A 230686-nucleotide genomic window follows, 5' to 3' on the forward strand; every position below is an offset into this window, starting at 1 on the left:
AGTCGTCGCCGGCGTCGTACTGGCCGGGCGGCAGGCCGGGGTCGTCGACGCGCGGTCGCCCGGTGAAGCCTCTGGTGATGTGCATGGGGTGCTGCCTCCGGACCGGGCCGACGGTGCCCCGCCGGGCCCGGGTGATCAATGATTGCGCGTTCAACGGTACGTGCAGTGCGCCTCAGTCGTGTCCACCGGGCCCGGAGCCCGCGTTGTAGCGCACGAGGCAGTCGGCGAACAGCGAAAGATCCTCGGCCGGCCAGTCCGCCAGCCGCTCCCGGAAAGCGGCCCGGCGGCTCTCGGTGACCTGGGCCAGGATGCGCCGGCCGGCCTCCGTCAGATGCAGCACCAGAACGCGCTGGTCCTCCGGGTCGGGGCGGCGTTCGATGAGACCGGCGCGTTCCAGGGCGGCCACCTGGCGGCTAACGGTGGACTTGTCCAGGGCGTGGTGGGCTGCCAGGTCGGTGGCGCGGCAGCCACCGCTCTCCTCCAGATGCCCGAGCAGCGTGTACGAGACCAGCGACAGCTCCGGGTGCATCCGCCCCGCCGCGGCACGGGCACGGCGGGCGAAGACCGTCATCTCCCGCTGGATGGTCTCCACGGCGTCGGCCGCGTTCACCTGGCCTCCCTGAGGGCGTTGCCGCACATCGCTGCTGCTCACCCTCCATGGTTGCACAACCCAACCATTGCCTGCGGGCGGCCGGTCCCGTACCGGGCGGCCGGTCAGTCAGGTAATGTTGCCGTCCGGCTGCGGACCATCCCGGCCGTCGGAAGACGAGGAGGTGAGACCCATTACCGCTGTGTCAGCTCGGGTGCTCACTCCTCGATGTCGCGCGGATCGCCGCCTGTAGGCGACCGCCGGAGCGCCCTTCGGCTCTCGAAAGGCTCTTGGCTTCCATGCCGTCTGTGTCTTCTGTCCCGCCCTCCACGCCGATGTCCCGTACCTCCATGGCCGACGCCCTGCGCACGGCGGGGTGCGTCTTCGCCGAGGACGAGGCCGAGTTGATCCTCTCCACCGCGCGCACCCCGGCCGAAGCGGCCGCCATGGTCGAGCGCCGCGTCGAGGGTCTGCCCCTCGAACTCGTCGTGGGCTGGGCCGGGTTCCGGGGCCTGCGCGTCACCGTCGCCCCCGGCGTCTTCGTGCCGCGCCGCCGCACCGAGTTCCTCGTGGAACAGGCCCTCGCCCAGGCGCCCGGCGCCACCGTCGTCGTGGACCTGTGCTGCGGCTCGGGTGCCGTCGGCGCGGCGCTGGCCGCCGGGCTGGGCCGCGTCGAACTGCACGCCGCCGACATCGATCCCGTCGCCGTGTGCTGCGCCCGCGGCAACGTCGCCGACGCTGGGGGGCGTGTTCACCTGGGCGACCTGTTCGAGGCGCTGCCCGGTGAGCTGCTCGGCCGCGTCGACATCCTCGCGGCCAACGTGCCGTATGTGCCCAGCGACGAGATAGGCCTGCTGCCTCTCGAGGCCCGTGGCCACGAGCCGCGGGTCGCCCTCGACGGGGGCACGGACGGCCTCGACGTCCTGCGCCGGGTCGCGGCGGAGGCCCCCCGCTGGCTCGCCCCCGGCGGCTGCGTCCTGGTGGAGACCGGTCGGAACCAGGCACCGGCCGCCGTCGCCGCCTTCGAACACCACGGCCTGACGACCAGCCTGGCCGTCTCGGAGGAGCTGTACGCGCACGTGGTGATCGGGGTGAGGCAGCAGGTGCGGCTCAGTCCGGGGGCGTCGCACGTGCGATGAGCAGGGCCACGTCGTCGAAGTTGTCCGGCTCGTGGAGCGTGCGCAGGAGCAGGTCGCAGACCTCCTCCAGGGGGCGGTCGGGGCCCTCGAGCAGGGACAGGAGGGTGTCGAGGCGTTCGTCGAGCGGGTCGCGGCGGGTCTCGACCAGGCCGTCGGTGTAGAAGACCAGGCGGTCGCCCGGCTCGAGGCCGACCGTGGTCGTCGAGAAGGCGACGCCGCCCACGCCGAGCGGCACCCCGGTCGGCAGGTCGAGCAGCTCCGGGGGATGGCCGGCCCGGACGCGCACCGGCGGCAGATGCCCGGCGTTGGCGATCCGGCACTGCCGCAGATGCGGGTCGTGGACGGCGTAGACGCAGGTGGCGATGGCCTGCTCCAGACCCTCGGTGATCTTGTCGAGGTGCTCCAGGAGCCGGGCCGGGTCGAGGTCGAGGGAGGCCAGTGTGGTGGTCGCCGTACGCAGCCGGCCCATGGTCGCCGCCGCGGGGATGCCGCTGCCCATCACGTCGCCCACGACGAGCGCGGTCGTGCCGCCGTCCAGCGGGATGACGTCGAACCAGTCGCCGCCGACCTCGCTGGTGGCCCCGGCCGGCTGGTAGCGGGAGGCGACCTCGAGACCGCCCGTCACGGGCGGATGACTGGGCAGCAGGCTGCGCTGGAGGGTGAGCGCGGTGTCCCGGGCGCTCTGGTACCAGCGGGCGTTGTCGATCTGCACGGCCGCCCGCGCGGCCAGCTCGCGCGCCAGCAGCAGGTCGTCCTCGGCGAAGGGCAGCGGATTGCGGGTGCGCTTGAGATCCAGCGCGCCCAGCACCTCACCGCGCGCGATCAGCGGCACCGCCAGATAGGAGTGCACCCCGGCCCGGCCGAGCAGCTTCGCCGCCTCCGGGGAACGGGCGATACGCGGCAGATCCTCGTCCGTGACCTGCGGCAGCATCACGGGACGGGCCGTGCGCACGCACTGGGTGACGAGCCGGTCGGGAGCGTACCGGGCCACCTGCCCCGGAGGATCCGCCGCCTCCAGGGCCTCGGCCGAGTCGTACCCCTGGACCGCCAGCGCACGGATCACGGCCGACTCGGCGGGCCCGAGGCTGGTGCGCCGCCCCTGCACCACCGCGTCCAGCAGATCGACGGCCGCGATGTCGGCGAGTTCCGGCACGGCCACGTCGGCGAGCTCGCGGGCCGTACGGTCCAGGTCCAGCGAGGTACCGATCCGGCCGGACGCGTCCGCGATCAGGGCCAGACGCCGCCGCGCGGCCTCGGCCTCGATGCCCGCCCGGTACTGCTCGGTGACGTCGACGATCGAGACGGCCACGCCCAGCACGGTCCCGAAGGCGTTCTCCAGCCGGTACAGCGAGATCGACCAGGCGTGGTCCTGGTCCGGGTCGGCCGGGGTGCGGCCGATCGTGGACTGGTCGACGACCGGCGTTCCGGTGTCCAGGACCCGGCGCGCCGCGGCCTCCAGGGCCTCGACGTCCATCTGCGGCACCACCTCGTGGACCGTGCGGCCCAGGTGCTCCTCGGCCGGCAGGCCGTTGATCTCCTCCAGTGCCGCGTTGACCGAGACGTAGCGCAGCTCGGTGTCCAGCACGGCCAGCCCGGTCGGGGACTGCGCGATCATCCGCGTCGACAGCGCCACCTCCCGCTCCAGCCGGTGCACGGTCGACTGGTCGGCGCACAGACCGAGTGCGTAGACGTCGCCCTCGTCGTCCAGCAGCCGCATGTTGCGGAACTCCACGAGACGTGTGCTGCCGTCCTTGCGGCGGATGGGGAAGGCCCCGGCCCAGCTCTGCCCGGTGCCCATGACGTCCGCGAACAGCTTGACCACGAGGTCGACGTGCTGCTCGTGGACCATGATCCGGGCGGCGTACTCCCCGAGCGCCTCCCGCGCCTCGTACCCGAACAGCTCCTCGGCCTGCGGGCTCCACAGCACGATGCGGCCCTCGGAGTCGAGGACCACCGAGGCCACGCGCAGGACGTCGAGCAGCCCGCTCGGTCGCGCCGACCCGCGCGGGGGCTCGTCGCCCTCGGCCACGGGAGACCCGGCTGCACTCATCCCACGCCCCGCCTTCGCCGATCCTCGCGGCACGCCGTCATGGTGCCGACACCCCATGTTCTACCGCGCGGAGCCGTTTTCTCGAGGCCCCTTCCGTCACCTTCCACCATCTCCCAACACGGCGCGCACCGCCGCGCAAACCGGTCACCGTTGCCGGGGCGCTGCCGGTAGTGCTCGTCGGAAGGTGGTGCTTTGCTGGGGTAGGGGCGGATACGGCAGCGTGACCAGAAGAGGAGCGTCACGATGGACCTTGAGCGACCGCACCCCCACTCCGTCTCGGTGGAGATCAGCGGATGCAGCAAGCACGACGCCCGGATCGTGTTCGACACGCTGTGCGCCTGCTTCGAGTCGGACCGGTGCGCCGACGACGTGCCCGAGGAACTGCACGAGACCCGTCCGACCGTGTGGCTCGGCACCTTCGACGTCGCCGACACGCACGAGGGCGCGCGGCCGGCCCGGCTGTCGTCCTCCGTCGACGCCGACCTGCACGGCGGGTACTGGGCGATCGAACAGTTCCGCATGAGGCTGGACTCCCTGTTCACTGTGCAGGACCTGACCACGGTCCCCGGTGACCAGGAGAAGGAACTGCACGTGCGCCTCGAGAGCCGGTGATCCCCAGGTCGTAGCCCTACTGTGCCCTCCATCACCTTATGCAACTAGTTGCATAAACCGCGGGTAGTCCTCTAGAACTACAGGGACGACACCGCGCACGGAGGGCCCCATGAGCCGTTACCCGCACCTGCTGACCCCCCTCGACCTGGGCTTCACGACCCTGCCCAACCGGGTCCTCATGGGCTCCATGCATGTCGGCCTGGAGGAGGCCGACGGCGGTTTCGAGCGCATGGCCGCCTTCTACGCCGCCCGCGCCCGCGGCGGAGTGGGCCTGATCGTCACCGGCGGCATCGCACCCAACGACGAGGGGCGTCCGTACGAGGGCGGCGCGAAGCTCACCACCGAGGCGGAGGCCGAGCAGCACCGCGTCATCACCGACGCCGTGCACCACGCGGGCGGGCGGATCGCGATGCAGATCCTGCACTTCGGCCGGTACGCCTACCACCAGGACCTCGTCGCGCCCAGCCCGCTCCAGGCGCCCATCAGCCCCTTCCCGCCCCGCGAGCTGAGCGACGCCGACATCGAGCGGACCATCGACGACTACGCCCGCGCCGCCCGCCTGGCCCGGCACGCCGGCTACGACGGCGTGGAGATCATGGGCTCCGAGGGCTACCTCATCAACGAGTTCATCGCCCGGCACACCAACCAGCGCACCGACCGCTGGGGCGGCTCGTACGAGAACCGCACGCGTTTCCCGCTGGAGATCGTGCGGCGGGTGCGCGAGGCGGTGGGCGAGGACTTCATCGTCGTCTACCGGCTGTCCATGCTCGACCTCGTCCCGGGCGGCTCGACGCTCGACGAGGTGATCACCCTCGCCAAGGCCGTCGAGGCCGCCGGGGCGACGATCATCAACACCGGCATCGGCTGGCACGAGGCCCGTATCCCCACCATCGCGACCTCCGTGCCGCGCGGCGCGTACACCTGGGTGACCAAGCGGCTCATGGGCGAGGTGTCCGTCCCGCTCGTCACCACCAACCGCATCAACACCCCCGAACTCGCCGAGGAACTGCTCGCCGACGGCGCGGCCGACATGGTGTCGATGGCCCGCCCGATGCTCGCCGACCCGGACTTCGTCATCAAGGCGGAGGCCGGCCGGCCCGAGGCGATCAACACCTGCATCGGCTGCAACCAGGCCTGTCTCGACCACACCTTCAGCGGCCTGATCACCTCCTGCCTGGTCAACCCGCGCGCCTGCCACGAGACGGAACTCGTGCTCTCCCCGACCCGGCTGCGCAAACGCGTCGCGGTCGTCGGCGCCGGACCGGCCGGACTCGCCTGTGCCGTCTCCGCGGCCGAGCGCGGCCACGACGTCACCCTCTTCGACGCCGCGAGCGAGATCGGCGGGCAGCTCAACGTCGCCCGCAAGGTCCCCGGCAAGCAGGAGTTCGACGAGACGCTGCGCTACTTCCGCACCCAGCTCGACTGGCACGGCGTCGACGTACGGCTGAACACGCCCGTCACGGTCGCGGACCTCGACGGCTACGACGAGGTCGTCGTCGCCACCGGCGTCAGCCCGCGCACCCCCGACATCCCCGGCATCGACCACCCGAGCGTCCTCGGCTACCTCGACGTCCTGCGCGACGGCGCCCCCGTCGGCGACCGCGTCGCGATCCTCGGCGCGGGCGGCATCGGCTTCGACGTCGCCGAGTACCTCACGGACGCCGGCGACAAGGCCCACGAGAACCCGGCGACGTACTTCCGCCAGTGGGGCGTCGACCTCGACTACCGCGGCCCCGGCGGCCTCGCCGCGCCCGAGCGGCCCGCCCCGCCGCGCACCGTCCATCTGCTCCAGCGCAAGACGTCCAAGGTCGGCGCCGGACTCGGCAAGACCACCGGCTGGATCCACCGCGCCGAACTCAAGCACCGCGGCGTCACCATGGTCCCGGGCGTCAGCTACGACCGGATCGACGACGCCGGACTGCATGTCACGGTCGACGGCGCGAGCACGGTGCTGGAGGTCGACACGATCGTGCTGTGCACGGGCCAGGAGCCGCGCCGCGGTCTGTACGAGGAACTGGTCGCCGCCGGGCGCAGCACGCACCTGATCGGCGGCGCCGACGTGGCCGCGGAACTGGACGCCAAGCGTGCCATCAAGCAGGGCACCGAACTGGCGGCGGCGCTGTAGGGGGCCTGCCGACCGTCCCTAGGATGACTGGTATGTCACTCCCGCACGCGATCCTCACCGCCCTGCTCGAGAAGCCGTCGTCGGGTCTGGAGCTGACCCGCCGGTTCGACCGGTCGATCGGCTACTTCTGGTCCGCGACGCACCAGCAGATCTATCGCGAGCTGGGAAAACTGGAGGCCGAGGGCCTGATCCGGGCCCTGCCCTCCGAGCAGCCGGCGCGCGGGCAGAAGAAGAGCTACGAGGTCCTGTCGGCGGGCCGCGCCGAACTGGCCCGCTGGACCGCCGCCTCGCAGGACCCCAAGCCGCACCGCGACACGCTGCTGCTGCGGCTGAGGGCGGCGGCCGTGGTCGGCACTGCGGGCCTGGAGGACGATCTGCGACGCCATCTGCGGCTGCACGAGCGGCAGCTGGCGGAGTACCGGGAGATCGAGCAGCGCGACTTCCCGCCCGGCCGGGACGGCACCGAGGACCGGCTGCGGCATCTGGTGCTGCGGGCCGGCATCGACCTGGAGACCTTCTGGACCCAGTGGCTCAGCCGGGCCGTGGCGGAATTCGCCGAGCTCCCGGACGGCGAGCCGACCCGCCCGGCCTGACCGGGGTGTGACGGCGGCCCGCCCGACCGGAGCGCTTCGGGAGGGCGGGCCGCCGTCCGTACCGGGTCAGAACCGGTACGGCTTGTTGCGCCGGCGCAGGTACCAGGCCGTACCGAAGAGGCCGGCCCCGACCAGCGTGCCGCCGGCCACCAGCGTGACGGTCCCGTAATCCGTGGCGCTGCCGCCGGAACCGCCCATGACGCCGCGGGACGGCGACGCCGACGGGGACGGGGACGGGGACCTCGTGGTCGTGGGGGAGGGGGTCGGGGAGACGACGACGGACTGGGTGCCCGCGGTCGTGCCGTCCGAGCAGATGACGATGACGGTGTACGTCCCCGCGCTGACGCTCGACCAGGCGGCGGACTGACTGGTGGACGTGCCCGACAGGGTCACCTGGCGTCCTTGGGCGAAGCTGCCCTGGCTGCTGGTGAGCAGTGAGGCGGTGCCCCAGCTGCCGTTGATCTGGGTGCACGCGCTGGTCGTGACCGACACCGTGTTACCCGTGGTGCTCACGGAGATGCCCGGGCCCGCCGTAGCGGGCATCGCGGCCAGGGCGAGGGGCAGAGCGGCGGCTGCCACGGTCAGGCCGGAGCGGAGAACTGGCGATGAGTTGCGCATGTGGACTGCCCTCCGGCGGCACGGTTGGCGGTACATCCCTAGCGCCGCCGAGGGTCGGGAAACGCCCGTGCTGCCTCAGGGGTCAGCCAAAGCTCCCCGGGCCCGGGCCGCACGCCGGGTTCGGCCGTGCAGGTGACGGCGGCCAGTGGCCGACCGGCACGGGCACAACACCGCCGTACGCCCGGTGTCGCCGCCGTATGTCCGCGTCATCACCGCGCTCCCGTGGTCACCTTCCGTTCCGGCGAGAATCCGCCCCAGGTGCCGTCCGGCAGCAGCGCCCGGATGCGGACACGGTGCGTGACACCGGCGTCCTGCCCCACGTAGAAACTGTGCGTCGCCCGGTCGCGCGGGGCGCTCCCGCCGTACACGAGGGACGTGGCCGGGCGGCCGTCCAGCTGGATCTGGTACTCGGTGATCTCGCCGTCCAGACGGGGCGGCACCCAGCTCAGGTCGACGTGGTACGCCCCGTCCTCGCGGTGGCTCGCCGCCCGGAAGCCGGTGGGGGCCGTGGCGCGGCCGTCGTCCGTGCCCGGGGTGGTGAGACGGACGGTGGCACTGGCGGGGGAGACGTTGCCGGCCGCGTCCCTGGCCCGGACGGTGAACGCATAGGACGTGCCGGGCCGCAGCCCCGTGACCACGGCGGCCGTCTGGCCTCCGCCCACGCTGTGGATCTTCGCGGCTCCCTGGTGGATGTCGTACGACACCACGTCCCGGTCGTCCGTCGAGGCGGACCAGGACAGCTGGACCGCCCGGCTTCCGGCCGCCCGTCCGCCGGGCGCCGAGGGGCGGGTGGGCGCCGAGTGGTCGTCCGCCACGACCGCGGGTGTCCGCGCCCGGACCTGACGGCTGGGCGGCCCGAGCCGCCCGTCGGCGTCCCGCGCCCGTACGGTGAAGACGTACAGCGTGGACGGCCGGAGCCTGGTGACGTCCACCATGTGCTTCGAACCCGGCACTTCCTCGACCTTCGTGGTGCCCCGATACACCTCGTAGACATCGGCCCGCGCGGTCACGTTCCACATGACGTGCACGCTCGTCGCGCTGCCCGCCTCCGCGGTGACGCCCGTCGGCGCCCCGGGCACACCACCGACGTCCTTCTCCTCGGCTCCGGCCCAGCCGCAGGCGGCGACCAGCGCGAGGGCCCCGCAGAGCGCGACGCGCCGAAGGAGTCGGGCGGGAGCGGTTAACGAGACGAGAACGCGTCGCACGACACTGCCTCCCGGTAGTACGGCACTCGGGAATGGTCCGGACCAATATGGCGCGACTGGCGCGATCACATCAAGAGGGCGGTGGTGGAGGGTGACAAGGTGCGCCGAGGCGGTCGCGCGTCACCCCCGCCGTTCGTGACCACTCGGGAGGGTTACGTATGCTGAAGTTCCTCACGGCCGAACTCCTGGCGGACACCGGGGAGTTCGGTCCTGTCGCGCGGACCGCTGTCGTCGCAGATCCCGTGCCGGCGCGGGTGGCCGGGCGGCCCGAGTCCCACACGGACTCAGGTCCCCGGCCCCTGTCGGTGGTTGGGGGAGTGCGCCGTCCGGCCCTCCGAGGGTGACCGGATCAACAGCCCGGGGGAACAGATGCGGCTGAGTGCCCGTCAGGTTCCCTCAGGAGAGGCTCACCCATCGTGCGAGTCCAGTCGCTCACACTGGCCGCGGCCAGCGCCGCCCTGCTCGTCCCGACGACACCGCTCGCCATGCCGGCCCAGCCGCGCACCCAGCCGGTGGTGTGGCGCGGGGACCCCGTCACCGCCGCCGACCTGCTGGCCAGGGCGCGGGACTGCGCTCCCGTCTCCCGCGGCCGGTACCGCAAGGACTACGGCGCCTCCGCGAAGATCCCGGTCTGCGGTACCCGCGACGCCGTCTTCTGGAAGGCGGACATGGACATCGACTGCGACGGCCGCCCCGGCCCCCGCTGCAACCGCCGCACCGACCCCTACTTCGCCGCCAGCACGGCCTACTCCCAGTCCGACGGCCGCCCCTTGAGCGCCGAGCGTCTCCCCTTCATCGTCGTACCCGCCCCGAGCCGCATCTGGGACTACCGGGACCACGGAGTGGGCGGCGGTTCGGTCGTGGCCGTCGTCTACCGCGACCAGGTGCAGTACGCGGTCGTCGGCGACACGGGCCCGCGGGGCGTCATCGGAGAAGCGTCCTACGCGACGGCCGAGGCCCTCGGCATCCGCCCCCACCCGCTCCGGGGCGGCGCGGCCTCGGGCGTCACCTACATCGTCTTCAAGAACACCCGGGTGTCGCCCATCGAGGACCACGCGGCGGCCGTGACGACGGGGGAGCGGCTGGCGAGGCGATTCGTCGACGGAAGCTGAATGATTGACGGCGCGTCAGCCGTCGCTCGCCGTGGCCGGGCACGCCGCCGTCCGGCGTGCCCGGGTCCGGTCTCACACCTTCCGGTACGTGTACGCCTCCGCGGCGGCCGACTCCACGGCAGCCAGGTCCGCCCCGGTGCCGGCCGTGACGACAGCGGCCACGGCACCCTCCACGAACGGGGCGTCCACCAGCCGCGTCCGCTCCGGGAGTTCGTCACCCTCCGCGAGCAGCGCCTTCACGGTGAGCACCGCGCTGCCCAGGTCGGTGAGGACGGCGACGCCCGCACCGCGATCGACGGACGCGGCCGCCGCGGCGATCAGTTCGGCGCTGGTGCCGAGCCCGCCGCCTTCGGTGCCGCCCGCCGGAGCCACGGGCACCGCCGGGCCGCCGCCCGCGAGCCCCTTCGCCAGCGCGGCGACCGACGCGGCCACCTCCGCGCTGTGCGACACCAGCACGATTCCCACAAGCCGCTCGTCACTCATCGGCGGCCTCCGCGAGCGCGGCGACGAGGAGCGCCGACGACGTGGCACCGGGGTCCTGGTGCCCGATGCTGCGCTCACCCAGATAGCTCGCCCGGCCCTTGCGCGCCTGCAGGGGCGTCGTCGCCACGGCGCCCTCCTCCGCGGCGGCCCGCGCCGCCGCGAACGAGTCACCGAGCGCGTCCACCGCGGGCACCAGCGCGTCGATCATGGTCTTGTCGCCCGGGGCGGCACCGCCGAGCGTCATGACCGCGTCCACCCCGGTCCGCAGCGCCTCGGCCAGCTGCTCCGCACTGACCTCGGCGGCATCCCCGAGCGCCTTGCCGGTACGGCGCAGCAGCGTGCCGTAGAGCGGCCCCGAGGCGCCGCCGACCGTCGAGATGAGCTGGCGTCCGGCCAGCGTCAGCACCGCGCCGGGTGTGCCGGGCGCCTCCTTCTCCAGGGCGGCCGCCACGGCCGTGAAGCCGCGCTGGAGGTTGCTGCCGTGGTCGGCGTCCCCGATGGGCGAATCGAGGGCGGTGAGCCGTTCCGCCTCACGGTCGACGGACGCGGCGGTCGCCGTCATCCAACGGCGGAAGAAATCGGCGTCGAGCACTGGATCTCCTTGCCTGGTAGTACGGGGTGATCCTTTACGGGGTGATCCTTTACCCCCTGCCCGTCACACGCCCCAGCGCAGACCCGCCGTCTTCACCGGCGCGTCCCACAGCCGCAGCATCTCCTCGTCGACCTGGCACAGGGTGAGCGAGGCGCCCGCCATGTCGAGGGAGGTGACGTAGTTGCCCACGAGGACACGGGCCACGGGTACGCCGCGCTGGGCGAGCACCCGGTGCACCTCGGCGTTGAAGCCGTACAGCTCGAGCAAGGGCGTCGCACCCATGCCGTTGACGAGGACCAAGACGGGATTGCGCGGCTGAAGGTCCTCCACCACGGCCTCGACGGCGGCCTCGGCGATCTCGCCGGAGGTCATCATCGCCCGCCGCTCCCGGCCGGGCTCGCCGTGGATCCCGATGCCCAACTCCAGCTCGCCGGTCGGCAGATCGAAGGTGGGGCTGCCCTTGGCCGGAGTGCTGCAGGCGCTCAGCGCGATACCGAAACTGCGGGAGTTCTCGTTGACCTGCCGGGCGATGGCCTGTACCCGCTCCAGCGGCATGCCCTCGTCGGCGGCGGCACCTGCGATCTTCTCCACGAACAGGGTCGCGCCGGTGCCACGCCGACCGGCCGTGTAGAGACTGTCGGTCACCGCCACGTCATCGTTGACCAGCACCTTCGCGACCTGGATGCCCTCGTCCTCGGCCAGCTCGGCGGCCATGTCGAAGTTGAGCACGTCGCCGGTGTAGTTCTTCACGATGAACAGCACCCCGGCCCCGCTGTCCACGGCGGCGGCCGCGCGCAGCATCTGGTCGGGCACCGGGGAGGTGAACACCTCGCCAGGACAGGCCGCCGACAGCATGCCGGGACCCACGAAACCGCCGTGCAACGGCTCGTGCCCCGAGCCTCCGCCCGAGACCAGCCCCACTTTTCCGGCGACGGGAGCGTCCCGTCGTACGATCACCCGGTTCTCCACGTCCACGGTCAGCTCCGGGTGGGCAGCCGCCAGACCGCGCAGCGCGTCCGCGACCACGGTCTCCGGGACGTTGATCAGCATCTTCACTGGAACCTCCTGATGAGACTAGCATCTGGGCCTCTGACCTTCATCTTCGCAGGTCAGATTAGGTTTGACTACTTTTCGATCTTGACGGTCCGTAGCCCTCCGTAGCGCGTTGTGGCGGTACTGATGCTGACCTAAGGCTGACTTTGGTGACAGGTCGTCAGGTGCGAGTGGTCGTCGTGTGCGATCGGGCCGGTGATCCTCCAGTCGGCAGTATCAACCTTGCGGAAGCGAAGGTCACGCTGTTGGGGCTCGGGGGTCGGAAGGGAAACGGGCGAGGCGTTGCCTCAATGTCCAGTATCTGGGTCACCTGCCGGATCAAAGAGTCGGAGGCCGGCGGTCCAGGAAAACGGGTGGATGCTCTCCTCGGTCCATGGCTCAGGACACGACTGCCTTGTGTGGCCGAACTCGGTCGAGCGGTGGTGCTCGCCCCGCTCCCGCCGTGGCAGGCGCGGGGCCTGACCGCCGACTGCGGCGAGGGGTGGCGGCGAAGTCTGCGTGGTCGACGCGGCCGTGGCCCGCCGGGCAGGCACAGCAACTTGCCCGGCTACGAGGTCGCATCCGTGGCCGCCCCGGTATCCAGCCGAGGTCACTAAGGCTGACTCCCCACGCTGCGATGCCGACACTGCTGACCAGCCCACGGGGTTGCGCATCTGTGGCGGCTGGGTCGGATGCCACGAGGGGGAGGAACTGCTCGCCACTTACCGGGCTGTAGTCGAGTACGTGTCGCCGGTACCGCTGTTCACTTCGGGCAGTGCGGCGGCGGCTCACGGTGAAACGGGCATCGACGCGCCGGATGGGCGCGTAAAGACCTCGTGCGGTAGGGGTTCTTGGTCATGAGGTGGGAGGTCATGCCGGTCACGGCAGTGAGGGTGTCGGTGAACCCAGGGGAGGCGGAACAGGCGGGCGGCGGGCATCAGGTGGAGCAAGCCGCCGTTTCGGAAGTCGGAGGCGAAGGTGGCCACCCCGACGAAGCGTCCGTTGCAGAAGGCCCCGGCTCCGGACATGCCCTGCCATGACTCGGCCGAGTCCAAACAGGACGTCGGCAGGGATCGGCGGCAGGCCTCCCGACCCCACCTGGTTCAGGCGTGGTGGAGGCTTTGCGGGAAGTCGAAGAGGTGGTCGGGGTCGTAGTCGTGAGCGATGGAGCGGAGGCGGGGGAGGTTGGGGCCGTAGTAGGCGGTGGGCCAGTCGGGTAGGTCGGGGTCGATGTAGTTGATGTATCCACCACCGATACCCAGAGCGCCGAGTCCGGCGATGATCTCGGCAACATTGCGGGTGACGTCAGGTTCGGAGGCCGTGGTGGCGGAGGCGTAGATCTGGGCTGTGGCGAAGGCGTTGCGGTGCGGGAAGGCGGTCTGGGCGGTGACAGTGTCGGCGACCGCGCCGCCGAGCGGATCGAGGATGAGGCTGGTGCCGGTCCGGCCGGTGAGCAGGCGCGTCAGGGCCTGGGGGTCGGGGGTTGGGGTGGTGAGGATCCGGGAGGAGGCGACGAACGACTCGCGGAGGGGCCTGCCAGAGAAGAAGCGCATGCCGTTGAAATAGTCGCGGTCCTGGATGTTGCGACGGGTGGGTACGACGCCTGCGCGGAGAATCAGGTCGTCGAGTAGCGGGTAGCAGGCGGTGCTGGGGCCGACGAAGCAGCCGGCTACCCGGCAGCTGGGCGGGTTGCCACCGGAGATGTTCAGGTTGGCCCACATTTCCCTGGGGGCACCGGAGATCCAGGGCTGCCAGGCGGTGAGGATCTCGGTCACCTTGCCCTCAGGGAAGGTGAGGACGAAGACCGTCAGGGCGGGGGCGGGGTCGGTGGCGAAGGTGAAGCGGGTGACGATGGCGAGGTTGCCCCCTCCGCCACCGCGCAGGGCCCAGAAGAGGTCGGGGGTAGCGGCCGCCGTGGCCGTCAGGACGCGGCCGTCGGTGGTGACGGCCTCCGCGGCGGTCAGATGGTCACAGGCCAGGCCGAATTTGCGTTGCAGGACCCCGATCCCGCCTCCGAGGGTGACGCCGGCGATGCCGACGGTGAAGCATGACCCGGCGGGCAGGCAGCGGTTGGCCTGCCCCACGGCGCTGTAGACGGTCCGCAGCGGTGCGCCGGCCCCGACCGTCACGCTGCCGTCCTCGGCGGCGTCGACCTGGGACATCCGGCGCAGGTCGATGACCAGGCCGTCGTGCGGCGCCGAATACCCAACGTAGGAGTGGCCGCCGCTGCGCGCCGCCAGCGGCACCCGGCCGCCCGCGGCCACCACGGCCTCAGCCACATCCGCCGCGGACGCGCACTGCGCCACCGCAGCCGGAACATGGTCGTCGTGCAGGGGGTTGAAGCCTTTGCGGGCGTCGTCGAATCCCACATCGTCCGGCCGGAGCAACGTCCCTTCGAGCCGCCCGCGCAGGCCCTCCCAGTCCACCGCCGCCGGGTCGTAACTCCCGGCGGCGGGTGCGCCGTCCCAAGAGGGGGTCTCTGCGCCTGTCGGGGCCGAGGAACCGGCCCGCGGCGCGTGGAACACGGAGTCCCGCGCCATGGTCACCATCTCCGCTGCGAAGGAATCGGAACGTCGCGACGCAACGGACGTCATCGGCACCCGGAGCGTCGGAAAGCGGTGCCCTGAATGATGCGGACCATTTCACTCTAATGCGGAGCAATCGCCCGCTCCACCGGAGAGAATGCCCCCGCCGCGACGGGTGGCGCGGCAGCGGCAGCACGTCTGGGCCGGCTACTGCAGCACTCGGAGCCAGGCGCAGCGCGAGCAGGGAGATGCCCGCCGCGCCGCGCTCGCTCCGGAGGAGCAGGCCGCCGAGGACGCCGAGTCGGAGGCCGCCTACCGGGCGGACATGGCCGACGCGGCCCGGGAGCCGTACGACCCGTACGAGGGCAAGTACCAGGAAATGGCCTGGGAAGCGCAGGAAGAAGAGCGCTCGGACGAATAGCTTCCCTTATCGGCGACCCAACGCCCGTTCGCGTGCCCGCCGCTGAGTGGACTGCATGACTTACCGGACGATTCAGTGCGATCCCAGTATTGGGCGAAGGTCTACCGACCGGTTCTGGACGGCGGGCACCGGTGACGCGTACTGCATCCAGGTGCTGGCCAATCCCGAGAAGCGGCTGAAGGCAACCGACCTCGACAACAACAGTGCCCTGCGGAAGATCGTGCTCGGCGGCGAGCCGGGGAAGCGGACGGTCACCGGGCCGGCGCACGACCTGGTGAACGCCAACTGACCTCACTGCGAGACGGGAAGGCGTCCCCGCCCGGGATCAGGGCGGGGACACGGCCATGGTGGACGGCACAGAGCGCTTGAGGTTCCCTCACTCCCCCGTGACAAAGCCCACCGCACCCCTTCCACAATCAAAGCGGTGCAAATCAGCCTCTCGGTGATGTGTGCACATCAGCCAGGCATTAGCTTTACGACTTCTTCATCGCTTCATGACCATCTGACCAAGGGTCGTATGCACGCCATGCACATATCACCACCCGTTCCGGGGGAACGGGACACTTCGCGCACGCTCAGACGCCTGCCCCGCACCACTGCCCTCCTCGCCCTCTCCCTGACTCTGCTGAGTGGGGCCCTCCTGACGACGCCCCGGCCGGCCGTCGCGGCGACACCCGCCGTGGATGCGCCCGCCGGGAAGCTCTCCGCTCCCGACGTGCCTTCGGCCCTCACCGAGGCGAAGCGTTCCGGCAAGCGGGTGGAGGCGCTGTCCGAGCGCACCGAGACGTCCACCACCTGGGTCAATCAGGACGGCTCCCTGACAAGCGAACTCACCGCGGGCCCCGTACGGTTCGACCGGAACGGCAGCTGGGTCACCGTCGACACGGATCTCACCGAACGCCGTGACGGCAGCGTGGCGCCCAAGGCGCACCCGGCCTCGCTCACCCTCGCGGGCAAGGGCGGGACACTCGCCTCCTCCCTCGGTGCCACCCGCACGGCGGCGGCGCGCGACCTCGTCACCCTCGGCGAGGGCGAGCAGCAGGTCACCCTCCAGTGGAAGGGCGGGCTGCCGCAGCCCGAACTGGACGGCAGCCGCGCCACCTACCCCGATGCCGTCCCGGGCGCCGATGTCGTCGTGGAAGCCACCCGTACGGGATTCGAGCAGTACGTCGAGATCAAGCACCGCCCGTCCACGAAGGACTACGGCTACACCCTTCCGCTGCGCGCGGAAGGACTGCGCGCAAAGCAACAGCCGGACGGCAGCGTGCTGTTCACGGACCGCGAGACCGGCCAGGAGCGAGCCGTCATGCCCGCCCCGGTGATGTGGGACGCGACCGTCGACGAACGGTCCGGCGAGCACACCCGCCGCGTGCCGGTGGCGATGCAGGTGAAGCAGCACGGCTCCTCGATCGACCTCGTGGTCACGCCGGACGCCGCATTCCTGGCCGACCCCGCGACGCGGTACCCGGTCACCGTCGACCCCTCGACGTCCGTCCTCAGCAACGTCTTCGACACCTACATCCAGCAGGGAGAAGCCCGCGACTGGTCCACCGACACCGAGCTGGACCTCGGAAACCCGGGCACCAAGAACGCGGGCGGCACCCCGCGTACCGCACGGTCCTTCATCACCTGGGGAACGGCCCCGCTCGCTGACGCCCTGGTGACGAACGCCGAGCTCAGTCTGTGGAACTTCCACTCGGGCAACACCGACTGCAAGCCGCAGCCCTGGACGGTCTGGTCGGCCGACAAGGCATCGGTCTCGAGCCGCTGGACGTCCCAGCCCACCCTGCACACCCAGCACGCGACGTCCACCCAGACCAAGGGCAACCCGAAGTGCGGCGCAGCCGGGTGGATCAACGCCGACGTGACCTCACTCGTGCAGACGTGGGCTTCCTCCAAGGCGCCGCAGTCCAGCATGGGCCTGAGGGCCGCCGACGAGTCCGTCGTCGGGCAGTGGAAGCGGGTCAACTCCGCCAACGCCACCAGCAATCCGCCCAAGCTGACGGTCACGTACAACTTCCGTCCGCGGTCGGGCAACAACCGCCAGGCCGGCCCGCCCTTCACCGGGGACGCCTCCGGCACCTGGCAGGTCAACACCACGACGCCGACACTGCGGGACACGTTCTCCGACAAGGACGGCGACCGCGTCACCGGCACCTTCGAGATCGTCGACGCGGCGACGGGCAAGCGGGTGGGTGACTACCTCGTCTCGCCGAAGGTCGGCTCCGGACGCGCCGCGGCCGTGACCGTCCCGGACGGCATGCTCAAGGACGGTGCGACTTACCGGTTCCGCACCAGCCCCTACGACGGCACGCACTACAACCTCGCCTGGTCCGACTGGGCCACTTTCACGGTCGCCACCGGGCGCCGTCCCGGCGGTCTGCCCGACATGCCGCAGGCACTGGAGTCCGGAGCCACGCAGTCCCTCACCCCCCTGCTGTCCGGGCTGGTGTCCAGCCCCGAGCAGGGCCGCGTACGCGCCGAGTTCGTCCTGCGCGACGCCGATGGAAAACAGCTCGCCGGGGTGAACGTCCCGGAGACCTGGGTGGACAGCGGGCAGCGCGCGGCGGCACGCGTCCCCCAAGGCGCACTGCGCGCGGGGACGCCGTACCTCTGGGCGATGCGTTCCTGCACCGACCGGGGCTGCTCGGCCTGGTCCTACGAGCAGGAGTTCACGGCTACCGACGCGGGCGACCCGAAGGCACCCGACACCACGTCCGTCACGCTCACCGGACCCTCTCTCGATGACGCCACGGTGCCGGTGGGGACCAAGGCCTGCACCGACGGCGGCTGCCCCGCCGTCACTGAAGGCCGGTTGACGCTGGGCGGAGGCGCCGCCAATGAGCGGGCCGCCTGGCTCAAGCCCGACCTCGGCAAGGTGCCGGAGGGCGCCAGGGTGACCCGGGCCCGGCTCGTGCTTACTCCGGCCGAATGCGGGACCGGAACCTGCGCGCAGCGGCCGGTGGAGATGTACCAGCTGTACGACCCTTGGGCCACTCCGCGCACCGGAACCGGCCTGCTGGATGTGCTGGACGACGCCCCGTTCACCGAATCCGCGCTCGCCGACACCCAGGACCTCGCGCCTCTGGTGCAGTCCTGGATCGACGATCAGGCGGGCGAAGGGTTCGCCGTGCGTCTTCCCGCCGCCGACACCGCGTCGTCCGTCTCCTACCACTCGGGCCGCAGCACGGATGCGGCGAAGCGGCCGCAGCTCGTCATCACCTATGTCGCACCCACCGCGCCCGGAGCCCCGCAGGACCTGCGCGTGACCGCCGGTGACGGTGGGCTCCTGGCGACCTGGAACCCGCCGCTGGACCTGGGTTCGTCAGCGGACGGCGCGGAGTACACCGTCGTCGTCACGAAGGCCGACGGCAGCGAAGCCGCCCAGGCCACCACGCGCGACGCGCACATCGTCGTGGACGGACTGAAGAACGGCACCGCCCACCGGGTGACCGTGACGGCGCGTACCCCGCACGGCAGTGGTCCCGGCACGGCGTCGGAAGCACTCACCCCCGTGGCCGCTCCGGGTGGCGCGGCAACCTACCGGGAGATCGTGCAGCAGTACGTCGATGCCCGGAGCGCCATCCTCACCGACAAGCATCCGACCGCCGCAGCGGCTCTCGCGGCGAGTTCCCGCGGGGCCGCTTTCCAGGACCTGCTCGGCGCCCAGGCCGCAGACCTCGCGGAGGCCAGGGACGTACTGGCCAAGCGCGGTCAGCGCTACACCGAGATGACGACGAAGCTGTCCGACGTCCTGGTCGGGGTCGACGACAGCGGCACGGTGTTCCTGCGCGCGGTCCTCGAGGACTCGGCCGTACTGACGGGCGGAGGCCCGACGGACCCGGGCGACACGGGCGACGCGGGTGACCCGAGCGGCTCGGACGGCTCGGGCGGCGAACCGGAGGAGGGACGTCGGGAGCAGCGTTTCACCTTCAGCACCAACAGTGGCGCTCCGATCCTCCACGTCGAGGCGGACGCCCCTGCGGCGGAAACCGTGCTCGCGGCGTCGGCCACGGCCGCCAACGGCCTGGAAACCACCGACGACTCACTGGGCCCCATCAGCGAGGTGCCCGACGAGCCGATCGCGCTCGACGCGGACGGCCTGCCGATCCAGGAACCCGCACCGGCCGTTCAGCCGTCGGCACTGCGCGTCAAGCGCGCCGCCGCGCAGGTGTCCGGCTCCGGAACGGTCAAGTGGGCCTCCCGGAACGTCAGAACCCGCTGGGAATACGGCCAGGACTGCACCAACTTCGTGTCGAAGGCGCTCTACTACGGCGGCAAGATGAAGACCCGCCACGGCGGGCGCAAGCACGACCGCGCCTGGTGGCAGCAGTACTACCTCTTCGGCAAGATCAAGAACAAGAGCTACACCTGGGCCGCCGCCGAGAACTTCCGCCGGCACATGATCCGCTACCGCGGGGCCAAGCACGTCACGGCTCTCACGGCCAAGCCGGGAGATCTCGTGCTCTTCAAGTGGAAGAAGGAACGGGGTTACAACCACGTGGCCATCGTCGAACGCAAGCGGCACGGACTCCAGTTGATCCAGCACGGCAGTTCGAACAGGACGAGCCTCGCGGCTGCCATCCTGCGGTACCGCGGCAAGCCCAACTACATCGAGCGGGTCACCATCCTCCGCCCGAAGGCAAGGTCCTGACCATGACACGGAAAGCAAGACTCATCCGCTTCGCACTGTCCGCCGCCGTCGTCGCGGGCGGACTTCTGACGGGCTGCACATCGGACGACAAGTCCCTGACTTATCAGACCGACTACAGCAATCACCCACCCCTGAAGGTCGTCGGCTACCCCTCCGCGGGAAGCCTCGAGACGGTGCAGAAGGCCGTCTGGCGACTCGCGGACGGTGACACCGACGGGCTGGCGGCACTCGCCGTCGACGACAAGCAGGCCGACGCCACGGCCCGCAACTGGGTCAAGGCCTTCGGCGCCGCCGCCAAGGACGAGGTGACCGCGGACTTCTACGACGAGGGTTCCGTGCGGCAGGTCGTGGTCCTCTACTTCGCCAAGAGCGGCCAGATCAAGGAGATCGAGGCCCGCATCAGCGAGGACGACTCCTGGGGACTCACCCTCGCCGAGCCCGACCCGGCCGAGGCAAAGGCCAAGCCCACATGGGCCCCGCCGAAGCCGGGCGGCTCCGGTTCCCGCACCTCCGGCGCCCCGACGGAGGACTGACGGGAATTGCCTCGCTCCACCTCTTGAGGACCGCACTCCGACCGACCGGGGTGCGGTCCTCCGCACTGTGCCTTGGACGTCATTTCACTTGGTGAGTCGTCCCGGCGGCTAGGCCGGCACCTCTGGGTGGTGGAACGGACCGTGTCCTGGCTGTCCGGGTGCCGCCGCCTCCACCGCCGCTACGGGAGGCTCTCCGGCGCCGACCCGTTCTGGGCGCACGAACCAGCCGCTCGCCCGTGCCATCGGTGCCTCGCCCGTCCCGGAAAGAACCCTCCGCCCCTGAGGCCCTGCTGTCGCACCTCCAGGGCTGGGGACCGGCCATTCCGTTGCGTAACGGCATGGCTCCGGAAGGACCTGGATATGGATGGCCGCAGCCTTTCCTGCGTCGGCACCGAGCCGCCGTGGATTATGTCGTCGATTACGGTCTCGGCATCGATCACGGCGTCGGCCTGGCGGGGTAAGAGGGCAGGTACCGGTCGGTGAGGGTCTGGGCAGCCCGTTTGGGGAAGGGCGGCAGGACGATGCTGCGCGGGACGTAGGGATCGCCATAGCCCCCTTCGAGTCCCTTCGGGGGCGAAGGCCCCTACTAGGTAGTCGAGTTGACGGCCGGGGCGCTCGATGAACAGCAGCGTGGTGCCCTGCGCCGTGCCGGTGAGGAGCGCGGCGCAGGGGATCCGCTCGCTCTGGACGGCGCGGCCGAGTTCGCCGCTGTCCCAGAGGCAGGGAACCAGGTCTTCCTGCCAGGCGGGGTGCGAGTAGATTTCGACCGAGGCGTGCCACTGGCCGGGCTGGAGGCGCGCGAGGTCGCGGGCGGCGTCGCCGATGAATGGGCGGCTGCTCGTGTGCACGCTGGTGCGGTGCCGTCTCGCGCAGCGGACCAGGTCGACCACTGTGGTCCCGTTGCCGTCCGCCGGCAGGTGCCAGACGCCCGCGTCGTCCCGCTGGAAGCCGCTCTCCACGAGAGCGGTGTGAGCCCACAAAAGCCGCTCGCCCGAGGCGGCGGCGACGATCCCGGACTCCCGGCTGTGTGACAGCACGATCTGCGCCTCAGCCATGGACCAGGTCTGTAGGGAACGCGATTTCGTGAGCGGTGGCCTCTGCCGCGATCCGGCTTTCCGCGCCCCATGAGCATCGCCCTCGGCAGCCGATCACGAGCAGAGTGCACGAGCGGCTCTCACCTATCTCCCGGCTGACGCCTCGACTTGCACCTCACGTCAACGTCAGGTTTTAGCGTAGGCGACGTCAAGGCATACCAAGCCGTCCGGACAAACAAGGCAGGTCATCATGCGCGCAGCCCGCTATCACGAGTACGGCGGCACGGACACCCTCGTCGTCGAGCAGGCCCCGGACCCGCTGCCCGGTCCCGGAGAGATCCGCGTCCGTGTCACGGCGGCCAGCGTCAACCCCGTCGACTGGAAGGTACGCAACGGATCGGTGCGCGACTTCCTCCCGGTCGATCTGCCGGCGATCCCGGGACGCGACGCCGTAGGTCTGGTGGACAGGATCGGCGAGGGGGTCAGCTCGGTCGGTATCGGTGACCGAGTCTTCGGCCTGGGCGGAGTGACGGGCGCGACGGCCGAGCTGGCGGTTCTCTCAGCCTGGGCTCCTGCCCCCGCCAACTGGAGCGACGAGGAAGCTGCCGCGGCCGGCCTGGCGTCCGTGACGGCGCTGGGCGGACTCAAGACGCTCGGTCAGATGGAGGGTCTCACCCTGCTGGTCGAGGGGGCTGCCGGAGGAGTCGGCGGCGCGGCGGTCGAGATCGCCCGCGCTCTGGGGGCCACCGTGATCGGGACGGCCAGTGAGCGTAACCACGCATATCTCGCCTCCCTGGGCGCCCTTCCCGTCACCTACGGTGCAGGCCTCGCGGAACGTCTCGCCAGCATGGCCCCGAACGGGGTCGATCTCGCCCTCGATGCCGCCGCTTCCGGCTCCCTGGCCGATCTCGTCGAGATCGTCGGCGACCCGGACCGCGTGGTGACGGTCGCCGACCACGTAAACGCACAGCGTCTGGGCGTCCGGGTGGCCAACGCGGTCAACGATTCCACTCTCCTGGCCGGAGCGGGCGCTTTCGGCGAGCAGGGCCGCTATGTGCCGCGCATCGAACAGACCTACCCCCTGGAGGAGATCGCGAAGGCGCACGCTCACTCCGAGCGCGGACACGTGCAGGGAAAGATCGTGGTCACCATCTGATCCCACCTGCCGTACACCGCAGAGGCGGAGACGGAGTCATCCCTGGCCCGGCGGCGGTAGGCGCACCTACAAAATCTTCCCGGCGCAGGACAGCGAGCAGGCTGCGGCCGTACGCCCAGGCGTGCTCCCGGGCCGCAGCCTCCAGCTGGTCGTATCCCACCTGGGCCGTCATCTGCCCGTCCCACTTGCGGTATCGGTACACCGGGACCGGCAGCAGGATGCCGGGCGCGAGAGAGGTGACGCCGAAGGCCGCGCAGGAGCCCTCGCCCACGGTTCTTTTGGTCGAAAACCCATCTACCAGGGGCTTCACCACGTTGTCAGCTCAACTGCCAATCCTCACCATCAGGTTGGGAAGAGTTCCATGTCGTTGCCCCACCCCCGCGACAAATGCCACCGCGAGCTGCAGGGCTTCGTCCTGCACCATCATTCGTCTCCACTTCGTCGCCTCGCCGGCGGGCCCGCCGGGCTGTGCAGCAGAATCGGGCCGTGGGCGTAGCGAACGTCCGACTGGTGGCCTGCTCAGGAAGCGCGTCGAGCAGGAGACCTTGGTCTTGCTCCGCGCCCGCCGGCGCCGGCCTGGCGGCCGTCCAGACCGGTGGACGGGGCGATGTCACGCAGGGACGCTGAGCGGCGGGTGCTCGAGCACGCGGGGCTTGTACTCGACCAGCTGGGTGCGGCCGTCGAAGGTCCGGTGCTCGGTCATCTCGAGGGCAACGTCCGGATAGCCGTCGTAGATGCGTTCTTCGCCCGTGGCCCCGGTGATCACCGGGAACATCACGACCCGGAAGCGGTCGACGAGTCCGGCTCGTAGCAGGGACCGGCACAGGCTGAGGCTGCCGATCGTGCTGAGGAGCCCGGAGCCATTCGATTTCATGGCGCGGACTGCCTCGACGGCGTCGTCGCGGACGAGCGTGGAGTTGGCCCACGTCAGTGGCTCCTCGAGTGAGGAGGAGAACACCACCTTGGACGCTTGCGTGAGCTCGTCGACGGACGCCTCTTCTTCGGGCCTGAACTCGTCTTGGCCATCGGGGACCTGGCCTGCGGCGAAGCCCGACATCAGGCGGTAGGTGTTCGCTCCCATCAGGTAAGTGGCCTCGGGCTGCTCGCCGAGCCATGCGAGGTACTCCGGGCCCTCTAGGCCCCAGAACCCGGGCCATCCCTCTCCCGATGCGTGGCCGTCGAGGGAGGTGATGAAGTCGACTAGAAGCTCCGACATAGCGGTGTCCTTTCCTAGGTGTCATGAGCTTGGACCGGCCGGGAGCCACAAACTCATCGGCCGCGCTGTGGAGTAATGAGAAACCCCATGACGCTGCACCCGATCAGGTCGGCGGTGCGGCAGCTCACGGCACTCGCGATCGCCTACGGGACGGCCCTGGCCGCCCAGGACACGCCGCTCACGATCGTGGTCTGCTCAGGTAGCGCCCGCTGCACATGCGCGAGCGACGCTGCGGCCGGAGTCTGAAAGCGTGGACTTCCCCGTGGCCGTCCCTCTCGCCGAGTTCGCCCCGACCCTCCCCATCGGGCGAACTGGCGCTACGAAGACGCGGCCGGTCGCGTTACCGGTGGTCACAGCCCGGCGTCCACAGACGCTCCAAATCCGCTGAGGCGCGGTGGGCGGTTGGTTCGGCCGGGTGTGACCGGTCGGACCGGTCCGGCACCGGCGCCCACGTCCTGGACAGCCGCTCCGGTGCCCTGGCCCACGTCCCTTACAGAGGTCCCCGCGCCCCGGCGACCTCCTGGACGGCCCTTCCGGCGCCTGTACCCACCTCCACGACGGCCTGACGGGCTCCGCCGCCGACGTCCTGCACGGCGGACGCGCAGGTCAGAGGCCGGCGGCTTCCGTCTGGCCGCCAAGGACCCCTTCATGGCCGCGGAGGTCAGTTCCGGCGGGACTTCCGGTGCATAGGTTCCCGACAACGACTGCGAGGTCTCAGAGAAAGGGGCGGCTGGTGAGCGAGAACCAGTACGACACATGTGTGATCGGGGCCGGGCCCGCCGGGCTGGCGGTGGCGAGGGCACTGGCGGAGCGGGATCTCCCGTACACGCACATCGAGCGCCACAGCGGGCCCGGAGGGCTCTGGGACATCGACAATCCCGGCAGCCCGATGTACGAGTCGGCCCACTTCATCTCCAGCAAGACGCTCTCCGGCTTCGGCGGCCACCCGATGCCGGACCACTTCGCGGACTACCCGCCGCACCGGCAGATCCTGTCCTACCTGACGTCGTTCGCGCAGGCGTACGGGCTCAGGGAGCGGATCGAGTTCGGTACCGAGGTCCGCTCCGTGGAGAAGAACCCGGACGGCACCTGGACGGTGACCCGGGCGGACGGCCGGGAGGGCGTACACGCCCAGGTCGTGATGTGTACGGGCTCGCAGTGGCACCCCAACATCCCTGATCTTCCGGGTGAGTTCACCGGAGAGATCCGGCACTCCGTCACCTACCGCAGCGCCGACGAACTGCGCGGCAAGCGGGTGCTGGTGGTCGGCGCGGGGAACTCGGGGCTCGACATCGCCTGCGACGCGGCTCGCGCGGCGGAGCACGCCGCGATCAGTATGCGGCGCGGCTACTGGTTCATCCCCAAGCACCTGTTCGGCCGTCCCGTGGACACCATCGCCGACGGCGGACCGCACCTGCCGATGTGGCTGCAGCAGAAAGTCTTCGGCACGCTGCTGCGGCTGCTCAACGGTGACCCGCGGCGACTCGGCCTGCAGAAGCCGGACCACAAGTTGTTCGAGACCCATCCGGCCATCAACTCCATGCTGCTGCACCATCTCCAGCACGGTGACATCACGGCCAGGCCCGGGATCACCCGCACCGCCGGCCGGACGGTCCATTTCACCGACGGCACCAGCGAGGACTTCGACCTGATCCTGCTGGCGACCGGGTACGTGCACAAGGTGCCCGCCGCGCAGCAGTACTTCGGCGACGAACAGCACCCCGATCTCTACCTGTCCGCGTTCTCCCGCCGGCACGAGGGCCTGTTCGGTGTGGGGTTCGTCGAGACGAACTCCGGCGCATACCGACTCTTCGACGGCCAGGCCCAGTTGATCGCCTCCTACATCCGCGACGGTCGGCTTGGGCTTCCCACGGCCGACCGCTTCGCCCGCATGATCCGCAGCGACCGGCCCGACCTGACCGGCGGACTCAGGTTCGTCGACTCACCGCGCCACACCGGTTATGTCCACAGCGAGGCCATCGTGAAATACCTCGACAAGATCGCCGCCTCGATGGGGTGGCGTACCGCGGGCCTGCCGCCGCGGGTGACGTCCGTGCGACGTGGGGCGGTGGCATCGTGACGTACGACTTCCGTGACAAGGTCATCGTGGTGACCGGCGGCGCCGGAGGCATCGGCAGCGCGATGTGCCGGCGTTTCGCCGCCGGCGGCGCCCACCTCGTCGTGGTCGACATAGACGAGACGAGGGCAAGGGCGACGGCGGCGGATCTGCCGGGAGCGGGGCATGCCGGGCTGGGCTGCGACCTGCTGGACCGCACCGCGGTGGAGAGGATGGCCGACGACGTCGCCGCCACCCACGGCCGGATCGACGTCCTGGTGAACAACGTCGGCATGACCAGTGCCGAGCGCTTCGACGTGCGCAGCGTGGAAAGCATCGAGCGGGAGATCGCCCTCAACCTGCTCTCCCCGCTGGTCACCACCCGGACAGCCATCCCCCTTCTGCGTGCCGCCGGGGATCCACGCGTGGTCACCACGGTGTCCCTCGGCGGAATCTTCCCGCTGGGCGAGACCCCGATCTACACCGCCTCGAAGTTCGGTCTGCGCGGCGCGATGCTCTCCATCGGGCTGGACCTGCGGGACAAGGGCATCAAGGCCGGTTCCGTGCTGCCGTCGGCGACCGACACCGGGATGCTGCGCCAGGAAGCGGTGGACGGCGGGAACGCCATGCAGTTCCAGGACCCGCCCCAGCAGCCGTCCGACGTGGTGGACGCGGTGGTGAGCCTGCTGGACAAGCCACGGCTCGAAGCCTACGTCCGCCCGGGGGAGTCCCGTCTGGTGCGGTTCGCGATGCTGGCACCGAACCTGCTGCCGAAGGTGTTCCCCTTGTTCCGCAAGCGGGGGGAACGGGGGATGGCCCAATATCTGGAGGATCTGCGGCGCAGAGGGCTGGCCCGCCGGATCGACGGCCGCTGGGAGCTCGTGGAGGCGTCGCCGTGAGCGGGACGGGCACGGGTCGGGCAGGTCCCCGCGGGCAACGTCCTGCTGGACGACCTGGGTCCGTACGCGCTGACCTCGCGTCAGTCGTCGGGTTGCCCCTCCGGCACGCGCAGTCGGCGGGGTGCCACCCCGTGCCAGCGGTGCACGGCACGCCGAAGCGCCCGTACATCGGAGAAGCCCGCCCGGCGGGCGATGTCTCGCAGAGTCAGTTCCGGTCGGCGCAGGAGTTGTTCGACGCGCTCGCGTCTTACTCCGTCGACGATGGCCTCGTACGTCGTACCGCACTCGGCGAGACGACGGCGGAGTGTCCGTTCGCTGGAGGTGTGCCGACGAGCCTGTTCCACGAAGGAGGGCACGTCGGGAAGGCTCTGCGCGATGGAGATCTCCAGCACCTCCAGCAGGTCCTGCTGGTGTCGGCGTGACGCCATCTGCTCCTCCAGCAGTTGGAGGGTGGAGGCGTAGGCGACCGGGTCACGGCCGGGCATCGGGTGGCCGGCCCATGCCGGGGGGAAGACCATGCGGTTCTCGGTGGCGGCGAATCGCACAGGGCAGTGGAACAGTTCGGCGAACAAGGGAGGGTCCTGCGGCGCGGGGAAGGTGAACTCGACTCTCCGCGGGGCGAATTCGGCCCCGGCGCTCAGGCGGGTCAGCGTGACGACGCTGGAGAAGGCCTCTTCGGTCAGGAAGACCGCGACGGTTGGGTCGAGCGCGGGGTCGGGCGTCGCGGCCCGCAGCACATAGCCGGTGTCCTCCTCGGCGGACGACCACACCATCATGGCCCCGGAAAGGTTCTGGAAGCGCACTCCTGTCTCGATGGCGTCCCGCAGCGTCTCCGCGGCCAACAGCGCGAAGCCGAGCAGCCCCCATGCCGTCAGGTGCTGCGCCGCACCCACACGCAGGCCGAGGTGCGGGTCGCCCGTGAGCTCCACGGCGCTGCGGATGACGGAGCTGCCCTGCCGGTAGGAGACACGCAGGGCGGCGGAGCGCATCACCGACTCCTCGAGTCCGACACCCGCCAGCTCCGGCTCGAGGTCGACGCCGCACTCGTCCGCTACCAGGGCGAGGTAGCGCAGGATGTTCGGCGGGATGGTGGCCGAAGTGCTGCGGCTGGTGCCCGGACCGTCGTCCGCTGTGGAGTGACGGGGCATGGGCGCTTTCCTTTGTGTCCAGGAAATGATTGGAGCGAGGCGGTGCCCCGCTGCTAATTTCGCGGTGGACCGTGAAGTCGTCGTATGGAGGTGAGCCCCGTGAACACAGTTACCCGTGGGTGCTCCCTCAACCCGTCACGGTCCGGCGGCTGACGTTCGGTGTCGCCAGGAGCGCCTGAGATCGAGGCTCTCCTGGAAGGGGACTCCGATGAACACAAAGCCTTTCACATCCGGCCTGAGCGAGAACGCGGTGGTGATCACGCGTGTCGCGGACAGGCAATGGCATGCACTGGACGACGACCTGGTGGTCGGCCGTGGGCATGCGGTACACCGGCCCGACGGACGCTTGTTCGTCAGCATCGACGCCTGGCACGGCACCGCCTTCGACCGGCTCGCCGAGGCGATGCTGGCGGAACTGCCGGCGCCGCTGTACACGGTGGTCGACGAAGCCGACGCCGAGCTGACGGCCGGCTGGCGACGGGCCGGGTTCACGATCCGGCGCCGCGAGTGGGAGTACGTCGTGCCGACCGACCCGAGGGTCACAGGGCTCGAAGCGGTCCTGCCGCCTTCGAATGTGACGATCGTGCCCGCCGGTCGGGCGGACGAGAGTCTGCTGCGGGCGGTGGACCGTGCGATCCGCGACGAGGTCGAGGCGACCGTCGGGTGGCAGACGATGCCCGCGGAGGTGATTCCCCGCCCCGAGGGCGACACCATCGTCGACCCGTCGAAGTACGCGGTGGCCGCGGGGCCGGACCGTTACCTGGGCCTGATCCGGGTGGTGTCGGTGAAGCGGCCGCGCATCGGGCTGGTCGCGGTCCGGGCCGGGGAGCAGCGCCGCGGCATCGCGCGGGCGCTGCTGGCCCACGCGCTGGGGACGCTGCACCGCTCCGGGGTGGCCGCGGCCTGGACCGAAGTCGACGAGTCCAACCAAGCTGCCTCGGCGCTGTTCGAGGGCATCGGCGCCCGGCCGCTGAGCAGCAACCTGGAGCTGGTGCGATGACGAGGAACAAGAACGTCATCGAAGTCGAGGGCAAGGTCGTCGAGTGCCTGCGCAGCGCCATGTTCACCGTGGAGCTCGAGAACGGCCACCAGGTGCTCGCGCACATCAGCGGGAAGATCCGCAAGAACTACATCAAGATCATGCTGGAAGACCGTGTGCTGGTGGAGCTCCCGCCGTACGACCTGACGCGCGGCCGGATCGTGTTCCGCTACCGGAACTAGCGGCGGTCGCCGGCTTTCGCGGCAGCTGATCCTGGGGCTCCGGTCATGGCGTTTCCGTGGCCGGAGCCGGGGTCGTGGCCGCTGGTCTGACGTGAACACCCGGCGAGAACGGTCGGTGTACGGGGGGTTGACGCACCAGTGCGTGACAGGAACTGTGTTGCACATCGAGCGCTCGGTTGCGTGTTGTGCACCGCCGGGTGTGTGCCGTCGCAGGGATGCTGACGCAGACCCGCCGCCCCCGTTCCCCGTCGGAAGGCTTCGGATGAGTACCGCGACGACGAAGAAATCGACATCGGCCCTCGCACGGGTGGATCCGGCTGTCCTCTATATATCCGTCACGCTGGCCGCGCTCTTCGTGGCCTGGGGAGTGTTCTTCACCGACAATCTCGCCTCCGTCGCCGAGACGACGCTGAACCGGATCATCGACAGCTTCGGCTGGCTCTTCATCCTGACGAGCTCCGGGTTCGTGCTGCTGGCGGCGGTCCTCGCGTTCAGCCGGTTCGGCTCCATCAGGCTCGGGCGGGACGGCGAGCGACCGGAGTTCAGCACCGCCTCATGGGTGGCGATGATGTTCAGCGCCGGTATGGGCATCGGCCTGATGTTCTACGGGGCGAGCGAACCGATCATGCATATGTCCAGCCCGCCGCCGGGCTCCGCGAAGGCGGGCAGCGAGGACGCGGCCCGCCTGGCGCTGGAGTACTCGTACTTCCACTGGGCCATCCATCCCTGGGCGATGTACGCGGTGGCCGGCCTCGCGCTCGCCTACTTCGGGTTCCGCAAGAGCGGCAACAGCCTGATCAGCTCCGCCTTCCGCCCGCTGCTCGGTGATCTGGTGGACGGGCCGCTGGGCAAGTCCATCGACATTCTGGCGATCTTCGCCACCCTCTTCGGTTCCGCCGTCTCCCTCGGACTCGGCGCCCTGCAGGTCAACAGGGGGCTGAAGGAACTCTGGGGCGTCCCCGACTCCACCACGCTGGCCGTCTCGATCATCGCGGTCCTCACCGTCCTGTTCGTGCTCTCCGCCCTCTCCGGCGTGCACCGCGGCATCCAGTGGCTGAGCAACGGCAACATGATCCTGGCCGCCGTGCTGCTGCTGTTCGTCTTCGTCGCGGGGCCCACGGTGTTCATCCTGGAAAGCCAGACCGAGGCGCTGGGCGGCTATCTGGCCTCGCTTCCGAAGATGAGCTTCACGACGGGGGCCTTCGGCGGCGGCGAGTGGCTCTCCGACTGGACGGTCTTCTACTGGGCGTGGTGGATCTCCTGGACACCGTTCGTCGGGACGTTCATCGCGCGCATCTCCCGCGGCCGGACCATCCGGGAGTTCATCGTGGGTGTGATCATCGCGCCGAGCCTGGTGAGTGTCGTATGGTTCGCGATCCTCGGTGGTACCGCGCTCAATCAGGAGATGCACGGCGCCGATCTGGCCTCGGCGGTCGCCCAGGGCGAGGAAGCGGGTCTGTTCGCCACCCTGCAGCACCTTCCCTGGTTCTCCATCACCTCGGTCCTGGTCATCGTGCTGGTCGGTCTGTTCTTCGTCAGCGGCGCCGACGCCGCCTCCGTGGTGCTGGGCATGCTCTCCTGTCGGGGCAGCATGAGCCCCGGCCGCCTCGTCGTGATCCTCTGGGGCGCGCTGACCGGTCTGGTCGCGGCTGTGCTGCTGATGGCGGGTGGCCTGGAGGCGGTCAAACAGGTGGCGATCATCGCCGCGTTCCCGTTCCTCTTCGTGATGGTCGGTTTGTGCGTCTCCCTGGTGAAGGCGCTGCGCGCCGAGCCGACGGAAGGGCCGAAGCCGGTGCGTGCGCAGGAGAGCGCTGCCGACGCCGACGGCGATTCGGAGCCGGAGTCGCGGCCGGGTCCCGGTGTGCGGCCGTCCGAGGTCGTGTCGGACTCGCAGCCCGCGGGCTGAGCCGGCCGGACCGAGCGAATCGCCAAGAGCGCGACTCAGCGGAATCAGACGCACGTGAAGGGCCGCATCCCCGGAGTGTCCGAGGGGTGCGGCCGCTCATGCGCGCTCGGATCAGGCATCTTCCGACCGACGGATCCGGCCGAGTCGGTCCGGTTCCCACCCACCTCTTGACCCTCGGTGTTCCCCTCCCCGATGCTCGGTTGCGTATAGCGGTGCGTGTATCGAATGAGGCAACGCACACGCGCGTGATTCCCGTCTGAGGAGCAGCTCATGGCTCACGAGGTTCGTGCCGTCGTCGCCCGGAAGAAGGGCGCACCGGTTTCCGTCGAGACGATCGTCGTCCCCGATCCCGGTCCGGGTGAGGCCCTGGTCAAGGTCGAGGCGTGCGGTGTCTGCCATACCGACCTCCACTACCGAGAGGGCGGGATCAACGACGAATTCCCCTTCCTGCTGGGGCACGAGGCGGCCGGTCGCGTCGAGGCGGTCGGGGAGGGAGTCACCGGCGTCGAGCCCGGTGACTTCGTCATCCTCAACTGGCGGGCCGTGTGCGGCCAGTGCCGGGCGTGCGGCAAGGGCAAGCCCTGGTACTGCTTCGCCACCCACAACGCGACGCAGCCGATGACGCTGCTCGACGGCACCCCGCTCTCGCCCGCCCTCGGCATCGGCGCCTTCGCGGAGAAGACGCTGGTCGCGGCCGGACAGTGCACCAAGGTGGACCCGGCGGCCACGGCGGTGGCAGCCGGTCTGCTCGGATGCGGCGTCATGGCGGGCTTCGGCGCCGCCGTGAACACCGGTGCCGTCGGACGAGGGGACTCTGTCGCCGTCATCGGCTGCGGCGGCGTCGGGATGGCCGCCGTCGCGGGAGCACGGCTCTCCGGTGCGAGCAAGGTCATCGCCGTCGACATCGACCAGCGCAAACTGGACCGCGCCATGGCCATGGGGGCCACCCACACCGTCGACGGCTCGAAGGGCGACGTCGTGGAGGCGGTGCGCGAACTCACCGGAGGCTTCGGCGCGGACGTCGTCGTCGAGGCGGTCGGCCGCCCCGAGACCTACCAGCAGGCCTTCTACGCCCGGGACTTGGCCGGTACGGTCGTGCTGGTCGGTGTGCCCACCCCGGAGATGAAGGTGGAACTGCCGCTGCTCGACGTCTTCGGGCGCGGCGGCTCGCTGAAGTCCAGCTGGTACGGCGACTGCCTGCCCTCGCGTGACTTCCCGGCTCTCATCGACCTGTACCTGGGAGGCCGGTTCGACCTGGACGCGTTCGTCACCGAGACCATCGGACTCGGTGACGTGGAGGAGGCCTTCGAGAAGATGCACGGCGGCGATGTGCTGCGCTCCGTGGTGGTGCTGTGATGGCCGGCGCGCCGCGCATCGAACACCTCGTCACGAGCGGCACCTTCAGCCTCGACGGCGGTACCTGGGACGTCGACAACAACGTCTGGATCGTCGGTGACGACGACGAGGTGGTCGTCATCGACGCGGCACACGATTCCGACGCCGTCCTGGAGGCCGTCGGTGACCGGCGTCTGTCGGCCGTCGTGTGCACCCACGCCCACGACGACCATGTGCGCGCGGCGCCGGATGTCGCTCTCGCCACCGGCGCACCCGTCCTGCTGCACCCCGACGACCAGGTGCTGTGGAAGACGGTCCACCCGAGCCGGCGGCCCGACCGCCCGCTCACCGACGGCGACGAGATCGTCGTGGCGGGGATCGGACTGCGCGTCCTCCACACGCCCGGACACGCGCCCGGGGCCGTGTGCCTGTACGCGCCCGACCTGGGCGCACTGTTCAGCGGCGACACCCTGTTCGCGGGCGGCCCCGGCGCGACCGGGCGCTCGTACAGCGACTTCGGCACGATCATCACCTCGATCGGTGACCGGCTGCTGACGCTCCCCGGCGCGACGGTGGTCCACACCGGACACGGCGACACCACCACCATCGAGGCGGAAGCCCCGCACCTGGAGGAGTGGGCCGCCCGCGGCTGGTGACACGAGCGCCGCCCTACCCGGCCGGGGTGGCCGAACGCGCTCGGTTCCTCGTTTCGAGCGAGTGCCGAGCGCGCCCCGTGGACACGACCCACCCCGGCCGTCACAGCCCTGAATCTCCGCACCCGCCGTCGAGGCCGGCGCCGCCCTCGTCAACGACGTCTCCGGCGGACCGGCCGATCCGGCGATGCTGCGCCGGCTGTCTCGTCCTCGACCCGGGGTCCGGGGTTCGCCAAGCACGCCGAGCACAACTGGCGCCTGCTCGGCGGTTCCGGGGGCTCACCGTGCTCGGCCGGCCGGTCCTCGTGGGCGCGGCACGGAAGTCCTTTCTGGGTCACCTTCTGGCAGACCCGCGGACGGGCCGGCCCCGCCCGGCGCTTCTGAGGGACGCGGCCACCTCCGCGGTGTCGGTCCTGGCTGCCGCGCAGGGCCCCCGGTGCGTGCGCGTCCACGACGCCACTGCGACCGCCGACGCGGTGCGCGTGACCGCCCGCTGGGGTCTCGAACCCGCGGCCGCGCTGCTGTCGAAGGCCCGGTTCTGAAGGGTGCCCCGTCCTGACCTGCGTTTCCTATAACGCAGGACGTTGCGTATGTCGCAACGAAAAATATGGCCGTCGGTCGTCCTCTGAACTTCTTGACAAGGGTTTGCGGGCGCCTCCAAACTGACGTTGCGTTCACCGCAATCCGTTCCGCTATACGCACCCGAGGTGTCATGATGATTCCCGCGTGCCGTCTCGTGGATCTCCCCCGAGGCGAGGCCCACCGGCTCGACATCGACCCGCCGGTCTCGGTGTTCCACACCGACGACGGCGAACTCTTCGCCATCGACGACACATGCACCCACCAGGACGCCTCGCTCGCCGACGGCTGGCTGGAGGGATGCGAGGTCGAATGCCCGCTGCACGCCTCGAAGTTCAACCTCAAGACCGGAGCCGTCGACGCCCCGCCGGCCAAGCTCCCGGTGCGCACGCACGAGGTCTTCATCGAGGACGGCATGATCTACGTACGGCTGTCCACGGCAGCCCCGAACCTGCCCCCCTGCATCGCCGCCCGGCTCGCCGGGGGCGTCGCGTGAGGACGGTGGCCGTGGTGGGCGCGTCGCTGGCCGGTCTGTCGGCGGCGCGCTCGTTGCGCAAGCAGGGGTACGACGGACGGCTCGTCGTGATCGGCGACGAACTCCACCGCCCGTACGACAGGCCGCCCCTGTCCAAGGAGTTCCTGGCCGGTGGAATCGGCGAAGCCGATCTCGCACTGGAGCCGGACGACGAGGACCTGCGAGCGGAGTGGCTGCTCGGAGTCCGCGCCGCCGGACTCGACACCACGCCCCGCGCCGTGCGGCTCACCGACGGCCGGGAGGTGAGGGCCGACGGCATCGTCATTGCCACCGGCGCCGCCGCCCGGACCCTGCCCGGCATGGCCGGACTGGCCGGTGTGCACACCCTGCGCACACTGGACGACGCCCGCGCCCTGCGGGACGAACTGGCCCGGGGCGGACGCCTGGTCGTGATCGGCGGCGGCTTCATCGGCGCCGAGGTCGCCTCCACCGCCTACGCCCTCGGCCTCGACGTGACCATCGTCGAGGCGGCGCCCGCACCACTGGCCGCACCGCTCGGCGCGACCATGGGCAGCATCGTCTCCGCCCTCCACACGGACCACGGTGTGCGCCTGTTGTGCGGCGTGGGCGTCAAGGGGCTGAGCGGCGACAGCCGCGTCGACGCCGTCCTGCTGGAGGACGGCCGTAGCATCCCCGCCGACATCGTCGTCGTGGGTGTCGGGGCCCGTCCCTGCGTCGAGTGGCTGGAAGGATCCGGCGTCGAGCTCGGCGACGGCGTCAAGTGCGGTGCGGACGGCCGTACCAGCCTGGCCGGAGTGGTCGCGGTCGGCGACTGCGCTTCCTGGTACGACCCGCGCTCGGGCACCCACCGCCGCGTGGAGCACTGGACCGGCGCCCGGGAACGCCCCGACGCGGCCGTGGCCGCGCTGCTGTCCTGGGGCGAGTCCGAACCGGGCGTACCCCGGCCGCCGTACTTCTGGTCCGACCAGTACGGCGTGAAGATCCAGTTCGCGGGCAACGCGACCCGCGCCGACAGCGTGACGATCGAGGAAGGCGCCGCCGAGGACCGCAACGTCCTGGCCGTCTACCGGCGTGCCGGACACCCGGTCGCCGTACTCGGGATGAACCAGCCGCGGCTGTTCATGCGCTGGCGCAAGCACCTCGCGGCCACGCCGTCCTGACCGTGTCGTAGACGACGTTTCCCGAGGAGTGCAGTGTGACCTCGACCGGCCTGCCGGAAAGCCTGATCGCCACCCTCCCCGGATCCTCCTACACGGATCCCGGCACATTCGCCCAGGAGCAGGAGCACATCTTCGAGGCGATGTGGTTCTGCGCCGTGCGCTCCGCCGACCTCGCCGGGCCCGGCGCCTACCGGACCGTCGACGTGGGCCGCGAGAGCATCCTGATCACCCGAGCACGGGACAACTCCATACGTGCCTTCTTCAACGTATGCCGGCACCGCGGTGCCAGGCTCTGCACCGCGGAGACCGGCGAGGTCAAGCGCGCCTTCCAATGCCCCTACCACGCCTGGACGTACGACCTGACGGGCAAACTCGTCGCGGCGCCCAACCTCACGAAGATGCCGGACATGGGCCGCACCGAGTACGGCCTCGCGGCAGTGGCCACGCAGGAGTGGCTCGGCTACGTGTGGGTGTGCCTCGCCGAGGACCCGCCCCCCTTCGACGACGTCGTGCGGGACGTGGTCGCGCGCCTCGGCGACACGGACTCGGTCGAGCACTACGGCATCGAGAACCTCGAAGTCGGCAGACGGATCGTCTACGACGTCAAGGCGAACTGGAAACTCATCGTCGAGAACTTCATGGAGTGCTATCACTGTGCGACGATCCACCCCGAACTCACGGAGGTGCTCCCCGAGTTCGCCGACGGGTACGCCGCCCAGTACTACGTGGGACACGGCGCGGAGTTCGGCTCCGAGGTCAAGGGCTTCACCATCGACGGCTCAGAAGGCCTCGACCGCATTCCGGGCGTCACCGAGGACCAGGACCGCCGCTATTACGCGATCACCGTCCGGCCGCAGGTGTTCATCAACCTCGTGCCCGATCATGTGATCTTCCACCGTATGTACCCGGTCGCCGCCGATCGCACGATCGTCGAGTGCGACTGGCTCTATCTCAAGCACGTCGTCGAGAGCGGAAAGGACGTCAGCCGGTCGGTGGAGCTCTTCGACCGCGTCAACCGGCAGGACTTCGACGCGTGCGAGCGCTGTCAGCCCGCGATGAACTCCCGGCTGTACGCCAAGGGCGGAGTTCTCGTGCCCAGTGAGCATCACATCGGCGAGTTCCACGCCTTCGTCCAGGAGCGTCTGGGCATGGGGCGGCCGCGGTAGCGGCGGTCCCCGGCGGGTATCGGCCCCCGGGTGTTCGGACGGTCGGCGAAGGCGGAGCGGCGGGCTCAGCCCAGGTAGCCCATCCGATGGCTGATCTCGTCCGCGCCCTTGACCAGCACCGGAGCGAGGTCGTACATACGGTCCTCGGTGAGGCGGTACGCGGGTCCGGAGGCACTGAGCGCCGCGATGACCTCTCCGTCCCGGTTGCGGACCGGAGCGGCCATGGCGTGCAGCCCTACCTCGAACTCCTCCAGGGTCCAGGAGTAGCCCCGCTCAAGAGCCTCGGCGAGATTCTTCTCCAGCTTGGTCTTCGCGGTCAGGGTGCGGGGCGTCATCTTCTTCAGGCCGGCTTGCGACAGCAGCGTGGCACGCTCCTTCGCGGGCATGTGGGCCAGCAGGATCTTGCCGCTGGAGGTGGCGTGCAGCGGAGTCAGCTGGCCGACCCAGTTGAACGCCGTGATGGCACCCGGACCGCGCACCTGGTACAGGTTGATCGCGTACTGCTCCTGCATCACGGCCAGGTTCACGGTCTCGCCGAGCTCCTGGGCCAGGCGCTCGCAGACCGGGCGGCTCTGCTGAGTGATGTCGATGCGCCCGGTGACCGCGCCGGCGAGCCGGACGATGCCGAAACCGAGGCGGTACTTGCCGCGCTCGCCCGCCTGCTCCACCAGACCGCGCACCTCCAGGGCGCCGAGCAGCCGGAACGCGGTGGACTTGTGGACATCGATCTCGGCGGCCACCTCGCTGACGCCGGCCTCGCCGCGCCGGGCCAGGATCTCCAGCACGGTGATGGCACGGTCGACGGACTGCACCCCACCGGTCGGCGCACTTGTCGTTTCGGTATCTGGATGGTAGTTGCTCACAACGCAACTATACGGGCGATAAACATAGCCGCCACTGTGCAGGTCACAGGCTTGGCACAGAACTTCGCAAGTTGCGCTGTTCGCAACCTGGTGCGCATAGAGATACCGGCGCTAGCATGCCGCGCATTCTCTACGGCACGAGCGAGACGAGGCCCCATGGCTCACTTGCAGTACGACTTCGTCATCGTCGGTGGTGGATCGGCCGGCAGCGCACTGGCCAACCGGCTCTCCGCGGACCCCGGCAACCGGGTGCTGGTCCTGGAGGCGGGCAGGCCCGACTATCCCTGGGACGTCTTCATCCACATGCCCGCGGCGCTGACTTACCCGATCGGCAGCCGCTTCTACGACTGGAAGTACGAGTCCGAACCCGAGCCCCACATGGGCGGCCGGCGCGTCTACCACGCCCGAGGCAAGGTGCTGGGCGGTTCCAGCAGCATCAACGGCATGATCTTCCAGCGTGGCAACCCCATGGACTACGAGCGCTGGGCGGCCGACCCCGGCATGGAGACCTGGGACTACGCGCACTGCCTGCCGTACTTCCGGCGGATGGAGAACTGTCTTGCCGCCGACCCGGACGACGAGTTCCGCGGGCACGACGGCCCCCTCGTCCTCGAACGCGGCCCCGGGACGAGCCCGCTCTTCGAGGGCTTCCTCAAAGCCACCGAGGAGGCGGGCCACGCTCCCACCAGCGACGTGAACGGCTACCGGCAGGAAGGTTTCGCCAGGTTCGATCGCAATGTCCACCGCGGACGCCGTCTGTCGGCCGCGAAGGCGTACCTCAAGCCCGTGCGGAAGCGGCCCAACCTCACCGTCACGACGCGCGCCCTGGTCACCCGCGTCCTCTTCGAGGGCAAGCGGGCCGTCGGTGTCGAGTACCGGCACGGCCGTGGCAGACCCCGGCAGGTGCGTGCCGGCGAGGTCATCCTGTGCGGAGGCGCGATCAACTCCCCGCAGCTGCTCCAGCTCTCCGGCGTCGGCAACGCCGAGGAGCTGCGCGCGCTCGGCGTCGACGTCGTACACGATCTGCCGGGTGTCGGCGAGAACCTCCAGGATCACCTGGAGGTGTACATCCAGTACGCCTGCAAGCAGCCCGTCTCCATGCAGCCGCACCTAGCGAAGTGGCGCGCACCCTTCATCGGCCTCCAGTGGCTCTTCCGCACGGGTCCCGCCGCGACCAACCACTTCGAAGCGGGCGGCTTCGTCCGTGGCAACGAGAACGTGGACTACCCCAATCTGATGTTCCACTTCCTGCCCGTCGCGGTCCGCTACGACGGCTCCGTGCCCGCGGGCGGACACGGCTACCAGGTACACGTCGGACCCATGTACTCCGACGCCATCGGCTCGGTGAAGATCAAGAGCAAGGACCCGGCCGAGCACCCGGCGCTGCGCTTCAACTACCTGTCCACCGAGCAGGATCGCCGCGAGTGGGTCGAGGCCGTCAGGGTCGCCCGCAAGCTGCTCAACCAGCCCGCCATGGCCCCGTACAACGCCGGGGAGATCTCGCCCGGACCGTCCGTCGAGACCGACGAGGAGATCCTCGCCTGGGTCGCCAAGGACGGCGAGACCGCGCTGCATCCGTCATGCACCTGCAAGATGGGCACCGACGAGATGGCGGTCGTCGATCCCGCCAGCATGCGCGTGCACGGTGTGGAGGGTCTGCGGGTCGTCGACGCGTCCGTGATGCCCTACATCACCAACGGCAACATCTACGCGCCGGTGATGATGATGGCGGAGAAGGCGGCCGACCTCATCCTCGGCAAGGAGCCGCTGCCGCCGTCTGCCGCCACGTACTATCGCTACCGCGACGCAGGCGCGTAACCTGCAGTTTTCATAGAGCCGATCGGCCCGGAAACAAGGTGTTCCGGGCCTGCGGGCGTCGTGTTCTCCGGGCTGCCTCCTTGGCAGAACCGTCATCGGCCGACCCCTTGACGTGGGTTCCCGCCTTCCGCAGAGTGTTCCACCACAAGCAATACGGTGCGTGATGCGCAACGCGATTCCCTCGAAGGGCTCCCGACGTGGCAGACCTGTACGTGGACGGAAAGTGGCGGGATCCCGCGGCCGGCGGCCACCGGGACATCCGCTGTCCAGCCGACGGCACCCTGTCCGTGACCGTGTCCGAAGGCACACGCCCCGACGCCGAGGCGGCCATCGCCGCAGCCCGCCGGGCCTTCGACGAGGGGCCCTGGCCGCGCACCCCCGAGCGCGAGCGCGGCGCGCTCCTCCTGCGCACCGCCGACATCCTCGAACGCGACGCCCACGCGTTCGCCCGCGCCGAATCACTGGACACCGGCAAACGGCTCGTGGAGAGCGAGTACGACATCGCCGACGTCGTCTCCTGCCTCCGCTACTACGGAGGGCTCGGCGGCACCGACGCCGGCCGTGTCATCGACACCGGCCGCGACGACGCGGTCAGCCGCGTCGTGTACGAACCGATCGGTGTCTGCGGGCTGATCACTCCCTGGAACTACCCGCTGCTTCAGGCCGGTTGGAAGGTCGCCCCCGCCCTCCTCGCGGGCAACACGATCGTCCTCAAGCCCAGCGAACTCACTCCCTCCACCTCGATCCTGCTCCTGAGGGCACTCGAGGAGGCCGGGCTTCCGGACGGAGCCGCCAACCTCGTCCTGGGGGCCGGGCCCGAGGTGGGCGCACCGCTCACCGAACACCCCGCCGTCGACATGGTCTCCTTCACCGGCGGCCTGGACACGGGCAGACGCATCATGGCCACGGCCGCCGCGACCGTGAAGAAGGTCGCCCTGGAACTCGGCGGCAAGAACCCCAATGTCGTCTTCGCCGACGCCGACTTCGAGACGGCCGTGGACTTCGCTCTCACGGCCGTCTTTCTGCATTCCGGGCAGGTCTGCTCCGCCGGTGCCCGGCTGATCGTCCAGGACACGCTGCACGACCGGTTCGTCGACGAGGTGGTCCGCCGTGCCCGGCGGATCCGCCTGGGCGGCCCCTTCGATCCGCAGGCCGACACCGGCCCGCTGATCTCCGCACAGCACCTGACGAAGGTCGAGGAGTACGTCGCCGCCGGACTCGCCGAAGGCGCCGTCCTGCGCTGCGGCGGCGTACGCCCCGATGACCCGGCCCTGGCCGACGGCCACTACTACCCGCCCACCGTGCTCGACGAGTGCCGTCAGGACATGCGCGTCGTGCACGAGGAGTCCTTCGGGCCCGTGCTCACCGTGGAGCGCTTCACCGACGAGGACGACGCGGTGCGCATCGCCAACGACACCGAGTACGGACTCGCCGGCGCCGTCTGGACACAGGACGCGGGGAAGGCCCAGCGGGTCGCCCGCCGGCTCCGCCACGGCACGGTGTGGATCAACGACTACCACCCCTATGTACCCCAAGCGGAATGGGGTGGGTTCGGGCACTCCGGCGTGGGCCGGGAGCTCGGACCGACCGGCCTCGACGAGTACCGGGAGCCCAAACACATCTGGCAGAACATCCAACCCCGGCCGCAGCACTGGTTCCGCGGCTGAACGCCGAAAGAGGTCGAACATGACCCCAGCAACGACCGAGGCGCCGCGGCGGCGCGACACCCCCCAGGACGCGGCTCCCACGCCGGTCATCTCCGTGCGCGAGCTGTGGAAGGTGTTCGGACCCAAAGCGGACCAGGTACCGGGCTCCGAGGAACTGCGCGGCCTCACCCGCCGCGAACTGATGGACCGCACCGGATGCACCGCCGCCGTGCGCGACGTGCACTTCGAGGTCGCCCCCGGCGAGGTCTTCGTCGTCATGGGCCTGTCCGGCTCCGGCAAGTCCACCCTGGTCCGGTGTCTGACCCGGCTCATCGAACCCACCGCCGGCGAGATCCTCTTCGAGGGCGAGAACATCCGCGACGCGGACACGGGCCGCCTGCGCGAGTTGCGGCGCAGCAAGTTCTCCATGGTCTTCCAGCACTTCGGGCTGCTGCCGCACCGCCGGGTCGTCGACAACGTGGCGTTCGGTCTCGAGATCCGCGGCATGAGCAGAGCCGAACGCACCAAGCGTGCTCTGGAGGTCGTCGAACTCGTCGGCCTCTCCGGGTACGAGAACTCCTACCCCGACCAGCTCTCCGGCGGAATGCAGCAGCGCGTCGGTCTCGCCCGCGCCCTGGCCGGCGACCCGGACGTGCTCCTCTTCGACGAGCCGTTCTCGGCGCTCGACCCGCTGATCCGCCGGGACATGCAGAACGAGGTCGTCCGTCTGCACCACGAAGTCGGCAAGACGATGGTGTTCATCACCCATGACCTCTCCGAGGCGCTGCGGCTGGGTGACCGCATCCTCATCATGCGCGACGGCAGGATGGTCCAGTGCGGCACCGGGGACGAGCTGGTCGGCGCCCCCGCCGACGACTACGTACGCGACTTCGTCAGGGACGTGCCGCGCGGTGATGTGCTGACCCTGCGGTGGATCATGCGCCCGGCGGAGCCCGACGACCCCCTGGACGGTCCCGAGCTGGGCCCGGACGTCGTGGTGAAGGAGGCCACGCGGGCGGTGCTCGCCGCCGAGAAGCCGGTCAAGGTCGTCGAGAACGGCAAGCTGCTCGGCATCGTCGGCGACGAGGAGATCCTCGCGATCGTCGCCGGGCAGGAAGGCGACGCGTGATGACCGTCGCGATGGAGAAACCGGAGAAGACCGGGACCGCGGAGCCACCCGCGCCGGCCCGGCGCGAGCGCGGGATCAACCGCTCCGTGGTCGTGGCCGCGATCCTGCTCGTCTGGTTCGTGCTCTTCGCCGTGCTGCGCGGCAGGCAGACACTCTCCCTCGCCGCGGCCGACCTGACCGATCTGCACCGGTGGTTCAACGACGTCAACGACTCCATCGGCGCCAACCGCAACTCCAACCCGCTCTTCCTCTACTTCTTCAACGAGATCCGCCTGGTCATCGACTCCCTCGTGACCTTCGTCCAGGAGCTGATCTCACAGCCGGCCCCGGGCCGCCCGGTTCCTCAGATCGGCTGGCTCGGTGTCGTCGGCATCGCCGGCTACGTCTCCTGGGCCGCGGGCAACTGGCGGGTCGCGCTGCTCACGGTGGCCGGCTTCACGTTCCTGGGCCTTCAGGGCCTGTGGCAGGAGAGCATGGACACCCTGGCGCTCACCGTCTCCGCTGTGTGCGTGGCGCTGCTGTTCGCGATCCCCCTGGGGGTGTGGGCCGGACTGTCGGACCGGTTCAACCGGGTCGTGACGCCGTTCCTTGACTTCATGCAGACGATGCCGACCTTCGTCTACCTGGCGCCTCTGACCCTGTTCTTCCTCATCGGCCCGGCATCCGCGACGATCGCCACCGCGATCTACGCGGCACCACCGGCGATCCGCATCACCGCGCACGCCATCCGCTCCGTACCGCAGACCACGGTCGAGGCGGCGGACTCGATGGGCGCGACGCGGCGGCAGGCTCTGCTCAAGGTGCTGCTGCCGATGTCCAGGCGGACGGTGGTGATGGGCGTCAACCAGACCATCATGGCAGCCCTGGCGATGGTGACCATCGCGGCCCTGATCGACGCGCCCGGCCTCGGCAAGACCGTCGTCCAGGCCCTCCAGTCGCTGGACGTCGGCACGGCCTTCAACGCCGGTCTGGCCATCGTCGTCATGGCCATCGTGCTGGACCGGGTCACCACCGCGGCGAGCGGACGAGCCGAGACGGCCAGGGGCTCGGACAGTCCCTTCCTCAAGTGGCGGCGGCACCTGCTCGCGGCCGGCGCGATGATGGCGGCAGTGCTCGTGTACCTGTCGCACACGTACCTGTGGGCGGCCGAGTTCCCCGGCGAGGGCGGCATCGGCAGCAGCATCGCCAAGACGGCGGCCGATGTGACCACCTGGGCCCAGGACAACCTGTCGGGCCTGACCAACGCGTTTCGCGACGCCCTCACCAACGGCCTGCTCAATCCGTTCCAGACGCTGCTGACCGACTCCCCTTGGTGGCTCGTCGGCGCCGCCCTCGTCGGGCTCGGCGCGGTGCTCGGCGGATGGCGTGCCGGGGCCACCGCCGCCGTCTGCGTGGGCCTTCTCGTGGCGACCGGCGTGTGGTCGGACGCCATGACGACGCTGGCGTCCACCGCCGTGGCGACGGTACTGGTGATGCTGCTCGGCGTGGTCCTCGGCGTGTGGATGGGACGCAGCGCGCTCGTCGACCGGCTGCTCAGGCCCTCCCTGGACGCGGCGCAGGTCATGCCGCCGTTCGTCTATCTCGTGCCGTTCCTCGCGCTGTTCGGCGCGACACGGTTCACGGCCATCGTCGCGGCGATCGTCTACGCGGCGCCGGTCGCCATCAAGATCATCGCTGACGGGGTGCGAGCCGTGCCCGAGACCACCGTCGAAGCGGCGATGTCCACCGGGTGCAACACCTGGCAGATCATCACCAAGGTTCAACTGCCGATGTCACGCGGAGCCCTGACCCTCGCGACCAACCAGGGCCTGATCTACGTGCTGTCGATGGTCGTCGTGGGCGGCCTGGTGGGAGCGGGGGCCCTCGGCTACGACGTCGTGGCCGGGTTCTCGCAGGGCCAGCTGTACGGCAAGGGACTCGCGGCAGGGCTCGCCATCGTCCTGCTCGGCGTCATGTTCGACCGGATCACTCAGGCAGCGGCTCGCCGCGCCGGGGCATAAGGAGCATCACACCATGGCACGACACTGGAGAGCCGGCGCCGCCGGTCTGGCCGTCCTGGGCCTCACTCTCACGGCCTGCGGCGGCGCGAAGGTAGGTGACGACAGCGCGGGCGGGTCGGGCGGCTCGGGCAAGTGCGGCACCTTCAATCTCGCGATCAACCCGTGGGTCGGCTACGAGGCGAACGCGGCGGTCCTCGCGTACGTCGCCGAGCACGACCTCGGCTGCAAGGTCGAGCAGAAGGACCTCAAGGAGGAGATCGCCTGGCAGGGCTTCGGCACCGGCGAGGTCGACGCCGTCGTGGAGAACTGGGGCCACGACGACCTGAAGAAGAAGTACATCACCGATCAGAAGACGGCCGTCGAGGCCGGCCCGACCGGCAACAAGGGCCTCATCGGCTGGTACGTGCCGCCGTGGCTGGCGAAGGCGCACCCGGACATCACCGACTGGAAGAACCTCAACAAGTACGCGTCGAAGTTCAAGACCTCGGAGTCGGGCGGCAAAGGCCAGCTCCTCGACGGCGACCCGTCGTTCGTCACCAACGACGAGGCGCTGGTGAAGAACCTCAAGCTGGACTTCAAGGTGGTGTACGCGGGCAGTGAGACCGCGCTCATCCAGGCCTACCGCAACGCCGAGAAGAACAAGCAGTGGGTGATCGGCTACTTCTACGAGCCGCAGTGGTTCATGTCCGAGGTGCCGCTGAAGAAGGTCAGCCTGCCCGAGTACAAGGAGGGCTGCGACGCCGACACGGAGAAGGTCGCATGTGACTACCCCGTGTACGAACTCGACAAGATCGTCAGCGCGAAGTTCGCCAAGTCGGGCAGTCCGGCCTATGACCTGGTGAAGAACTTCACCTGGACGAACGAGGACCAGAACACCGTGGCCAAGTACATCGCGGTGGACAAGATGGCGCCCGAGGCCGCGGCGAAGAAGTGGGTCGAGGCCAACCGCGGCAAGGTCGACGCCTGGATCAAGTAAGGCGCACGACTGCCCCTGTGAACCCCGCCGGCAAGGCCCGGCAGGCTGTGTCGTCAGCCTGCCGGGCCTCGTCGTTTTCTGGTGATTCCTCCCTGTCGCCGCCGGGTGCTTTTCCGGCCTCGCGGACCCCTTGACACGCCTCTTCACGGCGGGCACATTGAGTTGCGCAACCTGAACCTTGTTGCGCAGACAGCAACTGGACGCTTTCAACGTCGGAGGTGCGGCGATGGCGGGACCCCGGGTGGTCATCATCGGAGCGGGCGTCGTGGGGGCGGCGCTCGCCGACGAGATCTCCGCACGAGGCTGGACCGAAGTGACCGTGGTCGACCAGGGCCCGCTGCCCGCCACCGGGGGATCGTCGTCGCACGCCCCGGGCCTGGTCTTCCAGACCAACTCCTCCAAGACCATGACCGAGATGGCCCGTTACACCGTCGAGAAGTTCTGCTCGCTCGACGTGGACGGGCAGCCCTGCTTCCTCCAGGTCGGCGGCCTGGAGGTGGCGACCAGCCCGGAGCGCGTCGCCGAACTGCAGCGGCGCCACGGCTGGCTCGCCTCCTGGGGCATCGAGGCCCGGCTGCTGAGCACCGAGGAGTGCGTCGAACAGCACCCGCTCGTCAACCCGGACAAGGTCCTCGCCGGACTCCTCGTGCCGACGGACGGCCTCGCCAAGGCGGTCCTCGCCGTCGAGGCGCAGATCCGCCGGGCCAGCGAGCGCGGCGTGCGCTTCCTCGCCCGCCACGAAGTCCTCGACGTCACAAGGGCCGAGGGCGAGGTGACCGGAGTCCTCACCGACCAGGGCGAGATCCCCGCCGACATCGTCGTGTGCTGCGCCGGCATCTGGGGCCCGAAGATCGCCCGCATGGCCGGCATGAACCTCCCGCTCACGCCGCTCGCCCACCAGCTCGCCTGGACGGGCCCGGTACCGGCCCTGGCCGGCCAGACGCAGGAGGCGGTCCGCCCGATCCTGCGTCACCAGGACGCCGACCTCTACTACCGCGACCGCTTCGACGGTCTGGGCATCGGCTACTACGGGCACCGCCCGATGCCGATCTCCGCCGACGACATCCTCTCCGTGGACGAGGCCGAGGAGATGCCCTCGGTCCTGAAGTTCACCGAAGAGGACTTCGAGGAGGCCTGGACCGAGACGCAGTCACTGCTCCCCGCGACGAAGGACGCCAAGGTCGAGGAGGGCATCAACGGCCTGTTCTCCTTCACCACCGACGGCCTGCCGCTGCTCGGCGAATCCCCGGACCTCAAGGGCTTCTGGGTCGCCGAGGCCGTCTGGGTCACCCACTCGGCGGGCGTCGGACGGGCCATGGCCGAGTGGCTGGTCGACGGCCACTGCTCGTCTTTCGACCTGCACGAGTGCGACGTCAACCGCTTTGAACCGCACCAGCTCTCCCCGGAGTACGTACTGGCCCGCGACTGCCAGAACTTCGTCGAGGTCTACGACATCCTCCACCCCCTCCAGCCGTCGGGAGACCCGCGCCCGATCCGCACCAGCCCGTTCCACACCCGTCAGCAGGAGCTGGGCGCCTTCTTCCTGGAGGCGAACGGCTGGGAGCGGCCCCAGTGGTACGAGGCCAACGCGGGCTTGGCCGAAGGCCGTTCCATCGTCACCCCGAACGACTGGGCCGCGCGGTACTGGTCGCCCATCGTCGGCGCCGAGGCCCAGAGGACCCGCGAGACCGTCGCGATGTACGACATGACGGCCCTCAAGCGACTGGAGGTCAGCGGGCGCGGTGCGGGCGAGTTCCTGGAGCGGCTGTGCACCGGCAAGGTCGCCAAGTCCGTCGGCTCGGTGACGTACACCCTGCTCCTCGACCACGACGGCGGCATCCGCAGCGACATCACCGTCGCCCGGCTGGCCCCCGACCTCTTCCAGGTCGGTGCCAACGGCAACCTGGACCTCGACTGGTTCACCCGGCACCTCCCCGCCGACGGCACGGTCCAGGTTCGCGACAGCACCCCCGGCACCTGCTGCGTCGGCCTGTGGGGACCGCGCGCCCGCGACGTCCTCCAGCCGCTCACCGACGCCGACTTCTCGGCGACGGGCCTGAAGTACTTCCGAGCCAAGCGCGCCCACATCGGTTCCGTGCCGGTGACGGCGATGCGGCTCTCGTACGTCGGTGAGCTCGGCTGGGAGCTGTACACCACCGCGGACCTCGGCGAGAAGCTGTGGGACACGCTGTGGCGGGCGGCGGAGCCGCTGGGCGGCATCGTGGCGGGGCGGGGTGCGTTCAACAGTCTTCGCCTGGAGAAGGGCTACCGCTCGTTCGGTACGGACATGACGTACGAGCACGACCCGTACGAGGCCGGGGTGGGCTTCGCGGTGAAGCTCGACAAGGAGGACTTCATCGGGAAGGCGGCGTTGGAGCGGCGCAAGGCGGATGTGCGGCGCCGGTTGACCTGCCTCACGATCGACGATCCCCGGGCCGTCGTCATGGGCAAGGAGCCGGTGTTCGACGGGGACTGTGCGGTCGGTTATGTCACCAGTGCCGCGTACGGATACACGATCGGCAAGGGCATTGCGTATGCGTGGCTGCCGGTGGAGCTTGCGGAGCCGGGGACCGTGGTGCACATCGGGTACTTCGATCAGTCCGTCGAGGCGGTTGTGGCCGAGGAGCCGTTGTTCGATCCGGCGATGTCCCGTCTTCGTGGGTGAGTTTTCGTCTGCGGGTGCGTCGTGGCTTGTCGCGCAGTTCCCCGCGCCCCTTAGGGGCGTTCAAGCCCAGGCTCGTTGGAAGGAACACTTCAGGTGACCGCACAACTCCTTGACGGTAAGGCCACAGCCGCCGCCATCCGTCGCGAACTCGCCGAGCGAGTGGCCAAGTTGACGGCGACCACAGGCCGGGCGCCGGGACTGGGTACCGTCCTGGTCGGCGACGATCCGGGCAGTCGCGCCTACGTCGGTGGCAAGCACCGGGACTGTGCGCAGGTCGGGATCGCCTCGATCCGGCGGGAGTTGCCCGCCGACGCCTCGCAGCAGCAGGTCGAGGAGACGATCGACGAGCTCAACGCCGACCCCGCCTGCACCGGCTACATCGTCCAGCTCCCGCTGCCGCGTCACCTCGACGCCAACGCCGTACTGGAGCGCATGGACCCGGCCAAGGACGCCGACGGACTGCACCCCGTGAACCTCGGCCGGCTCGTCCTCGGTGTCGAGGCGCCGCTGCCGTGCACCCCGCGCGGCATCGTCGAACTGCTCCGCCGCCACGACGTGCCGATCGCCGGAGCGCGGGTGTGCGTGATCGGCCGGGGCATCACCGTCGGACGGCCCATCGGCCTCCTCCTCACCCGCAGGTCGGAGAACGCCACCGTCACCCTCTGCCACACCGGAACCAAGGGCCTTGCCTGGCACGTACGCGAGGCGGACATCGTCGTCGCGGCCGCCGGCTCGCCCGGACTGATCACCAAGGACATGCTGCGCCCGGGCGCGGCCGTCCTGGACGTCGGCATCACCCGCACGGACCAGGGGCTGGTGGGTGACATCCACCCGGACTGTGCCGAGGTCGCCGGGTGGCTCGCGCCGATGCCCGGGGGAGTGGGCCCCATGACCCGGGCCATGCTGCTCGCGAATGTCGTAGAGGCCGCCGAGAGGAACGCGAACGCCGTATGAACGTGCTCAACACCTCCCTGGCAGAGCTGGACCCCGAGGTGCACGCCGCGCTCCGCGCCGAGCTGCACCGCCAGCAGTCCACCCTGGAGATGATCGCCTCCGAGAACTTCGCGCCCTCCGCCGTGATGGAGGCGCAGGGCCCGGTCGCGACCAACAAGTACGCCGAGGGCTACCCGGGCCGGCGCTATTACGGCGGCTGCGAGCACGTCGACGTCACCGAGCGGCTGGCCATCGAGCGGATCAAATCGCTCTTCGGCGCCGGCTTCGCCAATGTGCAGCCGCACTCGGGAGCCCAGGCGAACACCGCCGTCTTCTTCGCCCTGCTGCGGCCCGGCGACACCGTCCTCGGCCTCGACCTCGCGCACGGCGGGCACCTCACGCACGGCATGCGCATCAACTACAGCGGCAAGATGCTCAACGTCGTGCCGTACCACGTCTCCGAGACGGACCACCTCGTCGACATGGACGAGGTCGAACGGCTCGCCAAGGAACACCGGCCCAAGATGATCACCGCCGGCTGGTCGGCGTACCCGAGGCAACTGGACTTCGCGGCCTTCCGCCGGATCGCCGACGAGGTGGGCGCCCTGCTCATGGTCGACATGGCCCACTTCGCGGGTCTGGTGGCGGCGGGACTGCACCCCAGCCCCGTACCGCACGCCCACGTCACGACCACGACCACGCACAAGACGCTCGGCGGTCCACGTGGCGGGGTCATCCTCACCAACGAGGCCGAGCTCGCGAAGAAGATCAACTCGGCGGTGTTCCCCGGCATGCAGGGCGGCCCCCTGGAGCACGTCATCGCCGCGAAGGCGGTGTCGTTCAAGGTCGCCGCGTCACCGGAGTTCGCCGAACGCCAGGCCCGCACCCTCGCCGGCGCCCGCATCCTCGCCGAACGCCTCACCCGGGCGGACGCGTCGGCGGCCGGGGTGAAGGTGCTGACCGGAGGCACGGACGTCCACCTCGTCCTGGTCGACCTGCGTGACTCCGAGCTGGACGGCCGGCAGGCCGAGGACCTCCTCCATGAGATCGGCATCACCGTCAACCGCAACGCCGTGCCCTTCGACCCGCGTCCGCCCATGGTCACCTCGGGCCTGCGCATCGGCACCCCGGCCCTGGCCACCCGAGGCTTCACCGAGGACGACTTCGCCGAGGTCGCGGAAGTGATCGCCCTCGCCCTCCAGCCGGAGCCCGACGTGACCGCCCTGCGCGCCCGCACCGAGGCCCTGGCAGCCAAGCACCCGCTCTACCCTCACCTGTCCGCGGACGACTGCCCGTCGAACCCGGCACCGTCGTCCGCGCCGGGGAGCTGACCGCGCTGTGGCTCGGCCCCGACGAGTGGCTCGTGGTGGGCCCGCCGGGCGGTCAGCGGGACCTGGAGAGCCGGATCGGTGAGGCCGCGGGTGACGAGCCCGTGTCCGTCGTCGATGTCCCGGCTCAGCACACCGCGCTGCTCGTCGGGGGTCCTCTTGCCCACGACCCGCTGGCCCACGGCTGCCCGCTGGATCTGCACCCGCGCGTCTTCGGCCCCGGCCGCTGCGCCCGGACGACCCTGGGCCGCACCCAGGTCGTCCCGGTCGCTCGCGACGAACCGGCAGGCGGGTTCTGGGTGCTGGCCCGTTCGTCCTTCGCCGGCTACCTGGCGGACTGGCTGCTGGAGGGTTTCCGGGACTCAGCCCGCGTAGCCCAGACGGAGGCTGAGCTCGTCCGCTCCGGCGACGATCACCGGTGCGAGTTCGCGTATCCGCTCCTCGGTCAGCCGGAAGGCCGGCCCCGACGCACTGAGGGCGGCGACGACCTCGCCGTCCTCCGAACGCACCGGCGCGGACAGGGCGTTGAGGCCCTCCTCGTACTCCTCCCGCGTCACCGCGAAGCCCTGCTCACGGGCTTCGGACAGGTCCGCCTCCAGCTGCTTCCTGGAGGTCACCGTGCGCGGTGTCATACGGGGCAGGCCCGCCTCGGCGAGGAGCTCGTCGCGGTCCCCGCGGTCGAGGTGGGCCAGGAGGATCTTGCCGCTCGACGTGCAGTGCAGCGGGGTCTGCCGTCCCACCCAGTTCTGTGCGGCGATGGCCGACGTACTGCGCACCTGGTAGAGGTTGATCGCGTGGTGGGACTCGAGCACGGCGATGTTCAGAGTCTCGCCCACGTCGTCGACGAGACGCTCGCAGATTCCCCGCCCGTACCGGGTGACGGCGATGCGGCCCGTCACGGCGCCTGCCAGGCGCACGACTCCGAAGCCGAGACGGTACTTGCCGCGTTCGCTCTCCTGCTCGACCATCCCGTGCGCCTCCAGCGCGCCGAGCAGACGGAAAGCGGTGGACTTGTGGACATCGATCGCCGCGGCCACTTCACTCACGCCCGCCTCGCCCTGCTGGGCGAGGATCTCCAGCACGGCGACAGCACGGTCGACGGACTGCACTCCGCCAGGGGGAGCGCTTGCGGGCTCGGCGCCGAAGTTGCTCATGGCGAGACTCTAGGCGAATTGGTCAACAGGTGTGAGGGGGCGGAGGTCATTTTCGTCAGCGGAAGACGACCGTACGGTTGCCGTTGACCATGACGCGGCTCTGGCTGTGCCATTCCACCGCCCGCGCCAGGACCTGCGCCTCCACGTCGCGCCCCAGGGCGACCATGCTGTCGGGACCCTGGGAGTGGTTCACACGGATGACGTCCTGCTCGATGATGGGCCCCTCGTCGAGGTCCGGGGTGACGTAGTGGGCCGTCGCCCCGACGAGCTTGACGCCGCGCTCGTGCGCCTGGAGATAGGGCCGGGCGCCCTTGAAGCTCGGCAGGAACGAGTGGTGGATGTTGATCGCCCGGCCTTCGAGCTGCTTGCACAGGTCGTTCGACAGGATCTGCATGTAGCGGGCGAGGACCACGAGGTCGATGTCCAGCTCGTCGACGAGCTCCAGCAGCCGGGCCTCCGCCTCGGGCTTCCTCTCCCGGGTCACCGGCACGTGGTGGAACGGGATCCCGTAGCTCTCGGCGAGCGGCTCGAAGTCCCGGTGGTTGGAGACGATCGCCGGCACCTCGATGTTCAGCGAGCCGGTGCGCCGGCGGAAGAGCAGGTCGTTCAGGCAGTGCCCGAACTTCGACACCATGAGCAGGGTGCGCGTCGGGGTCGACGCGTCGTACAGCTGCCAGGAGATTCGGTACGCCTCCGCCACCGGGGCGAAGCCGGACTTCAGGGCCTCCAGTGAGGTGCCCGGGTCCGAGACGTCGAAGTGGACCCGCATGAAGAAGAGGTCCTGCAGCCGGTCGTCGAACTGCTGGCTCTCCTGGATGTTTCCGGAGTGCCGGACCAGGAAGCCGGTGACCGCGTGGACGAGGCCCGAGCGGTCGGGGCACGACAGGGTGAGGACGAACTCGCGGCCGGTCGTGGGTCCAAGAGACATTGAGCCCTCCCTGAGGGGGTGCGCAATACGCAACGGTCGGACTGATACGCAACATGGTCCTGGCTGTGACGGCCTGTGGTCAAGGGCTTGACAGTGGTCCGGGCGGACTGCACTGTGAGTTGCGTAGCAAGAATCTCGTTGCGCATGAGGCAACCGTCCGCCCGCCAGGGGCGCTTCACTTCGAGGTGAACCATGACTACGACCGGCCTGCCGGAGAGCCTGATCGCGACCCTCCCCGGAGACCACTACACGGACCCGGAGATCTTCCGCCTGGAGCAGGAGCACATCTTCGAGTCGATGTGGTTCTGCGCGGCACGCTCGTCGGAACTGGCGAAGCCGGGTGCGTTCCGGACCGTGGACGTCGGACGGGAGAGCGTGCTGCTGACCCGCTCGCGGGACGGCTCCGTCAAGGCCTTCTTCAATGTGTGCCGGCACCGGGGCGCGAAGCTGTGCACGCAGGAGTCCGGCGAGGTGAAGCGGGCCTTCCAGTGCCCGTACCACGCCTGGACGTACGACCTCAACGGCAAACTCGTCGCGGCCCCCAACCTCACCAAGATGCCGGACATCGGCCGGACGGAGTACGGACTGGCGAGCGTGGCGGTACGCGAGTGGCTCGGCTATGTGTGGGTGTGCCTGGCCGAGAACCCGCCGTCGTTCGAGGAGTCGGTGATCGCGGACGTGGTGGCGCGCCTGGGCGACGTGGAGTCCGTCGAACGGTACGACGTCGAGACCCTGGAGATCGGCAGGCGGATCGTCTACGACGTCAAGGCCAACTGGAAGCTGATCATCGAGAACTTCATGGAGTGCTACCACTGCGCGACCATCCACCCCGAGCTGACCGAGGTCCTGCCGGAATTCGCCGACGGCTACGCGGCGCAGTACTACGTGGGACACGGCGCCGAGTTCGGCTCGGAGGTCCAGGGCTTCACCGTCGACGGCACGGAGGGTCTGGACCGCATTCCGGGCGTCACCGAGGAACAGGACCGCCGGTACTACGCGATCACGGTGCGCCCGCAGGTGTTCATCAACCTCGTCCCGGACCATGTGATCTTCCACCGGATGTTCCCGGTGGCGGTGGACCGCACGATCGTTGAGTGCGACTGGCTGTACCTGAAGGGCGTGGTGGAGAGCGGCCGGGACGTCAGCCGGTCGGTGGAGCTGTTCGACCGCGTCAACCGGCAGGACTTCGACGCCTGTGAGCGCTGCCAGCCAGCGATGAGTTCCCGCCTGTACGCCAAGGGCGGCGTCCTGGTGCCCAGCGAGCACCACATCGCCGAGTTCCACGACTGGGTCCAGGACCGCATCGGCATCCGCGCCGACCTCGCGGAGCACTAGGCGATGGCCCGCAAGGCACCTGGCGAGGACCCCGGCGACTCCCGTCTGCGGGTGGGCACGCCGAAGGACCACGCCGCGGGCCTTCCCGCGGTCACGTCCTCGCTGCGCCACGCACACGCGCAGATGGGGGCCCGCCGCAGTCTGCTGACGCTGCTGAGCGTCAACCAGAAGTCGGGCTTCGACTGCCCGGGGTGCGCCTGGCCCGAGCCCGAGCACCGGCACCGCGCCGAGTTCTGCGAGAACGGCGCCAAGGCGGTGGCCGAGGAGGCCACGCTGCGCCGGGTCGGGCCGGGCTTCTTCGCCGAGCACACCCTGGAGGAACTGGCCGGACGCAGCGACTACTGGCTCGGCCAGCAGGGCCGCCTCACCCACCCCATGTACCGCCCCGCCGGCGGCGACCACTACCGGCCGGTCTCCTGGGACGAGGCGTTCGCCGTGATCGCCCGGCAGCTGCGCGCACTCGACTCACCGGACCAAGCCGCCTTCTACACTTCGGGCCGGGCGAGCAACGAGGCCGCCTTCGTCTACCAGCTGTTCGTCCGGCTCCTCGGCACCAACAACCTGCCGGACTGCTCCAACATGTGCCACGAGTCGAGCGGTTCCGCCCTGACCGAGACCATCGGCATCGGCAAGGGCAGCGTCCGGCTGGAAGACCTGTACGAGGCCGACCTGATCCTCGTCGTGGGGCAGAACCCGGGCACCAACCACCCCCGGATGCTCTCGGCGCTCGAGACCGCCAAGGACAAGGGGGCCAGGATCATCTCGGTCAACCCCCTTCCCGAGGCAGGCCTGCTGCGCTTCAAGAACCCCCAGCGGCCCTCCGGCGTACTGGGGGGCGGCACCCGACTCACCGACCGGTTCCTGCAGATCCGGCTCGGCGGCGACCAGGCCCTCTTCCAGGCCTTCAACCGCATGCTCCTGGAAGCGGAGGACGACGCTCCCGGCACGGTCCTCGACCATGACTTCATCGCCGGGCACACCCATGGCTTCGAGGAGTTCGCCGACCAGGCCCGCAAGACGTCCTGGGACGACGTCCTGGAGGCCACCGGCCTGTCGGCGCAGGAGATCCGGGAGGCGTTCGAGGAGGTACTGGCGGCCAGGAAGACCGTCGTGTGCTGGGCGATGGGACTCACCCAGCACCGCCACTCGGTGCCGACCATCCGTGAGGTGGTCAACTTCCTGCTGCTGCGCGGCAACATCGGACGCCCCGGCGCCGGACTCTGCCCCGTGCGCGGCCACTCCAACGTCCAGGGTGACCGGACCATGGGCATCTACGAAAAGCCGGACGCCGCCTTCCTCGACGCGCTCGGCGCGGAGTTCGGGTTCGTGCCCCCGCACCACCACGGCCATGACGCGGTGGAGACCATCCGGGCCATGCGGGACGGACAGGTCCGGGTCTTCGTCGCGCTCGGCGGTAACTTCGTCTCCGCCGCTCCCGACACCGAACTCACCGAGCACGCTCTGCGCGACTGCGAGCTCACGGTGCAGATCTCCACCAAACTCAACCGGTCCCACGCCGTGGCCGGCCGGCAGGCGCTCATCCTGCCCTGCCTGGGCCGCACCGAAGCCGACCTGCGGCCCGACGGAGAGCAACGGGTGACGGTGGAGGACTCCATGGGCATGGTGCACCTCTCGCGTGGCCGGCTGGCACCCGCCTCCGACAGCCTGCTGAGCGAGGTCGCGATCATCTGCCGAATGGCGAACGCGGCCCTCGGAAGCGGCGGTCCGCAGGTGCCCTGGTCAGACTTCGAGGCGGACTACGACCGGATCCGGGACAGGATCGCCCGGGTGATTCCCGGTTTTGAGGACTTCAACGCCCGGGTGCGCGGGCCGGGCGGCTTCGCCCTGCCCCACCCGCCACGCGACGAGAGGCGCTTCCCCACCAGGACGGGACTGGCCAACTTCACCGTCAACGCTCTTCGGGTGCTGCGCGTCCCTCGGGGGCGGCTGCTCCTTCAGACGATCCGTTCGCACGACCAGTACAACACCACCATCTACGGCCTGGACGACCGCTACCGCGGCATCCACCAGGGTCGCAGGGTGCTCTTCGTTCACCCGGACGATCTCGCCGAACAGGGCCTGGCGGACGGCGAAATGATCGACATCGTCAGTGAGTTCGCCGACGGGGTCGAGCGCCGGGCACCTTCCTTCCGGACGGTCGGCTACCCCACCCCGCGAGGCTGCTGCGCCGCCTACTTCCCCGAGACCAATGTGCTCGTTCCGCTGGACTCCACCGCGGAGGTCAGCAACACGCCGACATCCAAGTCCATCGTGGTCCGGCTGGAACGGGCGCACTGACCCGGCCTGCCGGTCAGTCTCCCGCGCGAACTCCCAGACCCGGCCGCTGCGTCGTCAGCACTCGATGACGTTGACCGCGAGCCCGCCGCGTGCCGTCTCCTTGTACTTGACCTTCATGTCGGCGCCCGTCTCCTTCATGGTCTTGATGACCTTGTCCAGGGAGACGTGGTGGCGGCCGTCGCCCCGCAATGCCATGCGCGCCGCGGTGACGGCCTTGACCGCCGCCATGCCGTTGCGTTCGATACAGGGGATCTGCACCAGGCCGCCGACCGGGTCGCACGTCAGGCCCAGATTGTGTTCCATGCCGATCTCGGCGGCGTTCTCCACCTGTTCCGGAGAACCGCCGAGGACCTCCGCGAGGCCGCCCGCGGCCATGGAGCAGGCGGCGCCGACCTCGCCCTGACATCCGACCTCAGCGCCGGAGATGGAGGCGTTCTCCTTGAACAGCAGGCCGATGGCACCGGCCGCCAGCAGGAAGCGGACGACGGCGTCGTCGTCGGCTCCGTGGACGAAGTTGGCGTAGTAGTGCAGGACGGCCGGGATGATGCCGGCGGCCCCGTTGGTCGGGGCGGTGACCACACGGCCGCCGGCTGCGTTCTCCTCGTTGACCGCCATGGCGTAGAGGGTCACCCACTCCAGCGCCCGCCCCGCCGGATCGCCGTCGGCGCGCAGCGCCTTGGCCACGGCGGTGGCCCGGCGGCGGACCCTGAGCCCGCCCGGCAGAACTCCCTCACAGGCCAGTCCCTGTGCCACGCACTCCCGCATCACCCGCCAGATCTCCAGCAGGCCCGTACGGATCTCCTCCTCGGTGCGCCAGGCCCGCTCGTTCTCCAGCATCAGCGCCGAGATCGACAGCCCTGTCTCCCGGGTGAGCCGGAGCAGCTCGTCACCGCTGGTGAAGGGGTACTTGAGCACGGTGTCGTCCAGCTTGACCCGGTCCGCGCCGGCCGCGTCCTCGTCGACGACGAACCCGCCGCCGACCGAGTAGTACGTCCTCTCCAGCAGCGGCGTCCCCTCGGAGTCGTATGCGAACAGCGTCATGCCGTTGGCGTGGTACGGCAGGGAACGGCGGCGGTGCAGGACCAGCTGGCTGTCCGTGTCGAAGCGGATCTCATGGGCGTCGCCGAGGACGCGGCCCAGCAGCCGCAGCCGGCCCGTCGACGCGATCCGCTCGACGTCCCGGCCGGCCTCGGCGACGTCCACCGTGTGCGGCTCATTGCCCTCCAGGCCGAGCAGGACCGCCTTGGGGCTGCCGTGGCCGTGGCCGGTGGCGCCGAGGGAGCCGAAGAGCTCGGCCCGCACCGCTGCGGTCCGGGGGAGTAGGCCTTCCTTCTCCAGGCGTCCGACGAACAGGCCGGCGGCCCGCATGGGGCCGACGGTGTGCGAACTGGACGGACCTATGCCGATGGAGAAGAGGTCGAAGACGGAGATGGCCACGAGCAGGCTCCAGTTTCTGATTAAGCAACCGGACTCTCTATGCGCAACAGCCTTTCTCGTGGTTCCGGGGTTGTCAAGACGCCGTGGTGGTCGCTCTCGGCGCGGGCCGGGTGGGGCGCGCCGCCCGAGGACCTCAGGCGGCCGACGCGGTGTCACTGCGTGTGCGGAAACGCGATCCCCGACGGTCACAGTTTGTGAAGCGCGCCTTGCAGCGTGGTGACGACCCGTCGGGTGTCATTCTCGGTGGTGCGCCAGTTGCTGAACGCGGCCCGCAGTGCGGGCACACCGTCCAGCACGGTTGGGGTGAGGAAGACCTCGTCGGAGAGTTGACCGGTGAGTGCGGCCAGGCGTTCGGCGGTGGGGTCTTCCGCAAGGGTGAAGCAGACGACGTTCAGGCGGACCGGTGCCAGGAGCCGAAGCTCCGGCGTGCTGTCGATGGCGTCGCCCAGGGTGTGTGCACAGGCGATGCAGCGTTCGACGATTTCTCGGTGGCCGTCGCGCCCGTACGCGCGCAGGGTGAACCAGGCCGCGACGGCCCGCAGACGGTGGGAGTTCTCCGGGGTGAGGTGGGCCGTGTCAGGGGTGTCGCCGAGAGGGCCGAGGTAGGCGGCCGAATTCTGGAAGACGGCTGTCTGCAGATCACGTCGGCGGGTGAACTGCACCGCGCTGTCGTACGGCACATTCAGCCACTTGTGCAGGTCGACGCAGATCGAGTCGGCCAGATCGAGGCCGTCGACCAGGTGCGAGTAGCCCGGGCACAGGGCCGCGAAGGCGCCGAAGGCGGCGTCCACGTGCAGCCAGAAGCCGTAGCGCTCACGCAACGCGCCGATGGCGCGCAGATCATCGAAGTCAGCGGTGTTGACGGTGCCCGCACTGGCGACGACCACGCATGGCCCATCGGCCTCGTGCTCCTGCAACGCACGCTCAAGAGCGGCCGGATCGACGGCTTCCCGGCGGGGGAGAGTGTCCACCTGGATCAGGGCCGTGCGCCCCAGACCGAGAATCGACAGCCCCTTGGACACGCTCGAATGCGCGGCCCCCGACAGCACCCGTACCGCCCCGAGACCGCCCACGCCGTCCTCGGCAGGTGACACGCCCCTGCGCTCCCCGAGCCATTCCCGGGCTGTGGCAAGGCCGATGGTGTTGGACATGGTGGCACCGCTGACGAACGTTCCGTGATGGTGGCCGGACAGCCCGAACAGGCCGCGCAGCCAGGCGATCGACTCACGCTCCAGGTGCTGTCCTGCTCCATCCAGTGAGGAGAAGGAGTTCTGGTCCCAGGTCGCGGTCATCCAGTCGCCGGCCAACGCCGCCGGCGTCACGCCTCCCGTGACGAACCCGAGGTAGCGCGGCCCCGCACTCGCCGACAGTGTCGGTTCCCAGCGGGCGGCGAACTCCGCGAGCGTCGCCTCCAGACCCACGCCCTGCGCGGGCAGCGGTGTGGGTGGCGGGACCGGCACCGAAGGGACGACGTCCCGCTCGTCCAGGTCCGCAAGAAGGGCGGCGGCGTGCTGCTGGACGGCTTCCAGCAGCCTCGGCAGCTCATTTCGGTCTGCGGCGAGTTGCGGGTACACGTTGTCTCCGTTCGTCTCGGTTCGTCTCGGCTGACGACGACGGTAGGCAGGCGGCGGGCCGGAGGGCATGGTCCAATCGTGGGAAACTGGACCGGTGCGGATAGGGGACGAGCAGCTGGTGCGGGCCTTGGGGCCCTGGCGAACGCCCGATGCGCCACTGAGCGCGGCGCTGGCCCAAGCAGTCCGGGAAGCGGTCCTCGACGGCCGCGTACGCACTGGCAGCGAGCTGCCCGCCGAACGCCGCCTCGCCACCGCTCTCGGGGTGAGCCGCGGCACGGTGACGGCCGCGCTGGACCGATTGCGTGACAGCGGATGGGTCCGCACCCGGCACGGCAGCGCCAGCACGGTACGGCTGCCCCCGGCCGCCGCGGAACGCATCGCCCCCATCTCGGCGACCGGTGAAACCGGCTCCGTCACCGACCTGCGCAGGGCAGTGCCCGCCGCACCGCAGGAGGCCTACCTGGCAGCGACCCGGCGAGCCGTGGAACGAGCGGCCCCGCTGCTGGCCGAGCACGGCGAACCCGGACCCGGTCTTCCCGAGCTGCGTGCCTTGATCGCCGCACGGTACAGCCGTGAGGGTCTGCCCACCCGGCCCGAGCAAATCCTCGTCACCAGCGGGGCACGCGCCGCGCTGACCCTGCTCACCGCACACTTCAAACCCCGCGTAGCCGCCGTGGAGATCCCCACGTTCTTCGATGCGCTGCGGGTACTGCGCGGTCCGGGAACGAGGCTGGTCGGCTCGAGGGTCACCACCGACGGCTGGGACCTCGACCAGCTCAAGGCCGCCTTCACCGCTGCCCGAGGCCATCTCGCCTATCTGGTCCCCGACTTCCACAACCCCACCGGTGCGCTCATGCCGCAGCACATCCGTCGAACCGTCGCCGACCTGGCCGCTCGGAGCCAGGTGACCATCGTCGCTGACGAGACCATGCGCGACCTCGACCTGCGCGACCGGCCGGAGCCCGCGCCTCGGATCCGCGGTGCCGTGCTGATCGGTTCGACCAGTAAGGCGATATGGGCCGGCCTGCGCATCGGCTGGATCCGAGCGACGACCCCACTCATCAGCAGCCTGCAGAGCCACCCCCTCGCAGGCCCACTGTCCGCACCCCCCATGCAACAGCTCATCGCCGCCGAACTCCTGGGCGACCTGGAACCAGTGCTCCATCGACGGCGCGGCGAACTCCGGAGACAGCGCGACCACCTCGGCAAGCTGCTCGCCGACGACAACCGTTGGCACTTCACCGTTCCACCCGGCGGACTCGCGCTGTGGCTGCACCTCACCGCCACTCCCGCCGACACGATCGTCGAGCGAGTCGGCAAGAGCGGAGTCGAACTCGCCCCCGGCCCGCGCTTCGCGGCCGACGCGACTCTCACCCACCACCTGCGCGTCCCCTACACCCCGCCCCTCGACGTACTCAACCGGGTCGCCACGGTCCTCGACACAGCCTGCCGAGACTGAACCGGTAACCGACCGGCTCACGGAACGCGAACCGCGAAACGTGCGCCTTTTCCTACGTTCAACTGACGTTCCGCAAAAGGACGTTCGGGGTACACCGGCATCACCGACGATCCTGGCCCGGGCCCACGGGGGCGAACGCAGGTGTCACGGGGGGAGACGCAGGTGCCCGCGAACAGACCCGCTACCGAAGAGCCGCGATTAACCGTCACCAGACCCCCGCGCCGACGCCTGCGCAGAGTGCTGGCGTCGGCGCTGCCCGTCCCGGTCGTCGGGCTGGTCCTGCTCGTGGCCTCCGGGAACCTGCTGTTGCCGCTGCGGCAGGTGGTCACCATAGAGGCCAAGATGGCCTCGAAGAGGGACTTCTTCCAGGACCCCGTGGTCGAGCGGCTGCTCATGAAGCACGGCTTCCGCGTGCACATCACCAACATGGGCTCGCGTGAGATCGCCAAGCAGGACTACGAGGGATACGACGTCGTCTTCCCCTCCGGCCAGCCGGCCTCCGACCTGATCAGCCGGGAGCGCGCCCGGGCGAACCGTCCGGTGCTGCTGTACCGTCCGTTCGTCAGCCCCATCGTGCTGGCCACCTACCGGGACTACGCCGAGGTGCTCACGGCGGAAGGCGTCGCGACGCGCCTGCCGGGAACGGGCGGCCGGACGATGTACTACACCCTCGACATGCGGCAGTTCCTCGATCTCGCGCACGGCAAGAGGAAGGGCGTCCAGCGCGATCCCGAGGACGGCTACCGCTGGGACGAGATCGATACCGACGACCACGTCCGCAACGGCAACAAGATCCTTGCCCAGACCTCGGACATCTGCGAGTCCAACTCCGCCGGCACCTACCTCGGGCTCGTGGCCTTCGTCGAGCACGGGAACGACGCACCGGACAGCGAGGCCGAGGCCGAGCAACTGGCCCGGAGGATCAAGCCGCTCCTCGTCGAACAGGGCCTGCCGTCCTCCGAACGGGCCGAAACGTATCTGTCCCCCGACGGGCAGAGCATCGCCCCTGTCTCGGTGATCTACGAGCACCAGTTCCTCGCCCATCAGATCGGGTACGCGGCCGAAAAGGGCGCGACCGACGACGAGCGCGTCCTGCTCTACCCGTCCACCCGCTTCGTCACCGAACCCCAGCTCGTCGCGCTGACCGGCGATGGCGCCCGGCTCGGTGAACTGGTCAGCGAGGACCGCGAACTCCAGCAACGCGCCACGGAGTTGGGCTTTCGGACCCGCAACTCCGCCGGCGGCGCGACCAGCGACGATCTCACCAGATTCCTCACCGACCGGCAGATCCCGGTGCCCACCACCTCCTCCGACGACACCCGGGCGGTCCTGCCCAGCCTGCCCCTGCTGGAGAAGATGATCGAGATCGTCGGCGACTGCCCGGACCGGACGGGCGGCCGGTGAGACGCGGTGCGGGCCTGCCCGCGCTCTGCCTGGCGCTCATAGCCACCATGCTCACCGCTTGCTCGGGCGGCGACGGCGACGAGACGGTCCGGCTGCGCGTGCTCGCCAGTCCCGATCTCGCGGTACTGGCCCCGCTGCTCGGCGATCTGAAGGACGAGACCGGCATCGACCTGCGCCTGGACCACCGGGCCGACGCCGAGACCAAGGCCCCGGACCGCGACAGGTACGACCTCGCCTGGCTGTCCTCCGACCGCTATCTGCGTCTCACCGACAAGAGCGCGACCCGGGGCGTGCAGCGCACTCCCACCATGACATCCCCCGTCGTCATCGGCCTGAAGCCGGACGTGGCACGGAAGCTTCGCGCCCAGGTGCCCGACGGCCGGCTCACCTGGGCGGACATCGCGGACGCCGCCGCCACCGGCACCGTCCGCTTCGGCATGGCCGACCCCCGGCACGCCGGCAGCGGGCTCGCCGCCCTCGTCGGCGTCGCCACCGCCGCGGCCGGCACCGGAGCCGCGCTGCGCCCCGAGGACGTCTCCTGCGACCGGCTGCGCGGCTTCCGCTCCGGCCAGACCCTCACCGCCGACACCGGTCCCGCCCTCGTCGACTCCTACGCCGGCCACCAGGACGAGACCAACGCTCTCATCACCTACGAGTCCGACCTGCTCGCCCTCAACGCCACCGACCGCGTCGACGACCGCCTGGAGGTCGTCCGCCCCGAAGACGGCATGGTCCTGGCGGACTTCCCGCTCCTCCTGCTCAACCCGACCCACCGCACCGCGTACGACAAGGTCACGCAGTGGCTGCGGCGCGACTCGGTGCAGCGGCAGATCATGCGGCACACTCTGCGCCGCCCCGTGAACACGACGGTCACCCGGGACGCACGGCTGCGCGAACCGGTCGGCAACGCGCTCTTCCACCCCGACCAACCCGCCGTCGTCGAAGCCCTGTTGGCGGACTACGGTGACCCCGACCGCCGCACCACGAGCCAGGTGGTCTTCCTGCTCGACTTCTCCGGCTCGATGCGCGGCGCCCGGATGGCCGCCCTGCGCGAGGCCTTCGCCGGACTCAGCGGCGCAGACCCCTCCGCCTCCGGGAAGTTCACCCGCTTCTACCGGGGCGAGCGGCTGACCATCGTCCGGTTCGGCGGCCGAGTGCTGGAGGAGAAGACCGTCACGGTCACCGGCCCGCAAGACCTGACGGCTCTCGCCGACACCGTCGCAAGGGGCGGCTACGGCGATGCCACCGCCGTATGGTCCGCCCTCGACCGCGGCTACCGCACCGCCGCCCGCGAACTGGCCGCCGACCCCGACCGCTCCGTCTCCCTCGTCCTGATGACGGACGGCGAGAACAACGCGGGCCTGTCCCATGCGGAGTTCGTACGCCGTCACAAGGCGCTGCCCGCCGCCGTGCGCGCCGACGTCCACACCTACCCCGTCCATTTCGGCGAGGCCGACGCGGGCGAACTGCGGCGCGCGGCGGCGCGGACGGGCGGACGGATGGTGGATGCCTCCGGCTCGTCCCTTTCCGAGGCTTTCAAGGAGATCCGTGGCTGTCACTGACGCACTGTGGTGGAGCCTTTGGTGGCCGTGGATGACGGTCTGGCTGGTGACGGCCGTCGGCGTGGTGGTGCTCGCGGTGGTCCTGGAGCGCCATGCCCGGGAGCGGCGCAGGCACATGCGGCGCTGGCAGTCGGCGTACAGCATATGTCTGTACCTTGACGAGCAGGCGGTGATGGACCTCTACGAGCTCGGCAACTACCGGTCCGCACTGGAAGAGGCCGTCGAGCTGCGGACGAAGGTCGACACGAGTGTCGGATTCTGGAGCCGCGTGCTGACGTGGCTGTTCCGCTTCCGGCTGAAGCGGGACGTCAGCCAGGAGACCTTCCGCAAGTTCGTGCGCAAGGACAAACCGATCAACGTGATCGGCGTGGTCATGGAGGCCTTCGACCGGGCCGACGCCATCGTCCACGCCGACCTGACCACACTGACGGTCGTCCCTAACCGGAACCTCGCCGACAACCTGGCCGACGGCCGTGTCGTGACCCTGAGCCGCATCGGCGAATTCGTCTCGGTCAAAGGTGTGTTCACCGGCGTGCCCGACATCGCGGAGGGATTCGTCCTGCGGGCCGAATACGGCGCCGAGCGGCCCCCGGTCTACATGCGCGTCGTGGCCCCCGGGAACGCGCGTCGCTCGATCCCGGCCGGCACGTTCACGGCCCGTTGCCTGGGCAAGATGACCGGCTGGCGCGAGGACACCCGCGAGGTGACGCTGGAGGCGATCGCGATCTTCTGGTGACCGCCCCCGCTCACCGGGAGTTGAGCCCGGCGAGCACGCGCGGGGCCGACCGCCTCCCTATCGTGCGGGGGCCCAGACGCCGGTGGCGGCCGTATCGCGGACGTAGTCGGTGAAGTCCCGGGGCGGTCGGCCGACAGCGCGGTGGACGCCATCACCGAGTCGGGCCCTGCGACCGTCGAAGACCTCGCCCATGAGATCGGCCAGCGGCTCCGCGAGCCGCGCCGGTGTCCCCTTCTCCTGGAGAGCGGCGGAGAATCGTTCCTGGCTGATCGCCTGGTACCGGACCGTGCGCCCGACGGCCTTGCCGATCTCCGCGACGGCTTCGGCGAAGGTCATGAGCCGTGGACCGGTCACGTCGTATGTCTCACGGACGTGACGGTCTTCGGTGAGAGCCGCGGCCGCGACGTCAGCGATGTCCTCGGCGTCGGTGAACGGCTCCGCCACCTCGCCCGCCGGCAGCGCCACCACGCCTGCCCGCACCGCACCGGTGAGGACGTCTTCGCTGAAGTTCTGAGAGATGAACCCGGTGCGCACGATGGTCCACTCGGCGCCCGCTGCGCGCACTGCCTGCTCGCAGCGCTCCGCCTCGTTCGCACCACGGTCGGCCAGCAGCACCAGCCGCGTCACGCCGCAGCGCACCGCTTGGCCGGCGAACGCTCCCACCGCCTCTGCGGCCCCGGGAAACGCGGCGTCCGGGTGATAGGCCACGTACACCGACTCCACCCCTCGCAGCGCGGGCGCCCAGGTAGCCGTCTCCTGCCAGTCGAAGGGTGGAGTCCCCTTGCGCGAGCCGACCCGAACCGGCAGATCCCGCGCGGCCAGGCGCTCGACCACACGCCGCCCGGTCTTGCCCGTCCCGGCCAGAACCAGCGTCTTCTTGGTGCTGTTCGTTGTCCTCATGCCGCCAGTACACGCCGTCGGCAGGCAGACGCTGAATAGCTGAGAAGCTCGTTTTCGTGCTTGAGCGTCTAACCTGGGGTCCCATGGACGCACTGTCCGGCCTCTTGGCCGGCCCCAGAGCCCAGGGCGCCTTCATCCTGCGTTCCGTCCTGAGCCCGCCCTGGTCGGTCCGGGTGGAAGACGCGGCCCCGCTGAGCGTCGTGGCCCTCGCTCACGGCGCGGCCTGGGTCATGCCCGAGGCCGGTGCGGCCAGATGCCTCAGCCCCGGCAGCGTCGCGCTGATGCGCGGGCCGGCCCCCTACACCTTCGCCGACACTCCCTCCACACCCGTCCGGACGGTCGTCCGCCCGGGCCCCCATCGCACGACACCGTCGGGTCAACACCTGCGCGAGGTCGTTGATCTGGGCCCTCGCACCTGGGGAAACGACGTTCCCCGCGATGCGACCGTGATGTTGATCGGTAAGTACCAGATGACCGGCGAAGTCAGCAACAGACTCCTGCGCGCTCTGCCGCCGGTGCTGGTGCTGCCTCATGATCCTCAGCGCCCCATCGACCCGGTCGGGTTGCTCGCCGAGGAAGTCGTCCGGGAGGAACCCGGTCAGCAGGTCGTCTTGGACAGGCTGCTGGACCTGCTTCTGGTCACCTCGCTCCGAGCGTGGTTCGCGCAGGCCGGGACGGGAGCCCCGGCCTGGTACCGCGCCCTGTCCGACCCTGTCGTGGGCCGGGCCCTGCGCCACTTGCACAGCGATCCCGCCTCGCCCTGGACGGTGGGCGCCCTCGCCTCGGAAGCCGGGGTCTCGCGCGCGACGCTCGCCCGCCGCTTCACAGAGCTCGTCGGCCAAGCGCCGATCGCCTACCTCGCCGACTGGCGGCTGGACATGGCAGCCGACCTGCTCCGGGAACCAGAGGTGACGATCGAGGCCGTGGCTCGACGGGTCGGCTACGCCAGCGCCTCCGCCCTCAGCACCGCGTTCAAACGAGAGCGCGGGATCACCCCGCAACAGCACCGGGCCCGGTTCCGCACAAGAGGCGGGGCAGAGAAGCAGCCCCCATGAACAGGCCCCTGCTGCCGACGACCGCACCGGGCAGCGGGTCAGACCCTTTCCCGCGTCCACACCCTGCGCACCCGGCTGTCGGTGCCGGCGCGGACCGTGCGCGAGTCACGGCCGACGTGCGCGTTCATCGCTGACCGCAGCCGGTGGCGGAAGGTGAACCCCGGGGCCGGACCTGCCTTCGCGGACCGCTCCCGTACGTCGGCCTTCCCGCACAGCACGTCCCACGCCCGGTCCGGGCACTCCCCGCGCCGCCAGAGGAAGTCGCAGTACGGGATGTGCGCGATCTCCAGGTTCAGCCAGCCGTCCTTCCGCAGTACGCCCTCCCACTCGGGCAGGCGGAGCTTCAGATAGCCGCGCCGCCGGTCGGACTTGTCGACGCTGGTGATGCCGAGCACGCGGACGAAGCCGGGGGTGCGTTCCAGCACGACCACCGGACGCTCCTTGTAGGTGTTGTCGTCGTGGGTGAGCTCGGCCGTCCACACATCGCCGACGGCCGGTGGCCAGGACGTCACTCCGGGGGGCGCGGGGCGGGCCGGCGGTCCGGTCCTCAGCCAGCGCACCAGGCGGACGACGGCGGCCACCGCGCAGCCGGCGGACAGCCCCACCAGCGACCACCACAGGACGGCGAGCAGCAGCGTCCCGGGGGTGGCGTCGTCCGGGCCGGGGACGAGGGTGCCGCCCGTGTGGTGGATCCAGTACCCGGTCACGACGGCCAGGAGCGCCTTCCACAGCGCCGTCCGCAGCAGGACCAGCGGAAAGTAGCCGTGGTCCACGATCCGCATCAGACCCAGTACGGCGGCGGTCGTCGCGTAGACCACGGTCATCCCGGCCATGGGCTGCTTGTCGACCTCCGTCTCCAGTGGTGCCATGACGCCCGCCACCACGCAGCAGAGGCCCACCGCCCGTGCCGCGACCAGTATCCGGCTCCCCTTGAGCCGCGCGGGCGCCACCATCCGGACCATCGGCCGGGCGACCAGTACGCACAGCACGAGCAACGCGACGCATATCCAGGTGTTCCTGGTGTCGGTGAAACCGACGCGGAGCACCGGGAACATCAGCACCCACATCACCCAGGAGCCGAGCCCCACCGCCAACGGCGCCCCTGCCGAGTATTCGGGTTTCAGCCGCTTCGACCTGAGCCGTGGCTGCTGCAAGCCTCCCATCAGCGGCGTGCTCAGGCACACCAGAAGTACCGCCCCCGCCAGAATCGCCCGCACGTTCCCCCCGGCTCTCGTCGCTGGGAGCAGCTTGGTCCCGCGACCGGCGTGCCCGGCGTCGTTTCGCTCTTCCGGACCCGTGCGCGGGGCGGTCTGGTAAGGCGCCCAGCCACAGCCGGCATCCCGCACGGGTCATGGACCGTCGTCCCGCCGACAGCTCGCCTCGCGTTCGATCGCCACCATGGCAGCGTCGTCATCCAGGTACCTCTTCGGGGTGTGGGCGAGGAGGTCTTCGCGGAGATGGCGCAGAAGACGCTGAGGCTCACCCCTGGGGGCGGCGCGCATGCGCTCGGCCAGCGGGTAGAAGGTCCCGGCCGTGTCGCGGGCCTCGCTGACGCCGTCTGTGTACAGCAGAAGGGTGTCGCCGGGTTCGAAGGGAAAGGTCTCCGCGGTGAAGGAGGAGTCGGCGAACTCGGTGAGGCCCAGTGGCGGGAGCGGCGTGGCCACCTCGAGCGTGGTGATGCGGCCCTGGTGCAGCAGCAAGGGCGGCGGGTGGCCGCAGTTGATCAGGTGGACGACCGGAGAGTCGTCGGGGATGTCGAGGACCGCGGCGGTGATGAACCCCTCGCTGAGGGCCGTGGTGCCGAACTCGGCCGCTTCCGGGTCGTCCAGGTCCGAGGAGACGGTTCCCTCCAGATGGGCGACCAGTGCGGGAAGGCCGGCCTGCCGGTGGGCGGCGGCGCGGAAGGCGCCGAGGAGGAGGGCGGCGTCCCCGATCGCCTCCATTCCCTTGCCGCGGACGTCTCCGACGATGAACCGGGTCCCCTGGGAGGTACGCGCCGCGGCGAAGAGGTCGCCGCCGATCTGTGCCTCGGCTTCGGCGGCCAGGTAGGCCGAGGCGATGCGCAGGGGGCCGATCCGGCGCGGCAGCGGTCGCAGAACGACCTGCTGCGCGGCCTCGGCCACCGAGCGCAGCTGCGTCAGTTCCTGCTCGTGCCGCTCGCGCCGGAGGGCGAAGAGCGTGACGAACACCGAGATCAGGACCAGGGCGGAGAGCTGGAGACTGTGGTTGAGGTCGGTGAGGCTGGTGCGCACCGTGGCGACGACAGCCTGGGCCAGAACCGCCAGAGCGCCGACGCACGCCGTGGTCCTGGGTCCTGCGAACGTCGCGGTGATCGCGGGTGCGGCGGCCAGGAAGGGGCCGAGGTGCACTTCGGGGGGAGCAAGGATGTCGCCCACCGTGACGATGACGATGAGCGCGAGTGGAACCGCCAGCAGAGCCTGACGCGACTCTCGTGATCGGCGGGGGCTGCCGGGCAGCCGTCGAGGCCCCATGGAACCTGGATACACCTCTTTGCCCGTGACTGACTCGGCGGAATGTCCGAGTCGTGAGCTTTGTCCATCTGGTTCATAGTGGCCGAAGGGGGAATTGACGCGAGGATCGGGAGTCACGTGGACATTCACACGTCGTTGCGCAGATCCGTGACCCCTGTGGCACTGATGGCCGCTGCCCTGCTGACAGCGAGTGCGTGTGGTGGTTCCAGCGATGACCTCAGTGCCGGCGAAGGTGCTGTCGAAGGCGACCTGTCCGGCACCATCCGGGTGGACGGCTCCAGCACGGTGGCTCCGCTGTCCACGGCCGCGGCCCAACTGTTCCAAGGCGAGAACCCCGACGTCAGGGTGACTGTGGGCACGTCGGGTACGGGCGGCGGATTCGAGAAGTTCTGTGCGGGCGAGACCGACATCTCCGATGCCTCGCGCCCGATCGAGAGCGACGAGAAGGCGGCCTGCGAGAAGAACGGTATTCAGTACGAGGAACTCCAGATCGCCAACGACGGGCTGTCGATCGTGGTGAACAAGGACAACGACTTCGCCGAGTGCCTGACCGTGGCGCAGTTGAAGAAGATCTGGGAGCCCGGCTCGAAGGTGAACAACTGGAACCAGGTCGACTCCAAATTCCCGGACGAGAAACTGGAGCTCTTCGGCCCCGGCACCGATTCGGGCACCTTCGACTACTTCACCGAGGCCGTCAACGGTGAGGAGGGCGCCTCCCGTACGGACTACTCGCCGAGCGAGGACGACAACGTCACCGTGCAGGGCGTGTCCGGCTCCAGGGGCGGCATGGGCTACTTCGGCCTGTCGTACTACGAGGAGAACAAGGACGAACTGAAACTCGTCAAGGTCGACGACGGAGACGGCTGTGTCGCTCCTACCACCAAGACCGTGCAGAACGGCAGCTACAAGCCGCTCTCCCGGCCGCTGTTCATCTACCCGAAGGCGTCCTCGCTGGACAAGTCTGAGGTCGAGGCATTTGTCGAGTACTACGTGCAGAACAGTGCCGAGATCGCGGAAAAGGCGCAGTTCGTACCGCTGAACCAGGAGCAGCAGACCGAGCTCGACAAGAACTGGGACAATCTGCGGGAGCAGCACGGGGCATGACCTTCACGCGCAGCAGGGGTACGGCCGCTTCAGGGAGCCCCGGCTTCCTCAAGCGGTCCCAGCCGCGCTACGGCGAGAAAGCCATCAAGGTGCTGCTCGTCGCCGCCTCACTGGTGTCGGTGCTGACCACCGTCGGCATCGTCATCGCCCTCATCCCGCCCGCCACGGACTTCTTCGGCAAGGTGAGCTTCGGCGACTTCATCACCGGCACCACCTGGTCGCCGCTGTTCAAGCCGCCGCACTTCGGCGTACTGCCCCTGGTCACCGGCACTCTGATGGTCACGCTGATCGCGCTGCTGGTCGCCGTGCCTCTGGGCCTGGGCGCGGCGGTGTACCTGAGCGAGTACGCCAGACCTCGGGTCCGCCTGGTCTTCAAGCCGATCCTCGAGGTACTCGCCGGTATCCCCACCGTCGTGTACGGGTTCTTCGCACTGCAGGCCATCACCCCGCTGTTGCAGGACATCTGGCCGGCCGGCGAGGGGCCCCAGGTGTTCAACGCGCTCTCGGCGGGCTTCGTCATGGGCATCATGATCATCCCGACCATCGCGTCGCTCTCCGAGGACGCCATGAACGCCGTACCGAACGACCTGCGCGACGGCGCCTTCGCCCTTGGATCGTCCCGGATGCAGGTCTCCACCCGGGTCGTCTTCCCGGCCGCGCTGTCCGGCATCATCGCCGCGATCGTGCTGGGTGTCTCGCGCGCGATCGGCGAGACGTTGATCGTCGCCATTGCCGCGGGCGGCAGGCCCAACCTGTCCTTCAACCCGCTCGAAGGCATGCAGACGATGACCGCGTTCATCGCCGCGGCCGGCATCGGCGACCTGCCGACCGGTTCCATCGGCTACCAGACGATCTTCGCGGTGGGCTCGCTGCTGTTCGCGATGACGCTGGTGATGAACCTCGTCAGCATTCGCCTGGTGCGCAAGTACCGGGAGGTGTACGAGTGATGGACACGCGCGTCCTCGACGAGGGGCCGGAAGCCGACGTCCCGGAGGTGCGCCGGCTCAAGGGCGACGGCACTCCGTGGCGGGAGCGGTTCTTCCAGCTGAGCCTGTGGGCCTCACTCGCCGTCGGTGTCGTCTTCCTCGGCTCCCTGCTCGTCTACGTCGTGGTGGAGGCGTGGCCCCGGCTGGACTCGCGGATCCTCACGAACTTCCCCGACATCATCGACCCGTCACAGGCCGGCGCCCAGTCGGCGATCACGGGCACCATCTGGGTCATCGCCTTCACCGCGCTGTACTGCCTGCCCGTCGGCATCCTCACCGCCATCTACCTGGAGGAATACGCCGCCCCCGGACGTTGGTGGAACCGTGCGATCGAGATCAACATCCAGAACCTGGCGGCGGTGCCGTCGATCGTCTACGGCATCCTCGGGCTCGGCATCATCTCCCGCGGCCTCGGATTCGGGCAGACCGTGCTCACCGCCTCGCTCACGCTGTCGCTGCTGGTCCTGCCCACCGTGATCATCGCCGCCCGGGAGGCGATCCGCGCCGTACCGCAGTCCATCCGCGAGGCTTCCCTGGCGCTGGGTGCCACTCAGTGGCAGACCATCTGGCGCCAGGTGCTGCCCGCCGCCGTGCCCGGCATGGCGACCGGTTCGATCCTCGCCCTGTCCCGCGCCATCGGCGAGGCGGCGCCGCTGCTGCTGCTCGGCGGGCTGACGTTCATCACGTTCAACCCCAGCGGCCCGGACAGCGCCTTCACGGTGCTGCCGATCCAGATCTTCAACTGGATCAGCCAGTCCCGTGCCGAATTCGTCTCACTCGCGGCCGCCGCGATCGTGATCCTCCTGGTGATCCTGCTGGTCATGAACTCACTGGCCATCTGGCTCCGCAACCACTACTCCCGCCGCTGGTGACGCGCCATGACCCCACAGCCCCCTCGCCGCCTCCACCGCCTTCGGCAGCGGGTCCTTCGGCCCGCGCCGCCCTCCGCGGCCTCCCGCTCCGACGCCCCCGACTCCACGAGTGGCAGTCAGGCCTCTTTTGATGCCCCGCCACTGGCGACCCCGGTCTTCGAGGTAGGCAGCCTGTCCGTGTTCTACGGCGACCTCGAGGCCGTCCGCGACGTCAACATGACCATCGTCGACCGTCAGATCACGGCGATGATCGGCCCCTCCGGCTGCGGCAAATCCACCATGATCCGCTGCTTCAACCGGATGAACGACCTCATCCCCACGGCCCGGGTGACCGGCAAGATCCGCTACCACAACGAAAACCTGTACGGGAAGGAAGTCGACCCCATCGAGGTGCGCCGCCGCATCGGCATGGTCTTCCAGAAGCCGAACCCCTTCCCCAAGTCGATCTACGACAACATCGCGTACGGGCCGCGCGTCGGTGGCTTCAAGGGCAACCTCGACGATCTGGTCGAGGAGACCCTCACCCACGCGGCGCTGTGGGACGAGGTCAAGGACAAGCTCAAGACCTCCGCGCTGGCGCTGTCCGGCGGCCAGCAGCAGCGGCTGTGCATCGCCCGCACCATCGCGGTGGAGCCCGAGGTGATCCTCATGGACGAGCCCTGCTCGGCGCTGGACCCCATCGCCACCGCGAAGATCGAGGACCTCATGGAACACCTGGCCCAGGAGTTCACGATCGTCGTCGTCACGCACAACATGCAGCAGGCCGCCCGCGTCTCGGACCGCACCGCCTTCTTCACGGCGGAAGTCGACGACAACGGCGAACGGCACGGCCGGCTCGTCGAGTACGACGAGACGGAGCGGATCTTCTCCACCCCCTCCGACCAACGCACCGAGGACTACATCTCCGGGCGCTTCGGCTGATGCCCGCGGCCCCACCGGCACCCGTCACGGAGGCCCGCAGTGGTGCCGGCAGGTGCCCGGATCCCTGCCCTGCACGCCTGTCCGAGACCTCAGCGCGGATAGATCGCCGCTTCGGCTGCCGCCTTGATCCGGGCGCCGAAACTCGCGGCATCCTTGCGGGCGGCAGCGAGGGCCAGTTGGACGAGGAGCTTGCCGAAACCGTGGCCCTCCAGGACGTTGAAAATCCGGACCTGTGTCCTGTCACCGGCCAGAGGCTCCAGGTCGTAGCCGCCTTCGTCGGCCGTCACACTGTTCTTCGACACCTCGGCCCACCGGATCCTCACCGGGGCTTCCAGGTCGGTGATGCGGAACTCCCTGGCTGTCTTCATCCCGGCGTCCTTGACCGTGCTGCGGAAGACCGTCCCCACGGCGGTCGGGGTATCCGGAACCCGCTCGATCTTGAGCACGCGGGGGCTGAACTGCGGATCGTTGCGTCCGTCGGCGAGATAGTCGAAGACCGCCTCGACCGGTCGATCGATCTCGATGGTCGCTTCGAACTGTCCTGACATGAGCCCTCCTCGATCGCTTGAGCCGTAGCGTGCCCGCGACTCTCTCCGGAAGATGCCCGCCCGACCGCCGGCCCGTGCGGTTCTGCTCCGTACACACCCGAAGGGCCCAACCGCCCGGGAACATCGGCCTGTCGCCCGGAGTCCAAGGAGTTGCCCGGCCGACATCCGTGAACCGCCGGCGATCTCGCAAGCCATGAGGGGAATGACGACATGACGGAACCGACGATCGATACCTGGGACGACGGGGAGTACACCTCCGACGATGTGATCGAGGCCGCCGATCACCAGGGCTACCTGTCCATGGACGACTACATCCACGATCACAACGCCCTCGTCCCGGACCCCTGCCCCCGGCCCGCCGACGACGACTGAGGCTCCGGCGTGTCCCGCGGCCGAGCGGCACGGGCTCATGCGAGGCATTTGACCGTGCGGGGGCGGACGGCTTCGCCCTACCGTCCTGGGCAGATCCGGTTCCGCCCGTGGGCACAGACAGGAGAGCCATGCGCATCGACGAGAGGGAAGCCGCACGACTGATCGACTCCGAGCGCGGGGAACTCGTCGCCTTGGCCGCGCTCATCACCTGCGGCGGTGCGGGCGACGTACGAAACGCACTGCGGGACGGGCTGAGGGCGGCTTGCGCGGAGGATGCGACGGCCGACCGGATCCGGTTGTTCGGAGCGGTCGCTTCGGCTGCCCAGCGACGGGCTCGCCCAGCCGGTCCGGTGCGGGCTCCAGCGGCGGGCACCCACCCGCCGGGACGTCCCCCGCTGATCGTCCTGCACGCCGAGACACGTGCCGTGATCGTGCTGCGGTACCGGATCGGGCTGACGTGCCAGGAGACGGCCATGGCGCTGAACATCCCCGAGTCCGCGGTGCGCTGCGAACTGCTGCTCGGCGGGTCCGCGCTGCTGGGACAGCTGACGGCTCAGGACCAGCCCTCGTCATCGGGCGAGGAGGGGTCGTCGCCTTCCCAACTGTCCGCCGCGATGGTCCCGTTGTCTTCGTACATGCCGATGTCGGAGCCGTGGAACGCGTCCGGCTGTTCGTGCGGATCCTCCGGTTCGACCATGTGCTCGTGACGCGCCTGCCGGCCTTCGTCTTCGTGGCCCCGGTGTCCCTCGGTGTCCCCGCCCTGACCGCCTTGGTGCTCCAGGCCCCAGAGGGCCACGGTCGTGAAGGGCGCGCCAAGATCGAACCGCGGTTCGATCCACCTGCCCGCGGCCCGCGAGGCGGAGGCCGTCACCGGGGTGCTGTCGGCCGGCCGGCTGTGAGCGGCGGGCAGGCCGGGGCCGTGGGACAGCTCACCGCCGGGCCCGAACAGACTGAGCCAGGCGCGGAGGGGACGTCCGTCCACGACCGGCATCAGCGGCTGAAAGCCGGCCGGGGGCAGGCCGTCGTAGCCGTGCCGTACCAGATCCCGGTAGAGCTCCTCGCCGACCGCGAAACTCACCTCCGCCCACGGCGCCGCGCGGAAGGCTTCCTTCAGGGCCGCCGCGTCGACCAGCCGACAGGCCTCGACGACGCCGTCTCCCGCGAAGCCCAGCGCCGAGCGGTGCACGATGCCGACCGCGGCCGCGGTCCGTACCCGCAGCCGCTCGGGTTCCGTACGGCCCAGGTTGTCGCGTCGCAGCGCCAGTGTCAGGACCCGCAGAAGCTCCGGCACCGCCGTGGTCTCCACGACCCCGGGCGGCAGGATCAGCAACTCGCCGTCGCCCTGGTCCTGCCGGTCACAGGTGTCCCGGTCGATCCCGGCCGCCGCGCATGCCTCCTGCAAGGCAGCCAGCAGCCGCTCCTGGGCGGCTGCCTGCCGGGGCACCGTGCGTGCCCCGGAGTCCGCGGTGTCCACCACGAACGCCAGGCGCCTGACGCCTCCCGGCCATGCCGTCCCCGCGTTCATCCGGCCTCCCCCGCCAGACGGGCCAACCCGTCCCCGTCCAGGATCACGATGCTGCGGTACCCGGTGCTGATGGTCCCGGCGTCGCGCAGGGCGGCGAGCGCGCGCTGTACCTGGGCCCGGGACGCGCCGACCAGGGCGGCGATCTCCTGCTGGGTGAGCGGCGCGGTGATCAGTGTGCCGCCTGCCTCCTCGCTCCCGTACGAGCCGGACAGCGAACGCAGCAGCCCGGCGGTCCGCATCTCCACCGGGTCCGTCGCCCGCAACCGGAATCGCGTGGCCTCGCGCAGTTTGGAGCTCATGTACTGGTGCAGTACCAGTCCGGCCTCCGGGACCCGGCGGAGCCAGCCGTGCAGATCGCGCTCCGCCACCAGCAGGGCGGTCACCGGCGACAGGGCCAGTACCGACGCGGTGCGCGGACGGCCGTCCAGTGCCCCCAGCTCTCCCACCATGTCGCCCGGCCCCCGCAGGGCGAGCAGCGTCGGCTGCGGGCGGCCCCGGGCGGCCACGACCTTGACCCAGCCCGCCCACAGCAGCAGTGCGTGCCGCGACCGCTCCCCCTCGGTGAGCAGGACGGCGCCCGGACGGTACGTCACCCGGCGTCCGATGCCCCGCAGTTCCGCCACGGCGGCGGCGGGCAGCTGGGGCAGCAGGGCACCCGCACCTCGCCGACCGGCGGGCCACTCGGGCTGGCTCATGTTCCCAAGTTGAGCCCGGGGGACGGGAGTCGTGCAAGCCCATGAGCACAACTGGCACTTCCGGCGGACGACGGCACGCACCACGAGAAACACGACGATCACGAGCGGACGGGAACAAAAGGCGTCCGGCCCCGATCCAAGTAGACCGGTGGGCGGCCACTGGGCCGGCAGACACGGGTGGGGGTGCGGCGGTGGAGGAACCGGTGCTGTGCGTGGACATGGGTGCAACCGTCACCCGGGCCGCCCTCCTCATGGGCACCCGGATACGGACGCTCCGCGACCCCGTCGGCGGCACGGCGGACTGGCCCACCGCGGTGTTCGCGGACGGGACCGGCCTCCTCGTCGGGGAGGCCGCCGTACGACGGGGCCGCCGGCGGCCGGAAGCGCTCCGCGGGGAGTTGCCTGCGGACCTCGGCCGCCGGGCCCGGATCCGGGCGGGGGAGCGGTCCTGGCTGCCGGACGAACTGGTGGGGGCTCTCCTGCGAGTGCTGCGGGACCAGGCGGAGGCGATCGAGGACAGGCCTGTGACCACGGCTCTGCTGACCGTCCCGGCGGGAATCGGCGCGGTCGATCCGCGTCGCGCGGGGATGCTCTCCGCCACCCGGCGGGCGGGGCTCACGACGGTCGAGTTCCTGGCCGAACCGGTCGCCGCGGTCCTCGCCCTCGGGGACGGGGGACGGTTGCGGGACGGCGACCTGGTCCTCGTCCACGACCTGGGCGGCTCGACCTTCACGGCGGCGCTCGTCCGTATGCGCGGCCCCGGCCGGGCCGATCACGACGTGCTCGGTCATCTCACGCTGGACGGCTGCGGGATGCGGGACATCGAGGGCGCGGTCTCGGCCACGCTCGGCGCGGACGGCGCCCCGGGCCTCGCGGCGGCGGACGCCGACCGCTTCGCCGAGATCGCGGCACCCTTCCTCGACCGGGCCGTGGCGTGCTGCGAGGAGGCCATGGCCACCGCACGCGTGGAGCCGGGTCGGGTCACCGCGGTGCTCCCGGTAGGCGGCGGCGGGGAAAACCCGGTGGTGCTGAGCCATCTCACGCAACGGCTCGGCGTCCCGATGCGGGCCGTCGAGCGCCCCTCGCACGCGGTCGTGCGGGGAGCCTGTGTCCGAGCCGTGTACAGCGCGCGCCGCACCGCCCGCCCTCGCCGCCCCGCCGCGGGAGCGGTACCGCTCACCTGGGATCTGCCCGGAGGCCGCGGCGTTCTCGTCGAACGGCGGATCGAGGCGGGGACGGCGTTCGCGGAAGGCGATCTGCTGGCCCGGGTCCGGGTGCCGGACGGCTCCCTGCACCAGCTGGTGGCGGATGCCGGTGGCCGGATCACCGCCTGGCACGCGGCCGTGGACGACGAGGTGTTCACCGGAGACTGGCTGGTCACCGTGAGCGCGGGCCGCCTCGCGGCCGCGGCCGGTATGCCCGCTCCGACGGGACGGGCCGTCTGGCGGACGCACGCGGAGGCCGTGACCGCCGTCGCCTTCAGCCCGGACGGCCGATTCCTCGGCACGGGCGGCGCGGACCGCTCCGTGAGCGTCTGGGACCTGGGCACCGGCGGGGAGCGCGCGTCCGCGGAACTCGACGACGACGTCACCGCCGTCACCTTCTCCCCCTCGAAGCCGTTGGCCGCCGCCAGGGACCTGGCCGGCGGACTGGTGGTGCTCGACCACGAGAAGGAGACCCCCGTGTTCGCGGAGGACTCACTCGGCGAGGGCGGCGACCTCGTCTTCACCGACGACGGCGGACTGCTGGTCGCGGTGGAGCCGGACGACATCGGCTTCGACTCGATGTGGCTCACGGAGACCTGGGAGGAAGCCGAGCCGAAGGCGTCCGACAGCCTCCCGGACGGAATACCCCCCGTGCTGGCGTTGCTGGACGACGAGATCGCCGCACTGAGCAGTCCCTCCTTCTGGCGGAAGTTCGAGGAGTTCGAGGATCAGGACGACTTCACCAGACTGGCGGACGCGTACGACGACCTCTTCGGCGAGCACGCCCGGCCCACCGTCCTCGCCACGCCGGCCGCCCTGTTCGTCGCGGGCCACCGCCGGGACAGTGTCATGAAGGTGCCGGCGCGGGGCGTCACCTTCTTCACCTGCTCGTCCGCCGCGGGCCTGCTCGCCACCTGTGCCCCGGCAGAGGGGGTGACGTTGTGGAGCCTCGAGGACGGTCGGCTCCTGCGCGCGCTCCCGGTGGAGGGCGACGCGCTCTGCCTCGCCTTCGCCCCCGACGGCAGCCGGCTGGCCGCCGGACTCGCGGACGGCACGACCGTCATCTGGACGCTGACCCGGACCGCCGCCCCGCCCGTGGCCGACAGCGTCTTCCGCGGCGACGAGCGGCAGGAGACAGCCCCATGAGCGGTACGACCACGGAATCCGTCCTCGCCATCGACTTCGGCACCACCAGCACCTGTGCCGCGCTCGCCAGGGGCGGGACCGTGCACCGGCTGCGCGAGCCCGTCGGCGACGGATGGTGCTGGCCGTCCGCCGTGCTGTTCGACGGCACGATGCCGTACGTCGGCACCGCGGCCGAGCGGCGCCGCCGGCTCGCTCCGGCCGCGTACCGCGATGAGATCAAGCGCACCCTGGGCCGGGGCACACCCGTGGACCTCGCGGGGCGCGGACACCGGCCCGGACTCCTCGTCTCACTCCTCTTCCAGGCCGTACGGGCCGAGGCCGAACGAGTGGGCGGCGGACCCGTCAGCCGTACCGTGCTCACCGTTCCCGCCACGTACGGCCCGGCCGATCCGCGGCGCGACGAACTGCTCGGTGCCGCACGGTCGGCCGGTCTGCCCGGTGTCGAACTGTGTCCCGAACCGGTCGCCGCGGCCCTCGCCCCCCTCGCCGGCGGCCCCCTGCCACCGGGAACCACCGTCCTGGTGCACGACTTCGGGGGAGGCACCTTCGACACGGCGCTGGTGCGTCTGGCCGCCGGAAAGGGCGAGGACGGCGCCGACACGGAGCACACGGTCCTCGCGCACGGAGGTGTGGAACGCGGGGGACGGGACGTCGACGGCATCGTTCTTGCCGAACTGCGGGCGCAGGGCGGCCCGGAGCTGGACGGACTTCTCACGCCGCCCGAGGGCGAGCCGACCGTCCGCGCGCTGCGGCACCGCATGGAACTGCTCGATCTCGCACGGCAGCTCAAGCACCGGCTCGCGGCCGAGAGCGCCCCGTCGGATGTGTTCACGCCGGCCGAGCGCACCTTCACCCTCCACCGGGACCGCGTCGTGGAGCTCGCCCGGCCGCTGTACGAACTCACCACCGGGTGCTGTGCACGGCTGCTGGCCGAGACCGCTCTCCTGGACTCCTCCGGCCGACCGCCGAAGGCCGACGCCGTGGTCGTCGTGGGGGGATCGAGCCGGCTGCCCGGGCTGACGGCCCATGTGGAGGAAGCGCTCGGACTGCCCCTGCACCGGGCCGAGGATCCGCGCACCGCCGTCGCGGAGGGTGCCGCCGCCTGGGGGAGGGCCAGGGCAGTGCGCACCGTCCTGGCGACCGGTCCTGTACCGGGACGGACCCCGCTGTGCTGGGCCCTGCCCCCGGGCACCTCGACCCTTGTCGACTGGTACGTGGCGCCCGGCGCCCGGTACGAAGCCGGTGCGGTCCTCGGCCGGGTGCGGGCCGAGGACGGCTCGCTCCTCCAGCTGTCGGCTCCGTCGGCGGGACGGGTACGGGCCCACCACGCCCGCCCCGGCGACCGTGTGCGGGACGGGGAGTGGCTGTTGACCGTGGTCCGCGGCGACGACGGCTGAGCAGGCGAACGGGCAGGTGAACGGGCCAGGGAACGGTCTCCCGCCTCAGACCTCCCGGCAGCCGCCGTCTCCATGGGCATCCGGCTCGTTGAGCTCGTGCAGCAGGTGCTCGTAGCCGCGTACCACCGTCCGTGCCGCCTCGCGGGTCGCGCCGTACAGCGTTCCGGACTGCCAGCGCACCAGCCAGACGGAGTGCCGGCGCCGCGCTTCCGCACGCAGCGCGTCGGCTCCGGCGTCCCCGGGCAGTCCCAGCCGGGCGGCCGGGCTACGGCCGAACTCGCCCAGGGCACGCCGTAGTTCCTCGCTCTCCTCGGGGCCCAGCCGCAGCCGCCCGGAGTACAGCTCACGCAGTGTCCGCAGCTCCGCGAAGCCCGGTTCGTTCAAGGCCAGTGCCTCGAAGCCGCCGATGGCCGAATCCAGCAACGACCGCTCGCGGGGCCCGGCGCCGGCCGCCAGGTCCCTGGGCATCCTGCGGATGCGTTCCAGCGATCCGTCGAGCTTCAGCAGCGCGGAGCGGTGGCCGAAGTGGTCGGTGAGCCTGCTCCGCAGTCCGGTGAGCCCGCTGTCGTCCAGCAGGGTCGTGCGCAGCTTCGCGGGATCCCGTACACCGTCCCGCAGCAGTCCGCAGACGGTGTGGATGCCGTACGGGCCGAAGCGATTCCACAGGGCCCGGCGCCGCGCCGCGTCGAGCGGGAAACCGTCCCCGGCGTTCACGAACATCTTGGCGTCCGTCAGCCGGAGCGACAGGGTCGCCGCGGGGGCCTCCGCGAGTTCGGCGAAGGCGGCGACAGTCTCCTCGTCGAGGGTGGCGGCCGCCTGGCCGAGCAGCCCGCACACCGGCGTCAGGTCGAAGAGCCGCCTGCGCATGCCGGGTGCGTCCCTCATGATGCGGTCCGCCTGGCGGCGGCCCAGCACCAGCGGATGCGGGCCGCCTTCCTCCCACAGGTACTCACACTTGGTGAGCACTCCCAGGGTCGTCAGGGGCGTCGAGGTGGCGAAGTCGGGGCCGAGGAACTGCGCCACGACATCGGCGTCGGTCCGGGAGGGACCACGCACCGGGAGGACCAGGATCAGGGCGTCGGCGGCCGAGGCATGGCGGAGGCTGGCGTCCATCACGTCCTCCGGCCGCAGCCGCAGGAACTCCAGGGTGTTGAGCGAGTCCTCGCCGAAGACGCAGTCCAGCCCCGGGGTGTCGATGAGCTCGAAGTCCTTCAGATAGGGGGCCGGGATCTCGACCACGACCTCCGCGATACCCCTCAGCTCCTCCAGATGGTCCTCCCGGCGCGCCGTCAGCTCCTCCAGCCGGTCGGGCGTGTACGGGACCGACGGGCGGCCGTCCTTGTAGCGGACCAGCAGCCGGGGTGTCTCGGAGTGCCGCAGCCGGTTGACGTTGAAGGTCAGCTCCTGCGAACCGGTGGCCACCCGCTCCTCGCCGATCAGCGCGTTGACCAGCGTGGACTTGCCGGTGCTGATACGGCCGACCACGGCGACACTCATCTTCTTCCCGGCGCGCGCCCGTTCCGCGTCGAACGCGGCCCGCAGCACCTCCGCCGATCCGCCGCCACGGGCCATCAGCCGGAGTGCGGAGTCGAAGGCCGCCTTCACGCGGTCGGCCAGGCCCTCGCTCATGCCGCTTCGCCCTCCGAGTCCGGTCCGGAGCCGGGCAGGCCGTCGGCGAGCCGGTTGACCGCGCGCACCAGGGCGGCGATCCGCTCGCGACCCTCCTTGAGCGGCTGCTGTTCGGTCTCGAGTTCGCCCAGCCGTCGGACCGCCTCCTCCGCGGTGCGCTGAGCGCTCTCCTTCAGCCGCTTCAGGGTGTCGGCGGTGCGTTCCTGCTCACGGGCGATCCGGCTGTCCAAGTCGGCCGTGATCTCCCGGGAGAAGTCGCCGATCGCCTCCTGCGCGGCCTGCTCGATCCGGGGTGTCTGGTCGCGCCGGGCTCGCTGGACGGAGTCGGTGAGCTCACGGCGCCGCTGCTCGATGACGTGCTCCGGGATCTCCCGCTCGACCGTCTCGTACCAACGCTCCTCCGGGGTGTCGAGCACCTTCTTCTCATAGGTCTCGTACACCGGGGAGAAGAAGTCCTTGGTCCGGTCCCAGCCGTGCTTGACCTTGTTCCAGAGCCCGGACGGCGGAGGTCCGGAGGCCCGCTTCTTCTCCCGGGTCCTGGTCTCCTTGCGATAGGTGGCCGGGATCACGTGCTCCCTGCGCTCGGTGGGCCGGTGCAGCCGCCCGAACGCGGCGAGGTCCACCACGGGCGGCGCCGGCATCTCGCCGAGTTCGCTGCCGCCCAGCTCCAGGCCGATGTCCCGGGCCAGCCCCCGCTGGAGCTCCGCGGCCCGCCGCGCGGCCCATTCGGCGACCGTCGTACGGGCCATTCCCAGGTCGCCGTTGACCCGGAGGGCCAGCAGGTCGGGCTGCTCCAGATGCATGCGCACCGAGAGGTACTCCGTCTCCGCCCGGCTCCACACCCGGTCGAACTCGAGCGCCGTGCGCTCGCTCACCTTGGCGCGCAGCCCGTCCAGTTCGTCCTCCAGGCGCTTGCGCCACGGAGCCGCGCCGGAGGACAGCTCCGCGAGCCGGGCCGACTCCCGCTCCGTCTCCCGGTTGAGCTCGTCCAGCCGGGCCTTGCTGGTGTCGCGCAGCGCGCTCTCCTCCGCCAGCAGCGGATCCAGCAGCGTACGGACGGCCGCGTCCGCCTCGCCCAGCGCGCCGCCCAGCAGAACCCGGGCGCGGTGGCGGGCCAGCCTCGACCAGAGGACCTCCTCGAGCTGGGGGAAGCCGGAGTTGTGGAGCAACTCCGCGCGCAGCTCGGGATCGTCGCCGCCGGTCCCGGCCAGATACTGCTGCTTGAGCTTGCTGGAGACCGGCACGATCAGCACGTCGTCCGGGGACCTGCCCGTGATCGCGGCGATCTTCCTGCGGTTGGCGGCCAGGTCGGTGTCGATGTCCGCCCTCCGGTCCGATTTCGTGAGCACGTAGAACATCGCGTCCGGGTGGTCCGCCGCCTTCACGGCGTGCGCGGCCTCGCGCAGGAAGACCGTCTCGCTCTCGGTGAGCGGTTCCTCGGCCGATATGACGAAGACGATCGCGTCGGCGGTGGGCAGTTGCTCCTGTGTCACCAGTGTGTGCTCGTGGTAGACGCCCCCGACTCCGGGAGTGTCCACCAGCACCAGACCGGACTTGAGGCGGTGGGAGTCCAGCCTCAGGTCGAGGAGGACCGCCCCGTCCTTCCGGCTGCCGCTCTCGGCCGCGTACTCGCCGATCTGGTCGAGCCTGATGGGCTGTACGACGAGCGAGCCGTCCGGCGCTTTCAGGGTCACATCGGCGGCCTCGGGCTCTCCCCGGCGGATCGTGGCGGCGACGCAGGTCGCGAAGTAGTGGTCGACCGGCAGGATGTTGGGGCGGTCCAGCAGCGCGTTGAGCAGACTGGACTTGCCGCGGTTGAACTCCCCGCACACCACGACGGTCAGCTCCCCTGAGCGCAGCCGCTCCCGCGCCCCGTACAGCCGGTCCGCCGTCCGGTCGGCGGCCCGGTGCCGGGCCACCTCCACGATGTTGTCGAAAACGGTCAGGATCTCATCGCGGATGGACTCGTAGTCGGCCACTTCCGTCCTCTCCTCCGGGTGGAGATCCCAGGTCGGAGATCCCCTGTGGTCACAGGTCAGAGATCCCAGACGTGGATCTCGCGGTCGGTGGCGGCGATCAGGGTGGCGGTGTCCCCGCCGAAGGCCAGGTCGTGGAGGGGGCCGGGGAGCAGCATGCGCTGTGTGGAGCGGGGGACTTCCAGTGGTTCGCCGGGCGCTTCTCCACCGGGGCGCGGAAGCTCCCAGACCGCGATGACGCCGCCGGGGTCGGCGGCCGCGAGCAGACGTTCGTCCGCGCTGACGGCCAGCAGGTGCGGCTGGTCGAGGGCCGGGTCCCGCAGGCAGAGGGAGTGACCGCCGAAACTCCACACGGCGACCGCCTGCGGGTCACTCGACCCCGAGGCGAAGCCGGCCGTGGACGGCAGGGCGAGCAGTTTGCGCGGGGCGTTGACAGTGAGGTGCGGGGGCTGGGCGAGCCGACGACCCCGTACGTGGCAGACGATCACCTGGTTGCCGACGGGGAACGCGGCGAACTCGAGTGCCGGATCGAGGACGAGTTGCTCACCCGCCATGCTGTGGCCCGACAGATCGGTCTCGCTGAGAACCTCCCCGCCCGCCAGGCCGGACACCCGAAGGAACTGCTGATTGTTGAGTACGGCAAGCCGAGTGCCGTCGGAGGCGAAGGTGGCCGTCAGGCAGGCCCCGTCGAAGGGGACCGATCCATGCGTCTCACCGGAGACGACGTCGACCGCGTCGACCCTCTGGGCGTGGCCGCCGTCCTCCATCGGCACGACGGCCAGGAGCGCCCCCGAAGAGCCGCCGGACATCACCCGGAAGACCGAGCGCAGCTCCCACAACCGCTTGAGCCCGTCCGGGTTCCGTTCCCAGCACACCGTCTCCTCGCCGTGCTGGGTCACGACATGGCGGCCACCGGGCACCAGCAGTACACGTCCGAACGCCGTGGCGCCGTCGCCGAGGGGCAGGGCGGTGCTCGGCGGCGGCGCGAGGTCTTCCCACGACGGCATGGCTCCCGCGCGGGTGCCGCGCCGCCGTCGCCGCCCCGACGGCTCGCCCCGTCCGGTCGTGACCAGCCAGTCGCCGGAGGAGACCTCGGAGCCGGCCTCCGAGTGCAGCTGGGCCACCGTACCGGCGTGCCCGTCCCCGCGTAGTTCCCACAGCCCGCCGTCGGTCAGCCGGACCAGGGCGAACACCGCGTCGGCGGGGTAGTCGTCGCCGGGTCCGACATACCACTGCAGCAACTTCCCGGTTCCGCCCGGCAACTCCCAGGAGAGCGGGACGGTGTGCCCGGCGGGCCGTCCGGCGACCGAGTACCGCTCGGTGGCCGCCCCCGCCCACGCGGCCGCGCCCTGCGCCACCGCCAGCTCCGGGTCCTCCACGCCGCGCAGCAGCCCGGGGAACGCCTGCTCCAGCGCGTCCCTGACAGCCGGCATCCGGGTGGAGCCGCCGACCAGCAGCACGGCCGACAGCCGGTCGGCGCTCTGCCCGCAGCGGTCGAGCAGGTCCCGGCAGCAGGCGACGGTACGGGTGACGAGGGGCGCGGTGAGTTCGGCCAGCCGGGCGCGGTCGAGGCCGACGGGCAGGCCCGCGGAGCGGAAGTAGTCCTCGACCTCCGCCTCCACGCTCAGCCGGTGCTTGAACCGGTGTGCGAAATCCCCGAGGTCGAGAGTGCGCCGCAGCCCGTCCTCCGCGTTCGCCGGCGGGCCGGAGGACTTCGCGGAGGACCTCCCGGACGCCTTGCCGCCGCTCTTCTCGTCGTCCTGCTCCGATCCCGGGTGCAGCCAGGACGAGAGCGCGGCACCGCCGCGCCGTACGAGTTCCCCCGCGAGCAGGGCGTCGATGTCGTGGCCGCCGCAGTCGTCCAGGGCCGCGTGTCCCAGCACCTCCACGGTCCCGTCCGGGTCGCCCTGCGCTGTGGTCCTGATCAGCGCCGCGTCGAAGGTGCCGCCGCCGAAGTCGTACACCAGAACAAGGCGTCCCGGTTCGAAGGCGGAGCCGGCCAGCGGGGCGAACGCCGCGGCCACCGGCTCCGGCAGCAGATCGACGACGGTGAGACCGGCCGCCTCGCCGGCGCCGATGAGCAGGCCGCGGCGCGAGTCACCGGGACCGTAGGAGGCAGGACAGGTCAGCACGGCCCGGGTGATGGGCCTGCCGTACAGCCGTTCCGCCTCCCCACGCATGGCGGAGATCAGCGCGGTCACCAACTCCTGCGCCTGATACGAGGCATCGCCCAGCACCAACGGGGTGCTCTCGCCGAGGTTCCGTTTGAACTCACTGCGGAAGGAGGACGGGTACATGGCCTTGCGGTGCTCGGCAGGTGTGCCGACCAGGAGCCGTGAGCCCTCCCAGGACACGGCCGAGGGCCATGCCCAGGAGTCACCCGAGGGTTCCTTGACCATGCGGACCCGGCCGTCGGAGAGCAGTGCCACGGCCGAGGTGGAGGTGCCGAAGTCGATGGCGAGGACGGGTTCGTGCACCATGGGGCGGAGCCGCCTTTCCTTGGGGCCGTACGGAAGCTCTTCAGTGCTGACGGGCAGGCATGTGATCCAGTGCGTCGGCGACCAGCGCCTCCCAGGACACGTCGTCGATCTCCGGGAGGGGAAGGACGGTGAGCAGGGCGTGCAGCCGGGCCAGGAGCTCGGGCGCGGCCACCGTGTCCGGGTCCGTGTCAGGTGGTTCCGGGGGGTTCGGCAGGCGGTCCCGCCGTTCCTCAGTCATCTCGGTCTCCTCTTCGCAACGGGGCGGGCATCGGTTGTGTCGTCGAGCCGGAGCAGCTCCAGCAGATCCAGCCGGGCCCGGGACAGACGGCTCTTGACCGTGCCCATCGGTATCCGGAGCACATGCGCGATCTCCTCGTAGCTGCACCCGCACAGATGCCGCAGGACGACGACCGCGCGGAAGTCGACGTCCAGCGCGGCCAGGGCCTGCCGCACGCGCAGGCCGTCGGTGACCCGTCCGTCCACCGCACGGACGGGTTCCGTGGGCAGTAAGTCGTCGCCGACGGGGCACGGGCGACGGCCCCGCTGCGCGATCTCGGCCTTCGCGGCGTTGACGGCGATGGCGCGCAGCCAGGTCGTGAAGCGGGCCTCGGAGCGGAACCCTCCGATGGCGCCGGTCACGCGTATCAGCGCGTTCTGGCAGGCGTCCAGGGCGTCTTCCCGGTTGCCGGTGATGCCCGCGCACACGGTCAGCACCGTGGTGCGATGCCGGCGCAGCAGTTGTTCGAGCGCGTGCCGGTCGCCCTTCACCGCGCGCGGTACGAGTTCCTCGTCGCCCAGACCCGTCAGGTCCTGCGACATCACGTTCCCCAACCCCAACCCCCCACAGGTGTGCCCTCGTCAGTCGCGTCCGCCTGCCATGTGGCGGAGAACCGACGCCCGATGGCCCATAGATCGGGCTAAGGCCGGAAAAGTTCCCCGTCCCACACGGATACTTTTCCGCCACCGGCCAGGGCCAGTCGGGTTCCGTCGTGGGACCAGGCGAGATGGGTGACGGGGGCGGGGGAGTGGGCGAGTTCGGCGAGGGGTGCGCAGGTCTTGCTGTCCACGATCCGGCACCAGCCGGTCTGCAGCGCGATCGCCAGCATCCGGCCGTCCGGCGAGAACTCCAGGGCTGTGGTGATGGGTGTGGTCAGCTCCTGCTTGCCCACACTGACGGTCTCGGAACTCGACAGGCCCGCGAAGGCGGTGAGCCGGCTCCAGAAGCCGCCGCTGGGCTGCACGGCTGCCACCCGGCCGTCGGGGTGCACGGCCGCGATCCTTCGGCCTCCTGCGGCGGGTGAGGGAATCTCCTTGAGGACCCTCCCCGGGCCCACAGCGCAGGAGATGAGTGCGACGGTGTCCTGCTTCGATGCCCAGATGACGCCTCGGGATCCTGAACACAGCCCAAGTCGTCGTTCAGGTGGCTTGGATTCCTTGTCCTTGTCAGCGTCGAACGGCAGATCCGACACATGCCGACTGCCGCCGCCCAGGACATCGACGACCCAAAGGGTGACCTTTCGCTTGGACGAGTCCGGATTCGTCATGATCGTCACAGCCAGCCGGTCCGGACTCACGGGCAGGGCTTCCAGGACTCGGGTGGACCGGGGATGGTCGCGCGGAACCAGCCCGACCAGACGTTCGTGGCCGCCCGGCGTCTGCACAGCCGCGGTCCCGGCGTCCAGATCGGTCAGCACGACCGCCTCGCCCCCGGGGTCGAACCGCGCCACCCCGTCAGCCAGGCGGAGTTCCGCCGACATTCGTACCTGCTGTCCTTCGGCCCATTCCGCCACGGCCTTCTGCTGCGCCATCCGAAGGGTTCCCGCGCGGGTCCAGCCGATCGCCCTGACGTCGACCATCGCCGCGCGCCACAGCGGCACGACCACATCCGGGACGGGCTCCGCCGCTGTGAGCAGCCAGTCCCCGGAGAGGAACAGCCCGCCGGCCTCCGTGTGCCAGCGCCGGACCTTGCCGGCACGGTTCGCCCGCAGCCGGTGCAGCGTGCCCTCCGTCGACCGTGCCTCCGCGAGCACGTCACCCGCTTCGTACGACTCCCCTTCCGGGACCACCGGGCCGAGGAAGACCGCGGAGCCGCCCGGAACCGTCCAGGCCAGCGGCTCCGTCCCCGGCCGCCTGAGCTTGGGCGGCAGATCACGGGACGGTGCCCGCGACGCCCAGGTCGCAGCGCCCTTGACCACGGCGAGCTGCGGATCCTCCGGGTGGCGTACGGGGACGCCGAGGAGGGGCTCGAGATGGTCCCGCACCACCGGGCTGCGGCTGCTGCCGCCGGCCATGAGCACGGCCGTCAGCCCCTCCGGCCGGACGTCCGCCTTGGCCAGCAGGTCGCGGCAGCATTGGACGGTCCGGTCGAGCAGCTTCCCCGCCAGGGCGTCCAGCACGGCGCGCTCGAGGAGGACCACGTCGCCGCTGGGGGAGAGATCCTCCACCTGGAGGGTTGTACTGAGGCCGTGCTTCAGGTCCCGCACGAAGTCGGCCGTCGCGAGCCCGCCCCGTAGCGCCTTGACGTCGTTGGCATCGGCCGGCGTTTCCGAGACCTCCGAGTGACGTTCCGTCAGGTGTTGGAGCAGCGCAGCGTCCAGGTCCCGGCCCCCGCAGTCCTCCAGCGAGGCGTGCCCGAGCACCTCGTGCTGCCCGGTCCCGATCCGCACCACCGCGGCGTCGAAGGTGCCGCCTCCGAAGTCGTGCACGAGGATCACGTCCCCGGCGGCGAACGGGGCTCCCACGGGAAGGGAGTACGCCGCCGCCACCGGCTCCACGAGCAGTTCCGCCCGGTCGAGCCCGGCGCCGGCGGCTGCCCGGATCATCGCGTCGCGGCGCGGATCGGCGGGGCCGTACGCGGCGGGGACGGTGAGAAGCACATGGTGTGGTGGCCGGCCCAGCACCCGCTGGGCCTCCGAGGCGACCGCCTTCAGTACGGCGCTCACAAGGCCTTCCGCCTGATGGGGAGTTCCGTCGATCAGAAGTGGTACGGAACTGCCCAGATCCCTTTTGATCTCCGAGCGGTAGCGGGTCGGGCGCAGCCGCTTGCCCCGCTCCGCCACGGAGCCGACGAGCAGTCCGCCCGCCCCGTCGGCGAGCACCGAGGAGGGCCAGAACACCGCCCCGGTGGCCGGTTCGTGCAGGACGCGTATCGAGTCCCCCTCGACCAGAGCCGCTTGGGTGGTCGTCGTCCCGAAGTCGACGACCAGGATCGCTTCCGCGGGGGTTTCGGTCGGGCTCATTCGGTCGTTCCTTCCCGCCCGGAGGCGATGCGGTGGTGCAGAGCCTCATATGCCTGCCGTACCGTCAACTGCGCCTGGAGCGAGGCCCCGTACGCCGTGGGTGCCGACAGCTCCGCGTGCCAGCGGTCCAATCGGGCGCGGGCTGTGCCCAGCAACAGAGAGCGGTCCGCCTCGGCGGGCAGTCCGAGCCGGGCGGCCGCGCCGGTGCCGTGCTCGCCGGTCACCCGGAGGAGCTCCGCGGTCTGCTCGGCGGGGAGATCGAGCCGGCCTTCGAAGTGGTCGCGCAGCGCCCGCAGTTCCGCGTACCCCTGGGAGTGCCGCAGCTCCACGGCCGTCAGCGCGCCGGCCACCGCCTCCACCGCCCGCGCCGGTTCACCACGCAGCGACCGGGCGGTCCGCTCGGCGAGACGCGGCACGGTACGGAACGCCTGCGCGGCCTTGATGAGATCGGCCCGGCCACCGAAGTGGTCGCGCAGCAGGGCGCGCAGGGCGTCGACGCCGGACACCCGGAGCAGTTCGCCCCGCAGCGTGCCGACGTCGTCGGCTCCCTCGCGCAGCAACCGGCAGGCTTCCACCACGCCCCAGCCGCCGAAGCGGCCGAACAGCCGGGCACGCTCCCCGGGGGACAGCGGGAGCCCGGTGTCGCGGCCGGTGAACGCGTCGCTGTCGGCGGCACGTTCGGCCAGCAGCCGCGGAGCGGTCGTGGTGGCCAGCTGCGACAGGCCGGCGAGGTCGGCGGCGTCCATACAGGCAGCGCCGGAGCCGAGCAGTCCCGCCACCGGAACCACCGAATACAGCAGCCGGGAGGTCCCCGCCGTGCGCATCAGCTGGTCGGCGACCCGACCGGCGGGCCGCATCGGGTCGGGCGCGTCGTCCGGGTCCCACAGCAGTTCGACCTTGTTGAGGGCAGCGACGGTGTTGAGCGGACCGAGGCCGGGCACCTGGGTCATGAATTCGGCGGTGAGCCGTATGTCGTCCCGGTGGGCGCCGCGCGCGGTGAACGTCAGGACCATGGCGTCGGCCCTCGCGCTCTCCGCGAGCGTCGAGTCGGTGAGGTCCTGTCCGGTTCGGCCCAGGAGACGCAGTGTGGACGCCGACTCCGGGCCGGTGAAGGAGTCGAGGCCGGGTGTGTCGATGATCTCCAGTTCGGCGAGCTGTCCGTGCGGGTGACAGGTCTCCAGGTAGTCGATCCGCCGTAGTGCCGCCTGCCGGCCGGGATCGGCCGCCGACCGTACGGTGAGCGACTCCAGTTCGGACAGGTGCTGGTGGCGGGTCACGGTGCCGTCCAGATAGCGCACGGTCAGCGAGGGCTCGGTGCCGTGCCGGAAACGGTTGACCGTCATCGTCAGTTCAGTGACCCCGGTCGGTGCGATGCGCTCGCCGAGCAGCGCGTTGACCAGGGTGGACTTGCCCGCGCTGACCCGGCCGACCAAGGCCACGGAGAACGGTGCGGACAGCCGGTCGGCCTGGTCGGCAAGGGTGCGGCGAAAGGCCTCCGGCAGACCGTCCGTGGTCGCACTGTCCCGGAGCACGTCCAGCGCGGCCTGCCGGAGAGCCGCGGAGTCGCTCACGCTTTTGGCCTCGATTCCGGTGCTGTCTCCGACGTCGGGTCCGGCTCCGCGCCCTGCCCCGTTCCGGGCTCCGGCCCTGTGGTACCCGTGTCGGCCGTTGCTCCGGGTCCCTCGTCCATGGCTTCCTCGTGTCCGGCTCCCCGCGATGCGTGCGGCAGGTCCGTGTCCGCTTCCGTGACGAGTTCGGTGACCAGGGCCGCGAGCGTGGCCACCTCCTGCCCGGCGGCGAGCAGCTCCGTGTGCTCTTGCGCCAGCACCTCGTGACGGGCGCGGGCCTGCTCGCGGGTGGCGTCGGCGGCCGCCTTCAACCGTTCGAGAGTGTCGCCCACGGTCTCGGTCTGCTGCCGCAGCAGGCTGTCGAGTTCCTGCTCCGCCCTGTCGGCCGCGGTGTCCAGCAGGTTGCCGAGCCCATGGACGATGACCCGTTGCTGGCGTCCGCGGGCCATGCCGAGCTGGTCCCGCAGATTCCGGCGACGCGTTTGCAGCTCTTGGTGGCGGGCGGCCTTGACCCCACGCAGCAGGCCCGCCAGCAGCCCGGCCGCGGCCCCGATGGCCGCGCCCACCGGGCCGAACACGGTGCCGCCGATCGCCGCCCCCATCGACGCCCCGAACGCACCGTCACGGCCGATGGGCATCACCTTGCCCGGCTGCTCCTCGGCTCCGAGGTCCGGTTCCAGCCGTAGCGGGCCGACGGCGTCGATCCGGCTGTTCGCGGTGGGGCTGAGACCGATGCCATGACGCTGCGCGAATCCGGTGACCAGCGCGTTCAGTTCGGTCTCGGCGCGACGCGCCGTGGCGCCGGCCACCGCCGTGTACGCCGCGGACACCTGCGCGGCCAGCTCGTCCATGTCGTCCTGGAGAGCCTCGTCGTAGAGGTACTCCGTGCACACGCGCTGCCACACGGTGTCGAGTTCGTCGTGCAGGGACATGACCAGGTCCCTGCGCAGTTCCTTGAGTTGCGACCGCAGTTCCGTGCGCCACCGGGCCCCGGTGCTCCGCATCTCGGTGATGCGCCGTTGCCCGGCCTCTGCCTCCGCACGCATCCGGGAGAGCGTCTCGTCCGTCTCCCGGGCGAGTGCCTCCTGTTCCGCCGCCAGCGGGCGCAGCAGCGCCTGGACCGCGGCGCCGGCCTCCTCGAGGGGACGCGCCAGCAGCAACCGGGCACGGCGCCGCCGCAAGCCCCTCCAGAGAACGGCCTCGAACAAGGGGTAGCCGCTGTCCTCGTCCGGCGCGTCGGAACCGGAGGCCAGATGGCGGAGCCTGAGGCGGGTCGAGACCGGTAGCACGGATGTGTCACCCGTGGGCCGGCCGGTCAGCTCGGCGAGCTTGGCGCGGGTGTCGGCCAGCATCTCGCGCCGGTCGGCGGGGGAGGCCTGGTCCGCCCGGGTGAGGACGACGAGCAGCCCGTCCTCGTCGGGGCCGGCGTCCGTCGCGGTGACGGCATGCCCCAGGAACCGCAGTTCGCTCGCCGTCAGCGGAGAGGTCATGTCGGCGACGAACACCACCGCGTCGGCCGAGGCGAGGAACCCCGTGGTCATCGCGGTGTGCTCGGGGAACACGCCCCCCACGCCCGGTGTGTCGACCAGGGTGACGCCGTCGGCCAGCTTCGGATGGGGCAACAGCACTTCGATGAGCTCGGCCCGGTGCCCGTTGCCCGGGTTCGAGCTCTCCGTCACGTAGTGCGCTATCTCGTCGAGAGGGATCGCCCGTTCCTCGGTCTCACCGCCCGCGTCGCGCAACCGGGCTGTGGCCTGCGCCTGCGGACCCCAGCCGACCGTGGTGACCACGCTGGTGGTCTGCAGCACATCGACAGGGAGGAGACCCTTCCGCTCCACCAGGGCATTGACGAGGCTGGACTTGCCGCGGTTGAACTCGCCGCAGACCACGACGACGATCCGGCCGTCGGCGAGCCTGCGTGCCGCCTCGCGCAGACGCGACTCGGTCTCCGCCAGCGCCCTCTTGCCCGCCGCCGCGGCGAGGTGCTCCAGCATTCGCGCGGTCCGGGCCGCCAGTGCGCCCGTATCGAGTCGTTCCATGCCGTCCTCCGCCTCGCGACACCCGCGGTCGTTCGCGACGACCACTGACATCACATGGATTCGGCATACGACGACTTTGTTCCGTCCGCGCCGGAGCTGTTCGGCTCACGTACCCGGCCTCACCTCACCGCGTCTTCCGGTAACGGACGACTCCGATTCCCACCGCCGGGCCGATGAGAATGGCCGCCGGTGTCCCCAAGGCTTGTGCGGCGTCGGAGCCGCCCAGGAACATGACGACGGCGATCACGGCATAGAGGGCGACAAAGGCAAGGACAAAACTGACCCAGGGGTTGGTTGTCCGTCCGCCTTCAGAATTCATGCTCCCGTCCTTCCTGAAAAGGTGGGCAAGCCCGGGGCCTGCCCACCTGGTGATATCGGATCGACCGTCTACGACAGCCATGCCTCCACAAGACCAGCGGTATTGGCACCCGCGGCGGCGCAGCCCGCGGTCGCCAGGAACCCTGTCGACGTACCCACCGCGGCCTCACATGCCCCACCCACGACCACACCGGCCGCCAGGCTCGCGGCCCCCTGAGCCGCACCGGTGATGTCGCCGCTCGCGAGATCCTTGCCGATCGCCACGATGTCCAGGGCATCGCCTACGTAGCCGAGCCCGTCGGTGATGGTGCCGAGGCTGAGCAGCCCGTCGGGGTCGATGCGGTTGACGGGGTCGCCTTCGGCGTAGAGGTAGGGGTTCTTCTCCTGTCCGGAGGGGTCGGGGCTGGTGAAGCGGCCGATGTTGGGGTCGTAGTAGCGGGCGGAGAAGTGGTACAGGCCGGTGGGGTCCTGGTAGCCGCCGGCGAACCGGTAGGGCTGCGGGGCCTTCTCGGTGGTGGTGCCGCGCTCGACGCCGCGGGGGCTGTAGGCGTAGGTGTTCACCTTGGTGCCGGTCTCGTCGGCGAGTGCGATGACGGAGCCGATGGCGTCGGTGAGGTAGTAGTACGACTTGCCCTCGGTCGTCATGGAGTTCAAGGTGCCCCCGGGTTCCCGGTTGAATCCCATGTCCACGCCCGCGGTGGTCCTGGCGGACAGGCCGAGAGGGCCGTTGTGGAAGACGGTGTCGCCGAGCTTGATCCGCTCGCTCTGGTCGGTGGAGCCGTACTGCCCGGCGTAGGTCTTGCCGCCGACGCTGATCGATGTCAGCTGGTTGTGGTCGGACCAGGTCCCGCCGGTGCGGGTGCCCTCGGGGGTCGAGGCGCCGGCGGTCTCGTTTCCGTTCTTGTCGTAGGACCAGTTGGCGGTGGAGCCGTTCTTGGCGGTGATCTGCTGGGCGTCGTTGACGGTGTACGTCGTGCCGCGCGGGCAGCCCTGCTCGACGCCCTGGCTGGTGAGATTGCCGGCTTGGTCGTAGCAGTACTGCCAGGAGGAGTTCAGCGTGGTGCCCTTCTCCTCCTTGGCGTAGGAGAAGCGGCCGGCGCTGTCGTAGGTGTGGGTGGTCTTCAGGCCGGTCACCGCGTCGGTGCGGGTGCGGATCTTGGTGCCGTCCCTGCCCGCGTTGGAGTAGGAGTAGGCGAGGTCGACCAGGGTGCCCTTGGGGGAGGTCGCCTTGATCTTCTCCGGGCGGCCGGACTTGTCCGGGGTCACCTCCTGGACCGTGCCCCCGGGGTAGGCGGTCGTGGTCCGGAAGTCGTTGGCGTTGTACTTGTACGTGGTGGTCCTGCCCGTCGGGTCCTTCAGCGTGGTGAGCTTGTTGACCTCGTTCCACGAGTAGTCGGTGACGCCCGCCGGGTCCTCGTAGGTGTCGACGTTGCCCGCCGGGGTGTAACTGAGCCTGGTCTGCGAGCCGTTCTGCAGCGTGCGGACCGTCTCCCGCGACAGCGGGTCGAACTCGTACTCGGTGACACCGGTGCTGTCGTCGCGCTGCCTCAGGTTGCCGTCGCCGTCGTAGTGGTAGCGCACGGTGTCGTGGGTGGAGGACACCTGGATGACCCGGTCACGGTTGTCGTAGGTGTACACCGTCTTGATGCCGCGTCCGTCGGTCATGGTCTCCGGTCGGCCGAGGGCGTCGTAGGTGTACGTGGTGGCACCGAGGGGAGCCGGCGGGGTGGCCTTGGACAGGTTGCCCTTGGTGTCGTAGGTGAACGACGTGGACACCGACTTGGTGGCCGACATGGCCGTCGTGGCCTTGCAGATCTGGCCCTCGAACCCGCCGCAGGTGGCGGTCGCCGGGTTGCGGTCGAAGGTCCGCTTGCCGCCGCCGGTGCCCGTCACGGCGACGGACTTGGTGTTGCCGGCGGTGTCATAGGTGTAGTCGCTCTTCTCGCCGTCGGCCGTGGTGAACGAGCCCGGCAGGTCCGCGCCGGCGATGGTCTGATACCCGGTCAGCGTGGCGGTGGCGCCGGTGGGCAGCTTGGCGGAGGTGGGGTTGTTGCGCGCGTCCCAGCCGTAGTCGGTGACGTTTCCGGCCGTGCTTCCTACGCCCATGGCGTCCTCGGCGGTGTCGAGGTTGTGGTTGGCGTCGAACGTCCGCTTGCGCGAGTGGCCGAGGGCGTCGGTGACCTTGGTGACGCCGCCGTCGGTGTTGTGCTCGTGCTTCGTGGCGTGCTCTTCGGGGTCGGTGACCGTTGTCGTCCCGGCGGCGGACGGGTCGGCGTCGGAGTACGTGTAGGTGTAGGTCGGGCCGGTGTGCCCGGTGCCGTTGAAGTCGGTCGCGCGCAGCATGGAGCGGACGCGGTTCTGGTCGTCGTAGGCGAAGACCGTGACCCGGCCCTCCGGGGTGGTGATCTTCGTGAGACGGCGGGAGGAGTCGTAGCCGAAGACGGTCGACTTGCCCTCGGTGTCGGTCGTCTTCTCCAGGTCCCCGGTCGCGTTGAGGTCGAAGACGGCGGTGCGGCCGGTGTGGTCCGTGGCCTGCCACTGGGCGGCGTCCGTCTTGAGCAGGTCGATCCACCGGCCCGAGCGGGTCTCGGTGAGCTTGAAGCCCTTGTGCTCGGTGCCGTCGTCGTGCTGGGCGACGGTGATGGTGCCGCGGTTCTTGTCCGTGACCTTCGTCAGGGTGCCGTGCTCGTCGTAGGTGTCCTTCGAGCCCGACTTGCGGTCGGTCAGGGTGTAGGTTCCGTCGCCGTTCTTCTTCAGGTCCTTGGAGTAGCCCTTCGGCGTGGTGAAGGTGCCGTCCGCGTTCTCGGCGAAGCGGACGGCGGCGCCGGTGGCGTCGTAGAACACGACCTCGTCGCTGAAGAGATGCAGGTAGCGCTCGTACTCCTGCCACCACCGCTGGGACACCTTCCCCCACGGCGCGTCGAAGGAGTTGTACGTCCGCGCCAGACGCAGCTTCTGCCCGACGCCGGCGACTTCGAAGTCGGTGGCGGCGAGCATCAGGTTGCCGGTGGAGAGGTTGATCCGGGCCACCAGCGAGTCGGTGATCCGGAATTCGGAGATTTCGTGCCACGGAACGGAGCCCTGGCCTTCGGGCACGTAGACCTCCGCAGCGGCGTCTGCTTCCGCCGACCCGGACGGCGCCTTGGGCGACTTGGGAAGCTCACCGGTGCGGGCTCGTTCCTTCTGCGCGGCCCGCCACGCCGCTCGCTCCTTCGTCGGCGCGGCCTCGGCTTCCCCGGGCACGGGCTTGGTCTCGCCGACCTTCACCGGCGGCACCCTGAAGTCGGTCTTCTTGCCCCACGCCGAGGTCGGTCCCGGATCCGCCGGCGCCGGCGCGGCGAACACCGGCGCCACCGGGGCGACCAGCAACAGCGCCGCCACGGCCGCCACCAGTCCATAACGGGTTGATCTGCGGGCACGCCGAATAGGCGTGCTTCCAGCACGCGAGTGCATCAGCTTCCCCCCACAGGAAGTCAGACCCGGCCACCCCTGCGGTCACCGGGGCCACACAACCTGACACAAGAGACACAAAAGCCGGGCGGCGTCCCCTTGAATCGCACTTTCATTCGAGCCGGAACCGGCCCAGCCGCTTAGACGGGGTGGAGGCATGCATTCTTGGGCATTGGCTCCCAAAGGCGGGGGAGAATGATCAATTCAGCTCCCGCTCACCTCCGCGGCATTGGCCAGAATTCTTCGCCCGGTTTCCGCCCCCGGGTTGGGGCCCGGGTGCGGCATGTGGAGCCAGGCGAGTCAGCGGCGCACACCTCTAGACATCCGATCTCTTCCCCGGCGACGATGTTCGCGCCCCCGAAGGGTGCCGATGTAGCTGTCACTTCCTCCGTGAAAGAGCCGATGAATGGGCCGGGAGATCTCGCCGTGATCAATGAATCCCAACCGCAGCGACGAAGTGTTCTCAAAGCCGGCGGTGGTCTGGCCTTCGCGCCTCTGCTTGCTCAAGTGGCCGGTGGAACTCCCGCGGGGCAGTCCGTTGCCGCCGGGGCCGAGGGTGCGGCGGCCTCACAGTGGCCGATTCTGTCGCGCGAGGCGCTGACCTACTCGGTACCCGCACAGGACTGGCAGTCGCAGGCACTGCCGATCGGCAACGGCCGGCTCGGTGCCATGCTCTTCGCCGATCCCTTCGAGGAGCGCGTCCAGTTCAACGAACAGAGCCTGTGGGGCGGTGTCAACAACTACGACAACGCCCTCGCGGGCAAGCCGGACAGTGAGTTCGACACCGGCATGGCCGGCTTCGGCTCGTACCGGAACTTCGGCGACGTCGTCGTCACCTTCGCTCCTCGTGCGAGCCCGAAGGTCACGGCTCCGGGCGGCCCGTACAGCAGCTCCTCCTCGGAGGGCGTCGACAAGACGTACGACGCTGACTCGAGCACCAAGTGGTGCATAGATGGGCCCGGTTCGAAGGTCCGGTGGCAGGTCGAGCTTCCCGAACCCGTCGTGGTCGCGTCCTACCGTCTGACGAGCGCCAATGACGTGCCGCAGCGCGACCCGCAGGAGTGGACGTTCTCCGGTTCCGCCGACGGCGTCGCCTGGACCCCGCTCGACAGACGCACGCTGGAAGCGCCCTTCGAAAGCCGCTTCCAGACGAAGGAGTTCACCTGTGCCGACCCCGCGGCCTACCGGTTCTACCGGTTCGACTTCGTCCCCAAGGCAGGCGTCAGCCACTTCCAGGTGAGCGAGATCGGCCTGTCCGGTGTCGACCTCGGGGCGGGCGGCGCCCTGTACCTGTCGTCGCCGAGCGGGCACTCCAAGGGTTCCGGCACCACGGACATCTCGAGTTCGGTGGACGGTGACCCGGCCACGGTCTGGCGGATCGACGCCCCCGCACCAGCGGTCGTATGGCAGGCCGAGTTGACCCGCGCGGTCGTCGTCACCTCGTACACGCTGACGGCGGCACCGGACCGTCCGAAGGACGACCCCCGGCGATGGCGGCTGGAGGCGTCGCAGGACGGGGCCGCCTGGACGACCCTCGACACGCAGAACCCCGGAGCGCCGTTCGCCGGCCGTGGCGAGACCCGGACCTTCCGGATCGCCAACAGCACGGCCTACCGCGTCTACCGGCTCACTCTGAGCCCCGGCACGTCGTCCACCGGCTTCCAGATCGCCGGGATCGCGCTGGAAGGCAAGGGCTTCGACACGCGCACACAGCGGACGGTCGTCGACTATCGGCGCAGCCTCGACTTCGTCAAGGGACTGCACGTCACCCGCTTCGGCACGCCGGGACGGCGCGTCCTGCGGGAGGCCTTCGCCAGCCGGTCCGCGGACGTCATGGTCTTCCGCTACACGTCGGACCGCGCCCGTGGACTCTCCGGAGCGATATCGCTGACGTCCGGACAGGACGACACTGAGACGACCGTCGACGCCGGCGCCCGCCGGATCGCCTTCAGCGGTGTCATGGGCAACGGCCTCAAGCACGCGTGCACCGTCCAGGCCGTGCACACCGACGGCGACCTCCGCGCGGATGGACCGGTCCTCCGCTTCAGCGGCTGCACCACCCTGACCCTGCTCCTGGACGCCCGCACCGACTACAGGCTCGACGCCGCCGCCGGGTGGCGCGGACCCGATCCGGAAACGGGCATCGCCAGGGCACTCGGCAAGGCGGCCTCCCGGTCCTACGACAAGCTGCGCGAGAAGCACATCGCCGAGACGCGCGCCCTCATGAAGCGTGTCTCGGTCGACTGGGGCAGCTCCGACGCCGCCGTGGTCGCTCTGCCGACCGACGCCCGGCTGGCGCGATATGCGGCGGGCCGTCAGGACCCCACACTCGAGCAGACGATGTTCGACTACGGCCGCTACCTGCTGGTCAGTTCCTCGCGCCCGGGCGGCCTTCCCGCCAACCTCCAGGGCCTCTGGAACGACAGCAACCAGCCGGCCTGGGCCTCCGACTACCACACCAACATCAACGTCCAGATGAACTACTGGGGAGCCGAGACGACGAACCTGCCGGAGTGCCATGAGGCACTCGTCCGGTTCATCGAGCAGGTGGCGGTACCCAGCCGCGTGGCGACCCGCAACGCCTTCGGCAAGGACACGCGCGGCTGGACCGCCCGCACCAGCCAGAGCGTCTTCGGCGGCAACGCGTGGGAGTGGAACACCGTCGCGAGCGCCTGGTACGCGCAACACCTCTACGAGCACTGGGCGTTCACCCAGGACCTGAGCTACCTCCGCACCCTCGCCCACCCGATGATCAAGGAGATCTGCCAGTTCTGGGAGGACCATCTCAAGGAACGCGAGGACGGACTCCTCGTCGCACCGAACGGCTGGTCACCCGAGCACGGGCCGCGCGAGGACGGCGTCATGTACGACCAGCAGATCATCTGGGACCTGTTCCAGAACTACCTCGACTGCGAGGCGGTCCTCAAGGCGGACCCCGCCTACCGGGACAAGGTCGCGGACCTGCAGGCACGCCTCGCGCCGAACAAGATAGGCAAGTGGGGTCAGTTGCAGGAGTGGCAGGAGGACATCGACAGCCCCACCGACATCCACCGCCACACCTCGCACCTCTTCGCGGTCTACCCGGGCCGCCAGATCACCCCGAAGACGCCCGAGTTCGCAGCCGCCGCCCTCGTCTCCCTGAAGGCGCGATGCGGCGAGAAGGAAGGCGTGCCCTTCACGGCCGCGACGGTGTCCGGCGACAGCCGCCGCTCATGGACCTGGCCCTGGCGGGCGGCTCTCTTCGCCCGCCTGGGCGACGGGCAGCGCGCCCAGATCATGCTGCGCGGACTGCTGACCTACAACACGCTGCCCAACCTGTTCTGCGACCACCCGCCCTTCCAGATGGACGGCAACTTCGGCATCTCGGGCGCCGTGGCGGAAATGCTCCTGCAGAGCCACGACGGCGTCATCCACCTGCTGCCCGCCCTGCCGGACGACTGGAAGCCCAAGGGCTCCTTCACCGGACTCCGTGCCCGTGGCGGTTACGAGGTCGGCTGCGAGTGGCGCGACGGGAAGGTCACCTCGTACAGCGTCACGGCCGACCGGGCGCGGAACCAGAGGAAGGTCACCGTACGGGTGAACGGCATCGACAGGAAGGTGAAGCCGAGCAAGCCCTGAGTGAACCGAGGGACGCGGGGGCCGTGAAATCCGGCCCCCGCGTCCACCTGTGCCCGGCCGCCGGTCAGGGAGTGCCGGGCGATGCGCCTACGGCGCGTCCACCACCGTGCCGTCGAGCACCGGGCCCTCCACTTCGTCGCCGTCGTCCTCCCAGATGGACAGCCGCATCCGCAGCGACTCCTCAGGCTCGCTCACCCCGTCCACGACGGTGGGTACGGTCAGCTCCGTGCTCAGCTCTCCCGCGGGTACGGCGATGTCCGGGTAGAAGACCTCCACCTCGGACAACGGCCGGGCAGGTGTCGGTGACTCGCCGGTGTTCTGCTCGAACCATTGCGGGTCGACGTCGGTGCTGGACAGTTCCGCGCCGCCGTCGACCCCCGCGAACGCGGCCTCGAGCCAGAGATCCGTGTCGGCGACCGCGGACTGCTCGATCCGCCACTTCAGGCTCTGGCCCTCGGTGACCCGGCCCGCGAGCGGTGTCGCCCTGAACGTGGGCATCGGGTCGTCGTCCGTCACGGTCAGGCCGCCGAGGTGGTTGCCGACCACTGCGCCCCGGACGGCCTTCGCGAACACGTTGTGCGTCGAGCCGTAGCTGAAGCGGGTGTTGCCGCGCACCTCGACAGGGACGTCGACACTGCTGCCGGGACGCACCGTCACCAACCGGGACGTGACCTCACGGGTCTCGGGGTCCGCGACATAGAGCCTGATCCGGCCACTGCCCTGCCCGGAGAGCCGCACCGGCACCTTGAGGGTCCGGACGCCGGAGTCGCCCTCGTCGGCCGTCAGCAGGCCGATGTCCACGCGGGGCAGCGCGACCGGCCGTACCGCCGCCATACCGGGGCGCCAGCCCCAGGCGTCCATCAGCCACGCCTGTCCCGATCCGCTGCGCGGGGTCAGTACCAGGGACTTCACCCGCTTCAGGTCCAGCCCGCCCGCCTTCGCCGCGGTCAGCGGAACGCGGACCTCCTGCCCCCAGTACGAGGCCGTCCGGTCGGAGCCGGGCAGTCCGTGGAGGCGGATGGCACCCAGCTTCGCCTGCCGGCCCGCCGAGTCCGTGAGGGACACGTCCATACGGGTGCCGGTGGTGTTCGGCGGCACGATGACCCGCAGGGCCAGCGCCTCGGCTCCGCTCAGGGAGACCGGCCGCCCTGGCCGCACCTGTACCGCGGAACCCGGCGCCGACCAGTCGAACGCCACGGCGTCGCGGCCCGGTTCCCGCTCCGTCTCCCACTCGGCGAAGTGCGGGGACCTGCCGGGGTTCTCGGGGTCCAGGCAAGCCGTGGCGGGGTCGGGGTCCACCTGTGCGCACAGCCGGCCGCCGTCCACCGTGACCGGGGCGTCCGGCAGGAACGCGGCGGTGCGCCGGGCACCGACGGCGTGCGTCAGGACCCGCGCGGGGCCCGCGGACGGTGCGCGGACGCCCGAGCCGTCCAGCAGCGGCCGGACCCGGTCGTCGCCCGCGACGAACAGCCGGGCCGCGGCGGCTATGTACGTCGAACCGGCGGCCTGCTGCCGCTCGGCCGTCAGCCGGGTCGCGGTGCCCGGCGTGCACACCGGGTCCGGCGGCGTCTCCTCGTCGTGCCAGAAGTCGTCGTTCGCCGGTGCCTCGGCCTGTCCCGGGGTCCACTCGGTGTTGAAGTAGTTGTGGTTGGCGCCGACCATGTAGACCGCGCTGTGCAGGGCGGCACCACGGCTCACGCCGCGAGTCCCGTCCACGTAGATCTCGCCCTGCAGGTCGGCCACGTCACCGTCGCAGCCCGGCAGGATCGTCATGGACGGCACCTCGGGAGCCGGGTTCTGCCCGAAGACGGTGGGGCCGATGAGGACGGTCCCACGGACCTTCCAGCGCACCGGACCCCGGTAGCCGTCCTTGTCCGCGGGCGGCTTTGCGAGGCTGTCCATCGCGGCCCGGTTCACGCCCTCGCCGCCGCGCGAGTGACCGACCAGCAGTACGCGCGACAGGTCGGCCCGCGCGGCCTTCCGTACGATCTCCGGTGCCTTGGTGCGTCCGGCGCCCGACCAGTCGGCCCAGCGGGCGAGGTGCTGCCGTACGAGGGAGGAGCGGGCCTGGGTTCCGGCGTCCTGCGCCGCGTAGTCCTGCCCGTTGACGCCGTTGGCGGATATGGACACCGTCACATACCCCTGGGACGCCAGGAGTTTCTGGTCGTGCAGATAGCCGCGGTGGCTGGGTATCGGTTTCGAGCCGGTGGGGCAGGGCCACGCGCCGAGTGCCTCACCGTCCGCGCCCCCGGTGAAGCAGGTGGCGTGGCGGCCGTGCAGGAAGAGGGCCAGCGGCCGCTTGCCCGGGGCGCCGGCGGGTGCGGTGACGGTGGCGCGCATCTCCACCGGGGCGGGGAAGTCGGGCAGTTTCACCGACTTCAGCGTGTACTCGCCGCTGACCGTGCGGTACGGGCCGGGGACACCGGGGTCCACGGAGTTGGCCGGCGGCAGGGCCGCCGGCTCCGCCGGCTTCACCTGCTTCTTCGCGGACCGGCGCTTCGCGTCGGCCTTGACGCCGGCCTCGTCGAGACGCCGCCCCGCGGCCCGCACCTGCAGGTCCTTCGAAGACCCGAGCGTCACGCCTTCGAGGCCGAGGCGGAACGTGTGCCCGTCCTTGCCGGGCACGGGCCGGCCCAGGAACCGGTCCCCGGAGTAGAACTCGACGGCCGCGTCACCCATGGGTACGGGTCTGTCCGAACGCCAGGTCAGCTGCTGACCGGATCTCTTGCCGGTGATCTGCCAGCCCGCCGGCAGGCCGGGGCCGGCGTTGGGGTCGGCGTCGGGGTCGGGGTCGGCGGATGGGGTGGACGGAGTTGAGGGGGTGGGGGCGGCGGCCGGTTGGGCGTGCGCCAGTCCTGGCGACCCCACCACCACCGCCAATAAGGCCGCAGCGGCGACCCATGTGCGCCGAACATGGTTCAACGTGCTTCTCCTCCGGATGGGCTCCTGCGCCCGGGACACCACAGCTGTTCCAGGTGTCCCGGGCGCCTCTTTCGTTCCTTAGGAGAAGATGAGAAAGAAGGGTCGCAGGGTTGCTCGGAATTGATCGTCTACGGCGTCAAAGCCAGCCAATCGCAGAGGAGTTGCTCGGCCACACAGGCCGGGCGAGGAACACCGGTCAGGACAGGATCTCGATGTATCCGTCGGTTCCGTGCACGCGGATCCGCTGCCCGTCGCGGATCAGCCGGGTGGCCTGCTCCACGCCCACGACGGCAGGCAAGCCGTACTCCCGGGCGATCACCGCGCCATGGGTCATCAAGCCGCCCACCTCCGTCACCAGGCCCGCGATTCCGACGAACAGCGGCGACCAGCTGGGGTCGGTGAAGGCCGTGACCAGGATGTCGCCCGCTTCGAGATCGGCGTCCGCCATGTCGAGGACGACGCGAGCCCGCCCCTCGATGGTCCCGGCGGAAACCGGGAGGCCGATCAGGGCACCGGCCGGCACGTCGTCGCGCCGGTACGCCCCGGAGAGGGCCTCACCGTCCGAGGTGAGCACCCGGGGCGGTGTGAGCGCGTGGTACGACCGGAACGCCTCCTTGCGCCGCTGGACGAGCTGGTCGTCCACCCGGTGCGAGCGCACCACATCGTGGAGTTCCTGGAACGTGAGGTAGAAGATGTCCTCCTTCTCGGGAAGCACGCCGGCCCGCACGAGGCGCCCGGCTTCCTCCAGCAGCGCCCGCTTGTAGACGAAGGAGCGGCTGACGATGCCGTACTTCGGGTACTCCCGGTACCCGATGAAGGTTCTGACGCGGTCGATCATCCGCTTGGCCTCGTCGGCCTTCCGCTCCCCGTCCGGCAGGGCCCGCAGGAGCGACAGCACGTCCTGTTCCTTCTCCCGCGCCTTCCGCCGGCCTTCCTCGAAACGCCGCTCGGCGGCGCCCGGCTCGAAGTTCCTGACATTGTCGAGGATCACGGGCACGAGCGTGGTGGGGCGCTCGCGCCAGCGCGGCCTCGTGATGTCGATCTCGCCGACGCAGCGCATGCCGTACCGCTCGAGATAGGCCTCGATGGCGTCGCGCGCCTCGGTCCCGCCCGCGAGCTTCGGCAGCTCGTCCAGGAAGTCCTCGTCCTCGACGTCCTTCAGGAACGCCACCAGCTCCGGATACGGGCGGATCACGTCCGCGACGTCGAGCAGCGCCAGTCCCATCTCCGAGGTGATGTTGTCGGGGGCGGACAGGGTGAGCGTGTCAGCCGCGTTCTTCTCGCCCAGCCACTCCCGCAGCTTGTCGTTGAGCCACCATGTGGCCTCCATCCCCGCCATGATCGCCTGCATGCTCAGCGGATCACTGAGGACTCGCCTGTGCTCCTCGAAGGCCTCCAGCAGGAAGTCGAACAGCGCAGGGCCGGTCTTCGTCCGGATGTCGTCCTCCAGGGCGGCGACGGATGCCTCGCTGCGCTCGATCAGCTCGGTGACGACGGCCGGATCGGTCTCGATCGGGGCGGGCGCACCTCCGGCCGGCGGCCCGCCGGGAGTCGCGTCCGGGAGCGACGGGACGAAGTCGTCGCGGTCGAGGACGGTCTCCAGAGCGTCCCGGGTCAGCGGATCGCCTTTCCCGATGACGTCCAGGAGCCCGGCGCGGCTCGCGGGCGAGGCCAGGCGCTGGGTGACGTCGACGAACAGCCTCCCGCCGGCCTCGTGCATCGGCACCATGGCCATCAGCTGCCAGATGGAGAGCCCCAAGGGCTTCATGGGGTCGGTCATCATCTGCTGATGGCCGACGGACACGTAGACGTGATTCTCCTGGTCGCCGGTCTCGGGGATGGGGAACAGCGTCGTGATCGGCCGGCTCTGCACGATCTGGAAGTCGTCGTCGACCAGGCACCATTCGATGTCCTGCGGGCGGCCGAAGTGCGCCTCGATCCGCCGCCCGAGCTCCACGAGCCGCACGGCCTGCGCATCCGTCAGCGCCGGCTGCTCCTGCCGCCGAGAGTCGATCGCCACTTCCTGCGTACCGCCGTCCGGCAGGGCGTGCACGGCCCGCTCTTTGGCGGCGATCGCCCTGGCGACGACTTCGCCGTCCCGCACCTTGAAGACATCCGGGTTCACCACGCCGGAGACCAGGGCCTCGCCGAGGCCGAAGCCGGCGTCCACGGTGGCGACCTTCCGGTTGCCCGTGACGGGGTCGGCCGTGAACAGGATGCCGGCCGCGTCGGGGAAGACCATCCGCTGCACGACCACGGCCATGTGGACCGTACGGTGGTCGACGCCGTTGCGCTGACGGTAGGTCACGGCCCGCTCGGTGAACAGCGAGGCCCAGCACCGGCTGATGTGCCGGAGGATCGCCGTCGGCCCCACGACGTTCAGGTACGTGTCCTGCTGGCCGGCGAAGGAGGCCGTCGGCAGGTCCTCCGCCGTCGCGCTGGAGCGTACGGCGTAGGCGGCCTGCTCGCCGAGCCGGGTGAGCGGGCGGGTGATCGCCGCCGCGAGCTCGTCCGGGAGGGCGATCCCTTCGATGTCCCGGCGAATCTCCGCGCTGAGTGTGCGGATCGCGTCCCGGTCGTCCGGGTTCAGACGCGACAGCCGGTCGATCCGATCGTCGATCGACGGGGCTTGCGCCATGATCCGCCGGAAGGCGTCCGTCGTCACGCAGAAGCCGGCCGGAACGCTGATGCCTTCGATCCGCGACAGCGCGCCCAGGTGTGCGCCCTTGCCGCCGACGACCGAGACCTGTGTCTCTTCGACCTCTTGAAGATCCCACACATACTGTCGAGCCTCATCAGTCGACAACACGCGCATACCGTGCCCCCTATATCCCCAGGTTGTGGCCTCGGCCGGAGATTCTGTGCCATCACCGGGGTCTTGCCGCAAGCCCCCCGGTGCGCTATAAGTTGAGAAGGGCAAGGAGAGATCTCCTTGCCTTTGTTTTTTGTCGTGAAGACCATTCAGAACGAGGAAGCCCCGCGCGCACTTCCGTGGCCCGCACGCTTCGCCGACCGTGGGTACACGAGGGTCCGCCGGATCGGCGCCGGTGTCGAGGGCGTCGTCTACCGACTGGACGAGGGCCGGGTCGCCAAGGTGTGGAGCGGTCGGCCACCGGCCGGATTCGAGCTCATCCGCCAGGTGTACGAGGACATCGCGCGGCACGCACTGCCGTTCGCCACCCCGGAGATCTTCGACGCCGAGGAGCACGAGGGCGTCCTGGTGACGTACGAGCGCGAGCTGCCCGGTGTCTCGATGCGGGCGGACTCCGCGCACACGGACTACGAGCGTGAGCTGCCCACCCGGTACAGCGACGGGCTCCTTGCCGTGCTGCGTGGCCTGGCCTCCGTGCCCGGCACCGACGCCATGCGCCAGTTGACCGTGGAGGGCGACGACCGTCCACTGTGGCGGGATCACGACCGCTTCCAGAACGCGCTCGCGGCCCTGGTCGCCCGGGCCGCAGCCCGGCACGGTGCCGCCCTGGCTGTCCATGTGCCGGACTTCGACGGGGGAGTCGAACGCACCCAAGAGGCACTGCGGTCGCTCCCCGACGCCCCGGTGAGCGCGATCCACGGCGACCTCGTCCCGCCCAACATCCACGTCGACGCGGCCGGCCGGCCCGTCGCCGTACTGGACTTCGGCTTCTACACGACCGCGGGCGACCCGGCCTTCGAAGCCGCCGTCACCGCTGCCGTCTGGGACATGTACGGGCCACACGCCGAGGAGCACACAGCGGAACTCACCCGGCTCTTCGCACACGAGCTCGGACACGCGCCGGCGACCCTCGCCGCCTACCAGGCCGCATACGCCCTCACCACGTACGACCTCTTCGGCCCGGACGACAGCGACGGGCACTTCCGGTGGTGCGCCGAACAGCTGCGCCGCAACGCCGTGTTCAGCGCGTAGCGCGGCGGCCCCGGCCCTCCCTCCTGCACGATGGGTCGCTGCTACCGCGCCTTCCCGGAGCCTCGACAGCTACGGCACGTCGTCCATTCCGACCTGTAGCCCTCCTTCATCACGGAGTACTCCCGGGTCAACGTCCTGCCCCGGCCCCGGCAGTCGAGACACGCTCCGGCCGGGAGCTCTCGCGTGTACTCATAGATCGTCCAGACGATGCCCACCACAATGATGAATACGAGCCAACCATCCATGACTCCTGCGTAGGCGCGCCCGCGCCGGTCGCCAAGCTGCCGACTCATGGCGCCAGGCGCGTTTGACGGGCGCGCGGAAGCAGTCGCTGCAAGATTTCACTGGGCGGTCACGCCGAAGGCCAGTACCGTGCGGGGCAGGCCGGAGGGGGGTGGGCTGGTGCGTCCGGTGTTGTTGCTGGATGTGGACGGACCGCTGAATCCGTATGCCGCGAAGCCGCACCGACGGCCTGAGGGCTACGAGACGCACCGGCTGCTGACGCCTCGTTGGGTGGCCGCCGAGCGGCGCCGGCTGACTGAGTGGGGGCTTCCGAACAGGCCGGTGAAACCGCTGCGTGTGTGGCTCAACCCGAGTCACGGCCCGGCCTTGGACGCGCTTCCCTTCGACCTGGTGTGGGCGACGACGTGGGAGGAGGAAGCCAATGCCTTCATCGCCCCGGTTCTGGGACTTCCCGAGTTGCCCTTCATCGTCTGGTCCTCGGTGCGGGGCGGGGGCGGCGCCGGTGTGTTCTGGAAGACGCCGGAGATCGTCGCGTGGGCGCGGGGCCGGGCGTTTGTCTGGATCGACGACGAGATCACAGAGGCGGATCGCGCCTGGGTGAAGGAGCATCACGACGGTCCCGCGCTACTGCACCGGGTCGATCCTCGGCGCGGCATCGTCGAAGCCGACTTCGCCGGATGTCATGAGCACGACTGCCTTTCCTCACAAGGAGGTCGATCATGCACGTCCGTACGCTGACCGGCGGCCTGGCCGCCGCTTTGGTGATGTCCTTCTCCCTGGCCGGTGGCCAGGCCGTGGCCGCTTCACCCGACGCGGAGGGCGCTCCCCTCGCCGCCCGTGTCCTCCTCTACGACGCCAGCGGTTCCGCGGAGTTCAGGAGCGCGGTGGACCGGGGCGCGGCCATCTGGAACGAGAGTGTCGACGCCGTCGAGCTGCGGCCGGCCGCCGCCGGGCAACGCGCGAACATACGGGTGCTCGCGGACAACGGCTGGCCGCGCGCCCTGCCCACCACCCTGGGCAACGGAACCGTCTACATCGGGCGGCAGGCCGTGAACCAGGGCTACAACACGATTCGCATCTCCGCCCACGAACTCGGGCACATCCTGGGCCTGCCCGATCGCAAGCCCGGACCGTGCTCGAGCCTGATGTCCGGCTCCACCGCGGGCACCGCGTGCACGAACCCGTACCCGAACGCGGCGGAGAAGACAGAGGTCGAGGGGAACTTCGGCGGCGCGCTCGTCGGGCCTGCCCCGGCGGCACGTGCCGAGGTGATCGTGGACTGACTCGTGCCGCACCACACCTGAGGAACGCCCGCCCCCGTAACCGGGGCGGGCGTTCGCGCGTCGGGCCTCCTCCTCGCGGCCCGCCGGCGATGACCCCACGCGCCGGGAGGCGGCGCGGGAGACCCTGATCACGCGGGTCCTCGCCTACCTCCGCGCCCACCTCACCGAGCCGGATCTCACGCCGCAGCGCGTCGCCCGGGCGCACGGCATCTCCGTGCGCACCCTCTACCGGCTGTGCGAGGAAGGCGGACTGAGCCTCGAGAAATGGGTCATCCGCTGCCGACTCGAGGGCGCCCGCGAGGACCTGGCCGCAGCGGAACAGGCTCATCGCACCGTGGAAGCCATCGCCCGCTCCTGGGGCTTCACCCATCCCGCCCACTTCTCCCGCCGCTTCCGCGAGACCTACGGCACCAGCCCCAGCACATGGCGAAGACACTCCCTGGACGACCTGTCCCGCCGCGCGGCGCCTCCACCGTGATCAGCGTCCGGTAGGTGGCGGTGTCCGGGGGTTCGCCGACCGGGCGGTCCTCCGCCTCCACCCAGGCGTGGGCGGCGAAGGGCGAGGTGCGTACCCCGGAGCACCAGGTGGGCCAGTGGCCGTGCATCCGGCACAGCAGGGCGGTGGCCAGGGAGCGGGGGAGGCAGTAGCGGCCCGCGCACAGGATGCTGACGGCGGTCACGTCCTGCCGGGCCCGGAGGGCTTCGCCGTAGCGGGCGGGCCGGGCGCCGCGGCGGGCCAGGCGCAGGGCGGTGCGGATACGGCGGGGCGGCAGGAGCGCGATGAGCCGGGCGGCGGCGACGGCGGTGCGGGCGGCGATGCGGCGGCCCACCGGCGGCCGGACGCCGCCGGTGTCCAGGACCTGGCTCACCGGCCGGTCACCAGCGCTTCCTTGAGGAGGTGGCCGAGGAGGGCGGTGACGTCGGCGGCGGCCCGCTCGCGGGTCACCGGGCGGGTCGCGGCCAAGCGGCCGGCCACCTGATCCGGTGCGGCGCCGTCGAGGAGCGCCTTGACGACGAGTGCGCCGGTGCCGTTGAGCTGCCAGTATCGGCCGGTCCGCTCGTCGAGCAGCACCATGCCGTCGTCCGTGGGGCAGGCGGTGACATCAGGGCGAAGTCGGTGCAACGTCCTTCTCCTGTGCGTCGTGTCGGGCATCGTGGTGTTCCAGGTCGCGCAGCCAGCCCTCCGCGCCGAGCGTGGCCTCCAGCTCCGGGGCCCCGCCGGCGAGCAGTTGGGGCGAGAGCAGGGCCCGGCGCAGGTGATCGGCGTCGGCCACTCCCGCGGCCACCAGCCGGGAGTCCTCGGCCCAGGCGGCCAGGGTGGGCCGGTGCCGGCGCAGGCCCTCCCGCCATTCGGGCCCGCAGTGGTCCTTGGTGGTCCGGCGCAGGATGTGGTCGGGTACCAGGCCGTCCATGGCGGCGGCGAGCAGCGGCTTGTACGACCAGGGGGTCGCCGCCTCGTGCGGCCGGGCGGCCAGGGCGGCGTCGATGACGGCGTCGTCGCAGAACGGCGCATCGGCGGGCAGGCCCGCGAGCGCGGCGCGGTGGGTGAGATGCCCGGCGGCCCGGCCTGCCTGCCGCGCCGTCCGGATCCAGGCGTGCCGGCCGCGGTCACGGTGCAGCGGTTCGGCCTGGTGCGCCGCCGCGCGCAACTGCTCGCGGCACAACTCGACCGCCTGTGCGCTCGCCCATGCCGGGAGCCGCGGGCCCGGGCCCCAGCCCAGTGACGTCGGTGCCGCCGGCGAGAGCAGCTGCTCAGCGGCCTGGGTGAGCCACGACGCGTACGAGCGGCCCTCCACCAGGGCGCGCACGGTCGCCCCGAGCGGCCAGCGGTGCCGCGCGCGACGCCCGGCGGCATGCCGAAGCCCGGCCGCCGGCGAGTGCCGCAGCAGCCCGTGCAGATAGGCGGGCGGCGGCTGGACGACATGGTCGCCGCCGTGTCCCGACAGCCGCCGTCCGGCGCCGCGCGCGAGCATGGCTTCGGCCAGGTGCCGCTGTTGTGCCCGGTCGCGGAGTGCCGCCGTCGGTTCGTCGGCGGGCTCGCCGTGCTCGTCGAGCCCGCTGAAGTGGTCCGGCAGACCGGCGGAGGGGAACACCAGATGCTCGAGGCCGGGCAGACGGCCCGCGGCATGGTCCGCGTAGGCACGGTCCTGGTTGGTGGGCGCGCTCCAGTCCAGCGTGACGGCGACCAGCCGCGCGCCCGCCTCGGCGGCCAGGAAGCACAGCGAGGTGGAGTCCATGCCGCCGGACAGATCCGCGCCCACCACATCACCGGGGCCGGCCCGCAGTGCGACCGCCCGGCGCAGTGCCTCCCCGAGACCGGCGGCGGCCTCGGCCAGCGGCAGCTCGGCCACGGGCGGCTGCCACCAACTGCGCGTACGCACCCGGCCGTCCGGCCCCGACTCCAGGGCCTGCCCCGGAAGTACGCCGTGGACGCCGCGCCACAGAGCACCCCCGGCGAGCGGGTGCGGGACGCTGCCACCGGCCAGGCGCAGGGCCAGCTGCGCGGTGTCCAGTTCGGCTCCGGTCAGCCGGGCGAGTGTCAGCGAGCGGTCGGCACACACCGTGCCGCCCTCCACCTCCGCCCGGAACACCCTCCGCTGCCCCGAGTGACTGCCCCGCACATAGGTGTGCCCGGCGACCGAGACGACGACATGGAAACAGCCGTGGGCCCCCGACAGCGCCGCCTCGATGTGCGCCGGATCGCCGATCCGCCGGGCCCGTACGGCCAGCTGCGCGGGGTCGAGCGAGCAGGTCCCGGCCACGGCCAGCCGTACCGCGCCGGCGGTGCAGACGGTCATCTCCTCGCCGGTCCAGCGGCCGGCCAGCCACGGCCGGCCGGAGGGATGCGGCACGACCCGGAGCGCGTCCGGGCGGGTGGTGGCCCGGAGTCGGGCCATGACGCGGGGGTGGATGTCCCGGTCGGGGAGAACGACGAACCAGCAGCCCTGGGCGGAGCGCATGGGCCTCTCCAAGAGGGGGTGGGTGACTACGGAGGGGTGGGTGACGGGGCGGGCCGGGTACCGGCCCGCGGCGCGAGGGCCGCGGGCCGGTGCGAGGGCGTGGTCACTCGTCGTGGTAGAAGAACTCGCCTTCGGGTTCCCCGCCTCCCTCGCCCTGGGTGAGGTCGGCGTAGGCCCCGGCCTCGGCCAGCAGCGGCGGCTCGTAGAAGTCCACGGTCTCCATGGCCATGAGCGCTTCGTTCACAGCGGTCACCTCCGGTCGCGGGGCGGAATTCCCGCCCCCGGTCAAGCAGTTACGCATCCCGGAACCGGACGAGGCCAGGGGAACCCGGACAAACCCATCGTGTGAGGGATGAGAGACCGACGCCCGGCGTGTGCCGGGGAGGTGCACCGGCGCGCGGCCGGACTCCCGAACGCGCCGCCACCACTCACCTGCCCTGTGACGCCGGCGGCGTCAGGAGAGGCCCGATGCCCGGAACACCGCGTTCCCCGTCTCGTCGTCGATGCGGTGGCCGAGCCGGTCCAGGACGTCCGTACCGTGGCGCAGCGTGCCACGCTCCAGGGAGCGGCGGACGCCCGTGTCGAGTTCGTGCCAGAGCATGGGGTTGGCCGCGAGGATCCGGGGGTCGAGTTCCAGGCGGTGGCCGTAAGCGTCCCGCAGGACCAGGTGGGACGAGATGCCGTCGTACTGACGTACGGATGTCAGCGCGTCCGTACGGACGACGATCCGGCGCCAAGGGGTGCGTACCGCCAGCCAGCCGGGGCCCGCGCTGACCTGCGGCGGCAGCAGGACGCCCAGCACCGTGGCCGACAGGACGCCCCAGAGCAGAGCACGGAGAAGCGTCAGGCTTCCGCCGTCCCAGTCGACGAGAAGGCACATGGCGCAGAACACCAGGGCGCAGCTCACCGCGAGCCGCGCACCGTCACGCCAGTGCCGGTCGCCGACCGGGGCTGCCGGTGAGCTCCGTTCCATGCCCTGAAGGTAGGCGCCCGTAAGGGCTCTGTGGCCCCTGCTGACGGGGTTCTGGCGCCGCCAGGGCGAATATTGACGGGTTTCCGACGCGCTCGGCGCGGTCTGTCGATCCGTCGACCGGCTGCTTATGCTTCATGACGTTCCGGAACTCAGACCTCCGTACCGTCTATCGGAAGGGCTCCATGGAGAGGCTCCGCAGCGCGCAGTGGTACGAGGGACAGGACCGCAACGCCTACATACACCGGGCCTGGATGCGACGCGGAGCGCCGGGCGACGCCTTCACCGGCCGGCCTCAGATCGCGATCGCCAACACCGCCTCGGACCTGACTCCCTGCAACGCGCACCTGAACGAGGTCGCGGCCTCGGTCCGCAACGGCGTGTACGAGGCAGGCGGCATCCCGCTGGACCTGCCCGTGGTGTCGCTGGGGGAGACGCAGGTGCGGCCCACCGCCATGCTGTGGCGGAACATGGCGGCGATGGCCACGGAGGAGATGCTCAGGGCCAACCCCATCGACGGCGTGGTCCTGCTCGGCGGCTGCGACAAGACGATCCCGTCGCTGCTCATGGCCGCGGCCTCGGTGGACCTGCCCGCGGTCGTGGTGCCCGGCGGTCCGATGCTCAACGGCACCTTCCGTGGCGGCCTGCTGGGCTGCGGCACGGGTGTGTGGAAGCTGTCGGAGGAGGTCCGCGCGGGCACGCTCTCCCAGGAACAGTTCACCCGCTCCGAGTCGGCGATGATCCGCAGCCGCGGCCACTGCAACACGATGGGCACGGCCTCGACGATGGCCCTGGTGGCGGAGGCGCTGGGCACGGTCGTGCCGGGTACCGCGGGCATCCCGGCCCCCGACAGCCGTCTGCTGGAGGCCGCGCACCACACCGGCCGGCTGGCGGTGGACATGGTGGGCGCCGACCGGCGACCCGGGACGTTCCTGACCGAGGCGTCCTTCCGGAACGCCATCGTGGCGCTGGCCGCGATCGGCGGCTCGACCAACGCCGTCGTCCATCTCCTGGCCATCGCGGGCCGGTTGGGCATCGACCTGACGCTCGACGACTTCGACCGCATCGGCTCCCGGGTTCCGGTCCTGGTGGACCTCCAGCCGGCCGGGCGTTTCCTCATGGAGGACTTTCACCGCGCCGGCGGACTGCTCGCCGTCCTGCGCGAGGTGCGCGACCTGCTGGATCCCGAGGCGCTGACCGTCACGGGCAGGCCCTTGGCCGATTTCCTCGACGGCGCTGAGATCTGGGACGGCGAGGTCATCCGCAGCCGTGCCGAACCACTGGTCGCCGAGGGCGGCATCGCCGTCCTGCGCGGCAACCTCGCCCCCGACGGCGCGCTCGTCAAACCGGCCGCCGCCTCTCCGCACCTGCTCCGGCACCGGGGCCGGGCCGTCGTCTTCGACAGCGTCGAGGACTTCCACGCCCGGATCGACGACCCCGGGCTCGACGTCGACGCCGACTCCGTCCTCGTCCTGCGCGGCTGCGGACCCAAGGGCTACCCGGGCATGCCCGAGGTGTCGAACATGCCCCTGCCGAAGAAGCTGCTGGAACAGGGAGTTCGTGACATGGTCCGCGTCTGCGACGGCCGGATGAGCGGCACCGCGTACGGCACGGTCGTCCTGCACGTGGCCCCCGAGGCCGCGGCCGGCGGCCCGCTCGCCCTCGTACGAACCGGCGACTTCATCACCCTCGACGTAGCGGCGCGCCGTATCGACGTCGACGTCCCCGCGGACGAACTCGCCCGCAGAAGCCCCGGCAAGGCCACCGTCACCGGCTTCGCCAACCCCCGGCGCGGCTGGGAACGCCTCTACGTCGATCATGTCCTCCAGGCCGACACCGGCGCCGATCTCGACTTCCTCGTGGGCTCCAGCGGCTCCGAGGTGACCCGCGAGTCGCACTGACACCGGGTCACCTCGGGAACATCACCAGGTCACGGGCAACTCGGTGACACCGCCGGTGAGGGTCGTGCGCACCTCCAGCTCGTCCAGCTCCTTGGCGAGCCGCAGGCCGGGCAGCCGGCGCGCCAGGGTGGCGAACACGATGCGCAGTTCGACACGGGCCAGGCTCGCGCCGATGCAGAAGTGCACGCCGTGGCCGAAACCGAGGTGGTTGCGTTCGGGGCGGTCGGGGTCGAAGGTCTCGGCGTCGGTGTAGACGGAGGAGTCGCGGTTGGCGGCGTTGATCGACAGGACGACGGCGTCGCCGCGCCGGATGGTGACACCGGCGACGTCGACATCGGTGTGGGCGTACCGCAGCAGGCCGAGGTCGCCGGGCGCGCCCAGCCGCATGATCTCCTCGACGGTGGCGTTGACCCGGCCGTCGGGATCGGCGGTCAGCGTCCGCCACTGGTCGAGGCGTGTGAGCAGGAAGAGCGTGCCGAGGCCGATACGGTTGACCGTGGTCTCGTGTCCGGCGAACAGCAGCCCGACGCAGAGCTGGATCATGTCGGCGTAGTCGTAGTCCGCGTCGGCGCTCTGTGCGTGGACCAGGTCCGAGATCACGTCCTCGCCCGGCTGCGCGCGTTTCGCCTCGGCGAGTCCCGTCATGTACTCGTTGAACTCGTCCCGCGCCTGGTGGGCGGCGTCGCCGATGGCGTAGTTGGACATGCGCTCCGACAGCGAGGCGAAGCGCTCGCGGTCGCTCTCCGGCACGCCGAGCAGCCGGCAGATGACCGCGACCGGCAGCGGGAAGGCCAGCCCGGACTGGAGGTCGACGACCCCGCCGGGGGCGGCGGCGTGCTCGGTGATCAGCTGGTCGACGCAGTCGTCGACCAGGCGCTGGACGTGATCGGTCAGCATCCGCATCCGCTTGGCCGAGAACGCCGGGGTCAGCAGCCGGCGCATCCGTGTGTGGTCGGCCTCCTCGGTGTCGTAGTTGCCGGTGGGTCCGTCCAGTACGGCGGCGGACGTCAGGCGTGAGGCACGTTCGGGTTCGGGATGGGAGCGGCCGAGTCGCTTGTCGCTGAGCAGGTCGCGGACCTCCTCGAAGCGGGTGACCAGCCAGGCGGGATCCCCGGCCGGGGTGGTGACCGGCGTGACGGGCGCCTCCCGGCGCAGCACGTCGTACAGCGGCGCGAGGTCGAGGACGTTCGGCCTGGGGAAGGGTAGTTGCTGACGCTCGGCGGTAACGCTCACGGCGCTCCTCCTGTGATCTCCGAATGCGATCTTCGAGCCGCCCCGACCGTAGCAGTTTGTTGGCAGTAACTGTCATTAAAGTTTCGGTCAGTCCTCCCATGGCGCGGGACATGTTTAGATCGCCTGATGGAGGACTTCGTGGCGGACAGCGGGCGTGTGCCCCGCCGGGGGCGGCCGCCGGTGAGCGACGAGCAGCGCGGGCGGCAACGCCTGGACATCTCCCGCCACGCCGTCCGGCTGTTCGCCGAGCAGGGCGTGGCCGCCACGTCCGGCGAGCAGATCGCGAAAGCCGCCGGGGTCTCCGAACGCACGCTGTGGCGCTGCTTTCCCACCAAGGAGAGCTGCGTCGAGCCGCTGCTCACGCAGATGATCGACGCCTTCCGGACGGTGCTGCACGCCTGGCCGCCCGAACTCGGCCTGATCGAGCACCTGCGTACGGCCTACCAGCCCGTCATCGACTCGTCGTCCGGCGCGGATGTCGAGGCGGTTCTCGCGGTGGTCCGGATGACCCACGGCGAACCGGCGCTGCGCGCCGCCTATCTGGTGCTCCGGGAGCGCGCGGAGGAGACGTTCACCGAGGTGCTCGCCGAACGCATGGGCATGCGGCCCGACACGTTCGACGTCCGTGTGCAGGCCGGCGTGATGAGCGCCGTGCTCAAGGTCGCGGCCGACGATTTCGCCCGCGAGACAGCCGGCCGGGGCATCACCCCGGAAGCGCTGGAACTACATCGCGACCACCTCGCCGACGCACTCGGGTTGGTCACCCGGGGGCTCTCGGGGCGGTAGGGCGCCGGGTCCTAGCGAGCCGGGTCGCCGTCGTACTCGCGGCGGGCCCGGTCGACCTTGTCCAGATTGCCGGCCGCCCACTCGGAGAGATGCGCGAAGAGCGGGGCGAGGCTGCGGCCGAGTTCGCTGATCTCGTACTCGACGCGAGGGGGGACCTCCGGGTGGTACGTGCGTACGACCAGGCCATCGCGCTCCAGTTGGCGCAGCCGCTGGGTGAGCACCTTCGGGGTGATGCGGGCGATGCGCCGTTGCAGTTCCACGAAGCGCTGCCGGCCGTGTGCGTGCAGGGTCCACAGGACAGGTGTGGTCCACCGGCTGAAAACGATGTCGACGACGGGCGAGATCGGGCAGGCGAGCACCGGTTCGGTCGTCTCGGACGCGGTCGGTGCGGCGTCGTCGGCCATGCGCTTCCCCCTTGGGCAGTCACTTTCCTGTAGGTACCTACTTTACTTCCGGTGTTAGCGTCCCCCTGTCCCGCCCGGACTTGCCGTCGGGCGGCGTCAACCACAGTGCAAACAAGGGGAGTTATTCATGATCGTAGTGACGGGGGCGACCGGCAACGTAGGCGGTTCGCTCGTACGGACGCTCGTGGCTGCCGGTGAGCGGGTGACCGCGACGTCCCGGAACATCACCGGCGCGGACGTGCCGGAGGGCCTTCCGCATCGCAGGGCGGACCTGACCGACGCCGAGAGCCTTCGCCCGCTTCTCGACGGCGCCGACGCGCTGTTCCTGCAGAACGGCGGACCCAGCGCCCATCTGCTGGATCCAGGGCACATCCTTGACGTCGCCAAGGCCGGGGGAGTCGAGCGGGTCGTGCTGCTGTCGTCGCAAGGAGTCGCCACGCGGCCGGAGTCGGCCTCGCACGGCGGAACGGCACGCGCCATCGAGGACGCCGTGCGGCAGTCGGGCCTGGACTGGACCGTCCTGCGCCCCGGCGGATTCCACTCCAACATGTTCGCCTGGGCCGAGTCGGTCCGCACCCGAAGGACCGTCGCCGCGCCGTTCGCCGACGTCGGCCTGCCCACGGTCGATCCGGGCGACATCGCCGAACTGGCCGCCGTGACGCTGCGCGAGAGCGGGCACGCCGGTCAGACATACGAGTTGACCGGGCCCGCGCTCAGCACGCCGAGGCAACGAGCCGAGTCGATCGCAAACGCGCTCGGCGAACCGGTCCGCTTCGTCGAGCAGACCCGTGCGGAAGCCCGGGCCCAGATGCTCCGGTTCATGCCCGAGTCCGTGATCGAGACGACGCTGGCCATCCTCGGCGAGCCCACCCCCGCCGAGCAGCGGATCAGCCCCGACATCGAACGGATCCTCGGCCGCGCACCCCGCGCCTTCGAGGCGTGGGCCCGACAGCACGTCGCGGCTTTCCGGTAGAGCCGGGGGATCGCTCTCCGGCGCCGTCGCGGACCGAGAGACCCTCTCAGGAGAGGGTCGTGACGACCGCGGCGGCGCTGGCGGTGGAGAAGGACGCGGCGGTCTGAATCACCGCGCTGTTCACCGCGGCGGCCCCCCAGTTGCCCTGCTCGATCTCCTTCGCGCGGGTCGCGACCGCACTCGACCACTTCGGGACGGGATCCAGGCTCGGCAGGGTGCCGCCGGCCGAGATGAGGGCGATGATCGCGGCGAGACGGGCATCGGGCTCCTCGCCGTGCTCCAGCACGGCACGCATCCGCTCGCGCAGTTCGGCCTCGTGTCCGGTGTCCGCGGCAGGCAGGCTCGTCGTGGGGAACAGCCCGAGGAGCCGCTTGCGTTCGCGACGGAGCAGCCCGCGTTTCACGAGGCGATCGGTCAACGGCTTCCAGAGGCCGGAACCGATCGTGACCAGCAGCGACTGGACCTGCCGGGGACGGGCCGCGATCGTGTCGTAGGCGGACCGGAGCAGTGGGTCGGGAAGGCTGCCGCTCCCTGTGGCGAGGACCTTCGTGCCCGTGAACCAGGCGCGACTGTCCTCGGGCTCGATCCTGCCGAGGAGCGCGAGCTCGACCAGTACCGCACCACCCAGGGTGTGGTGCAGCGTCCCGGCTCCGGCCGGGATGCCGTACTCGTCGTCGAGCATGAGCAGCAGCACGTCCTCGACGATCAGTGTGTTGTCCTGCATGGATTCCCTCAACTCAACTCAACTCGGTTCGGCCGGCTCAGATCAGCTCGGCGGGCAACGGCAGGGGTGCCAGGCGGTAGGCCGGCGGCTCGGTGCCGTGCAGATGGCGTACGAAGTAGTCCCAGGTCCGGCGCACGACATAGTGCCCACGGTTGAGCAGCGCATGCTCGGCGCCGGGCACGATGAGCATGTCGAAGTCGCCGTCGGCCTCGATCAGGGCATCGACCAGACGCAGCGTCTGGTGGGGGAGCGCGTTGTCGTCGAGTTCGCCGTGGATCAGCAGCAGCTTGCCCCGCAGGCCGGCCGCCAGGGCCGGGTTCGAGAGCTCCTCGAGGTCACCTTCGCCGTGGTAGTGCTCGGCCCACATCGTCAGATTGACGCGGTTGTCGTGGTTGCCGGCCACCGCGACGCCGACCTTGTAGAAGCCGGGGTGGGCGAGCAGCGCGCGGGCGGTGGCGAACCCGCCCGCGGAGTGCCCGGTGATGCCGACCCGGCCGGTGTCCAGCCAGGGATACCGCAGCCCGAGCTCGCGGATCACCCCGACGTGGTCCGCCAGGGCGCCGGCATAGCCGAGGTCGCCGTAGGACTGGTCGTGGAAGGCCTTGCCGCGCCCGGCGGTGCCACGCCCGTCGACGGCGACGACGGCGAATCCCAGCGCGGCGAGCGACTCGGGACCGCCCTGGAGGGGAGGGTTGAACGACGGACCGGCCCGGTGCACCTGGGGCCCGGGGTAGATGTGGTCGATCACGGGGTAGCGGCGTTCGGGGTCGAAGCCGTGCGGGCGCCACAACAGCCCGTAGACAGGGGTCCTGCCGTCGGCGGCGGTGGCGCGGAACCGTTCGGGCGGGGTCCAGCCGAGGGCCTCGAGCCCGGCGGTGTCCGGGGCCTCCAGCTCGACGAGGATCTGCCCGTCCCCGCCGACCACTCGCGTCCGGGGCGGGACGGCGGGCGTGGAGACGCGGTCGACCAGGTAACCGCCCTCCGGCGGGCTGACGGCGTCATGGTCGTGGTCGTCGTCGCTGAGCCGGGTGAACCCGGTGCCGTCGAGACCGACCCGGCAGACCTGCCGGACGTAGGGGTCCTCGTCGACGAGTCCCGATGCGAGGAACCAGACCTGCCGGCTGTCCTGGTCGACCCACAGGACCTTCCGGACGAGCCACTGTCCGGACGTCACCCGCGTGGGCGTCCGGTCGTCCGCCGAGTACAGGTACAGGTGGCCCCAGCCGTCGCGCTGGGACCACCAGAGGATCTCGCCGGAGTCCAGGACGTGCGCCATCGGCTCCTCGCCGAGCTGCGGGGTCGGGTCGACCCGGGTCGTGCCGGTCTCGCCGATCAGCGTGGTCGTCTCACCGGTGCCGGGGTCGAGCCGGCACAGCTCCAGGGTGCGGGCGTCCCGGGACCGGTACAGGAAGTGGACCGTGTCTCCCTTCTCGCCCGACCACCACGCGTACACCACGGCACTCGGGTGCACGATCGTGGCCGGATCGTCCCGCTGGCGCACGACCTCGCGTCCGGCGAGGTGCAGGACCGTCCAGGACATGGTCGCCTGCGCCTCGTCGCCGGGCATCGGGTACCGGTAGCGGTGCTCGACGGGCCGCCCGCCGTCCGGCGGCGACGACTCGACGAGGACCTGCTCGGGCAGGCCGCGTTGGTCGAGGCGGTGCACCAAGAGGCGGGTGGAGTCCGGCGACCACTCTGCCTGGAAGGGCGCCCCCAGCCCGAACGACCGCATCAGCATGCGGCCGCTCATGGGGTCGGGCAGGCTCCCGTAGTCGTGGTGGGGCTCCGCGTCGTCGGTGAGCGCGAACTCCTCGCCCCCGTCGCGGGCACGGACCCACACGTTCCCGTCCCGGCGGAACGCGATCCACGTCCCGTCAGGGGAGGGGATCTCGAGCGGTCCGGGCGACTGCTCCTCGTCGACGCGGGCGCAGGTCCCGGAGTGATCCGACCACTCCCAGCGCGATCCGAACGCGAAGAACCGGACGGCGTCGGAGGTGCCGTCGCGGTCCGGGAACTCGATCGTCGTGAACGGCAGGTCCGCCGCCTCGACCGCGTGCCCGGAGGCCACCGACAGCGCGGCGGCGAGCCGGGCGTGGTCGAACGCGTCGCGGCGGGTTCCCGCTGCCGGGTCGGCCACGAGGTAGCGGGAACCGACGCGGTACCAGAAGCGCGTGCCGCCGTTCAGCCACTGCGGAGTGACGGTCATTCCGGGGACGTGCCGCGCCCGGTGCGGGCCCAGCATCTGCTCGGCGCGGGCGTAGTCGGCGTCGGTGAGCCGGGTCATGTCGCGGGGTCCTTTCCGGGACGGCGGAGTTCGACCACGGCCGTGCCGTGGATCCGTCGATCGAGCGCTGCCACCACCCACGGGACACTGTGCCGCCACGGCACACTCAAGCCCTTTGTGACGCGGATCATGAACCGCTTCGGCACGGCTCTTGACCATGCCGCGACGGCACGGTGTGGACTGCACCCATGGCCTGGAGCACCCGAGAGATCGCCGAACTCGCCGGCACCAGTCTGCGGGCGGTCCGCCACTACCACGAGGTCGGACTGCTGGCGGAACCCGAGCGGCGCGCCAACGGCTACAAGCAGTACGGCGTCGCGCACCTGGTCCGGCTGCTGCGCATCAAGCGCCTCACCGACCTCGGGTTCTCGCTGTCCCGGATCGCCGCGATGGGCGACGTCGACAACCACCCGGAAGAAGCCCTGCGCACCCTCGACGCCGAACTCGCGGCCACCATCGAACGCCTCCAGCGCGTCCGTGTCGAACTGGGCCTGATCCTGCGCCGGTCACTGCCGACCGACCTGCCGCCCGAGTTCGCCCCGGCCGCCCGGGCAGGGATGTCCGAGTCCGACCGGTCCCTGTTCATGGTGATGACGCGGGTCCTCGGCCCGGCCGCTCGGCAGGCCTGGTCGGACATGATGGGGAACCAGACCGACGGCCCCGTGAGCAAGGAGTTCGAGGCACTGCCCGCCGACGCCGACGAGCGGACCCGCCAGGACATCGCCGAGCGCCTGGTGCCCTACGCCCGAGAGGCGTTCGACGAGCACCCGGACCTGCGCGCCCCCGCCACCGACGCCCCGCACGGCGAGGCCTTCGCCAAGAAGACGATCGGGAAGGCCCTGAGAGACCTGTACAACCCCGCACAGCTCGACGTCCTGCGACGCGTCAACGCACTGCTCGGCACGGACGCCGAGGCCTGACAGCCGTAATCAGACAGGGAGGACGAAAGGAGGGTGCGCGCCGTTGAGGAAGTAGTCCCCGACGTCACGGAGCCGGTGGGCGACAGGCTCGTACAGGGTGTGGGTCCGGGCATTGCGCCAGAAGCGGTCGAAGCCCAGCCGCGCGGACGCGGAGCGGACACCGATGATGTCGAGGGCGCGGGCGGTGGACTCCTGCACGGCCTTGGACGCGGCGGCTTCGGCCATGGCCACGAGGACGGAGATCTCCGCGTACTCCTCGTAGCCCAGGTCCTCGCCGCGTGCCAGCCCGTCGTGCAGGGCATCCCGCGCCTGGTCGGCGAGCGCGGACGCGGAGCGGGTGAGCACGGTGAGTTCCCCGTACGCGGTCAGCACCTGGGGGTCCTGCGGCGAGCCGACCGGCCAGTCCGGGTGCCAGTGGGAGTGGCCGGTCCTGCTGTACTCACGGGCTTCGGCGAGCACGCCCTCGGCCATGCCGAGCCGGAGCTGCACCGAAAGGAGACGCCCGACCGGGGACACCAGAGCAGTGAGAGGCGACAGGACTTCCTCGTCGGCGGCCAGCGAGCCCAGCACATCGTCGGCGGAGACCGGTACGGCGTCGAACTCCGCGCTTCCGCCCGCCGCGAGCCGCTGCCCGAAGGGGTCGGCGTCACCGTCGATCACCACGCCCTGAAGGGCGGGATCCACCACGACGACGAGCGGCTCGCCGGTGTCGGCCCGTACGGCCCGCACGGCGAGGCGGTCGGCGACCAGGACGCCGGCGGCGTAGCTCTGGCGGCCGTTCAGCACATACCCCTGCGCGTTCCTGGCGAGTGACAGAGCCGGTTCCTGCCGCGCCAGACCACCGCCCCAGCACCACTGCTCCGCCGCGGAGCGCCGCTCCAGCCGGGCGGCGAGAGCGGGGTCGGTGAAGAACCGGGCGCTCCACGACATGAAGTAGTGACAGCCGAGCAGTTGGCCGATCGCACCGTCGGCCGCCGCGATCTCCCGGACCACGGCGTACGCCGTCGGCCAGTCCGCGCCGCCGCCCCCGAGCCCGGCCGGTATCAGGAGCGTCAGCAGGCCCGACTCGCGCAGCCGGGACACCTCGTCGAAAGGAGGCTTGCCGGCCTGGTCCCTGGCCACCGCGTCCGTGGCCAGGTCGTCCGCCGTCTCACGGGCCACGTGCAGCCAGTGCGTACGTCCGGGCCCGGTCGGCTCGGACTCCGAGCCCGGGCCGGTCGACGCAGGGGCTGGGCCCATGGCGGAGGTCTCCTCAACTTGTGTGGGGCATGCATCATCCTGCGCAGCGGCCCGAGGCGCCGTCAATACTTTCCTAGTAATTCTATAGGGAATGTAGGGAACGTGGGGAGCGGCGATATCCGGCCAGCCGGGCCCTCAGCCTCTGCACGGGTGTGGGCGGCAGGGCCCGCGCCGCGCCGCGCGCGTAGTGCCGCTCGACATAGAACTGCCCCACGCTGAGCACGGTGGTGACGGCGATGTACCAGAGCGTGGCGACCATCAGCAGCGGGATGACCTGGTAGGTCTGGTTGTAGACCAGTTGCGCCGAGTACAGCAGGTCGTGCACGGCCAGCACGCTGACGATGCTCGTGCCCTTCAGGGTGCCGATCAGCATGTTGCCCGCGGTCGGCACGATGGAGCGCATCGCCTGCGGCACCACGATCCGGCGCAGGGTGCGCGCCCTGCCGATGCCCAGGGCCTGGGCCGCCTCCGTCTGGCCGGTGTCCACCGAGAGGATGCCGCCGCGCACCACCTCCGCGGCGTAGGCGGCCTCGTGCAGCGTCAGGCCGATGACGGCGGTGAGGGCAGGGCCGAGCAGGTTCACCGTCTGGACGGTGACGAACTGCGGGCCGAACGGGACACCGAGTCCGAGCGTCGGGTAGAGGGCGCCGATGTTGAACCAGAACAGCAGCTGCACCAGCAGCGGGGTGGACCGGAAGACCCATACGAAGCCCCAGCTCAGCGTGGCCAGCACGGGGTTGTCGGACAGCCGCATCACGGCCAGCGGAATGCCGAGCAGAAAGCCCAGCACCATCACCACGCCGGTCAGCCACAGGGTGAGGAGCAGCCCGTCGAGCACGGCGCCACTGGTGAAGTACAGGCCGACCACGTCCCACTGGAAGGCGCGGTTGCGGACGACGGAGTTGACCACCATCGCGAAGAGCAGCAGCGCGACGGCCGCGGACAGCAGGCGGCCCACGCGCCGGCGCGGCACGATCCTTGGGAGATCGTCGTCGGGCCCCCGGCCCGGAATCCGGCCGGAGGGCGCCGTTGGAGGCCCTGCGGACGCGGCAGGTGCGGAATCGGTGAGATCGGGCAGCGAGACCATCGGAGGGATCTCCAGGGAGGGAGGCGCGGCATGGGTACGGGACCGGAGTCCGGCTTCGGCGTCATCACGCTCGCCGCGTCCCTCAACGCGGTGCGCCCGATCGTATGGGTCCGGCACACACAGGTGTCAACCACACACAGGAACCGTTCAACTCCCGTCCGGCATCCGAGCCGTGGTTGACGAAAAGCAATGTGTCCTGCTCAAGTAGTCGCATGAATGCCGAGCAGCGCCTGGTCAGCCGGGTCCACATCGACTTCGGTCGAGTGTGGTCCGCGGCGTGTTGCGCCTGACACGGCAGCGGGCCGTCTGACCGGCCCTTCCCTCCCTCGGTGTCCCCGTCGCGGGCCGAGTCTCTCTTCTGACACGCGCTGCCGTCGCCCCACCCCGCCCGGGGCTCGTACCCCGGCGTCATCACATCTGTTCACCACCTGGTTCCCCACGCCCTGAGGCGCCGTCACACCCGACCGCGCCGAGGGCTGCCCCGCCGTGCCTCGGCCCGAACTCGGCGCGGCATCAGAGGACTTGAGGAAAGGCCATACCCATGCCCGTGGAGTTCCTCGGCATCGCCGCCACCCACGACGGTTCCGAAACCACCCCGCGCTCCGGCGCAGCCTTCGACAAGGAGTACACGCTCCGGCTCGCCCGTGCGCACGAGGACCACGACTGGGACCGGGTGCTGTTCGCCTACGGCTCCGGATCGCCCGACCCGGCGCCGGCCGCCGCCTACATCGCGAGCAGGCTTGACCGGCTCCAGATCCTCCTCGCGCACCGGCCCAACGTCTCGTACCCGACGTTCGCCGCGAAGACCTTCGCCACCCTCGACCAGATCAGCGAGGGCCGGCTGACCGTGCACTTCATCACGGGCGGCAACGACCACGAGCAGGGCCGCGAGGGCGACACCCTCACCAAGGACGAGCGCTACGCCCGCACCCGCGAGTACATCCGGATCGTCAAGAAGATCTGGACCACGCACGAGCCCTTCGACCACGAGGGCGAGCACTACCGCTTCCACGACTTCGTCAGCGACGTCTTCCCGGTCCGGCAGCCGCGCCCGAACGTGTCCTTCGGCGGCTCGTCACCCGCCGCGTACGCCGCCGGTGGTGCCGAGGCCGACGTCTACTGCCTCTGGGGCGAGCCGCTGGCGAAGACCGCCGAGCAGATCGAGACGGTGAAGGCGGCGGCGAAGGCGGCGGGCCGCACCGATGTGCCGCGCATCCAGGTGGCCTTCCGCCCGATCATCGCCCCGACCGAGGAACTGGCCTGGGAGAAGGCCCACCGCACGGTCGGCGCGATCAAGGCCCGCAAGGAGCGGGGCGAGGCGATCACCAAGCGCCACAACGGCCTGGCGCAACCGCAGAACACCGGCTCGCAGCGCCTGATCGCCATCGCCGAGGCGGGGGAGCGCTACGACCGTGCCCTGTGGACCCCGACGGCCGCCGCGACCGGCGGCGCGGGCAATTCCAACGCCCTGGTCGGCACCCCGGAGACGGTCGCCCAGGCCCTCCTGGACTACTACGACCTCGGCGTCGACATCCTCTCCGCCCGCGGCTACGACCTGCTGGGCGACGCCATCGACTTCGGACGGCACGTGATCCCCATCGTCCGCGAGGAGGTCGCCAAGCGCGACGCCGAACGTGCGGCCCGCGGCACACAGACCCTCACGGCGGTGAACGGATGACCTCCGCACCGGAACTGACGTTCATCCACGTCCCCGCCTCCGACCCCCGCGTCGAGCCGCTCCTGCGCGAACTCGGCCACGAGTACTCCAGACGCTACGGCGGGGACGCCCACGCCGAGATGGCCCGCTATCCCGACGAGGAGTTCACCGAGCCGCACGGCGGCCTGCTCATTCTGCTCCTGGAACGCGGCGAGCCCGTCGCGGGCGGCGCCTTCCGCCGGTACGACACGACCACGGCCGAGCTGAAGCGGATCTGGAGCCACTCCGCCCACCGGCGGCGCGGTCTGGCCCGGCGCGTCGTCGCCGAACTGGAGCAGCAGGCGGCCGTCCGCGGCTACCGCCGGATCTACCTCACCACGGGCCCTCGCCAGCCCGAGGCCCGCGGCCTCTACCTGGCCACCGGCTACACACCGCTGTTCGACACCGAGGCCGACCCGGAGACCGTCGGCCCGCTGCCGTTCGAGAAACACCTCGGAGAGGCTCTCAAGCCGTGAACACCCGCACGATCAGAACCCGTTTGCGCGGCACCGCCGCGCTCGCCCTGCTGCCCGTCCTGGCGCTCACCGCCTGCGGCTCCGGTGGCACCCCCGGCACCAGTCCGGCGGGCGCACAGGCTTCCCCCGCACCGACCGACGACCCGGTCGCCGCCGTACGCAAGGTGGACTCCGTCGCCGCCCTGCTGCCCGCCGACGTCCGCAAGGCGGGCACCCTGCGCATCGGCAGCTCCGTCGGGTTCCCGCCCGGGGCCTACTACCCGAACGGCCCCGGCAAGGCCCCCGCGGGCCAGGACATCGACATCGCCGACGCGGTGGCCAAGGTCCTCGGCGTGAAACCGGTACGGCAGGACGCCTCCTTCGAGACGATCCTGCCCGCCCTCGGCAGCGGCAAGTACGACGTCGGCACCGGCAACTTCGGTGTCACCACCCAGCGCCTGAAGACCGTCGACTTCGTCACCTACATCAACGACGGCCAGGGCTTCGCCGTGAAGAAGGGCAACACCACACTCAAGAAGAAGGTCACCGACCTGAAGCAGCTGTGCGGGCTGACCATCGGCACGGGCGCCGGCACCACCTTCGAGACGACCCTCACCGCGCAGAAGGACATCTGCGCGAAGGCCGGCAAGAAGCCGTACGAGGTGAAGGTCTACTCGGAGAACGGCGCCACGCTCACCGCGCTCCAGCAGGGCCGCATCGACGTGATCATGTCGACCATCAACGGCCTGCGCTACCAGGCGGCCCAGCCCGCGGCGCGGACCACCTTCCTCGGCGAGTACCACCGCCTCGACGTCGGCTTCGCCTTCGCCAAGAACTCCCCGCTCACCAAGGCCTTCCAGGCCGCCGTCGACGCACTGATCAAGGACGGCACCTACGCCCGGATCCTCGAGAAGTGGGGCACCTCCGCCTCCGCGATCGACGCGTCGCAGATCAACCCGCCCGAGCACAGGTGACCCATGAGCAGCGACACCATCACAGAACCGGCCCCCAGGCTGGTCGAAGACCCGGCCGAACTGAAGGTCGTCCCCACCCGCCACTACGCCCGCTGGGCCGCCGGCGCCGCCGTGATCGTGCTGATCGCCCAGTTCGTCCACGGTCTTGCCACGAACCCCGTCTGGGAGTGGAACGTCTTCCGCGACTACGTCTTCTCGGAGACGATCGTCCAGGCGGTGTGGGTGACCCTCCAGCTCACCGCCTACGCCACCGTCCTCGGCTTCCTCCTCGGCACCGTGATCGCCTTCATGCGGCTGTCGCGCAGCCCGCTGCTCTCGACCGTCGCCTGGACGTACATCTGGATCTTCCGGTCGATCCCGATGATCGTGCAGCTGGTGTTCTGGTTCAACCTCAGCGCCCTGTACAAGGAGCTGGGCCTCGGCATCCCCTTCGGCCCGGTGTTCTGGTCCGTCGACAGCAACACCCTCATCGGCACGATCGGCGCCGCCGTCATCGGGCTGACCCTGCATCAGGCGGCCTACGCGGCCGAGATCGTCCGCGGCGGTGTCCTCGCCGTCGACCACGGACAGCTCGAAGCAGCCGCCGCGCTGGGCATCCCCCGGCTGCGGCAGATCCGCCGGATCGTCCTGCCGCAGGCCATGCGCGCCATCCTGCCCACCGCCGGCAACGAGATCATCGGCCTGCTCAAAGGCACCTCGGTGGTCTACGTGATGTCCATCGGCGAGCTCTTCTACCAGGTGCAGGTGATCTACGGCCGCAACGGCCGGGTGATCCCGCTGCTGCTCGTCGCCACCGCCTGGTACGTCGTCCTGACCTCCCTGCTGTCGGTCGCCCAGTACTACATCGAGCGCCGCTACGCCCGGGGCGCCGACCGCACCCCGCCGCCCACCCCGTTCCAGCGCGCCCGGCGCTTCGTGACCAAGGAGAGCTCATGACCGCCGTCATGGTCGACGTCCACGGCGTCCACAAGAGCTTCGGCCCCCTGGAGGTGCTGCGCGGTGTCGACCTGGAGGTCCGCGCCGGCGAGGTCACCGTGATCCTCGGCCCGTCCGGCTCCGGGAAGTCCACGCTGCTGCGCACCATCAACCACCTGGAGAAGGTCAACCGCGGCTGGGTCAGCATCGACGGCGAGCTCATCGGCTACCGCCGCTCCGGCAACAAGCTGCACGAGCTGAAGGAGAAGGAGGTTCTGAAACAGCGGACCAACATCGGGTTCGTCTTCCAGAACTTCAACCTCTTCCCGCACCTGACCGTGCTGGAGAACCTCGTCGAGGCGCCCGTCTCCGCACTCCGCCGCCCGCGCAAGGAGGCGGAGGAGACCGCCCGCCGGCTCCTGGAGCGGGTCGGCCTCGCCGACAAGACCGATGCCTATCCACGGCAGCTTTCCGGCGGACAGCAGCAGCGCGTCGCCATCGCCCGCGCACTCGCCCTCGAACCCAAGGTGCTGCTCTTCGACGAACCCACCTCGGCGCTCGACCCCGAACTGGTCGGCGAGGTCCTCGACGTCATCAAGGACCTCGGCCGCACCGGCACCACCATGATCGTCGTGACCCACGAGATCGGCTTCGCCCGCGAGGTCGCCGACACGGTGGTCTTCATGGACGGCGGTGTCGTCGTGGAGCAGGGCCCGCCTTCTGCCGTCCTCGACGCCCCGCAGCACGAGCGCACCCGCGCCTTCCTCTCCAAGGTCCTCTGACCACCCGCCCGTTCCGCACGCAAGGAGCACCACCGTGGCCACCCTCGCCGCCCGCCGCACCACCGCCGCAACGCTCGGACTCGCCACCGCCCTCGTTCTCGCCGGCTGCGCCAACCCCACCGACGGCGGCACCACCGAGGTCGCGGCCAAGCCCGGCAGCAAGACGAAGATCAACATCAGTCCCGACCAGAAGCGCGTCACGACCGGAAAGGTCGACTCCATAGCCGCGGAAGTCCCGGAGAAGATCCGCAAGAGAGGCACACTGGAACTCGTCTCCTCGTCCGGCTCCGCCGCACCGCTGACCTTCTACGCCACCGACAACAAGACCGTCATCGGCGTCGAACCCGACCTCGCCCACCTGGTCGCGAACGTGCTCGGCCTCGAGCCCCACATCAACACCGTGTCGTGGGAGAACATCTTCGTCGGCCTCGACAGCGCCAAGTACGACGCGGGCCTCAGCAACATCACCGTCACCGAGGAACGCAAGGAGAAGTACGACTTCGCCACCTACCGCGAGGACAACCTGGGGTTCGCGGCGAAGAAGGGCAGCGGCCTGAAGATCACCGGTCCGAAGGACGTGGCGGGCAAGACCGTCGCCGTCAGCAGCGGCACCAACCAGGAGAAGCTGCTGGTCGAGTGGTCGGCACAGAACAAGAAGGCCGGCCGCGAGCCGGTGGACATCAAGTACTACCAGAACGAGAGCGACACCTACCTCGCTCTCCAGTCCGGCCGGATCGACCTCTACCTCGGCCCCAACCCGACCGCCGCCTACCACGCGGCCACCAGCGGGAGGACGGAGGTCGTCGGCACGTACTCCGGGGCCGGCGCGGGCCTCCAGGGCCTCATCGCGGCCACCACCAAGAAGAACAGCGGACTGGCCAAGCCGCTCGCCGACGCGATCAACCACATCATCGACAACGGCACCTACGCGAAGGTGCTGAAGCGCTGGGGCCTGTCCGACGAGGCCGTGACCAGGTCGGAGATCAACCCGCCCGGCCTGCCGAAGGACGGCAGCTAGCCGTCTCGTCCGAGACCGTCCGCGACCACCAGACCGCTGAGGAGCACCCGACCATGTCCGGCATCCCTCTCGGGGTCCTCGACCTCGTCCCGATCCCGTCCGGCTCCACCGCCGCCGAGGCGCTGAAGAACACCATCGATCTGGCCCGGCGGACCGAGCAGTTCGGCTACAGCCGCTACTGGTTCGCCGAGCATCACCTCAACCCGGGCGTGGCCGGGACCTCACCCGCCGTCGTACTGGCCCTGACCGCCTCCGCTACCTCCACGATCAGGATCGGCTCCGGGGCCGTGCAACTCGGGCACCGCACCGCCCTGTCCACCGTCGAGGAGTTCGGCCTGATCGACGCCCTGCACCCGGGGCGACTCGACCTGGGCCTAGGCCGCTCCGGCGGCCGACCTCCCGGACAGACGGCAGAACCCCGCCCGACCACGACCCCGGTCGTCGACGGGCGCACCCCGGGCGGCCTGAAGATCCCGCCCCGGTTCTCCTTCGAGCACCTGCGCGGCTCACCGCGCCTCAAGCTCCAGCAGGGGTTGTTGCAGCAGCCGGGCGCCGGCCACCAGGACTACGGCGAACAGGTCGACGACATCCTCGCGCTGCTGCGCGGCGACTACCGCTCACCGGAAGGGCTCGCAGCACACGCCGTCCCCGGTGAGGGCGCCGACGTGCAGGTGTGGATCCTCGGCAGCAGCGGCGGCGAGAGCGCCGACGTCGCGGGCCGCAACGGCCTGCGTTTCGCGGCCAACTACCACGTCAGTCCGGCCACCGTGCTGGAGGCGGCCGAGGGATACCGGGCCGCGTTCCAGCCGTCCGACCATCTCGACAAGCCCTTCGTCAGCGTCTCCGCCGATGTCGTCGTGGCCGAGGACGACGAGACGGCCCGTGAACTGGCCGCCGGCTACGGCCCGTGGGTGCGCAGCATCCGCACCGCCGAGGGCGCGATCCCCTTCCCGACCCCCGAACAGGCCCGCGCCCACGCCTGGTCGGAGCAGGACCGGGCCCTGGTCGCCGACCGCGTCGACACCCAGTTCGTCGGCTCGCCGGGGCGCGTCGCCGACCAGCTCGAACAACTCCAGGAGGCCACCGGCGCCGACGAGCTGATCATCACCACCATCACGCACGACCACACCGACCGCGTGCGTTCCTACCGCCTTCTCGCGGAGGAATGGCAACGGCGGTGAGCCGGTCGCGACCCGGCCCCCGTTCCTGCGTTTCCGCAGGACGAGGGCCGGGCGCGAACCCGTGTCACAGCGCGGCCGCCGCGCCGTGCAGGCTCTTCGCGGCCAGGGCCAGGCCCTCGGTCTGCGAGTAGGCCGCGTCCTCGTGCTCGATGTTCACCGCCATGTCCGGGTCGACCTCGGCGAGGGCGCGCAGGAACTCCGTCCAGTAGGCCACATCGTGTCCCTCGCCGACGGCGACGAACTTCCACGCCGGGTTCTCCGGCCAGGAGTTGCACCAGAAGCCGTAACCGGTGGGCACCTTGCCGGGCGCGTCGGTCGGCACGCGGGCGAACGACGTGTCCAGCACACCGCGGATGTCGGCACCCGGGCAGAGCGTGGCGTCCTTCGCCGCGGCGTGGAACACCAGCGGGCCCAGCCACTTGACGCAGGCGACGACGTCCATGCCCTGCCACATCAGGTGCGAGGGGTCCATCTCGGCGCCGACGTTCGTCAGGCCGCCCTCGTCGACGAGGCGCTTGAGGGTGACCGGGGAGAACACCACGTTGTGCGGGTGCATCTCGATGGCGACCCGGACGTCGTGCTCCCGGGCCAGCGCGTCGATCTCCTTCCAGAACTCGACCGCCACGCCCCACTGGTAGTCCAGGACGTCCATGTAGACGCCGTCCCACGGGTTGACGACCCAGGAGGGGTACTTGGCGTCGGGGTCGGAGCCCGGGGTGCCGGACATGGTGACGACGTGCTTCACACCGAGCAGACCGGCGAGCCGGATGGTGCGGCGCAGGTCGTCGGCGTGCTTCGGGCCGACGCCCGGCAGCGGGTTGAGCGGATTGCCGTTGCAGTTGAGCCCGGTCAGTTCCATCCCGCGGTCGGCGAACGTCGCCAGGTACTCCTCGCGCGCGGTGGCCGAGGACAGCAGCAGGTCCACCGGGCAGTGCGGGGCGGGAATGAAGCCGCCGGTGTTGACCTCGACCGAGGTCAGCCCGTTCTCCTTCAGGATGTCGAGGGCCTCGGTGAGGGTCCGGTCGTGCAAACAGGCGGTGTACGCGCCGAGCTTCAGGGCCATGGTTCGTGCTCCTTCGATACGGGTGGTCAGGCGGCGGGCGGAACGTCGACGGCGGTGCCGCCGAGGCGGGAGGACTCGACCACGGCCCGGATGATCTCCATGGTCCGCAGCGCGTCGGCGAACGTGGCGCAGGCCGGCAGCGGCTCGGCGACCCCCGCGACCTGGTCGAGGAAGGCCCGGGCCTGGTAGGTGAAGTTGTCGGCGTTGCTGGCGCCCACGCCCGGCGCCTCCATCGGGACACCGCCCGCGAAGTACGGCAGGTTGGGGCCGGCGATGATGTGCCGCGCGCCCCGCGTACGGGCGTCGGGCTGGGCGTCGTCGAAGAGGTACTCGGCGGGCCGGTGCTGGTCGAACGCGGCCCGGCCGCCCACGCCCAGCACGTCGAAGGCGAGCCCGTTGGGCAGCCCGAACGCGGTGCGCGACACCGAGAAGGTGCCGACGAGGCCCGACTCGAAGCGGGCGGTGAAGGACGCGGTGTCCTCGTTCTCGACCTCGCCGAGCTCGTCGGAGACGGGCGCCGCGTTGTGCCCGACGACCGCGCCCAGCGGCAGGGGCCGCTTGGGGATCTGCGTCGACAGCGTGGCACCGGAGACCGAGACGATGGGCCCGGCCACGTACTCGGCCGCGTCGATGACGTGCGAACCGACGTCACCGAGCGCACCGGAACCCGGCCCGCCCTTGAACCGCCAGCTCAGCGGCCCCTTGGCATCGGTGGCGTAGTCGCACCAGTAGCGGCCGCTGAACAGCGTCAGGTCGCCCAGCTCACCGCGCAGGACGTGGTCGCGGATCGCGGCGATGCCGGGGGAGCGGCGGAAGGTGTAACCGACCGCGGTCACGACCTCGGCCCCACGCTCCAACTCGGCCATCGCACGGGCGTCTTGAAGCGACCCGGCCAGCGGCTTCTCGCACAGCACATGCTTGCCGGCGGCCACCAGCGCCTCCGCGATGGGCCGGTGCAGGTCGTTGCCGACGACGATGCTGACGGCGTCGATCGTCGGGTCCTCGGCGACGGCCTCCCAGCTCGGGAGGGCCTTGTCGTAGCCGTAGCGGCGGGCGGCGTCCTCGCCGAGCGCGGTGTTGGCGTCGGCGATCGCGGCCAGACGGATGGGCGGCAGACCGGCGCCGTAGACCGTGTTGACGTTGCGGTACCCGGCGGCATGGCTGCGGCCGGCCATGCCGGCCCCGATCACCGCGACGGAGAGGGGCTTGCTGGACGTGGTCATGGCGGTGCCTTTCGAAGGTCTGGGAAGGAGAAAGAGGCGTGATCAGGTGGCGTACTGACGGCGGAAGTGGGACTCGATGGCCTCCATCGAGCGGCCCCGGGTCTCGGGAACGGTGCGCACGTAGTAGGCCAGCGTGACGGCGTTGATCGCGGCGAAGATCAGGAACGTGGCGCCGCCGATCGCGTCGATCAACGGCGGGAACGCCAGCGTGACCACGAAGTTGGCCATCCAGGTGCCGAAGACGGCCGTGCCCATCGCGAAGCCGCGCAACCGCAGCGGGAAGATCTCCGCGAGCATCAGCCAGAACACCGTCGCGATGCAGCCCTGCATGAACAGCAGGAAGGTCAGCATGGACGCCAGCACGAGGTAGCTGCGGGCGGTCGACTCGGGCAGGACCAGGAAGCAGAAGGCGATCAGCAGCAGCGAGACGGTGACACCGATCTGCCCGGTCAGCAGCATCGGGCGCCGGCCGTAGCGGCCCAGCAGCCACATGCCGGTCGACACGGCGAGGACCGCCACGACGCCGTTCGCGATGGTCGCGGTGAGGGCGGCCTGCGTGCCGAGTCCCGTGTCCAGCAGGATCGTCGGCGCGAAGTACATGATCGAGTTGACGCCGGTGAGCTGCGTCAGCGCGGCAAGGCCGAAACCGAAGATCACGATGCGCCGCACCCACGGTGTGCCCAGATCCCGCCGGCCCGCCCGCGGCTCACGGGCGTCGGCGGTGACCCGGCGCTTGATCTCGTCGAACTCCGCGTCGACCACCTGCGCGTCCCGGATGCGGCCCAGGGTGCGGGCGGCGTCGTCGAACCGGCCGCGCGAGGCCAGCCACCGGGGCGACTCGGGCACGAACAGCATTCCGAACCACAGCAGCACGGCCGGGACCGTGGCGATCGCGAGCATCCAGCGCCACACACCGCCCTCGCCCACGGTCTCGGCCATGACCGCGTTCGAGGTGTAGGCCAGCAGCTGACCGGTCACGATCATCAGCTCGTTCTGCGTGACGAGCCGGCCGCGGCGCTCGGCCGGGGCCAGTTCGGCGATGAACACCGGAACCGTCGCGGACGCGCCACCCACGGCGAGCCCGAGCAGCATCCGGAACAGCACCATCACCACGAGGTCGGGTGCGAGCGCCGTGCCCAGCGCGCCGACGAAGAACAGCACCGCGAGCCCGAGAATCGTCCGCTTGCGGCCGTAACGGTCACACAGCCGGCCCCCGAACAGGGCCCCGAACGCCGCGCCGAGCACGAGGGACGACGCGACGATCCCCTCGGTCAGCGGTGTCAGCCCGAGCCCGCCCTCCTCCGGCGAGAGAGCCATGAAGGGCAGCGCGCCGGAGATGACGCCGGTGTCGTAGCCGAAGAGAAGCCCGCCGAACGTGGCGATGACGGTGATGAAGCGCAGCCGTCGGTAGACCTCCGGCGAGGTGCGGTGGGTGGCGCTGGTGCTTGGTGCGGGGGCCTGGGGCGTGTCGTCCGTGACGTCCATGGCCACCTCCTACCGGTTGGTGTGTCGTGTGGGGGGGATCAGCTGGAGGTCGGGAAGTCGAACCTGGCGGCGGTCTGTTGTGCGGCCCGGGGCCAGCGGGTGGTGACGACCTTGGGCCGCGTGTAGAAGCGGATGCCTTCGGGGCCGTGGATGGGGGAGTCGCCGATGAGGGAGTCCTTCCAGCCGCCGAACGAGTAGCAGGACATCGGCACGGGCACGGGGACGTTGACGCCGATCATGCCGACGTGCACATCGCGCTGGATTCGGCGGGCCGCTTCGCCGGAGGCGGTGAACAGGGCGGTGCCGTTGCCGTAGGGGCCGGCGTCGATGAGGCCGATCGCCTGGTCGAGCGACTCGGCACGGACGACGGCCAGGACCGGCCGAAGAGTTCCTCCTGGTAGGCGTCCATCTCGCAGAACGTCACCGGCGTCGGCGCTGTCTCCGACACCCCCACGAAGCGGCTGTCGACCCCGTACCCCTGCAGCGCCGTCCGCACGAAGTCACCGAACGGATCCCGCCCGGTCTTCGTGATCACGGCCGCCGAACGGCCGTGACGGGCCGCGGCCACCGCCACATTCGTCGGGCTGCCGCCCACGTACTTGCCGAACGAGGTGACCTCCGCGAGCCCCACGCCCGTCTGAAGCGGATACACATCCACTCCGACGCGGCCCATGGTCAGCACATCGAACGGCATCACGCTGAATTTCCCTTCGCTCCGAAGAGGGGCGCTTAAAGCGCTTTAAAAGCGCTCATGGCAAAACGATGCCGCCCGCCCAAATGTCATGTCAATAGGTTGTGGCAGAAAGAAAGCGGCCACCCCGGGTGAGGTGCGGGCCGGGGTGGCCGCGGCTCGTCAGGACCGGTCGGTCAGGTACTCGTCGATCTTCTTGCGCATGAACAGGGAGGACTCCTTGGCCCGTTCCTCCCAGGCGAAGACACACGCCGTCAGCGTGCCGTCGAAGCCGTTCGCGTGCAGTGCGCCGAAGAGCTCGCCGAAGTCGACCTCACCCTCCCCGATGTCCAGGTGCTGGTGGATGCGGGCGGGAGTGCCCGGCGGGTTGAGGATGTAGCGGTTGCCGGAGGACGCCGTGTGGTCGAAGGCGTCCGCGAGATGTACATGGGTCAGCAGGTCACCGGCGTACTCGATGATGCCGGGGGCGTCGTCGCCGATGTGGAACGTGTGCGGCGCGCAGTAGAGGAACGACACGTTGGTGTGGTTGACGCCCCGGATGAGGTTGATCGCGTCGTAGCCGTTCTCGATGAAGTCGTCGGGGTGCGGCTCCAGCGTGAGGGTGATGCCCTCCCGTTCGAACAGCGGCAGCAGGTCGTCCATCGACTTCCAGAACTGGGCCTCGCTGCGGTCCGGGTCCTCGGGGCGGCCGTTGAACTCGGAGATCATGCTGGTGACCCCGAGATCGGCGGCGATCTGGATGGAGCGCGTCCAGTAGCGAACGGCGGCCTGCCGGGCGTCCTCGTCCGGTCCCGACCAGCGGAACAGGGGCAGGAGGGAGGAGATGCCGACGCCGGCGGAGTCCAGGGCCTTGCGGAACCTGGCGACCGTGCCGTCGTCGACACGGGGGTGCCGGAAGAAGGGGATGAAATCCTCGCGGGGCGACAGTTCGATCCACTCGTAGCCCAACTCGGCCACCACGGCGGGAAGTTCGAGCAGCGGGACGTGGCGGATCATGTAGGGGTCGAGGGCGATCTTCACAAGCGTCTCCGGGTAGGGGGGACAGGTGCGGTGTGACGGTGCGGGCGGTCAGCGCGTGCCCTTGGCGGCGAATCCGGCGACGCTGTCGACGTTGCTCTTGTCGACGAAGGCCGGGCCGGTGAGGACGGGTGCCTCGCCGCCGCCCATGTAGTTGCCGTTGTTCCTGTAGAGCCACAGGGAGTCGACGGCGAGATAGCCCTGGAGGTAGGGCTGCTGGTCGACGGCGAACTCGATGTCGCCCTTCTTGATGGAGCCGACCAGGTCCTTGTTGAGGTCGAACGTGGCGACCTCGGCCTTGCTGGCGGAGTCCGCCACCGACTGCACGGCCGTCAGCGCGAACGGCGCGCCGAGCGTGACCACCTGGTCGACGGCGGAGTCCTGCTTGAGCTTGGCGGTGATCGTGGACTTCACGGACGGCATGTCGTTGCCGTTGACGTAGACGTTCGAGACCTGGCCCTTGAAGGTCTTCTTCACCCCGGCGCAGCGAGCCTCCAGTCCGACGTGGCCCTGGACCTGGACGACGCAGACGGCCTTCTTCGCCCCGGTCGCGTTGAGCTTCTCGCCGAACGCCTGGCCCGCGACGGACTCGTCCTGGCCGAAGAACTCCAGCAGGCCCTGGTCCTTCCACTCGTCCATGCCGGAGTTGAAGCCCACGACGGGGATGCCGGCGGCGCGGGCCTTGGCGACGGCCGACTTCATGGCGTCCGGCTTGGCCAGGGTGACGGCGATGCCGTCGACCTTCTGGTCGATCGCGTTCTGGACCAGGTTCGCCTGGCCGCCCGCACTCTCGTCGTTGGAGTAGATCAGCTTGACGTTGTCCTTGGCCGCGGCGGCCTCGGCGCCCTTGCGGATGATGTCCCAGAACGTGTCGCCCGAGGGCGCGTGGGTGACCATCGCGATGGTCATCCGGGGCGTGTCGGCCTTGCCGGCCGCGGCGTTGGCCCCGCCCTCCTCGGCCTTCTTGCCGCCGGAGCCGCTGGAGCAGCCGGCGGCGAGCAGGGCGGTGGCCGCGACGGCGACGGTGGCCGCGGTCCAGCCCGTTCTGCGGGGGCGGGTGTCTGGAGCGGTTGTGCGGTTCATGATCGTGCACCTCACTGGACGACAGGGGGTCGCTGCCTCCCACGGGCGGGGAGCGGAGACGGGCCTCGTTCTGACGGCTCATCGACCGGACGGGGCGGCTCAGGCAGTCGAACCTGCTCGCTTAAAGCGCTTTAAGTGCTGGTACTATCTGTGGCGTCACGCTCGAATGTCAAGAGTGTTGCCGCCAATCGACGGGAGGTCATGTGGACGAGCTCGACTCCACCGCTCCCGCGGGCGGCAACGGCGCGGCTCCGCGCCCCCGGCTGGAGGACGTCGCCGCGCGGGTCGGTCTGTCCACCGCGTCCGTGTCGCTGGTGCTGCGCAATGTGCCCGGGCCCAGTGAGCGCACCCGGCAGCGCGTCCTGAAGGCCGCCGCCGACCTGGGCTACCGCCCCGACCGCACCGCCAGCGCCCTCGCCAGCAGGCGGAGCCGGCTGCTCGGCGTCATGGTCGACATCCACAGCCCCTTCCACGCCGAGCTGGTCGAGCACCTGCACACGGCCGCCGAGGAGATCGGCTACGACCTCGTCCTGAGCACGCTGACCCGGACCCGTGACGAGCACGCGGCCGTCGAGACGCTCCTCGCCTTCCGCTGTGAGGCGCTGATCCTCCTCGGACCGGTGGCCCCCGCGTCCGCCCTCGCCGACCTCGACCGCAAGGCGCCCGTCATCTCCGTCGGCCGCCGGATCGCCGACGCCGACCTCGATGTCGTACGCAGTGCGGACGACGACGGCGTGGGCCAGATCGTCGACCACCTGGTGGGGCTCGGCCACCGTTCCATCGTCCATGTGGACGGTGGCAAGGGCGTCATCGCCACCGACCGGCGCCGCGGCTACCGCAGCGCCATGCGCCGGCACGGACTCGACGAGCACATCAGGGTCCTCCAGGGGGACAGCACGGAGAAGGCCGGCGAGAAGGCCGGCCGGCATCTGGTCGGCGGCGACGATCTGCCGACCGCCGTCGTGGCGTACAACGACCAGAGCGCCATCGGTCTCCTCACCGCCTTCCGGCGTGCCGGCGTCGACGTCCCCGGCACGGTCTCCGTCGCGGGTTACGACGACGACACTCTGTCCCGGCTGGACGCCTTCGACCTGACCACGGTCAGCCAGAACGCCGAGGAGCAGGCCAGGCAGGCCGTCACGGCCGCCGTCGAACGCCTCGACGGGGGTCGTACCGAGCCTCGCGAGATCGTCCTCGCCCCCTCCCTGGTCACGCGCGGGACCACGACAGAGCCGCGCTGACCGTCGTGCGCCGCGGGTGCAGCTAGCGAGGCTCGCAATTCGGGGCCGAACCCTTGACACCTCTGCGAAACAGAAGCATGCTCTGCGGCACCCACTTAAAGCGGTTTAAAAGATCGCAGGGCTTTTCGTCACCGTTTCCCGGCCGGGGCAGGCACGCCTCCTTTCTTCGCCTGCCCGCCCCCGGTTCTCCGGCCTCACCTCTCGCCTCGCCCAGGCCGCTGCCTGGAATTGCACGAAGGAGACCCCGCACATGGAACGCAGCATGCCTGGGCGCCCGTTGGGCCGCCGCCTCTCCCGCAGAGCCCTGACCGCGGTGAGCCTGCTGGCCCTGGCGGCGAGCGCGCTGACCGGCTGCGCCAGCGGCAAGGCCACGGGTACCACCGACGGGCAGTCGGAGGCGGCGGGCGGAACCGACTCGACGGGCGGGGCGAAGAACACCGGCAAGAACGACGGGAAGAACTCCGTCTACGTCATCGGCGGAAAGCCCGACGACCCCTTCTGGTCCGCGATCAAGCGCGGCGGCGAGGACGCGGGCAAGCTGGTCAAGGCGAAGGGCGGCTCGGTGACCTTCCTGGGCCCGAAGACCTACGACAACCTCGGCCCCGACGCCGCCAAGCTGACACAGACCGCCCTGTCGCAGAACCCGTCCGCCATCGTCGTGCCGGACTGGGTCCCCGAGAACCAGGACGACGCGATCAAGCAGGCCGTGAAGAAGGGCATCCCGGTCTTCATCTACAACGCGGGGGGCGTCGACGCGGCCAAGAGGACCGGCGCCCTGAAGTACATCGGGTCGGACGACTACGAGGCGGGCAAGGCCGGTGGCACCAAGTTCGCCGACGAGGGCGCCGAGAACATCCTGTGCGTGAACACGGTGCCCGGCGCGGCCAACTCGGAAGCCCGCTGCGACGGCATCGCCGACGGAGCCAAGGCCGAGGGTGCCAAGTCCAGGCAACTGCCCCTGCCTTCCTCCAACTTCGGGAACCCTTCCGCCGTGACGCAGGCGATCAAGGGCGCGCTGCTGAAGGACGACAGCATCGACGCCCTGGTCACGATCGGCGTGCAGGACGCGGACAGCGCCGCCGCCGCGATCGAGCAGGCGAAGGCCGGGGACAAGGTCCAGCTGGGCACCTTCGACCTGTCGGACAGTCAGCTGGAGCGCATCAAGAGCGGCAAGCAGCTGTTCGCCATCGACCAGCAGCCGTACCTCCAGGGCTTCTACGGGGTGTCGGTGGCGAATCAGTACCTGTCCTACGGCGTGATGCCGCCGCAGAACCCGCTGCTGACCGGGCCGCTCCTGGTCACGTCCAGCAACGTCGGCGCGGCGATCGACGGCACCGAGGCCGGCGTCCGCTGACCGGCCGCGGGGGTGCCCGGCCGGGACCCGGACCCGACACCCCCGGATCCGGCACCCCCGGCCTCGCGTCCCCGCGCAGCACATCCCAGATCCACAAAGGTGGTAGCAGTCCGATGACAACGTCCCTGACCGACACGACGGCCGACGCGCAGAGCGCCGCCGCCCCGCCGCAGCCGTCCGAGAGCCGGCTGACCCAACTGCGGCACCGCCCCGAGACCGGGGCGCTGATCGGAACGCTGAGCCTGTTCGTCTTCTTCGCGATCTTCGGCGGTGAGAGATTCCTGGCCGCGGCGGGCGCGGCCAGCTGGCTGAACATCGCGGCCGAACTCGGCATCATCGCCATCCCCGTCGGACTGCTGATGATCGCCGGCGAACTCGACGTGTCCGTGGGCTCGGTGCTGGCGGGCAGTTCGATGACGCTGGCCATCGTGTCCGGTTACTGGGGCGCCCCGATGATCGTCGGCATCCTGCTGGCCCTCGCGCTGGGCCTGCTGACGGGCCTGCTCAACGGCATCATCGTCACCCGGACCAACGTCCCGTCCCTGGTTGTCACGCTGGCGACCCTGTTCGCCCTGTCGGGTCTCACCCTCGGCCTCTCCCGCGTCACCACGGGCACCACGAGCGTCGCCATCCACCCGGACCCCACCTCGAAGGCGCTCTTCGGCCAGCTGATCGGCGGCCAGTTCGAGGTCGCGATCTTCTGGTGGATCGCTGTGGCCGTCGGGGTCACCGTGCTGCTGCAGATGATGCCGTACGGCAACTGGATCTTCGCCATCGGCGGCGACAAGGAGAGCGCCCGTGCCACCGGAATCCCGGTCGCCAAGGTGAAGATCGCCCTGTACATGGCCAGCGGGTTCGGCGCCGCCCTCGTCGGCGTGATCCAGACGATCCTCTACAACGGCGCCCAGGTCGCCAACGGCCAGGCGTTCGTCTTCAACTCCATCATCGCCGTGGTCATCGGCGGCGTGCTGCTCACCGGCGGATACGGCTCGGTCGTCGGCGTCGTGATGGGCACGCTGACCTTCGCCATCGTCAACCAGGGCATCTACTACACCGGCTGGAACTCCGACTGGGCCGCACTGATCCTCGGCATCCTCATCCTTGTCGCCGTGCTGATGAACAACACCTTCCGCCGGCTCGCCCTGTCCACCCCCCGCTCCCCGAGGAAGGCCTGACCATGACCGCGCCCCTTCTGCGTCTGACCGACGTCAGCAAGTCCTTCCTCGGCACCCACGCACTGCGGGACATCTCCCTGGAGGTGGACGCCGGAAAGGTGCTGTGCCTGCTCGGCGACAACGGCGCCGGCAAATCGACCCTCATCAAGATCCTCTCCGGGTTTCACAAGCCGACCACGGGCACCATCGAGGTCAACGGCGAGCAGGTCGCCTTCGACAGCCCCCGGGACGCGTCGGCGCACGGCATCGCCACCGTCCACCAGTTCGGCGGCACCTTCCCGCTCATGGGCGTCGGCCGTTCCTTCTTCGTCGGGGCCGAACCGACCAAGGGGTGGGGCCCGTTCAAGCTGTTCGACAAGAAGCTGGCGGGCGAGATCGCCGTCCGTGAGATGCAGTCCCTTGGCATCACCCGTGTCACCGACGGCACCCGCCTCGTGGGCAGCCTGTCCGGCGGGGAGCGCCAGGCCCTGGCCATCGCGCGCGCCGTCTACTTCGGCGCCAACGTCCTCATCCTCGACGAGCCCACAGCGGCCCTCGGCGTCAAGGAGGCCGCACACGTCCTGCGCATCATCATGCAGGCCCGCGCCAAGGGCGTCGCGGTCATCCTCGTCACCCACAACGTCCGGCACGCGATGATGGTCGGCGACCACTTCGCCGTCCTCATCCGGGGACAGAAGGCCGACGACTTCCGCAAGGGCGAGCGCACCCGTGAGGAGATCACCGACCTCATGGCCGGCGGCGAGGCCATGGCCGACCTGGAAGCGGAGCTGGCCCTGCTGCAGTCCGGGTCCTGAGGGCGCGACACCTCGGCACGACGCCGGATGCGGTCACGACCTGACCGCATCCCGTGCGACGGTGACCGGGCAAGCGGCCCGGACCACTCGAACCACGGGTCACACATGACTCGAAGGCCGAGGTGCTCCTTTGACCGTTCTCGACGCCCGGGCGCTCAACCGCGCCACCCTCGCACGGCAGTTGCTCCTCGACCGCGCCGACGTGCCGGTCCTCGACGCCGTCGCGCAACTGTGCGGTCTCCAGGCGCAGGAGCCGCAGGAACCGTTCATCGGGCTCTGGTCCCGGTTGCGGAACTTCGAGCCCACGGTGCTGTCGGACCTGCTGACCGGGCGGCGCGTGGTGCGGACCCACCTCATGCGCCGCACCGTCCACCTCGTCACCGCCGACGACGTCCTGGCCTGGCGGGCTCGGCACGACGCCATGCTGCGCCAGCGGGTGCTCGGCACCTACCGCCGGGAGCTGGAGGGGGTGGACCTCGGCGAACTCGCGGAGGCCGGGCGGAAGGTCATGACCGACGGCGAACCTCGCACGATGGGGGACCTCGCGCGCGCCGTCGTCGGCCGCTGGCCGACGGCGGGGCCCCGGCCCCTGGGCGAGATGCTGATCGCCGGTCTGCTCCCGACGGTGCAGCTGCCGCCGCGCGGGCTGTGGCGCACCACCGGGGGAGCGCGCTACGAACTGGTCTCCTCCTGGCTGGGGCGCGAGATCGACCCTCCGGACCCCGACGGCTCCGACCCCGTGGGGCAGACACTGGTACGGCGGTATCTGGCCGCGTTCGGCCCCGCCGCCTCGGCCGACCTGCGCGCCTGGTGCGGCCTGGCCGGACTGCCCGCCGCCGTCTCCGCCGTGCGCGAGGAACTGGTCTCCTTCCGCGACGAGCGCGGCCGGGAACTGCTGGACCTCCCCGACGCGCCGCGCCCCGACCCCGACATCCCCGCCCCGGTGCGGTTCCTGCCGGCCTTCGACAACGCGATCCTCGGCTACCACGACCGCGGCCGGATCATCGACGACGCCCACCGCGGCCTGTCGGTCGCCGGTGCCCGTGTCGTCCTGGTCTACGGCCGGGTCGCCGCGACCTGGAGCGTCGAGGCGGACACCGTCCTGATCACCCCACTGGGCCGCTTCACCCGGGCCGAGCGCACCGCCGTCGACGAGGAGGGACGGGTGATGGCGTCCTTCCTCTCCGACGGCGACAGCCACCGCGTACGGATCGAGGCGTCCCCCGACTGAGCGCCACGCCGACAGGGGCACCGATCAAGCGCACACTGGAAGGGTGCTGCCGGTGCTCACGAGGGGGTGTCGGCCGATGGAAGCGTCAGAGCGTACGACCATGCGGTGGTGGCGGTGGCGACGCAACGCGCTCAAGCGGCGCGTCGACGTCGTCGAAGCCTGGGTCGTGCTCGCCGGCTGGGTGTTCGCCCTGCTGGGCGGGCTGGCCGGAGGGCTGATGGCGGCGGGTGCGGTCGAGCAGGCCGTCGAACGGCAACGGGCCGGGAGCCACCAGGTCTCGGCGGTCGTCGTCAAGGACGCGCCGGGTCCGTCACCGGCCCGCGCGGCGAGCGACCACCGGGTGTGGGGCGAGGTGCAGTGGACCGCGCCGGACGGTTCGACACACAAGGACGAGGCACGGGTCCCGCCCCGGGCTCCTGCCGGGAGCATGGTCTCCGTGTGGGTGAACAACAGCGGTGACATCACGACCCCACCGGTGTCCGGAGGCGAAGCCTGGCTCCACACGACCATGGGCGGCGCGCTGGCCGGAGCCCTGGCGGGCGGCGCGGTGCTGGGAGCCTCCTGGCTGATCCGGCTGTCCCTGGACCGGCGGCGCATGGCGCAGTGGGACGCGGAATGGGAGCGGATCGACGCGCGGCGGGGGTGGAAGACCGGCTGACCGGGCGGTGGCATGCCGGGGCTCACCGGGAGCCACTGACGACAGGGCCGCAATGCTGGGGTGTGCCGGAGCTGTACGCGGCGTGCTGCCGGGGGGACTGGCTGGGCGATGCCTTGGCGGGCCCCGGGGAGCCGGATGGCGGCGTTCTCCCGGACGGGCTGGATCAGGGGCGGACCCGCGGCTCCTCACCGCGGCTCCGCCTATGCGTGCCGCCCGGGCCGCGCGTCAGGTGCGGCCGACCGGGTCCTGGCCCTCGAGGCTCTCGTGAGCGCCGGGAGCAACAGGCGCCGTCTCGCCGGGTGCCGTGGCCCGCCTCCGGCGCGCCCGCCCGGTCAGCAGCGTGGCCACCGGCTCGGTCCAGCGGGCCGTCAGCGGGCCGAGGAGGACCAGGATGAGGACGTACGCCGTGGCCAGGGGGCCCAGGGACGGCTCGATGCCGGACGTGACGGCGAGTCCCGCGATGACGATGGAGAACTCGCCGCGGGCCACCAGCGTGCCGCCGGCCCGCCAGCGGCCCTTGGGCCCGATCCCGGCCCGGCGCGCGGCCCAGTAGCCGGTGGCGATCTTCGTCGCGGTGGTGACGGCCGCCAGGGCGAGGGCGGGCAGCAGGACGGGCGGGACGCTGGCGGGGTCGGTGTGCAGGCCGAAGAAGACGAAGAACACCGCGGCGAACAGATCCCGCAACGGCGCGAGCAGGCTCGTCGCACCCTCGGCGACCTCGCCCGACAGCGCGATGCCGACCAGGAAGGCGCCCACGGCCGCGGACACCTGGAGCTGCTGGGCGAGCCCGGCGACCACGAGGGTGACGCCGAGCACCACCAGCAGCAGCTTCTCGGGGTCGTCGCTGGAGACGAAGCGGGAGACATGGCGGCCGTAGCGCACCGCCAGGACGAGGACGACCGTGGCCACGCCCAGGGCGATGGCCAGAGTGACGGCGCCCGCGGCCAGGCCCACCCCGGCCAGCAGGGCCGTGACGATGGGCAGGTAGACGGCCATGGAGAGGTCCTCGAGGACCAGGATGCTCAGGATGGCCGGTGTCTCCCGGTTGCCGAGCCGCCCCAGATCACCGAGCACCTTGGCGATGACGCCGGAGGAGGACACCCAGGTGACGCCGGCCAGCACCACGGCTGCGACCGGGCCCCAGCCGAGCAGCAGGGCCAGTGCCGCCCCGGGCAGGGCGTTGAGGACGGCGTCGACGACCCCGGCCTGATAGTGGGTTCTGAGGTTGGAGATCAGGTCGGCGGCCGTGTACTCCAGGCCCAGCATGAGCAGCAGCAGGATGACGCCGATCTCCGCGCCGATGGCGACGAAGTCCTCGCTGGCGCCCAGCGGCAGCAGCCCGCCCTTGCCGAACGCGAGCCCGGCCAGCAGGTAGAGGGGGATCGGCGAGAAGCGGAAGCGCCCGGCGAGCCGGCCGAGCAGCCCGAGCCCGAGGATGAGGCAGCCGAACTCGATCAGGAAGACCGCGGAGGAGTGCATGGCGGGTCACTCCCGCCCGAGTATCTCGGCGGCCGCCTCCACGCCCTCGCGGGTCCCGATGACGATGAGGGTGTCCCCGCCGGCGAGCCGGAAGTCAGGCGCGGGGGAGGGGATCGCCTCGGCCCGGCGCAGCACGGCCACGACGGACGCGCCGGTGTCGGTGCGGATCCGGGACTCGCCCAGCACCCGGCCGTTCCAGTGCGAGGAGCCGGACAGCTCGATGCGCTCGGCGACGAGCCCCAGGTCGGTGGTGGACAGCAGGTTCGGCGTGTGGTGCGCGGGCATCAGCGCGTCGATGAGTGTCGCCGCCTCCTCCGTCGTCAGGCGCACCGAGAGGTCGCAGGCGTCCGGGTCGTCCCTGCGATAGGCGCTGATCGTCCGGTGGCCGTCGCGGTGGGCGACCACCGAGAGCCGGCGGCTGTCCCGTGTCGTCAGGTCGTAGCGGACCCCGATGCCCGGCAACGGCGTACTGCTGAGGCGTGGCGCGCTCATCCCTGTGCCCCTTCGGTCGGCGTGCGCGTTCCGGTGACTCGCCTGTGGGGGCCGCGCCCGGACGAGCGACCGGATCCGGCCTGTGGGCTCATCCTAGGTTGCAGGACGGAAGGGCACCCGTCCTGCGTGTGCTACCTGGACGGCTCCGGGAAGGGCGATCCGGAAGGGAAGGGAGTGGCCGAGGGCAGCCTCGCGGTCGCCCCCTCCACCTGCCGTACGGTGCCCGTTGTTCCCGGCTGGTGGCCCGTGCCCGCGCCGGTGGACAGCTGGGACCAGGCCCCGAGGGCCACGGCCACGGCGGCGGCGGTGGCGACGACCCGTCCCACGCGCCGGGCCTTGGCACGGCGGTCCAGATCCCGCCAGGCCACACGGACCCACAGGTCCTCCGGCTGCCACAGGTCACCGACGGAGTGCGGGGGTTGGAGCCGCCGTCCCGCGGCGCGCTCCTTCGCGGAGGGCTCCCTGGGGGCGGAGGCGCGTATCGAGTGCTCGCTGTCCGAGAGGAACCTCAGCCAGACCTCGTCCGGGATCGAGGGAACGCCGTCCGGCTCGTCGGGCTTTCCCCGTCTGCCCGGTCCTTCGGTGGTCATGTCCGTCATCCCCTCTCCGACCCTTGGCCTGATCACTGCGCAGCGCAAGATCAGTATGCCGCCCGGCGAGGTGAAAGGCTGCGCCGGAGAGGGGAATTCGGGCTTCACTTCGCGGCGGGCGCCTCCGGCAGCACGTGGTCGCCGACCTTGTCGGTGCTCAGGCAGAGCGAGCAGACCACGGCGTCGTGCGTCTGGCAGGCGGCCACGTCCGGCCGCTCGAACCGCTGTCGGCACACATGGCAGTCGTAGGTGACGGCGCTGGGGTTGCCGTCCTCGTCCAGGAGCGGCTCGGTGATGCCGTCGTCCGTACGGCGCAGGTAGTACTTGCCCTTGGTGACGACGGCCATCAGCGGCGTGAGGACGAAGGCGATGACGGCCGCGGCGACGGGGGAGTACGGCTGGAGCGTGTCGCCCAGCGCGTGGAAGTACATGGCGATGGACAGTCCGGACGCGGCGACGAAGGCCACGACCCCGACCGGGTTGACGGCGTAGAGCATGCCGCGGCGGAACTCGGGGGCGTGCGGGGACAGTTTCAGCACGTACTTGTTGATGCCGATGTCGGTGGCCACGGTGACCACCCAGGCGATCGCGCAGTTCGAGTAGAAGCCCAGGATGCTGTTGAGGAAGCTGAACATGTCGGCTTCCATCAGGGCCAGCGCGAAGCCCAGGTTGACCAGGACGAAGACCATCCGGCCCGGGTAGCGCCTGGTGACCCGGGTGAAGGAGTTGGTCCAGGCGAGGGAGCCGGAGTACGCGTTCGTCACGTTGATCTTGATCTGGCTGATCACGACCAGGGCCACGGCCAGCGGGAGGACGATCCAGGACGGCATCATCGCGTCGAAGGCGTGCTTGAACTGCTGGATCGGCTCGGGGGCCGCGGTGGGGCCGACCTCGGCGATGATGTATACCGCGAGGAACACACCGATGGCCTGCTTCAGTGCGCCGAGCACCACCCAGCCCGGTCCGGCCATCACCACGGCCGTCCACCAACTGCGCTTGTTGGCCTCGGTCTTGGGCGGCATGAAGCGCAGATAGTCGATCTGTTCGCCGATCTGCGCGATCAGCGACAGGCATACGCCCGCGCCCAGCAGCACGGAGGCGGTGTTGACGCCGCCGTCCCCGTCGGTGCCCGCGTAGGCGAGGAAGCGGTCGACGCTCCCCGGGTCGGTGGCGACCAGGTAGACCAGCGGGCCGACCATCAGCAGCAGCCAGATCGGGGTGGTCCACACCTGGAGCTTGCTCAGGGCCGTCATGCCGTAGATCACCAGCGGGATCACCATGAGGGTGGAGACCAGATAGCCCAGCCACAACGGCAGTCCGAGGCCCAGCTTCAGGCCCTGGGCCATGATCGAGCCTTCGAGGGCGAAGAAGATGAAGGTGAAGCTGGCGAAGATGACGCTGGTGAGGACCGAGCCGAAGTAGCCGAAGCCGGAGCCGCGCGTGATCAGGTCCAGGTCGATGTTGTAGCGGGCCCCGTAGTAGGCGAGCGGGAAGCCGGTCACGAAGATGACGACGGCGGCGACGGCGATCGCCACGAGCGCGTTGCCGGTGCCGTGAGCGAGGCCGATGCCGGCGCCGATGGAGAAGTCGGCCATGTAGGCGATGCCGCCGAGCGCGGTCGTCGCCACCACCATCGGAGTCCAGCGCCGGTAACTGCGCGGCGCGAAGCGGAGGGTGTAGTCCTCCAGGGTCTCCTTGACGGCCTGGTCGGAACCCGGCGCGGCCGTCCGCGCCGGTTCCGGATCGGTGACTTCTGCCAGTCGTGGCTCGGTACTCATGCCACGCCTCCTCGCTGCGGGTTGGGGACGACAAGGCAGGCACGGTAGGCAGCGGGCGTTACCCCTAAATACTTCCTGCGTGAAGGGAATGTTTCGGAGCCATCTCACGCGCCGACAGCGGCTACGGCACTCCGAGTTCGAAGAGCACGTACCCCGCGTACGACCCCGAGGCCAGCGCGGCCGTACCGAGGACCGTGGCGAGGGACGGCCATCCGAGCCGGCTCATCGCGAGGGCGAGAGGGACGAACAGCGGGAAGAGGGGCAGCAGATAGCGCGAGACGTTGCCGAAGATCTGCTGGGTGGTCATCACCATGAGGTACGACAGCACCGTGTAGACGACCAGTACGGCCGGCGGGCGCAGACGCAGCAGCAGCACCGTCAGCACCGGCACCGCCAGCACGACGCAGACGCCGATGACGTCCTCGAAGGCCCTGGCGAAGAGATAGTCGAAGTGCCCGACGGGGAGGGACGTCAGCACCTTGAACGTGTGGGCTCCACCGTCGAACTTGTGGGCCCACGCGCCGTCCTGGAGCTTGGAGTAGCCGTTGATGTCGCCCATGCGGTAGTTGACCCAGGCGAGATAGCCGAACAGTCCCAGCGGTGCGATCGCCACGGCGGCCAGCGGACGCAGGACACCGTCCGCGCGCCGGCGCAGGGACAGCAGCGCGGCGACGGCGAGGGCGGCGATCAGCGCGGCGGCGGTGGGCCGGCAGAGCCCGGCCGCACAGGTCAGCAGACCGGCGGTGAGCCAGCGGCGGGACATGACGGCATAACAGGCCCACGCGGCGAGTGCCGTGTAGAGGGATTCCGAGTAGCCCGACCACTCGGTGCCCGAACCGGGCCAGACGGCCCACAGCCCGGCCGCGACCAGCCCCGCCCGGTGGCCGCCCAGCCGCCGCGTCACGGCGTAGATGCCGAGCGCCGCGACGAACGAGGCGATCACGGACACCGTCATGCCGGCGCCGAACAGCCCGAGCCCGGTGCACTCCGAGACCAGGCGCATCAGCGCCGGGTAGAGCGGGAAGAACGCCGCCGAGTTGCCCTCGAGCGTGATCAGGCCGGTCGCGCCCGGGACCGGTTCCAGGGCGGGGTCGTATCCGTGCTCGGCTATCTGCTGGTACCACCAGCCGTCCCAGCTGGCCAGGACGTCCCAGGCGTGCTCGCCACCGCCGAAGCGCGGGTTCTTCTTCCGGAAGTCGCCCGCGGAATCGAGGAGATACATGAAGACGGCGAAGCCGGCCAGCTTCAGCACGCCGTACGTCAGCAGCACGGGACCGTAGCGCACGGCGGCCCAGCGCAGCCGATGGCGGAACTCCCGGGATCTTCGGGGGACTTCAGGAGGCTCGTGGTCCGACAGCGGTCGGCTCAGCTCGACGGTGCTCATGAGGATCCTGTCGTACGGCGGTCGTTGTCGCGGGCCGGGAACACCCAGGCCCGGAAGAGGAGGAAACGCAGCAGCGTCGCGGCCAGATTGGCGGCGACGAGCGTCGCGAGCTCGACCTCGCGGCCGACCCCGGGCGCGGTGTGGTGCAGAGAGGCCAGGGAACCGCTGGTCAGAGCCAGCCCCACCAGGAACGCCGCCAGGCCCTTGAGCTGGTGGCGCAGCGCGCCGCCGCGCCCCCGCACCCCGAAGGTGAGCCGGCGGTTGGCCGCGGTGTTGGCGACCGCGCTGGCGAGCAGGGCGAGCGCGTTGGCGGCCTGCGCCCCCGTCGCGGGTCTGAGCCCGAGGTAGAGCAGCAGGTAGCACAGGGTGCTGGCGACACCGACGGCGGCGAAGCGCACCGCCTGCCGGGCGAGCCCCGTCGGCAGCTCCCCGGCCAGGTCGGCGTCGCCGCGGCGCAGCACGCTCAGCGGCAGCCTGCCGCAGGCCAGGGCCCGGCCCAGCCTCGCCATGCCCCGCAGATCGGCCAGCGCCGTGGAGACGATGCGCACCCGGCTGTCGGGGTCGTCCACCCAGTCCACCGGCACCTCGTGGATCCGCAGCCCCGCGCGCTCGGCGATCACCAGCAGCTCGGTGTCGAAGAACCACCCGCGGTCCTCCACCAGCGGCAGCAGCCGCTCGGCGACGTCCCGCCGTACCGCCTTGAACCCGCACTGCGCGTCCGAGAAGCCCACGGCGAGCGTGGAGCGCAGCAGCCCGTTGTAACAACGCGAGATGAGCTCCCGCTTCGGCCCGCGCACCACCCGCGAACCACGGGCCAGGCGGGTGCCGATGGCGATGTCCGAGTGCCCCGAGATCAGTGGCGCGACCAGCGGCAGCAGCGCCGCGAGGTCGGTGGACAGATCCACGTCCAGATAGGCCAGCACCGGGGCACGGGACCGCGACCAGGCGGCGTGCAGCGCGCGGCCCCGCCCCTTCTCGGCGAGCCGGATCCAGTCCGTGCCGGGCAGTTCGGCGGCCAGGCGTGCGGCGATCCGCGGGGTCCGGTCCGTGCTGGCGTTGTCGGCGATGGTGATCCGGAACGAGTAGGGGAACGTCTCGCCGAGGTGCGCGTGCAGGCGCCGGACGCACGGCTCCAGATCGTTCTCCTCGTTGTACACGGGGACCACCACGTCGAGGACGGGGTCCGGGTGGTGCGCGGGCAGGGGCGCCCGGCGCGGCAACGCGGCGAGTGCTGAGGTCGGGCGGTCGATCAGGGCCGACCGCCGTTCGGTTCTCATGGCTGCTTACCGGTCTCTTTCTGGCGCACGGCATACGCGAGCGCCGGTTCGGGCATGCCGAAGGCGCCCGTGTCGGTGGTGCGGTGACGAGAGTTCGGGGCGATGACGCCCCTGGCGGGAATCGCCTCTCAGGCGGCTACTCGGTACTGACCGATGCGGAGGGCTCCTGTGTCGTCTCCAGGACGGAGGGCGGCGCCGCCGTGAGGGTCGGGGGAGGGGGCGACGAGGGGAATACCGTGGTGCTCCCGGTCGCGGAGGGCGTGGCGGTCGGCGTGGGACCGGTCGGCGTGCTCGTGGTCCCGGTCGGCGTGCTGCTGCCGGGTATGGTCGCGGGCATCGACGACGCCGACCGGGTCGGAGTCGGGTTCGGATCAGGGGAGTCGGTCGTCGGCCCGTTGTCGTGCGTGGGCGTCGGGCTCGTCGCGGGCCGCGGCCGGGGATCGGCGGGCTGGGCCTTCGTGAGCATGCTGGGCAGCAGGGCGAGCCCGACGCTGAGCCCGGCCACCGCGACGGCGGAGCCGCCCGCCTTCCACAGCATTCGCGACCGGCGGCGGGCCCGGATGCCCTGGTGCAGCCGCTGCCGCTGCGCGGGCTCGTAGGGAGTGTGCTGCTGGGTGTCGCGCATCAGCCGCGACAGGTCCCGCTCGAAGTCGTCCATCGTTTCTCCCTTCACCTCACGGGCCTGACGGCGTCGGACAGAATCTGGCGGAGCCGTGCCACTCCGCGTGACGCGTGGGACCGTGCGGTGCCCACGGGACAGCCCAGCGCCTGGGCGACCTGGGCCTCGGGCAGGTCCTCGTAGTAGCGCAGCACGACCGCCGCCCGCTGCTTCGACGACAGCAGGGCCAGCGCGGCCTCCAGACGGGAGCGCTCCGCCACGGTGGAGGACACGTCGCCCGGGTCGGCCCGGTCCGGCAGCTGCTCCACCGGACGCTCGCCCCACCAGCGCCGTCGCGCCGAGCGCGCCGCCATCCGCACCAGCACCGTGCGGACGTATGCCTCCGGGGCCTGCTCCGCGACCTTCGGCCAGGCGAACCACAGCTTCACCAGGGCCTCCTGCACCAGGTCCTCGGCCCGTTGCCGGTCGCCCCCCGTGAGCAGCCGCGCGACATGGAGCAGCGCCGACCAACGGGCGGCCACGAACTCGTCGAAGCCGTCCGCCCCCCGAACCTGCTCCATCCTCACCGTCCCGCGTCTCAGTGGCCTCCTACACCTCTGAAAAGACGCTGGACCCCACCCCACGCTGCACCCGGATCCTGTGATCCACCTCACTTCGGGCGGGCCCGGGCACGGAAAAGGGCCCGTGCACAGGCACGGGCCCTTCCGATGTACGCCTGGGGACGGCGCTTGTACGCCTATGCGCCTGGGGCGGCGCTTGTCCGCCTGGGTGCGGCGATGTCGCGCGCAATCACCTGCCGCCCGGACCGCCCCCGCCGAACGAACCACTGCTGCCCTCGTCCCACCGCGGGCGCTCCTGCGACGCGCTCCTCCGGCTGCTCACGTTGCCGTGGGCCTTCAGCCGGTGCGGCGTCAGGCGGTCCTGGCTGCGCGGCACCTCCTCGGGCTCCCTGCGCTCACTCACCTCGCGGACCGGACCGCCGTCGGGCAGCCGCGGCTGCTCCTCGGGGCGTGGCGTGGGCAGCTCCCTGCGCTTGATGCGAACGCCGAGGACGAAGGCCCCCAGCAGCAGGGCCACGACCACCACACCCGCCACGATCAGCCCGATGCCGAGGGCGCCACGGCCCGCGGCCATGTCCATCCATGCGGTATTCATGGCGACGCGGGTACCCCTGGTCCTCACCACGAACCTGCCCGACTCGGACGCCCGCCCCGGGAGCACCGGGTTTGACGGGCCTCGACCGGGGCTACCCGCGCAGTGTGACTTCGACGACATCCCAGCAGGAGCTGTTCCGGTTCCTGGAGGACCGCTTCGCCTGCGCGCAGGCGTGTACAGAGTGCGCACGGGCGTGCGCGCTGCGCGCGAGCCTTGTGGATCCCGACGGCACCGAGAACCAGGAACTCGTACGACGCAAGGGCATCATGTGCGCGGAGGTCTGCGACGCGACCTGCCGTGTGCTGTCCGAGCAGAACCAGGTGGACGAGGGCACCATCCGCGCCCAGGTGGAGTGGTGCCGGACCGTGTGCCTGGAGGCCGCCCACGCATTCGACCGGCAGCCGGGGGCGGAGGACTCGGCGACGGCGTGCCGCGCGTGCGCGCGGGCGTGCACGGACTTCCTCGCGACACTGAACTGACATCGCCATTCCCAATTTCTGAAACACGTTCTACGGTGTGCGCCGACAGGACCGGCCTGGGAGCCTGGAGGCGCCGTGCACCTCGAATACACGCCCGAGCAGCAGCGGCTGCGCACCGAACTGCGCGCCTACTTCGCCGAATTGGTCCCGGACCACGCCTACGCCCGGCACGGCGAGCCCGCCGCGCAGAAGCGGTTCTACCGCGAGACGATCCGACGGCTCGGCACGGACGGCTGGCTCGGCGTGGGCTGGCCCGAGGAGTACGGCGGGCGCGGACTGACCGCCATGGAGCAGTTCATCTTCTTCGACGAGGCCGCCCAGGCCGGCGTCCCGCTGCCCCTGATGGCGCTGAACACCGTCGGCCCGACGATCATGCGGTACGGCACCGACGAGCAGAAGGCCTACTTCCTGCCGAAGATCCTCTCCGGCGAGATCGACTTCGCCATCGGCTACAGCGAGCCCGGCGCGGGCACCGACCTCGCGTCCCTGCGGACCCGTGCGGTCCGGGAGGATGGGGGCACCTCCCGCTCGAGCGAAGCCGAGAGTGGGGGAGAGTATGTCGTCGACGGCCAGAAGATCTGGACCACCAACGGCGACACCGCCGACTGGGTGTGGCTGGCCGTGCGCACAGACCCCGACGCCCCGCCGCACAAGGGCATCACGATGCTGCTGGTGCCGACCACCGACCCCGGCTACTCGTGCACCCTGATCAACACCCTCGCCTCGCACGACACCACGGCCAGCTACTACGAGAACGTCCGCGTTCCCGTCTCCCGCCGGGTCGGTGCCGAGAACCAGGGCTGGCGGCTGATCACCAACCAGCTCAACCACGAGCGCGTGACTTTGGCCGCCCACGGCACCATGGCGATCCGTGCCCTGCACGACGTGCAGCGCTGGTCGACGGAGACCAAGCTCGCCGACGGCCGCCGGGTCGCGGACCTGCCCTGGGTGCGCCGTCTCCTGGCCCGCACCCACGCCCGGCTGGACGCCCTCAAGCTGCTCAACTGGCAGATGGTCAACTCCGTCCAGGAAGGCACCCTCACCCCGCAGGACGCCTCCGCCGTCAAGGTCTACGGCTCCGAGGCCCGGCGCGACGCCTACGCCTGGCTCATGGAGATCGTCGCGGCGCCGGGAGCCTTGAAGGAGGGCTCGGCGGGCGCGGTCCTGCACGGCGAACTGGAACGCGGCTACCGCTCGGCGGTCATCTTCACCTTCGGCGGCGGCAACAACGAGATCCAGCGGGAGATCATCTCGTGGATCGGGCTGGGGATGCCGCGGGTGCGCCGCTGAACGAATGTGACCACCGACGCTAGTTGTCACATACCGAGGATGGTTGGCACCGAGAACCAACGGGATCGCGATGGCGGCGAAGTTGTGACAGCTGGCACCTTGCCACGAGAACTGAAAATTGCCGTTTACTCGGACCCCGCCGCGAGGTCGGCCCGCTTCAGGAGCGAGTGGTTGCCGCCTTCCGGGCCGCGAGTTCTCCGCCGGCGCCGCGTCCGAGGTTGCCCGTGGGCGTACACCAGCGGCAGCGGGCGCTCTGGCGTGGATCTTGTAGGTGCCGTTCGCGAGTTCGAGGGAGGTGGATGACGGATCCGAGATCGTCGTCGCTCTCGTGCAAGCTTGCGGATGCGAGAAGGAAATGGGTCACGGCCTCGCCGACGGCGAGCGTGTTCAAGGGCATCACGCTGGGTGCCGGTACACCGGGGACGTACCGGGCTTGCTCGCGTTCGGCCTCGGGGTGCATCTCGATGGCGAGTTCGGTCGGGTCGATGAGGCCGTTGCACCACATGCAGCCGACCCCGGGGGTGATCAAACGTGTGGCGGTGTGGATCCGCCCGATGCCACCGTCCGGGGAGACGGGGATCTTCACGCCGACTTGAGTGGCGGGGATGAGGAACTCGTGGACGACGGCGTTGACCCAGTGCCGGGCCGAATGACTGTCGGCGGTCAGGAAGATCCAGTCGCATACCACCAGCTCACGTAGTGCCTCGGGGCTCTCGACTCGTCGCGGGACCGTGGTCAGGCGGATCTGTGGATTCGCGCGGGTTGCGCTTCGGGCGGCGAGATCCGTTTTCGGCTTGTCGATATCGCTCCGCTCGGCTCCCAGCAGCCGCGGGAGGTTGGTCGCGTCAACGGTTTCGTTGTCTATGAGGACGAGTTCCCCGACGCCGAGCTGGGCAAGTTCTTCGACGACAATGCTGCCGACACCGCCGAGGCCGACGATGGCGACGCGTAGCCGGGCCAGTGTCTCTTGCCCGCGATCGCCCAGAAGCCGTGCCTGCCGGTCCCACACGGGGTCAGAGACAGTTGTTGGGGCAGGGGTCGGTCGTAGCCGAATGAGGTTCCCGGCGGGGATGACGGTTTCGCTCAGAGGGGTCCTGCTGCCGTCGGGAAGCCATAGGTCGCCTGCGGCGGCGTGAGGGGTGAGGACAAGGCCGCCGACGGCCTGTTGAGTTCGTCCAGGAGCATGGCGCTCATGCCGCCGTGGCCGTAGCCGGGCGGGCCTTCGTGGGCGATGCCCAGCGTGCAGTGACCGATCAGGCCGTCGTCGGTGGGCATGATCCTCACAGGCGGGGCCAGCGGGCTGCCGACCCCGACGACAGGGCTGTACATCCGCGGCCCCCCGGGGAACCCGTCCACTTCGGGTATCTCCGCTCGTGCTCGCCGTCGCCCGGTCAACTGACCCGTGACATGACGGACGCCGTCCGCCACGCGGTGGAGAGTGTCAGGCGAGGCGGCGGTGCGGACCGTGGCCTCCACCAGTGCGCGCAGTTCGTGTCCCAGGCGGGTGACGGCCGCCTTCTGGTGCTCCAGGGACTCGGCTCCCGCTCCTGCGGGGGGCTCGGTGAGGGGGGTGTGCATGGGCTTCTCCGTATGGCAGCAGGACTACGACAGTCGCTGCTGAGACGATGGCGGTAGAATATGACGATTGTTATAGCTCAGGGATCAGAAGGGGTTCGCAGGTGACCAAGCCCAGTCCGTCGGCGCGTGAGCGGATCGTGGCCGGAGCGGCTGACATGATCAGCCGGCGTGGCCTGAACGCGACGAGCATCCGCGAGACCGCCAAGCACGCCAGGGCGCCGCTCGGCTCGACCTACCACTACTTCCCCGAGGGCAAGCAGCAGCTGGTCACCGAGGCCGTGCGCCACACGGGCGAGTGGACCGCGCGCAGTCTGCGTCAGGAATTGCAGGCCGGCCCGGTCGCCGGTCTGCAAGCCTTCCTTGCTCTGTGGCGCAAGATCGTCGTCGACAGTGACTTCCGGGCCGGATGTCCCGTCCTCGCGGTCTCCATCGAGGAACCGGAGGCCGGCGAGACATCAGCCGCCCTGGCGGCAGCTGCCGACGTCTTCACCACGTGGGAGGGATTGCTCGCCGACTCCCTGCGTGAGCACGGCGCCGAGCCCGAGCGGGCGGCGAACCTCGCGACGCTCATCGTCGCGGCCGTCGAAGGAACCGTGGCCATGTGCCGTGCCAAGCGCAGCACCCAGCCCCTCGATCGCACCGCCGAGCAGTTGCGGGTGCTCATCCTCACCGCGGTCAAGGACTGAGCCCGGCGCTCGACAGCCAGGGTTTCAGGTGCCCAGCGCGGCACGGACCGCCTTGACCCGCTCCTCCGTGAACACTCCGCTCCGAAGCAGCGGCAGGATCGACAGCACGCCGCCGGACGAGCCCCAACTGCCCTCGTCGATCACCCGGAAGTTGACCCACCAGGCCGGCGCCGGCTTCTCCAGCCCGCAGGTCGCCGCCAGTGCGGCCAGCACGCGTTCGATCACCTCGGCCCGTACCTCCGGCTGCCAGGCGGCGTCCATGACCGCGAGGTCGATCACCATCACGTCGACTTCCGTGTCGGCGTCCGCCAGCAGTCGGCCGCCGATGGCCATCATGTCCCGCTCACGCTCGACGAAGTGCACCTGGAACCCGGGCCGGGCGGCCGGAGCGAACTGGCCCACCTCGGGCACCAGTACCGCGTCCGTCAGCGTCTCGGCCAGCTCACGGCGCTGCTCCTGGCTCAGGCGCCCCTTGGGCGTGTTCACGGTGATGATGGTCACGGCGTTCTCCTATGACAGTCGTTATAGGAGGAAGGCTACCGCCTCCTATAGCGACTGTCATATCGGGTCGGCCCCCGGACGCGGTCCGGGGCACGTAAAGGTCAGGGGGTATTCCGCCGCGACCTTGGTTCCGGCCGTCATCCGTCTGTGAGTGCCATGCGTAGCCCTCGAGGTAGTCGCCCACCGTTCGTGGCCTGGTCGAACCGGTCGGCCGCAGGGAGGGAGGGCAAAGCGTCAGTCGCTGATCACGGGGCTGCGGTGGATCCACTCGCTGCCATGAGCCGTCTGATGCATGAAGGTGGCCACGTCCGCGCGGCTGATGATCGGATTGCCCTTCATCGGCAGCCGGTCTCCCGCGTTGTAGGTGCCCTTGGCGGGGCCGTGGGTCAGCCGGGTCGGGTAGACGACGGTCCAGTCCAGCCCGCTGGAGCGGATGCGTTCGTCCGCGATCTCCTTGTCGGCGTAGAGCGCCCGCAGCAGCGTGCGGTAGATCGCCTTCTGGGTGGTGCTCGACCAGTCGAAGGTGTGGCCGACGCCGAAGGACGACAGCCACACCAGGCGGGAGACGCCGGCTTCCTTGGCGGCACCGATCACGGCTGCCGAGGCACTGGTGAAGAGGCCGTCGGCGCGCACCGAGTTGCCCCTTCCGAGTGCGGAGATGATCGCATCGTGCCCGACCGCGGCCGCGGCGATGTCGCGGAGTGAGGTGGCGTCTCCGGCGACCACCGTGACCTTGTCGGTCAGGTCGCCGAGGGCTGCCGGGTTGCGTACGAAGGCTGTGACCGAGTCGTCGGATCGCAGGGCCAGGTCGACGAGATGGCGCCCGGTGGGGCCGGTCGCGCCGAGGATGAGCAGTTTCATGGCAAGGGAATCTTCCGTGTGCGTGTGTGGGGTGGGGCGTACGCCTGTCGGGTCAGCGGGCGCGTGTGTGCCGCAAAGGTGGAGGGCGGAAGCGGACGGCTGTCCGCAATGGGGAAGCTAGCGGACGGCTGTCCGGTTAGCAAGGCCGGATCCTGGCGTGACCGATCGCGGACGTCGGCCATTGAGTCAATGGAGACGGGTGTGATCTCCCGCGGTCGCGGTGGGCTCGGCCGTCCTCAGCGCCGCGCCGGGGCCCCCGCGCGCAGGCCGTCCATGACGATGTCCAGCAGCAGCGTGGTCTGGGCGTGCCAGTCGCCGGTGATGTCGATCTGCCAGATGCCGGCGATGGCGCGGAGAAAGTCGTCGGCGGTCACCCCCGGGCGGATGGTGCCGGCCTCGTGGTTGGCGCTGAGCAGGGATTCGATCGATCCGAACACGAGCGAGTATCCCGACGGCTCCGGCCCTCCCGTCGCTCCGGCCGCGCGACGCAGCGCGCCGGCCAGTCCGGTCTTGGCCAGGATGAAGCGGGCGAGGCGGTCCATCCATGTGCGAAGGGCCTGGTCGGGCTCGCTGGTCTTCAGCAACTCGGCAGCGCTGTCGGTGAGTTGTTGCACCTCGTGGCGGTACGCCTCCAGAACGAGCGCCTCACGGTTGGGGAAGTTGCGATAGAGCGTGCCCTGTCCGACGCCCGCCTTCTTGGCGATCACGGTCAGCGGCACCTCCGCGGAACGCGACAGTTCGACCAGCGCCACCTCCAGGATGCGCTCCCGGTTGCGCTGCGCGTCCGACCGCTGAGGCCCGCCAGTCCGCGGCTCCACAGGCCCTCCTTCCGGGCTTGCGTGTGAAGCCCTTGGCTAACCGGACGGCAGTCCGGTATGTTCGTCGTGCCGGACTGCTGTCCGCTTAGCCTTCACCATAACGGGCGAAACAGTTCGCGCCATTGGCCCCCGGCCCTGCCCGTCTTCGGGCTCAGCGCGGCTCAGGCTCGGGGAGGGTCTGCGCGCACCAGATCGTCTTGCCGTTGGTGGTGTGCCGGGTGCCCCATCCCTGGGTGAGCTGGGCGACGAGCAACAGGCCCCGGCCGCCCTCGTCGAAGGCGCGGGCCCGGCGCAGGTGCGGGGCGGTGTTGCTGGCGTCGGAGACCTCGCAGATCAGGGAGGTGTCGCGAATCAGCCGCAGCCTGATCGGCGGCTCGCCGTATCGGATGGCGTTGGTGACCAGCTCGCTGACGACCAGTTCGGTGACGAAGGCCGCCTCCTCCAGGCCCCAGGCGTCCACCTGGTCGACCGCGAACTTCCTGGCGCGCGGCACCTGCGCGTGGTCGGGCTCGACGTCCCAGTCGGCGACGTGGTGGCGAGCCAGCGCGTGAGTGCGAGCGAGCAGCAGGGCGGCGTCGTCGGTGCGGCGAACGGGGAGCATGGCGCCCATCACCGTGTCGCACAGGGCCTCCAGTGAGGTGGCCGACTGGTTCAGGGCTTGCTGCAGCTCGGTGATCCGCTGGTCGACATCGCACTCGCGGCTGTGCACCAGTCCGTCGGTGTAGAGGGCGACCAGGCTGCCCTCGGGCAGTTCGAGCTCGGTGGCCTCGAAAGGCAGCCCACCGATGCCGAGCGGCGGCCCCGGATGGGCGGGTACCGGGGTCCTGGTGCCGTCAGGAGAGATGATCAGCGGCAGGGGATGGCCGGCGCTCGCCAGCGTAAGGCGCCGGGAGACAGGGTCGTAGACGGTGTACAGGCAGGTGGCGCCGGACTCGCCGGTCGGCTGGAAGTGGCTGTCGGGCTGAAGGTCGCTGGAGAGGTGGAGCACCAGGTCGTCCAGGTGGGTCAGCAGCTCGTCCGGTGGCAGGTCGACGTCGGCGAGGGTGCGGACCGCCGTGCGCAGCCTGCCCATGCTGGCCGAGGCGTGCAGGCCATGGCCGACGACATCGCCGACGACCAGGGCGACCCGGGCGCCGGACAGCGGAATGACGTCGAACCAGTCACCGCCCACTTCCGCGCCGGCTCCGCCGGGCAGGTAGCGGGATGCCACCTCGACCGCCTTCTGGCGGGGCATCACCTGCGGCAGGAGGCTGCGTTGCAGGGTCAGCGCGGTCGTGCGCTCGCGCGAGTACCGGCGGGCGTTGTCGATGGCGACGGCTGCCTTGGCGGTCAGCTCTTCGGCGAGGATCAGGTCGTCGGCGGTGAAGGCCTCGGGCCGGTCGAGGCGGGAGAAGGCCACGACCCCGAGCAGCGCGCCGCGCGCCCGGAGCGGCACGGTGATCCGGCCGGTCAGCCCGTCCGCGGCGATGGACCCGTCGATCAACGGGTTGCCCGGTCCCCAGTGGGCCGGGTCGGATGCGAGGCCGGGCCCGAAGGCCCATTCGCCGCCCTGGCCGGGTTCGGCCGCGAGCTGGACCGTGGACCTGCCGGTGGCCATGCAGCGGGCGGCGACGGAACCGGGAGCGTGTCTGACCTGCGCCGTGGGCCCGGGAGCCCGGTCGGTGTCCTCCTTCGCGCTGTGCTGGGCGGCACGGCTGAGCACGATGGTCTCGCCGGGGATGAACTCGGACACGGAGGGCGGCTCCTCTCCGCGCAGCACCTCGTCGAAGAGATCCACGGTGACGAGGTCGGTGAATGCCGGCACCGGGGTCGTGGCCAGTTCCTGCGCGGTGCCGATCACGTCGAGTGTCCGGCCGATGCCGCCGCTGGCCTCGTTGAGCATGAGCAGGCGCTGCCGCGCCCAGTACTCGGCGCTCATGTCGAATCCCCAGTTCGCGACCGCGCGGACCCTGCCCTCGGCATCCCGGACGGGCCAGATGCTGGTGGCCCAGGCATTGGCGTAGTCACTGCCGCGAGGTCGGAAGACGGTGATGAGACGCGCGGGCTCGCCCGTCCTCGCCACTTCGGCGAGCGCGTCCGTGTAGGGCTTGTCGTCCCTCTCGGGAAACAGCGAGCGGTCGAATTCGGGAAGCACCTCGCGGTACTTCTTACCGAGCACTTGCTCCTCGGAGTGCGCAATCACCCGGCCCGAAGAGGCGTTGATCCACAGGAACCGCAGCTCAGGGTCGTAGACGCCCAGGGCGAAGGGCGACTGCTCGAAGGCCCGGTCCGCGATCACCGGGCGGCTTCCCCAGCGCTGGATGGTCACCGCGTGACCCAGTGCACGCCCGTCGGGGCCGGACAGCGGGTGAGCCGCCATCACGGCGTCCACCGTGGAACCGTCCCGGTGCCGCAGGGGGATGAACCCCGTGAGGTCGGGGCCGGCGGTGTAGCCCTCGGGGAAGCCCGGTGGCGGGGGATCGGCCAGCAGGTCGGTCACGGGGCGGCCGACGGTGTCCTCCGCCGTCCAGCCCAGCAGCAGCCGGCCTCCCTCGCCCCAGCCGCTCACCATGCCGTCCGGGTCCACCATGGCAACGGCACTGGGCGTGTCCTGATTGCCGGCCATCTCCACGCGCCACGCCTCCGTCCGGACAGCCGTGCCCGTCAGGGCTGGTTCCAGCAGCCACTGTCAGCCTAGATCCGCCCCAGCCCCACGGCGCTCCGGCCGGCGCGTACGGGGTGTCAGGTGCCGGAGCGACTGGGGTTGGGGCCTTCGCGCTCCCGCTCGACCGAACCGGTGCAGGAATGCAGACGCAGCCGGCAGCCTCCGCCGGTGTCCAGGTACGCCATGAAGGGTTGACGCAATGACGCCGAACGCTCGCCACCTCGGTCCCGCCCGACGCTGTGGGCGTCCTCGCCCGCCAGCATCTGGTCGCTGATCCGCAAGGGCGCCTCGAAGGAGACCGTGGAGAACGCGCTGGCCGCCGCCGACTTCGCGGCAGCGCCCTGTGGCACCAAGGAGCGGATGCTCGTCGACTACGGCGTCGAGGCACCCACTACTCGGTCAAGGACGGCGTCCCGGCAAGACGGACCAGGGCAACTCCGAGGTGATCAACGCCTGGGGCATGCTGGCGGCCCCGGCTCCGCCCGGGAGCGAGCCGGCGGCGTTGATCACCACGTCCGCAGTAGCACAGTGAGGTGCCAGGAAAGACCTACGGATCCGTCGGCCCGATCGGCGGCTATGAGGGCAACGTCTCCCTCGGCGGCCACAACTGGAATTATGAGATCACCTCGTCCTCCGGCGGACTCAACTTCAACACCAACAACCTGACCATCGACTGAGGCTGATCCGATATCAGGGCCGAGGTCGGTCCGCCGGGTCAGTAGCCGTAGATCATCTTGTAGGCGACCTCCGGGAGGAACTGTCCGGCCGAGGAGCCGTTTCCTGCACCGCAGTTGCCGTCGGACTCGCCCGGGACCTTGATCCACAGGAGCATCTCGGCGCCTCCGCCCAGCTGGGTGGGGGCGCCGATGCGGCGGCCTGAGGGGTTGCACCACTGGCCGTTGGAGCCGTTGCCGTTGCGGCTGGTGTCCACGACGAACGGCTTGGTGTAGCCGTACCGGGCTCTGAGTTCACTGCTGACGGCGTTGCCGTACGCGGTGTTCTCGGCCGTGGTCAGGTAGTTGGAGACGTTGAGCGAGAAGCCGTGGGCCTGTCGGAGGCCGGCTTCGTGGAGGCGCCGGGCCATGATTGCCGCGCTCGCCCAGGCCGGGTTGCCGGCGTCGAGATAGACCCAGGTGTTGGGAGCCTGGCGGTTGAACTTGGCGAGCGCGCCGGTGAGCATGGCCTCGCGCTCGTCGATCTGCGCCTGGTTCATGCAGCCGTAGTCCCCGAGGGAGTCCGGTTCGAGGACGACGACGGCCGGACGGCCGGCGATTCCGCCCGCGAACTGCGCGATCCAGTTCGCGTAGGCGGACGCCGAGGAGGCTCCGCCCGCGGAGTGCCCGCCGCAGTAGTCGCGGTTGTAGATGTTGTAGGCGACAAGGAGGGGCAGCTTGTCCCGGGCGTCCGCGGCGCCCACGTACGCGCCGGTGGCGGTGCCGATGGTGCCGCTCCAGGAGCCGAACCAGCGGGCCGTCGGGGTGTTGGCGATGGAGGCGTTGACCGCGGTCGCCCGGCCGTCACCGGGGTTGGCGGCGACCCACCGCTTCGCACTGGAGTCGGGGTCCACGTAGAACCCGTTGGTCATGGTCGTCGGGTCGGCCGCGTGGGCGGACGGTGCGGCGGCGAGCGCCAGTGGCAGCGAGGAGAGCGCTGCCACCAGGGCGAGGATTCTGCGGCGCATGACGGTACCTCGGTTCTCTGACAGGGATGCGTCCGATGGTCGGCGGTGAGGGTGGGGAGCGCTCACATCGGAAGCGCTCCCCACGGCACGGTCGGTCAGCAGGTCGAGTTCGTCTGGGTGAGGAGGCCGAGCCGCCACGGGAGGAGGTTGTAGTCGCCGCCCGCGTTGGGGTTCATGCCCTGGTAGAGGTACTGAAGCCGGCAAGAGGGGATGGTCAGCGTCTGGTCGTAGCCGGCACGGATCATCTCTCCGTGGCTGATGTCCCTGGTCCAGGATCCGGACGGGAAGCTGACGTTGCTCGACTTGGCGAACGGGTTGCCCTCGGAGGCGGCCAGTTGTGTCCAGGATCCGGCGGGGCTGCTCGCGGTCCAGGAGCGGAAGTAGCGCCGCCCGTCGGAACCGATGGCCTCGACGAGAAGCAGGTACTGGTTGCTGCCCTGCACCTTGTACACGTTGCTCGCCTCGAACAACGCGTACTTGGAGTCCTGTAGCGCGATGACCGTGTTCGTGAACCCGTTGGGGAACTGGCCGACGGTCGTCTGGGACCGGTACAGGTGCCCGTTGTCGTCGGAGGAGAACAGATGGCAGTTGGCGCTGTCGCAGATCACCCACATGTCGACCCAGTGGCCGTTGCCGATGTTCTGCCGGATGATGTCCGGCATCGACGAGTAAAAGTTGCGCGGGGCGCTCCACCCGTTGGGGTTGCTGATGTCGGCGTTCGTGGAGTACGACGCGTTGCCCGTCTGGTAGACGAGGTACCACAGGCGCTGCGGCGCGTAGTAGAAGACCTGCGGCGCGGCCCGGTACCCGCGTCCGAGCGCACTGCGGTCCAGATAGTGGTGCGTGGCCGCGCCGGCCTGCGACCAGTCACTGAAGTTCAGGTACACCAGGTTGTATCCGGAGGAGCTCGCGGTACTGGCGAACACGTGGTACTTGCCGTTGTGCTGGACGACCGTCGGATCCTTGATCCCGGCGATGTTGTGGGTCGCGTCCGACTTCGGTGAGATCAGCGTTCCGCTGGAGCTCCAGGAGAAGCGGGAGGGCAGCGCTGCGGCGGACCGGGGCGAAGGCCCGTCGGCCCGCTTCGTCGCGACCGAGCCGCCCATCGAGGTGAGCGCCGACTGGTAGGCCGGCTTCTTGTTGCCGTTGCGGTCGAAAAGCAGGGGGTTCTCCTGGCTGCGCCACGAGTCGCTGTCGCGGATGCCCCAGACGGTGATGCCGGTGCAGCGGGCCACGTTCATACAGGCCCGGACGGTGTTCGCGTACGCGTTCGGCGGTGCCTGCGCGATGTCCAGTTCGGTGATCTGCACGTCCACGCCGAGGGCGGCGAAGTTCGACAGCGTCGTCCGGAAACTGGCGGGCGGGCCGCCGGCGCCGAAGTGGGCCTGAAGGCCGACGCAGTCGATGGGCACGCCGCGCGCCTTGAAGTCGCGCACCAGGCGGTAGACGCCCTGGGTCTTGGCGTCGTTCCAGTTCTCGATGTTGTAGTCGTTGTAGCAGAGCTTGGCCGCGGGGTCGGCCGTCCGGGCCGTGCGGAACGCCTGCTCGAGGAAGCCGTTGCCCAGCACGTCCCGGAAGACCGAGCTGCGGAGCTGGCCACTGCCGCCGTCGGCGAAGGCCTCGTTGACCACGTCCCAGGAGTGGATCCGGCCCTTGTAGCGGTTCATCACCGTGGTGATGTGGTTGTTCATCACGCCGCGCAGCGTGTTCGCGTCCCTGATGGAGCTGACCCAGCCGGGCAGCTGGGAGTGCCAGACCAGGGTGTGGCCGCGCAGGCGCTGACCGCGGGCCTGAGCACGGTTGGCGATCTGGTCGGCGGGGCCGAAGTTGAACGAGCCGCGGGACGGCTCGGTCGTGTCCCACTTCATCTCGTTCTCGGGCGTGACCGAGTTGAACTCACGGTCCAGGATCCCGGTGTACGTGCCGTCACCGAGCCGGCCCGCGGCCACGGCGGTTCCGAAGTACCGTCCGGACTGGGCCGCCTGGGCGCCCAGGGTGGAGGCCTGCACGGCGTCGGGCGCGCCGGTCGCGGTCCCGGGTGTCACCAGGACGGTCGCGGCCAGTAAGCCGAGGACCGAGGCTCGGCGACAGCCGAGCCGTTTCAGTGAGTTCATGGTTCTCCTCGTGGAGCGGGTGGGGGGTTGGGTGGTGCGGTCGGTGGACCTCCTCGGCGCGTGGTGCGATCGGTGGGCCATTTCAGGGCGTGGACAGCTCGAACCGCGTGACGCGGACCGCGCCGCCGAGTGCCTGCGTGGCGTGGTTGAAGAGGCCGAATCGGTAGCCCATGAAGAACCGCCAGTCGTTGCCCAGGGAGAAGGCGGGGCCGAGGCGGGAGAAGGTGGTGCCGTCGGTGCTGTAGGAGAAGGTGCCCGGGCGTGCCGCACCGGGCCGGATGTCCGCGCTCGCGCGCAACCAGACACGGCTGCCCGACACGGCCGCGCTCGCGACCTCCGTACCGGTACCGGTGGTGTTCCAACTGCCGTCCATGGTCAGCCCGTTGACCATCACGACCCGCGGCGCACCGCCGTCACGCTTGACGCCGATCCAGGCCGAGGAGTCACGCAACAGCGCGAGTCCGGCCCGGTCGCCGTCCCGCATCGCGGAGTGGTCGAGCTGGACCGTGGCGGTGGAGGTGGGGCCCTGGATGCGGTGCGTCAGGGTGTTGCGGGCCCAGTAGAGGTCGTTGGTGACGGTCGCTGTCCGCAGGGTCAGCCCGTTGCCGACCGACCACTTGGTGTTGTCCGGGTTGTGGTTCCACTCCCATCGCGGTTTCAGGGTCGGGCCGTCGAAGGTGTCGACGCCCGTCATGGGGGGCACCGGGCGAGGCGGAGGGGGCACGGCCGGGCTGGGATACGAGGTGCCCCATGCTCCGTTGACGAGTTGTACGACCGGCCAGCCGTCCGCGGTCCAGGTGACCGGCGCCAAGGCGGGCATCCGGCCACCGGGGTACGCGTCGACGAAGGCCAGGTAGTACCAGGCGCCGCTCTGCGTCCGCACCAGCCCGCCCTGGTGCGGGACACCACCGCCGGGGATCGGCCCGCGCAGGTCCAGGAGGACCTGCCGCATCGTGTACGGGCCGAAGGGGCCGCTCGACGACTTCAGGATGTACTGGCCGTTCGCGGGGCGGGTCAGGAAGATGTAGTACTGCCCGTTGATCTTGTAGAAGCGGGAGCCCTCGAGGGTGCCGACGCTCGACGGTGTCGTGAACACCTGCTGGTTGCGGACCTGGGTGCGGCCGTCGGGCGAGAGCTGGGCCACGCTGATGGTGGTGTTGCCGTACGCCACGTACAGGGTGTCGTCGCTGTCGACGAGCAGCCCCGCGTCGTAGTAGGGGGTGCTGATCGTCGTCAGCCTGCTCCATGGCCCCTCGGCGGCGGTGGCGGTGTAGACGTACGTCCGGGCGAAGTCGATCTGGCCCAGCCAGTAGAAGGTCCTGTTGCTCGGCCGGTAGGCCAGTGACGACGCCCAGATCCCCCTGACGTAGCCACGGGCGCCGTTCAGGTCGTACTTGGCGCCGAAGTCGAGCACGGGTACCGAGTGACCTGCGATCTCCCAGTTCACCAGGTCGTACGACCGCAGGACGGGCGCGCCCGGCGAGTAGTGCATCGTCGAGGCCGAGGCGTAGAAGGCGTCATTGACGCGGATGACGTCGATGTCCGCGAAGTCTTGCCAGATCACCGGGTTCGTGAAGGCCGCCGCGGTCGACGGCGGAGGAAGCAGGGCACCGGCGGCCAGACCGGTCGCGGCCGTCAGTGCGCGGCGCCGGGACAGGGCGTGATGAGTCCATGACATGTGCACGGGTGGCGTTCTCCTTCTGTGGCCCAGCCGTTGACGGCTGGAGTTGTCCGGAGGTGCCCTGCCGGCTCACGCGGCGCGACTGCTCGGAGTGCGAGATGTCGAACGCGGAGCGGCTCGTTGAGCATTCTGGATGATAGGAGGCCGGTGAATCCCGTCAATACCTCTCGCATGAATCGTCATAGTCTCCGAAACATTCGAGAGATTTGATCCCATGTCACTGCGGGTCAGTTGCCCGGATGGTTCCAATACGCCACCTTTCCTGGGCCGGTATGGCCGGATCGTGAGGGCAGTGCGGTGATGAGTGTTGACATGTTCGATGGCCTCCCTAGTATCCGTGAGACCTTGATTTCCGAGCGGTTCGCGAAATTTCGAACTGCCTATCCGTCTTCTCATGACGCCCTTCCGTGAAGGAGCCCCTTGGTGCCCAGACGGTCAGGCGGACGACTGCTCCGCCTCCTCGCGACCATCGTGCTGACGGTCACCGCGTCCGCCACGGCTTCCACTCACTCCGCTGTTTCGGCCGCGCCCGGCAGCCCGGCGCTCACTCCACCGCTGGGCTGGAACAGCTGGAACAGCTTCGGGTGCGGGGTCACGGAGGCGCAGGTTCGCCAGGCCGCCGACGCGATGGTGTCCTCGGGGATGCGGGACGCCGGTTACCGGTACGTGGTGGTCGATGACTGCTGGTTCGACCCGCAGCGCGACGCGGCGGGCGACCTGCGGGCCAACCGGGCCAAGTTCCCGAGCGGGATGAAGGCGCTCGGGGACTACATCCACGGCAAGGGCCTGAAGTTCGGCATCTACCAGGTGCCGGGGGAGCGCACCTGCGCGCAGACCACCGGGGCCTATCCCGGATCGACGGGCAGCAAGGGGCACGAGACCCAGGACGCGGCCACGTTCGCCTCGTGGGGCGTCGACTACCTCAAGTACGACTGGTGCTCCTCCAGCGGTACCCGTGACGAGCAGGTCGCGCGGTTCACGCTGATGCGCGACGCCCTGCGCGCCACCGGGCGGCCGATCGTCTACAGCATCAACCCCAACAGCTTCCACGCCATCACCGGTGCCACCTACAACTGGGGCGAGGTCGCCGACCTGTGGCGGACGACCGAGGACCTGCTCGACATCTGGCAGAACGGCAGCACCAACAGCTATCCGATGGGAGTCGGCAACGTCCTGGACGTCACCGCGCCGCTGGCGGCGCAGTCGGGCCCGGGACATTGGAACGACCCGGACATGCTGGTCGTCGGCCGTCCTGGCCTGTCACTGACCGAGTCGCGCTCCCACTTCGCCCTGTGGGCGCTGATGGCGGCCCCGCTCATGGCCGGCAACGACATCCGCACCATGTCCGCCGACGTGAGCGCGATCCTGCGCAACCCGCGTCTGCTGGCGGTGAACCAGGATCCGCTGGGCGCGGGCGGGCGCAGGGTGCGCGACGACGGCGGCACCGAGGTGTTCGCCAAGCCGCTGTCCGACGGCTCGGTCGCGGTGGGCCTGTTCAACCGGGGAGGCGGCACTGCGACCGTCAGCACCACGGCCGCCCAAGTCGGCCTGTCCGGCGGGCCGTTCACTCTCACCGACCTGTGGACCGGTGGCACGACCAGCACGTCCGGGCAGATCTCGGCGAGCGTCCCCGCACACGGCGTGGCCGCGTTCCGGGTGAGCGGGGGCAGCCCGCAGAACGCCACTGCCTCGCGTCTGCGCGGCAACGCGTCCGGCCGCTGCCTGGACGTGGACAACGCCTCCACCGCAGCCGGAGCCACCGCACTGATCTGGGACTGCCACACGGCCGCCAATCAGCTGTGGACCACGTGGACCGGCGGCGAGATCCGCGTCTTCGGCGACAAGTGCCTGGACGCCTACAACCAGGGCACCACCAACGGCACCCGGGTCGTCACCTGGCCCTGCAACGGCCAGAACAACCAGAAGTGGACCGTCGGCGCCGACGGGTCGATCCGCAACGTCCGTGCCGGGCTGTGCCTCGATGCCAACGGGGCCGGCACCGTCAACGGGACCCCGGCGGTCCTGTGGACCTGCGACGGCCAGGCCAACCAGAAGTGGACCCGCGCGTGAACAACCGCGGCTTCAGAAGGGGAGTTTCACGATGACGAGGACAAGGTCCCTCTTATGGACCGCCGTGGTCGCGGTGCTGGTCGTCCTGAGCATGGGAGGCACGGCACTGGGCCACGGCCGGGGCGGGAACGCTCCACTCACGGCCGCCGGCACGGCTGCCGCATCCGCCGGCACCGCCGCCCCGAGCTCCGGTTGCGGCAAGACCCCCACCCTTACGAGCGGCACGCACACGATCCGGAGCGGCGGCAAGAACCGGACCTTCATATTGCGCATCCCGGACGGCTACGACCGCAACCGCGCCCACCGGCTGGTCTTCGGCTTCCACTGGCTGGGCGGCACCTCCACCGACGTCGCCACCGGCCGCACCGTGGAAACCGGCACCTGGGCCTACTACGGACTCCAGCGACTCGCGAACAACAGCACCATCTTCCTCGCACCCCAAGGCCTCAACAACGGCTGGGCCAACAACGGCGGGGAGGACGTCACGTTCGTCGACGACATGCTCAGGCGGATCGAGGCGGACCTGTGCGTCGACACGACACAGCGCTTCGCGCTGGGATTCAGCTACGGCGCCGCCATGTCGTACGCCCTCGCGTGTTCCCGCGCGACGGTCTTCCGCGCGGTCGCGGCCCTGGGCGGCGGACAGCTCAGCGGATGCAGCGGCGGCACCCAGCCGATCGCCTACCTCGGCGTGCACGGCCTCAGGGACAGCGTCCTCGGCATCTCCGGCGGACGGGACTTGCGGGACAGGTTCGTCAGGAACAACGGCTGCACTCCCCAGAACCCGCCCGAGCCGGCGCAGGGCAGCCTGACGCACCGGGTCACCACCTACTCGGGATGCTCGGCCGGGTATCCGGTCGCCTGGGCCGCGTTCGACGAAGGGCACATCCCCGCTCCTCAGGACGGGGCCACCGGTGACAGCGGCTCCAGGACCTGGGTGCCGCAAGAGGTCTGGAAGTTCTTCACGCAGTTCTAGCCTTCCAACCCGCCGCCGGGGACGGCGACCGGCCGAGTCACCAGCACTGCCCGCGCTCGCAGACCTCCGCCGGCTGCGAGAAGGGTGGCGGCAGCAGGCGAGGGGATGGGGGAAAGGCGACCGTGCCGGACAACCGAGCGGGAAGACCTTCGACGCCGGACCACGGCGAGCGCGGCGGTGGCCCCGCATCGGTGACGATCGCTTACATCGCCGAGTCCGCGGGTGTCTCCGTACCCACCGTGTCGAAGGTGCTCAACGGCCGGTCGGGGGTGTCGGACGAGACCCGGGCCCGCGTCAGGTTCCAGCTGGGCTGCATCGCGGCGACGGCGTCCATGGCGCGGGACGGAACCCCGGCCGTGGAAGGTCTCTGCTGTGCGGTGCCGCCGGGCGCGGCGAGCGCGGTGCCGGACAGTCCCAGGATGACGAGCAGTGCCAGCAGCAGGCCGGCCAGGCGCCCGGGGCCGCGGCCGCGATGGCGTGCGGGTTGCCGTATGTCCTTCATCTTCTTTCCTTTCGTTCGGTCGTAGGGGTTGGGGTTCAGTCGTCGAGGGGCTCGTAGTCGAACCAGTCGAAGTGGACGGTGCCTGCCGTGGCGTACAGGCCGATGACCCGGCCGGTGAAGCCGCCGGCGACCTCCGTCGACAGGTAGCGGCCGTCGAGGGTCGCGAGCTCGGTGAACGTTCCGTCCGGGGCTTCGATCCCCAGCGAGACGGCGTCGGGTCCGGTGCAGGGTCGGCCTGTCCCGGTGACGCGCGGGCCTGCCCTGGCTGTCCGGAACCGGCGCCCTGGACCGCACTCGGCCCGGCGCGCGCACTCGTCCTGCTCTCCGCTCTCGCCCTCTCCGGCACGGACGCCGTGGCTGTGCGCAGCCCGGCGTCCGTGCCGCACGTCCCGTCGGTCCCGTGGGGGAGGTACGCAGGTGGAGGGCGGCGTCAGTGCCGGGCGAACTGAACTCCGGTCGGTTGCACGACGTTCGCCCGCAGTGCGATCCCGGTGACGGTCAGGCGTTCTCCGTAGATGTCCGTGATCCTGATCGAGTTGCCGCACCCGCTGCCGTTGGCGGAAAGGAAGTAGTTGTATTCGGTGCGAGGCAACTGCCGCCAGCCGTCGCCGGTCTTGACCTCCAGGCGCGCGACCGGGTTCCGGTGGCCGATTGCCTGGATGCCGCACCAATAGGGGCCGGACCCGGTTTTGTATCGGATGGAGATCGTGTCGGACGTGCTGGGGCTCACCAGCTGCCAAGTGATCGGGATCCGGCCTACCTTGAGCTCGGCGAGCTCGGCGAAGGCCTCTTGGCTCAGGTCGAGTTGCCCTGGTGCACAGGGCAGGGGGCATTCGTTGGTGATCCGTACCGTGATCGCCTTGCCGTTGGCCGCGCGCACGAGCACGTACGCGCCGCATGCCTTGGACGTCTCGTAGTCCGTGGTGTTCATGGCCGCGATCATGAGGTCGGGACTCGGCCCGAACAGGCAGGCGCCGTCTCCGTCCTCGGCTTCGTAGGCGGTGGCGACCCCGGTGTAGGTGGTGCCGGGCCGAATCCGCCCTGCCGACGATGCGGTGGTCGACGCCGTTCGCGGGGAGTGTGGGGTGCCTGTGGCCGACGGTCGTGCCGACGCGGTGGTCGCAGTGGCCGTCGGAGCAGGGGTGCCGGTCGCACTCGGCGTCCCCGAAGTGGTCGGGGTGCCCGTGTCGGTCGCGGTGGTGGCTCTCACCTGAGTGGTGGCGACGGGTGTGGCCGCGATAGGCCCTGCATCCGCCTTTCGGTCGGGGAACAACCCCATGACCAGGTAGGCGAGAACGCCCGCGGCGGTCACCGCCAACGTGGCGCCGCCCAGCATGAGCCTGCGTCTGTGCCTGCGCCGGCGCGCGGCCTGCCTCGCTGTCTTCATTGCCTGTCCGTTCGGAAGATCGAGCTGATGGTGCACTGCTCAGTGGCCGCAGGAGGCGAATGGGTTGCCGACGTTCTTCTCAGCGGTTGCTCAAGGCGCCCCTCCTTGCCCATGCGGTGGCCCTACCGACTGCGGCCGACCGGGGTCGTGCCTGGGCTCCGCAGGCGTCCGTGCCGTCACTGGGAAAGAGGCCTCGGCGCGCGGCCGTTCCCTCACCGGAGCGGCATCGGGCAGGTCGGCCCGCAACACGCAGCCGGCTTCCTCCGGCTCGGCCGACCAGACCACCATCGCCCCGACAGGTTCTGGCGACGGGACTGCACTGGAAGTAGGAGACCCGCAGCGCCGCCAGTAGAAGGGGTCTCACCCGATGCCGCTCGGGCACGGTGCCGGCGGGGCGTCGGGCCAGGGCTGGAACGTTCTCGCAGGTGGAGGCCTTGTGGTTCAGACGCGTCAAGACAAGCCGCGCCGGCAGGTCCGGCTGTCGTTCCTCGGCCGAGCGGCGCGATCACGGGAGGCGCGAGCCGCGTACCCCGTGCTAACGTTTCGCGTTTGCCGCGTCGCTGTGTCGGTGCTCCGTTCGGTGTATCGGGCCGGCGGCCGCGTTCCTACCGCGCCTTCCTCGGTACGGTCCCTTCGGAGGAAGGCTGTCTGTGAGCGAATCAGCACGTGCCGATGCCCGGCAGCAGGACGATGTGTCCCAGACGGCGGACGCCACTTCGGCAGTGCCCACGGCGGCGTCCTTCGCGCAGCTGGGGCTGCCGGCCGAGGTTCTGCGGGCGCTCGATGAGCACGGTGTGACTGTGCCCTCCCCCATCCAGGCGGCGGCGCTGCCGAACGCGCTCACGGGACGGGACGTCCTGGGCCGGGGCCGCACAGGATCCGGCAAGACGCTCGCCTTCGGCCTGGGGATGCTCGCCCGGACGGCCGGGCGGCGAGCGCAGCCGAAAGAACCGCTGGCGCTCGTTCTGGTGCCCACCAGGGAGCTGGCGCAGCAGGTCGGCGAGGCGCTCACCCCCTACGCCGAGGCGCTGCGGCTGCGGCTCGCGACCGTGGTGGGCGGAGTGTCCATCGGACGGCAGGCCGCCGTGCTGCGGGATGGCGCCGAGATCGTCGTCGCCACGCCCGGTCGGCTGCACGACCTCATCGAGCGCAAGGACTGCCGACTGGGACGGGTGCGCATCGCGGTCCTGGACGAGGCCGACCAGATGTGTGACATGGGGTTCCTGCCGCAGGTCACCGAGATCTTGGACCAGGTGCGTCCCGACGGGCAGCGGATGCTGTTCTCCGCCACCCTCGACGGCGACGTCGACCAACTGGTGCAGCGCTACCTGCGCGACCCCGCCGTCCACTCCGTGGACCCCTCGTCCAGCGCGGTCTCCGCGATCGAGCACCACGTCTTCGTCGTGCACGGCCCGGACCGCTACGCCGTGACCACGGAGATCGCCGCCCGGGACGGTCGCGTCCTGCTGTTCCTGGACACCAAGCACGGTGTCGACCAGCTCACGCGGCATCTGCGGGCCGGCGGCGTGGCCGCCGCCGCCCTGCACAGCGGGAAGTCCCAGCCGCAGCGCACCCGGACCCTGGCCCAGTTCAAGAGCGGGCAGGTCACCGCGCTGGTAGCGACGAACGTCGCCGCACGCGGCCTGCACGTCGACGACCTCGACCTCGTGGTCAACGTTGACCCGGCCACCGACCCGAAGGACTATCTGCACCGCGCGGGCCGCACGGCCCGGGCCGGCCGCTCCGGCACCGTCGTGACACTCGTCCTGTCGGGACAGCGCCGCGAGACGAGCCAGGTCATGGCGGACGCCGACGTCGCCCCCAAGGTCACCAAAGTGCGGTCCGGCGAGGCGGAGCTGAGCCGGATCACCGGTGCCAAGGCCCCCTCCGGCAAGCTTCTCGACGGCGGGCCGGCCGTATCGCGCCCCAAGAACCACAACGCCCCGTTCCGCGGCCTGGGCACCACCAAGGACGCGACAGGCGGTTCCGGCGGCAGGCCGTCCCGCAAGAGCAGCGAGGCCCGAAAGCTCGCGGAGGCCCGCAAAGCGGCCCGGGTGCGGCGCGGCGGCTGAGACCGGCTTCCCGGACTGCCGGGCGGTGTCTTCGCCTACGCCGCCGCACCGAAACGTGGGACGGTCTGCCTCGCCCGGTCACGGGGCGGTCGGGCCGTCGCGGTCAAGGTGGCCCGCCCCGAGCCGGCGGCCGATCCGCACCTCCGTGAATACGTCCTCGGCCGTCCGGCCCCGCAGGGCCGGCCGCACGTACGGCACGTGGACTCGCACCGAATTCACGGCGGCAGGCCTTGTTGAAAGCCTGGAGATCGGCGATGCCCGCGGCCGCGGCGACGGCGGTGATGGACAGGGTGGAGGACAACAGGAGGTGGCGGGCGCGTTGAAGGCGTCGGTGCCGGATGTACGACACGACCGTGAGGCCGGTCTCGGCACGGAACACGCGCGTCAGGTGTGTGTGGGAGATCCCGACGGCGCGAGCGACGTCCGGTACGGACAACGGGCCGGCCAGGTGTTCCTCGACATAGGCCTGTGCGGCGGCCACGAACGGGTGGCGAAGCCCGGCGCCATCGATCCTCGGCAACTCGGCGATGCGCCACAGAGCGGTCCAGACCTCGGCCGTGGCTCGCGGAGGAGAAGTCGGCATGGCCGTCACGGCGTGTCGGAGCAGCTCGGCCAGGCCCGGGCTCTCGGTCGCGGCGTCCTGCATCACCGGCACCACCCGCGCGGTTCCGCCGTCGTGCAGCCTTAGATGCACGTAGAAATGCTCCGACCTGCCTCGGTAGTGAAAGTGCACCTCCGTGTTCGGCGGCACCAGGCTGACGTAACCGGGGCGTATGGGGTGTACCGACTGCCCGAGGGACAGCGCACCCTCGTAGTTGTAGAGGTGCAGCTGCCACAGGTCGGGCAGCCGGAAGACGTCATGGGCGCTGGAGACGCCGTGTACCCCGATGCCGGCATCGACCACGGTGGGCGCCTCGTCGAGCCGTACTGTCGTGTGCTTCACGAGGACGGAAAATTACCAGCACTGGACGATTTCAGCCCACGACCGAGCCGGACCCTGCACGTACGTTCGTCGCATGTCAACCAGCAAGCAACTCCTGACATCGGTTCAGGTGGCGCGCTTCGCCGCGCAGGGATTCCTGCGCCTGGACGGGGTGGTGCCGCAGGAGATCAATGAACGGGCCATCGCGGCCTTGGCCGAGGGCCTGCCGGGCGTGTCCTACGGCACTCCGCTGAGCGGGGCGTTCGCGAGGCACACCTTCGTCCACGAGCTGCTGTCCCTTCCGGTCGTCGCAGGCGCTGTCGAGAGCCTGGTCGGCCCCGAGCCGACCGTCGACCACCATGCGGTTCATGTGCGGGAGCCGCACGAGGGACAGGCTCAGCCGCTCCACGGAGACGCGATCATCGACGTGCGGCCGGATGCGTTCGACATCCAGCTCATGTACTACCCGCACGAGGTGACCGCCGAGATGGGCGGCACACTCAGTGTGCCCGGAAGCCATCTGCGCAGGATCAACGAGACGGATGTCGGCCGCGTCCAGAACCTCAGGGGCCAGACTCGTCTGACCTGCCCGGCAGGCACGGTCGTTCTCGTGCACCACGGCATCTGGCACGGTGGCCGCCGCAACGACACCGAGCGCCGTCGCTACATGTACAAACTCCGCCTCAACCCGACCGTGCCGCAGGTGCGACTCTGGGACACCTCCGATCTGCACGACCCTGCGGTGACCGCGGAACTCAACACGTACTTCCCCTGGTGCGAGCAGGCCACGGCCCGACTGGAGATCTACAACAGGGTCCTGCTGTGGCGGGCCCTGACCGGTGACGACTCGTTCGACATCGAGTACTGGGTCACGCGCGTCAGCAACCGGCCGACCCTGAGGAGTCACGCATGAGGCAGCAGGTTCTGGTCCTCTATCTCGCGACGTCGACCCTGGACTCCGACGTCGTGGGCTGGTCCCGCTACGACGGGACCGGCCGGACCCACCCGACGACCGGTGACAGCGACGAGCCGCCCTATCCCACGGGGCTTGCCGCGCTCCTCGACGGGTGGCGCCTGTTCCAGGCATCCCAACTGCTGCCGCCTCAGGCCGGTCACGAGTACGACGTCTCCTTCCTCAAGCACGAGTTCTTCTTCGAGAAGGTGGAGGACAGCTCTCGCCCTTGACAGGCTGCCCCACTCTGACCTGGCTTCCGTGGCGGAAACGCGGGAGGCGCATGGGCGTGCTCACGTCGAGGTGCAGAACGCCTCCACTGCGGAGGGTGCCAAGGTCGTGCAGTTCACCGACTGGGGCGGGGCCAACCAGCAGCGGCAACTGTGTGGAGCGCCCTCTTCGCCGCGGGCACGCACCGCGTGGGCGACCCTCTTGGCCGCGTGCGAGCAGGGTCGCCCTGACCGCCGAGATCCGGTCGTTCCCTGGCTACGGCTTCGACTCACTGGAAGGCCGGTACGACTTCCTTGATGAACAGCTCCAGGGACCTGCGCTTCTCCTCGTGGGACAGGCCGGTGTCGATCCAGAAGCTGTACTCGTCGACGCCGAGTTCCTCGTGAGCGCGCAACCGCTCGATGACCTCGGCCGGGGTGCCGATCATCGCGGTCTGGTGCAGCGACTCCGGTTCGAACTCCGGCCGGTCCTCGAACTTCGGCTCCGGGCTGGGCGGCAGGAACCCGTTCTGCGGAGTGGTCTTGTTGCCGAACCAGGCGTCGAAGGTCCGGTAGAAGCGGTTGATCGCCTCCGCGGCCGGACGCCAGCCGTCGGGCTCGTCAGGAGAGTGGACATGGGTGTGCCGCAGCACCATCAGCTCGGGGCGTGAGACCTCCGGGTGGTTCGCCACGGCCGTGTCGAACTTCCCCTTGAGGGCGACGACTTCCTCGTCGCCCTTCATCAGCGGCGTGACCATGACGTTGCAGCCCTGCGCCACCGCGAAGTCGTGGGAGGCGGGGTCGCGCGCGGCGATCCACATGGGCGGGTTGGGCTGCTGCACCGGTTTGGGGACGCAGGTCGAGGTCGGGAACTGCCAGATCTCGCCGTCGTGGGCGTAGTCGCCCTGCCAGAGCGCCCGGACGGCCGGCACGAGTTCACGCAGGTGCTTTCCGCCTTCGGCGGCGGGCAGTCCGCCCGCCAGTCGGTCGAACTCGAACTGGTAGGCGCCACGGGCGAGTCCGACCTCCATCCGGCCGTTGCTGATGACGTCGAGCAGTGCGCATTCGCCGGCGACCCTGAGCGGATGCCAGAACGGGGCGATGATGGTTCCCGCACCCAGGCGGATGGTCGAGGTCTTCGCGGCCAAGTGAGCGAGGAGTGGCATCGGGCTGGGGGAGATCGTGTACTCCATGGCGTGGTGCTCGCCGATCCACACGGTGCCGAACCCGCCGGCCTCGGCCATCAGGGCCAGTTCGGAGAGGTTCTCGAAGAGCTGCCGGTGGCTGACCTCCTCGTCCCGGCGCTCCATGTGCACGAACAACGAAAACCTCATGACTGCTCCTCGTGTGCTGTGGGGTCCAGGGCGCCGGCGGCGTCCAGCTCGGTGAGGGTGACGTCACCGGTGGCCCAGTGCGTCCGGGGGACCTCGTGGACGACGACGCGGATGTACTCGGGCCGGGCGTGCACGGTGCGCAGGACCGCGCCGTGCACCTCGTGGATCAGCTCCCGGATCTGCTCCGGGGTGCGGCCCTCGGCGAGGGTGATGGCGACCTGTGGCATGTCAGCTCCGCATGGTGAACGGGTCGGCCACGGGCTCCTCGCTCGTGTTGATCCAGACGCTCTTGAGCCGCGTGTATTCCTTGATGGTCTCGGTGCCGTGCTCTACGCCGACGCCACTGGTCTTGAAGCCCTGGCGCGGTGACATCGGGGACATGGCCCGGTAGGTGTTGACCCACACGGTGCCGGCGTCCAGACGCGCCGCCATGCGGTGGGCCCGGGAGAGATTCGTCGTCCACACTCCGGCCGCGAGTCCGTACTCGGTGTCGTTGGCCAGGCGTACGACCTCGTCCTCGGTGTCGAACGGCATGACCGCCAGGACGGGGCCGAAGATCTCCTCGCGTACGACGCGCATGCCGTTGTCGACGTCCACGAGGACGGTCGGCTCGTAGAACCAGCCGCCGAGGCCGCCGTCGGTGGCCCGGCCGCCGGTCAGCACCCGGGCGCCTTCGTCGCGTCCGAGGTCGACGTAGCCGGCGACCTTGTCGCGCTGGTCCTCGAAGGCCAACGGGCCGAGCTCGGTCTTCTCGTCCAGAGGGTCGCCGATGACGATGGTCCTGGCGCGCTCGGTGACCCGTTCGAGCAGCTCGTCATAGACGGACCGGTGCGCGAACACCCGGCTGCCGGCGATGCAGGTCTGTCCGGCGGCGGCGAAGATGCCGGCGACGACGCCCATCGCCGCGTTCGCGATGTTCGCGTCCTCGAAGACGATGTTGGGCGACTTGCCGCCGAGTTCGAGCGTCGAGCCGATGAACCGGCTCGCCGTCGCGGCGGCGATGCGCGCCCCGGTGGCGGTGCTGCCGGTGAAGGAGATCTTCGCGAGGTCGCGGTGGTCGACCAGGGCCTGCCCGGCCTCGGCGCCGAACCCGGTGACGACATTCACCGCACCCGGCGGGAAGCCCGCTTCGAGTGCCAGCTCGGCGAGTCTGAGCACCGTCGCCGAGGTGTGCTCCGAGGGCTTGATCACGACCGTGTTGCCGGCGCAGAGCGCGGGCGCCAGTTTGCTGCTGGTCAGCGTCAGCGGGGAGTTCCAGGGCGTGATCGCCCCGACCACGCCGAGGGGTTCGCGGGCCGTGTAGTTGAGTACCTGCCGGTCGGAGGTGGGGATGAAGTCGCCGTGGATCTTGTCGGCCAGTCCCGCGTAGTAGAAGTAATACTCGGGCAAGGACGCCAGCTGCCCGCGCATCTCGCGCAGCAGCTTGCCGTTGTCCTGCGTCTCCATGCGGGCCAGGTCTTCGGCGTTCTCGGCGATCAGGTCACCGAGACGGCGCAGCAGATGTCCGCGTCGCGTCTGGCTGAGGTCGCGCCAGCGCGGGTCCTCGAAGGCCTTCCGCCCGGCCGCCACGGCTTTCTCGATGTCGGCGGCGGTCCCGCGCGCGGCCCGGTAGAGGACCTGGCGCGTGGCCGGGTTGGTGCTCTCGAAGTACTTGCCCGACGCGGGCTCGACCCACGCCCCGCCGATGAAGTGCTGCAACGTGGTGAGGTCAGACATGTGCGCACTCTCCGATGAAGGTGGTGAGGCACTCGACGAACGCCTCGGGGCGCTCGACGGGCAGCATGTGACGCGCCTGGGGGATGACCACCGCGCGGCAGTCGGGGAGCGCCGCGGCGAGCCGGTGGGTCATCTCGGGGGTGGACCCGGGATCGTTCTCGCCCGTCACCGCCAGGGCGCGTACGTCGATGGCGGGCAGGTGCGGTGCGAGGTCGGCGTCGGCCGTGGCGAACACGCGATAGCAGTTGAGGAAGGAACCGATGTCGTTGGCGAGCAGAGTGGCCTCGGTGCGGGCCACCAGCCCGGGGTCGACGTCGGTGCCGTCGTACCAGCGCTTCAGGGACGCGGCCGCGCTCGCCGTGAAGTCGGCCTCCGCGGTGCGCAGCCGTCCGAGCACGGACGCCCGCTCCTCGGCCGTACGCTCGCACACCGCACTGACCGACGTCAGCGTGGCCACCAGTTCCGGGTGGTGCAGCGCCACCTGCTGGGCGACCAGTGCGCCCAGCGAGAACCCGACCAGGTGCGAGCCCGCCGGGATCTCGCCGACCACGTCGGCGGCCAGATCTGCGAGGGCCACCCCGTCACGCACCGGCGGGCGGGTGCCGTGGCCCGGCAGGTCGGGGGCGATCACGGTGAAGCGGTCGGCCAGCAGCGCGGCGGTGGGCTCCCACATGGTGTGGTCGAGCCCGACGCCGTGCATCAGCACCACGGTGGGCTTGCTCATGTATGCCTACTGCTCGGTCGAGAGCGGCGCCAGGCGCTGCTGGGGGCGCCCCTGGGCGGCCGCGGCGAGCGCGATGACGATCTCGTTCGGGTGCGGGGCGTCGCTCAGCCTGACCTCGACGGTCTGGTGGTGCGAACGGATGGTGGCGTCGGTGATGTGCTTCAGAGGGATGTCGAAGACGACACCGGCGGGTCCGCGCTTCTCGACCGCGGGCAGCAGGGTGGTGGCGTTGGCCGCCTTGCGGAAGTGGTCGCCGAACTTGAGCGTGTGGATCAGCGCCGAGCCGTGCTCGATCTCGCCGTCCAGGCCGACGACGGCGGCCTTGCCGTACGCCTCGGCGGGCGCTTCGAGCGCGTCGAGCACCGCCGGGGCCAGCAGCGCGCCGAGGCCGGAGGCGTTCGCCTCGATGCCGGGATTCAGGTCCTCGACGAAGCCCTGACCGGCCCAGGGGTTCTCGATCACCGCTGCGACGACGGCGATCCGGGCGGGGCGGTCGACCGCGCGCCCCCCTTCGGTGCGGATCTCCTCGACGACGGTCACGATCTTGCGGACGCTCATGAGGGAACAACCTCCAGGGTCTCGGTGGTGACGACGGGGTCGGTCATGCGGTCCCCGATACGTGGGTGCGGGCGCGGTCCCGTCGACGCGGCGGCGATGACGACGATCTCGTCCGGGCGCGGGGCGTCGGAAACGCGGGCACTGATGGTCTGGTAGTGACTGCGCGTCGCGGCATGTGTCTTGTGCCAGAGCGGGACGATCAGCGTCTCGCCGGCCTCGGCACGCGTGTCGGCGAAGCAGATGATCGACTCGCCCTGGAGGAACTCCCTCACCAGATTGCCGAAGTACGGAGTGTGGATGAGAGCCCCGGCGTGCTCGATCTCGCCCGCCGTACCGACGACGGCAGCCTTGCCGAACGATTCGATCTCGTCCACGCCACCCAGGGAAGCGATGAGCCGATCGGTCAGCAACCTGGCCAGGACCGGGGCGATGTGCCCCTGCTCCACGGACAGATCAGCCGATGGGCCGGTGCCCACCCACGGGTTCCGTATGACCGCGGCGACGCTGGCTCGCCGCGCGGGCTGAGCCGGTGCCTCGCCTGCCTCGGTCAGGACGACGTCGCGGTAGAGCACGAGCTTCCGGAGACCGACGTTCTCGTCAGGATGTGCCATGCGCTCTTGCATGGCACAGGACGATAGGCGTCGTCTTTCGGGTCGGTCAAGAGGTTGAACGAGGGAGCTCTCTTGCGGTCCATCTCTCCTCGCCAGGGACGACAACAGGCCTTTGAACTGCGATTATTGGTGGTATTCACGGTTGAAGCGCGATTCCGTGGTCCGAACCCTTGACGCTTCATCTACGCCATGCCTTACTGCTGCTTGTATGCCAGACCAGGTGGCCGTCGGCCCCGCGGACCCAAGGAGTTCTATGTCCAGTCACCTTGGAACGGGCGCGGAAACGACGCCCGCCCCGCCGTCGGGGAGCAGTTGGGAAAGCACCACGGATGACACGGACGCCGGCCGGGACGGCGGCGGGAAGCTCGGTTCCGTTTTCTGGGCCTCGATCGGTATCTCCACCGTCGTCGTGGCCTGGGCGGTGCTCTTCACGGACAACCTGAACAGAGTCACGAACGCCTCGCTGAACTGGGTGACGGCCACGTTCGGCTGGGCCTACCTGGTGGTCACGCTCGCCATTCTGATCTTCCTGGTCTTCCTGGCCTTCAGCCCCGCCGGCGACATCCGGCTGGGCGAGGACAGCGACCGTCCCGAGTTCTCGACGGTGACCTGGTTCGCCATGATCCTCAGCGCGGTCATGGGTATCGGACTGGTCTCGTACGGCGTCGCCGAACCGATCTCCCACCTGGCGACGCCACCGCACGGTCTCGCCGAGCCGAACACCCCGGCGGCAGCGGTACGCGCTCTCCAGTACTCCTACTTCGACTGGGGCCTGCACGCCTGGGCGATCTTCGCCGTCTTCGGTCTGGCCATCGCGTACTCGACGTTCCGCAAGGGCCGGCGCACCCTGGTGAGCCAGCTGTTCGTGCCGCTGCTCGGCGACCGCGTGAACGGGCCGATCGGCAAGGCGATCGACGTACTCGCCGTGTTCGCGACGCTCTTCGGCACCACGACGTCCCTCGGGCTGGGAGCTCTCCAGGTCAACAACGGGCTCGGTACGCTGTTCGGGGTCCCGGTCAACTCGGTGAGCCAGGTACTCATCATCGCCGCTGTCACCTCGATCTTCACCCTCTCGGCGGTGACCGGTGTCAGCAAGGGCATCAAGTTCCTGAGCCAGGGCAGTACGTTGCTGGCGGTCGCGCTGTTCGTCTTCATGCTGGTCGTCGGCCCGACCGTGTTCCTCGCGAACCTGTACATCGAGTCCGTGGGCCAGTGGGCCACCGACTTCTTCAGGATGAGCCTGCAGGGCACCGCGTTCGGCGGGCTCGAGTGGATGCAGTGGTGGACCTACTTCATGATGGCGTGGTGGGTCTCCTGGGGCGCCTTCGTGGGCGTCTTCCTGGCCCGTATCTCGCGAGGCCGCACCATCCGCGGCTTCATCATGGGCGTCCTGGTCGTCCCCAGCGTGGTGTTCTTCACCTGGTTCACGGTCTTCGGCGGCACGGCGATCCACGTCGACCTGTTCGAGGACGGTGACATCGCCAAGCAGACCGCCGCCGACATCAACAGCGCGTTCTTCGCGACCCTCGACCACTTCCCGTTCGCCGGGATCACCTCGGCGATCGCGATCCTCCTGGTCGTGATGTTCTTCGTCTCCGGCGCGGACGCCAACACCTACGTGCTGTCCATGATGACCTCGGACGGATCACTCACCCCGCGCCGTTGGGTGCTCATCCTCTGGGGCGTCCTCACCGGAGTCACCGCCGTCGTCCTCATGCTCGCGGGCGGTCTGAACGCCCTGCAGAACACCGTCATCGTGACATCCCTGCCGTTCCTCGTGATCATCGCCGGCCTGGCGGTGTCCTTCTGGAAGGAACTGAGCACAGACCGAAAGGAGAAGACCGGTGTCACACCCCGAAGCTCGTCGTGACCTCATCGAGAAGGCGTGGACCGCGGCCTGGGGCGAGGGCGACGCCGACGCCCTCGACACCCTGCTGAGCCCGGACTACCTCCGCCGCAGCAGCGATCCCCACCCGCTGGACCTCGACGCCTTCAAGGCCTCGATCGTCTCGACCCGGGCAGCCTTCCCGGACCTCGTCACGACCATCGACGAAATCGTGGTCGAGGGCGACAGGGCCGCGATCCGCTGGCACAGCACCGGAACCCACGTGAACTCGTTCCTCGGTGTCCCTCCCACCGGGCGACACGTCGATGTCAGCGGTGCCACCTTCGCCCGCTTCGACGGGGACCGGATCGTCGAGGAGCACGTGACGTGGGACCCCCGGGCGCTGCTCTCGGCCCTGGGCGTCATCCGCGTGGGACAGGACTGACGATCACAATGACTAGGAGTACCTTCATGGCCCCGCTCGCCTCGCAGCCCGACCTCGACGTGATGAAGCAGGTCAACCGGCAGTTCGTCACCGGTGTCACGGTCGTGACCGCGATGGACGGAGAGACCCCCCGAGGGCTGGCCGTCAACGCGTTCTCGAGCATCTCGCTCGAGCCCGCCTGTGTGATGGTGTGCGTCCAGCGCACCTCGTCCACCCACGACTGTCTGTTCCGGGCGAACCACCTCGCGATCAACATCCTTTCCACGGACCAACTCGACGTCGTAGGTACGTTCGCGAGCAAGGCCGGTGACAAATTCGCGCACGTGGAATGGGAGAGCGGCCCGTTCGGCAGCCCGCTGATCGCCCGGAGCAGTGCGCAGATGGAGGTCGAGATCCGCGAGCGGCTGCAGGCCAGTACGCACACCGTGTTCATCTGCCGCGTGGTGCACGCCGCGGTCGCCGAGCGCCCTCCGATGGTCTACAGCGCGGGTAAGTTCTTCGACGGCGGCGCGCTCGCTCCGCTGGGATGACCGGCCGGCGGATCGGGAGACGGAGGAGGGTTCGGTGAATCGCGCACAGAGCGAACCGGAGACGGGGTCCCCCCGGCCGAAGGCTGGGGGAGGGTCGATGCAGGCCAGGGTGATCGCCGACATGCGCCGGCGGATCATCAAGGGAGACATCGAGCCCGGGGCTCCGCTGTCGGAGTTCGCCCTCGCGGAGGAGTTCGGCGTCAGCCGCACACCGGTACGCGAAGCCCTCAAGCAACTCCAGACCGAAGGGCTGGTCGAGATCCGGCCCCGCGTCGGGACGTTCGTCACCACCCCCTCCCGCCGTGAGATCACGGAACTCTTCGAGATGAAGGAACTCCTCGAGGGCGCGGCCGCCCGCCTTCTCGCCCGGCGCGGCCGCGTCGCGGAGATCGACCTGCTCGAGCGGAACCTGCGCGAGGCCGATGAAGCGGTGGCGCGGGACGACCGGGAGCGGTACGCGGAACTGGTCCAGGAGTTCCACGACTTGCTCATCGCGGGTGCCGACAACAGCAAGTTGGAGGCCCACTACCGGATGCTGATGAATCAGCTGGCCTACTCCCGGCTGGTGAACACGTCGTTGAGCCGGCCGGGCCGTGCCCTGCAATCGGATCGTGAGCACCACCTCGTCCTGGAGCTGATCATGGACAAGGACGGCGACAGCGCCGAGCACGTGATGCGTGAGCACGTCAGGGCCAGCCGGCGTGCGCTGCTTGCGGGGCTGCCCATCGGCGGTGCGCACGAGGGGTTCGGCGCGGCAGGTTCCTGATGCCGGGCCCATCGGCTCTGGTGTCAACCAGGTTGCACGGTGGCGCCCAGCCGATCCCGCCCGGTGCCTACCCGGGTTCGCCGACGAAGTCCCCGGGTGCCGGACGGCTCTCGGCGGCCACTTGTCCCGGTCCCGTCACCCGGGCCCGCAGTCGGACGGTGGCGCCCGGTCCCAGCCGGCCAGGTGGTGGTGCGGGCGGGGCATGCGGCCGGGTGCGGCGCCGCCCCTCCCGTCGGTCCGTTCACTGCCGGCCGGGGCCGAGTGAGCGATCTCCTCAGATAGGCCTCGACCGTCTCCCATCGATACCGCCGTACTGTCCGCTCCAGGTCGGCCAGGCGTTGCCGCAGGTCGTCGAGGTTCCGGGCCAGTCCGGGCGGTGCGAGTCCGCTTCCCGGGCGGGGGCGCCGAGCGGGACCCCCGGGGGCCTGGGCCCCAGGCGCCGCACTCACCGAGACGGACGCCGTGATGAGCATCGTGCTTGTTGTCCGCTTGGACGATGGCCGGGGCCGAAGAGTTCTTCCCAGTCGGCGGGGGGAACCGGATCGGACATCGTCGCCTCCTGCGGTGCAGGGCACGCATCAGTACGGCGTACTACTCGTACGACTCCAGCGTACGGCGGACGTGCCCCCTTCCGACAGGCACGAGAACCGCGCGTACGCAGGACCCGGGCCAAGCTCCCGCCACCGCGCCGGAACCGAGCGCCTAAACCGAAGGTCGTTCGCGCTCCGTAACTTCTTCAACTGTCCGGAGTTGAACGGCATTCGCCTACACCCCGGGATGCGAGCGCGCAACCGAAGGCGGACGATGGAGAAGCAGGGGCAAACCAGCGCGGGACCCTTCACGGTTCCCCGGGCGCGGTTTCCCTTCGTTCTCGAACGGCCCTTGCCACCCGGGACGTTCACTCGGTCACGTGCCGATTCCGGACCGGTTCACTTCGTGGAGGCAGCGAAATGCCCGTGCTCTTCTTCGACATAGGAGCGACCCTGGCAGACGCCCGGGAGGAAGCGGACGGTTCGCTGACGTTGCTGCCACGACCTCGTGTTCGCGCCGTGCTCGACACGTTCCCCGACGTCCCCCAGGGCATCATCTCCAACCCGGGCTCGAGTGAAGGCGCCGCGGAGCGGGCCGCGTCAGCCCTGCGGGGAGCGTTCCCCGGCCGGTTCACGGACGGCGCGCTCATCCACTGGGGCCCCAAGAACAGCCGGGAGATCTTCGACGAGGCGGTCGCCGGTACGGCGGGCGAGGGGGTCCCCGCCTCCGCACCCGGCGAGTGCGTCTTCGTGGGCGAGGACCACCAGGAGCGCGCGTTCGCCGAGCAGGCGGGGCTGCGTACCGCGGCACACCCCGTGTTCACCGGCGCCGCCCTGGAGAACCGGCCCGTACTCTGGGCCCGCATCGAGCTGCCCGAGGACCGGGGGCTGCCCGCGCTGGAGACGGTCGCGAACCAGACCGAGGTCGTTCCCGTGCACATCGCCTCTCCGCGGCTCGTGCTGGCCATGGCCAGCATGCGCGGTGCCGCCGCACTCGAGCAGGCCGGATTCGCGGTCGACCTCCGGGGGCCGGTGGAGAACACGGCGGCCTTCCTGATCCGCGACGACCGCCCCCTCACCACCGGCCAGGACTTCGCGGGCGCCCCGGACAGGGCGACGACACGCGCCACGTCCGCTTTCGGCGTCGTCGCCGGCGAACTCGCCGGCCTCGAGGCACCTCCCCTGCTCCCGCTGGGCGCCGCGCCGGGCGGTGTCTACGTCGCCGCACCCGTCGGCGCTCCGATCGAGGACGTCCACCTGCCGGGCGCGAAGCCCGGCCATACCGAGCGGCTGCTCGCGGACCCGGCACTCCTCTCCCGTCCCGGTGAGGCACGAGCGGCACAAGGACGCGCCGGGGGCCTCACGGAAGGTCGGGCGGAGCCGGGCCCACCCGCGCCGGCAGCCGGTGACGGCCGTCTCTCCCCAGAAACGGTCGCCGCGGTACGGGCGGCCGTGACCCCCGAGGTACTGCGTGGTCATGTCGCGCGCATCTCCGGTGCCGAACCGCTCAGAGACGGCGAGGCGCTCCTGGTCCGCAGCCGTGACGCGTCCGCCGAAGACAACCCCCGAGTCGTCGAGGCACTCGCGGACCGCTTCCAGAGCCTCGGCCTGACTGTACGACTGCACCGATTCCGGTGGCGCGGACGCCCGTTGTTCAACGTGGAGGCCGAGCACCGCGCAGCCGGGGCGGACTCCACGGTGCTCATCACCGCCCACTTGGACTCCACTGCCTCCAGCGGCGAATTCCTCGACGAGAGCGGCGACCCACGCCCCTACGACCCCGCCGTGGACCCCGCACCGGGCGCCGACGACGACGGCAGCGGAACCGCCGCCGTCATGGCCGCGGCCGAGTGCCTGCACGATGTGCTCACCGAGGGCAGGACACCGACCCGGAACGTACGCTTCGTGCTCTTCAACGCCGAGGAACAGGGCCTGGTCGGCAGCAAGTTCTATGCGCGGGCCGCCGCCGCGGCGGACGACCGTATCGCCGGTGTCTTCCAGATGGACATGATCGCGGGTCGCCAGGAGGGCAGCACACCCACCGTCGAGATCCACGCCGGTTCCTCGGTGCCGGGTCCGGTCGTCGCAGCCTCCGACACGCTGGGCGCTCTCGTCGCGGACACCGTCCCCGCCATCGACCCCACGGTGACCGTCCAACAGCTCACGGGCCCCTCCGATCCGGCGATCGGACGGAGCGACCATGCCAGCTTCCATGAGCGGGGGTGGGCCGCCATCGCCGTCTCCGAGGACATTTTCGCTCCGGACGGCGGGCCCGGTACAGGGACCAGGCAGTACCACACCCCGGGAGACACGCTCATCGACCAGGATCTCAGCCCCGAGTTCGCGGCCACGGTCGCCCGCTCCGTCACGGCGACCGCCCTCACCCTCGCGGGCCTGTAACCCACAAGACAGCAGCAGCGGGGCTTCGCCCGCCCGGTGACAGGAGCAACCGTCATGACACAGCTGATCGACAAACGGGATCTGGAGTACGACCGGCTCGCCCGGGTCCAGGGCGCCGAGGCGTTCCTCGCCGAGACCGATCGCGTGGCGGAGTCGGTGCACCACACCCTCATCGCCGACGACAGCAAGGTCAACCGCTTCACCGGGCACCTGACCGAGCTGCGGGTGGAGGGCGCACCCCCCGGTCTTGCCGAACGGGCGGGCGCCGAGGCCGCCGACGGCGACTACATCGCCCGCGCCAAGGAGTACCTCTCCTCGGTATCGGGGGCGATCGGCTTCGCCGCCGGAGAGCCCGCCGAATTCGAGGCCGATCCGAAGGTGACGTCCACGAGCGGCGGCATACGCGTGGTCAGCCTCCAGCAGACACTCAACGGCATCGACGTATGGGGCATGGCTCCCAAGGTGTGGCTCAGCGAGGACGGCACGGTCGACAGGGTCGTCGGGGACACGGCGAGCGTGCCCGGCAGCGTGCCCACGATGCCGGTGGTGCCTGTCGAGGCAGCTCTCGCCGCCGGCGCCGCGAAGGCCGCCGCACCCGTCACGGTCGAAAGTCCCTTCGGTGACGACGCCCTCCCGGCCCTGGACATCTCAGCCGGCTTCCGCCGGCTCAGCTCCCAGGCACGCAACGACCAGCCGATGACCTTCGACCAAGGCGCCTTCGACGAGGCGATCCCCGCCCGGCTCGTGTACTTCTACATGGGCGACGCCGTCCGGCTCGCCTGGTCGTTCAGGTTCTCCCGCGCGAGGGGGGCCGTGCAGTACCACGCGCTCGTGGAAGCCGACGAGATGACGTCGGACAGGACGGCACCCCAGGTCCTGTATCTCCAGGACCTGTCGAACCATGTCGTCGGAGGCGTGGTGGTCCGTCAGAACCCGGCCGAGACCGGATTCGCGCTGGCCTCCTTCCCGCTGCCCCTGAGCGACTACCCGGTCAAGCCGCCGCCGTCGCCGGCGCCCGGACTCTTCGGACCCTGGGTCACGCAGCACAACGGGCATGTGGCGACCGTCGGGAACAACGTCGAGGCCGTCGACGGCGTCACCGGCAAGAGCTTCGAGGTCGACCTCGATGCGGCGGGCAACGCGCTGTTCGCCCCGGGCCCCGACACTCCTGAGCAGCTGGTCACCAACATCTTCTACGGCTGCAACTACATGCGTGACTTCTTCGTCATGCTCGGCTTCACGGAGGAGCACGGCAACTTCCAGACCGTCAATTTCTCAGGCCTCGGCCATGGCACCGACCCGGTCCGCGCCTTCACGCATCCCGTGGCGATCCCGGGCACCGCCACCATGCTCACGCGCGCCGACGGTCTGGCGGCGGAGATGAACATGGGGCTGGTCGAAGGGACCGGCAGGCACACGGCCCTGGCCATGGACGTCATCGTCCACGAGGCCACGCACGGTACGACCAACCGGCTCGTCGGCGGGCTGCACGACGCCAACGGTCTGCGCGAACCGCAGTCCCGGGCGATGGGCGAGGGATGGTCCGACTACTTCGCGCTCACCATCTTCAACTTCTCCCGCGAGCACGAGCACACCGTGGTCGGCGACTGGGTCATCGACGACCCGGGCGGCATCCGCCAGCGACCCTACGACGACCGGTACCCCGGTGGCTTCGGGGACATCGGGCAGGCCACGGGAGGACTCGACTATACGAGGATCCACAACGTCGGCGAGATCTGGTGCGCGGCGCTCATGGAGATGACCCGCCGGATCAGCGCGGAACTCGGCGGCAGAGAGCGCGGCTACCGGGTCGCCTGGCAAGCCGTCGTCGACGGGCTGAAGCTCACCCCGAAGAACCCGTCGTTCCTCACCGCCCGTGGCGCGATCCTGCGGGCCCTGAAGGACCTCAAGGGCAAGGCGTTCACCGATGCCGAGTACCCCGGGGTGCGCAATGCGGCCTGGGGATCCTTCGCCCGGTACGGCATGGGCTTCGACGCCTTCTGCCCCAACACGTCCTTCATCGGCTGCCGGGCCGGTACCAAGCTGCCTCCGGCCGGACACGAGGACTGAGGCGGTCCAGCCGGTCCAGCTGTCCAAGGCAGGCCTTGTCACAGGAACACCCGGCGCTATCCGCCGTGCGTGGCCTTCTCCCGCCCCACCACGCTGCCCGTCACCGCCAGCACGGAGAGCACCACCAGCGCGGCGGCAGGGCCCAGCACGGTCCAGGGGGCCAGTTCCGCGTACGGCTGGTTCTCCGACAGGAGGCGGCCCCACTCGGGGGTGGGCGGCTGTTCGCCGAGGCCGAGGAAACCGAGCGAGGCGAGGACCAGGACGGTGGTGGGCAGCCGGAGCAGGGCGTTGCGCAGCAGGGCCGGGACCACCGCGGGGAGCAGGTGGCGGCGCAGCAGGTGCAGCCGCCCCGCCCCGAGCGCGACGGACGCGGCGATATGGCCGCTCGCCCGTTCCTGTTCGAGCAGAGCGGCGGTCTGGGCGGCGTAGGGACTCCAGCCCACCGCGCAGACCGCGCAGGCCGCTCCCCACACCGACGGTCCGGTCACGCCCGCGATCAGCAGTCCCGCGAGGACGGCGGGCAGCGTCGACACGACCTCCGTCGGACCCGCGCTCGCCCGTGGTGCCATGCCCAGCAGGAGTCCGGCGAGGGCGCTGAGCACGGTCACGGCGAGGGCGACCCCCGCCGTGCGCACGGCCCCGTGACCCAGCCGGGCCAGCAGATCCCGGCCCAGAGCGTCGGTGCCCAGAGGGTGTTCGAGAGAGGGGGACAGCAGCCGCGCCGTCGTGTCGACCCCCAGAGGGTCGCGCAGCAGGCCCGCCGTGACCAGGGCCAGCAGGGCCAGCGCACAGGCCGCGGTGATCCAGTGCAGGGAGCGCGGCGCGACGAGCGGGGGACGGTGCAGCGCCGGCAGGGCGCCGTCGCGCAGGGGACGGCCGAGGAGCGCGTGGCGCAGGGCCCGGATCAGGACGCCGGCGCTCACGCCGAGCAGGACCAGGGCCAGGGTCGCGGTCTGCAGCACCGGGAGGTCCTGCGCGACGGCGGCCTCCAGGGCGAGCCGGCCGAGCCCGGGGATGTTGAAGATCTTCTCCACGGCGACCGCACCGCCGACCAGGGCCACGACGGTCGGCAGCAGTTGCGGCAGCATGCCGGGCAGGGTGCGGCGCAGCGCGTCGCGGGCGATGCGGCCCGGCGGGAGACCCACGGCGTACGCCGTGCGCGCCCACGGTTCGTGGAACGCGGCGGGCAGCGCCTGGTCGAGCAGTCCGCCCAGCATCGCGCCCGACGGGATACCGAGGGCGAGCGAGGGCAGCACCATCGACTGCGGCCCCTCCCAGCCGCTGGACGGGAACCACCCCCACCACACCCCGCACACCGTGGCCAGCACCGAGGCGAGCAGGAACTTCGGCAGCGCGGCGAGGACCGCGGCCGTCGTACCCGCGCGGTCCTGCCGCAGCCTGCGCCGGGAGCCCAGGAACACCGTCCGGGCGCACACCAGCGCGGCCACCACGGCGGTGACCACGAACGCGCCCAGCATCAGCGTCAGGGACACCGAAAGGGCGGTCCCCACCTGCGGCATGACGGCTTCCCCGGACACCCACGAGACGCCCGCGTCCCCGCGCGGCAGGCCGCCCAGCCAGCGCGCGAGATGCGCGAGCGGACCCTCGTCCAGACCCAACTGCTCCCGTACGACGGCCAGTTCGGCAGGTGTTGGGTTCTGGTCGGCGGAGCGGGCGCGCAGCACCGTACGGGCCGGGTCCGGGCCGGTCAGCCACGGCAGCAGGGCCACGGCCCCGAGCAGCGCGACCGCGGCGAGCACACGGCCGGCCGCCGCCGGCCAGAGGGACGGGCGGGCGGCCGGGGCGTGGGCGACGCTCATACGGGCTACTTGACGCGCGTGTCGACGTCGACGAGAGAGCGCTCGCGCGGGTCGAGGATCACGCCCTCGACATCGGACGCGATGCCCTGCACGGCCTGCTCGTGGACCAGCGGCAGCACGGCGTCGGTGCGCAGGATCTCCGCCTCCGCCTTCATGATCTTCTCCTGGCGGCGCTCCGTGTCGCGCTCGGCGGCAGCGGCCCGGATGGCCTTGTCCACCGCGGCGTCCTTGAGGCCGGGGATGTTGTAGACGCCCTCGCTGGTGAAGTCGCTGGCGAGGTAGTCGACCGCGTCACCGGTGTCGAGGAGCGTCACCCGGGAGAAGACGAGGGCGTCGTACTTGCCCGCGAGGAGGTCGGCCTCCATCTGCGTGTACTCGCGCACGTCCTGCTTCACCGTGAACCCGGCCTTCTCCAGCTGCTGCTGGAGCACGGTCGCGGCCTCGGGAAGCTCGGCCCGGTTGGTGTAGGTGGCCAGCCGCAGGGTCCTGTCCTTGGCCTCGGACTTCACCTGGGCGGTGGTCGCGGCCTCGGCGCGCCCGGACACCTTCACCCGCTTGTCGTCGGCCCACGGGACGGCGGGCCCGAACAGGCCCTCGGCGGGGTCGGCGTAGCCGCCGAAGACGGAGTCGACCAGCGCGGATCCGTCCACGGCCTCGCGGGCGGCGGCGCGCAGCGGGGCGTCGGCGAACAGGCCGCTGCCGGTGTTGAGGATCAGGCTGTCGGTGCGCACCGAGGGCACCTCGTGCCGGGTGTCCTTGTCGAGCAGCTTCGCCTGTGCGGTGGGGATCCACTCGGCGATGTCGGCCTCGCCGCCGCGCAGGGCGTTGGCGCGGGCCGTGCCGTCCGCGATCCAGCTGACGTCGATGCCCGGCGCCTTCGCCTTGCCGCCCCAGTAGCCGTCGAAGCGGGTGAGCGTCGCCTTCGCCTTGCCGCTCAGCCGGGTGATCTCGAACGGGCCGGTGCCGGTGCCGACCGGGCTGACGGCGCCGTCCTTCGCGTACGCCTTCGCCGACAGGATCGCCAGGGCGGGGCTGGCCAGCCGCAGCGGCAGCACCGGGTCGGGCGACTTGGTGGTGAGGGTGACGGTGTCGGCGTCCTCGGCCTTCGCGGTGAGCGCCACATCGCTCAGGACGCGGGGCTTGGGCTTGGCACTGCCCGCGTGGTCGAGCGCGTCCACGACGGACCGGGCGGTGAGCTCGGTGCCGTCCTGGAACGTGGCCTTGCGCAGTTCGAAGGTCCAGGTGGTGTCGCCGTCCTGCTTCCAGGACTTCGCCAGTGCGGGCTTGGCCGTGCCGTTCTTGTCGAGGGCGGTGAGGCCCTCGGCGACGGACAGCTTGCTCAGCACGGTGGCGTCATTGCTGTACGGGGACAGCGCCTGCACCGGCGGAACGGCCAGCGCGACCCGCAGCCGACCACCCGATCCGGCTCCGGCGCCCTCGCCGCTGTCGCTCGGTGCGAAGCAGCCGGCCAGCAGAGGGGGAAGAGCGAGTGCCGCTATGAGGCCGCGGGAGGTGGTGCGCATGTCGAGTCCTGTCGTGCGGGAGGCCGGGCATGCCGCTGCGGCCCGGTGCGGGCTTGATCGGCGGCGACAGCCTATAAGGGGAGCCTTACCAAACCTTTAACCGGGTGGGTGAAATCTCAACGACTGGACAGTCCCGTAGGTGTTCTCGCGGTGTCGACCTGCTGTTCGAGCTGTGTCATCGTGGGCGCCGGGCGGAGGTGAGTCCATGACCGGCGCGGACCCGGGGCTGTTCACTCCTGATTCGGTGACCTGGCAGCTGCACGGCGACCCGATGATGTGGATCGCCGGCATCCGGGCGCTCTACCTCCAGGCCCTGCACCCGCGCGCCGTACGCGGAGTCATGCAGAACTCTGACTTCCGCCGGGACGCCTGGGGCCGGCTGATGCGCACCGCGCACTTCGTCGGCACCACGACGTACGGCACCACCGAGGCCGCCGAGCGGGCGGGCGCCCGCGTCCGGAAGATCCACCGCATGCTGACGGCGACCGACCCGGACACCGGTGAGCGCTACGGCGTCGACGAACCCGACCTGCTCCTGTGGGTCCACTGCGCCGAGATCGACTCCTATCTGCACGTGCTGCGCGGATCCGGGTTCCGGCTCACCGACGGCGAGGCCGACCGCTACATCGCCGAACACCGCCAGAGCGCACGCCTGGTGGGACTCGAGCCGGGCACCGTACCGGCCGACCGGGCCGAGCTGGCCGCCTACTTCGAGAAGGTGCGCCCGGAGCTGGCCGCCGGGCCCGAGGCACGCGAAGTGGACGACTTCCTCCTCCACCCGCCGACGCACCCGCTCCTGGTACCGGTGCGTGAGGTGCTGTGGCGGCGCGTGGCACAACTGGCGTACGCCTCTCTGCCGCCGTACGCCCACGAGCTGTACGGCAGACCGGCCCCCGCACCCGCCACCGCCGCCCGGCAACTGCGCCTCACCGGTCTCATGTTGCGCCGGATTCCCGCACGTCTGCGGTGGCAACTCCCGCCCAAACACATCCTGCGCGCCATGGCGAGGCTCGGCCCGGACGCGCGCCCGGCACCGTACAAACTCGGACGATAGGCCGCCATACTGAGTGAGCCAGTGGGAGGAGCGAGCGAACAGCTACCGGGGGGAGCGTCGCGCGACATGGGGGAGACCAGGCTCATCCACGGCCGATACCGGCTGCTCGATCTGATCGGGCGCGGCGGCATGGGCGAGGTGTGGCGGGCACGGGACGAGTCCCTTGGCCGGCACGTCGCCGTCAAGTGCCTCAAACCGCTGGGCCCCAACCACGACCACGCCTTTACCCGCGTGCTGCGGGAGCGGTTCCGGCGCGAGGCCCGGGTGGCCGCCGCGCTCCAGCACCGGGGCATCACTGTCGTACACGACTTCGGCGAGTCCGACGGCGTCCTCTACCTCGTCATGGAGCTGCTGGACGGCCGCAATCTCAGCCAGCTTCTCGAGGACAACAAGCAGCACCCGCTGCCGGTCGCCGACGTCGTGGAGATCGCCGAGCAGGTCGCCGCCGCGCTGGCGTACTGCCACGAACAGAACATCGTCCACCGCGACCTGAAACCCGCCAACATCGTGCGGCTCGCCGACGGCACCGTGAAGATCTGCGACTTCGGCATAGCCCGCCTCGGCCACGACATCGGGTTCACCTCCCGGCTGACCGGCACCGGTATCGCCATGGGGACCCCGCACTACATGTCCCCGGAGCAGATCAGCGGCACCGAGGTCGACCAGCGCAGCGACCTGTACTCCTTCGGGTGCGTGCTCTACGAGATCGCCACCGGCGTACCGCCGTTCGACCTGGACGACCCGTGGGCGATCCTCGTCGGCCACCGCGACACCCCGCCCCGGCCGCTGCGCGAACACCGCCGCGAACTGCCCGAGTACCTGGAACGCGTCGTCCTGGACCTGCTCGCCAAGGAACCCGCGCACAGACCCGACGACGCCCGCGAGCTGGCCCGCCGGATCAGCATGCACCGGGCCGCGCCCGCGTATGTGGCGACCGTGCCGGCGGCCCGTCCCGCGCCCGGCGCGCTGGCGGGAGCGGGTCGAATGCCGTCCTGGACCCAGGGCATGACCACCGGTCACAAGGCGGCCGGTGCCGGACTGAGCACCACACAACCGGACCCGGCCGCCGGGCTCTCCGGCGAATGGATCGCCCGGCCCGCCGCCGGCCCCGTCGAGGAACCCGTCCCCGAGGAACGGCCCACCCCGTCCCCGGACGTCCTGACCGCCCTGGCCGGCCGCCACAACGCGGGGCTGAGCCTCGGCCGGCTCGGCCGCTGGGCGGAGGCGGGGGAGGTGCACCGGGCGGTAGCCGCCGAACGCGAGCACCTCCTCGGCCCCGACCACCCCGACACCCTCGCCAGCCGCTACGAGGTCGCCTTCACCCTCAGCCGCACCGGCCGCGCCCAGGCCGCCCTGCGCGAGTACAAGCACGTCGCCGAGGCCAGGATCCGCAGCCACGGCGCCGACCATCCCGACACGCTCGCCGCCCGCCAGGAGATGGCCTACGTGCTCGGCCAGTTGGGCCGTCCCTTCGACGCCCACCGGGTGTACACCTCGGTGCTCACCGCCCGGGAGCGCACCATGGGGCCCGACCACCCGGACACCCTGCGCTGCCGGCACAACCTCGCCTTCAACCTCAGCCGCCTGGGCCGACTCGAGGACTCCTACCGCATGGCCCGCGAGGTGGCCGTCGCGCGCGCCCGGGTGCTCGGCCAGGACCACCCCGACACCCTCGTCACCCGCTACGAAGTCGCCTACGCCCTCGGCCAGTTGGGTCGCTGGGCCGAGGCGCTGGAGACCTACCGTGAGGTCGCCGGGGCCCGCGCCGGGGCCCTCGGCGCCGATCACCCCGACACGCTCGCCGCCCGGCACGAGATCGGCATCAGCCTGGGCCGCCTCGGCCGCAGCGCGGAGGCCCTGGACCTCTATCGCGAGCTGGCCGAGGACCGCACCCGTGTCCAGGGCCCCACCCATCCCGAGACGCTGCGTGCCCGCCACGGCCGCTGCGTCAACCTCGGTCGGCTGGGCCGTTGGGAGGAGGCCCTCGCCGAGTCCCGGGACGTCGCCGCCGTCCGCGAGCGGGTCCTCGGCCCGGACCATCCGGACACCCTGGTCAGCCTCCGCGAGGTGGCCGTCGGGCTGGGCTGGCTGGCCCGCTGGGCCGACGCGCTCACCGAGTACCGGCGCGTGGCCGCCGCCCGCGAACGCGTCCTCGGCGCGGACCACCCCGACACTCTCGCCAGCCGCAACGACGAGGCGCACTGCCTGCAGCAGCTGGGACGTGGCCCCGAAGCCGTGGCGCTCTACCGCCAGGTGGCGGCCCTGCGGGAGCAGCGGGCGTCGGCCGGGCGGTGACACGCTGCGGGACCAGGCCGGGCAGCCGGGTAAGACAGCCGGCGGCCGAAGGCCGTGAGCCGACCTGTGGTCGGCGCCGGCACACGGCGGCAGCCGGCGCCGCCTGGACACCGGCTGCCGCCGGGCGGGCCAGCGGGATACCTCGACGCCTGCACCGCGGTGCCCGCCGCCCGCGTCGACCCGGCGGCCGCAGAGGCCGGCCGCTCGACGCAGACGGTCGAAGGGCCCGCCGCCAGCTCGATGCCCGCACCGAAGAGCCCGTGACCCGGATCGACGCCCACGGCCGCAGAGGAACGCCGCCTGCCCCGCCGCCCACGGCGGCAGAGCCGTCCGCCGGCTTCGACGCCCCCAACTGAGGGCCCGGCCGTCGTCATCTGGCCGACCTGGATCACCCCGTGTTACGAAGAACCATGACCGCACCCGAGGGACCCCGCGCACACCGGACGTACGACGCCGTCATCGTCGGCGGCGGACACAACGGCCTGGTCGCCGCCGCCTACCTGGCCCGGGCCGGGCGCTCCGTGCTGGTTCTGGAGCGGCTGGACCACACCGGCGGTGCGGCAGTGTCCACCCGGCCGTTCGCCGGGGTCGACGCCCGGCTGTCCCGGTACTCGTATCTGGTCAGCCTGCTGCCCAAGAAGATCGTGCGGGACCTCGGCCTGGACTTCCGGGTCCGCACCCGCACCGTCTCCTCCTACACCCCCGCCGAGCGCGACGGCCGGCCCACCGGACTCCTCGTCGGCGGCGGTGAACGGCGGACCAGGGAGGCCTTCGCCCGGCTCACCGGCTCGGACCGCGAGTACCGGGCCTGGCAGGAGTTCTACGGCATGACCGGCCGTGTCGCCCAGCGTGTCTTCCCGACCCTCACCGAGCCGCTGCCCACACGCGAGGAACTCCGGACCCGCCTCGACGACGAGCAGGCCTGGCGGACGTTGTTCGAGGAGCCGATCGGGGTCGCCGTCGAAGAGCGTTTCACGGACGACCTGGTGCGCGGCGTCGTCCTCACCGACGCGCTCATCGGCACCTTTGCCGACGCCCACGACCCCTCACTGAAGCAGAACCGCTGCTTCCTCTACCACGTGATCGGCGGCGGCACCGGCGACTGGGACGTACCGGTCGGCGGCATGGGAGCCCTCACCGACGCACTGGCCGACGCGGCACGCGCCGCGGGCGCTGACCTCGCCACCGGCCACGAGGCGCTGCGCATCGCCACGGACGGCCGTACCGCCGAGGTCACCTACCGGACGGCCGAGAGCGAGGGCACCGTCGCCGCCCGGCACGTCCTGGTGAACGCCTCCCCCCAGGCCCTTGCGGAACTGACCGGCGGCACACCCCCGGCCCCTGCCGAGGGCGCCCAGCTGAAGGTGAACATGCTGCTCAAGCGGCTGCCGAGGCTGCGGGACAGCGCCGTGGACCCGAGTGAGGCGTTCGCCGGCACCTTCCATATCGCCGAGGGCTACCACCAACTGGCCACCGCCCACGCCCAGGCCGCCGCCGGAGGCCTGCCCGCCGCGCCGCCCTCCGAGATCTACTGCCACTCGCTCACCGACCCGACCATCCTCGGCCCCGACCTGGCCGAGCAGGGTTACCAGACGCTCACCCTCTTCGGTCTGCACACCCCGGCCCGCCTGTTCGAGCGGGACAACGACGCCGTACGCGAGGAGCTGCTGAAGTCGACCCTCGCCCAGCTCGACGCACACCTGGCCGAACCCCTCGCCGACTGCCTGGCCACGGACGCGGACGGGCGGCCCTGCATCGAGGCCAGGACCCCGCTCGACCTGGAGCGGGACCTCGGCCTGCCCGGCGGCAACATCTTCCACCGCGACCTGAGCTGGCCCTACGCCCAGGACGGCACCGGCCGCTGGGGCGTGGAGACCGGCCACGCCAACGTGCTGCTGTGCGGTGCCGGAGCGGTGCGCGGCGGCGGAGTGAGCGGGGTGCCCGGGCACAACGCGGCGATGGCGGTACTGGAGAAGGAACCCCGGTGACGCCTCAGTCCGCCGACGGTGTCCACCCCACCGCCCGAAGGCGCGACGCGTCCGCCGGGCGGGTCTCGTCGAACAGGGCGCCGTCTGCCGCCTCGACCCGCAGTCCGTCCACGTAGCAGCCGCGCCCGACATACAGCCGGTCCGTCGCGTACCGCCAGCGCAGGGCGAGTTCCCGCGCGGCGGGGACATCGGCGGTGAGCCGGTGCCAGACGCGGCCGGACCAGCCGGTGACCGAGCCCGACGGATGCTGCCGGGGATCCTCGCCCCGGCGGGACGTCGCGAAGGGCACCGGCTGCCAGGTCGTGCCGCCGTCGGTCGTCGCCTCCAGGACCAGCACGTCGGCCTTCGGCTCGGTGTCCCACCACAGCGCACAGCGCAGCCGCGCCCCGCCGCCGGACGTGTCGAGCGGGGGGAGTGTGAGGGTCGCCGTCGCGGAGACCGCCATCCCGGAGAACCAGGCGCCGCGCCCCCGCACCGGCCGGACCGGCACGGCCCGTGCCAGGTTGTTCGCGGCGGCGACCCGAGGGGCCGACCCCGAACGCCAACCGCGCACCGGATGCACGGAGTTGCCGAGCACGATCAGGAAGGAGTCGGTCGTCGGGTCGAGCACCAGCGAGGTGCCCGTGAAGCCGGTGTGCCCGGCCGTGCGCGGCGTGGCCATCGCGCCCATGTACCAGTGCTGGTAGAGCTCGAAACCGAGCCCGTGCTCGTCGCCGGGGAAGGCGGTGTTGAAGTCGGTGAATATCAGCTCCACCGACTCCGGCGTGAGGATCCGCTCCCGCCCGTAGACACCGCCGTTGAGCAGCGTACGGCCGAGGACCGCGAGGTCCCACGCGTCGGAGAACACACCCGCGTGCCCCGCGACCCCGCCCAGGCTGAAGGCGTTCTCGTCGTGCACCTCGCCCCACACCAGGCCCCGGTCCAGGCCGGACCACGGAGGGCGTGCGTCCTCCGTGGCCGCGATCCTCGGCCGCCAGGAGGCGGGCGGGTTGTAGCGGGTGCGGCGCATGCCGAGCGGCGCGGTGATCTCCTCCCGCAGGAGGGTGTCCAGGGAGCGGCCCGTGATCCCTTCCAGCACGAGCTGGAGCGAGACGAGGTTCAGGTCCGAGTACAGATACGCCGTGCCCGGAGCGCTCACCGGCTTCTCGTTCCAGATGAGCTGGAGCTTCTCCTCGTACGTCGGCGCGCTGTACAGCGGGATCCAGGCGCGGAAACCGGAGGTGTGCGTGAGGAGCTGACGGATCGTGATGTCCTGCTTGCCCGCGCGTGCGAAGTCCGGCAGGTACGAGGCGACCCTGCCCTCCAGCTCCAGCTTGCCCCGTTCGATCTGCTGCACGGCGAGGATCGAGGTGAACAGCTTCGACACCGACGCCAGGTCGAAGACCGTGTCCTCGGCCATGGGGATCCGCTCGTCCGGCGGGAACTCCACACCGGTGTCGGTCTTCTCGTCGTAGGCCCGGTAGCGCACCGCCATACCGATGGGCCGGTGCAGGGCCACGGTGCCGCCGCGTCCGGCGAGAAGGACGGCGCCCGCGTACCAGGGGTGCGTGGGGGAGGGGCCGAGGAACGCCTCGGCGTCGGTGACGAGCCGGCGCAGATGGGGGCCGAGCAGTCCGGCGCGTGCGGCGGAGCCGTGCCGGAGGGTGGGGCGGTGGCCGGTCGCCGCCGGGGCGGCCTGGGCGGGGCCGGCGGGCAACGGGGCGAGAGCGAGCGCACCGCCCAGGGCCATGCCCACTCGGCCGAGTTGACGTCGGGTCAGTTCACCGCTCGCCGGTCTGTCGGTCACCGCGCAACCCCTTCTCCTCAACGGCCTCGCATGTCCCATGAAGTATGTCCGCCGCACGGCTCCACAAATAGACGGCGCGCATGAACCTGCGCCCGCCTGAATCCGAACCCCGAGTCTGAGGCTGAATCTGACGGAGCGTCAGCAAACCCCTTCCGTCCTCCGGAGGACTCCGGCATCCTGCGCCCATGCAGACGGAGCTGAGCCAGAAACTGGGAGTCGAGCACGCCGTCTTCGGCTTCACGCCGTTCCCCGCCGTCGCCGCGGCCATCAGCCGGGCCGGCGGCTTCGGCGTGCTCGGCGCGGTCCGCTACACCGCCCCCGACGAGCTCAAACGCGACCTGGACTGGATCGAGGCGCACGTGGACGGCCGGCCCTACGGCCTGGACGTCGTGATGCCGGCGAAGAAGGTCGAGGGCGTGACCGAAGCCGACGTCGAGGCGATGATCCCCGAGGGGCACCGGCAGTTCGTCCTGGACACCCTCGCCAAGCACGGCGTGCCCGAGCTCGCCGAGGGCGAGGCGTCCGGCTGGCGCATCACCGGCTGGATGGAGCAGGTCGCCCGCAGCCAGCTCGACGTCGCCTTCGACTACCCGATCCGGCTCCTGGCCAACGCCCTCGGCTCCCCGCCCGCCGACGTCATCGCACGCGCCCACGACCAGGACGTGCTCGTCGCCGCGCTCGCGGGCAGTGCCCGGCACGCCCGCAAGCACCAGGACGCCGGGATCGACATCGTCGTGGCGCAGGGCTACGAGGCCGGCGGCCACACCGGCGAGATCGCCTCCATGGTGCTCACCCCCGAGGTCGTCGACGCCGTCGCCCCGCTGCCCGTGCTGGCCGCCGGCGGCATCGGCAGCGGACAGCAGGTGGCCGCCGCACTCAGCCTCGGCGCCCAAGGTGTGTGGCTGGGATCCATATGGCTGACCACCACAGAGGCGGACCTTCACTCGCCCGCCCTGACCCGCAAACTGATCGCCGCCGGCTCCGGCGACACCGTCCGCTCCCGCGCCCTGACCGGCAAGCCCGCACGCCAGCTGCGCACCGAGTGGACGGACGCCTGGGACGACCCGGCCGGGCCCGGCACCCTGCCCATGCCGTTGCAGGGCCTGCTGGTCGCCGAGGCCGTCTCGCGCATCCAGAAGCACGAGGTCGAACCGCTGCTCGGCACCCCGGTCGGGCAGATCGTCGGCCGGATGAACAGCGAACGCAGCGTCCAGGCAGTCTTCGACGACCTCACCCGCGGCTTCGAACAGGCTGTGGACCGCGTCAACCGCATCGCCGGAAGGAGCGGCCGGTCGTGAGCACACCCGCAGTGGGCTTCTGGGCCCAGGCCACACAGGATCCCGGCCGCAGCGTGCTCGTCGCGCCCGACGGCGAGGAGTGGACCGCCGGACGCCTGCACGCCGCCGCCAACCGGCTCGTGCACGGTCTGCGCGCGGCCGGGCTCGAACGCGGCGACACCTTCGCCGTGGTCCTGCCCAACGGCGTCGAGTTCCTCACCGCCTATCTGGCCGCCAGCCAGGCCGGGTTCTACCTCGTCCCGGTCAACCACCACCTGGTCGGACCGGAGATCGCGTGGATCGTCTCCGACTCCGGCGCCCGGGTCCTCCTCGCCCACGAGCGCTTCGCCGACGCGGCACGCGACGCCGCCGACGAGGCCGGCCTCCCGGCCACCCACCGGTACGCCGTGGGCACGGTCCAGGGCTTCCGGCCGTACGCCGAACTCCTCGACGGACAGCCCGAGTCGGCGCCCGCCGACCGCACCCTCGGCTGGGTCATGAACTACACCTCGGGCACCACCGGCCGCCCGCGCGGCATCCGCCGCCCCCTGCCCGGCAAGCCGCCGGAGGAGGCCTACCTCGGCGGTTTCCTCGGCATCTTCGGCATCCGGCCGTTCGACGGCAATGTGCACCTGGTGTGCTCGCCGCTCTACCACACGGCCGTCCTGCAGTTCGCCGGCGCGTCCCTGCACATCGGCCACCGGCTGGTCCTGATGGACAAGTGGACGCCCCAGGAGATGCTCCGCCTCATCGACCACCACCGCTGCACCCACACCCATATGGTCCCCACCCAGTTCCACCGCCTGCTGGCCCTGCCCGACGAGGACAAGGACCGCTACGACGTCTCCGCCATGCGGCACGCCATCCACGGCGCCGCGCCCTGCCCCGACCATGTGAAACGGGCCATGCTCGACTGGTGGGGCCCCTGTGTGGAGGAGTACTACGCGGCCAGCGAGGGCGGCGGCGCCTTCGCCACCGCCGAGGACTGGCTGAAGAAGCCCGGCACCGTCGGCAAGGCCTGGCCCATCAGCGAACTCGCGATCTTCGACGACGACGGCAAGAGGCTGCCGCCCGGCGAACTCGGCACCGTCTACATGAAGATGAACACCGGCGGCTTCTCGTACCACAAGGACGAGGCCAAGACCCGCAAGAACCGCATCGGGGACTTCTTCACCGTCGGCGACCTCGGCCACCTCGACGAGGACGGCTATCTCTTCCTGCGCGACCGGAAGATCGACCTGATCATCTCCGGCGGCGTCAACATCTACCCGGCCGAGATCGAGTCGGCCCTGCTAGCCCACCCCGCCGTCGCGGACGCGGCAGTCTTCGGCATCCCGCACGACGACTGGGGCGAGGAGGTCAAGGCGGTCGTCGAGGCGGCCCCCGGACACCGGCCCGGACCCGCCCTCGCGGCCGACCTCCTCGACCACTGCGCACACCGGCTCGCCGGGTACAAGCGGCCCAGGAGCGTCGACTTCATCACCGAGATGCCCCGCGACCCCAACGGCAAGCTGTACAAGAGGCGGCTGCGGGAGCCGTACTGGGAGGGCCGGACCCGACCGGTGTAGGGCGACGCTGCGGCTTTGGTCGCGCGGGCGGGCACGGGCGTCATCCTTTCGTCGGCGCCCGCCCGCCCTCCGGCCGATGTCCGGCCGCGCCCCGCCTTCCTAGCGTGAATCCATGACGATCGCGACCGAAGAGGGCCCGCTGCGGCGTGGCGCCGTACGCCCGGGCGAGCGAGCACTCGCCCCCGATCTCGCCCGCGGGATCATGCTGCTGGGCATCGTGCTGTCCAACACCGCCTTCCACCTCTGGGCGGCCCGGCGCGGGCCCTCCGGATGGCAGCCCGTGGACGGCTCGTGGCTGGACCATGCCGTGCAGTTCACCATGATCATCGTGCTCGACCTGCGGGTCTATCCGCTCTTCGCCTTCCTCTTCGGCTACGGCATGACGCAGCTCTACCTCCGTCAGACCGCCGCCGGCACCGACGGGCGCCACGCCGCGAAGATCCTGCGCAGGCGCAGCCTCTGGCTGATCGTCATCGGCCTGACGCACTCCGCCCTGCTGATGGCGGGGGACATCATCGGCTTCTACGGAGTCCTGAGTCTCATCCTCGGCCTGGCCTTCCTGCGGCGCGGCGAGCGCGCCCTGAAGTGGTGGATCTGGATCGGGGTCGCCCTGATCCTGCTCGTCTCGGCCGGGCCCGCCCTCGCGGCCCTCCTCCGGGGCGAACTGGGCACGTTCGGCGACGCCGGGGCCGACCCGGGCTTCAAGGCCTACGCTGCGGACGAGGCGAACTGGCTCACCGCCGCGGGCACCCGGCTGCGGACCGGCCTGTTCGTCACCTTCGTCGCCGCCCCGCTGACCCTCGTAGGCGGCGGGTTCATCCTCTTCCTGCTCGGCTTCCGGGCCGCACGGCGCCGCATCCTGGAGGAGCCGGGCCGCCACCGGCCGCTGCTGCGCCTGACGGCGGTGCTCGGCATCGCGGTCGGCTGGCTCGGCGCACTGCCCGCCGCCCTCGCCCACATCGGCGTCCTGCACGTGCCGGACGACATGCAGAGCGAATCCGGAGCGCTCACGGTGCTTCGCGACATCACCGGCAACGCCGCGGGCCTCGGCTATGTCGCGGCCGTCGCACTCTTCGCGCACTGGTGGACGACGCGCACGACCCGGCGCGGTGCGACGGCGGTGAACGCGGTGGCCTCGGTGGGCAAACGGTCCCTGTCCTGCTACCTCGCCCACTCGCTGCTCTTCGCCCCGGTGCTGGCCGCCTGGGGACTGGGCCTCGGCGGGCATCTGGGCAGCGCGACCATGGCGCTCTTCGCGTTCGCCGTCTGGCTGGTCACGGTGGCCGGGGCGTACGCCCTGGAACGCGCCGGCCGCCGGGGTCCCGCGGAAACGGTGCTGCGCCGGCTGATGTACGGCCGCCGGGCGCCATGAGCGGGGTGCCGCCCCGCCGGGAGCGGCACCCCACCCGGCACGGTCAGTGCCGCTCGTGCACCCGGACGACCTTCAGCTTCGGCGAGGACAGGATGTCCTTCTCGCAGAAGCGCGACGTCACCCACTTCTCACCGGAGAACAGCCGCGTCTGATCGGCGAAGTGCGGCGACTCGGGGTTCGACGACTGGGAGTACGTCAGCAGGGTGCGGGCCACCGGACAGCGGCTGCCGTCCCAGCCCACCGCCTGGAGGTGACTGGAGCCGAACGGCACCTCCGAGTAGCCACCGCCGGCCGCGTCCCACGTCGGCTGGATCACGTTCCACACACCGAGCTGCCCCGCACCGCCCGGCACGGGAAGGCGCTCGCCGTCGCGGACGACGAACTGGTGCGCGCCGAGCGGCGCGTCGAGCGCGATGCCCGCTGCCCGCAGTTCCGTCACCGTGTCGGCGAGGGCGGTGGCGAGGCCGGGAGCGTCCGTGTTCAGGGTGTTCGGAGTGCGTACCGGATCGGCCGCCGAGAAGGGCACCTTCCACAACTGGCCCGGGGGCACCGCCTCTTCCAGTTTCCGCCAGAACCGGTCGAAGAGCAGCGCTCCCCGGCTCCCGGTGTCCATGGTGCGGTCCCACGCCTTCAGCACCCCGCAGGCCTCCGACACCTCGACCGAGGCGCCGCCGCTGCCCGTCGCCTTGCCGCCGTTCAGCGCGGCGCACGCCCGTGCCACGTCCTCGGCGGCGAGATCGCCCGCGGGCACCCGGTTGGCGAACTGCTGCCGCTGCAGGTCGCGTACGGTCAGACGGCCCTTGTCCGCCATCGCCGCCACGTCCTCGATCCCGCCTCGGGTGCGCAGGCCGAGCTGGGTGCCCACCGTGCCGAAGACCCGCTCGTAGCCGGTGATCGGCCGGTCGGCGTTGGTCATCCAGGGGGTGCCGTTCGAGTTCTCGACGTACGGCGCGTTCTTGAGCGTCGGCATCCTCGACGGGCCGAAGATGCCCGGCCCCACGGCGTCGGGGTCGCTGCCGAGGGCGCAGTCGCCGCGTGAGCCGTCGAGGATCGCGATGCCGGACGCCGGATATGTGGTCCTGCCGAGTTCCGTCGAGCAGCGTTCCGCCAGCCCGTCGGTGATCCGGGGGAGTACCTGCGACTGGGTGTAGAGAGAGTGCCCCGCCCGGTCGGCGGCGATCGTGTTCACCCAGGGGATGCCCTGGTGCCGCGCGAGTGACGCGAGGACCTCGTCCGTGCTCCGCGCCTTGCTGAAGCCGAGCGAGGTGTCGGCGAACCGGAGGTTCGCGGCGTTCGGGTCGTACAGGGCGTACGCCGTCGTGCCGGTCCACGGCAGCGGGACCTGGGAGTTGAGCGAGGTGATGACCGGGCCATAGCGCGTCCACCACTGGGTACGGGTCACCGGCGCGCCGTCCTTCACCGCGACCGTCACGGTCCGCTTCCTCATCCGCTCCGGCTCGCCGTCCACGAGGTACGTCGTGGGATCGGCCGGATCCAGCGTCAGCCGGTGGAGGCTGGCCGGAACACCGGTCGAGACAGTGTGGCTCCAGGCCACCTGTGCGTTGAACCCGATGGAGATCGCCGGGGTGCCGAGCAGGGAGCCGCCGGAGACGTTCAGCTCCCCGGGGATCGTCTGCTGCGACTGCCAGAACCGGCGTCCGCCCTCCCAGGGGTAGTGCGGATTGCCCAGCAGCAGACCGCTGCCGTTCGCCGTCGTGTCACCGCGGAAGGCGACCGCGTTGGAGCCCATGCCGGGGTCGCCCCACAGCTCGTCCGCCGCCTTCGCCACGGCTTTGGCGTCCGGCTTGCGCACGGACGGGCCGCTCGCGGCGGTCGTGGCTCCGGTCGGGGGCTTCGCGGTCGTGATCGTGTCCACGAAGCGCCCCTCGCCGGCGATCGAGGCGATGGCGAGACCACGGGCGGCCACGTCGAGCTCGGTGACCGGACGGACCCAGGAGGCGCCCGCACAGGCGGGATCCGTGATCTTGTTCTTCTTCAGCCAGGCGTTGTAACCGGCCGCCCAGCCCCGCATCATGCCCCGGGAGTCGCGGCTCGGGCCCATGGGAGCGGGCTCGGCGAGCACCTTCTCCACGGTGCGGCTCTCACGGACCCCACGGAAGTACACATCACTGGCGAGGTTCGTCCTGGCCCCGGAGAGGGTGCCGTCGGCGGCCTTGTCGGCGCCGAAGTGCCGGGAGCGCTCGCCCCGCAGGGTCACGAACCCGTCGGCGAGCGTGCAGACCTCGTCGGCGGCCTGCGCCCAGCCGGTGCCGAAGCCCAGGTCGGCGTAGTTCTTCGCGAGGATGTGCGGGATGCCGTACTCGGTGTAGCGGATGACGGCGGACATACCGTCACGGGAAAGGTGCTGCTCCGCTCGCCCCTGGCTCGGGGCGGCGGCCGCGGGTAACGCGGACGCGGCCGTGAACAGGGCCGTGGCCCCGAGGACGAGGCGTCTCAGGCGGCTGCGCATGGTGCCCTCCAACATCGTTGAGGGAAAGGAGAGTTGAGCGTACAAATGTTCTGGGTTCATACGTCAGTACCATCACAGCGGACGCCTCCGGCGACGGCAGGGTTGAGCCGGTCGGTCCTTGACCTCCCCGGGCGGTCGGCCGAGGATCACTTGTCATGACGACGCCCGGACACGGCAGCACGGTCGACGGAGTCCTACGGCGCAGCGCCCGGCGCACACCGGCGCGCGTGGCGGTGGAGTACGGCGAACGCACCTGGACCTACGACGAACTCGACACCGCCGTCTCCCGCGCGGCGAGCGTCCTCCTCGATCAGGGCCTGTCCCCCGGGGACCGGGTCGGCGCCTACGGCCACAACTCCGACGCCTACCTCATCGCCTTCCTGGCCTGCGCCCGAGCCGGCCTGGTGCACGTACCCGTCAACCAGAACCTCACCGGCGACGACCTCGCCTACATCGTCCGCCAGTCCGGCAGCTCCCTGGTCCTCGCCGACCCGGACCTCGCCGGCCGGCTTCCCGACGGCGTACGGACATCGCCCCTGCGCGACGCCGGCGACTCGCTGCTCGCGCGGCTGGCCGAGGCGCCCGTGTACGACGGCCCCGAGCCGCGCCCCGAGGACCTCGTGCAACTGCTGTACACCTCCGGGACGACCGCGCTGCCCAAGGGCGCGATGATGACGCACCGGGCCCTGGTGCACGAGTACCTGAGCGCCATCTCGGCCCTCGACCTCAGCGCGGGCGACCGCCCCGCGCACTCGCTGCCCCTGTACCACTCGGCGCAGCTGCACGTCTTCCTGCTGCCCTACCTCGCGGTCGGCGCGACGAACCTCGTCCTCGACGCACCCGACGGCGACCGGCTCCTCGACCTGGTCGAAGCGGGCAGTGTGGACAGCCTGTTCGCCCCGCCCACCGTCTGGATCGCCCTGTCCAACCGCCCCGACTTCGCCACCCGCGACCTCAGCGGCCTGCGCAAGGCCTACTACGGGGCGTCGATCATGCCGGTGCCCGTACTGGCACGGCTCAAGGAACGCCTCCCGAAGCTGGCCTTCTACAACTGCTTCGGCCAGAGCGAGATCGGCCCCCTCGCCACGGTCCTCGCCCCCGAGGAGCACAAGGGCCGCATGGACTCCTGCGGCCGTACCGTGCTGTTCGTCGACGCGCGCGTGGTCGACGAGGACGGCGAGGCCGTACCCGACGGCACCCCCGGCGAGATCGTCTACCGCTCCCCGCAACTGTGCGTGGGCTACTGGGACAGGCCCGAGGAGACCGCCGAGGCCTTCCGTGACGGCTGGTTCCGCTCCGGCGACCTCGCGGTCCGCGACGCGCACGGCTACTTCACGATCGTCGACCGGGTGAAGGACGTCATCAACTCCGGCGGCGTCCTGGTCGCCTCACGCCAGGTCGAGGACGCCCTGTACACCCACCCCCGAGTCGCCGAGGCCGCCGTGGTCGGCCTCCCCGACGACCGCTGGATCGAGGCCGTCACAGCCGTCGTCGTCCCGCGCGGCGAGGTCACGGAGGCGGAACTGATCGACCACGTCCGCGAGAACCTGCCGCACTTCAAAGCGCCGAAGCGAGTGCTCTTCGTGGACGAACTCCCGCGCAACGCCAGCGGGAAGATTCTCAAGCGGGAGCTCAGGAAGGACCTCGGGGGCGGGCCGGGGTCGGTAGCATCCGGATAGCGCGGTAATGGGCGAAAAGGGGGCGTCGTGATCGAACTGTCGGACATGATCCGTGAGTTGCGGAGCCAGCTGACCACCGCACTGGCGGACGGCGCGGGCGAGGCCATCCGGTTCGAGGCAGGGCCCGTCGAGATCGAGGCGACCGTCGCCGTCACCCGCGAGGCGGGCGCCGACGCCAAGGTCCGCTTCTGGGTCGTCGACGCGAGTACGAAGGGCTCCTACTCGAACGCGCAGACGCAGCGCGTCAAGCTCACCCTCACGCCCACTACCGTCCCGGTCGCCGGAGGACCGCCGCGACCCGCAATGATCGCGGGTGACGGGGCGCGCGGCGAGCGCTGACTCAGTGCGCATGAGGTTCGATCGCGGGCTCGTGCCCGAGTGCGTTGCCAAGATCATCGTCAGGCCCGCGAACGGCGGCCCGAGCAGGCGCGGCTCGGGCTACCTCGTCTCCGCGGGACGTGTGCTCACCGCCGCCCATGTCGTCGAGGACGCGGCGACGATCGAGATTCGCTTCCAGGCCGACCGACCGGACGAACTGTCCGTGGCGGCGGCCGTGGAGTGGCGGCACACCGCCATCGACATCGCCGTGCTGGTGGTTCCGGTCCGGCTGGGTGGGACGGCGACCGGCGCGGTGCCCGTCGCCGCCTACGGCCGGATCGGGGAGCGGGACGTCGTCCTGCGCTGCACCGCGCTGGGCTTCCCGCGCTTCAAACTCCGCACGGACACCGACGGTTCGCTCTACCGGGACGCCGAGCACGCGGACACCACCTGCGCGGCCCTCTCCAACCGGGGTGAGGGAACGCTCGACCTGAAAGTGACCTCACCCCCGGCGGACGACCCGGACCCCGACAAGGATGCCTGGGAAGGCATGTCCGGCGCGGCCGTCTTCTGCGAAGGCCACCTTGTGGGAGTCGTCTCCCGCCACCACCGCAGCGACGGGCCGGGCCGGATCGCCGCGGGCCGGCTGGACCGCTGGGCCGAGGCCCTGACCAGGACCGAACTCGTCGCGCTGGAGCATGTGCTGGGGCGCGGCCTGGCGCCACAGGACCTGACGGACGTCACCGACGCGGCCTTCGACGCCGCGACGCCCCCGGACCGGATCGGTGGACTGCTGGGTCGTCGGCCCAGCCCTGCCGCATCCGGCCGGGCCGTCGCACCGTTGGCGGTGCCGCAGCGCAGGATCGCACCGGACCGGCTGCGCGGACGCGACGATCTGGTGGCTGACCTGACCGCCGCGCTGACCCGGCGCGCCCAGGGCTACGCCTCCGAACAGGGTGTGTGGCTGCTGTCCGGCATGGGTGGGTCCGGAAAGACGACCGTCGCGCTCGAGGCGGCACACCGGCTCGCCGGGACCATGACACGGGTGTGGTGGGTGTCGGGAGCGGACGCCGAGGTTCTTACCGCGGCGCTGGTGGCGGTCGCGTTCGACGTGGGCGCCCGCGTGGCCGACTTCGACGTGCCGTCCCACCCGGCCGACGTGCTGTGGCGCTTCCTCAGCGGCCTCACCTCTCCCTGGCTGCTCGTGCTGGACAACGTCGACGATCCGTCGGCGCTGGCGGCGGGGGACCGTCCCACCGCCGATGGAGTCGGCTGGTTGCGTCCACCTGAACATCCCTGGGGAGCCGTGCTGGTCACCAGCCGGGAGTCGCGCAGCGATCGTTGGGGGAAATGGGTGCACCAGTTGGGTGTGGGCATCCTCTCCGGCGACGACGGCGCCGACGTCCTGCGGGACCTCGCACCCTCGGATGCCGGTGACGAGGAGCGGGCCCGGGAACTCGCCGAACACCTCGGAGGGCTCCCCCTCGCGCTCAACCTCGCCGGTTCCTACCTGGCACGGGCCCTGAAAGACCCCTTTCCGTCGTTCTCGGCGCCTCTGACGTTCGACGAGTACCGCGCCAGTTTCGACGCCCGCCTGTCTGCCATGACATCCGAACCCGACAGGGAACTGGGCCCGGACGAGCGCAGCCGCAGGGCCATCCTCAGCACATGGGAACTCTCCCTCGACCTGCTGCACCGCCAGGGCAGCGATCTGGCCCGCCCACTCCTGCGGCTGTTCTCTGCCCTCGGCCCGGCACCCGTCCCCTACTTGGGCCTGCTCGACACGGAACTCCTCGCGGAGAGCGACCTCTTCCCGGACCCCACGAGAGAACGACTCGGCGACGCGCTCGAGGGACTCGACGGACTTCAGCTGATCACCCTCGAACGAACCCGCGCGTCCGCCGAGGAGAGCAACGGCGGGCCGCAGCGCTGGGTCACCATGCACCCCATGGTCCGAGCCGCCTGCCGGGCCCACGCCGACTTCACCACGCAGAAACCCCTGCTGTTGCGCCTCGTAACGGACCTGTTGAACGGGTTCACCGGCCCCCTCGACACGTTCGACACCAAGGACTGGCCCCGCTGGCAGGCCGTCGCCCCGCACTGTGCCGCCGTCCTGTCGCTGCTGCCCGAGGACGACCGAGTGGACCCGGATCTGGCCGTCGCGGCCACCGAGCCCGCCGTGCGGACAGCGCAGTACCGCAGCGGCCTCGGAATGTACGGCGAGGCCATCTCCGACCTCGACGCGCTCGGCTCGATCCGGGCCCGACTGCTCGGCGACGACCACCCGGCCACCATCGCCGCCGCCCTCCACCGGGCCTGGGCGGTACGCCACACCGGCGCCCTCACCGAGGCGGACCAGCTGTACCGGGACGTGGCCGGGGCCTGCGCGCGTGCCCTGCCGGACGGCCACGCCTACCTCCAGTCGGCGAAGACCGGCCGGGCCCGGGTGCTGCGCGAACTGGGACGGTACGAGGAGGCGGAGGAGGAGTCACGCGCCGCCCTGGCCATGCGCCTGCAAGCGGGGACCCATCCGCGCGGCATCCTGCGCATCCGGCACGACCTGGCGATCCTCGCCCACAAACGTGGCCGGCACGAGGAAGCCGTCATGGAACTGCGGTCCGTGTTGCGGGAGATCAAGGAGCTGGCCGGTGAGCACGACCTGGACACCCTCGCCACCTGGGTGACCCTCGCCCGGGCCCTGCGCGAGACCGGGCACGCCGGGGAAGCGGAGGAGGCCATCGAGAACGCCGTACGCGGATACCTCGAGGTGCTGGGGCCCGAGCACCCTGATGTGCTCATGGCCCGCCACGAACGTGCCCGGCTGATCCGCGACCACGAGTCGGAACCCGAGTGCCTGGAGCGGGCGAGGGACGAGTGCGCCGACATCTGGCAGTCCAACGAACGTCACCTGGGGCCGGACCACCCCGACACCATCGCCGCCCGGCACGAACTCGCCACGACCTGGCACCTGCTGGGCCGGCCCGACCTGGCGGCCGAGCACTACGAGACCGTCCTCGAAGCCGGCAGGCGGCGGCTGGGCGACCGGCACCCCGACGTCCTGCGCTGCGAGCGCAATCTCGCCCGGGTGAGAGAGGAACTCGCAGGCCAGGAGCCCGCCTCCGGCGGGAGTGCGGACGGCGCCAGCGATGACGCGACACTTGTGGGAGGCTCTCCGATGGACGATGAACGCCCGGCCGACGTGGACGCACCGGCGGCCACCGGCCCCGATCTCACGGACCTCTCGCTCGAACAGGCCCTGACCGGCCCCTCCCACGCAGCCGCCGCACGCCTCGTCGGACGGTACGTCAGGCCCCGGACGAGCCGGGGTGGAGACGAGCCCGGAGGCGGAGGCTACTCGGAGAGCAGCTACGGACGATCCGCCGATCGGCCGGTGAGTTACACACCGGTGCCCGCCGACCGCGACCTGCGACGGGACCTCGAGCAGGACATGTCCAGGACGCCGTTCCCCACGTCCGCCGATCTACGGATAATGGCCGCCGGCGCTGAGGACGGCGCCCTGGCCCAACGGCTGCGAGCCCAGCAGCGCGGCGCCCGAGCGGTGGTGCTGGACGAACTCCTCGACCTGGCTGCCGTGATGACCTTCTCCGGCGAGAACGCGGGACCTCGGGTCCGGGACGTGCGGGACCTGCTCGTGCGGGCGGAGCGGGCCGACCCCGAAGCGGTGACGAACGTTCTCCTCCACCCGTCCGTGGGCCGTTGGCTCACCCGGGCCCTGCGTGCCCTGCACACCCCACCCGGCGGACCGCGCACCTGGACCGGGACACCCCCGGCCGACCTGCTCCGTCTTCACTCGGTCGCGGCGGCGGCCGGCGTCCGGGCCCGACTGCTGTTCGCCCTGCCCGTCCCCGTGCACGACGGCTATGTCCACCTGCCCGGTCTGGGAGCCGCTGACCTGCGTGAGTCCGGGACCGTTGTGGCCCATGTCGTCTCCATGGGGCGCGCGGCCGTCGTAAACGGCCAGGGGGTGGAGGTGCGGCTGCCGAGCCGGAGCGATCCGAACCCGCCGGGCTGGATCTCCGTGCACCGGGTGCGCACCCCCGTCGGCCGACGCCACCTCGACCTCGTACTGGAGGACGCGGATCCCTATCGCGAGAGCGCCGAACCTCTGCCGCCCGAGCCGCTCGGGCCGGTGGTGCTGACCCGATGGCGGCGGACCATCCGCGACGCGGGAGAACTGCTGGCCGACCTCAGGCCCGGACAGGCCGACGCCGTCGCCGTGGCCCTCACGGCTCTCACACCCCGGCCGGAGGCGGAGCCGACCGCGGGCATGATGACGTCCGTGTCGTCGAGCGAAGCGTTCGGCGGAGCCGTGCTCAGCACGCCACCGGACGCGGTGGAACTCGCCGCCACCCTGCTCCACGAGTTCCGCCACATGGAGCTGAACGCCGTCCTGGACTCCCTCGACCTCTACGACACCGAGAGCGACGGCCCCGACGAGGAGTTCTACTACGCCCCGTGGCGCGACGACCCGCGTCCGCTGCCGGGACTCCTGCACGGCGTCTTCGCCTTCTTCGCGGTGGTCGACTTCTGGCGGGAACTCAGTCACCGGGCCCGTGACCAGCGCCTGCGGCGGCGGGCCCAGTTCCAGTACGCGTACTGGCGCACACAGGCGGGGCAGGCCTTCGAGGCCCTGGCCTCGACAGCACATCTCACCGCCTGCGGGTGGGAGCTCCTCGCCGGACTGGGCAACCGTACCGCCCGGTGGACCGATCCCACGGCCGTGCCGGAGGACGTGACCGCGCTCGCGACGGAAGCAGCCGTCGCCCACCGCGTCCGCTGGCGGCTGCATCATCTGCGCCCCGACCCGCACGCCGTTTCGGAGCTGGCCGAGGCATGGCGCTCCGGCGCGGAAGCACCTCGCGTGGCCGCCGCCGGCGTGCTGCTACCCGACACCGCCGTCCCCTCCCTGAACCACTACACGGCCCTGCTCTGCCGGTGGGCGACCGCCCCGGACGAGGACGCAGTCGATGATCCCGCCGACCTGGCCCGCCTCCTCGGCCGGCAGCACGAGTCCCGCCGCCTCGCCATCGACCAGGTGACTGAGCGGCTCCAGCAGCCTGAAGTCTGGGCCCGGCTCGCACTCGCCCTGCGCAGGGACGCCATGGCGTCGTCCCCGGAGCCCGCCGACGCCGCGGCGGCCCGGGCTCTGACCCACCGCCCGGAGGTCGTCCGCGACGCCTTCGCCCGCGTTGTCGCCGAGACCGGTACCCCGCCGGACCCGGTGGCACTGGCCGCATGGCTCGGCGTTCCGGACACGCTCCCCGAACTGCCGTCCATGCATCCGCTCTGACACGGCGTCCGAACCGGGCTTCGAAATCATGTTGTGCCCGAGAGGCTCTGGACAGAGGATCAGCGACATGCCGATCTTGAGCGCCCCCGACGGGACCGAACTCGCCTGTCACGTGCTCGGTCAGGGGCGGCCCCTCGTCGTACTGCCGGGAGGGCCCATGCGGGCCTCCGCCTACCTCGGCAACCTGGGCGGGCTGGACGCCCACCGGCAGCTTTGGCGCCTGGACCTGCGCGGCACCGGCGAGTCCGCGGTGCCGGCGGATCCCGCGACGTACCGCTGCGACCGGCTCGTGGACGACGTAGAGGCGCTGCGGCTCCACCTGAGCCTGGAGCGGATGGACGTACTCGCGCACTCGGCGGGCGGCAGCCTCGCCATGCGCTACGCGGCCCGGCATCCGGACCGGCTGGGACGGCTGGCGCTGATCACCGCCACCCCATGGGCACTCGGCATGCCCGCGACGGCCGAGGACCGGCTGGCGGCGGCTCGGCTGCGCGAGTCGGAACCCTGGTTCACGGACGCGTTCCCGGCGTTCGAGGCCTGGCTGGCCGGCAGCGGGGACTTCGACCCCGTGTTCCTCCCATTTTTCTACGGGCGTTGGGACGACACCGCCCGGGCTCACGCCGACCGAGAGGAGGACGAGACCAACGACGACGCGGGTGACCTCTACGGCGCGGACGGCGCATACGACCCGGACGTGACACGGACCGGGCTGGCCCGGGTCGCGGCACCGGTACTCGTCCTGGCCGGAGAGCTGGACGGTGGTCCGAGACCCGCCCTCGCCCGGCGCACCGCCGACGCCTTCCCGGCGGCCAGCCTTCCTCTCTGGACGGGAGTGAGAGGTCCTTCTGCTGTGGGCAGAGCGAGCCCGGCCGACCGGGATCACCTCGCTAGCGTGCCCGGCATGGACACAGAAATGCGCACCGTACAGGCGAACGGCATCACCCTGGCCTACCGCGCCTGGGGACCGCAGGACGCGCCGCCCGTCCTGCTCCTCCACGCCCGCGGGGCCGACGGTGCCGACTGGTCCGAGATCGCCCCGGCCCTGGCCGCCGGAACCCGCCGGGTCTACGCCCCGGACCTGCGCGGGCACGGCCGCAGTGACTGGCCCGGCGACTACGGATACGAAGCCATGCGCGACGACATACACGCCCTCCTCGGCGCCTTCGGTATCGCCCGTGCCGACGTCGTGGGCCACTCGCTCGGCGGCGCCGTCGCCTACCTGCTCGCCCAGCACAGCCCGCACCTTGTGCGGCGCCTTGTGCTGGAGGACGTACCCGCGCCCTTCCCCCTGGACCCGCCGCGCCCGCCCGCCGAACGTCCCGACGGGGACCTGCCGTACGACTGGGCGATGATTCTCGCCACCGACCAACAGCGCAACGCCCCCAACCCTGTGTGGTGGGACCACATGGGGCGGATCACCATGCCAACGCTGTTGATCGGTGGCGGGCCGACCAGTCCGATTCCCCAGGAGCAGATCGCCGGCCTCGCCGACCTGCTGCCCGATGCCCGGCGCGTCACCGTCGACGCCGGGCATCTCGTGCACGAGGCACGGCCCGAGGAGTTCCTCGCGGCTGTGGGGGAGTTCCTCAGCCCTGCGGCCCGTACGCCGTCATGAAGCGGTCGCGGAACTTGTCCATGCCCCACCGGGGCGCGTTGTCGGCGGGCTTGAGACCGTCGGTCCAGCCCCAGTCGGCGACCCGGTCCAGGACCTTCTTGTCCTTGGCGACGATGGTGATCGGCACGTCCTTGCCGGTGTCCCCGGCGGTGACGGTCGGCACCGGCTGGTGGTCGCCGAGGAACACGAGCACCGTGTCCTCGTCGCCGTAGCGCTCGAGCCACTCGGTGAGGCTCCGGATCGAGTACTCGATGGCCTTGCGGTACTCGGTGCGGACCTTCTCCGGGTCCTTCCAGACCTCCGTGGGGTTGGTGCCCTCCTTCTTGATCTGGTGGAACACCGAGCCGTCGCCGAGGTCCTCCCAGTCGATCATCCGCGCGATGGGCGACCAGGGGTTGTGGCTGGAGGCGAGGATGATCTCCGCCATGATCGGCTCACGGTCCTTCTTGCCGTGCTCCAGACGCTGGAAGGCCTCCATGCTGAACTGGTCGGGCACGGGCGTCCAGCTGAAGTACGGGCCGTGATACCCGAGGTGCTCGGAGTCGTAGATGTGGTCCAGGCCGAAGTACTTCCCCTCCGGCCAGGCCCGGCGCACGCCGGGCACGACACCGACGGTCCGCCAGGCCTTCGTCTTGCCGAAGTAGTTGGTGAGCGTCATACGGTCACTGGTGGTAAGGCTGCGGTACCGCTGCTGGTTCTTGATCCACAGCCCGGACAGGAACGTCGAGTGGGCGAGCCAGCTGCCCGCGCCCGTCACCGGCGACTGCAGCCAGCCGCTGCGCGACTCGAAACCGGCGGCCTTCAGCGAGCTGGTGCCCTCCTTGAGAACCGAGTCGATCCGGGTCGCCATCGCCGGGTCGTCGATCGCGACACGGCCGTAGCTCTCGATGAAGGTGAACAGCACGTCCTTGCCGCGCAGCCCCGTGAGCAACTGGTCGGGCGGCGTCTTCGCGAAGGCGTCCACGGCGGCCTGCTTCCGGAAGACCCGCGCGTCCTTCAGGCCCGCTTGCACCTGGTCCACCCGGTTGCCGATGAACTCGGCGTTGCCCTTGGTGGCGAACGGCACGCTGCCGACCTGCACACCCAGTGTCATGGCGGTGATCCACGCCGTGCCGAGGACCAGTGTCGTACGGGCGGCTACGGGACGGTGGCCGACCATCAGGTTCGTCAGCCGCACCATGGCGAGCGTCGTGAGGACCAGCACCGCGACGAACAAAACGATCACGCCGACCACGGCCAGCACCTGGCCGGTCCGGCCGAACGTCTCCCTCAGGAAGTCCGTCGCGTTCTCGATCAGTATCCAGTCCAGGACCAGGTCGAACGGCCGGGCCAGCACCTGGTAGAAGCCCATGTCGACGAATTTCAGAATGGTGACGAGCCCGAGGAACGCGCCCGAGACGACCGCCGCGATCCGCCGGGGCCGCGGCGGCAGCACGAGCAGCAGGCCCGCGAGCAGCACGCCCTCGGCGGGGATGCGGACGAACGAGGCGAACTCGATCTTCTCCATCTGGTTGGGCACGAGGAGCGCGAAGAACACGAGCGCACCGGCCAGGACGGTCGTCCCGACACGGACACCGCGTGCCGTACGGGGGTAGCGCCGCCGCCAGCCGAACCAGCCGGGCTTCGTCGCGTCCGGCGTCTCTTCGGGTGCGGCCTCCGGGGTCTTCTCGGGGGCTTCCTCCGGCTCCGGTACGTCGGTGTCCTCGCCTGCTGGTTCCTCCGCGACCGGGTCACCATTCGGCTTCCCCGCGACCGCTTCACCACCGGCATCGTCATCCGGTTTCGCCCCGCCCCCGGTCGGGTCCGATTGCTGACGGGAGCGAGTGAAGAGCGACACCCGGAGGTCCTTCCGTGCGGTCTTGCTAGGCATGGCAAACAGAGCCCGGTGAACCGAGCCTGCCACCACCAGTACGTCCGCACGTCACCTTAGGTTCAAACGACAGGCCGGAGAATCACCCGTCCGCCGCCACCGCCACCTCCCGCGCCCACCGGTAGTCCGCCTTGCCGCTCGGCGACCGCCGGACCGACTCCGTGATCACCAGCTGGCGCGGGATCTTGTAGCCGGCGAGCCGGTCACGGCAGTGCGCCCGGATGTCCTCCAGCGACGGCCGCACCGCCCCCTCGCGCAGTTGCACCACGGCCGCCACATGGTGGCCCCACTGGGGGTCCGGCACCCCGGCCACCAGCGCGTCGTAGACGTCCGGGTGGGACTTGAGGGCCTGTTCGACCTCCTCCGGGTACACCTTCTCACCGCCCGTGTTGATGCACTGCGAGCCGCGCCCCAGGACGGTGACCACGCCCTCCTCGTCGACCGTGGCCATGTCGCCGAGCAGCACCCACCGCTCGCCGCCCCTCTCGAAGAAGGTCCCGGCGGTCTTGGCGGGGTCGTTGTAGTAGCCGAGCGGCACATGTCCGCACTGGGCGATCCGGCCCACCTCGCCGGCCGCCACCGGTTCGTACGTGGCCGGGTCCACCACCTGCGTTCGGGCGTGGACACGGATCCGGAAGCCCCGCTCGGGTCCCGAGTCCTCGGTCGCCGTGCCGTTGAAGCCGGACTCCGACGAGCCGAAGTTGTTCAGCAGCATGGCGTTCGGCACCAGCTCCTGGAACTGCCGGCGCACCGTGTCCGACATGATCGCGCCGGACGACGACACGCTGAACAGCGACGAGCGGTCGATGTGCCGCAGCGGACCGGCCAGCGCGTCGATCAGCGGCCGCAGCATCGCGTCGCCCACCAGCGAGATGCTGCTGACCCTCTCCTTCTCCACGGCCTGCAGCACCTCCTCGGGCGCGAACTTGCGGTGGATCACGACTCGCTGCCCGAAGTTGAAGCCGATGAACGCCGTGAGGGTGGAGGTGCCGTGCATCAGCGGAGCCGTGGGGAAGAAGGTGATCCCGGCCCCACCGGCCGCTACCCGCTCGGCCAGCTCCTCCGGCTTCTTCACCGGCTCACCGGTCGGGGCGCCCCCGCCGAGACCCGCGAAGAACAGATCCTCCTGCCGCCACATCACACCCTTGGGCATCCCGGTCGTACCGCCGGTGTAGATGATGAACTGGTCGTCGGCCGAACGTGCCGGGAAGCCGCGCCCCGGCGACCCCGCGGCCTCGGCATCCGCGAACTCCGTACACGGCACCTCGGCCGCCTCCTGCGCGGACGCGCCCACCCGGACCAGATGCCGCAGCTTCTGCGCCCGCGGCCGTGCCGCCGCCACCCGGTCCGTGAACTCCGCGTCGAAGACCAACGCCACCAGGTCCGCGTCCCGGTAGAGGTACACCAACTCCTCTTCGACATACCGGTAGTTGACGTTGACCGGGACGATCCGCGCCTTCAGGCAGCCCAGCACCGTCTGCAGATACTCCACCCCGTTGTAGAGGTGGAGACCGAGGTGCTCACCGGGCCGTATCCCGCTGTCGAGCAGATGGTGGCCTAGGCGGTTGGCCGCCGCGTCCAGCTCCGCGTACGTCAGACGGCGTTCCGCGCCCGTGCCGGGATGGTCGGCGTACACCAGCGCCTCACGGCCGGGGACGACGTCGACGACCGACTCGAACAGGTCGGCAAGGTTGTACTCCACCGCTCCTCCTGACCCGGGACGTGCCTGGCATCGGACGGTTCGCCGGTCATCAGAGCAAAGGGCGGCCCAACTGTGAAGGGTCCGCGCGAAGAAAACTGACTACCTGTCAGAAAACCCTTGAAGTGCCTACCGCCCTACTGCAACCTGTTCTCGTTCTTCGAGAGGGGAGTTGGCCATGGGTGGGACGGAACACCTCACCGTGCAGCGCGAAGGCGCCACATTGGTGCTCACGCTCAACAGGCCGGAGGCCAGGAACGCGCTCTCGCTGCCGATGCTTGTCGGCCTCCACGACGGCTGGCTCGAAGCCGACGCGGACGACTCGGTCCGCTCGGTCGTGTTCACCGGCGCGGGCGGCTCGTTCTGCTCGGGCATGGACCTCAAGGCCCTCGCCGGGAACGGCATGGCCGGCGAGGAGTACCGCGACCGGCTCAAGGCCGACCCCGACCTGCACTGGAAGGCGATGCTGCGCCACCATCGCCCCCGCAAGCCGGTGATCGCCGCCGTCGAGGGGTACTGCGTCGCGGGCGGCACCGAGATGCTCCAGGGCACCGACATCCGCGTCGCCGGTGAATCGGCGACCTTCGGCCTGTTCGAGGTGAAACGGGGCCTGTTCCCCATCGGCGGCTCCACGGTCCGGCTGCAACGCCAGATCCCGCGCACCCACGCCCTGGAGATGCTCCTCACCGGCCGGCCCTACAGCGCCCGCGAGGCCGCCGCCATCGGCCTGGTCGGCCATGTCGTCCCCGACGGCACCGCGCTCGCGAAGGCACTGGAGATCGCCGAGCAGATCAACTCCTGCGGCCCGCTGGCCGTCGAAGCCGTCAAGGCCTCCGTCTACGAGACCGCGGAGCTGACCGAGTCCGAGGGGCTCGCGGCCGAACTCACCCGGGGCTGGCCGGTGTTCGACACTGCCGACGCCAAGGAGGGCGCCCGCGCCTTCGCGGAGAAACGACCGCCCGTCTACAAGCGCGCCTGACCGAAGGAGCCCTGTGGCATGCCCGGAGTCCTCAAAGCCCCCCTCGTCGTCGAGTTCCCCTTCACCCGCTCCCTCGGCCCCGTCCAGAGCGCCTTCCTGACCGGCCTGCGCGAACGCGTCGTCCTGGGCGTACGGGCGAGCGACGGCCGCGTCCTCGTCCCACCCGTCGAGTACGACCCCGTCACCGCCGAGGAGATCCGCGACCTCGTCGAAGTCGCCCCCACCGGCACGGTCACCACCTGGGCCTGGAACCACGCCCCCCGCCGCGGCCAGCCCCTCACCACCCCCTTCGCCTGGGCCCTGGTCCGCCTCGACGGCGCCGACACCGCCCTCCTGCACGCCCTCGACGCCCCCGGCCCCGACGCCGTGCACACCGGCATGCGCGTCCGCGTCCGCTGGGCCGAGGAACGCACCGGCGCCATCACGGACATCGCCTGCTTCGAACCGTACGACGGTGATCCCGCACAACCCGCCGGGGCCACCGGCCAGTTCGACACCCCCGTCACCGGCATCGTCGCCGCCGCCCGCCTCGACTACACCTACTCGCCCGGCCGCGCCCAGACCGCCTACATCAACGCCCTCGGCGGCCGGCGCACCGTCGGAGAGCGCTGCCCGTCCTGCCGGAAGGTCTACGTCCCGCCGAGGGGTGCGTGCCCCACATGTGGGATCGCCACGGACGAACAGGTCGAGGTGGGGCCGCGCGGCACGGTGACCACGTTCTGCATCGTCAACATCAAGGCGAAGAACCTGGACATCGAGGTGCCGTACGTCTACGCCCACATCGCCCTCGACGGCGCCGGCCTCGCGCTGCACGGCCGTATCGGAGGCATCCCCTACGACGAGGTCCGCATGGGGCTGAGGGTCGAACCCGTGTGGACGGACGGCGCCCGCTATCCCGACCACTACCGGCCGACGGGCGAGCCCGACGCGGACTACGACACCTACAAGGAGCTGCTGTGACGAGCGCACCGGGGGACCGCGAGATCGCCGTCGTCGCCTTCGCCCAGACCGCCCACCGGCGCACCAGCGAGGAGCTCTCCGAGGTGGAGATGCTGATGCCGGTACTGCACGAGGTCCTCGACCGGACCGGCCTGAAGACCGCCGACATCGACTTCACCTGCTCCGGCTCCAGCGACTACCTCGCCGGCCGCGCCTTCTCCTTCACTCTCGCCCTCGACGGCGTCGGCGCCTGGCCGCCGATCTCCGAGTCTCATGTCGAGATGGACGGCGCGTGGGCCCTGTACGAGGCCTGGACCAAGCTCCTCACCGGCGACGCCGACACCGCCCTGGTCTACTCGTACGGCAAGTCCTCGCCCGGCCCGGTCCGCGACGTACTGACCCGCCAGCTCGACCCGTACTACGTGGCACCCCTGTGGCCCGACTCCGTGGCGCTCGCCGCCCTCCAGGCACAGGCCCTCATCGACGCCGGCGACACCGACGAGCCCGCCCTCGCGGCCGTCGCCGCCCGCAACCGGGAGGCGGCCACCGCCAACCCCCACGCACAGCTCAAGGGATCCGTGGCACAGGGCGACTACCTGGTACGGCCCCTGCGCACCGGCGACTGCCCGCCCATCGGCGACGGCGCCGCCGCCGTGATCCTCGCGGCCGGAGACCGGGCCCGTGAACTGTGCGCCCGCCCCGCCTGGATCCGGGGCATCGACCACCGCATCGAGGCACACGGCCTCGGAGTGCGCGACCTGACCGACTCGCCGTCCACCCGCCTGGCCGCCGAGCGGGCCGGCGCCTTCGAACAGCCCGTCGACACCGCCGAGCTGCACGCGCCCTTCACCGCGCAGGAGATCGTCCTGCGCAAAGCCCTCCGGCTCGACGACGGCGTCCACGTCAACCCCTCCGGCGGAGCCCTCGCCGCCAACCCGATCATGGCCGCCGGCCTCATCCGCCTCGGAGAGGCCGCCGCCCGAATCCACCGCGGCGAGTCCGACCGCGCCCTCGCCCACGCCACGTCCGGCCCCTGCCTGCAGCAGAACCTGGTCGCCGTACTCGAAGGGGAGCCCCGATGAGCAAGGAGCCCGTGGCCGTCGTCGGCATCGGCCAGACCAAGCACGTCGCGGCACGCCGGGACCTGTCGATCGCCGGGCTGGTCAGGGAGGCGGCGCAGCGCGCGCTCGACGACGCCGAGCTGACCTGGGCCGACATCGACGCCGTCGTGATCGGCAAGGCGCCCGACTTCTTCGAGGGCGTCATGATGCCGGAGCTCTACCTCGCCGACGCGCTCGGAGCCGTCGGCAAACCCATGCTCCGCGTGCACACCGCCGGGTCGGTCGGCGGATCCACCGCGCTCGTCGCCGCGAACCTCGTCGCGGCCCGGGTCCACGGCACGGTCCTCACCCTCGCCTTCGAAAAACAGTCCGAGTCGAACGCCATGTGGGGCCTGTCCCTGCCCATCCCCTTCCAGCAGCCCCTGCTGGCCGGGGCCGGCGGCTTCTTCGCCCCGCACATACGCGCGTACATGCGACGCAGTGGCGCACCCGAGACGGTCGGCGCCCTCGTCGCCTACAAGGACCGGCGCAACGCGCTCAGGAACCCCTACGCCCACCTGCACGAACACGACATCACCCTGGAGAAGGTGACGGCCTCGCCCATGCTGTGGGACCCGGTCCGCTACTCCGAGACCTGCCCCTCCTCCGACGGCGCCTGCGCCATGATCCTCACCGACCGCGCCGGGGCCGCCCGGGCGCCACGACCGCCTGCCTGGATGCTCGGCGGCGCGATGCGCAGCGAACCGACCCTCTTCGCCGGCAAGGACTTCGTCTCCCCGCAGGCCGGCCAGGACTGCGCGGCCGACGTCTACCGGCAGGCCGGGATCACCGACCCCCGCCGTGAGATCGACGGCGCGGAGATCTATGTGCCCTTCTCCTGGTACGAGCCGATGTGGCTGGAGAACCTCGGCTTCGCAGGCGAGGGCGAGGGCTGGAAGCTCACCGAGGCGGGGGTGACCGAACTGGACGGTGACCTGCCCGTCAACATGTCGGGCGGCGTCCTGTCCGCCAACCCCATCGGCGCCTCCGGCATGATCCGCTTCGCCGAGGCGGCGCTCCAGGTACGCGGACAGGCCGGGGAACACCAGGTGGACGGCGCCCGCAGGGTCCTCGGACACGCCTACGGAGGCGGATCGCAGTTCTTCTCGATGTGGCTCGTGGGAGCACAGCCCCCCGAGTCCTGAAACGACTCCCGGAACGACTCGTGAAAGGTCCCCCTCACGTGCCCTGTTGGCCATGGGACACGATCGCTAGGCTGGCCGCGGACGACGAATCGGGAGGAGCACGGACGTGGCCGAGACCACCACCCAGCAGCGCCCGCTCATGGGCTGGGACAAGCCGGATCTGGACCTCACCAACGCGGAGTGGCAGTCCAGCAGCCGTGGCGTGGGGGATGTCCAGATCGCCTTCGTGGAGGGCTTCATCGCCATGCGGAACAGTGGCCGCCCGGAGAGCCCTTCCCTGATCTTCACGCCCGACGAGTGGGGCGCGTTCGTGTCGGGAGCGCGGGAAGGGGAGTTCGACCTCACGTGACGCGGACCGGGTGAGCCGTCCCGGACGGCCGTGATCCGACGGCCGATCCGGGGGTGTTGCGCCCGCATTTCCGGACACGCGACCCGAGACATCCTCCCGGGGCCGGCGCCTGAGCCAGGCTGGCCCCCGGAAGGAACGGTCGTATCCCGGAGGTGAGGAACCCGTGAGCAACCTGCCGGTCATCGCGGCGGTCGACGGTTCGGACGAGAGCCTGCACGCCCTGGAGTGGGCCCTCGACGCCGCCCGCCGGCGTTCGGCACCCTTGCGCGTGGTCCACGTACGCCAGTACGCCCACTGGGCACAGCCCGAGATCCTCGCCGCCGGACCGGCGGACCCACAGGACGACCCCGTCCTCGACCGGGTCCGCACCCGCCTGGAAGGACGCGCCGACCGGCCGGACACGGAGTACGTCGCACTGGAGGGCGTGGTCAGCGCCGTCCTGCCCGAACTGGGAGCCTCCGCCCAACTGCTGGTGCTGGGCTCCCGGGGCCGCGGCGGCTTCGCCGGCCTGCTGCTCGGCTCCAACGGCATGGCCGCCGCCCGTGACGCCGAGTGCCCCGTCGTCGTGGTGCCCCGGGCCGCGGGCGAGGTGCGGGACGAGACGTCCGAGGGCCCCGGCGCGCGCGTCGTCGTCGGCCTGAAGGTGGACGGCCCCGACGAGGCCACGCTCGAGTTCGCTTTCGCCGAGGCCGCCCGGCGCGGCGCGCGGCTCGAGGCGGTCGCCGCCTACCCGTGGCCCGCGCAGCCCTGGATGATGCCGGGGGAGATGCCCCCGCCGGTGGTCGACCAGGACGTCATCGAGGACGAGGCCCGGGTCCTCGCCGAGGGCTTTCTCGCCCCGTACCGCGAACGGCACCCCGACGTCCGGGCCGAGCCGCTCGCCGCGGCGGGCGACGCGGCCGGACACCTCGTGGCGGCCTCCCGGGACGCCGACCTCGTCGTGGTGGGCAGGCACCGCCGGCACCTGCTGGCACCCGCCCGCATGATGGGCTCGGTCACCCACGCCGTCCTGCTGCACGCCGCCAGCCCCGTCGCGGTGGTCCCGCCGGCGCCGCCCGAGGGCTGACCTCGCGGTAATGGATACCGCCAGGCCTATCATTAGCCTCATGCGGGAACCGATCAGCAGGGACGCCCGGCTCGCCCTGGACCTGGCCCTCACCGTCCGGCACGACGGCGACGGCGGCGTGGCCGACGATCTGACCGACCCGGCGGACCTGACCGCCTGGGTCCGCGCACACGCCGAGGTCCTGCCCGACTCCGAGGTGGTCACCGCCGACGCCGAGCGGCTCGCCGCCGTCCGCGAGCTGCGTGCCGCCACCCGCGCGCTCTTCGCCCGCGCCGTGCGCCCCGGCGAGCCCAGCCCCGCGGACGCGGCCCGCCTCCTGCCCGAGACCGAGGCCGTGCGGCGCCTCAACGAGGCAGCCGCCCGCACGCCCACCGTGCCGGTCCTGCACTGGCCCCGGGAGGCCGGGCCCGTCGTCCACCGGCGGCCCGTAGACGGCGCCGACGACCTGACGGCAACCCTCGCGCACGCCGTGATCGCGTTCCTCGCGAGCCCCGACCGCGACCGGCTGCGCGCCTGCCACGCACCGCGCTGCGTGCGGTACTTCCTCAAGGAGCACCCACGCCAGGAGTGGTGCAAACCGTCCTGCGGCAACCGCGCCCGGGTCGCCCGTCACCACCAACGGCACAGGGCGACGACTTGAGGCCCTGGAGCAGGCCGACCGGGCCGCCGCCCGCCCGGCACTTCGCAGGCCGGGGCACGTACCATTGGCGACATGTCGTTCCTCCGCCGCCGCAGCGCCACTCCCGCCGGGCCTGACTTCGACGTACTGGCCATGGACCCGGGCGACTGGCCCGGCAACCTCGGTGCGGGACTGCTGCCCGCCCCCGACGGCACCTGCCAGGGCGTCTTCCTGCGCTACGACCTGTTCGGCGGCCGCGGCCCCGCGATGATCATCGGCAATCTGCCGGAGGGCTCCCCGGCGCGCGAGGTCCCCGAGGGGCAGGTCCCCTTCGAGGTGGCCCAGCTGCTGCTGGCGCTGGAGAACGACGAGGAGGTCACCGTCGTCAGCACCGAGGACGTGCCGGTGATGCAGGGCGACAACCTCCTGATCGTCCGCCGCGTCAAGCTCTCCGAGGGCCGGATCTCCTGTGTGCAGTTCGACCGCAGCGACAATGTCCTGGTGACCATCGCCGCCTGGGACCGCCCCATCACGGACGACCTGTACGCCCTCCTCAAACCCCTGCCCGCCGAGCTGTTCCAGCAGGGCTGAGCCGGCGGCCGTACGGCCACATACGAAAGGGCCGCCGCGCGCCTGTCCAGGCGCGCGGCGGCCGCTTCGTCCCCGTCAGCGAGTGCCGACCGCCGCGCGCACGGCCCGCCGGGCCAGCTGGCAGTCGTCGTGCAGCCGCCGCAGCAGCAGCCGCTGCTCCTCGCCGGACGGCGCAGCACCAGGATGGGCCGGGCCCGGTGCCGCCGGGGCCGTGTCGTGCATCGAACGCTGCACGGCCGTCTCGTACGTACGGATCTCACGGGTCAGCACCAGCATCAGGTTCACCAGGAAGGCGTCCCTGGACGCAGGGCCCGCCGACTGGGCGATCTGACTGATCTGGCGACGGGCCACCGGTGCGTCCCCTAGCACCGACCACAGCGTCGCCAGGTCGTAGCCCGGCAGGTACCAGCCCGCGTGCTCCCAGTCCACCAGCACTGGACCGGCTGGTGACAGGAGGATGTTCGACAGCAGTGCGTCGCCGTGGCAGAACTGGCCCATTCCCTGCCGCCCGGACGCCTGCGCGATGCCGTGCAGCAGCTTCTGCAGATCACCAAGATCCCGGTCGGTGAGCAGGCCCAGCTCGTGGTACCGCGAGATCCGTGCCGCGTAGTCGAGCGGGGCGTCGAACGTGCCCGCCGGCGGCCGCCAGGCGTTCAGCCGGCAGATCGCGCCCAGCGCGGCTCTGATGTCCGCCCGCGGCGGCGCCTCGGCCGGATGTCGCTGGAGCGCCGCCACCCGCCCGGGCATTCGCTCGATCACCAGTGTGCAGTTGTCCGGGTCCGCCGCGATCAGTCTCGGCACCCGCACGGGAGGGCGGTGCCGGACGAACGAGCGGTACGCCGCTATCTCGTGATGGATCCGCTCGGACCAGGCGGGGGAGTGGTCCAGTAAACACTTGGCGACAGCGGTGTTGCGACCGGTCGTACCGACCAGGAGTACCGACCGGCCGTTGCGGCGCAGCACCTGCACCGGGGCGAACTCCGGGCAGATGCGGTGCACCGACGCGATGGCGGTGCGCAGCTGCGCGCCCTGGGGGCCGGACAAGTCGAGTCTTCCGCTGAGCGGTTGGGTTCCGAGAACCGCGCCGCGCCGTGCCCTGCCCGCACCGAGGACGGGGGCCGCCGGCCGCGCGGGGGCGAGGTAGGGGCCGCTGTCCGCGGGACGCGGGTGCAGCGACCGGGGCGGTGCGGACACGGAGGACGATGCTGCGTACATGGGCGAAACAGATCCCTTCGTGTGCCTGCGACGACAGCGCACCACCCGGCCCGGACCCCCGGGTGCATCCTGGGGAATGTCCCTGCGGCGACCGGGTCGGGGTGGCGCGTTCCTACCTGACACCGGATGCCCGGTGGCACACCATCTGGCGAACCCTGGCGAACCCTGGCGAATAGTCGCCCGGCAAGTCTCCCCGGGCTACTGTCAACTCAGCCGAGTACCTGGGGGCTTGATGTGAGCGGACAACCCAACACCCGTCTCTCGGACCTGTTCGGCCTGGCCGGCTGGTCGAAGGGCGAACTCGCGAGGCTGGTCAACCGGCAGGCGGCGGCCATGGGCCACCCCCAGCTCTCGACCGACACCTCCCGGGTGCGGCGTTGGATCGACACGGGAGAGATCCCGCGCGATCCGGTGCCGCGGGTGCTGGCGGTTCTGTTCACCGAGCGTCTCGGCCGTGTCGTGACCATCGAGGACCTCGGTCTGGTCCGGCACGGGCGTGCGGGGAAACGGCCAAGCGGCGGGAGCGCGGAGCCTCCCGACGGTGTGCCGTGGGCGCCCGAGCGGACCGCCGCGGTCCTCACCGAATTCACGGGAATGGACCTCATGCTCAACCGACGCGGCTTGGTGGGCGCGGGCGCCGCGCTCGCCGCGGGATCCGCACTCAGCAGCGCCATGTACGACTGGCTGCACACCGACCCTGCCCTGGCTGTCGACGCTCCCGACCTCGATCCGTCCCTGCACGCCGACCCCGCTGGGTTCGACCGTTACGAGGCCGCCCCCATCGGGTCGCAGGAGATCGAGGAACTGGAGCGCTCGGTCGAGGTGTTCCGTGCCTGGGACGCCGCCCGAGGCGGCGGGCTCCAGCGCAAGGCCGTGGTGGGCCAGCTCAACGAGGTGGGCGGCATGCTCGCCTACCGTCACCCACCCCATCTCCAGCGGCGCCTGTGGGGCGTCGCCGCCAACCTGGCCGTCCTCGCGGGCTGGATGTCGCACGACGTCGGCCTGGAACCCACGGCTCAGAAGTACTTCGTCATCGCCGCGCACGCGGCCCGGGAGGGCGGGGACCGGCCCCGCGCGGGCGAGGCACTCTCCCGTGCGGCCCGCCAGATGGTCCATCTGGGCAAGCCGGACGAGGCCCTGGACCTGATGAGGCTCGCCACGTCCGGCTCGGGCGACGACGTACTGCCCCGCACCCGGGCGATGCTCTGCACCATCGAGGCCTGGGCACAGGCCGCCATGGGCAAGGGCCAGGCCATGCGCCGCACGCTCGGGCAGGCGGAGGACCTGTTCGTCTCCGACAAGGCCGACGTACCACCGCCGGACTGGATGCAGACCTTCAAGGAGGAGGACCTCTACGGCATGCAGGCCCTGGCCTACCGCACGCTCGCCGAGTTCGAGCCGGGTGCGTCCGCGCATGCCCAGCACTACGCGGAGAAGGCGCTGGCCCTGCGGATCGACGGCCGGCAGCGGTCGAAGATCTTCGACTATCTGTCGATGGCGTCGGCCTGCTTCATCGCGGACGACCCCGAACAGGCGGACCGGTACGCGCGGTTGGCCCTGGTGTCGATGGGATCGAACTCCTCCCACCGCACCTGGGACCGGCTGCGCGAGATGTACCGGCTCACCGCCGAGTACGCCGGATATCCGAGGATCCAGGAGCTGCGGGAGGAGATCAAGCTCGCTCTTCCGAAGCCGAAGGGCAGGGGCGGCAACAGCGCGCGGGCCTGAGCTTCCTATGCCGTGACCTTGGCGACGAGCACACAGGCGTTGTCCTGGCGCGCGCTCTCGCCGAACTCCTGGACGACCGTCGTCATGCAGTCCTCCGCGGTGCGGTTCCCGGTCAGGCGCGGGGCCAGATCGAGGAGGAGGTTCACGGCCGCCGCTCCGGTGTGCCCGGGTACCAGCCCGTCGGTGTGCAGGAGCAGCAGATCGCCCACCTCGAGGGTCTCTTCGGCCTGTCCGTAGACGGCGCCCGAGGTGGCGCCGAGCAGGACGCCGTCCGGTGTGTCCAGGACGCGCCCCGTCCCGTCGCGGAACAGCAGCGGGGCGGGGTGCCCGGCCTGCGCCCACACCAGGGTGCGGGTCCCGGGCCGGTAGCGGCAGCAGACGGCGCTGCCGAGGGCGGGCTGCACGGTGGCGTCGAGTAACTGGTTGAGCCAGGCCATCAGTTGTCCTGGCGGGGCGCCGGCCATCGCCATGCCGCGTACGGCGCCGAGCAGCATGGTCATGTTCGAGGTGACACCGACTCCGTGTCCGGTGAGGTCGCCGACGCTCAGGAGCGTTTCGCCGTCGGTCAGTTCGAGCGCGTCGTACCAGTCGCCGCCGATCAGCGTGTTCGTGGACGCCGGCAGGTGGTGGGCGGCGAGGTCGAGGGTCCCTGGGCTCCGGTGCGGGAGCCGCAGGGAGCCGCGCCACGGCGGAAGCACGGCCTCCTGCAACTCGACCGCGAGCCGGTGTTCGGTCCGCGCGGCATGCCCCTGGTGGTGGAGCGAGTCACGGGTCTCGCTGACCACCCGCTGGCTGCGGCGCAGTTCGCTGACGTCCCGCAGCACGGCCCACATCGAGGCGGTGCTGCCGTCAGTGTCGAGCACCGGTTCGCCCATCATGTGCACGGTCCGGACGTCGCCGTCCCGGCGTGCGATGCGGAACTCGCCGTCGATGGGCCGGGCGTCGACGAGGCAGTTCGTGACCATCGCCGTCAGCTTCGGCCGGTCCTCGTCCAGGACCAGGGACGGCATCTCGTCGAGGGTGAGCGGCGGGGCGTCGGGGTCGCGGCCCAGGATCTGGTAGAGCTCCCCGGACCAACTGGCCTCGTCCGTCAGCAGGTTCCACTCGGCGCTGCCGACCCGGCTGAGCAGCGAGCCCTGCGGGGGCATGGCGGGTTCCAGGGGGGCCGCCGCGGGCGGCGGGCCGTCCCGCAGCTGCGCCAGATGCTCGTCGAGGTCGTTGAGCTGGTGCAGGGCCAGGTCGTACAGGGCGCGCTGCCAGCGACCCCGCGGGTGATCCGATCCGTCCCCCTCGGCGTCGCGCCGCACCGCGTCCATGTCGCCCTTGAGCCGCCGCGTCTGCGATATGAGCGCGTCGACCGAGCCGCGTCCGGGCGGCTGGGCGGCTGGGCGGTCCGCGGAGAGGTGGGACGGCATGACGCACTCCGATGCGGGGACGGTACGACCAGGGCGGACGGAGGGACCGTTACGACTGTCGCACAGCCCGCGACGCCCTGTAAGGGATTCGGCAACACACGATACGGTGGTGCTTCTGGCATATGCCACAGTCTCGCGGAGTTACTCCGAGGTAGGCGCGAAGTGTGCCGACCGGATGCCCAAGTCGTAGGTTACACAGGGTATTTGACGACCCGTGGGTAACGTCGCGCCCCGGTGCCGCGCGTGTTCGACGGCCCTGTGTTCGAGCTCTTCAGTACCTCAGTACCCCGGCGATGCCGTCCGCCTCACCGAGCGCGCCGTCCGGCACGAAGCGGACGTCGGCGCCGGTCTCCAGGCACTGCTCGACGATCTCGTCCACGATGTCCTCGCGGGAGTCGAGGTCGCCGCTCTCGGTGAGGATCAGATGATCCCCGGCGTCGCGGACCGTCACGCGGTAGTTCTCCTCGACGGCCAGCAGCCGGACGCGGCCGTCCCGGGCGCTCTGCCACAGCTCGTCGACTCCGGCGGCGAACTCCCGCCGTCCGCGGGCCGTTTCGAGGGCGCGGCTCACGGCGTCCGTGCTCCGGCGGGCCTCCGCCTCGATCACCGGCCGCATGGCCTGCCACACGGTGTCGGGGTTCCCGTGGGCGAGGCCGCCGTGCGGAACGTGCACCGCGCCCCTGGCGGTGGTGCCGGCCTCGTCGATCAGGGACAGGGCGGCCGGCTCGCCGGTGACGTACAGCCGTCGCGGGTGGTCCCGCAGGACGGCGTTCATCGCGGCGTCGGCCTCGCGGAGGAACTGGCGGGTGCGTTCCTCCCGGAAGGCGCTCGGCGTGTCGCCGATCCGCTGCAGCCGTTCGGGGTCGAAGTTCTCCACGCGCCTGGTCAGCGGGAAGCCGCCGACGCGCGCCTCGACGACCCGGTCGGCCCCGCCGTTCCACAGCGTGACGCGGTCCGCGGCGAGCGACAGCACCCAGAACGGCCGCCCGGCCGTCTGGGCGGAGACCAGATTCCGCGTGAGGAAGGTGTCCGAGAGCACCACGCGTTCGGGTACGGACCGGGCGAGTGACCACACCTGGTGCTCACCGGGGGCCGCGAAGATCACCAGGCCGTCCTCGGCGTGCGTGAGATCGACCTCGGACAGGGCCCGGTCCAGGTGCCGGCCGACCTCGGCCCGGCGTTCCCGGGTGACGGCGGGATCGACCTCCAGTTGCCTCTTGGCCTCGGCCACG

Annotated in this window: 186 protein-coding genes and 10 pseudogenes (2 of these 196 only partly in view); 105 read left to right on the forward strand and 91 right to left on the reverse strand. The window is 70.7% G+C overall.

Features of this window, described 5'->3' with window-relative positions; all coding sequences use genetic code 11:
• Together ACFT32_RS12005 and ACFT32_RS12010 are read right to left on the reverse strand one after the other, a co-directional pair.
• Positions 1–85: the start of a sulfite oxidase-like oxidoreductase gene (locus ACFT32_RS12005; RefSeq protein WP_382488308.1), read on the reverse strand. The gene continues 521 nt to the left of window position 1, outside the view; the window shows 85 of its 606 coding nt (coding positions 1–85); its start codon is at positions 83–85; its stop codon lies beyond the left edge, outside the window.
• An 87-nt stretch (positions 86–172) separates the two neighbouring features.
• A complete protein-coding gene (locus tag ACFT32_RS12010; RefSeq protein ID WP_382488309.1) occupies positions 173–610 on the reverse strand; it encodes a MarR family winged helix-turn-helix transcriptional regulator in 438 nt (145 codons plus the stop codon).
• Between the two features lie 278 nt (positions 611–888).
• Between ACFT32_RS12010 and ACFT32_RS12015 the strand changes: the two genes are divergently transcribed.
• On the forward strand, positions 889–1728 hold the full coding sequence (locus tag ACFT32_RS12015; RefSeq protein ID WP_382488310.1) for a putative protein N(5)-glutamine methyltransferase: 840 nt from the start codon (positions 889–891) through the stop codon (positions 1726–1728).
• On the opposite strand, the gene ACFT32_RS12020 is transcribed toward ACFT32_RS12015, so the two are convergent.
• Positions 1700–3778, reverse strand: coding sequence for a SpoIIE family protein phosphatase (locus ACFT32_RS12020; protein WP_382488311.1), 2079 nt, complete (start codon positions 3776–3778; stop codon positions 1700–1702). The two genes, ACFT32_RS12015 and ACFT32_RS12020, sit on opposite strands and share 29 nt — an antisense overlap.
• 243 nt (positions 3779–4021) lie before the next feature.
• On the opposite strand from ACFT32_RS12020, the gene ACFT32_RS12025 reads away from it, so the two are divergent.
• From ACFT32_RS12025 to ACFT32_RS12035, 3 genes are all read left to right on the forward strand, one after another.
• Complete coding sequence (locus ACFT32_RS12025; protein WP_382488312.1) at positions 4022–4390, forward strand: hypothetical protein; 369 nt, start codon at positions 4022–4024, stop codon at positions 4388–4390.
• Between the two features lie 109 nt (positions 4391–4499).
• Positions 4500–6515 carry an FAD-dependent oxidoreductase gene (locus tag ACFT32_RS12030; RefSeq protein ID WP_382488313.1) on the forward strand — a complete coding sequence of 672 codons (2016 nt, stop codon included), beginning with the start codon at positions 4500–4502 and terminating at the stop codon, positions 6513–6515.
• Between the two features lie 32 nt (positions 6516–6547).
• Positions 6548–7108, forward strand: coding sequence for a PadR family transcriptional regulator (locus ACFT32_RS12035; RefSeq protein ID WP_382488314.1), 561 nt, complete (start codon positions 6548–6550; stop codon positions 7106–7108).
• 66 nt (positions 7109–7174) lie between these two features.
• Here ACFT32_RS12035 and ACFT32_RS12040 read toward each other — a convergent pair whose 3' ends face one another.
• A complete protein-coding gene (locus tag ACFT32_RS12040; RefSeq protein ID WP_382488315.1) occupies positions 7175–7726 on the reverse strand; it encodes a hypothetical protein in 552 nt (183 codons plus the stop codon).
• Between the two features lie 209 nt (positions 7727–7935).
• The gene (locus ACFT32_RS12045) at positions 7936–8931 is read right to left on the reverse strand and encodes a fibronectin type III domain-containing protein (RefSeq protein ID WP_382488316.1); all 996 of its coding nucleotides are present in this window, start codon (positions 8929–8931) and stop codon (positions 7936–7938) included.
• 416 nt (positions 8932–9347) lie between these two features.
• Between ACFT32_RS12045 and ACFT32_RS12050 the strand changes: the two genes are divergently transcribed.
• Positions 9348–10043, forward strand: coding sequence for a glycoside hydrolase family 75 protein (locus ACFT32_RS12050; protein ID WP_382488317.1), 696 nt, complete (start codon positions 9348–9350; stop codon positions 10041–10043).
• Positions 10044–10115: 72 nt separating this feature from the next.
• Here ACFT32_RS12050 and ACFT32_RS12055 read toward each other — a convergent pair whose 3' ends face one another.
• The 4 genes from ACFT32_RS12055 to ACFT32_RS12070 form a co-directional block, all read right to left on the reverse strand.
• Entirely contained in the window at positions 10116–10526 is a 411-nt protein-coding gene (locus ACFT32_RS12055) for a PTS-dependent dihydroxyacetone kinase phosphotransferase subunit DhaM (protein ID WP_382488318.1), read from the reverse strand.
• Positions 10519–11118 (reverse strand): dihydroxyacetone kinase subunit DhaL, encoded by a 600-nt coding sequence (dhaL, locus tag ACFT32_RS12060; RefSeq protein ID WP_382488319.1) that lies wholly within the window; start codon positions 11116–11118, stop codon positions 10519–10521. Before dhaL ends, ACFT32_RS12055 begins: the two co-directional genes overlap by 8 nt.
• 63 nt (positions 11119–11181) lie before the next feature.
• Complete coding sequence (gene dhaK, locus ACFT32_RS12065; protein WP_382488320.1) at positions 11182–12174, reverse strand: dihydroxyacetone kinase subunit DhaK; 993 nt, start codon at positions 12172–12174, stop codon at positions 11182–11184.
• Between the two features lie 1079 nt (positions 12175–13253).
• Complete coding sequence (locus ACFT32_RS12070) at positions 13254–14690, reverse strand: FAD-dependent oxidoreductase (RefSeq protein WP_382488321.1); 1437 nt, start codon at positions 14688–14690, stop codon at positions 13254–13256.
• Between the two features lie 142 nt (positions 14691–14832).
• On the opposite strand from ACFT32_RS12070, the gene ACFT32_RS12075 reads away from it, so the two are divergent.
• The 6 genes and pseudogenes from ACFT32_RS12075 to ACFT32_RS12100 form a co-directional block, all read left to right on the forward strand.
• On the forward strand, positions 14833–15096 hold the full coding sequence (locus ACFT32_RS12075; RefSeq protein ID WP_382488322.1) for a hypothetical protein: 264 nt from the start codon (positions 14833–14835) through the stop codon (positions 15094–15096).
• A gap of 55 nt (positions 15097–15151) precedes the next feature.
• Positions 15152–15385, forward strand: a complete 234-nt coding sequence (locus ACFT32_RS12080; RefSeq protein ID WP_382488923.1) for a hypothetical protein — start codon at positions 15152–15154, stop codon at positions 15383–15385.
• A 237-nt stretch (positions 15386–15622) separates the two neighbouring features.
• Positions 15623–17458 (forward strand): annotated as a pseudogene (locus ACFT32_RS12085) (DNRLRE domain-containing protein); the annotation flags it as partial.
• A 258-nt stretch (positions 17459–17716) separates the two neighbouring features.
• Entirely contained in the window at positions 17717–19750 is a 2034-nt protein-coding gene (locus ACFT32_RS12090) for an amidase domain-containing protein (protein WP_382488877.1), read from the forward strand.
• A 2-nt stretch (positions 19751–19752) separates the two neighbouring features.
• Positions 19753–20283, forward strand: coding sequence for a hypothetical protein (locus ACFT32_RS12095; RefSeq protein WP_382488323.1), 531 nt, complete (start codon positions 19753–19755; stop codon positions 20281–20283).
• A 93-nt stretch (positions 20284–20376) separates the two neighbouring features.
• Positions 20377–20472: pseudogene (locus ACFT32_RS12100) on the forward strand (IS5/IS1182 family transposase); the annotation flags it as partial.
• Here the strand turns inward: ACFT32_RS12100 and ACFT32_RS12105 are convergent.
• Positions 20463–21338, reverse strand: a complete 876-nt coding sequence (locus ACFT32_RS12105) for a hypothetical protein (protein ID WP_382488924.1) — start codon at positions 21336–21338, stop codon at positions 20463–20465. The pseudogene ACFT32_RS12100 and the gene ACFT32_RS12105 sit on opposite strands and share 10 nt — an antisense overlap.
• Before the next feature lie 229 nt (positions 21339–21567).
• On the opposite strand from ACFT32_RS12105, the gene ACFT32_RS12110 reads away from it, so the two are divergent.
• On the forward strand, positions 21568–22473 hold the full coding sequence (locus ACFT32_RS12110) for an NADP-dependent oxidoreductase (RefSeq protein WP_382488324.1): 906 nt from the start codon (positions 21568–21570) through the stop codon (positions 22471–22473).
• Between the two features lie 79 nt (positions 22474–22552).
• On the opposite strand, the pseudogene ACFT32_RS12115 reads toward ACFT32_RS12110, so the two are convergent.
• Positions 22553–22741, reverse strand: a pseudogene (locus ACFT32_RS12115) (glycosyltransferase); the annotation flags it as partial.
• A 342-nt stretch (positions 22742–23083) separates the two neighbouring features.
• The gene (locus ACFT32_RS12120) at positions 23084–23689 is read right to left on the reverse strand and encodes a dihydrofolate reductase family protein (protein ID WP_382488325.1); all 606 of its coding nucleotides are present in this window, start codon (positions 23687–23689) and stop codon (positions 23084–23086) included.
• Between the two features lie 87 nt (positions 23690–23776).
• Here ACFT32_RS12120 and ACFT32_RS12125 point away from each other — a divergent pair, with 87 nt between their 5' ends.
• The 3 genes from ACFT32_RS12125 to ACFT32_RS12135 all read left to right on the forward strand — a co-directional run bounded on the left by ACFT32_RS12125 (position 23777) and on the right by ACFT32_RS12135 (position 26644).
• On the forward strand, positions 23777–23935 hold the full coding sequence (locus ACFT32_RS12125) for a hypothetical protein (protein ID WP_382488326.1): 159 nt from the start codon (positions 23777–23779) through the stop codon (positions 23933–23935).
• A gap of 487 nt (positions 23936–24422) precedes the next feature.
• Complete coding sequence (locus tag ACFT32_RS12130) at positions 24423–25769, forward strand: flavin-containing monooxygenase (RefSeq protein ID WP_382488327.1); 1347 nt, start codon at positions 24423–24425, stop codon at positions 25767–25769.
• Positions 25766–26644 (forward strand): SDR family NAD(P)-dependent oxidoreductase, encoded by an 879-nt coding sequence (locus tag ACFT32_RS12135; RefSeq protein ID WP_382488328.1) that lies wholly within the window; start codon positions 25766–25768, stop codon positions 26642–26644. Before ACFT32_RS12130 ends, ACFT32_RS12135 begins: the two co-directional genes overlap by 4 nt.
• Positions 26645–26724: 80 nt before the next feature.
• On the opposite strand, the gene ACFT32_RS12140 is transcribed toward ACFT32_RS12135, so the two are convergent.
• Entirely contained in the window at positions 26725–27792 is a 1068-nt protein-coding gene (locus ACFT32_RS12140; protein WP_382488329.1) for an AraC family transcriptional regulator ligand-binding domain-containing protein, read from the reverse strand.
• A gap of 208 nt (positions 27793–28000) precedes the next feature.
• Here ACFT32_RS12140 and ACFT32_RS12145 point away from each other — a divergent pair, with 208 nt between their 5' ends.
• The 9 genes and pseudogenes from ACFT32_RS12145 to ACFT32_RS12185 all read left to right on the forward strand — a co-directional run bounded on the left by ACFT32_RS12145 (position 28001) and on the right by ACFT32_RS12185 (position 36308).
• Positions 28001–28792 (forward strand): GNAT family N-acetyltransferase, encoded by a 792-nt coding sequence (locus ACFT32_RS12145; protein WP_382488330.1) that lies wholly within the window; start codon positions 28001–28003, stop codon positions 28790–28792.
• A complete protein-coding gene (gene infA / locus ACFT32_RS12150; RefSeq protein WP_007386266.1) occupies positions 28789–29013 on the forward strand; it encodes a translation initiation factor IF-1 in 225 nt (74 codons plus the stop codon). The genes ACFT32_RS12145 and infA overlap by 4 nt, the downstream gene beginning before the upstream one ends.
• A gap of 262 nt (positions 29014–29275) precedes the next feature.
• Positions 29276–30919 carry a BCCT family transporter gene (locus tag ACFT32_RS12155; RefSeq protein WP_382488331.1) on the forward strand — a complete coding sequence of 548 codons (1644 nt, stop codon included), beginning with the start codon at positions 29276–29278 and terminating at the stop codon, positions 30917–30919.
• 270 nt (positions 30920–31189) lie between these two features.
• Positions 31190–32275 carry an S-(hydroxymethyl)mycothiol dehydrogenase gene (locus ACFT32_RS12160; protein ID WP_382488332.1) on the forward strand — a complete coding sequence of 362 codons (1086 nt, stop codon included), beginning with the start codon at positions 31190–31192 and terminating at the stop codon, positions 32273–32275.
• On the forward strand, positions 32275–32910 hold the full coding sequence (locus ACFT32_RS12165) for an MBL fold metallo-hydrolase (protein ID WP_382488333.1): 636 nt from the start codon (positions 32275–32277) through the stop codon (positions 32908–32910). Before ACFT32_RS12160 ends, ACFT32_RS12165 begins: the two co-directional genes overlap by 1 nt.
• A gap of 77 nt (positions 32911–32987) precedes the next feature.
• Positions 32988–33299, forward strand: a pseudogene (locus tag ACFT32_RS12170) (hypothetical protein); the annotation flags it as partial.
• 320 nt (positions 33300–33619) lie between these two features.
• A complete protein-coding gene (locus tag ACFT32_RS12175; protein ID WP_382488334.1) occupies positions 33620–33982 on the forward strand; it encodes a bifunctional 3-phenylpropionate/cinnamic acid dioxygenase ferredoxin subunit in 363 nt (120 codons plus the stop codon).
• On the forward strand, positions 33979–35142 hold the full coding sequence (locus ACFT32_RS12180) for an NAD(P)/FAD-dependent oxidoreductase (protein WP_382488335.1): 1164 nt from the start codon (positions 33979–33981) through the stop codon (positions 35140–35142). The genes ACFT32_RS12175 and ACFT32_RS12180 overlap by 4 nt, the downstream gene beginning before the upstream one ends.
• A gap of 35 nt (positions 35143–35177) precedes the next feature.
• Positions 35178–36308, forward strand: coding sequence for an aromatic ring-hydroxylating dioxygenase subunit alpha (locus tag ACFT32_RS12185; RefSeq protein ID WP_382488336.1), 1131 nt, complete (start codon positions 35178–35180; stop codon positions 36306–36308).
• 65 nt (positions 36309–36373) lie between these two features.
• On the opposite strand, the gene ACFT32_RS12190 is transcribed toward ACFT32_RS12185, so the two are convergent.
• A complete protein-coding gene (locus tag ACFT32_RS12190; protein ID WP_382488879.1) occupies positions 36374–37120 on the reverse strand; it encodes an IclR family transcriptional regulator in 747 nt (248 codons plus the stop codon).
• Positions 37121–37327: 207 nt separating this feature from the next.
• On the opposite strand from ACFT32_RS12190, the gene betA reads away from it, so the two are divergent.
• From betA to ACFT32_RS12235, 9 genes and pseudogenes are all read left to right on the forward strand, one after another.
• Positions 37328–38989: a choline dehydrogenase gene (gene betA / locus ACFT32_RS12195; RefSeq protein ID WP_382488337.1), complete on the forward strand. Its 1662-nt coding sequence runs from the start codon at positions 37328–37330 to the stop codon at positions 38987–38989.
• Positions 38990–39186: 197 nt separating this feature from the next.
• Positions 39187–40656: an aldehyde dehydrogenase family protein gene (locus tag ACFT32_RS12200; RefSeq protein WP_382488338.1), complete on the forward strand. Its 1470-nt coding sequence runs from the start codon at positions 39187–39189 to the stop codon at positions 40654–40656.
• A 19-nt stretch (positions 40657–40675) separates the two neighbouring features.
• Positions 40676–41764: a glycine betaine/L-proline ABC transporter ATP-binding protein gene (locus ACFT32_RS12205; RefSeq protein WP_382488339.1), complete on the forward strand. Its 1089-nt coding sequence runs from the start codon at positions 40676–40678 to the stop codon at positions 41762–41764.
• Positions 41764–43764, forward strand: a complete 2001-nt coding sequence (locus tag ACFT32_RS12210) for an ABC transporter permease (RefSeq protein ID WP_382488340.1) — start codon at positions 41764–41766, stop codon at positions 43762–43764. Before ACFT32_RS12205 ends, ACFT32_RS12210 begins: the two co-directional genes overlap by 1 nt.
• A 13-nt stretch (positions 43765–43777) precedes the next feature.
• Positions 43778–44740: an ABC transporter substrate-binding protein gene (locus ACFT32_RS12215; RefSeq protein WP_382488341.1), complete on the forward strand. Its 963-nt coding sequence runs from the start codon at positions 43778–43780 to the stop codon at positions 44738–44740.
• A 226-nt stretch (positions 44741–44966) separates the two neighbouring features.
• Positions 44967–47405, forward strand: coding sequence for an FAD-dependent oxidoreductase (locus tag ACFT32_RS12220; protein WP_382488342.1), 2439 nt, complete (start codon positions 44967–44969; stop codon positions 47403–47405).
• Between the two features lie 93 nt (positions 47406–47498).
• Positions 47499–48359: a bifunctional methylenetetrahydrofolate dehydrogenase/methenyltetrahydrofolate cyclohydrolase gene (locus ACFT32_RS12225; protein ID WP_382488343.1), complete on the forward strand. Its 861-nt coding sequence runs from the start codon at positions 47499–47501 to the stop codon at positions 48357–48359.
• Positions 48356–49669, forward strand: a complete 1314-nt coding sequence (glyA, locus tag ACFT32_RS12230) for a serine hydroxymethyltransferase (RefSeq protein ID WP_382488344.1) — start codon at positions 48356–48358, stop codon at positions 49667–49669. The genes ACFT32_RS12225 and glyA overlap by 4 nt, the downstream gene beginning before the upstream one ends.
• Positions 49627–50016 (forward strand): annotated as a pseudogene (locus ACFT32_RS12235) (sarcosine oxidase subunit gamma); the annotation flags it as partial. The gene glyA and the pseudogene ACFT32_RS12235, both read left to right, overlap by 43 nt.
• Positions 50017–50028: 12 nt before the next feature.
• Here ACFT32_RS12235 and ACFT32_RS12240 read toward each other — a convergent pair.
• Complete coding sequence (locus tag ACFT32_RS12240) at positions 50029–50820, reverse strand: IclR family transcriptional regulator (RefSeq protein ID WP_382488345.1); 792 nt, start codon at positions 50818–50820, stop codon at positions 50029–50031.
• Positions 50821–50875: 55 nt separating this feature from the next.
• Positions 50876–51748 carry a formyltetrahydrofolate deformylase gene (gene purU / locus ACFT32_RS12245; RefSeq protein ID WP_382488346.1) on the reverse strand — a complete coding sequence of 291 codons (873 nt, stop codon included), beginning with the start codon at positions 51746–51748 and terminating at the stop codon, positions 50876–50878.
• A 192-nt stretch (positions 51749–51940) separates the two neighbouring features.
• On the opposite strand from purU, the gene ACFT32_RS12250 reads away from it, so the two are divergent.
• Together ACFT32_RS12250 and ACFT32_RS12255 are read left to right on the forward strand one after the other, a co-directional pair.
• On the forward strand, positions 51941–53083 hold the full coding sequence (locus ACFT32_RS12250; RefSeq protein WP_382488347.1) for an aromatic ring-hydroxylating dioxygenase subunit alpha: 1143 nt from the start codon (positions 51941–51943) through the stop codon (positions 53081–53083).
• Between the two features lie 3 nt (positions 53084–53086).
• On the forward strand, positions 53087–55381 hold the full coding sequence (locus ACFT32_RS12255) for an FdhF/YdeP family oxidoreductase (protein WP_382488348.1): 2295 nt from the start codon (positions 53087–53089) through the stop codon (positions 55379–55381).
• A gap of 54 nt (positions 55382–55435) precedes the next feature.
• Here ACFT32_RS12255 and ACFT32_RS12260 read toward each other — a convergent pair whose 3' ends face one another.
• Both ACFT32_RS12260 and ACFT32_RS12265 read right to left on the reverse strand, forming a co-directional pair.
• On the reverse strand, positions 55436–56818 hold the full coding sequence (locus ACFT32_RS12260) for an L-serine ammonia-lyase (protein ID WP_382488349.1): 1383 nt from the start codon (positions 56816–56818) through the stop codon (positions 55436–55438).
• 185 nt (positions 56819–57003) lie between these two features.
• On the reverse strand, positions 57004–58392 hold the full coding sequence (locus tag ACFT32_RS12265) for a pyridoxal phosphate-dependent decarboxylase family protein (RefSeq protein ID WP_382488350.1): 1389 nt from the start codon (positions 58390–58392) through the stop codon (positions 57004–57006).
• A 94-nt stretch (positions 58393–58486) separates the two neighbouring features.
• On the opposite strand from ACFT32_RS12265, the gene ACFT32_RS12270 reads away from it, so the two are divergent.
• From ACFT32_RS12270 to ACFT32_RS12285, 4 genes are all read left to right on the forward strand, one after another.
• On the forward strand, positions 58487–59851 hold the full coding sequence (locus ACFT32_RS12270) for a PLP-dependent aminotransferase family protein (protein WP_382488351.1): 1365 nt from the start codon (positions 58487–58489) through the stop codon (positions 59849–59851).
• Between the two features lie 237 nt (positions 59852–60088).
• Complete coding sequence (locus ACFT32_RS12275; protein ID WP_382488352.1) at positions 60089–61255, forward strand: hypothetical protein; 1167 nt, start codon at positions 60089–60091, stop codon at positions 61253–61255.
• On the forward strand, positions 61252–62817 hold the full coding sequence (locus ACFT32_RS12280) for a substrate-binding domain-containing protein (protein ID WP_382488353.1): 1566 nt from the start codon (positions 61252–61254) through the stop codon (positions 62815–62817). Before ACFT32_RS12275 ends, ACFT32_RS12280 begins: the two co-directional genes overlap by 4 nt.
• Positions 62804–63553 carry a hypothetical protein gene (locus ACFT32_RS12285; protein WP_382488354.1) on the forward strand — a complete coding sequence of 250 codons (750 nt, stop codon included), beginning with the start codon at positions 62804–62806 and terminating at the stop codon, positions 63551–63553. Before ACFT32_RS12280 ends, ACFT32_RS12285 begins: the two co-directional genes overlap by 14 nt.
• 57 nt (positions 63554–63610) lie before the next feature.
• Here ACFT32_RS12285 and ACFT32_RS12290 read toward each other — a convergent pair whose 3' ends face one another.
• Positions 63611–64453 (reverse strand): NmrA family NAD(P)-binding protein, encoded by an 843-nt coding sequence (locus ACFT32_RS12290; RefSeq protein ID WP_382488355.1) that lies wholly within the window; start codon positions 64451–64453, stop codon positions 63611–63613.
• Positions 64454–64536: 83 nt separating this feature from the next.
• Here ACFT32_RS12290 and ACFT32_RS12295 point away from each other — a divergent pair, with 83 nt between their 5' ends.
• Positions 64537–65508 carry a cupin domain-containing protein gene (locus ACFT32_RS12295; RefSeq protein WP_382488356.1) on the forward strand — a complete coding sequence of 324 codons (972 nt, stop codon included), beginning with the start codon at positions 64537–64539 and terminating at the stop codon, positions 65506–65508.
• Between the two features lie 38 nt (positions 65509–65546).
• On the opposite strand, the gene ACFT32_RS12300 is transcribed toward ACFT32_RS12295, so the two are convergent.
• Both ACFT32_RS12300 and ACFT32_RS12305 read right to left on the reverse strand, forming a co-directional pair.
• A complete protein-coding gene (locus ACFT32_RS12300; protein WP_382488357.1) occupies positions 65547–66671 on the reverse strand; it encodes a hypothetical protein in 1125 nt (374 codons plus the stop codon).
• Between the two features lie 186 nt (positions 66672–66857).
• On the reverse strand, positions 66858–68000 hold the full coding sequence (locus tag ACFT32_RS12305; RefSeq protein WP_382488358.1) for a PP2C family protein-serine/threonine phosphatase: 1143 nt from the start codon (positions 67998–68000) through the stop codon (positions 66858–66860).
• 147 nt (positions 68001–68147) lie between these two features.
• Here ACFT32_RS12305 and ACFT32_RS12310 point away from each other — a divergent pair, with 147 nt between their 5' ends.
• From ACFT32_RS12310 to pstB, 4 genes are read left to right on the forward strand one after another with little or no spacing between them, the layout of a single operon-like run.
• Entirely contained in the window at positions 68148–69104 is a 957-nt protein-coding gene (locus ACFT32_RS12310) for a PstS family phosphate ABC transporter substrate-binding protein (protein WP_382488359.1), read from the forward strand.
• Complete coding sequence (gene pstC, locus ACFT32_RS12315; RefSeq protein ID WP_382488360.1) at positions 69101–70051, forward strand: phosphate ABC transporter permease subunit PstC; 951 nt, start codon at positions 69101–69103, stop codon at positions 70049–70051. The genes ACFT32_RS12310 and pstC overlap by 4 nt, the downstream gene beginning before the upstream one ends.
• Positions 70051–70962 carry a phosphate ABC transporter permease PstA gene (gene pstA, locus ACFT32_RS12320; RefSeq protein WP_382488361.1) on the forward strand — a complete coding sequence of 304 codons (912 nt, stop codon included), beginning with the start codon at positions 70051–70053 and terminating at the stop codon, positions 70960–70962. The genes pstC and pstA overlap by 1 nt, the downstream gene beginning before the upstream one ends.
• A 6-nt stretch (positions 70963–70968) precedes the next feature.
• Positions 70969–71883 carry a phosphate ABC transporter ATP-binding protein PstB gene (gene pstB / locus ACFT32_RS12325; RefSeq protein WP_382488362.1) on the forward strand — a complete coding sequence of 305 codons (915 nt, stop codon included), beginning with the start codon at positions 70969–70971 and terminating at the stop codon, positions 71881–71883.
• A gap of 89 nt (positions 71884–71972) precedes the next feature.
• On the opposite strand, the gene ACFT32_RS12330 is transcribed toward pstB, so the two are convergent.
• Positions 71973–72431, reverse strand: a complete 459-nt coding sequence (locus ACFT32_RS12330; RefSeq protein WP_382488363.1) for an SRPBCC family protein — start codon at positions 72429–72431, stop codon at positions 71973–71975.
• Between the two features lie 210 nt (positions 72432–72641).
• Between ACFT32_RS12330 and ACFT32_RS12335 the strand changes: the two genes are divergently transcribed.
• The gene (locus tag ACFT32_RS12335; protein WP_382488364.1) at positions 72642–72803 is read left to right on the forward strand and encodes a hypothetical protein; all 162 of its coding nucleotides are present in this window, start codon (positions 72642–72644) and stop codon (positions 72801–72803) included.
• Positions 72804–73356: 553 nt separating this feature from the next.
• Here ACFT32_RS12335 and ACFT32_RS12340 read toward each other — a convergent pair.
• Positions 73357–74328, reverse strand: a complete 972-nt coding sequence (locus ACFT32_RS12340) for a hypothetical protein (protein ID WP_382488365.1) — start codon at positions 74326–74328, stop codon at positions 73357–73359.
• Complete coding sequence (locus tag ACFT32_RS12345) at positions 74325–75023, reverse strand: Crp/Fnr family transcriptional regulator (RefSeq protein WP_382488366.1); 699 nt, start codon at positions 75021–75023, stop codon at positions 74325–74327. Before ACFT32_RS12345 ends, ACFT32_RS12340 begins: the two co-directional genes overlap by 4 nt.
• A gap of 218 nt (positions 75024–75241) precedes the next feature.
• Between ACFT32_RS12345 and ACFT32_RS12350 the strand changes: the two genes are divergently transcribed.
• Together ACFT32_RS12350 and ACFT32_RS12355 are read left to right on the forward strand one after the other, a co-directional pair.
• Entirely contained in the window at positions 75242–77374 is a 2133-nt protein-coding gene (locus ACFT32_RS12350; RefSeq protein WP_382488881.1) for an Hsp70 family protein, read from the forward strand.
• The gene (locus ACFT32_RS12355) at positions 77371–78771 is read left to right on the forward strand and encodes an Hsp70 family protein (protein WP_382488367.1); all 1401 of its coding nucleotides are present in this window, start codon (positions 77371–77373) and stop codon (positions 78769–78771) included. The genes ACFT32_RS12350 and ACFT32_RS12355 overlap by 4 nt, the downstream gene beginning before the upstream one ends.
• Positions 78772–78816: 45 nt before the next feature.
• Here the strand turns inward: ACFT32_RS12355 and ACFT32_RS12360 are convergent, their stop codons facing one another.
• The 10 genes from ACFT32_RS12360 to ACFT32_RS12405 all read right to left on the reverse strand — a co-directional run bounded on the left by ACFT32_RS12360 (position 78817) and on the right by ACFT32_RS12405 (position 95410).
• Positions 78817–80400 carry a dynamin family protein gene (locus ACFT32_RS12360; RefSeq protein WP_382488368.1) on the reverse strand — a complete coding sequence of 528 codons (1584 nt, stop codon included), beginning with the start codon at positions 80398–80400 and terminating at the stop codon, positions 78817–78819.
• Complete coding sequence (locus ACFT32_RS12365; RefSeq protein ID WP_382488369.1) at positions 80397–82379, reverse strand: dynamin family protein; 1983 nt, start codon at positions 82377–82379, stop codon at positions 80397–80399. The genes ACFT32_RS12360 and ACFT32_RS12365 overlap by 4 nt, the downstream gene beginning before the upstream one ends.
• Before the next feature lie 56 nt (positions 82380–82435).
• Positions 82436–84856, reverse strand: coding sequence for an Hsp70 family protein (locus tag ACFT32_RS12370; protein ID WP_382488370.1), 2421 nt, complete (start codon positions 84854–84856; stop codon positions 82436–82438).
• Positions 84857–84896: 40 nt separating this feature from the next.
• Positions 84897–85094 (reverse strand): hypothetical protein, encoded by a 198-nt coding sequence (locus ACFT32_RS12375; protein ID WP_382488371.1) that lies wholly within the window; start codon positions 85092–85094, stop codon positions 84897–84899.
• Entirely contained in the window at positions 85091–85675 is a 585-nt protein-coding gene (locus ACFT32_RS12380) for an RNA polymerase sigma factor (protein WP_382488372.1), read from the reverse strand. Before ACFT32_RS12380 ends, ACFT32_RS12375 begins: the two co-directional genes overlap by 4 nt.
• A 98-nt stretch (positions 85676–85773) precedes the next feature.
• Positions 85774–88095, reverse strand: coding sequence for an Hsp70 family protein (locus ACFT32_RS12385; protein ID WP_382488373.1), 2322 nt, complete (start codon positions 88093–88095; stop codon positions 85774–85776).
• Positions 88092–89666 (reverse strand): dynamin family protein, encoded by a 1575-nt coding sequence (locus ACFT32_RS12390; RefSeq protein WP_382488374.1) that lies wholly within the window; start codon positions 89664–89666, stop codon positions 88092–88094. The genes ACFT32_RS12385 and ACFT32_RS12390 overlap by 4 nt, the downstream gene beginning before the upstream one ends.
• Entirely contained in the window at positions 89663–91702 is a 2040-nt protein-coding gene (locus ACFT32_RS12395) for a dynamin family protein (RefSeq protein WP_382488375.1), read from the reverse strand. The genes ACFT32_RS12390 and ACFT32_RS12395 overlap by 4 nt, the downstream gene beginning before the upstream one ends.
• Positions 91703–91826: 124 nt before the next feature.
• Positions 91827–92021, reverse strand: coding sequence for a hypothetical protein (locus ACFT32_RS12400; protein WP_382488376.1), 195 nt, complete (start codon positions 92019–92021; stop codon positions 91827–91829).
• 68 nt (positions 92022–92089) lie between these two features.
• Positions 92090–95410, reverse strand: a complete 3321-nt coding sequence (locus ACFT32_RS12405) for an RHS repeat-associated core domain-containing protein (protein WP_382488377.1) — start codon at positions 95408–95410, stop codon at positions 92090–92092.
• Positions 95411–95977: 567 nt separating this feature from the next.
• On the opposite strand from ACFT32_RS12405, the gene ACFT32_RS12410 reads away from it, so the two are divergent.
• Positions 95978–99088, forward strand: coding sequence for a glycoside hydrolase N-terminal domain-containing protein (locus ACFT32_RS12410; RefSeq protein ID WP_382488378.1), 3111 nt, complete (start codon positions 95978–95980; stop codon positions 99086–99088).
• Positions 99089–99175: 87 nt separating this feature from the next.
• Here the strand turns inward: ACFT32_RS12410 and ACFT32_RS12415 are convergent, their stop codons facing one another.
• Positions 99176–102010: an alpha/beta hydrolase family protein gene (locus tag ACFT32_RS12415; protein WP_382488379.1), complete on the reverse strand. Its 2835-nt coding sequence runs from the start codon at positions 102008–102010 to the stop codon at positions 99176–99178.
• A gap of 196 nt (positions 102011–102206) precedes the next feature.
• Complete coding sequence (rph, locus tag ACFT32_RS12420; protein WP_382488380.1) at positions 102207–104825, reverse strand: rifamycin-inactivating phosphotransferase; 2619 nt, start codon at positions 104823–104825, stop codon at positions 102207–102209.
• A 135-nt stretch (positions 104826–104960) separates the two neighbouring features.
• Between rph and ACFT32_RS12425 the strand changes: the two genes are divergently transcribed.
• The 4 genes from ACFT32_RS12425 (at position 104961) to ACFT32_RS12440 (ending at position 107918) form a co-directional block, all read left to right on the forward strand.
• Entirely contained in the window at positions 104961–105914 is a 954-nt protein-coding gene (locus ACFT32_RS12425) for a phosphotransferase family protein (RefSeq protein WP_382488381.1), read from the forward strand.
• A gap of 399 nt (positions 105915–106313) precedes the next feature.
• Complete coding sequence (locus ACFT32_RS12430) at positions 106314–106895, forward strand: HAD domain-containing protein (RefSeq protein WP_382488882.1); 582 nt, start codon at positions 106314–106316, stop codon at positions 106893–106895.
• Positions 106877–107440, forward strand: coding sequence for a snapalysin family zinc-dependent metalloprotease (locus ACFT32_RS12435; protein WP_382488382.1), 564 nt, complete (start codon positions 106877–106879; stop codon positions 107438–107440). Before ACFT32_RS12430 ends, ACFT32_RS12435 begins: the two co-directional genes overlap by 19 nt.
• 214 nt (positions 107441–107654) lie before the next feature.
• Positions 107655–107918 (forward strand): helix-turn-helix transcriptional regulator, encoded by a 264-nt coding sequence (locus tag ACFT32_RS12440; protein WP_382488383.1) that lies wholly within the window; start codon positions 107655–107657, stop codon positions 107916–107918.
• Here ACFT32_RS12440 and ACFT32_RS12445 read toward each other — a convergent pair.
• The 5 genes from ACFT32_RS12445 to ACFT32_RS12465 form a co-directional block, all read right to left on the reverse strand.
• Positions 107803–108309, reverse strand: coding sequence for a lasso peptide biosynthesis B2 protein (locus ACFT32_RS12445; RefSeq protein WP_382488384.1), 507 nt, complete (start codon positions 108307–108309; stop codon positions 107803–107805). The two genes, ACFT32_RS12440 and ACFT32_RS12445, sit on opposite strands and share 116 nt — an antisense overlap.
• Positions 108306–108563 carry a lasso peptide biosynthesis PqqD family chaperone gene (locus ACFT32_RS12450; RefSeq protein WP_382488385.1) on the reverse strand — a complete coding sequence of 86 codons (258 nt, stop codon included), beginning with the start codon at positions 108561–108563 and terminating at the stop codon, positions 108306–108308. The genes ACFT32_RS12445 and ACFT32_RS12450 overlap by 4 nt, the downstream gene beginning before the upstream one ends.
• The gene (locus tag ACFT32_RS12455) at positions 108544–110400 is read right to left on the reverse strand and encodes an asparagine synthase-related protein (protein WP_382488386.1); all 1857 of its coding nucleotides are present in this window, start codon (positions 110398–110400) and stop codon (positions 108544–108546) included. The genes ACFT32_RS12450 and ACFT32_RS12455 overlap by 20 nt, the downstream gene beginning before the upstream one ends.
• A gap of 103 nt (positions 110401–110503) precedes the next feature.
• Positions 110504–110644 (reverse strand): lasso RiPP family leader peptide-containing protein, encoded by a 141-nt coding sequence (locus ACFT32_RS12460; RefSeq protein WP_215123733.1) that lies wholly within the window; start codon positions 110642–110644, stop codon positions 110504–110506.
• Positions 110645–110854: 210 nt separating this feature from the next.
• On the reverse strand, positions 110855–111373 hold the full coding sequence (locus tag ACFT32_RS12465; protein ID WP_382488387.1) for a hypothetical protein: 519 nt from the start codon (positions 111371–111373) through the stop codon (positions 110855–110857).
• A 182-nt stretch (positions 111374–111555) separates the two neighbouring features.
• On the opposite strand from ACFT32_RS12465, the gene ACFT32_RS12470 reads away from it, so the two are divergent.
• The gene (locus ACFT32_RS12470) at positions 111556–113271 is read left to right on the forward strand and encodes an IlvD/Edd family dehydratase (RefSeq protein WP_382488388.1); all 1716 of its coding nucleotides are present in this window, start codon (positions 111556–111558) and stop codon (positions 113269–113271) included.
• 21 nt (positions 113272–113292) lie between these two features.
• On the opposite strand, the gene ACFT32_RS12475 is transcribed toward ACFT32_RS12470, so the two are convergent.
• On the reverse strand, positions 113293–114504 hold the full coding sequence (locus ACFT32_RS12475) for a cytochrome P450 (RefSeq protein WP_382488389.1): 1212 nt from the start codon (positions 114502–114504) through the stop codon (positions 113293–113295).
• A 126-nt stretch (positions 114505–114630) separates the two neighbouring features.
• Here ACFT32_RS12475 and ACFT32_RS12480 point away from each other — a divergent pair, with 126 nt between their 5' ends.
• Positions 114631–115290: a TetR/AcrR family transcriptional regulator gene (locus ACFT32_RS12480; RefSeq protein WP_382488390.1), complete on the forward strand. Its 660-nt coding sequence runs from the start codon at positions 114631–114633 to the stop codon at positions 115288–115290.
• Positions 115291–115301: 11 nt separating this feature from the next.
• Here the strand turns inward: ACFT32_RS12480 and ACFT32_RS12485 are convergent, their stop codons facing one another.
• Positions 115302–115694, reverse strand: a complete 393-nt coding sequence (locus ACFT32_RS12485) for a winged helix-turn-helix transcriptional regulator (protein WP_382488391.1) — start codon at positions 115692–115694, stop codon at positions 115302–115304.
• 127 nt (positions 115695–115821) lie between these two features.
• Here ACFT32_RS12485 and ACFT32_RS12490 point away from each other — a divergent pair, with 127 nt between their 5' ends.
• Positions 115822–116667 carry an SDR family oxidoreductase gene (locus ACFT32_RS12490; RefSeq protein ID WP_382488392.1) on the forward strand — a complete coding sequence of 282 codons (846 nt, stop codon included), beginning with the start codon at positions 115822–115824 and terminating at the stop codon, positions 116665–116667.
• A gap of 46 nt (positions 116668–116713) precedes the next feature.
• On the opposite strand, the gene ACFT32_RS12495 is transcribed toward ACFT32_RS12490, so the two are convergent.
• Both ACFT32_RS12495 and ACFT32_RS12500 read right to left on the reverse strand, forming a co-directional pair.
• Positions 116714–117391, reverse strand: coding sequence for a GPP34 family phosphoprotein (locus ACFT32_RS12495; RefSeq protein ID WP_382488393.1), 678 nt, complete (start codon positions 117389–117391; stop codon positions 116714–116716).
• A 37-nt stretch (positions 117392–117428) separates the two neighbouring features.
• Positions 117429–119675: a DPP IV N-terminal domain-containing protein gene (locus tag ACFT32_RS12500; protein WP_382488394.1), complete on the reverse strand. Its 2247-nt coding sequence runs from the start codon at positions 119673–119675 to the stop codon at positions 117429–117431.
• Positions 119676–119863: 188 nt separating this feature from the next.
• Between ACFT32_RS12500 and ACFT32_RS12505 the strand changes: the two genes are divergently transcribed.
• A complete protein-coding gene (locus ACFT32_RS12505) occupies positions 119864–120595 on the forward strand; it encodes a MerR family transcriptional regulator (RefSeq protein WP_382488395.1) in 732 nt (243 codons plus the stop codon).
• A gap of 9 nt (positions 120596–120604) precedes the next feature.
• Here the strand turns inward: ACFT32_RS12505 and ACFT32_RS12510 are convergent, their stop codons facing one another.
• Positions 120605–121834 carry an acyl-CoA dehydrogenase family protein gene (locus ACFT32_RS12510; protein ID WP_382488396.1) on the reverse strand — a complete coding sequence of 410 codons (1230 nt, stop codon included), beginning with the start codon at positions 121832–121834 and terminating at the stop codon, positions 120605–120607.
• A gap of 82 nt (positions 121835–121916) precedes the next feature.
• Positions 121917–122921, reverse strand: a complete 1005-nt coding sequence (locus tag ACFT32_RS12515) for an amino acid ABC transporter permease (RefSeq protein WP_382488397.1) — start codon at positions 122919–122921, stop codon at positions 121917–121919.
• Positions 122922–123462: 541 nt separating this feature from the next.
• Between ACFT32_RS12515 and ACFT32_RS12520 the strand changes: the two genes are divergently transcribed.
• From ACFT32_RS12520 to ACFT32_RS12550, 7 genes are read left to right on the forward strand one after another with little or no spacing between them, the layout of a single operon-like run.
• Positions 123463–124599 carry an LLM class flavin-dependent oxidoreductase gene (locus ACFT32_RS12520; protein WP_382488398.1) on the forward strand — a complete coding sequence of 379 codons (1137 nt, stop codon included), beginning with the start codon at positions 123463–123465 and terminating at the stop codon, positions 124597–124599.
• On the forward strand, positions 124596–125093 hold the full coding sequence (locus ACFT32_RS12525; RefSeq protein ID WP_382488399.1) for a GNAT family N-acetyltransferase: 498 nt from the start codon (positions 124596–124598) through the stop codon (positions 125091–125093). The genes ACFT32_RS12520 and ACFT32_RS12525 overlap by 4 nt, the downstream gene beginning before the upstream one ends.
• Complete coding sequence (locus tag ACFT32_RS12530) at positions 125090–126046, forward strand: ABC transporter substrate-binding protein (protein ID WP_382488400.1); 957 nt, start codon at positions 125090–125092, stop codon at positions 126044–126046. Before ACFT32_RS12525 ends, ACFT32_RS12530 begins: the two co-directional genes overlap by 4 nt.
• A gap of 3 nt (positions 126047–126049) precedes the next feature.
• Positions 126050–126982, forward strand: coding sequence for an amino acid ABC transporter permease (locus ACFT32_RS12535; protein ID WP_382488401.1), 933 nt, complete (start codon positions 126050–126052; stop codon positions 126980–126982).
• A complete protein-coding gene (locus tag ACFT32_RS12540; protein WP_382488402.1) occupies positions 126979–127743 on the forward strand; it encodes an amino acid ABC transporter ATP-binding protein in 765 nt (254 codons plus the stop codon). Before ACFT32_RS12535 ends, ACFT32_RS12540 begins: the two co-directional genes overlap by 4 nt.
• A 34-nt stretch (positions 127744–127777) precedes the next feature.
• Positions 127778–128761, forward strand: coding sequence for an ABC transporter substrate-binding protein (locus tag ACFT32_RS12545; RefSeq protein WP_382488403.1), 984 nt, complete (start codon positions 127778–127780; stop codon positions 128759–128761).
• Positions 128762–128814: 53 nt separating this feature from the next.
• Positions 128815–129942, forward strand: coding sequence for an LLM class flavin-dependent oxidoreductase (locus tag ACFT32_RS12550; protein WP_382488404.1), 1128 nt, complete (start codon positions 128815–128817; stop codon positions 129940–129942).
• A gap of 64 nt (positions 129943–130006) precedes the next feature.
• Here the strand turns inward: ACFT32_RS12550 and ACFT32_RS12555 are convergent, their stop codons facing one another.
• The 7 genes and pseudogenes from ACFT32_RS12555 to ACFT32_RS12585 all read right to left on the reverse strand — a co-directional run bounded on the left by ACFT32_RS12555 (position 130007) and on the right by ACFT32_RS12585 (position 136504).
• Positions 130007–131005, reverse strand: a complete 999-nt coding sequence (locus tag ACFT32_RS12555) for a sugar phosphate isomerase/epimerase family protein (RefSeq protein ID WP_382488405.1) — start codon at positions 131003–131005, stop codon at positions 130007–130009.
• Between the two features lie 26 nt (positions 131006–131031).
• A complete protein-coding gene (locus tag ACFT32_RS12560; protein WP_382488406.1) occupies positions 131032–132228 on the reverse strand; it encodes a Gfo/Idh/MocA family protein in 1197 nt (398 codons plus the stop codon).
• 42 nt (positions 132229–132270) lie between these two features.
• On the reverse strand, positions 132271–133713 hold the full coding sequence (locus ACFT32_RS12565; RefSeq protein WP_382488407.1) for a sugar porter family MFS transporter: 1443 nt from the start codon (positions 133711–133713) through the stop codon (positions 132271–132273).
• A 38-nt stretch (positions 133714–133751) separates the two neighbouring features.
• Positions 133752–134125 (reverse strand): annotated as a pseudogene (locus tag ACFT32_RS12570) (aldehyde dehydrogenase family protein); the annotation flags it as partial.
• Positions 134120–134407 (reverse strand): annotated as a pseudogene (locus tag ACFT32_RS12575) (PfkB family carbohydrate kinase); the annotation flags it as partial. The pseudogenes ACFT32_RS12570 and ACFT32_RS12575, both read right to left, overlap by 6 nt.
• Before the next feature lie 159 nt (positions 134408–134566).
• Complete coding sequence (locus ACFT32_RS12580; RefSeq protein WP_382488408.1) at positions 134567–135424, reverse strand: sugar phosphate isomerase/epimerase family protein; 858 nt, start codon at positions 135422–135424, stop codon at positions 134567–134569.
• Between the two features lie 48 nt (positions 135425–135472).
• Complete coding sequence (locus ACFT32_RS12585) at positions 135473–136504, reverse strand: sugar ABC transporter substrate-binding protein (RefSeq protein ID WP_382488409.1); 1032 nt, start codon at positions 136502–136504, stop codon at positions 135473–135475.
• 203 nt (positions 136505–136707) lie between these two features.
• Between ACFT32_RS12585 and ACFT32_RS12590 the strand changes: the two genes are divergently transcribed.
• From ACFT32_RS12590 to ACFT32_RS12615, 6 genes are all read left to right on the forward strand, one after another.
• On the forward strand, positions 136708–137745 hold the full coding sequence (locus ACFT32_RS12590) for a LacI family DNA-binding transcriptional regulator (RefSeq protein WP_382488410.1): 1038 nt from the start codon (positions 136708–136710) through the stop codon (positions 137743–137745).
• A 250-nt stretch (positions 137746–137995) separates the two neighbouring features.
• A complete protein-coding gene (locus ACFT32_RS12595) occupies positions 137996–139099 on the forward strand; it encodes a sugar ABC transporter substrate-binding protein (protein ID WP_382488411.1) in 1104 nt (367 codons plus the stop codon).
• A 113-nt stretch (positions 139100–139212) separates the two neighbouring features.
• A complete protein-coding gene (locus ACFT32_RS12600) occupies positions 139213–140274 on the forward strand; it encodes an ABC transporter permease (protein ID WP_382488412.1) in 1062 nt (353 codons plus the stop codon).
• 2 nt (positions 140275–140276) lie between these two features.
• The gene (locus tag ACFT32_RS12605) at positions 140277–141068 is read left to right on the forward strand and encodes an ATP-binding cassette domain-containing protein (protein ID WP_382488413.1); all 792 of its coding nucleotides are present in this window, start codon (positions 140277–140279) and stop codon (positions 141066–141068) included.
• A 130-nt stretch (positions 141069–141198) separates the two neighbouring features.
• Positions 141199–142299 (forward strand): winged helix DNA-binding domain-containing protein, encoded by a 1101-nt coding sequence (locus tag ACFT32_RS12610; RefSeq protein ID WP_382488414.1) that lies wholly within the window; start codon positions 141199–141201, stop codon positions 142297–142299.
• A gap of 76 nt (positions 142300–142375) precedes the next feature.
• On the forward strand, positions 142376–142957 hold the full coding sequence (locus ACFT32_RS12615; protein ID WP_382488415.1) for a hypothetical protein: 582 nt from the start codon (positions 142376–142378) through the stop codon (positions 142955–142957).
• 225 nt (positions 142958–143182) lie between these two features.
• On the opposite strand, the gene ACFT32_RS12620 is transcribed toward ACFT32_RS12615, so the two are convergent.
• The 9 genes from ACFT32_RS12620 to ACFT32_RS12660 form a co-directional block, all read right to left on the reverse strand.
• Positions 143183–144436, reverse strand: a complete 1254-nt coding sequence (locus ACFT32_RS12620; RefSeq protein ID WP_382488416.1) for a cation:proton antiporter — start codon at positions 144434–144436, stop codon at positions 143183–143185.
• A 6-nt stretch (positions 144437–144442) separates the two neighbouring features.
• Complete coding sequence (locus ACFT32_RS12625; protein WP_382488417.1) at positions 144443–144928, reverse strand: cation:proton antiporter regulatory subunit; 486 nt, start codon at positions 144926–144928, stop codon at positions 144443–144445.
• 131 nt (positions 144929–145059) lie between these two features.
• The gene (locus ACFT32_RS12630) at positions 145060–145518 is read right to left on the reverse strand and encodes a hypothetical protein (protein WP_382488418.1); all 459 of its coding nucleotides are present in this window, start codon (positions 145516–145518) and stop codon (positions 145060–145062) included.
• Between the two features lie 104 nt (positions 145519–145622).
• Positions 145623–147296, reverse strand: coding sequence for a purine-cytosine permease family protein (locus ACFT32_RS12635; RefSeq protein WP_382488419.1), 1674 nt, complete (start codon positions 147294–147296; stop codon positions 145623–145625).
• A gap of 121 nt (positions 147297–147417) precedes the next feature.
• Complete coding sequence (locus ACFT32_RS12640) at positions 147418–148680, reverse strand: glycosyltransferase family 39 protein (protein ID WP_382488420.1); 1263 nt, start codon at positions 148678–148680, stop codon at positions 147418–147420.
• Positions 148677–149957 (reverse strand): glycosyltransferase, encoded by a 1281-nt coding sequence (locus ACFT32_RS12645; RefSeq protein ID WP_382488421.1) that lies wholly within the window; start codon positions 149955–149957, stop codon positions 148677–148679. The genes ACFT32_RS12640 and ACFT32_RS12645 overlap by 4 nt, the downstream gene beginning before the upstream one ends.
• Before the next feature lie 136 nt (positions 149958–150093).
• A complete protein-coding gene (locus ACFT32_RS12650; RefSeq protein ID WP_382488422.1) occupies positions 150094–150615 on the reverse strand; it encodes a cellulase in 522 nt (173 codons plus the stop codon).
• An 11-nt stretch (positions 150616–150626) separates the two neighbouring features.
• On the reverse strand, positions 150627–151136 hold the full coding sequence (locus ACFT32_RS12655; RefSeq protein ID WP_382488423.1) for a SigE family RNA polymerase sigma factor: 510 nt from the start codon (positions 151134–151136) through the stop codon (positions 150627–150629).
• 229 nt (positions 151137–151365) lie between these two features.
• Positions 151366–151731 carry a DUF6479 family protein gene (locus ACFT32_RS12660; RefSeq protein WP_382488424.1) on the reverse strand — a complete coding sequence of 122 codons (366 nt, stop codon included), beginning with the start codon at positions 151729–151731 and terminating at the stop codon, positions 151366–151368.
• A gap of 104 nt (positions 151732–151835) precedes the next feature.
• On the opposite strand from ACFT32_RS12660, the gene ACFT32_RS12665 reads away from it, so the two are divergent.
• Together ACFT32_RS12665 and ACFT32_RS12670 are read left to right on the forward strand one after the other, a co-directional pair.
• Entirely contained in the window at positions 151836–152210 is a 375-nt protein-coding gene (locus ACFT32_RS12665; RefSeq protein WP_382488425.1) for a ferredoxin, read from the forward strand.
• 75 nt (positions 152211–152285) lie between these two features.
• Positions 152286–153500: an acyl-CoA dehydrogenase family protein gene (locus ACFT32_RS12670; RefSeq protein WP_382488426.1), complete on the forward strand. Its 1215-nt coding sequence runs from the start codon at positions 152286–152288 to the stop codon at positions 153498–153500.
• A gap of 157 nt (positions 153501–153657) precedes the next feature.
• Here the strand turns inward: ACFT32_RS12670 and ACFT32_RS12675 are convergent, their stop codons facing one another.
• Together ACFT32_RS12675 and ACFT32_RS12680 are read right to left on the reverse strand one after the other, a co-directional pair.
• Entirely contained in the window at positions 153658–154509 is an 852-nt protein-coding gene (locus tag ACFT32_RS12675; protein WP_382488427.1) for a ThiF family adenylyltransferase, read from the reverse strand.
• A 74-nt stretch (positions 154510–154583) separates the two neighbouring features.
• Complete coding sequence (locus ACFT32_RS12680; RefSeq protein WP_382488428.1) at positions 154584–155078, reverse strand: hypothetical protein; 495 nt, start codon at positions 155076–155078, stop codon at positions 154584–154586.
• Positions 155079–155179: 101 nt separating this feature from the next.
• Here ACFT32_RS12680 and ACFT32_RS12685 point away from each other — a divergent pair, with 101 nt between their 5' ends.
• A complete protein-coding gene (locus tag ACFT32_RS12685; protein ID WP_382488429.1) occupies positions 155180–155764 on the forward strand; it encodes a TetR/AcrR family transcriptional regulator in 585 nt (194 codons plus the stop codon).
• A 24-nt stretch (positions 155765–155788) separates the two neighbouring features.
• Here the strand turns inward: ACFT32_RS12685 and ACFT32_RS12690 are convergent, their stop codons facing one another.
• The 5 genes from ACFT32_RS12690 to ACFT32_RS12710 form a co-directional block, all read right to left on the reverse strand.
• Entirely contained in the window at positions 155789–156265 is a 477-nt protein-coding gene (locus ACFT32_RS12690; protein ID WP_382488430.1) for a 4-oxalocrotonate tautomerase family protein, read from the reverse strand.
• 234 nt (positions 156266–156499) lie between these two features.
• Positions 156500–157126, reverse strand: coding sequence for an NAD(P)-dependent oxidoreductase (locus tag ACFT32_RS12695; RefSeq protein ID WP_382488431.1), 627 nt, complete (start codon positions 157124–157126; stop codon positions 156500–156502).
• A gap of 236 nt (positions 157127–157362) precedes the next feature.
• Positions 157363–157944 (reverse strand): TetR/AcrR family transcriptional regulator, encoded by a 582-nt coding sequence (locus ACFT32_RS12700; RefSeq protein WP_382488432.1) that lies wholly within the window; start codon positions 157942–157944, stop codon positions 157363–157365.
• A 151-nt stretch (positions 157945–158095) separates the two neighbouring features.
• Positions 158096–160549 (reverse strand): SpoIIE family protein phosphatase, encoded by a 2454-nt coding sequence (locus ACFT32_RS12705; RefSeq protein ID WP_382488433.1) that lies wholly within the window; start codon positions 160547–160549, stop codon positions 158096–158098.
• Positions 160550–160665: 116 nt separating this feature from the next.
• Positions 160666–160941 (reverse strand): hypothetical protein, encoded by a 276-nt coding sequence (locus tag ACFT32_RS12710; RefSeq protein ID WP_382488434.1) that lies wholly within the window; start codon positions 160939–160941, stop codon positions 160666–160668.
• A gap of 180 nt (positions 160942–161121) precedes the next feature.
• On the opposite strand from ACFT32_RS12710, the gene ACFT32_RS12715 reads away from it, so the two are divergent.
• The gene (locus ACFT32_RS12715) at positions 161122–161265 is read left to right on the forward strand and encodes a hypothetical protein (RefSeq protein WP_382488435.1); all 144 of its coding nucleotides are present in this window, start codon (positions 161122–161124) and stop codon (positions 161263–161265) included.
• A gap of 38 nt (positions 161266–161303) precedes the next feature.
• Here ACFT32_RS12715 and ACFT32_RS12720 read toward each other — a convergent pair whose 3' ends face one another.
• The 3 genes from ACFT32_RS12720 to ACFT32_RS12730 form a co-directional block, all read right to left on the reverse strand.
• Positions 161304–162269: a glycoside hydrolase family 6 protein gene (locus ACFT32_RS12720; RefSeq protein WP_382488436.1), complete on the reverse strand. Its 966-nt coding sequence runs from the start codon at positions 162267–162269 to the stop codon at positions 161304–161306.
• Between the two features lie 95 nt (positions 162270–162364).
• Positions 162365–164383, reverse strand: coding sequence for a non-reducing end alpha-L-arabinofuranosidase family hydrolase (locus ACFT32_RS12725; RefSeq protein WP_382488437.1), 2019 nt, complete (start codon positions 164381–164383; stop codon positions 162365–162367).
• Positions 164384–164465: 82 nt separating this feature from the next.
• Positions 164466–166061 (reverse strand): glycoside hydrolase 43 family protein, encoded by a 1596-nt coding sequence (locus ACFT32_RS12730; protein WP_382488884.1) that lies wholly within the window; start codon positions 166059–166061, stop codon positions 164466–164468.
• 426 nt (positions 166062–166487) lie between these two features.
• Between ACFT32_RS12730 and ACFT32_RS12735 the strand changes: the two genes are divergently transcribed.
• From ACFT32_RS12735 to ACFT32_RS12745, 3 genes and pseudogenes are all read left to right on the forward strand, one after another.
• A complete protein-coding gene (locus tag ACFT32_RS12735; protein ID WP_382488438.1) occupies positions 166488–168134 on the forward strand; it encodes a glycoside hydrolase family 27 protein in 1647 nt (548 codons plus the stop codon).
• A gap of 31 nt (positions 168135–168165) precedes the next feature.
• Positions 168166–169107: pseudogene (locus tag ACFT32_RS12740) on the forward strand (alpha/beta hydrolase family esterase); the annotation flags it as partial.
• A 125-nt stretch (positions 169108–169232) separates the two neighbouring features.
• A pseudogene (locus ACFT32_RS12745) lies at positions 169233–169406 on the forward strand (LacI family DNA-binding transcriptional regulator); the annotation flags it as partial.
• Positions 169407–169647: 241 nt separating this feature from the next.
• Here the strand turns inward: ACFT32_RS12745 and ACFT32_RS12750 are convergent.
• Positions 169648–169836 (reverse strand): annotated as a pseudogene (locus ACFT32_RS12750) (glycoside hydrolase family 43 protein); the annotation flags it as partial.
• 206 nt (positions 169837–170042) lie between these two features.
• Positions 170043–170648, reverse strand: a complete 606-nt coding sequence (locus tag ACFT32_RS12755) for an expansin EXLX1 family cellulose-binding protein (protein ID WP_382488886.1) — start codon at positions 170646–170648, stop codon at positions 170043–170045.
• Positions 170649–170697: 49 nt separating this feature from the next.
• On the opposite strand from ACFT32_RS12755, the gene ACFT32_RS12760 reads away from it, so the two are divergent.
• A complete protein-coding gene (locus tag ACFT32_RS12760) occupies positions 170698–170826 on the forward strand; it encodes a hypothetical protein (protein WP_382488926.1) in 129 nt (42 codons plus the stop codon).
• A gap of 823 nt (positions 170827–171649) precedes the next feature.
• The gene (locus ACFT32_RS12765; protein ID WP_382488439.1) at positions 171650–173071 is read left to right on the forward strand and encodes a DEAD/DEAH box helicase; all 1422 of its coding nucleotides are present in this window, start codon (positions 171650–171652) and stop codon (positions 173069–173071) included.
• A gap of 103 nt (positions 173072–173174) precedes the next feature.
• Here the strand turns inward: ACFT32_RS12765 and ACFT32_RS12770 are convergent, their stop codons facing one another.
• Complete coding sequence (locus ACFT32_RS12770) at positions 173175–174014, reverse strand: helix-turn-helix domain-containing protein (protein ID WP_382488440.1); 840 nt, start codon at positions 174012–174014, stop codon at positions 173175–173177.
• Between the two features lie 73 nt (positions 174015–174087).
• Between ACFT32_RS12770 and ACFT32_RS12775 the strand changes: the two genes are divergently transcribed.
• Both ACFT32_RS12775 and ACFT32_RS12780 read left to right on the forward strand, forming a co-directional pair.
• The gene (locus ACFT32_RS12775; RefSeq protein WP_382488441.1) at positions 174088–174906 is read left to right on the forward strand and encodes a phytanoyl-CoA dioxygenase family protein; all 819 of its coding nucleotides are present in this window, start codon (positions 174088–174090) and stop codon (positions 174904–174906) included.
• Complete coding sequence (locus ACFT32_RS12780; protein WP_382488442.1) at positions 174903–175178, forward strand: hypothetical protein; 276 nt, start codon at positions 174903–174905, stop codon at positions 175176–175178. Before ACFT32_RS12775 ends, ACFT32_RS12780 begins: the two co-directional genes overlap by 4 nt.
• A 266-nt stretch (positions 175179–175444) precedes the next feature.
• Here ACFT32_RS12780 and ACFT32_RS12785 read toward each other — a convergent pair whose 3' ends face one another.
• From ACFT32_RS12785 to ACFT32_RS12810, 6 genes are read right to left on the reverse strand one after another with little or no spacing between them, the layout of a single operon-like run.
• Complete coding sequence (locus tag ACFT32_RS12785) at positions 175445–176488, reverse strand: LLM class flavin-dependent oxidoreductase (RefSeq protein ID WP_382488443.1); 1044 nt, start codon at positions 176486–176488, stop codon at positions 175445–175447.
• The gene (locus tag ACFT32_RS12790; RefSeq protein WP_382488444.1) at positions 176485–176715 is read right to left on the reverse strand and encodes a 4-oxalocrotonate tautomerase family protein; all 231 of its coding nucleotides are present in this window, start codon (positions 176713–176715) and stop codon (positions 176485–176487) included. The genes ACFT32_RS12785 and ACFT32_RS12790 overlap by 4 nt, the downstream gene beginning before the upstream one ends.
• Before the next feature lies 1 nt (position 176716).
• On the reverse strand, positions 176717–178204 hold the full coding sequence (locus tag ACFT32_RS12795; RefSeq protein WP_382488445.1) for an aldehyde dehydrogenase: 1488 nt from the start codon (positions 178202–178204) through the stop codon (positions 176717–176719).
• Complete coding sequence (locus tag ACFT32_RS12800; protein WP_382488446.1) at positions 178197–178928, reverse strand: alpha/beta fold hydrolase; 732 nt, start codon at positions 178926–178928, stop codon at positions 178197–178199. The genes ACFT32_RS12795 and ACFT32_RS12800 overlap by 8 nt, the downstream gene beginning before the upstream one ends.
• Positions 178929–178934: 6 nt before the next feature.
• Positions 178935–179486 (reverse strand): amino acid synthesis family protein, encoded by a 552-nt coding sequence (locus ACFT32_RS12805; protein ID WP_382488447.1) that lies wholly within the window; start codon positions 179484–179486, stop codon positions 178935–178937.
• On the reverse strand, positions 179483–180097 hold the full coding sequence (locus tag ACFT32_RS12810; RefSeq protein WP_382488448.1) for an amino acid synthesis family protein: 615 nt from the start codon (positions 180095–180097) through the stop codon (positions 179483–179485). Before ACFT32_RS12810 ends, ACFT32_RS12805 begins: the two co-directional genes overlap by 4 nt.
• A 253-nt stretch (positions 180098–180350) precedes the next feature.
• Here ACFT32_RS12810 and ACFT32_RS12815 point away from each other — a divergent pair, with 253 nt between their 5' ends.
• The 6 genes from ACFT32_RS12815 (at position 180351) to ACFT32_RS12840 (ending at position 188663) form a co-directional block, all read left to right on the forward strand.
• Complete coding sequence (locus ACFT32_RS12815; RefSeq protein WP_382488449.1) at positions 180351–181967, forward strand: BCCT family transporter; 1617 nt, start codon at positions 180351–180353, stop codon at positions 181965–181967.
• Entirely contained in the window at positions 181942–182367 is a 426-nt protein-coding gene (locus ACFT32_RS12820) for an ester cyclase (RefSeq protein WP_382488450.1), read from the forward strand. The genes ACFT32_RS12815 and ACFT32_RS12820 overlap by 26 nt, the downstream gene beginning before the upstream one ends.
• Positions 182368–182393: 26 nt before the next feature.
• Positions 182394–182897: a flavin reductase family protein gene (locus ACFT32_RS12825; protein WP_382488451.1), complete on the forward strand. Its 504-nt coding sequence runs from the start codon at positions 182394–182396 to the stop codon at positions 182895–182897.
• 97 nt (positions 182898–182994) lie between these two features.
• Positions 182995–183663, forward strand: a complete 669-nt coding sequence (locus ACFT32_RS12830; protein WP_382488452.1) for a GntR family transcriptional regulator — start codon at positions 182995–182997, stop codon at positions 183661–183663.
• Positions 183664–184613: 950 nt separating this feature from the next.
• The gene (locus ACFT32_RS12835; protein WP_382488453.1) at positions 184614–186593 is read left to right on the forward strand and encodes a M20/M25/M40 family metallo-hydrolase; all 1980 of its coding nucleotides are present in this window, start codon (positions 184614–184616) and stop codon (positions 186591–186593) included.
• Between the two features lie 54 nt (positions 186594–186647).
• Positions 186648–188663 carry a M36 family metallopeptidase gene (locus ACFT32_RS12840; protein ID WP_382488454.1) on the forward strand — a complete coding sequence of 672 codons (2016 nt, stop codon included), beginning with the start codon at positions 186648–186650 and terminating at the stop codon, positions 188661–188663.
• Positions 188664–188719: 56 nt separating this feature from the next.
• Here ACFT32_RS12840 and ACFT32_RS12845 read toward each other — a convergent pair whose 3' ends face one another.
• Positions 188720–190483 carry an ABC transporter permease subunit gene (locus tag ACFT32_RS12845; RefSeq protein WP_382488455.1) on the reverse strand — a complete coding sequence of 588 codons (1764 nt, stop codon included), beginning with the start codon at positions 190481–190483 and terminating at the stop codon, positions 188720–188722.
• Positions 190484–190488: 5 nt separating this feature from the next.
• On the reverse strand, positions 190489–192006 hold the full coding sequence (locus ACFT32_RS12850; RefSeq protein ID WP_382488456.1) for an ABC transporter substrate-binding protein: 1518 nt from the start codon (positions 192004–192006) through the stop codon (positions 190489–190491).
• 205 nt (positions 192007–192211) lie between these two features.
• Here ACFT32_RS12850 and ACFT32_RS12855 point away from each other — a divergent pair, with 205 nt between their 5' ends.
• The 3 genes from ACFT32_RS12855 to ACFT32_RS12865 all read left to right on the forward strand — a co-directional run bounded on the left by ACFT32_RS12855 (position 192212) and on the right by ACFT32_RS12865 (position 197343).
• Positions 192212–193060 carry an oxygenase MpaB family protein gene (locus ACFT32_RS12855; RefSeq protein WP_382488457.1) on the forward strand — a complete coding sequence of 283 codons (849 nt, stop codon included), beginning with the start codon at positions 192212–192214 and terminating at the stop codon, positions 193058–193060.
• A 66-nt stretch (positions 193061–193126) separates the two neighbouring features.
• Positions 193127–195355: a tetratricopeptide repeat protein gene (locus ACFT32_RS12860; RefSeq protein ID WP_382488458.1), complete on the forward strand. Its 2229-nt coding sequence runs from the start codon at positions 193127–193129 to the stop codon at positions 195353–195355.
• Between the two features lie 410 nt (positions 195356–195765).
• Positions 195766–197343 carry a phytoene desaturase family protein gene (locus tag ACFT32_RS12865; protein ID WP_382488459.1) on the forward strand — a complete coding sequence of 526 codons (1578 nt, stop codon included), beginning with the start codon at positions 195766–195768 and terminating at the stop codon, positions 197341–197343.
• Positions 197344–197347: 4 nt separating this feature from the next.
• Here the strand turns inward: ACFT32_RS12865 and ACFT32_RS12870 are convergent, their stop codons facing one another.
• Entirely contained in the window at positions 197348–199072 is a 1725-nt protein-coding gene (locus ACFT32_RS12870; protein ID WP_382488888.1) for a serine hydrolase, read from the reverse strand.
• Between the two features lie 242 nt (positions 199073–199314).
• On the opposite strand from ACFT32_RS12870, the gene ACFT32_RS12875 reads away from it, so the two are divergent.
• The 3 genes from ACFT32_RS12875 to ACFT32_RS12885 all read left to right on the forward strand — a co-directional run bounded on the left by ACFT32_RS12875 (position 199315) and on the right by ACFT32_RS12885 (position 203346).
• Positions 199315–200427: an NAD(P)H-dependent flavin oxidoreductase gene (locus ACFT32_RS12875; protein ID WP_382488460.1), complete on the forward strand. Its 1113-nt coding sequence runs from the start codon at positions 199315–199317 to the stop codon at positions 200425–200427.
• The gene (locus tag ACFT32_RS12880) at positions 200424–201974 is read left to right on the forward strand and encodes an acyl-CoA synthetase (protein ID WP_382488461.1); all 1551 of its coding nucleotides are present in this window, start codon (positions 200424–200426) and stop codon (positions 201972–201974) included. Before ACFT32_RS12875 ends, ACFT32_RS12880 begins: the two co-directional genes overlap by 4 nt.
• Positions 201975–202086: 112 nt before the next feature.
• The gene (locus ACFT32_RS12885) at positions 202087–203346 is read left to right on the forward strand and encodes a DUF418 domain-containing protein (protein ID WP_382488462.1); all 1260 of its coding nucleotides are present in this window, start codon (positions 202087–202089) and stop codon (positions 203344–203346) included.
• A gap of 43 nt (positions 203347–203389) precedes the next feature.
• On the opposite strand, the gene ACFT32_RS12890 is transcribed toward ACFT32_RS12885, so the two are convergent.
• The gene (locus tag ACFT32_RS12890) at positions 203390–205816 is read right to left on the reverse strand and encodes an acylase (RefSeq protein ID WP_382488463.1); all 2427 of its coding nucleotides are present in this window, start codon (positions 205814–205816) and stop codon (positions 203390–203392) included.
• A 155-nt stretch (positions 205817–205971) separates the two neighbouring features.
• Between ACFT32_RS12890 and ACFT32_RS12895 the strand changes: the two genes are divergently transcribed.
• From ACFT32_RS12895 to ACFT32_RS12910, 4 genes are all read left to right on the forward strand, one after another.
• Positions 205972–207495, forward strand: coding sequence for an acyl-CoA synthetase (locus ACFT32_RS12895; protein ID WP_382488464.1), 1524 nt, complete (start codon positions 205972–205974; stop codon positions 207493–207495).
• Positions 207496–207522: 27 nt separating this feature from the next.
• Positions 207523–207834: a trypco2 family protein gene (locus tag ACFT32_RS12900; protein WP_382488465.1), complete on the forward strand. Its 312-nt coding sequence runs from the start codon at positions 207523–207525 to the stop codon at positions 207832–207834.
• Between the two features lie 10 nt (positions 207835–207844).
• The gene (locus ACFT32_RS12905) at positions 207845–213124 is read left to right on the forward strand and encodes an aKG-HExxH-type peptide beta-hydroxylase (protein ID WP_382488466.1); all 5280 of its coding nucleotides are present in this window, start codon (positions 207845–207847) and stop codon (positions 213122–213124) included.
• Positions 213125–213191: 67 nt separating this feature from the next.
• Positions 213192–214739 (forward strand): alpha/beta fold hydrolase, encoded by a 1548-nt coding sequence (locus tag ACFT32_RS12910; protein WP_382488467.1) that lies wholly within the window; start codon positions 213192–213194, stop codon positions 214737–214739.
• On the opposite strand, the gene ACFT32_RS12915 is transcribed toward ACFT32_RS12910, so the two are convergent.
• Positions 214711–216576 carry a sulfatase gene (locus ACFT32_RS12915; protein WP_382488468.1) on the reverse strand — a complete coding sequence of 622 codons (1866 nt, stop codon included), beginning with the start codon at positions 216574–216576 and terminating at the stop codon, positions 214711–214713. The two genes, ACFT32_RS12910 and ACFT32_RS12915, sit on opposite strands and share 29 nt — an antisense overlap.
• 115 nt (positions 216577–216691) lie before the next feature.
• Entirely contained in the window at positions 216692–218311 is a 1620-nt protein-coding gene (locus tag ACFT32_RS12920; protein ID WP_382488469.1) for an acyl-CoA synthetase, read from the reverse strand.
• A 175-nt stretch (positions 218312–218486) separates the two neighbouring features.
• On the opposite strand from ACFT32_RS12920, the gene ACFT32_RS12925 reads away from it, so the two are divergent.
• The 8 genes from ACFT32_RS12925 (at position 218487) to ACFT32_RS12960 (ending at position 225096) form a co-directional block, all read left to right on the forward strand.
• Positions 218487–219287, forward strand: a complete 801-nt coding sequence (locus tag ACFT32_RS12925) for a crotonase/enoyl-CoA hydratase family protein (protein ID WP_382488470.1) — start codon at positions 218487–218489, stop codon at positions 219285–219287.
• An 18-nt stretch (positions 219288–219305) separates the two neighbouring features.
• Positions 219306–220247, forward strand: a complete 942-nt coding sequence (locus ACFT32_RS12930; protein WP_382488471.1) for a Zn-ribbon domain-containing OB-fold protein — start codon at positions 219306–219308, stop codon at positions 220245–220247.
• Positions 220244–221308 (forward strand): thiolase domain-containing protein, encoded by a 1065-nt coding sequence (locus ACFT32_RS12935; protein ID WP_382488472.1) that lies wholly within the window; start codon positions 220244–220246, stop codon positions 221306–221308. The genes ACFT32_RS12930 and ACFT32_RS12935 overlap by 4 nt, the downstream gene beginning before the upstream one ends.
• The gene (locus ACFT32_RS12940; protein ID WP_382488473.1) at positions 221305–222471 is read left to right on the forward strand and encodes a thiolase domain-containing protein; all 1167 of its coding nucleotides are present in this window, start codon (positions 221305–221307) and stop codon (positions 222469–222471) included. The genes ACFT32_RS12935 and ACFT32_RS12940 overlap by 4 nt, the downstream gene beginning before the upstream one ends.
• 106 nt (positions 222472–222577) lie before the next feature.
• Positions 222578–222820 carry a DUF397 domain-containing protein gene (locus ACFT32_RS12945; protein ID WP_382488474.1) on the forward strand — a complete coding sequence of 81 codons (243 nt, stop codon included), beginning with the start codon at positions 222578–222580 and terminating at the stop codon, positions 222818–222820.
• 163 nt (positions 222821–222983) lie between these two features.
• Positions 222984–223886, forward strand: a complete 903-nt coding sequence (locus ACFT32_RS12950; RefSeq protein ID WP_382488475.1) for a universal stress protein — start codon at positions 222984–222986, stop codon at positions 223884–223886.
• Between the two features lie 40 nt (positions 223887–223926).
• Entirely contained in the window at positions 223927–224526 is a 600-nt protein-coding gene (locus tag ACFT32_RS12955; RefSeq protein ID WP_382488476.1) for a CGNR zinc finger domain-containing protein, read from the forward strand.
• Between the two features lie 72 nt (positions 224527–224598).
• Positions 224599–225096: a hypothetical protein gene (locus ACFT32_RS12960; RefSeq protein WP_003987988.1), complete on the forward strand. Its 498-nt coding sequence runs from the start codon at positions 224599–224601 to the stop codon at positions 225094–225096.
• A 75-nt stretch (positions 225097–225171) separates the two neighbouring features.
• Here ACFT32_RS12960 and ACFT32_RS12965 read toward each other — a convergent pair whose 3' ends face one another.
• Positions 225172–226311 (reverse strand): aminoglycoside phosphotransferase family protein, encoded by a 1140-nt coding sequence (locus ACFT32_RS12965; RefSeq protein WP_382488477.1) that lies wholly within the window; start codon positions 226309–226311, stop codon positions 225172–225174.
• 234 nt (positions 226312–226545) lie between these two features.
• Here ACFT32_RS12965 and ACFT32_RS12970 point away from each other — a divergent pair, with 234 nt between their 5' ends.
• Complete coding sequence (locus ACFT32_RS12970) at positions 226546–228039, forward strand: hypothetical protein (RefSeq protein ID WP_382488478.1); 1494 nt, start codon at positions 226546–226548, stop codon at positions 228037–228039.
• Positions 228040–228044: 5 nt separating this feature from the next.
• Here the strand turns inward: ACFT32_RS12970 and ACFT32_RS12975 are convergent, their stop codons facing one another.
• Both ACFT32_RS12975 and ACFT32_RS12980 read right to left on the reverse strand, forming a co-directional pair.
• The gene (locus ACFT32_RS12975; protein ID WP_382488479.1) at positions 228045–229454 is read right to left on the reverse strand and encodes a PP2C family protein-serine/threonine phosphatase; all 1410 of its coding nucleotides are present in this window, start codon (positions 229452–229454) and stop codon (positions 228045–228047) included.
• 271 nt (positions 229455–229725) lie between these two features.
• Positions 229726–230686 carry the 3' portion of a chemotaxis protein gene (locus tag ACFT32_RS12980; protein WP_382488480.1) on the reverse strand. 134 nt of this gene lie beyond the right edge of the window, so the window shows 961 of its 1095 coding nt (coding positions 135–1095); its start codon lies off the right edge, out of view; its stop codon occupies positions 229726–229728.

Origin of the sequence: Streptomyces sp. NPDC057002, assembly GCF_042673825.1 — a bacterium.
GTDB lineage: Bacteria > Actinomycetota > Actinomycetes > Streptomycetales > Streptomycetaceae > Streptomyces.

Coding starts and splice junctions, on each gene's coding strand:
- ACFT32_RS12015 (WP_382488310.1), top strand. CDS start 889: ATGCCGTCTGTGTCTTCTGTCCCGCCCTCCACGCCGATGTCCCGTACC.
- ACFT32_RS12020 (WP_382488311.1), bottom strand. CDS start 3,778: ATGAGTGCAGCCGGGTCTCCCGTGGCCGAGGGCGACGAGCCCCCGCGC.
- ACFT32_RS12025 (WP_382488312.1), top strand. CDS start 4,022: ATGGACCTTGAGCGACCGCACCCCCACTCCGTCTCGGTGGAGATCAGC.
- ACFT32_RS12030 (WP_382488313.1), top strand. CDS start 4,500: ATGAGCCGTTACCCGCACCTGCTGACCCCCCTCGACCTGGGCTTCACG.
- ACFT32_RS12035 (WP_382488314.1), top strand. CDS start 6,548: ATGTCACTCCCGCACGCGATCCTCACCGCCCTGCTCGAGAAGCCGTCG.
- ACFT32_RS12040 (WP_382488315.1), bottom strand. CDS start 7,726: ATGCGCAACTCATCGCCAGTTCTCCGCTCCGGCCTGACCGTGGCAGCC.
- ACFT32_RS12055 (WP_382488318.1), bottom strand. CDS start 10,526: ATGAGTGACGAGCGGCTTGTGGGAATCGTGCTGGTGTCGCACAGCGCG.
- ACFT32_RS12070 (WP_382488321.1), bottom strand. CDS start 14,690: ATGGCGCGGGACTCCGTGTTCCACGCGCCGCGGGCCGGTTCCTCGGCC.
- ACFT32_RS12075 (WP_382488322.1), top strand. CDS start 14,833: ATGCCCCCGCCGCGACGGGTGGCGCGGCAGCGGCAGCACGTCTGGGCC.
- ACFT32_RS12080 (WP_382488923.1), top strand. CDS start 15,152: ATGACTTACCGGACGATTCAGTGCGATCCCAGTATTGGGCGAAGGTCT.
- ACFT32_RS12090 (WP_382488877.1), top strand. CDS start 17,717: ATGCGTTCCTGCACCGACCGGGGCTGCTCGGCCTGGTCCTACGAGCAG.
- ACFT32_RS12095 (WP_382488323.1), top strand. CDS start 19,753: ATGACACGGAAAGCAAGACTCATCCGCTTCGCACTGTCCGCCGCCGTC.
- ACFT32_RS12105 (WP_382488924.1), bottom strand. CDS start 21,338: ATGGCTGAGGCGCAGATCGTGCTGTCACACAGCCGGGAGTCCGGGATC.
- ACFT32_RS12110 (WP_382488324.1), top strand. CDS start 21,568: ATGCGCGCAGCCCGCTATCACGAGTACGGCGGCACGGACACCCTCGTC.
- ACFT32_RS12120 (WP_382488325.1), bottom strand. CDS start 23,689: ATGTCGGAGCTTCTAGTCGACTTCATCACCTCCCTCGACGGCCACGCA.
- ACFT32_RS12125 (WP_382488326.1), top strand. CDS start 23,777: ATGACGCTGCACCCGATCAGGTCGGCGGTGCGGCAGCTCACGGCACTC.
- ACFT32_RS12140 (WP_382488329.1), bottom strand. CDS start 27,792: ATGCCCCGTCACTCCACAGCGGACGACGGTCCGGGCACCAGCCGCAGC.
- ACFT32_RS12145 (WP_382488330.1), top strand. CDS start 28,001: ATGAACACAAAGCCTTTCACATCCGGCCTGAGCGAGAACGCGGTGGTG.
- infA (WP_007386266.1), top strand. CDS start 28,789: ATGACGAGGAACAAGAACGTCATCGAAGTCGAGGGCAAGGTCGTCGAG.
- ACFT32_RS12155 (WP_382488331.1), top strand. CDS start 29,276: ATGAGTACCGCGACGACGAAGAAATCGACATCGGCCCTCGCACGGGTG.
- ACFT32_RS12160 (WP_382488332.1), top strand. CDS start 31,190: ATGGCTCACGAGGTTCGTGCCGTCGTCGCCCGGAAGAAGGGCGCACCG.
- ACFT32_RS12165 (WP_382488333.1), top strand. CDS start 32,275: ATGGCCGGCGCGCCGCGCATCGAACACCTCGTCACGAGCGGCACCTTC.
- ACFT32_RS12175 (WP_382488334.1), top strand. CDS start 33,620: ATGATGATTCCCGCGTGCCGTCTCGTGGATCTCCCCCGAGGCGAGGCC.
- betA (WP_382488337.1), top strand. CDS start 37,328: ATGGCTCACTTGCAGTACGACTTCGTCATCGTCGGTGGTGGATCGGCC.
- ACFT32_RS12205 (WP_382488339.1), top strand. CDS start 40,676: ATGACCCCAGCAACGACCGAGGCGCCGCGGCGGCGCGACACCCCCCAG.
- ACFT32_RS12210 (WP_382488340.1), top strand. CDS start 41,764: ATGACCGTCGCGATGGAGAAACCGGAGAAGACCGGGACCGCGGAGCCA.
- ACFT32_RS12215 (WP_382488341.1), top strand. CDS start 43,778: ATGGCACGACACTGGAGAGCCGGCGCCGCCGGTCTGGCCGTCCTGGGC.
- ACFT32_RS12220 (WP_382488342.1), top strand. CDS start 44,967: ATGGCGGGACCCCGGGTGGTCATCATCGGAGCGGGCGTCGTGGGGGCG.
- glyA (WP_382488344.1), top strand. CDS start 48,356: ATGAACGTGCTCAACACCTCCCTGGCAGAGCTGGACCCCGAGGTGCAC.
- ACFT32_RS12240 (WP_382488345.1), bottom strand. CDS start 50,820: ATGAGCAACTTCGGCGCCGAGCCCGCAAGCGCTCCCCCTGGCGGAGTG.
- purU (WP_382488346.1), bottom strand. CDS start 51,748: ATGTCTCTTGGACCCACGACCGGCCGCGAGTTCGTCCTCACCCTGTCG.
- ACFT32_RS12250 (WP_382488347.1), top strand. CDS start 51,941: ATGACTACGACCGGCCTGCCGGAGAGCCTGATCGCGACCCTCCCCGGA.
- ACFT32_RS12255 (WP_382488348.1), top strand. CDS start 53,087: ATGGCCCGCAAGGCACCTGGCGAGGACCCCGGCGACTCCCGTCTGCGG.
- ACFT32_RS12290 (WP_382488355.1), bottom strand. CDS start 64,453: ATGAGGACAACGAACAGCACCAAGAAGACGCTGGTTCTGGCCGGGACG.
- ACFT32_RS12295 (WP_382488356.1), top strand. CDS start 64,537: ATGGACGCACTGTCCGGCCTCTTGGCCGGCCCCAGAGCCCAGGGCGCC.
- ACFT32_RS12300 (WP_382488357.1), bottom strand. CDS start 66,671: ATGGGAGGCTTGCAGCAGCCACGGCTCAGGTCGAAGCGGCTGAAACCC.
- ACFT32_RS12305 (WP_382488358.1), bottom strand. CDS start 68,000: ATGGGGCCTCGACGGCTGCCCGGCAGCCCCCGCCGATCACGAGAGTCG.
- pstC (WP_382488360.1), top strand. CDS start 69,101: ATGACCTTCACGCGCAGCAGGGGTACGGCCGCTTCAGGGAGCCCCGGC.
- pstA (WP_382488361.1), top strand. CDS start 70,051: ATGGACACGCGCGTCCTCGACGAGGGGCCGGAAGCCGACGTCCCGGAG.
- pstB (WP_382488362.1), top strand. CDS start 70,969: ATGACCCCACAGCCCCCTCGCCGCCTCCACCGCCTTCGGCAGCGGGTC.
- ACFT32_RS12330 (WP_382488363.1), bottom strand. CDS start 72,431: ATGTCAGGACAGTTCGAAGCGACCATCGAGATCGATCGACCGGTCGAG.
- ACFT32_RS12335 (WP_382488364.1), top strand. CDS start 72,642: ATGACGGAACCGACGATCGATACCTGGGACGACGGGGAGTACACCTCC.
- ACFT32_RS12340 (WP_382488365.1), bottom strand. CDS start 74,328: ATGAACGCGGGGACGGCATGGCCGGGAGGCGTCAGGCGCCTGGCGTTC.
- ACFT32_RS12345 (WP_382488366.1), bottom strand. CDS start 75,023: ATGAGCCAGCCCGAGTGGCCCGCCGGTCGGCGAGGTGCGGGTGCCCTG.
- ACFT32_RS12350 (WP_382488881.1), top strand. CDS start 75,242: ATGGGTGCAACCGTCACCCGGGCCGCCCTCCTCATGGGCACCCGGATA.
- ACFT32_RS12355 (WP_382488367.1), top strand. CDS start 77,371: ATGAGCGGTACGACCACGGAATCCGTCCTCGCCATCGACTTCGGCACC.
- ACFT32_RS12360 (WP_382488368.1), bottom strand. CDS start 80,400: ATGAGCGAGGGCCTGGCCGACCGCGTGAAGGCGGCCTTCGACTCCGCA.
- ACFT32_RS12370 (WP_382488370.1), bottom strand. CDS start 84,856: ATGGTGCACGAACCCGTCCTCGCCATCGACTTCGGCACCTCCACCTCG.
- ACFT32_RS12375 (WP_382488371.1), bottom strand. CDS start 85,094: ATGACTGAGGAACGGCGGGACCGCCTGCCGAACCCCCCGGAACCACCT.
- ACFT32_RS12380 (WP_382488372.1), bottom strand. CDS start 85,675: ATGTCGCAGGACCTGACGGGTCTGGGCGACGAGGAACTCGTACCGCGC.
- ACFT32_RS12385 (WP_382488373.1), bottom strand. CDS start 88,095: ATGAGCCCGACCGAAACCCCCGCGGAAGCGATCCTGGTCGTCGACTTC.
- ACFT32_RS12395 (WP_382488375.1), bottom strand. CDS start 91,702: ATGGAACGACTCGATACGGGCGCACTGGCGGCCCGGACCGCGCGAATG.
- ACFT32_RS12400 (WP_382488376.1), bottom strand. CDS start 92,021: ATGAATTCTGAAGGCGGACGGACAACCAACCCCTGGGTCAGTTTTGTC.
- rph (WP_382488380.1), bottom strand. CDS start 104,825: ATGCGCGTGTTGTCGACTGATGAGGCTCGACAGTATGTGTGGGATCTT.
- ACFT32_RS12435 (WP_382488382.1), top strand. CDS start 106,877: ATGCACGTCCGTACGCTGACCGGCGGCCTGGCCGCCGCTTTGGTGATG.
- ACFT32_RS12455 (WP_382488386.1), bottom strand. CDS start 110,400: ATGCGCTCCGCCCAGGGCTGCTGGTTCGTCGTTCTCCCCGACCGGGAC.
- ACFT32_RS12465 (WP_382488387.1), bottom strand. CDS start 111,373: ATGGAACGGAGCTCACCGGCAGCCCCGGTCGGCGACCGGCACTGGCGT.
- ACFT32_RS12470 (WP_382488388.1), top strand. CDS start 111,556: ATGGAGAGGCTCCGCAGCGCGCAGTGGTACGAGGGACAGGACCGCAAC.
- ACFT32_RS12480 (WP_382488390.1), top strand. CDS start 114,631: ATGGAGGACTTCGTGGCGGACAGCGGGCGTGTGCCCCGCCGGGGGCGG.
- ACFT32_RS12485 (WP_382488391.1), bottom strand. CDS start 115,694: ATGGCCGACGACGCCGCACCGACCGCGTCCGAGACGACCGAACCGGTG.
- ACFT32_RS12490 (WP_382488392.1), top strand. CDS start 115,822: ATGATCGTAGTGACGGGGGCGACCGGCAACGTAGGCGGTTCGCTCGTA.
- ACFT32_RS12495 (WP_382488393.1), bottom strand. CDS start 117,391: ATGCAGGACAACACACTGATCGTCGAGGACGTGCTGCTGCTCATGCTC.
- ACFT32_RS12500 (WP_382488394.1), bottom strand. CDS start 119,675: ATGACCCGGCTCACCGACGCCGACTACGCCCGCGCCGAGCAGATGCTG.
- ACFT32_RS12505 (WP_382488395.1), top strand. CDS start 119,864: ATGGCCTGGAGCACCCGAGAGATCGCCGAACTCGCCGGCACCAGTCTG.
- ACFT32_RS12510 (WP_382488396.1), bottom strand. CDS start 121,834: ATGGGCCCAGCCCCTGCGTCGACCGGCCCGGGCTCGGAGTCCGAGCCG.
- ACFT32_RS12515 (WP_382488397.1), bottom strand. CDS start 122,921: ATGGTCTCGCTGCCCGATCTCACCGATTCCGCACCTGCCGCGTCCGCA.
- ACFT32_RS12520 (WP_382488398.1), top strand. CDS start 123,463: ATGCCCGTGGAGTTCCTCGGCATCGCCGCCACCCACGACGGTTCCGAA.
- ACFT32_RS12525 (WP_382488399.1), top strand. CDS start 124,596: ATGACCTCCGCACCGGAACTGACGTTCATCCACGTCCCCGCCTCCGAC.
- ACFT32_RS12535 (WP_382488401.1), top strand. CDS start 126,050: ATGAGCAGCGACACCATCACAGAACCGGCCCCCAGGCTGGTCGAAGAC.
- ACFT32_RS12540 (WP_382488402.1), top strand. CDS start 126,979: ATGACCGCCGTCATGGTCGACGTCCACGGCGTCCACAAGAGCTTCGGC.
- ACFT32_RS12550 (WP_382488404.1), top strand. CDS start 128,815: ATGTCCGGCATCCCTCTCGGGGTCCTCGACCTCGTCCCGATCCCGTCC.
- ACFT32_RS12555 (WP_382488405.1), bottom strand. CDS start 131,005: ATGGCCCTGAAGCTCGGCGCGTACACCGCCTGTTTGCACGACCGGACC.
- ACFT32_RS12560 (WP_382488406.1), bottom strand. CDS start 132,228: ATGACCACGTCCAGCAAGCCCCTCTCCGTCGCGGTGATCGGGGCCGGC.
- ACFT32_RS12565 (WP_382488407.1), bottom strand. CDS start 133,713: ATGGACGTCACGGACGACACGCCCCAGGCCCCCGCACCAAGCACCAGC.
- ACFT32_RS12585 (WP_382488409.1), bottom strand. CDS start 136,504: ATGAACCGCACAACCGCTCCAGACACCCGCCCCCGCAGAACGGGCTGG.
- ACFT32_RS12595 (WP_382488411.1), top strand. CDS start 137,996: ATGGAACGCAGCATGCCTGGGCGCCCGTTGGGCCGCCGCCTCTCCCGC.
- ACFT32_RS12600 (WP_382488412.1), top strand. CDS start 139,213: ATGACAACGTCCCTGACCGACACGACGGCCGACGCGCAGAGCGCCGCC.
- ACFT32_RS12605 (WP_382488413.1), top strand. CDS start 140,277: ATGACCGCGCCCCTTCTGCGTCTGACCGACGTCAGCAAGTCCTTCCTC.
- ACFT32_RS12615 (WP_382488415.1), top strand. CDS start 142,376: ATGGAAGCGTCAGAGCGTACGACCATGCGGTGGTGGCGGTGGCGACGC.
- ACFT32_RS12620 (WP_382488416.1), bottom strand. CDS start 144,436: ATGCACTCCTCCGCGGTCTTCCTGATCGAGTTCGGCTGCCTCATCCTC.
- ACFT32_RS12625 (WP_382488417.1), bottom strand. CDS start 144,928: ATGAGCGCGCCACGCCTCAGCAGTACGCCGTTGCCGGGCATCGGGGTC.
- ACFT32_RS12630 (WP_382488418.1), bottom strand. CDS start 145,518: ATGACCACCGAAGGACCGGGCAGACGGGGAAAGCCCGACGAGCCGGAC.
- ACFT32_RS12635 (WP_382488419.1), bottom strand. CDS start 147,296: ATGAGTACCGAGCCACGACTGGCAGAAGTCACCGATCCGGAACCGGCG.
- ACFT32_RS12640 (WP_382488420.1), bottom strand. CDS start 148,680: ATGAGCACCGTCGAGCTGAGCCGACCGCTGTCGGACCACGAGCCTCCT.
- ACFT32_RS12645 (WP_382488421.1), bottom strand. CDS start 149,957: ATGAGAACCGAACGGCGGTCGGCCCTGATCGACCGCCCGACCTCAGCA.
- ACFT32_RS12650 (WP_382488422.1), bottom strand. CDS start 150,615: ATGGACGACTTCGAGCGGGACCTGTCGCGGCTGATGCGCGACACCCAG.
- ACFT32_RS12655 (WP_382488423.1), bottom strand. CDS start 151,136: ATGGAGCAGGTTCGGGGGGCGGACGGCTTCGACGAGTTCGTGGCCGCC.
- ACFT32_RS12660 (WP_382488424.1), bottom strand. CDS start 151,731: ATGAATACCGCATGGATGGACATGGCCGCGGGCCGTGGCGCCCTCGGC.
- ACFT32_RS12680 (WP_382488428.1), bottom strand. CDS start 155,078: ATGCACACCCCCCTCACCGAGCCCCCCGCAGGAGCGGGAGCCGAGTCC.
- ACFT32_RS12695 (WP_382488431.1), bottom strand. CDS start 157,126: ATGAAACTGCTCATCCTCGGCGCGACCGGCCCCACCGGGCGCCATCTC.
- ACFT32_RS12705 (WP_382488433.1), bottom strand. CDS start 160,549: ATGGCCGGCAATCAGGACACGCCCAGTGCCGTTGCCATGGTGGACCCG.
- ACFT32_RS12720 (WP_382488436.1), bottom strand. CDS start 162,269: ATGCGCCGCAGAATCCTCGCCCTGGTGGCAGCGCTCTCCTCGCTGCCA.
- ACFT32_RS12725 (WP_382488437.1), bottom strand. CDS start 164,383: ATGAACTCACTGAAACGGCTCGGCTGTCGCCGAGCCTCGGTCCTCGGC.
- ACFT32_RS12730 (WP_382488884.1), bottom strand. CDS start 166,061: ATGTCATGGACTCATCACGCCCTGTCCCGGCGCCGCGCACTGACGGCC.
- ACFT32_RS12775 (WP_382488441.1), top strand. CDS start 174,088: ATGTCAACCAGCAAGCAACTCCTGACATCGGTTCAGGTGGCGCGCTTC.
- ACFT32_RS12780 (WP_382488442.1), top strand. CDS start 174,903: ATGAGGCAGCAGGTTCTGGTCCTCTATCTCGCGACGTCGACCCTGGAC.
- ACFT32_RS12785 (WP_382488443.1), bottom strand. CDS start 176,488: ATGAGGTTTTCGTTGTTCGTGCACATGGAGCGCCGGGACGAGGAGGTC.
- ACFT32_RS12790 (WP_382488444.1), bottom strand. CDS start 176,715: ATGCCACAGGTCGCCATCACCCTCGCCGAGGGCCGCACCCCGGAGCAG.
- ACFT32_RS12795 (WP_382488445.1), bottom strand. CDS start 178,204: ATGTCTGACCTCACCACGTTGCAGCACTTCATCGGCGGGGCGTGGGTC.
- ACFT32_RS12800 (WP_382488446.1), bottom strand. CDS start 178,928: ATGAGCAAGCCCACCGTGGTGCTGATGCACGGCGTCGGGCTCGACCAC.
- ACFT32_RS12805 (WP_382488447.1), bottom strand. CDS start 179,486: ATGAGCGTCCGCAAGATCGTGACCGTCGTCGAGGAGATCCGCACCGAA.
- ACFT32_RS12810 (WP_382488448.1), bottom strand. CDS start 180,097: ATGGCACATCCTGACGAGAACGTCGGTCTCCGGAAGCTCGTGCTCTAC.
- ACFT32_RS12815 (WP_382488449.1), top strand. CDS start 180,351: ATGTCCAGTCACCTTGGAACGGGCGCGGAAACGACGCCCGCCCCGCCG.
- ACFT32_RS12825 (WP_382488451.1), top strand. CDS start 182,394: ATGGCCCCGCTCGCCTCGCAGCCCGACCTCGACGTGATGAAGCAGGTC.
- ACFT32_RS12830 (WP_382488452.1), top strand. CDS start 182,995: ATGCAGGCCAGGGTGATCGCCGACATGCGCCGGCGGATCATCAAGGGA.
- ACFT32_RS12835 (WP_382488453.1), top strand. CDS start 184,614: ATGCCCGTGCTCTTCTTCGACATAGGAGCGACCCTGGCAGACGCCCGG.
- ACFT32_RS12840 (WP_382488454.1), top strand. CDS start 186,648: ATGACACAGCTGATCGACAAACGGGATCTGGAGTACGACCGGCTCGCC.
- ACFT32_RS12845 (WP_382488455.1), bottom strand. CDS start 190,483: ATGAGCGTCGCCCACGCCCCGGCCGCCCGCCCGTCCCTCTGGCCGGCG.
- ACFT32_RS12850 (WP_382488456.1), bottom strand. CDS start 192,006: ATGCGCACCACCTCCCGCGGCCTCATAGCGGCACTCGCTCTTCCCCCT.
- ACFT32_RS12855 (WP_382488457.1), top strand. CDS start 192,212: ATGACCGGCGCGGACCCGGGGCTGTTCACTCCTGATTCGGTGACCTGG.
- ACFT32_RS12860 (WP_382488458.1), top strand. CDS start 193,127: ATGGGGGAGACCAGGCTCATCCACGGCCGATACCGGCTGCTCGATCTG.
- ACFT32_RS12865 (WP_382488459.1), top strand. CDS start 195,766: ATGACCGCACCCGAGGGACCCCGCGCACACCGGACGTACGACGCCGTC.
- ACFT32_RS12870 (WP_382488888.1), bottom strand. CDS start 199,072: ATGGCCCTGGGCGGTGCGCTCGCTCTCGCCCCGTTGCCCGCCGGCCCC.
- ACFT32_RS12875 (WP_382488460.1), top strand. CDS start 199,315: ATGCAGACGGAGCTGAGCCAGAAACTGGGAGTCGAGCACGCCGTCTTC.
- ACFT32_RS12885 (WP_382488462.1), top strand. CDS start 202,087: ATGACGATCGCGACCGAAGAGGGCCCGCTGCGGCGTGGCGCCGTACGC.
- ACFT32_RS12890 (WP_382488463.1), bottom strand. CDS start 205,816: ATGCGCAGCCGCCTGAGACGCCTCGTCCTCGGGGCCACGGCCCTGTTC.
- ACFT32_RS12895 (WP_382488464.1), top strand. CDS start 205,972: ATGACGACGCCCGGACACGGCAGCACGGTCGACGGAGTCCTACGGCGC.
- ACFT32_RS12905 (WP_382488466.1), top strand. CDS start 207,845: ATGAGGTTCGATCGCGGGCTCGTGCCCGAGTGCGTTGCCAAGATCATC.
- ACFT32_RS12910 (WP_382488467.1), top strand. CDS start 213,192: ATGCCGATCTTGAGCGCCCCCGACGGGACCGAACTCGCCTGTCACGTG.
- ACFT32_RS12925 (WP_382488470.1), top strand. CDS start 218,487: ATGGGTGGGACGGAACACCTCACCGTGCAGCGCGAAGGCGCCACATTG.
- ACFT32_RS12930 (WP_382488471.1), top strand. CDS start 219,306: ATGCCCGGAGTCCTCAAAGCCCCCCTCGTCGTCGAGTTCCCCTTCACC.
- ACFT32_RS12940 (WP_382488473.1), top strand. CDS start 221,305: ATGAGCAAGGAGCCCGTGGCCGTCGTCGGCATCGGCCAGACCAAGCAC.
- ACFT32_RS12955 (WP_382488476.1), top strand. CDS start 223,927: ATGCGGGAACCGATCAGCAGGGACGCCCGGCTCGCCCTGGACCTGGCC.
- ACFT32_RS12960 (WP_003987988.1), top strand. CDS start 224,599: ATGTCGTTCCTCCGCCGCCGCAGCGCCACTCCCGCCGGGCCTGACTTC.
- ACFT32_RS12965 (WP_382488477.1), bottom strand. CDS start 226,311: ATGTACGCAGCATCGTCCTCCGTGTCCGCACCGCCCCGGTCGCTGCAC.
- ACFT32_RS12975 (WP_382488479.1), bottom strand. CDS start 229,454: ATGCCGTCCCACCTCTCCGCGGACCGCCCAGCCGCCCAGCCGCCCGGA.